Annotated in this window: 188 protein-coding genes, 1 tRNA gene, 3 pseudogenes and 1 riboswitch (1 of these 193 cut by a window edge); of the genes and pseudogenes, 130 read left to right on the top strand and 62 right to left on the bottom strand. The window is 41.2% G+C overall.

Annotation, left to right across the window (positions count from 1 at the left end):
- From relA to PR699_RS06185, 6 genes and pseudogenes are all read left to right on the top strand, one after another.
- On the top strand, positions 1-1,914 hold the 3' portion of the coding sequence (gene relA, locus PR699_RS06210) for a GTP diphosphokinase (protein WP_014656564.1). 324 nt of this gene lie to the left of the window's left edge; the window shows 1,914 of its 2,238 coding nt (coding positions 325-2,238); its start codon lies off the left edge, out of view; it ends in the stop codon at positions 1,912-1,914.
- An 83-nt stretch (positions 1,915-1,997) separates the two neighbouring features.
- A complete protein-coding gene (gene mazG, locus PR699_RS06205) occupies positions 1,998-2,792 on the top strand; it encodes a nucleoside triphosphate pyrophosphohydrolase (RefSeq protein ID WP_014656563.1) in 795 nt (264 codons plus the stop codon).
- 38 nt (positions 2,793-2,830) lie between these two features.
- A pseudogene (locus PR699_RS06200) lies at positions 2,831-3,145 on the top strand (ATP-binding cassette domain-containing protein); the annotation flags it as partial.
- 607 nt (positions 3,146-3,752) lie between these two features.
- On the top strand, positions 3,753-5,390 hold the full coding sequence (gene pyrG / locus PR699_RS06195) for a glutamine hydrolyzing CTP synthase (protein ID WP_004922482.1): 1,638 nt from the start codon (positions 3,753-3,755) through the stop codon (positions 5,388-5,390).
- 63 nt (positions 5,391-5,453) lie between these two features.
- The gene (gene eno, locus PR699_RS06190) at positions 5,454-6,755 is read left to right on the top strand and encodes a phosphopyruvate hydratase (protein ID WP_004922479.1); all 1,302 of its coding nucleotides are present in this window, start codon (positions 5,454-5,456) and stop codon (positions 6,753-6,755) included.
- Positions 6,756-7,074: 319 nt separating this feature from the next.
- Positions 7,075-8,460 carry a DASS family sodium-coupled anion symporter gene (locus tag PR699_RS06185; protein WP_004922475.1) on the top strand — a complete coding sequence of 462 codons (1,386 nt, stop codon included), beginning with the start codon at positions 7,075-7,077 and terminating at the stop codon, positions 8,458-8,460.
- Positions 8,461-8,589: 129 nt separating this feature from the next.
- Here PR699_RS06185 and PR699_RS06180 read toward each other — a convergent pair whose 3' ends face one another.
- From PR699_RS06180 to PR699_RS06170, 3 genes are all read right to left on the bottom strand, one after another.
- Positions 8,590-9,519: a filamentous hemagglutinin N-terminal domain-containing protein gene (locus PR699_RS06180; RefSeq protein ID WP_014656561.1), complete on the bottom strand. Its 930-nt coding sequence runs from the start codon at positions 9,517-9,519 to the stop codon at positions 8,590-8,592.
- 414 nt (positions 9,520-9,933) lie between these two features.
- On the bottom strand, positions 9,934-13,095 hold the full coding sequence (locus PR699_RS06175; protein ID WP_004922465.1) for an efflux RND transporter permease subunit: 3,162 nt from the start codon (positions 13,093-13,095) through the stop codon (positions 9,934-9,936).
- A gap of 15 nt (positions 13,096-13,110) precedes the next feature.
- Entirely contained in the window at positions 13,111-14,298 is a 1,188-nt protein-coding gene (locus PR699_RS06170) for an efflux RND transporter periplasmic adaptor subunit (protein WP_004922461.1), read from the bottom strand.
- 133 nt (positions 14,299-14,431) lie between these two features.
- On the opposite strand from PR699_RS06170, the gene acrR reads away from it, so the two are divergent.
- The 3 genes from acrR to mscK all read left to right on the top strand — a co-directional run bounded on the left by acrR (position 14,432) and on the right by mscK (position 18,909).
- Positions 14,432-15,082, top strand: a complete 651-nt coding sequence (gene acrR, locus PR699_RS06165; RefSeq protein ID WP_004922458.1) for a multidrug efflux transporter transcriptional repressor AcrR — start codon at positions 14,432-14,434, stop codon at positions 15,080-15,082.
- A 14-nt stretch (positions 15,083-15,096) separates the two neighbouring features.
- Positions 15,097-15,450 (top strand): DsrE/DsrF/TusD sulfur relay family protein, encoded by a 354-nt coding sequence (locus tag PR699_RS06160; protein WP_004922455.1) that lies wholly within the window; start codon positions 15,097-15,099, stop codon positions 15,448-15,450.
- 81 nt (positions 15,451-15,531) lie between these two features.
- Entirely contained in the window at positions 15,532-18,909 is a 3,378-nt protein-coding gene (gene mscK, locus PR699_RS06155; RefSeq protein ID WP_237713173.1) for a mechanosensitive channel MscK, read from the top strand.
- Between the two features lie 6 nt (positions 18,910-18,915).
- Here the strand turns inward: mscK and PR699_RS06150 are convergent, their stop codons facing one another.
- The gene (locus PR699_RS06150; RefSeq protein ID WP_014656559.1) at positions 18,916-19,086 is read right to left on the bottom strand and encodes a DUF2496 domain-containing protein; all 171 of its coding nucleotides are present in this window, start codon (positions 19,084-19,086) and stop codon (positions 18,916-18,918) included.
- 398 nt (positions 19,087-19,484) lie between these two features.
- Between PR699_RS06150 and PR699_RS06145 the strand changes: the two genes are divergently transcribed.
- A complete protein-coding gene (locus tag PR699_RS06145) occupies positions 19,485-20,453 on the top strand; it encodes an FUSC family protein (RefSeq protein WP_036941308.1) in 969 nt (322 codons plus the stop codon).
- Positions 20,454-20,535: 82 nt separating this feature from the next.
- Here PR699_RS06145 and priC read toward each other — a convergent pair whose 3' ends face one another.
- Positions 20,536-21,084 carry a primosomal replication protein PriC gene (priC, locus tag PR699_RS06140; RefSeq protein WP_014656557.1) on the bottom strand — a complete coding sequence of 183 codons (549 nt, stop codon included), beginning with the start codon at positions 21,082-21,084 and terminating at the stop codon, positions 20,536-20,538.
- 146 nt (positions 21,085-21,230) lie between these two features.
- On the opposite strand from priC, the gene apt reads away from it, so the two are divergent.
- The 9 genes from apt to PR699_RS06095 all read left to right on the top strand — a co-directional run bounded on the left by apt (position 21,231) and on the right by PR699_RS06095 (position 31,532).
- Positions 21,231-21,782, top strand: a complete 552-nt coding sequence (gene apt / locus PR699_RS06135; RefSeq protein WP_004922439.1) for an adenine phosphoribosyltransferase — start codon at positions 21,231-21,233, stop codon at positions 21,780-21,782.
- A 108-nt stretch (positions 21,783-21,890) separates the two neighbouring features.
- Positions 21,891-23,822, top strand: coding sequence for a DNA polymerase III subunit gamma/tau (gene dnaX / locus PR699_RS06130; RefSeq protein WP_014656556.1), 1,932 nt, complete (start codon positions 21,891-21,893; stop codon positions 23,820-23,822).
- A gap of 49 nt (positions 23,823-23,871) precedes the next feature.
- On the top strand, positions 23,872-24,201 hold the full coding sequence (locus tag PR699_RS06125; RefSeq protein WP_004922433.1) for a YbaB/EbfC family nucleoid-associated protein: 330 nt from the start codon (positions 23,872-23,874) through the stop codon (positions 24,199-24,201).
- Entirely contained in the window at positions 24,201-24,800 is a 600-nt protein-coding gene (gene recR, locus PR699_RS06120) for a recombination mediator RecR (protein ID WP_004922431.1), read from the top strand. The genes PR699_RS06125 and recR overlap by 1 nt, the downstream gene beginning before the upstream one ends.
- Positions 24,801-25,068: 268 nt before the next feature.
- On the top strand, positions 25,069-26,943 hold the full coding sequence (gene htpG, locus PR699_RS06115; RefSeq protein WP_036941304.1) for a molecular chaperone HtpG: 1,875 nt from the start codon (positions 25,069-25,071) through the stop codon (positions 26,941-26,943).
- A gap of 192 nt (positions 26,944-27,135) precedes the next feature.
- On the top strand, positions 27,136-27,780 hold the full coding sequence (gene adk / locus PR699_RS06110; protein WP_014656554.1) for an adenylate kinase: 645 nt from the start codon (positions 27,136-27,138) through the stop codon (positions 27,778-27,780).
- Between the two features lie 128 nt (positions 27,781-27,908).
- Positions 27,909-28,880, top strand: coding sequence for a ferrochelatase (hemH, locus tag PR699_RS06105; protein WP_014656553.1), 972 nt, complete (start codon positions 27,909-27,911; stop codon positions 28,878-28,880).
- A 118-nt stretch (positions 28,881-28,998) separates the two neighbouring features.
- Entirely contained in the window at positions 28,999-30,117 is a 1,119-nt protein-coding gene (gene wzz(fepE) / locus PR699_RS06100) for an LPS O-antigen length regulator Wzz(fepE) (RefSeq protein ID WP_014656552.1), read from the top strand.
- Between the two features lie 101 nt (positions 30,118-30,218).
- A complete protein-coding gene (locus tag PR699_RS06095; protein WP_004922409.1) occupies positions 30,219-31,532 on the top strand; it encodes an inosine/guanosine kinase in 1,314 nt (437 codons plus the stop codon).
- A gap of 379 nt (positions 31,533-31,911) precedes the next feature.
- Here PR699_RS06095 and ybaL read toward each other — a convergent pair whose 3' ends face one another.
- Complete coding sequence (gene ybaL, locus PR699_RS06090; RefSeq protein WP_004922404.1) at positions 31,912-33,654, bottom strand: YbaL family putative K(+) efflux transporter; 1,743 nt, start codon at positions 33,652-33,654, stop codon at positions 31,912-31,914.
- Positions 33,655-33,917: 263 nt separating this feature from the next.
- Positions 33,918-35,141, bottom strand: coding sequence for an MFS transporter (locus PR699_RS06085; RefSeq protein WP_004922399.1), 1,224 nt, complete (start codon positions 35,139-35,141; stop codon positions 33,918-33,920).
- A gap of 376 nt (positions 35,142-35,517) precedes the next feature.
- Here PR699_RS06085 and ushA point away from each other — a divergent pair, with 376 nt between their 5' ends.
- On the top strand, positions 35,518-37,185 hold the full coding sequence (gene ushA / locus PR699_RS06080) for a bifunctional UDP-sugar hydrolase/5'-nucleotidase UshA (RefSeq protein ID WP_004922398.1): 1,668 nt from the start codon (positions 35,518-35,520) through the stop codon (positions 37,183-37,185).
- Positions 37,186-37,263: 78 nt separating this feature from the next.
- On the opposite strand, the gene PR699_RS06075 is transcribed toward ushA, so the two are convergent.
- The 5 genes from PR699_RS06075 to copA form a co-directional block, all read right to left on the bottom strand.
- The gene (locus PR699_RS06075) at positions 37,264-38,049 is read right to left on the bottom strand and encodes a nucleotidyltransferase domain-containing protein (protein ID WP_014656548.1); all 786 of its coding nucleotides are present in this window, start codon (positions 38,047-38,049) and stop codon (positions 37,264-37,266) included.
- A 166-nt stretch (positions 38,050-38,215) separates the two neighbouring features.
- Positions 38,216-39,307, bottom strand: coding sequence for a 3-oxoacyl-ACP synthase III family protein (locus tag PR699_RS06070; protein ID WP_014656547.1), 1,092 nt, complete (start codon positions 39,305-39,307; stop codon positions 38,216-38,218).
- A 419-nt stretch (positions 39,308-39,726) separates the two neighbouring features.
- Entirely contained in the window at positions 39,727-40,203 is a 477-nt protein-coding gene (ybaK, locus tag PR699_RS06065) for a Cys-tRNA(Pro)/Cys-tRNA(Cys) deacylase YbaK (RefSeq protein WP_004922388.1), read from the bottom strand.
- A gap of 19 nt (positions 40,204-40,222) precedes the next feature.
- Positions 40,223-41,023: a TraB/GumN family protein gene (locus PR699_RS06060; RefSeq protein ID WP_014656546.1), complete on the bottom strand. Its 801-nt coding sequence runs from the start codon at positions 41,021-41,023 to the stop codon at positions 40,223-40,225.
- Between the two features lie 177 nt (positions 41,024-41,200).
- The gene (gene copA / locus PR699_RS06055) at positions 41,201-44,146 is read right to left on the bottom strand and encodes a copper-exporting P-type ATPase CopA (RefSeq protein WP_014656545.1); all 2,946 of its coding nucleotides are present in this window, start codon (positions 44,144-44,146) and stop codon (positions 41,201-41,203) included.
- 141 nt (positions 44,147-44,287) lie between these two features.
- On the opposite strand from copA, the gene cueR reads away from it, so the two are divergent.
- Positions 44,288-44,698, top strand: coding sequence for a Cu(I)-responsive transcriptional regulator (gene cueR / locus PR699_RS06050; protein WP_014656544.1), 411 nt, complete (start codon positions 44,288-44,290; stop codon positions 44,696-44,698).
- Here cueR and PR699_RS06045 read toward each other — a convergent pair.
- The 5 genes from PR699_RS06045 to tesA form a co-directional block, all read right to left on the bottom strand.
- The gene (locus PR699_RS06045; protein ID WP_014656543.1) at positions 44,652-45,131 is read right to left on the bottom strand and encodes an NfeD family protein; all 480 of its coding nucleotides are present in this window, start codon (positions 45,129-45,131) and stop codon (positions 44,652-44,654) included. The two genes, cueR and PR699_RS06045, sit on opposite strands and share 47 nt — an antisense overlap.
- Positions 45,128-46,072 (bottom strand): SPFH domain-containing protein, encoded by a 945-nt coding sequence (locus PR699_RS06040; protein WP_014656542.1) that lies wholly within the window; start codon positions 46,070-46,072, stop codon positions 45,128-45,130. Before PR699_RS06040 ends, PR699_RS06045 begins: the two co-directional genes overlap by 4 nt.
- 13 nt (positions 46,073-46,085) lie before the next feature.
- Positions 46,086-46,943: a co-chaperone YbbN gene (locus PR699_RS06035; protein WP_014656541.1), complete on the bottom strand. Its 858-nt coding sequence runs from the start codon at positions 46,941-46,943 to the stop codon at positions 46,086-46,088.
- A 59-nt stretch (positions 46,944-47,002) separates the two neighbouring features.
- On the bottom strand, positions 47,003-47,788 hold the full coding sequence (locus PR699_RS06030; protein WP_014656540.1) for an SDR family oxidoreductase: 786 nt from the start codon (positions 47,786-47,788) through the stop codon (positions 47,003-47,005).
- 68 nt (positions 47,789-47,856) lie between these two features.
- Entirely contained in the window at positions 47,857-48,498 is a 642-nt protein-coding gene (gene tesA, locus PR699_RS06025; RefSeq protein ID WP_036941282.1) for a multifunctional acyl-CoA thioesterase I/protease I/lysophospholipase L1, read from the bottom strand.
- Here tesA and ybbA point away from each other — a divergent pair.
- From ybbA to PR699_RS06010, 3 genes are all read left to right on the top strand, one after another.
- On the top strand, positions 48,466-49,152 hold the full coding sequence (gene ybbA / locus PR699_RS06020; RefSeq protein WP_014656538.1) for a putative ABC transporter ATP-binding protein YbbA: 687 nt from the start codon (positions 48,466-48,468) through the stop codon (positions 49,150-49,152). The two genes, tesA and ybbA, sit on opposite strands and share 33 nt — an antisense overlap.
- Positions 49,149-51,596, top strand: coding sequence for a putative ABC transporter permease subunit YbbP (ybbP, locus tag PR699_RS06015; RefSeq protein ID WP_004922364.1), 2,448 nt, complete (start codon positions 49,149-49,151; stop codon positions 51,594-51,596). Before ybbA ends, ybbP begins: the two co-directional genes overlap by 4 nt.
- Before the next feature lie 224 nt (positions 51,597-51,820).
- Positions 51,821-53,185, top strand: a complete 1,365-nt coding sequence (locus PR699_RS06010; RefSeq protein ID WP_014656537.1) for an esterase-like activity of phytase family protein — start codon at positions 51,821-51,823, stop codon at positions 53,183-53,185.
- 90 nt (positions 53,186-53,275) lie between these two features.
- Here PR699_RS06010 and PR699_RS06005 read toward each other — a convergent pair whose 3' ends face one another.
- The 5 genes from PR699_RS06005 to ppiB form a co-directional block, all read right to left on the bottom strand.
- Positions 53,276-54,526 carry a CynX/NimT family MFS transporter gene (locus tag PR699_RS06005; RefSeq protein WP_014656536.1) on the bottom strand — a complete coding sequence of 417 codons (1,251 nt, stop codon included), beginning with the start codon at positions 54,524-54,526 and terminating at the stop codon, positions 53,276-53,278.
- Positions 54,527-54,628: 102 nt separating this feature from the next.
- A complete protein-coding gene (gene purK / locus PR699_RS06000; RefSeq protein WP_004922355.1) occupies positions 54,629-55,711 on the bottom strand; it encodes a 5-(carboxyamino)imidazole ribonucleotide synthase in 1,083 nt (360 codons plus the stop codon).
- The gene (gene purE, locus PR699_RS05995; protein WP_004922352.1) at positions 55,711-56,226 is read right to left on the bottom strand and encodes a 5-(carboxyamino)imidazole ribonucleotide mutase; all 516 of its coding nucleotides are present in this window, start codon (positions 56,224-56,226) and stop codon (positions 55,711-55,713) included. Before purE ends, purK begins: the two co-directional genes overlap by 1 nt.
- 128 nt (positions 56,227-56,354) lie before the next feature.
- Positions 56,355-57,104 carry a UDP-2,3-diacylglucosamine diphosphatase gene (locus tag PR699_RS05990; protein WP_014656535.1) on the bottom strand — a complete coding sequence of 250 codons (750 nt, stop codon included), beginning with the start codon at positions 57,102-57,104 and terminating at the stop codon, positions 56,355-56,357.
- A gap of 14 nt (positions 57,105-57,118) precedes the next feature.
- Entirely contained in the window at positions 57,119-57,613 is a 495-nt protein-coding gene (ppiB, locus tag PR699_RS05985; RefSeq protein WP_004922346.1) for a peptidylprolyl isomerase B, read from the bottom strand.
- 409 nt (positions 57,614-58,022) lie between these two features.
- Between ppiB and cysS the strand changes: the two genes are divergently transcribed.
- The 9 genes from cysS (at position 58,023) to PR699_RS05940 (ending at position 67,927) form a co-directional block, all read left to right on the top strand.
- Positions 58,023-59,411, top strand: coding sequence for a cysteine--tRNA ligase (cysS, locus tag PR699_RS05980; protein WP_014656534.1), 1,389 nt, complete (start codon positions 58,023-58,025; stop codon positions 59,409-59,411).
- Positions 59,412-60,137: 726 nt separating this feature from the next.
- Positions 60,138-60,653 (top strand): fimbrial protein, encoded by a 516-nt coding sequence (locus PR699_RS05975; RefSeq protein ID WP_014656533.1) that lies wholly within the window; start codon positions 60,138-60,140, stop codon positions 60,651-60,653.
- A gap of 70 nt (positions 60,654-60,723) precedes the next feature.
- Positions 60,724-61,449, top strand: a complete 726-nt coding sequence (locus tag PR699_RS05970) for a molecular chaperone (protein ID WP_014656532.1) — start codon at positions 60,724-60,726, stop codon at positions 61,447-61,449.
- Positions 61,433-61,984 carry a fimbrial protein gene (locus PR699_RS05965; protein WP_004922332.1) on the top strand — a complete coding sequence of 184 codons (552 nt, stop codon included), beginning with the start codon at positions 61,433-61,435 and terminating at the stop codon, positions 61,982-61,984. Before PR699_RS05970 ends, PR699_RS05965 begins: the two co-directional genes overlap by 17 nt.
- 16 nt (positions 61,985-62,000) lie before the next feature.
- Complete coding sequence (locus tag PR699_RS05960; RefSeq protein WP_014656531.1) at positions 62,001-62,597, top strand: fimbrial protein; 597 nt, start codon at positions 62,001-62,003, stop codon at positions 62,595-62,597.
- Positions 62,598-62,605: 8 nt separating this feature from the next.
- Positions 62,606-63,331 (top strand): molecular chaperone, encoded by a 726-nt coding sequence (locus PR699_RS05955; RefSeq protein WP_014656530.1) that lies wholly within the window; start codon positions 62,606-62,608, stop codon positions 63,329-63,331.
- Positions 63,331-64,062 carry a molecular chaperone gene (locus tag PR699_RS05950; protein WP_014656529.1) on the top strand — a complete coding sequence of 244 codons (732 nt, stop codon included), beginning with the start codon at positions 63,331-63,333 and terminating at the stop codon, positions 64,060-64,062. The genes PR699_RS05955 and PR699_RS05950 overlap by 1 nt, the downstream gene beginning before the upstream one ends.
- Positions 64,063-64,158: 96 nt before the next feature.
- Positions 64,159-66,759 carry a fimbria/pilus outer membrane usher protein gene (locus tag PR699_RS05945; RefSeq protein WP_014656528.1) on the top strand — a complete coding sequence of 867 codons (2,601 nt, stop codon included), beginning with the start codon at positions 64,159-64,161 and terminating at the stop codon, positions 66,757-66,759.
- Between the two features lie 25 nt (positions 66,760-66,784).
- Complete coding sequence (locus PR699_RS05940) at positions 66,785-67,927, top strand: hypothetical protein (RefSeq protein ID WP_004922316.1); 1,143 nt, start codon at positions 66,785-66,787, stop codon at positions 67,925-67,927.
- Between the two features lie 464 nt (positions 67,928-68,391).
- Here PR699_RS05940 and ybcJ read toward each other — a convergent pair whose 3' ends face one another.
- Together ybcJ and folD are read right to left on the bottom strand one after the other, a co-directional pair.
- Positions 68,392-68,604, bottom strand: a complete 213-nt coding sequence (gene ybcJ, locus PR699_RS05935; protein WP_014656527.1) for a ribosome-associated protein YbcJ — start codon at positions 68,602-68,604, stop codon at positions 68,392-68,394.
- Between the two features lie 17 nt (positions 68,605-68,621).
- Positions 68,622-69,479, bottom strand: coding sequence for a bifunctional methylenetetrahydrofolate dehydrogenase/methenyltetrahydrofolate cyclohydrolase FolD (folD, locus tag PR699_RS05930; RefSeq protein ID WP_004922311.1), 858 nt, complete (start codon positions 69,477-69,479; stop codon positions 68,622-68,624).
- Positions 69,480-69,667: 188 nt separating this feature from the next.
- Here folD and PR699_RS05925 point away from each other — a divergent pair.
- The 7 genes and pseudogenes from PR699_RS05925 to arsC all read left to right on the top strand — a co-directional run bounded on the left by PR699_RS05925 (position 69,668) and on the right by arsC (position 74,392).
- Positions 69,668-69,744 (top strand) — tRNA-Arg (locus PR699_RS05925).
- A 48-nt stretch (positions 69,745-69,792) separates the two neighbouring features.
- Positions 69,793-69,970 (top strand): annotated as a pseudogene (locus PR699_RS05920) (integrase core domain-containing protein); the annotation flags it as partial.
- A gap of 127 nt (positions 69,971-70,097) precedes the next feature.
- Positions 70,098-70,433: a metalloregulator ArsR/SmtB family transcription factor gene (locus PR699_RS05915; RefSeq protein WP_004922304.1), complete on the top strand. Its 336-nt coding sequence runs from the start codon at positions 70,098-70,100 to the stop codon at positions 70,431-70,433.
- Positions 70,434-70,480: 47 nt separating this feature from the next.
- Entirely contained in the window at positions 70,481-70,846 is a 366-nt protein-coding gene (arsD, locus tag PR699_RS05910) for an arsenite efflux transporter metallochaperone ArsD (RefSeq protein WP_004922301.1), read from the top strand.
- 13 nt (positions 70,847-70,859) lie between these two features.
- Positions 70,860-72,611: an arsenical pump-driving ATPase gene (arsA, locus tag PR699_RS05905; RefSeq protein WP_014656470.1), complete on the top strand. Its 1,752-nt coding sequence runs from the start codon at positions 70,860-70,862 to the stop codon at positions 72,609-72,611.
- Positions 72,612-72,666: 55 nt separating this feature from the next.
- Positions 72,667-73,956 carry an arsenic transporter gene (locus PR699_RS05900; protein WP_004922295.1) on the top strand — a complete coding sequence of 430 codons (1,290 nt, stop codon included), beginning with the start codon at positions 72,667-72,669 and terminating at the stop codon, positions 73,954-73,956.
- 10 nt (positions 73,957-73,966) lie between these two features.
- Complete coding sequence (gene arsC / locus PR699_RS05895) at positions 73,967-74,392, top strand: glutaredoxin-dependent arsenate reductase (protein WP_014656469.1); 426 nt, start codon at positions 73,967-73,969, stop codon at positions 74,390-74,392.
- Positions 74,393-74,419: 27 nt separating this feature from the next.
- Here the strand turns inward: arsC and PR699_RS19670 are convergent, their stop codons facing one another.
- Positions 74,420-74,536: a putative zinc ribbon protein gene (locus tag PR699_RS19670; protein WP_113742863.1), complete on the bottom strand. Its 117-nt coding sequence runs from the start codon at positions 74,534-74,536 to the stop codon at positions 74,420-74,422.
- A gap of 681 nt (positions 74,537-75,217) precedes the next feature.
- On the opposite strand from PR699_RS19670, the gene PR699_RS05890 reads away from it, so the two are divergent.
- The 3 genes from PR699_RS05890 (at position 75,218) to lpxL (ending at position 77,087) form a co-directional block, all read left to right on the top strand.
- Entirely contained in the window at positions 75,218-75,565 is a 348-nt protein-coding gene (locus PR699_RS05890) for a hypothetical protein (RefSeq protein ID WP_014656468.1), read from the top strand.
- Positions 75,566-75,886 carry a hypothetical protein gene (locus tag PR699_RS05885; protein WP_004922284.1) on the top strand — a complete coding sequence of 107 codons (321 nt, stop codon included), beginning with the start codon at positions 75,566-75,568 and terminating at the stop codon, positions 75,884-75,886.
- A gap of 277 nt (positions 75,887-76,163) precedes the next feature.
- Positions 76,164-77,087 carry an LpxL/LpxP family Kdo(2)-lipid IV(A) lauroyl/palmitoleoyl acyltransferase gene (gene lpxL, locus PR699_RS05880; RefSeq protein ID WP_014656467.1) on the top strand — a complete coding sequence of 308 codons (924 nt, stop codon included), beginning with the start codon at positions 76,164-76,166 and terminating at the stop codon, positions 77,085-77,087.
- Between the two features lie 168 nt (positions 77,088-77,255).
- Here lpxL and PR699_RS05875 read toward each other — a convergent pair whose 3' ends face one another.
- Complete coding sequence (locus PR699_RS05875) at positions 77,256-77,588, bottom strand: hypothetical protein (RefSeq protein ID WP_036943980.1); 333 nt, start codon at positions 77,586-77,588, stop codon at positions 77,256-77,258.
- Between the two features lie 1,017 nt (positions 77,589-78,605).
- Between PR699_RS05875 and PR699_RS05870 the strand changes: the two genes are divergently transcribed.
- The 3 genes from PR699_RS05870 to ascB all read left to right on the top strand — a co-directional run bounded on the left by PR699_RS05870 (position 78,606) and on the right by ascB (position 85,396).
- Entirely contained in the window at positions 78,606-79,178 is a 573-nt protein-coding gene (locus PR699_RS05870) for a hypothetical protein (RefSeq protein ID WP_014656465.1), read from the top strand.
- Between the two features lie 1,057 nt (positions 79,179-80,235).
- Positions 80,236-81,651, top strand: a complete 1,416-nt coding sequence (locus PR699_RS05865) for an FAD-binding oxidoreductase (RefSeq protein WP_004922269.1) — start codon at positions 80,236-80,238, stop codon at positions 81,649-81,651.
- A gap of 2,314 nt (positions 81,652-83,965) precedes the next feature.
- Positions 83,966-85,396, top strand: coding sequence for a 6-phospho-beta-glucosidase (gene ascB / locus PR699_RS05860; protein ID WP_014656463.1), 1,431 nt, complete (start codon positions 83,966-83,968; stop codon positions 85,394-85,396).
- Between the two features lie 788 nt (positions 85,397-86,184).
- On the opposite strand, the gene PR699_RS05855 is transcribed toward ascB, so the two are convergent.
- The 7 genes from PR699_RS05855 to nrfA form a co-directional block, all read right to left on the bottom strand.
- On the bottom strand, positions 86,185-86,601 hold the full coding sequence (locus tag PR699_RS05855) for a hypothetical protein (RefSeq protein WP_004922246.1): 417 nt from the start codon (positions 86,599-86,601) through the stop codon (positions 86,185-86,187).
- A gap of 234 nt (positions 86,602-86,835) precedes the next feature.
- The gene (gene nrfF / locus PR699_RS05850) at positions 86,836-87,933 is read right to left on the bottom strand and encodes a heme lyase NrfEFG subunit NrfF (protein ID WP_014656462.1); all 1,098 of its coding nucleotides are present in this window, start codon (positions 87,931-87,933) and stop codon (positions 86,836-86,838) included.
- A complete protein-coding gene (locus PR699_RS05845) occupies positions 87,926-89,806 on the bottom strand; it encodes a heme lyase CcmF/NrfE family subunit (protein ID WP_014656461.1) in 1,881 nt (626 codons plus the stop codon). The genes nrfF and PR699_RS05845 overlap by 8 nt, the downstream gene beginning before the upstream one ends.
- A gap of 21 nt (positions 89,807-89,827) precedes the next feature.
- Entirely contained in the window at positions 89,828-90,784 is a 957-nt protein-coding gene (gene nrfD / locus PR699_RS05840) for a cytochrome c nitrite reductase subunit NrfD (protein WP_004922237.1), read from the bottom strand.
- Positions 90,781-91,452 carry a cytochrome c nitrite reductase Fe-S protein gene (gene nrfC, locus PR699_RS05835; RefSeq protein ID WP_004922233.1) on the bottom strand — a complete coding sequence of 224 codons (672 nt, stop codon included), beginning with the start codon at positions 91,450-91,452 and terminating at the stop codon, positions 90,781-90,783. The genes nrfD and nrfC overlap by 4 nt, the downstream gene beginning before the upstream one ends.
- A complete protein-coding gene (gene nrfB, locus PR699_RS05830) occupies positions 91,449-92,015 on the bottom strand; it encodes a cytochrome c nitrite reductase pentaheme subunit (protein WP_014656458.1) in 567 nt (188 codons plus the stop codon). The genes nrfC and nrfB overlap by 4 nt, the downstream gene beginning before the upstream one ends.
- A 45-nt stretch (positions 92,016-92,060) precedes the next feature.
- Complete coding sequence (gene nrfA / locus PR699_RS05825) at positions 92,061-93,497, bottom strand: ammonia-forming nitrite reductase cytochrome c552 subunit (protein ID WP_041705038.1); 1,437 nt, start codon at positions 93,495-93,497, stop codon at positions 92,061-92,063.
- A 764-nt stretch (positions 93,498-94,261) separates the two neighbouring features.
- Between nrfA and napF the strand changes: the two genes are divergently transcribed.
- The 19 genes from napF (at position 94,262) to PR699_RS05730 (ending at position 112,863) form a co-directional block, all read left to right on the top strand.
- On the top strand, positions 94,262-94,753 hold the full coding sequence (gene napF, locus PR699_RS05820) for a ferredoxin-type protein NapF (RefSeq protein WP_004922221.1): 492 nt from the start codon (positions 94,262-94,264) through the stop codon (positions 94,751-94,753).
- Positions 94,743-95,021: a chaperone NapD gene (gene napD, locus PR699_RS05815; protein WP_014656456.1), complete on the top strand. Its 279-nt coding sequence runs from the start codon at positions 94,743-94,745 to the stop codon at positions 95,019-95,021. The genes napF and napD overlap by 11 nt, the downstream gene beginning before the upstream one ends.
- On the top strand, positions 95,002-97,488 hold the full coding sequence (napA, locus tag PR699_RS05810; protein WP_014656455.1) for a nitrate reductase catalytic subunit NapA: 2,487 nt from the start codon (positions 95,002-95,004) through the stop codon (positions 97,486-97,488). The genes napD and napA overlap by 20 nt, the downstream gene beginning before the upstream one ends.
- A 6-nt stretch (positions 97,489-97,494) precedes the next feature.
- Positions 97,495-98,190 (top strand): ferredoxin-type protein NapG, encoded by a 696-nt coding sequence (napG, locus tag PR699_RS05805; RefSeq protein WP_004922210.1) that lies wholly within the window; start codon positions 97,495-97,497, stop codon positions 98,188-98,190.
- The gene (gene napH, locus PR699_RS05800; protein ID WP_004922205.1) at positions 98,177-99,040 is read left to right on the top strand and encodes a quinol dehydrogenase ferredoxin subunit NapH; all 864 of its coding nucleotides are present in this window, start codon (positions 98,177-98,179) and stop codon (positions 99,038-99,040) included. Before napG ends, napH begins: the two co-directional genes overlap by 14 nt.
- On the top strand, positions 99,037-99,486 hold the full coding sequence (gene napB, locus PR699_RS05795) for a nitrate reductase cytochrome c-type subunit (RefSeq protein WP_004922202.1): 450 nt from the start codon (positions 99,037-99,039) through the stop codon (positions 99,484-99,486). Before napH ends, napB begins: the two co-directional genes overlap by 4 nt.
- 9 nt (positions 99,487-99,495) lie before the next feature.
- Entirely contained in the window at positions 99,496-100,098 is a 603-nt protein-coding gene (gene napC, locus PR699_RS05790) for a cytochrome c-type protein NapC (protein ID WP_004922200.1), read from the top strand.
- A gap of 192 nt (positions 100,099-100,290) precedes the next feature.
- Positions 100,291-101,028 carry a heme ABC transporter permease gene (locus PR699_RS05785; RefSeq protein ID WP_004922196.1) on the top strand — a complete coding sequence of 246 codons (738 nt, stop codon included), beginning with the start codon at positions 100,291-100,293 and terminating at the stop codon, positions 101,026-101,028.
- Complete coding sequence (gene ccmD / locus PR699_RS05780) at positions 101,028-101,240, top strand: heme exporter protein CcmD (protein ID WP_004922193.1); 213 nt, start codon at positions 101,028-101,030, stop codon at positions 101,238-101,240. Before PR699_RS05785 ends, ccmD begins: the two co-directional genes overlap by 1 nt.
- Entirely contained in the window at positions 101,237-101,716 is a 480-nt protein-coding gene (gene ccmE, locus PR699_RS05775; RefSeq protein WP_014656454.1) for a cytochrome c maturation protein CcmE, read from the top strand. The genes ccmD and ccmE overlap by 4 nt, the downstream gene beginning before the upstream one ends.
- Entirely contained in the window at positions 101,713-103,644 is a 1,932-nt protein-coding gene (locus tag PR699_RS05770; RefSeq protein WP_272572930.1) for a heme lyase CcmF/NrfE family subunit, read from the top strand. The genes ccmE and PR699_RS05770 overlap by 4 nt, the downstream gene beginning before the upstream one ends.
- Positions 103,641-104,198, top strand: a complete 558-nt coding sequence (dsbE, locus tag PR699_RS05765) for a thiol:disulfide interchange protein DsbE (RefSeq protein WP_014656451.1) — start codon at positions 103,641-103,643, stop codon at positions 104,196-104,198. Before PR699_RS05770 ends, dsbE begins: the two co-directional genes overlap by 4 nt.
- Positions 104,195-105,262, top strand: a complete 1,068-nt coding sequence (locus tag PR699_RS05760; protein ID WP_014656450.1) for a cytochrome c biogenesis protein CcmH — start codon at positions 104,195-104,197, stop codon at positions 105,260-105,262. The genes dsbE and PR699_RS05760 overlap by 4 nt, the downstream gene beginning before the upstream one ends.
- 519 nt (positions 105,263-105,781) lie before the next feature.
- Positions 105,782-107,002 carry a PfkB family carbohydrate kinase gene (locus PR699_RS05755; RefSeq protein WP_272572931.1) on the top strand — a complete coding sequence of 407 codons (1,221 nt, stop codon included), beginning with the start codon at positions 105,782-105,784 and terminating at the stop codon, positions 107,000-107,002.
- 25 nt (positions 107,003-107,027) lie between these two features.
- Complete coding sequence (locus PR699_RS05750) at positions 107,028-107,765, top strand: glutamine amidotransferase (RefSeq protein ID WP_004922167.1); 738 nt, start codon at positions 107,028-107,030, stop codon at positions 107,763-107,765.
- A gap of 124 nt (positions 107,766-107,889) precedes the next feature.
- Positions 107,890-108,855, top strand: a complete 966-nt coding sequence (locus tag PR699_RS05745) for a DMT family transporter (protein ID WP_036941236.1) — start codon at positions 107,890-107,892, stop codon at positions 108,853-108,855.
- 1 nt (position 108,856) lies between these two features.
- Positions 108,857-109,888 (top strand): phosphotriesterase, encoded by a 1,032-nt coding sequence (locus tag PR699_RS05740; protein ID WP_004922160.1) that lies wholly within the window; start codon positions 108,857-108,859, stop codon positions 109,886-109,888.
- Between the two features lie 361 nt (positions 109,889-110,249).
- Positions 110,250-110,684 carry a DUF2946 family protein gene (locus PR699_RS05735; RefSeq protein WP_014656445.1) on the top strand — a complete coding sequence of 145 codons (435 nt, stop codon included), beginning with the start codon at positions 110,250-110,252 and terminating at the stop codon, positions 110,682-110,684.
- 136 nt (positions 110,685-110,820) lie between these two features.
- The gene (locus tag PR699_RS05730; RefSeq protein ID WP_014656444.1) at positions 110,821-112,863 is read left to right on the top strand and encodes a TonB-dependent copper receptor; all 2,043 of its coding nucleotides are present in this window, start codon (positions 110,821-110,823) and stop codon (positions 112,861-112,863) included.
- Positions 112,864-112,941: 78 nt separating this feature from the next.
- On the opposite strand, the gene PR699_RS05725 is transcribed toward PR699_RS05730, so the two are convergent.
- The 4 genes from PR699_RS05725 to glgC all read right to left on the bottom strand — a co-directional run bounded on the left by PR699_RS05725 (position 112,942) and on the right by glgC (position 119,476).
- On the bottom strand, positions 112,942-114,321 hold the full coding sequence (locus tag PR699_RS05725) for a sugar porter family MFS transporter (RefSeq protein WP_014656443.1): 1,380 nt from the start codon (positions 114,319-114,321) through the stop codon (positions 112,942-112,944).
- 315 nt (positions 114,322-114,636) lie between these two features.
- A complete protein-coding gene (locus tag PR699_RS05720; protein WP_272577826.1) occupies positions 114,637-115,524 on the bottom strand; it encodes a helix-turn-helix domain-containing protein in 888 nt (295 codons plus the stop codon).
- 201 nt (positions 115,525-115,725) lie between these two features.
- Positions 115,726-118,179: a glycogen/starch/alpha-glucan family phosphorylase gene (glgP, locus tag PR699_RS05715; protein ID WP_014656442.1), complete on the bottom strand. Its 2,454-nt coding sequence runs from the start codon at positions 118,177-118,179 to the stop codon at positions 115,726-115,728.
- 4 nt (positions 118,180-118,183) lie between these two features.
- Positions 118,184-119,476 (bottom strand): glucose-1-phosphate adenylyltransferase, encoded by a 1,293-nt coding sequence (gene glgC / locus PR699_RS05710; protein ID WP_004922133.1) that lies wholly within the window; start codon positions 119,474-119,476, stop codon positions 118,184-118,186.
- A gap of 754 nt (positions 119,477-120,230) precedes the next feature.
- Here glgC and PR699_RS05705 point away from each other — a divergent pair.
- Positions 120,231-120,485 carry a helix-turn-helix domain-containing protein gene (locus PR699_RS05705; protein WP_004922128.1) on the top strand — a complete coding sequence of 85 codons (255 nt, stop codon included), beginning with the start codon at positions 120,231-120,233 and terminating at the stop codon, positions 120,483-120,485.
- Positions 120,486-120,754: 269 nt separating this feature from the next.
- Here PR699_RS05705 and PR699_RS05700 read toward each other — a convergent pair whose 3' ends face one another.
- On the bottom strand, positions 120,755-121,747 hold the full coding sequence (locus tag PR699_RS05700) for a hypothetical protein (protein ID WP_014656441.1): 993 nt from the start codon (positions 121,745-121,747) through the stop codon (positions 120,755-120,757).
- A gap of 318 nt (positions 121,748-122,065) precedes the next feature.
- Complete coding sequence (locus PR699_RS05695) at positions 122,066-122,902, bottom strand: MurR/RpiR family transcriptional regulator (RefSeq protein WP_004922124.1); 837 nt, start codon at positions 122,900-122,902, stop codon at positions 122,066-122,068.
- Positions 122,903-123,188: 286 nt separating this feature from the next.
- Here PR699_RS05695 and PR699_RS05690 point away from each other — a divergent pair, with 286 nt between their 5' ends.
- From PR699_RS05690 to PR699_RS05640, 11 genes are all read left to right on the top strand, one after another.
- A complete protein-coding gene (locus PR699_RS05690) occupies positions 123,189-124,700 on the top strand; it encodes a CoA-acylating methylmalonate-semialdehyde dehydrogenase (RefSeq protein WP_004922117.1) in 1,512 nt (503 codons plus the stop codon).
- Between the two features lie 12 nt (positions 124,701-124,712).
- Positions 124,713-126,650: a 3D-(3,5/4)-trihydroxycyclohexane-1,2-dione acylhydrolase (decyclizing) gene (iolD, locus tag PR699_RS05685; RefSeq protein ID WP_014656440.1), complete on the top strand. Its 1,938-nt coding sequence runs from the start codon at positions 124,713-124,715 to the stop codon at positions 126,648-126,650.
- 1,043 nt (positions 126,651-127,693) lie between these two features.
- The gene (iolG, locus tag PR699_RS05680; RefSeq protein WP_004922108.1) at positions 127,694-128,680 is read left to right on the top strand and encodes an inositol 2-dehydrogenase; all 987 of its coding nucleotides are present in this window, start codon (positions 127,694-127,696) and stop codon (positions 128,678-128,680) included.
- A 120-nt stretch (positions 128,681-128,800) separates the two neighbouring features.
- The gene (locus tag PR699_RS05675) at positions 128,801-130,489 is read left to right on the top strand and encodes a solute:sodium symporter family transporter (RefSeq protein ID WP_004922104.1); all 1,689 of its coding nucleotides are present in this window, start codon (positions 128,801-128,803) and stop codon (positions 130,487-130,489) included.
- A 16-nt stretch (positions 130,490-130,505) separates the two neighbouring features.
- Positions 130,506-132,377: a DUF294 nucleotidyltransferase-like domain-containing protein gene (locus PR699_RS05670; protein WP_014656439.1), complete on the top strand. Its 1,872-nt coding sequence runs from the start codon at positions 130,506-130,508 to the stop codon at positions 132,375-132,377.
- Positions 132,374-133,078, top strand: coding sequence for a 3'-5' exonuclease (locus PR699_RS05665; protein WP_004922098.1), 705 nt, complete (start codon positions 132,374-132,376; stop codon positions 133,076-133,078). The genes PR699_RS05670 and PR699_RS05665 overlap by 4 nt, the downstream gene beginning before the upstream one ends.
- Before the next feature lie 276 nt (positions 133,079-133,354).
- Complete coding sequence (locus PR699_RS05660; protein WP_014656438.1) at positions 133,355-134,488, top strand: Gfo/Idh/MocA family protein; 1,134 nt, start codon at positions 133,355-133,357, stop codon at positions 134,486-134,488.
- A 20-nt stretch (positions 134,489-134,508) separates the two neighbouring features.
- Entirely contained in the window at positions 134,509-136,413 is a 1,905-nt protein-coding gene (gene iolC, locus PR699_RS05655; protein WP_004922090.1) for a 5-dehydro-2-deoxygluconokinase, read from the top strand.
- Positions 136,414-136,445: 32 nt separating this feature from the next.
- On the top strand, positions 136,446-137,339 hold the full coding sequence (iolE, locus tag PR699_RS05650; RefSeq protein ID WP_004922086.1) for a myo-inosose-2 dehydratase: 894 nt from the start codon (positions 136,446-136,448) through the stop codon (positions 137,337-137,339).
- A 143-nt stretch (positions 137,340-137,482) separates the two neighbouring features.
- On the top strand, positions 137,483-138,316 hold the full coding sequence (gene iolB, locus PR699_RS05645) for a 5-deoxy-glucuronate isomerase (protein WP_004922083.1): 834 nt from the start codon (positions 137,483-137,485) through the stop codon (positions 138,314-138,316).
- Between the two features lie 290 nt (positions 138,317-138,606).
- Positions 138,607-139,719, top strand: a complete 1,113-nt coding sequence (locus PR699_RS05640; RefSeq protein WP_014656437.1) for a class II histone deacetylase — start codon at positions 138,607-138,609, stop codon at positions 139,717-139,719.
- A gap of 55 nt (positions 139,720-139,774) precedes the next feature.
- Here the strand turns inward: PR699_RS05640 and PR699_RS05635 are convergent, their stop codons facing one another.
- Positions 139,775-140,416, bottom strand: a complete 642-nt coding sequence (locus PR699_RS05635; protein WP_014656436.1) for an NAD(P)-dependent oxidoreductase — start codon at positions 140,414-140,416, stop codon at positions 139,775-139,777.
- A gap of 213 nt (positions 140,417-140,629) precedes the next feature.
- Positions 140,630-141,598 carry an FUSC family protein gene (locus PR699_RS05630; protein WP_004922072.1) on the bottom strand — a complete coding sequence of 323 codons (969 nt, stop codon included), beginning with the start codon at positions 141,596-141,598 and terminating at the stop codon, positions 140,630-140,632.
- A gap of 207 nt (positions 141,599-141,805) precedes the next feature.
- On the opposite strand from PR699_RS05630, the gene PR699_RS05625 reads away from it, so the two are divergent.
- Positions 141,806-142,423, top strand: a complete 618-nt coding sequence (locus PR699_RS05625) for a malonate decarboxylase holo-ACP synthase (RefSeq protein WP_004922067.1) — start codon at positions 141,806-141,808, stop codon at positions 142,421-142,423.
- A gap of 127 nt (positions 142,424-142,550) precedes the next feature.
- On the opposite strand, the gene PR699_RS05620 is transcribed toward PR699_RS05625, so the two are convergent.
- Complete coding sequence (locus PR699_RS05620) at positions 142,551-143,189, bottom strand: glutathione S-transferase family protein (RefSeq protein ID WP_014656435.1); 639 nt, start codon at positions 143,187-143,189, stop codon at positions 142,551-142,553.
- Positions 143,190-143,595: 406 nt separating this feature from the next.
- Here PR699_RS05620 and PR699_RS05615 point away from each other — a divergent pair, with 406 nt between their 5' ends.
- The 5 genes from PR699_RS05615 (at position 143,596) to tehB (ending at position 148,194) form a co-directional block, all read left to right on the top strand.
- Positions 143,596-144,153 carry a cytochrome b gene (locus PR699_RS05615; RefSeq protein WP_004922061.1) on the top strand — a complete coding sequence of 186 codons (558 nt, stop codon included), beginning with the start codon at positions 143,596-143,598 and terminating at the stop codon, positions 144,151-144,153.
- 14 nt (positions 144,154-144,167) lie between these two features.
- Positions 144,168-144,746, top strand: coding sequence for a YceI family protein (locus tag PR699_RS05610; RefSeq protein WP_014656434.1), 579 nt, complete (start codon positions 144,168-144,170; stop codon positions 144,744-144,746).
- Positions 144,747-144,954: 208 nt separating this feature from the next.
- On the top strand, positions 144,955-145,764 hold the full coding sequence (locus PR699_RS05605) for a hypothetical protein (protein WP_014656433.1): 810 nt from the start codon (positions 144,955-144,957) through the stop codon (positions 145,762-145,764).
- Positions 145,765-146,113: 349 nt separating this feature from the next.
- Entirely contained in the window at positions 146,114-147,193 is a 1,080-nt protein-coding gene (locus PR699_RS05600; protein ID WP_004922053.1) for a linear amide C-N hydrolase, read from the top strand.
- 113 nt (positions 147,194-147,306) lie between these two features.
- Positions 147,307-148,194 carry an SAM-dependent methyltransferase TehB gene (gene tehB, locus PR699_RS05595; protein WP_014656432.1) on the top strand — a complete coding sequence of 296 codons (888 nt, stop codon included), beginning with the start codon at positions 147,307-147,309 and terminating at the stop codon, positions 148,192-148,194.
- Positions 148,195-148,253: 59 nt separating this feature from the next.
- On the opposite strand, the gene clcA is transcribed toward tehB, so the two are convergent.
- Entirely contained in the window at positions 148,254-149,654 is a 1,401-nt protein-coding gene (clcA, locus tag PR699_RS05590) for a H(+)/Cl(-) exchange transporter ClcA (protein ID WP_014656431.1), read from the bottom strand.
- 404 nt (positions 149,655-150,058) lie between these two features.
- Positions 150,059-151,156: a porin gene (locus tag PR699_RS05585; protein WP_014656430.1), complete on the bottom strand. Its 1,098-nt coding sequence runs from the start codon at positions 151,154-151,156 to the stop codon at positions 150,059-150,061.
- Positions 151,157-151,474: 318 nt separating this feature from the next.
- Here PR699_RS05585 and hcp point away from each other — a divergent pair, with 318 nt between their 5' ends.
- Both hcp and hcr read left to right on the top strand, forming a co-directional pair.
- Positions 151,475-153,127: a hydroxylamine reductase gene (gene hcp, locus PR699_RS05580; RefSeq protein WP_014656429.1), complete on the top strand. Its 1,653-nt coding sequence runs from the start codon at positions 151,475-151,477 to the stop codon at positions 153,125-153,127.
- Between the two features lie 46 nt (positions 153,128-153,173).
- The gene (hcr, locus tag PR699_RS05575) at positions 153,174-154,178 is read left to right on the top strand and encodes an NADH oxidoreductase (protein ID WP_041705034.1); all 1,005 of its coding nucleotides are present in this window, start codon (positions 153,174-153,176) and stop codon (positions 154,176-154,178) included.
- Between the two features lie 148 nt (positions 154,179-154,326).
- Here the strand turns inward: hcr and PR699_RS05570 are convergent, their stop codons facing one another.
- Positions 154,327-154,563 (bottom strand): HEAT repeat domain-containing protein, encoded by a 237-nt coding sequence (locus PR699_RS05570; protein WP_004922032.1) that lies wholly within the window; start codon positions 154,561-154,563, stop codon positions 154,327-154,329.
- A 615-nt stretch (positions 154,564-155,178) separates the two neighbouring features.
- A riboswitch (M-box (ykoK) riboswitch) is annotated at positions 155,179-155,350 on the top strand.
- A gap of 74 nt (positions 155,351-155,424) precedes the next feature.
- Here PR699_RS05570 and PR699_RS05565 point away from each other — a divergent pair.
- Positions 155,425-156,495, top strand: coding sequence for a magnesium transporter (locus PR699_RS05565; protein ID WP_004922030.1), 1,071 nt, complete (start codon positions 155,425-155,427; stop codon positions 156,493-156,495).
- Positions 156,496-156,524: 29 nt separating this feature from the next.
- On the opposite strand, the gene PR699_RS05560 is transcribed toward PR699_RS05565, so the two are convergent.
- Positions 156,525-157,058, bottom strand: coding sequence for a SprT family zinc-dependent metalloprotease (locus tag PR699_RS05560; protein WP_141173165.1), 534 nt, complete (start codon positions 157,056-157,058; stop codon positions 156,525-156,527).
- Between the two features lie 106 nt (positions 157,059-157,164).
- Between PR699_RS05560 and PR699_RS05555 the strand changes: the two genes are divergently transcribed.
- From PR699_RS05555 to PR699_RS05530, 6 genes are all read left to right on the top strand, one after another.
- Positions 157,165-157,491, top strand: a complete 327-nt coding sequence (locus tag PR699_RS05555) for a helix-turn-helix transcriptional regulator (RefSeq protein ID WP_014656426.1) — start codon at positions 157,165-157,167, stop codon at positions 157,489-157,491.
- A gap of 2 nt (positions 157,492-157,493) precedes the next feature.
- Positions 157,494-157,931: a YeeE/YedE family protein gene (locus PR699_RS05550; RefSeq protein WP_169342121.1), complete on the top strand. Its 438-nt coding sequence runs from the start codon at positions 157,494-157,496 to the stop codon at positions 157,929-157,931.
- 4 nt (positions 157,932-157,935) lie between these two features.
- A complete protein-coding gene (locus tag PR699_RS05545) occupies positions 157,936-158,343 on the top strand; it encodes a DUF6691 family protein (RefSeq protein ID WP_004922016.1) in 408 nt (135 codons plus the stop codon).
- 268 nt (positions 158,344-158,611) lie between these two features.
- Entirely contained in the window at positions 158,612-159,223 is a 612-nt protein-coding gene (locus tag PR699_RS05540) for a lytic polysaccharide monooxygenase (RefSeq protein ID WP_004922007.1), read from the top strand.
- Between the two features lie 67 nt (positions 159,224-159,290).
- Positions 159,291-160,970 (top strand): glycosyl hydrolase family 18 protein, encoded by a 1,680-nt coding sequence (locus PR699_RS05535; protein ID WP_004922004.1) that lies wholly within the window; start codon positions 159,291-159,293, stop codon positions 160,968-160,970.
- 307 nt (positions 160,971-161,277) lie between these two features.
- Positions 161,278-162,192, top strand: a complete 915-nt coding sequence (locus PR699_RS05530; RefSeq protein WP_004922001.1) for a LysR family transcriptional regulator — start codon at positions 161,278-161,280, stop codon at positions 162,190-162,192.
- Positions 162,193-162,636: 444 nt separating this feature from the next.
- On the opposite strand, the gene metK is transcribed toward PR699_RS05530, so the two are convergent.
- Positions 162,637-163,791, bottom strand: a complete 1,155-nt coding sequence (gene metK, locus PR699_RS05525) for a methionine adenosyltransferase (RefSeq protein ID WP_004921998.1) — start codon at positions 163,789-163,791, stop codon at positions 162,637-162,639.
- 644 nt (positions 163,792-164,435) lie between these two features.
- Here metK and speA point away from each other — a divergent pair.
- From speA to PR699_RS05505, 4 genes are all read left to right on the top strand, one after another.
- Positions 164,436-166,340: a biosynthetic arginine decarboxylase gene (gene speA / locus PR699_RS05520; protein ID WP_004921992.1), complete on the top strand. Its 1,905-nt coding sequence runs from the start codon at positions 164,436-164,438 to the stop codon at positions 166,338-166,340.
- A 104-nt stretch (positions 166,341-166,444) separates the two neighbouring features.
- Positions 166,445-167,365: an agmatinase gene (gene speB / locus PR699_RS05515; RefSeq protein ID WP_004921989.1), complete on the top strand. Its 921-nt coding sequence runs from the start codon at positions 166,445-166,447 to the stop codon at positions 167,363-167,365.
- Between the two features lie 326 nt (positions 167,366-167,691).
- On the top strand, positions 167,692-168,471 hold the full coding sequence (locus tag PR699_RS05510; protein WP_004921987.1) for an acetoin reductase: 780 nt from the start codon (positions 167,692-167,694) through the stop codon (positions 168,469-168,471).
- Between the two features lie 335 nt (positions 168,472-168,806).
- A complete protein-coding gene (locus tag PR699_RS05505; RefSeq protein WP_004921983.1) occupies positions 168,807-169,712 on the top strand; it encodes a sphingomyelin phosphodiesterase in 906 nt (301 codons plus the stop codon).
- Between the two features lie 37 nt (positions 169,713-169,749).
- On the opposite strand, the gene PR699_RS05500 is transcribed toward PR699_RS05505, so the two are convergent.
- The gene (locus PR699_RS05500) at positions 169,750-170,619 is read right to left on the bottom strand and encodes an alpha/beta fold hydrolase (protein ID WP_004921981.1); all 870 of its coding nucleotides are present in this window, start codon (positions 170,617-170,619) and stop codon (positions 169,750-169,752) included.
- Between the two features lie 178 nt (positions 170,620-170,797).
- On the opposite strand from PR699_RS05500, the gene PR699_RS05495 reads away from it, so the two are divergent.
- Entirely contained in the window at positions 170,798-171,037 is a 240-nt protein-coding gene (locus PR699_RS05495) for a hypothetical protein (RefSeq protein ID WP_004921978.1), read from the top strand.
- Between the two features lie 173 nt (positions 171,038-171,210).
- The gene (locus tag PR699_RS05490; RefSeq protein WP_223854819.1) at positions 171,211-171,543 is read left to right on the top strand and encodes a hypothetical protein; all 333 of its coding nucleotides are present in this window, start codon (positions 171,211-171,213) and stop codon (positions 171,541-171,543) included.
- On the opposite strand, the gene mutH is transcribed toward PR699_RS05490, so the two are convergent.
- From mutH to leuA, 6 genes are all read right to left on the bottom strand, one after another.
- Positions 171,530-172,213: a DNA mismatch repair endonuclease MutH gene (mutH, locus tag PR699_RS05485; protein ID WP_004921972.1), complete on the bottom strand. Its 684-nt coding sequence runs from the start codon at positions 172,211-172,213 to the stop codon at positions 171,530-171,532. The genes PR699_RS05490 and mutH overlap by 14 nt on opposite strands.
- 550 nt (positions 172,214-172,763) lie before the next feature.
- Positions 172,764-174,443: an HTH-type transcriptional regulator SgrR gene (gene sgrR / locus PR699_RS05480; protein ID WP_014656422.1), complete on the bottom strand. Its 1,680-nt coding sequence runs from the start codon at positions 174,441-174,443 to the stop codon at positions 172,764-172,766.
- A gap of 315 nt (positions 174,444-174,758) precedes the next feature.
- Complete coding sequence (gene leuD / locus PR699_RS05475) at positions 174,759-175,361, bottom strand: 3-isopropylmalate dehydratase small subunit (protein ID WP_004921966.1); 603 nt, start codon at positions 175,359-175,361, stop codon at positions 174,759-174,761.
- Between the two features lie 12 nt (positions 175,362-175,373).
- A complete protein-coding gene (gene leuC / locus PR699_RS05470; RefSeq protein WP_004921962.1) occupies positions 175,374-176,777 on the bottom strand; it encodes a 3-isopropylmalate dehydratase large subunit in 1,404 nt (467 codons plus the stop codon).
- A gap of 1 nt (position 176,778) precedes the next feature.
- Entirely contained in the window at positions 176,779-177,870 is a 1,092-nt protein-coding gene (gene leuB, locus PR699_RS05465; protein WP_014656421.1) for a 3-isopropylmalate dehydrogenase, read from the bottom strand.
- Between the two features lie 2 nt (positions 177,871-177,872).
- The gene (gene leuA / locus PR699_RS05460) at positions 177,873-179,453 is read right to left on the bottom strand and encodes a 2-isopropylmalate synthase (RefSeq protein WP_004921957.1); all 1,581 of its coding nucleotides are present in this window, start codon (positions 179,451-179,453) and stop codon (positions 177,873-177,875) included.
- Positions 179,454-180,344: 891 nt separating this feature from the next.
- Between leuA and leuO the strand changes: the two genes are divergently transcribed.
- The 21 genes from leuO (at position 180,345) to lpxC (ending at position 205,569) form a co-directional block, all read left to right on the top strand.
- Positions 180,345-181,298: a transcriptional regulator LeuO gene (leuO, locus tag PR699_RS05455; RefSeq protein WP_004921954.1), complete on the top strand. Its 954-nt coding sequence runs from the start codon at positions 180,345-180,347 to the stop codon at positions 181,296-181,298.
- Positions 181,299-181,586: 288 nt separating this feature from the next.
- Positions 181,587-183,368: a long-chain fatty acid--CoA ligase gene (locus tag PR699_RS05450; protein WP_041705389.1), complete on the top strand. Its 1,782-nt coding sequence runs from the start codon at positions 181,587-181,589 to the stop codon at positions 183,366-183,368.
- A 296-nt stretch (positions 183,369-183,664) separates the two neighbouring features.
- The gene (ilvI, locus tag PR699_RS05445; protein ID WP_004921947.1) at positions 183,665-185,392 is read left to right on the top strand and encodes an acetolactate synthase 3 large subunit; all 1,728 of its coding nucleotides are present in this window, start codon (positions 183,665-183,667) and stop codon (positions 185,390-185,392) included.
- Between the two features lie 2 nt (positions 185,393-185,394).
- Positions 185,395-185,886, top strand: coding sequence for an acetolactate synthase small subunit (gene ilvN / locus PR699_RS05440; protein ID WP_004921945.1), 492 nt, complete (start codon positions 185,395-185,397; stop codon positions 185,884-185,886).
- 164 nt (positions 185,887-186,050) lie between these two features.
- On the top strand, positions 186,051-187,061 hold the full coding sequence (gene cra / locus PR699_RS05435; RefSeq protein WP_004921942.1) for a catabolite repressor/activator: 1,011 nt from the start codon (positions 186,051-186,053) through the stop codon (positions 187,059-187,061).
- 698 nt (positions 187,062-187,759) lie between these two features.
- Complete coding sequence (gene mraZ, locus PR699_RS05430; protein ID WP_004921936.1) at positions 187,760-188,218, top strand: division/cell wall cluster transcriptional repressor MraZ; 459 nt, start codon at positions 187,760-187,762, stop codon at positions 188,216-188,218.
- Between the two features lie 2 nt (positions 188,219-188,220).
- Positions 188,221-189,171: a 16S rRNA (cytosine(1402)-N(4))-methyltransferase RsmH gene (gene rsmH, locus PR699_RS05425; RefSeq protein WP_004921934.1), complete on the top strand. Its 951-nt coding sequence runs from the start codon at positions 188,221-188,223 to the stop codon at positions 189,169-189,171.
- 2 nt (positions 189,172-189,173) lie between these two features.
- Positions 189,174-189,494 (top strand): cell division protein FtsL, encoded by a 321-nt coding sequence (ftsL, locus tag PR699_RS05420; protein ID WP_004921932.1) that lies wholly within the window; start codon positions 189,174-189,176, stop codon positions 189,492-189,494.
- A 12-nt stretch (positions 189,495-189,506) separates the two neighbouring features.
- Entirely contained in the window at positions 189,507-191,273 is a 1,767-nt protein-coding gene (gene ftsI, locus PR699_RS05415) for a peptidoglycan glycosyltransferase FtsI (protein ID WP_004921927.1), read from the top strand.
- Positions 191,260-192,747, top strand: coding sequence for a UDP-N-acetylmuramoyl-L-alanyl-D-glutamate--2,6-diaminopimelate ligase (gene murE / locus PR699_RS05410; protein WP_014656419.1), 1,488 nt, complete (start codon positions 191,260-191,262; stop codon positions 192,745-192,747). The genes ftsI and murE overlap by 14 nt, the downstream gene beginning before the upstream one ends.
- The gene (gene murF, locus PR699_RS05405; protein WP_014656418.1) at positions 192,744-194,117 is read left to right on the top strand and encodes a UDP-N-acetylmuramoyl-tripeptide--D-alanyl-D-alanine ligase; all 1,374 of its coding nucleotides are present in this window, start codon (positions 192,744-192,746) and stop codon (positions 194,115-194,117) included. Before murE ends, murF begins: the two co-directional genes overlap by 4 nt.
- Complete coding sequence (gene mraY / locus PR699_RS05400) at positions 194,111-195,193, top strand: phospho-N-acetylmuramoyl-pentapeptide-transferase (protein ID WP_004921918.1); 1,083 nt, start codon at positions 194,111-194,113, stop codon at positions 195,191-195,193. The genes murF and mraY overlap by 7 nt, the downstream gene beginning before the upstream one ends.
- 2 nt (positions 195,194-195,195) lie before the next feature.
- Positions 195,196-196,521 (top strand): UDP-N-acetylmuramoyl-L-alanine--D-glutamate ligase, encoded by a 1,326-nt coding sequence (murD, locus tag PR699_RS05395; protein WP_004921917.1) that lies wholly within the window; start codon positions 195,196-195,198, stop codon positions 196,519-196,521.
- On the top strand, positions 196,521-197,714 hold the full coding sequence (gene ftsW, locus PR699_RS05390) for a cell division protein FtsW (protein ID WP_014656417.1): 1,194 nt from the start codon (positions 196,521-196,523) through the stop codon (positions 197,712-197,714). The genes murD and ftsW overlap by 1 nt, the downstream gene beginning before the upstream one ends.
- Positions 197,711-198,784, top strand: coding sequence for an undecaprenyldiphospho-muramoylpentapeptide beta-N-acetylglucosaminyltransferase (murG, locus tag PR699_RS05385; protein ID WP_004921911.1), 1,074 nt, complete (start codon positions 197,711-197,713; stop codon positions 198,782-198,784). The genes ftsW and murG overlap by 4 nt, the downstream gene beginning before the upstream one ends.
- A 57-nt stretch (positions 198,785-198,841) precedes the next feature.
- Positions 198,842-200,305, top strand: coding sequence for a UDP-N-acetylmuramate--L-alanine ligase (gene murC, locus PR699_RS05380; protein WP_036941184.1), 1,464 nt, complete (start codon positions 198,842-198,844; stop codon positions 200,303-200,305).
- 3 nt (positions 200,306-200,308) lie between these two features.
- On the top strand, positions 200,309-201,229 hold the full coding sequence (locus PR699_RS05375; RefSeq protein WP_004921904.1) for a D-alanine--D-alanine ligase: 921 nt from the start codon (positions 200,309-200,311) through the stop codon (positions 201,227-201,229).
- Between the two features lies 1 nt (position 201,230).
- The gene (gene ftsQ, locus PR699_RS05370; protein WP_004921902.1) at positions 201,231-202,040 is read left to right on the top strand and encodes a cell division protein FtsQ; all 810 of its coding nucleotides are present in this window, start codon (positions 201,231-201,233) and stop codon (positions 202,038-202,040) included.
- Between the two features lie 36 nt (positions 202,041-202,076).
- The gene (gene ftsA / locus PR699_RS05365) at positions 202,077-203,333 is read left to right on the top strand and encodes a cell division protein FtsA (protein WP_004921898.1); all 1,257 of its coding nucleotides are present in this window, start codon (positions 202,077-202,079) and stop codon (positions 203,331-203,333) included.
- Positions 203,334-203,390: 57 nt separating this feature from the next.
- A complete protein-coding gene (gene ftsZ / locus PR699_RS05360) occupies positions 203,391-204,551 on the top strand; it encodes a cell division protein FtsZ (protein ID WP_014656415.1) in 1,161 nt (386 codons plus the stop codon).
- A 100-nt stretch (positions 204,552-204,651) separates the two neighbouring features.
- Entirely contained in the window at positions 204,652-205,569 is a 918-nt protein-coding gene (lpxC, locus tag PR699_RS05355; RefSeq protein ID WP_004921892.1) for a UDP-3-O-acyl-N-acetylglucosamine deacetylase, read from the top strand.
- A 63-nt stretch (positions 205,570-205,632) separates the two neighbouring features.
- Here the strand turns inward: lpxC and PR699_RS05350 are convergent, their stop codons facing one another.
- Positions 205,633-206,154 carry a DUF721 domain-containing protein gene (locus PR699_RS05350; protein WP_004921887.1) on the bottom strand — a complete coding sequence of 174 codons (522 nt, stop codon included), beginning with the start codon at positions 206,152-206,154 and terminating at the stop codon, positions 205,633-205,635.
- A 211-nt stretch (positions 206,155-206,365) separates the two neighbouring features.
- On the opposite strand from PR699_RS05350, the gene secM reads away from it, so the two are divergent.
- From secM to mutT, 3 genes are all read left to right on the top strand, one after another.
- A complete protein-coding gene (gene secM, locus PR699_RS05345) occupies positions 206,366-206,893 on the top strand; it encodes a secA translation cis-regulator SecM (protein WP_014656414.1) in 528 nt (175 codons plus the stop codon).
- Between the two features lie 103 nt (positions 206,894-206,996).
- Complete coding sequence (secA, locus tag PR699_RS05340; protein ID WP_004921881.1) at positions 206,997-209,708, top strand: preprotein translocase subunit SecA; 2,712 nt, start codon at positions 206,997-206,999, stop codon at positions 209,706-209,708.
- A 53-nt stretch (positions 209,709-209,761) separates the two neighbouring features.
- Positions 209,762-210,166: an 8-oxo-dGTP diphosphatase MutT gene (mutT, locus tag PR699_RS05335; protein ID WP_041705387.1), complete on the top strand. Its 405-nt coding sequence runs from the start codon at positions 209,762-209,764 to the stop codon at positions 210,164-210,166.
- A gap of 189 nt (positions 210,167-210,355) precedes the next feature.
- Here mutT and yacG read toward each other — a convergent pair whose 3' ends face one another.
- From yacG to ampD, 7 genes are all read right to left on the bottom strand, one after another.
- The gene (yacG, locus tag PR699_RS05330) at positions 210,356-210,553 is read right to left on the bottom strand and encodes a DNA gyrase inhibitor YacG (protein WP_004921873.1); all 198 of its coding nucleotides are present in this window, start codon (positions 210,551-210,553) and stop codon (positions 210,356-210,358) included.
- 16 nt (positions 210,554-210,569) lie between these two features.
- Positions 210,570-211,328, bottom strand: a complete 759-nt coding sequence (gene zapD, locus PR699_RS05325) for a cell division protein ZapD (protein ID WP_014656412.1) — start codon at positions 211,326-211,328, stop codon at positions 210,570-210,572.
- A 9-nt stretch (positions 211,329-211,337) separates the two neighbouring features.
- Positions 211,338-211,943, bottom strand: a complete 606-nt coding sequence (gene coaE / locus PR699_RS05320) for a dephospho-CoA kinase (protein WP_014656411.1) — start codon at positions 211,941-211,943, stop codon at positions 211,338-211,340.
- A 155-nt stretch (positions 211,944-212,098) separates the two neighbouring features.
- Positions 212,099-213,286, bottom strand: a complete 1,188-nt coding sequence (locus PR699_RS05315) for a type II secretion system F family protein (RefSeq protein WP_014656410.1) — start codon at positions 213,284-213,286, stop codon at positions 212,099-212,101.
- Positions 213,286-214,686 carry an ATPase, T2SS/T4P/T4SS family gene (locus tag PR699_RS05310; protein WP_004921861.1) on the bottom strand — a complete coding sequence of 467 codons (1,401 nt, stop codon included), beginning with the start codon at positions 214,684-214,686 and terminating at the stop codon, positions 213,286-213,288. Before PR699_RS05310 ends, PR699_RS05315 begins: the two co-directional genes overlap by 1 nt.
- Before the next feature lie 14 nt (positions 214,687-214,700).
- On the bottom strand, positions 214,701-215,126 hold the full coding sequence (gene ppdD, locus PR699_RS05305; protein WP_004921858.1) for a prepilin peptidase-dependent pilin: 426 nt from the start codon (positions 215,124-215,126) through the stop codon (positions 214,701-214,703).
- Positions 215,127-215,683: 557 nt separating this feature from the next.
- Positions 215,684-216,232, bottom strand: a complete 549-nt coding sequence (gene ampD / locus PR699_RS05300; RefSeq protein ID WP_053110645.1) for a 1,6-anhydro-N-acetylmuramyl-L-alanine amidase AmpD — start codon at positions 216,230-216,232, stop codon at positions 215,684-215,686.
- 259 nt (positions 216,233-216,491) lie between these two features.
- Between ampD and nadC the strand changes: the two genes are divergently transcribed.
- The 8 genes and pseudogenes from nadC to PR699_RS05260 all read left to right on the top strand — a co-directional run.
- Complete coding sequence (gene nadC, locus PR699_RS05295) at positions 216,492-217,391, top strand: carboxylating nicotinate-nucleotide diphosphorylase (RefSeq protein WP_004921849.1); 900 nt, start codon at positions 216,492-216,494, stop codon at positions 217,389-217,391.
- Between the two features lie 1,050 nt (positions 217,392-218,441).
- On the top strand, positions 218,442-219,212 hold the full coding sequence (pdhR, locus tag PR699_RS05290; RefSeq protein ID WP_014656406.1) for a pyruvate dehydrogenase complex transcriptional repressor PdhR: 771 nt from the start codon (positions 218,442-218,444) through the stop codon (positions 219,210-219,212).
- A 165-nt stretch (positions 219,213-219,377) separates the two neighbouring features.
- The gene (gene aceE, locus PR699_RS05285) at positions 219,378-222,044 is read left to right on the top strand and encodes a pyruvate dehydrogenase (acetyl-transferring), homodimeric type (protein ID WP_014656405.1); all 2,667 of its coding nucleotides are present in this window, start codon (positions 219,378-219,380) and stop codon (positions 222,042-222,044) included.
- 13 nt (positions 222,045-222,057) lie between these two features.
- Positions 222,058-223,923, top strand: coding sequence for a pyruvate dehydrogenase complex dihydrolipoyllysine-residue acetyltransferase (gene aceF / locus PR699_RS05280; RefSeq protein ID WP_014656404.1), 1,866 nt, complete (start codon positions 222,058-222,060; stop codon positions 223,921-223,923).
- Positions 223,924-224,127: 204 nt separating this feature from the next.
- Positions 224,128-225,555 carry a dihydrolipoyl dehydrogenase gene (gene lpdA / locus PR699_RS05275; protein WP_014656403.1) on the top strand — a complete coding sequence of 476 codons (1,428 nt, stop codon included), beginning with the start codon at positions 224,128-224,130 and terminating at the stop codon, positions 225,553-225,555.
- Between the two features lie 388 nt (positions 225,556-225,943).
- Positions 225,944-226,297, top strand: coding sequence for a VOC family protein (locus PR699_RS05270; RefSeq protein ID WP_014656402.1), 354 nt, complete (start codon positions 225,944-225,946; stop codon positions 226,295-226,297).
- A 440-nt stretch (positions 226,298-226,737) separates the two neighbouring features.
- Entirely contained in the window at positions 226,738-229,335 is a 2,598-nt protein-coding gene (gene acnB, locus PR699_RS05265) for a bifunctional aconitate hydratase 2/2-methylisocitrate dehydratase (RefSeq protein WP_004921820.1), read from the top strand.
- Positions 229,336-230,438: 1,103 nt separating this feature from the next.
- Positions 230,439-230,686, top strand: a pseudogene (locus tag PR699_RS05260) (fimbrial protein); the annotation flags it as partial.

The raw sequence follows: 230,686 nt of genomic DNA, 5'->3' as shown, positions 1-230,686 counted from the left end.
GGTGTCCTTGAAATGGATGCCATCCGCCAATTAAAGGCGACACAGTCGGGGGAAACTAGCTCCGTTCAAGTGGATAATATTCGTCGCATGTTACTGTCGATGGTTGAAGATTTCCGCTGTGTTGTTATCAAGCTAGCCGAACGCATTGCGCATCTACGCGAAGTGAAAGATGCGACAGAAGATGAGCGCGTATTAGCCGCTAAAGAGTGTTCCAATATCTATGCGCCATTGGCCAACCGCTTGGGTATCGGTCAACTCAAATGGGAATTGGAAGATTTTTGTTTCCGTTATTTGCACCCAGAAGAATACAAGAAAATTGCGAGTTTATTGCATGAGCGCCGTATTGATCGCGAAGAGTATATCGATAACTTTGTGACCACATTGCGCAAAAAAATGCTGAAAGAGAATATTCAAGCTGAAATTTATGGGCGTCCCAAGCATATTTACAGCATTTGGCGCAAAATGAAGAAAAAATCGCTAGCATTCGATGAGTTATTCGATGTTAGAGCGGTACGTATTGTCGTTGAACGTCTACAAGACTGCTATGCAGCGCTGGGGATAGTACATACCCATTTCCGTCATTTGCCGGATGAATTTGATGATTATGTCGCCAACCCTAAACCCAATGGCTACCAATCTATCCATACCGTAGTACTTGGGCCAAATGGTAAAACCCTCGAAATACAGATCCGCACCCGCCAAATGCATGAAGATGCAGAGTTGGGGGTTGCTGCACACTGGAAATATAAAGAGGGAGCAACAGGGGTTGGTAAAGGAAGCAGCTACGAAAACCGTATTGCATGGTTGCGTAAATTGATAGCATGGCAAGAAGAGATGGCTGATTCAGGTGAAATGCTTGATGAAGTGCGTAGCCAAGTTTTTGATGACCGCGTATATGTATTTACACCTAAAGGGGATGTTGTTGATTTACCTGCGGGGTCAACGCCACTCGACTTTGCTTATCATATCCACAGTGATGTTGGGCACCGCTGTATTGGCGCTAAAATTGGTGGTCGTATTGTACCGTTTAGCTATCAGTTACAGATGGGTGACCAAATTGAAATTATTACCCAAAAACACCCAAATCCAAGCCGTGACTGGCTCAACCCTAATTTAGGCTATGTGACAACCAGCCGGGGGCGCGCTAAGATCCATAACTGGTTCCGTAAGCAGGATAGGGATAAAAACGTGCTGGCGGGGCGTCAAATTCTTGATAACGAATTAGCGCACCTTGATATAGGTATCAAAGAGGCGGAAAAATTATTGATATCACGCTATAACGTCCATTCTCTTGATGAGGTCTTGGCCGGAATTGGCGGTGGTGATATTCGTATCAATCAATTAGTCAACTTCTTACAAAGTAAATTCAAGAAAACGTCAGCGGAAGAAGCCGATCGCGAAGCGATGAAGACGCTGGAAAGTAAAACTGCGGCGCCACGACCAGCTTCCCAAACGAATAGCAGTGGTCGCGTAGTTGTCGAAGGTGTGGGTAACCTAATGCACCATATCGCACGCTGCTGCCAGCCCATTCCTGGTGATGACATTGTTGGATTTATCACGAAAGGGAGAGGTATTTCTATCCATAGTGTTGATTGTGAACAGCTTGCTGAGTTACAGAGTCATGCACCAGAACGTTTAGTTGACGCGGTCTGGGGAGAAAACTACTCCAGTGGTTATTCGCTAGTGGTGCGTGTTGTTGCTAACGATAGAAGTGGGCTGTTACGTGATATCACAACCATCTTAGCTAACGAAAAAGTTAACGTACTTGGCGTTAGCAGTCGTAGTGATGTTAAACAGCAGTTAGCGACCATCGATATGACGATTGAAATTTATAACCTACAGGTATTGGCTCGAGTATTAGCCAAACTGAATCAATTGCCAGATGTGATCGAAGCGAAACGCCATTCTAAATAATCGTAACATCGTTATGCAGTAATAAACGATCCCATGTTATCCTTGCGAAACATGGGATTTTTATGGTTTAAAAAGGTCAAAAAATGAGTACGACAGCATCACAGCTTGAACGATTACTAGACATTATGGCGAAATTGCGTGATCCACAAACAGGTTGCCCGTGGGATACTCAACAAACGTTTAAAACGATTGCTCCTTATACGCTTGAAGAAACTTATGAAGTCATTGATGCCATTGAGCGTGAAGATTTTGATGACCTAAAAGGTGAATTAGGCGATTTGTTATTCCAAGTCGTGTTTTATGCGCAAATGGCGAAAGAGCAGTCACGTTTTGATTTTAATGATATTTGCCAAGCGGTTAGCGATAAACTAGAACGACGCCACCCGCATATTTTTGACGCGAAAAATCACCCTGATAGCAGTGTTGCACTGGCAGGGTGGGAAAAGCGTAAGTCTGCTGAACGTGCACAAAAGGCGCAATTTTCCATCCTTGATGATATTCCAAGCGCGCTACCTGCCTTAATGAAAGCCTATAAGATCCAAAAACGTTGTGCATCAGTGGGTTTTGATTGGGACACATTAGGGCCTGTAGTCGACAAGGTTCGCGAAGAGCTGGATGAAGTAATGGAAGAGGCCACTCAAGTGGTTGTTGATGAGCAGCGCTTAGAAGAAGAAATTGGCGATCTACTGTTTGCGACCGTGAATTTATCACGTCATCTAGGCCATAAACCCGAAATGGCACTTAACAAGGCCTGCCAGAAGTTTGAAAAGCGTTTTCGCCAAATAGAGTCACGTCTTGCACTAGAAGGTAAAACCACAGAAACCGCAACGCTTGAGGAGATGGAACAGCATTGGCAGCAAATTAAGCTCGCGGAATAATATTTGTTTTTAATGTGTTACCTTATTTTTTAAAATAGTTAGCATCAATACACGAGGAAATATCTTCATTTCCTAGAGGATATGAAACGATGATTGGTGATATAGGAAGTCCCCTTTCTGGAGGACAAAGGCAACGAATATCGATTGCAAGAGCACTTTATCGAGAACCTAAAATTTTGTTAATGGATGAAGCGACAAGTGATTTGGATGTAGAAAATGAGCGTAAAATAACGGAGGCGATTGCCTCACTACAAATTACCCGTATTTTTGTTGCCCATCGCCCTGAAATGATAAAGTCGGCAGATAAAATTTTTAATCTGCAATTAAATCGCTGGGTGTCACAATATGATTGACTATTATTGTTGCTGAAAAAGTCATCATAACTGCAAAGCAAGCTTAAGTTAACCTCATTAACATGCAATTAATACACGCTAGATTGCTGATCTTTTCTACGAGTTATACGAAAAATTTCACCTAATTTAATAAAACCATCTTAGTTCACTCTAGTTTTGCTGAAAGGATTTAGCTTTTGCGAAAAATATGCTAGCCTTAGGAGGTGTTTCTGTATAGAGACACTAATTAAAGAGAGGTGAAGTGTTATGAGTGGCATCATAACGCAAATTTGCTAACCTAAAATAGGTATATGATGAGTAAACTCACATTGCTATTTTACTTTAGGGAAAACAGTTTCTACGCTGTTGTGTCTCAAAAGCTATGGTAAGCAAAGTCACTTAATGGGTTAAATGGCTTGAGTGATAGCACTGTTGCTGTTTGCATGTTAATCAACCTTGTTTGGGGCTAGAAAATATTTTTTATTTTAACTAGCTGATATTAATGGAATATAGAGGAAAATTAACCTTATTATGCTTAGAACATTTGTAGCGAAATTAAGGTTCGGGTATACTGTTTTCCCGTCCTGTTATATCCATCATCTTTTAAACCTAAACTTTCAGGTTCAGCATGAAAACTAATTATATTTTTGTGACCGGCGGGGTCGTATCCTCTCTGGGTAAAGGCATTGCCGCAGCCTCTTTGGCGGCTATACTCGAAGCCCGTGGACTCAATGTCACCATTATGAAACTGGATCCGTACATCAACGTTGATCCAGGGACAATGAGCCCAACCCAACACGGGGAAGTTTTCGTTACAGAAGACGGCGCTGAAACTGACTTGGATTTAGGTCATTATGAGCGTTTCATCCGTACCAAAATGACGCGTCGCAACAACTTTACAACGGGGCGCGTTTATTCAGAAGTATTGCGCAAAGAACGTCGCGGAGACTATCTTGGCGCGACTATCCAAGTTATCCCTCATATTACCAATGAAATTAAAGACCGCATCATCCGTGGTGGTGAAGGTCATGATGTTGTTTTAGTCGAAGTTGGCGGAACAGTTGGTGATATCGAATCATTGCCATTCTTGGAAGCTATTCGTCAAATGGCGGCAGAAGTAGGGCGTGAACGCACACTCTATCTGCATCTGACTTTAGTTCCTTATTTGGCGGCAGCGGGTGAAGTGAAAACTAAACCAACTCAGCATTCTGTTAAAGAGCTGCTATCCATTGGTATTCAGCCAGATGTGCTGATCTGTCGTTCAGACCGCGTTATTCCTGCGAATGAGCGTGCAAAAATTGCACTGTTCTGTAATGTTCCTGAAAAAGCGGTTATTTCACTCAAAGACGTTGATTCCATCTACAAAATCCCTGGTATGTTGAAATCACAGGGCTTAGATGAGTATATCTGTAAGCGTTTCAATCTTGACTGCCGCGAAGCAAACCTTGCTGAATGGGAACAAGTGATTTATCAAGAAGCAAACCCTACTGGTGAAGTGACCATTGGTATGGTTGGTAAGTATGTTGAATTACCCGATGCTTATAAATCAGTTATTGAAGCTTTAAAACACGGTGGATTGAAAAATCGCCTAACTGTGAATATCAAACTGATTGATTCACAAGATATTGAAACTCGTGGTGTTGATCTATTAAAAGGCTTAGATGCTATCCTTGTTCCGGGTGGATTCGGTGAGCGTGGTATCGAAGGTAAGATCATGACAGCGAAATATGCACGCGAAAATAAAGTGCCTTATTTAGGCATTTGTTTAGGTATGCAGGTTGCCTTGATTGAATTTGCACGTAACGTTGCCAATATGGAAGGTGCAAACTCAACTGAGTTTGATGCAAACTGTAAATACCCAGTCGTTGCGCTAATTACTGAATGGCGTGATGAAAATGGTAACCTAGAAGTGCGTTCTGAAGAGAGCGATCTTGGTGGAACCATGCGTGTTGGTGGTCAACCATGCCACTTAGTTAAAGACAGCTTGGTTCGTGATATGTATGGTGCAGATACGATTGTTGAACGTCACCGTCACCGCTATGAAGTGAATAACCTGTTGCTAAAACGCATTGAAGATGCGGGGCTAAAAGTTGCAGGTCGTTCAGTGGATAACAAACTGGTTGAAATTATTGAAAATCCAAATCACCCATGGTTTGTGGCATGCCAGTTCCACCCTGAATTCACTTCAACGCCAAGAGATGGTCACCCATTGTTTGAAGGTTTTGTTAAAGCCGCTGGTAGCTACCAGAAAGGTGAGTTGAAATAAGATATGGCGGGGTAGGCAGATGTGCCTGCTCCCCACAATTTAACTTGTACTGAGGAAAACCTAATGTCCAAAATCGTTAAAGTGATCGGTCGTGAAATCATTGATTCTCGTGGTAACCCAACTGTAGAAGCTGAAGTTCATCTAGAAGGTGGCTTTGTTGGTTTAGCAGCCGCGCCATCAGGTGCATCTACAGGTTCTCGTGAAGCACTGGAACTGCGTGATGGTGATAAATCACGTTTTCTGGGCAAAGGCGTTCTGAAAGCGGTTGCCGCTGTTAATGGCCCAATTGCAGAAGCGCTGATTGGCCAAAATGCAAAAGACCAAGCGACTATCGATAAGATCATGATTGATCTAGATGGTACTGATAACAAATCTAAATTTGGTGCGAACGCGATTTTGGCTGTGTCATTAGCTAACGCGAAAGCGGCAGCAGCGGCAAAAGGTATGCCTCTTTATGAGCATATTTCTGACCTAAACGGTACTCACGGTCAATATTCAATGCCTCTGCCAATGATGAACATCATCAATGGTGGTGAGCACGCTGACAATAACGTCGACATTCAAGAGTTCATGATCCAGCCAGTTGGTGCTTCAACACTGAAAGACGCTGTTCGCATGGGTTCTGAAATTTTCCATCACCTAGCGAAAGTACTGAAAGCTAAAGGCATGAACACCGCTGTTGGTGATGAAGGTGGTTATGCGCCAAACCTAGAATCTAACGCTGCTGCACTAGGTGCTATTAAAGAAGCTGTTGAGCAAGCTGGTTATGTATTAGGTAAAGATGTCACTCTGGCGATGGACTGTGCGGCTTCTGAGTTCTATAACAAAGAAACTGGCAACTATGAGCTAAAAGGTGAAGGTAAAACCTTTACTTCTGAAGAGTTCACTCATTATTTAGAAGGTCTGACTAAAGAGTATCCAATCGTTTCTATCGAAGATGGCTTGAACGAATCTGATTGGGATGGTTTTGCATACCAAACTAAAGTGCTTGGTGACAAAATCCAATTGGTTGGTGACGATCTGTTTGTTACAAACACTAAGATCCTCAAAGAAGGTATTGAGAAAGGCATTGCTAACTCTATCCTGATTAAATTCAACCAAATCGGTTCTCTGACTGAAACATTGGCTGCTATCAAAATGGCGAAAGATGCGGGTTACACTGCGGTTATCTCTCACCGTTCAGGTGAAACTGAAGATGCAACCATTGCAGACTTAGCGGTTGGTACTGCGGCAGGCCAAATCAAAACAGGTTCTATGAGCCGTTCTGACCGTGTTGCTAAATACAACCAATTGATCCGCATTGAAGAAGCATTGGGTGACCGTGCTCCATTCAATGGTCTGAAAGAAGTTAAAGGCCAAGCATAATTTAAGCTAGGTTGAGTTATTTCTCAAAACGGGGAGCATTGTCTTCCCGTTTTTTATTAGCCCCCATCCCCCCATTTTTTTGTTTAAATTTCTTTATCTTTTGCTAAGGAATTACACGGACTCATCATTTTTTAGATGTTCACAAAATCGATAGTTTTTTATGTATCAAATGAAAAAAGTGTTTAATTGCGCGGTACAGCTCTCAATTTTGCATCATCTACATTTGAATTTCATTCGATTAACTCTATATTCCCCATACTGTAAATAAATATTAACAAGAGCTTGGGCACTAGGATGCTGATAAGCCAATGGAGTGAATATGGATGCTTCTGAATCTCTGAAACCTTCTGTTGGGCCAACGCCATCAAATGTAAAAGGTTGGGTGATTTTAGCGGTTGATATCGTATTGCTAATTTTACTTTTAAAATATTTACCATTTGATGATAAAGCGAATGCTGGGCTTGCAATGATGGTATTTATTGGTGTGCTTTGGTTGACTGAAGCGATACACGTTACTATCACTGCATTATGTATCCCAATCTTAGCGGTTGGTCTTGGTTTGATGAATACAGGCGATGCCTTGAAGTCATTTGCAAACCCAATTATTTTCCTATTTTTTGGTGGTTTTGCTTTGGCGACAGCGTTGCATATTCAAGGCCTAGACCGGCTGATCGCTAACCGTTTATTAATGGTAGCACGTGGGCGTTTATCCGTAGCCGTGGTGTTGCTATTTGGTGTAACGGCACTGCTATCAATGTGGATTAGTAACACGGCAACAGCCGCGATGATGCTACCCCTTGTGTTAGGTATCCTTTCTAATTTGGATGCGCGTCATGAACGTAACACCTTCGTGTTTGTTCTATTAGGTGTTGCTTATAGTGCGAGTATTGGTGGTTTAGGTACCATTGTTGGTAGTCCACCAAACGCAATCGCAGCTTCTGCACTTGGCTTGGATTTCTTGTCATGGATGAAATATGGCATTCCAATTATGGTTGTGCTGTTACCAATGATGTTTGTGCTGATGTTTATGATGCTACGTCCAAATTTGAAGCATCGCTTTGAATTAGAGCTAGAGCATGTGGAATGGAATGGTAAACGTATCACAGCGATGTGCATCTTTCTTATCGCGGTGCTGTGCTGGATCACTAGTACATTTATCAGTAAAGCATTAGGTGGCGTTAAAGATCTGGATACGATTATTGCCGTAAGTGCAGCAATCCTTATCGGGGTAACTGGTGTTGCGAGCTGGGCGCAAATCCAGAAAAACACGGAATGGGGCGTATTGATGCTGTTCGGTGGTGGTTTAACACTGAGCGCTATTCTAAGTTCGTCAGGTGCAAGTAAGATTATGGCTGACTGGATGCAAATGACTTTTGGTCAAAGCCATTGGTTCGTCATTATCTTAGCGGTCACTACGTTTATCATTATCTTAACGGAATTTACAAGTAATACAGCGAGTGCGGCGTTGTTAGTACCTATTTTTGCTACCGTAGCTGAAGCATTGGGCATGCCTGTTATGGCATTGACGATGATTATTGGTATTGGTGCATCTTGTGCCTTTATGCTACCAGTGGCAACACCGCCAAATGCTATTGTCTTTGGTTCTGGTTATATCAAGCAGATCGAGATGGTGCGTGTTGGTGCAGTGTTAAACGTTGCTTGTATTATTGTGATATCACTATTTGCTTGGTTCTTCTGGCTGTAATTCGAGTCAGTCATAACCGCAAAGTGATTGGAGGCCTCATATTGATGAGGCCTCCAGCTATTTAGCCCCGCTCGGCTTAAGGTAATAGTCAAAGAGTAAAGGAATAAAATGGCATTTTATACTCAATGATTATTCGACAGTTTGTCTCACCAACTCTTGCTGGTTGCTGCCAAGGCGTAATCGTCCTGTAAGGGCAAACTGGCTATCCCCCTGTAAAGAAAAGTTCATCGCTTCAATGAGACCTTTTATATCAATCTTATTTTGTGGACACATAAAGCTGTCCTTACATTGATATCGATGGCTTTCGAGTAAAATAGAACGCCCCGTCAGTTTACCATTTTCACTTAGTTCGAATTGGCTCCCTTCACTATGCAGTGTTGTTGCTTTGTATTTTGCTCCTGAAACCAGTAGACCTTCACGAATAGAGAGAGAAGCATTACCTGAGCTACTTAGATAGTTTTGGACGGCAGAGGTGATGTTGACAGCATTTTGTAGTTTTATACGGTCAGCGAATACATTGATTTTAGATAACTGTATAGGGTTAGCTTGTTGTTGATTAATGGTGACTTGACTACCGGGAGAGACGGTAAATTTTAATTGGCTATAGTCTTTTAATGGTTTCGGTAGCAGTTTTTTGGGATCTGTTTTGTCTTTAATAAACTGTCTTTCAAAATTCCCTGCGACCAATGATAGGCTAGCAATATTGCTTGCAGAGCCGTTGTTCCATGTAATGCCATTAGGATTAGCAATGACCAAGTTGGCTGTTTGGCCTTTTATACCAATGACCCCTTGAATATTTGTAGCTTCGCTCCCGGTCACTTCGGCAAGGATCATTTTAGCGGCTTTCCCACCGAGAGCGCTATTGTCGCTGATATCATTATTAAATACTAAACCATGTTCATTAGAAGAGAGTGTTTCAAAGCGGTTAAATGAAATATGGTTCTCTAATGGAGCGGTAATATTGATGACTTTGGCTTGAGTTGTGTTGGTGGATGCGATTGCGTAGTGGTAAAAGGTAAATAAAAATAACGAGGTAATACAACGGTAACGTAGTTGCATGGTGATGCTCCTTGCAATGAAAGATCCTATAAATTTAATTAAAGTATATCGGTAAGGGAAAGCAGTTAACCATATCAAAAAATATGGGGAGATAATCAAAAACAAAAAGAGTGAACATATAATAAATAAATTATTGCTTTGATTTAATAAGAGATATTTAACTTAAGGGTATGTGAGGTGAGATTGTAAACAATGACTATCAGTAGAGCCGCAAAGATACCTATTTCAATTAAGCGTTAATTTAAATGAATAATAATGATTATTTGGTGTTTAGTATCTCTTGTGGTATCGAATGGCATTGACTGCGTCAGGCGTTATAGGGAAGGGAAGAATAATGTCACGCTTAAGCTGACAAGTAATGCATTAAAAAGGGCCACTGTTGTGGCCCTTAGCGATTATTTTAGCTGAATATAATTATTCGGCTTTTTTGACTGGATGAGCATGCTCAAGCTCTTCTGTTTTTCCTGCAAAGCGGCGACGGATCACCACGTAGAATACAGGAACGAAGAAGATAGCCAGTGAGGTTGCAGCGAACATACCACCCAGAACGCCTGTACCAACGGAGTTCTGTGCTGCTGAACCTGCACCATTACTGAATACCAGTGGGATAACACCTAACATAAAGGCCAGTGATGTCATCAGAATGGGTCGTAAACGCATTTTCACAGCTTCTAATGTCGCTTCAACTAATCCTTTGCCTTCTTTTTCCATCAAGTCTTTGGCGAATTCAACAATCAATATTGCGTTCTTCGCCGACAGACCAATGGTTGTTAAGAGGCCCACCTTGAAGTAAACGTCGTTCGACAGTCCACGAACGGAGGTAAACAGTAATGCACCGATAATACCCAATGGAACAACCAACATAACAGAGAATGGTACAGACCAGCTCTCATATAGGGCTGCCAGACATAGGAAGACAACAATCAGTGAGATAGCATACAGGGCAGGTGCCTGGTTACCAGACAAACGTTCCTGATATGACATACCTGTCCACTCATAACCAATCCCTTTCGGTAGGTTTTCAGTTGTCAGTTTTTCCATCATCAGCATAGCATCACCCGTACTTTGACCAAATGCTGCTTGCCCTTGAATGTTCATTGAAGGAACACCGTTATAACGCTCTAAACGCGGTGAACCATATTTCCAAGGATCTTGAGATTCATCCAAGAAGGCAGAGAATGGCACCATGTTCCCTTCGGCATTTCGAACATACAATGAACTAATATCCGAAGGTAGCATACGGCTTTCTGCATCACCTTGTACGTAAACTTTCTTAACACGACCACGGTCGATAAAGTCGTTTACATAAGTACCACCGAAAATTGAACTAAGCGTTGCATTGATATCTGCAATAGCGACACCTTGTGCTTGCGCTTTTTGTTGATCAATATAGATACGGTATTGTGATGTATCATCTTGCCCGTTAGGACGAACACCTTGCAAAATTTCAGGGTGTTGAGCCGCTAAACCAAGTAACTGGTTACGTGCCGCCATTAAGGCATCATGTCCTAAGTTACCTTGGTCAACCAATTCAAAGTCAAAGCCGTTGGCCGTACCTAACTCAACAATAGCAGGTAGGTTAAAGGCGTAAATCAATGCTTCTTGCTTTTGTGATAGTGCAGCGTTTGCACGACCCACAATCGCTTCAACGTGGTTTTCATCGCCTTTACGTTCACTCCAATTCTTCAGAACCACGAATGCGAGACCCATGTTTTGGCCTTGACCCGCGAAACTGAATCCACCCACGGTAAAGACAGACTCAACGTTACGTTCTTCTTTGGTATGGAAGTAAGTGTTAACTTCATCCAGTACAGCTTGTGTTTGCTCTTGCGTTGATCCTGGTGGTAATTGAACCATCGCTAAGAATACCCCTTGGTCTTCTTCTGGTAAGAATGAAGAAGGAAGGCGGATAAACATTAACGCCATACCTGCCACTAATACGAGATAAATGAGCAAGTAACGGCCTGTACCATTCAACATGCGGCTAACACTATCAGTATAGTGGTGTGCTTGCTTTTCGAATGTACGGTTAAACCAGCCGAAGAACCCTTTTTGGCTACCATGACTGCCTTTTTTAATTGGCTTTAATATAGTGGCACAAAGTGCAGGGGTTAAGATCATTGCAACCAGTACCGATAAGATCATGGCTGAAACGATGGTAATGGAGAACTGACGGTAAATTGCACCTGTTGAGCCACCGAAGAAGGCCATTGGAACAAATACCGCGGACAGTACCATGGCGATACCCACCAACGCACCTTGAATTTGCCCCATGGACTTCTTGGTTGCTTCTTTTGGTGATAAACCTTCTTCTTGCATAACACGTTCAACGTTTTCAACCACAACGATGGCGTCATCCACGAGAAGACCGATAGCGAGTACCATCGCAAACATGGTTAAGGTGTTGATCGAGTATCCAAATGCGGCCAAGACGGCAAATGTTCCCAACAAGACGACAGGAACCGCAATTGTTGGTATCAATGTGGCACGAATGTTCTGTAAGAACAGATACATTACTACAACAACCAGCATGATTGCTTCAACGAGCGTTTTAACAACTTCGTTAATCGAAATCTTAACGAATGGCGTTGTATCATATGGATAAACAATTTCTAACCCTTCAGGGAAGAATGGTTCCATATTCGCTAGTGCTGCACGGACATTGTTCGCCGTATCCAGCGCGTTAGCGCCCGTCGCTAGCTTAATACCGATACCTGCTGCGGCTTTACCATTAAATCGCGCAATGGTGCTGTAGTTTTCAGCGCCAAGTTCAACCGTTGCTACATCTTTTAAACGTACTTGAGAACCGTCTTTATTGACTCGTAAGAGGATATTGGCGAATTCTTCAGGGTTGTTTAAACGGGTTTGTGCAATGATAGAAACGTTCAAGCGTTGGCCTGCAACTGGAGGTGTTCCCCCTAATTGACCTGCCGCCACTTGGTTGTTTTGTACTTTAATTGCATTGATAACATCGGTTGTTGTCATGTTGTACTTAACGAGCATTTCTGGTTTTAACCAGATACGCATCGCATATGGCGTACCAAACAACTGTGTTTCACCAACACCATTAACACGGCTAAGTGGGTCTTTAATATTAGAGCCAACGTAGTCGGCAATATCATATTGTCCCATTGAGCCATCGGCAGAAACGAAGCCGGCTACCATTAAGAATGAGCTGGTAGATTTATCAACGCTAATACCTTGTTGCTGTACTTCTTGGGGAAGTAATGGCATCGCGAGCTGAAGTTTGTTTTGCACTTGAACCTGTGCAATGTCGCCATCCGTACCGGCTTCAAACGTCAGCATGATATTAGCAGAACCTGATGAATCACTGGTTGATGACATATACACCAAGTTATCGATACCATTCATATTCTGTTCGATAACCTGAGTCACTGTGTTCTGTACCGTCGATGCATCGGCGCCCGGATAGTTTGCCGAGATAGAAACAGACGGCGGTGCAATGGTCGGATACTGTGCCACAGGTAACTTGATAATTGCCAACAGACCAGCAAGCATAGTAATAATAGCAATTACCCATGCAAAAATTGGTCTTTCTATAAAAAACTTAGGCATTAATCAACCGCTCCCTTACTTAGACTTTTGTTCAGGTTGTGCCTGATTGTCTATAGATTGCGCTTCTAAATTAGCTTCCTTAGGAACGACAACAAGACCTGGTTTGATTTTTTGGAGGCCAATCACAATAACGCGATCGCCATCTTGCAAACCATCAGTGACTAGCCATTTGTTGCCTACAGCTTGTGCTGTTTTTACTTTTCGGACTTCAACTTTATCGTCTTTACCTACCACCATGACTTGAGCGTCACCTTGTGGAGTACGAGCCAAACCTTGTTGAGGAACCAAAATCGCTTTTTCCATGACACCATCTTCTAAGATAGCGCGCACAAACATTCCTGGCATAAGCTCTTTATTTGGGTTCGGGAAGACTGCTCTCATTGTGATTGAACCTGTTGTTTCATCCACAGTGACATCAGAGAATTCCAGAGCACCTTTTTGGGCATACTCTTGGCCATTATTAATGACTAAGCTCACAGGGGCTTTGCCCGGCTCTTTTTGTAGAGCGCCTTTTTCTATCTCGTTACGTAGACGCAAGAAATCTTCACTGGATTGCGTCACATCAACATAGATAGGGTCAAGCTGTTGAACTCGCATCAACTCAGTGGCTTGACCAGAAGAAACTAAAGCACCTTCGGTGACATTTGATTTCCCCGTGCGACCACTGATTGGCGCAGTAACTTTGGTATAGTTCAGATTAATACGCGCAGTTTCAACGGCAGCTTCTGCTGCTTTCACAGCCGCTAAAGCTTGTGCATAAGTTGATGTTGCCTGATCGTATTCTTGCTGACTAATGTAATTAGTACCTAAAAGTGGCTTGTAGCGTTTTACCGTCAAACCGGCCAAATTTGCATTAGCTTGCGCTTTAGCAAGTTCAGCTTTCGCACTATCATAAGTGGCTTGGAAAGGCGCTGGATCTATCTGATATAAAGACGTTCCGGCCTCAACATCGCTACCTTCTTTGTAGTTACGTTTGAGTATAATGCCACTTACCTGTGGACGGACCTCTGCGACACGATATGCGGATGTACGTCCAGGTAATTCGGTCTTGATAGTCAGAGGTTCGGCTTTTAGCGTAACAATTCCTACTTCAGGCGCCGGGCGTTCACCGCCACCTTTCTGTTCATCGTTACAACCTGATAAAGCTAAGCCACCTGAAAGAACCAACAGAGCCAGAGGTAACACCCCTCTGTTTTTTCGCATAAGTTAACCTCAATTAATCAACATGAGTAAAAAACAATATAAGAAAAATGGTAAACAATAAGATTTATCACTATGCTATAGTACAAACATACACGAATGTATGTAAATCAGCTTTGTCGATAAACGAGTTACAATGGCACGAAAAACTAAACAACAGGCCGAAGAAACCCGTCAGGAAATTTTAGATGCTGCCATCAAAACCTTTTCTGAACGAGGTGTATCGGCGACATCTTTAGCCGATATTGCCAAATCCGCTGGTGTGACCCGCGGAGCGATATACTGGCATTTCAAAAATAAAGTCGACCTATTCCACCAAGCTTGTGAGTTTAGTGACAGTCAAATACAACAGGCCGAAAATTATTATCGTTTGAAGTATAGTAATGATCCACTGGCAATTCTAAAAGAAATTTTAGTTTATATTTTGACAGATTTTATTGAAAGCCCTAAAAACCGCGCTTTGATGGATATTCTGTTCCACAAGTGTGAATTGGTAGGGGAAATGGCGGCCATTGTTGATTTAAAAAAAGAGAATTACGTTGCTAGCCATCATCGTATCATTGAACTCCTACGCCATTGTGTTGAAGCAGGGCAACTCCCAGCTAATCTCGATTTAGAGTGTGGGGCAATTATGATCCGCGCCATGATGGCTGGGTTACTTGAAAACTGGTTATTGCAGCCTGATAGTTTTAAGATACATAAACGTACGGAAATATTGGTGGAAACGATGCTAGAAACATTGAAATACAGTCCATCATTACGCGTAAAAACGGATCAGACTGAATAACCGGAGAAAATACCATGTCATCAATTTTGATTATTGCTAATGGCGCCCCTTATGGTAATGAAACTTTATTTAACTCATTACGTTTGGCGATTACACTCAAAGAGCAGCACCCACAAACAGAACTGAAAGTGTTTTTAATGTCAGATGCGGTTACAGCGGGTCTTAAGGGGCAAAAGCCGAAAGAAGGTTATAATATTCAACAGATGTTGGAAATTCTAACGGCACAGCAAGTGGCGGTGAAATTATGCAAAACCTGCACAGATGCACGTGGTGTGAGTGAACTTCCCTTAGCCGATGGCGTGGAAATTGGCACTTTAGTTGAACTTGCAGCTTGGACATTAGAAGCAGATAAAGTTCTGACATTTTAAAAATATAATGTGCTGTTAACAAAAGTTAGCAGTACATTATTGACTCAACAAGATACAAAAAAACCTTTTATGGGTTCATCCATGCAGACGACTAAATATCAATGGGTTCGGCAATTCATCATGATTTGCGCACTCTTTATGTTGCTTTTTTCTGGCTATAGCCATGCGGTGGTAAATAGCTCTCTTCCAAATAAAAATGATATTCAAAATAAACTGAATACATTAAATAAAAAAAGCCATCCGAGTGCTGAAGATAAACTGGCTATTGCAGATATTGAAAAGTCGCTGGGTTTTTATGATGAGTTAAACAAACTTGATAGCAAGTCGGATGAACTACAAAAAAGTCTAGATAGAGCGGGTGAAGATGCAAGGCATGCTGTTCGTGCTTTGCAGCAGCTTAAAAAGAGTAGCGAAGAAGATGCACTGAATTTTGCTAATAGCATCAAAAACATTCCCCAAAGTCAGCTGGAAACTATGCTCAGTAATACCTTAGAGCAGCTACAAGCAGAGCAAAATGATTTGGCTAGCTATAATAGCTATTTAATTAGTTTGCAAACTCAGCCTGAAAGGGCGCAAACCATCATGTTGGAGAATGCTCGTCGGTTACAAGAAATTCGCAATGAATTAAATAATGTATTTAATGACTCGGCAAAGTTACGCGATACGCAAATTGAGCTACTGCAAATAGAGCAGAATTATTTGCAACAACAAAATGAATATCAAAAGCGGGTATTACAAGGCAATACTCAGTTGCAAGAAGTATTACAAAAGCAACGTGACTATACGATTTTTTATATCGAACAACTTGAAAAACGGATTGAATTGCTTCAATCCTATATCAGTGATAAACGGCTTAATGACTCTGAAGCAACGGCAAGAGAAGCACAAACCTCCACTGAAAGCGATTTACAACTAAAACAAAACCCATTAATTCAAAAAGAATTAGCGATGAATAATGCCCTGAGTGAGCGCTTGATTGAAGTCACTCAAGGAAATAACCGCATGGTACAAAATAGCATTCGCGTGAAAGCGTGGCTAGAACGAGCAACGCAATCAGAACGCAACTTGAAAGAGCAAATTAATGTCCTACGTGGAAGCCTATTGTTATCGCGTATTTTATTCCAGCAACAAATTGACCTTCCTGATGATATTTTAACCAAAAATCTGCCTAATACGATTGCTGATTTACGTCTGGAGCAGTTTGACGTTAATCAACAACGTGACGCTTTATACCAAGTGAATAATTATATTGCGAATATAGAAAAGCAATTAGCAGAAAAATCAGGCGCTGAGCAAGGTAATAGCCAATTACTTTCCACAGAAGATAAAGAGGCATTAACGAAGCTGCTGGATGTAAGGCGTGAATTACTAGATGAATTAAACCTGCAATTAGGTAACCAAATTTCTCAGGCCATTAATTTGCAGCTCGACCAAAAACAGTTATTGAGTGTAGTGAGTTCACTGGAACATACGTTGGCGCAACAAATTTTCTGGGTAAACAGTAATAAGCCGATCGACCTTACTTGGGTCAGTGCATTTCCAGAAGCGGCAACACAACAAATCAATAAGTTTGATTTTAGCCTGTCAAAAGGCAGCATCAAAAAAGGAATAACAAACTCATTATTTGTCGTTGTTCCACTGCTATTATTGGCGTTAGTGTTTGTTTGGTTATACCACAAAATTTCGGCTCGCCTACAACAGATAAATCAAAGCTTATCTAGCTTAAGGCAAGATAGTTTATTAAATACGCCATTCGCGCTGTTCTTGACTCTTTTGCAAACCTTACCGACGGCGTTAGTGCTGGTGGCTTTAGGTTATTGGTTTTTAAAAACGGGTAATGTTCAAGGCGAATTTGTTTGGGCGCTCTGTTTGCAATTAGCCACTTTTTGGGTGTTATTTGAATTAACTTGGCGTGTGTTAAAACCCAAAGGAATTGCAGAAAAACATTTTGGTATTGACCCCAAATTTGCCGCACAAACACGGCGTCGAGTAACGCGTCTGTCACTGCCTTTATTGCCATTAATTTATTTTTCTACGTATGGGGTGATTAATCCTCTAAAAGTTTCTGAAGACGTGATTGGGCAATTAATTGTTTTATTGTCATTGTTGATGCTGTTTATTTTTACATTGCCATTTTGCAAACATATTTGGAAAGAGAAGGGCAGCCATTTAACGCGTTCAGTAGTGATAACAATATTAACGTTCTCGCCTTTGGTATTGATTGGTTTAATGATGGCTGGGTACTACTATACAACGTTGCGTCTTGCTAATCGTTGGTTAGATAGCCTGTATTTATTGCTGCTTTGGTATATCACTTATAATGCGTGTTTACGTGGTCTAACATTAGTGGCTCGGAAACTCGCTTATCAACGCGCAATTGAGCGTCGTAAAGCACAAAACCAAGAGGAGAGTGAGAACGAGCCAATTAAAGAGCCACCAATGACGATTGAGCTTATTAGCCAACAATCATTGCGCTTAACCACAATGGTCTTGTTTATTATCTTTGCATTAGGTTTTTATGCCATTTGGTCTGATTTCATTACTATTTTCTCATTTTTAGATAGTGTTGATTTATGGCATTACACAGCAACGACCGCCGAAGGTAGCAATACCTTACAGTCGGTGACCTTAGCAAACTTATTATTGGCTATGGTGATTATTGTGGTGGCATGGATCATGACTCGTAACTTACCGGGATTATTAGAGGTTTTAGTATTATCACGGTTAAAATTACGTCAAGGCTCAACCTACGCGATCACGACAATTTTAACTTACATTATTGTCGGGATCGGGGCGATAACTTCTCTAGGTATGCTAGGTATCACATGGAGCAAATTGCAATGGTTAGCGGCCGCATTAACGGTTGGTTTAGGTTTTGGTTTGCAGGAAATCTTTGCTAACTTTGTTTCCGGGATCATTTTGTTATTTGAGCGCCCGATCCGTATTGGCGATACCGTGACTATCGGCACCTACTCAGGTACGGTGAGTAAGATCCGTATTCGAGCAACAACCATAATTGATTTTGATCGCAAAGAAGTGATCATCCCAAATAAAGCATTTGTAACGGAACGTCTAATTAACTGGTCGCTTTCAGATACCGTCACGCGGATCACGGTTGCACTTGGTGTGGCATACGGCTCTGATCTCGATAAAGTGAAACAAGTGCTACTTAATGCGGCGACATCGAATAGTAAGGTGATGACAGATCCTGCACCAGCGGTATATTTCACAGGATTTGGGGCGAGCACCTTAGATCATGAATTGCGTTTTTATGTACGCCAAATTGGTGATAGAGGAACGACCAGCGATGAAGTACATCGTTCAATCGACAGGTTATGCCGTGAAAACGATATCAATATCGCCTTTAACCAACTAGAAGTTCACCTTCATAATGACCAAGGTGAAGTGATCCAAGAAATTAAGCGTGACCCAAATTTAAAGAAAGGGGATAACGATTAACACGGTTTAGTCATCGGTTAAACAGGTTGCTTCGGCAGCCTGTTTGACTAAATAGTCATGTTTTACAATTTCAAGGGCTTTGAGAACAATATCAGTTTCAATATCTGATGTTTCAAGTAAGTAGATTAAATCAACAGCAAGCTGTGTTTCTTTTGGGGCATCTTTTAAAGAATCCATTCTGACTCCTTATTATTGACAGCGGGCTATTATGATACGAATTTTTTGCTATTTATATATTGATAGATATTAAATTTTTATCGAAATGTGAGCAAGTTGATATTATTTAATGATAACGGTGATGATTTTCACTGTAAAACATGAACAGATATTGAGCATATTTATCATGAGTATATGAATTGCTAAATCGAATAATGATACTACTAATGTTAAATATATCGGAAAATTATTAATTCAACTCATCTTTTATTGATGACTGAAAATAGATTGCATTGATTTGATAATCTAAAAATTGTTATTTCTTTATTTATTAACATTATGACAGTATATTTATTGTTATTGAATTATATGCGTGCTAATGTTGCTAGTTATTATTAGTGGTATAACTAGGTGATTTTGTGGTGAAATTATCAGAAAGTTTTTATTTAACAATTTGTATAGTGATAAGTTTTATTGTTACTTATTATATTGCAGGTATTGATGCGACGTTATGGAGCTCGCTATCAACACTTCATGGTTATACTATTTTTAATAAAGCCACACGTTATAAAAATATAATTTATTCATTATTATGTTCGCTGTTTGTTTTTGTAGGAACTGCACTTGGCTACTATTTAGGTTTTAGCTATCTATTTTTTATTGTTTTATTCTTATCACCTTTTTTCTACTATCAACTTTATAATGTTGACTCCTCTTTAGAGATGTCATTTAAGTACTTTATGATTTTCTTCATCATAGGGGCGACATTGAATAAATCCAGTTTTGATGGTCTGGTGATAGGGTTACTGATCGGGACGTTCATAACACTAACCTTTTGTTATAGCATCAGTAAACGGAAGAAAATTACTTTTTTTCAAATTAAAAGGTATATTTCATTAAAAAGGGATAGGGTCACTTACCATTTGATCTGCCAGTCACTGATCTACGCAGTTGGTTTATTATGTTGTGTCTTATCATCAAGAGCAATCAACGTTGATCACTTCTTTTGGGCGCCTTTGACCTTTATTTTTGTATTAAATCCTAAGTTAACAAATATTGTTAAATTAACTCGTGATAGAGTGATTGGCACATTGATTGTTGTTTTTGTTCTTTACTTGGCATTTAACGCATCGGTATTAATGCCATACATTGGTTTTGCATTAATTCTTCTCTTTTCGTTTTTAATTCCAATTAGTAATACAAAGAAAAATAACGTATTTGGAACAATTTGTCTCACAGGGCTTGTATTATCGCTTATTGAAATGTCGATTTACTTTAATAATGTTGACTATCACTTATTGTCCGAAAGGATCATGGAAACATTGATAGGGGGTCTATTTGCGATAGTAAGTAGCTACTGTATTAAATTGGTTATGAAAGGTAAGTAATCAATATTATTAATATAAAGCAATGTGTAGCCTTCGTTTTCTGTTATGGAATGAGGCTACATCCAAAAATGGTTCGCTTTATTTAATCTAAATATTGATTTTCTTGATGTTCTATTGCTTTTTCGATTCGTATCAACGCTTGTCGGCAACGGTATAAACGGCCGGCTAATGCGGCGATATCTTTTTGGCATCGGTGGCGTTGTGCCTGATTGGTTAGACTGTTTAGCTGTAATTCGCGTTCACTCACCATTGCTAATAAACGGCGCTCATAGTCTTGATGTTGGGATAAACGCTCATATAGGTCGACTTGCTCTTTCTTTTCTTGATAATGACTCTCCTTTTTACGTAAGCCCTGTGTCGATAGTTCACGAGATAGCGCTTGAATTTGGTGAGCAATTTTTTCTGTCAGAAAGTTAACTTGTTCTTTATGGTTGAGTGACACACTGTGACAAAGTTGCTGATACAACTTATCTAACTCTTTCTGGCAATCTCCTAGATGCGTTGATTTTGTACTAAAAAGCTGAGTATCAAAGCGAGCGTGTGAAAATTCCTGATCTGCAATAGGCGCAATACGAGCTTGCAATGCGTCAATTTGCGTTTTTAGCGCATCTAAAAGAGGCTGTACTTTCATTTTTGTTCTCGCTAAAAGTGAAAAATCATGGAAAATTGATGTGTAACAATAAAACTTGCCGCAAATAAGCAGCCCCTTATTGCATTTTTATGGTACTTTAAATAGATTCTACCTTTTCGTGTTTACTATACTGATTGGCACTTATTATGACTGCTAAAGAGCAACAACTGCAATTAATTAAAGAAAGTATTGCAACCATCCCTAATTACCCAAAAGAAGGGGTGCTATTTCGCGATATTACCACACTATTAAATAACCCTGCAGCTTATCAGGCCACCATCGATTTGTTGGTTGACCATTACAAAGATAAAGGGGTAACTAAAATTGTAGGTACTGAAGCCCGCGGTTTTCTGTTTGGTGCACCAGTCGCATTACGTTTAGGGGTTGGTTTTGTTCCTGTACGTAAAAAAGGGAAATTGCCCCGTGAAGTATTAAGTATGACCTATGACTTGGAATATGGTACAGATACTCTTGAAATCCATCGAGACAGTATCCAGCCTGAAGATAACGTCTTAGTCATTGATGACCTGCTGGCAACAGGGGGAACGATTGAAGCGACAGTAAGAATGATCAAGCAACTCGGTGCTAAAATTGTTGATGCTGCCTTCATTATTAGCCTACCTGATTTAGGTGGTGAGGAGCGCCTTGCCGCAGAAGGGATCCACTCATTTAGCTTAGTCGAGTTCCCAGGTCACTAATTCTCGTTTCCTCACTATTTTCCTTACTATTTTTATCACGGTCTCGCCGTAAGGGCAGAGGCTGTGGTAGCATGGTGCTATATACCATGTTTAGAAACTGCATAATTCATGAGCTATCAGGTACTTGCCCGTAAGTGGCGCCCCCAAAAATTTTCAGATGTCGTAGGTCAACAACATGTATTGACCGCGCTTGCAAATGGTCTGGAACACCAGAGGCTTCACCACGCCTATCTTTTTTCAGGCACTCGTGGTGTCGGCAAGACGACAATTGCTCGTCTGTTTGCTAAAGGTCTTAACTGTGAAACGGGGATCACTGCGACACCTTGTGGTAAATGCACAAATTGCCAAGAGATAGAACAAGGGCGGTTTGTGGATTTGATTGAAATTGATGCGGCATCCAGAACAAAAGTGGAAGATACGCGAGAGCTACTGGATAACGTTCAGTATGCCCCTGCACGTGGACGCTTCAAAGTTTATTTGATTGACGAAGTTCATATGCTATCGCGCCATAGCTTCAATGCGTTGTTAAAAACCCTTGAAGAGCCGCCTGAACATGTCAAATTTCTTTTGGCGACGACAGATCCGCAAAAATTGCCAGTGACTATTTTGTCACGTTGCTTGCAATTCCACCTAAAAGCGTTGGATGTCAGCCAGATCAGCGAGCAACTTGAGCATATTCTCACCGCAGAAAATATTGAACACGATACTCGCGCGCGCCAACTGATCTCTCGCGCTGCTGATGGCAGTTTGCGAGATGCCCTCAGCCTAACTGACCAAGCGATTGCGATGGGGCAAGGAAAAGTGACGGCAGATATTGTCAGTCAAATGCTCGGCACGCTCGATGATGAGCAGCCACTCGCTATCATCGAAGCCTTGGTTCGAGCTGACGGTATTGCGGTCATGTCAGAGGTAGAGCATGCGGCGAGCCGAGGAGCGGATTGGGAGAATTTGCTGGTTGAAATCCTCTCCTTGTTGCATCGTATTGCTATGATCCAGCTGTTACCAGCCGTTAAAGAGACGGATCCATCATCAACAGAGGGGCGGCTCAGGCAAATTGCCCGAATGATCTCGCCTGCTGATTTGCAACTCTTTTATCAAACCTTGCTTGTTGGTCGTCGAGATCTTCCCTATGCCCCTGAGCGTCGCATGGGGGTTGAAATGGCGCTGTTACGTGCACTGGCATTCCATCCCAAAAGCATTATTGAGGAGCCAGTGACACCCACGGTAGTGGCTGCACCAGCACCGACAGCGATAGAGCCTGCTCGTTCTGTACCGCCTAAGCCAACAGCGGCAACAGCAAATGCTGCAATATCGGAAAATAGCCCGACATTGCAGCTACTAAAAGCAAAGGAAGCGTTACACTCCTCTCAAAATGAGGGACCTGACGCAAAAAAGAATAAACCGGCCGCGCCTGAAAAGGCTAAGCCGGCGATGTCAGCACTTGAGAGGCTGGCCGCCGTCACTAGCCAGCACCAACAAAATATGGCTAGCCGCGCATCTGACGTAAAAAAAGCGGCGAAACCAAAACCTTATCAGTGGCGTCCACAGTCTGAAGAGGCTAATACCAAAGAGGCGGTTACAACACCAACAGAAATAAAAGAAGCGTTGGAATATGAGAAAACCCCGGAATTAGCCGCGAAAATTACTGAAGAAGGTCGGGCGCGTGATAGCTGGTCTGCCGAGATCGCACAATTAAATATTCCTAAGCTGGTTGAACAATTAGCTTTGAATTCATATATAGAGAAAATAGACAGCTCGCACATTGTACTTCATTTACGCTCAGCACAGCGTCATTTGAATAAGCCTTCAGCGCATGAAGCGTTACAAAGTGCATTGAGCCAACATTATGGTCAACCTGTTGAACTGAAAATCGTTCAAGATGATAATACGGCAGTAAAAACGCCACTTGAATGGCGACAGGCGATTTATGAAGAGAAACTGGCGCAAGCCCGTCAGTCAATTATTGCGGATAAAACGATTCAAAAGCTACGCTCAATGTTTGATGCGCAGCTAGATGAAGAGAGTATTCGCCCCGTTTAACGCTACAGTCTCTGTTAGTAAGCTGTAGCCTCAGTAGTGAGAGATAACTATGTTTGGTAAAGGTGGTTTGGGCAATTTGATGAAACAAGCCCAACAAATGCAAGAAAAAATGCAGAAAGTTCAGGAAGAAATCGCCAATCTAGAAGCAACAGGCGAATCTGGTGCCGGCCTAGTCAAAGTTACCATCAATGGTTCACATAACTGCCGCCGTGTTGAAATCGATCCGAGTCTTCTTGAAGATGACAAAGAGATGCTAGAAGACTTAATTGCGGCAGCATTTAATGATGCGGCTCGCCGTATCGAAGAAACGCAAAAAGAAAAAATGGCAAGTGTTTCCAGTGGAATGCAATTGCCACCAGGCTTTAAGATGCCGTTCTAATGCAAACAAGTCCGCTTCTTGAGTCATTGATGGAAGCCTTGCGCTGTCTCCCTGGTGTAGGACCAAAGTCAGCGCAGCGTATGGCATTTCATCTGCTTCAGCGTGATCGTAGTGGCGGCATGCGCCTTGCGCAGTCGCTCACTCGAGCCATGTCTGAAATCGGTCATTGTCGCGATTGCCGCACCTTTACAGAACAAGAGGTGTGCAATATTTGTGAAAATCCACGTCGCCAACAAAACGGGTTGATCTGTGTGGTCGAAAGTCCAGCAGATATCTATGCTGTTGAGCAGACAGGGCAATTTTCTGGGCGCTACTTTGTACTGATGGGGCATTTATCACCCCTTGATGGTATTGGGCCGATGGATATTGGGCTTGATAGGCTAGAAGAAAGGTTGTCTTCTGAAACCATTATCGAAGTGATACTTGCGACAAACCCAACTGTAGAAGGTGAAGCGACGGCAAACTATATTGCACAAATGTGTGCCCAATATGGGGTGGCTGCAAGCCGCATTGCGCATGGCGTACCTGTCGGTGGTGAATTAGAAATGGTTGACGGCACAACGCTATCGCATTCACTTGCGGGTCGTCAGCGCCTCTAATTTTTACTCCAAGCTACAGCTTTACAGGCTTCCTAACTATCTGAGTCACATACTTAGGTATGCGACTTGGAGTGCGTACGCTTACGGCCCGCTGTAGCTCGCAACTTCCCGCCTTTCGCCATTCTTTTTTCGCTTTTCGTTAGCTGTTATCTTTATTGTCGTAATGCATTTTTTACCTTAATGAGTTGAATTCCTATTTTTTGCCCCCAATTAAACTCCATCGATAAGTCAAAATTATCCCATTAGATTGATGATATAAGAGGCATTAATGAGTATGAAAGGACAAGAAACTCGTGGGTTCCAATCCGAAGTTAAGCAACTTCTCCAGTTAATGATCCACTCTCTTTACTCAAACAAAGAAATCTTTTTGCGTGAACTTATTTCAAACGCATCTGATGCGGCAGATAAATTACGTTTTCGTGCACTTTCAAAGTCTGAGTTGTATGAAAATGATGGTGAGTTACGTGTTCGTATCAGCGCGAATAAAGAAGATGGCACCCTAACAATTAGCGATAACGGTATCGGTATGAGCCGTGATGAAGTGATTGAGAACTTAGGGACTATCGCTAAATCAGGAACAAAAGCCTTTTTAGAATCTTTGGGAAGCGACCAAGCGAAAGATAGCCAAATGATTGGTCAATTCGGTGTTGGTTTCTATTCTGCATTTATTGTGGCTGATAAAGTGACCGTCCGCAGCCGTGCGGCTGGTGCAGCAGCAGATCAAGGGGTATTTTGGGAATCAGCAGGTGAAGGCGAATACACTATCGCTGATATCGAAAAAGCCGATCGTGGTACGGAAATAACCCTTCATTTACGCGAAGATGAGAAAGAATTTTTAGATAGCTGGCGCTTGCGCTCGGTAATCAGCAAATACTCTGACCATATTGCATTGCCTGTTGAGATTGAAGTTAAGAACGAAGAAGATGGCACTATCACTTGGGAAAAAATTAACCAAGCGAAAGCACTGTGGACGCGTAAGAAGTCTGAAATTTCCGATGAGGAATATACCGAGTTTTATAAGCATATCTCTCATGACTATGCAGACCCACTGACTTGGTCTCATAACCGTGTTGAAGGTAAACAAGAGTACACAAGTTTACTGTATATCCCTTCACAAGCCCCGTTTGATTTGTGGAATCGTGAGCAACGCCATGGTTTGAAATTGTATGTTCAGCGCGTCTTTATTATGGATGATGCAGAACAATTTATGCCAAACTATTTACGTTTTGTCCGCGGTGTATTGGATTCAAACGACCTACCACTCAACGTGTCGCGTGAAATTTTACAAGACAGCGCATTGACTCGTAGCCTACGTAGTGCACTCACTAAACGTGTTCTGCAAATGTTAGAAAAATTGGCGAAAAACGACGCAGAAAAATACCAATCTTTCTGGCAACAGTTTGGTTTAGTGATGAAAGAAGGGCCTGCAGAGGATATGAGTAACAGTGAAGCTATCGCTAAACTGTTACGTTTTGCATCAACCCATAACGATAGCAGCGTGCAAAATGTGTCTTTGGAAGAGTATGTTGCTCGCATGGTTGAAGGTCAGGAAAAAATTTATTACATCACGGCTGATAGCTATGCTGCCGCGAAGAGCAGCCCACATTTAGAGCTATTCCGTAAGAAAGGCATTGAAGTATTGTTACTTTCTGATCGTATCGACGAATGGATGATGAACTATCTGTCAGAGTTTGATGGCAAACAGTTCCAATCTGTTAGTAAGGCTGATGAGTCACTAGATAAGCTGGCGGATGAAAACAAAGCTGAGCAAGAAGAAGCTGATAAACAGTTAGAGCCATTTGTTGAGCGAGTAAAAACGTTGCTGGGTGATCGCGTCAAAGAGGTTAAGTTAACGCATCGTTTAACGGATACCCCAGCGATTGTCACGACCAATGCGGATGAAATGAGTACTCAAATGGCGAAACTCTTTGCCGCAGCGGGTCAAACAGCGCCAGAAGTTAAATACAACTTTGAACTGAACCCTTCACACCCATTGGTTAAAAAAGCATCTGAAATAACGGATGAAGCGCTGTTTGCAGATTGGGTTAATGTGTTACTTGATCAAGCGCTATTCGCTGAACGCGGTACCTTAGAAGATCCAAACTTATTTATCCGCAAAATCAATGAATTATTAATGAAATAATGAGATAATTGATTTTCGTTTTTGAACAAAAACCACGTTTTAGCGGGCGCTTTAGCGTGGTTTTTTTCTTTTACGAAAGAAGTTAAATGCGAAAACGTTTACGTGTCTTCTTGAGTAAAGCGGCATGCTAATGGTATGGTATCTTGTTTTCTTTTCAAATTATAACAAACTAAATAGCAAGGGGTTTACGCAATGCGTATTATTTTGCTCGGTGCTCCAGGCGCCGGTAAGGGCACTCAAGCTCAATTTATTATGGAGAAATTTGGTATCCCACAAATTTCAACTGGCGATATGTTACGTGCAGCAGTTAAAGCAGGTAGTGAGCTAGGTTTAAAAGCAAAAGAGCTAATGGACAATGGTAAATTAGTGACTGATGAGTTAGTGATTGCATTGGTTAAAGAGCGTATCAAACAAGATGACTGCCGCAATGGTTTCTTGTTGGATGGGTTCCCACGTACCATTCCTCAAGCAGACGCGATGAAAGAAGCAGGCATTAATGTCGATTTCGTATTAGAATTCGATGTGCCTGATGAAATCATTGTTGAACGTATTATTGGTCGCCGTGTGCATGCGCCATCGGGTCGTGTTTATCATGTGACATTTAACCCACCTAAAGTTGAAAACAAAGATGATGTCACTGGTGAAGAGCTAACTATCCGTAAAGATGACCAAGAAGACACCGTGCGTAAGCGTCTGGTTGAATACCATGACTTAACAGCACCTTTGGTTGCTTACTATCAAAAAGAAGCTGATGCGGGTAACACCAAATACTTCAAAATCGATGGTACACGCAAGGTCACTGAAGTGAGTGAAGAATTAGCGAAGATCCTTGGCTAATATTCAACAATAGCTATCAACAAAGGCAGCGATTATCGCTGCCTTTGCTTTTCAAGCATTAGAAAACAATAAAAGACAATATTTTGTGATATAAAGTTGGGAATAATTATCATTAAGGAGTAATTACCATGTCAAAAAGTCAATACGGCATTTTATTGGTTAACTTAGGAACCCCTGATTCCCCAACAACCCCAGCAGTGAAACGTTACCTTGCAGAGTTTTTAAGCGATGTACGAGTGATTGATGTTTCACGTACGATTTGGAAGCCTATTTTATACGGTATTGTCTTGCCATTTCGCTCACCAAAAGTGGCTAAACTCTATCAATCGATTTGGACAGAAGAGGGGTCACCCTTACTTGCTTACACGCTACGTCAGAAAGCAAAGCTATCAGCTTGTTTTCCTGATATCCCAATGGAAGTTGGGATGAGCTATGGTTCACCATCATTGAAAAGTGCAATTGATTCATTAATGAGCCAAGGTGTGACAGAGTTGATTGTGCTACCTTTATATCCACAATACTCTTGTTCAACCACCGCCGCAGTTTATGATGGGATCTCGGCAATTTTCCGCCAAATGCGCACGATACCGTCCTTACATTTTATTCGTAGCTATGCGACGCATCCTGCCTACATTCAAGGGTTGGTCAATTCCATAGAGCAAAGTTTTGAGCAGCACGGGGAGCCTGATCGATTAATACTGTCATTTCACGGTATTCCTAAACGCTATGCAGACACTGGGGATATTTACCCTCAAGAGTGTGAAGCAACGACACGTTTAGTCAAAGAAGCCTTGAATTTCCCAGCAGAGAGAGTATTGATGACCTATCAATCTCGGTTTGGGAGAGAGCCGTGGTTAACCCCTTATACTGATGAAACGATGAAGCAATTACCCTCACAAGGTGTAAAGTCAGTACAAGTTATTTGCCCCGGATTTTCAGCGGATTGCTTAGAGACACTAGAAGAAATTAGTGAGCAAAATCAACATTTTTTCAAAAGTCAGGGCGGAGAATCGTATCATTATATCCCTGCGTTGAATGATAATGATGATAGTATTAACTTATTTAAATTACTTATTACTAGTACAATAAATACAATCTAAAGTTGTAATTGATATTAAATATGGCGTTAATCGATATATCATAAGTATCAAAATTCACTATACTAGTTAATATAAAAAGTTAATTTATTGTTAATATTTGTATTTTATTGGAACTGATATGAGCACTGATAGAGAGTCACCGGATGGCAAAACCGCAAAAGGAAAGCAAGTCTCACCATTTAACTCACAGCAAAGCGATGAAATCGATTTGATGGCTTTATTCGCTGTTTTATTAAGGAATAAGCTTCTTATTATCGTTATTACTGTTGTTATCACGCTTATCAGTATATTTGTGGTATTTCAGTTGCCTCAAAAGTGGAGCAGTACGGCTGTTGTCATCCCACCTTCTTCTGAGGAAATTAAAGATATCAATACATTGAGCGCACAGTTGAGTGTGCTCGATGTTAAGATTGATTTATCGGCACAGCAGATCTTTAATGCCTTTATTGACCAGTATCGTTCGAAAGTTAACCAAGAAGCTTATGTTCGGAGTACCAATTACTTCAAAAAGTTGTCAGAGCAAGTGAATTCTACAGATAAAGAAAATGAGCAGCAGCGGCTAGTCAATACTATTATTTCGAATAATATCGGCCTTAAGGACCAGTCAAAAGAGAAAAACAGTACCTCTAGCGACATCATACTGACTTTTGTGGCGCCAACACCTTCTGAGGCTCAAGACTTACTGTCTGGTTATGTTCGCTATACGGCAACTAAGGTTAGAGAGCAGTTTAAGAAAGATATTCAAAATGCGATTGCACAGCAATTGGTTTATGCTAATGAAACTTTTAAGCAAGAAGTGACAAAGATCCGTTCTGAATATGATGTAAAAGTTGAAAGGTTAAAACGTGCTATTGATATTGCAAAAGCAGCGGGTGTGCGCAAGCCCATTGTTAGTGATTCGGCAATCATTAGTGATGACCCCGATTACCCTATTGCATTAGGTACGGAAGCTCTTGAGAAGAAGTTAGCGATTGAATTACAAAACCGTGATATCGCTCTGTTGAATGAAGACCTACAAATTCGCCAACATTACATTAAAAATCTATCAGAGCTTGATATTGATACCCTTGACTTTATCCCTGCTAAATTTATCTTAGCGCCGGATCTACCCACTCAAAAAGATTCACCTAAATCAGTATTGATTATCATGCTGAGTGCTATTTTAGGCTTTATTCTGAGTTGTGCTTATGTACTGTCGCGCGAGCTATATCGCGACTATCACAAGAATAATAGCTAACTAAAAGGTGTTATTGATGTAAGCCAGCGCCTTTGTCTAAGGTGCTGGTTTGCATTTATCGTGCTAGAATAGTGCCATGTATACTCTCTAATTTATCCATTATGAAATTCCCCGGTCAACGTAAATCAAAGCACTACTTTCCTGTTAGCCTCAGAGATCCGCTGTTACAGCCTATTAAAGAGCGTTTAGATGATGGCGAAAACTGCCAATCTTATATTGTTGGTATCGATCAAACACTGGTCGATATTGAAGCTAAAGTCGACGATGCATTCATTGAACGCTATCAACTCAGTAAAGGTCACTCTTTAGTGATTGAAGATGATGTTGCAGAGGCTTTATATAAAGAGCTAACCAGTAACGCATTAATCACACATGAGTATGCCGGGGGAACCATCGGGAATACGCTGCATAACTACTCCGTGCTGGCGGATGATCGCTCGGTGTTATTGGGAACGATGTGCAATAACATTCAAATTGGAAGCTACTCTTATCGCTATTTATGCCATACATCGAGCCGCATGGATCTCAACTATTTACAAGGGGTCGATGGGCCAATTGGTCGCTGCTTTACCCTTATTGCTGAAAACGGTGAGAGAACCTTCGCGATTAGCCCAGGGCATATGAATCGTCTACGCCCTGAAAGTATCCCAGAAGAGATTATTGCTGGCGCTTCGGCGTTAGTTTTGACCGCTTATTTGGTTCGTTGCAAGCCCGGTGAAACCATGCCAGAAGCCACGATGCAGGCGATTAGCTATGCTAAAAAGCATAATGTTCCCGTTGTATTAACACTCGGTACTAAGTTCGTGATAGCGCAAGACCCCCAGTTTTGGCGTGATTTTCTGGCTGAGCATGTCTCTGTTGTCGCGATGAATGAAGATGAGGCGTTAGAGCTAACAGGGTGTAATGACCCGTTGTTAGCTTCGGATATGGCTCTAAATTGGGTCGATCTTGTGCTGTGTACGGCGGGGCCATCAGGGCTATATATGGCAGGTTATACGGAAGAAGCATTTAAACGCACCACCCAACACCCATTATTACCGGGCGCTATTCCTGAATTTAACCTCTATGAATTTAGCCGCGCAATGCGCCAGCAAGATTGTGAAGTTCCTATGCGCATATACTCTCATATTGAGCCTTATATGGGGGGACCTGAAAAGATCATGAATACTAATGGTGCAGGAGATGGCGCGTTATCCGCATTGCTACACGATATCACCGCAAACTCCTATCATCGCTTCAATGTGCCTAATTCCAGTAAGCATACGCGCCAATATCTAACTTACTCTTCGCTTGCTCAAGTGTGCAAATATGCAAACCGCGTGAGCTATCAAGTCTTGACTCAACATTCGCCGCGTTTAACGCGTGGCCTACCTGAAAAAGAAGACAGCTTAGAAGAGTCCTATTGGGAGCGTTAATACGCAAGCCTTTGCATAATGCCTCATTGTTTGAGCAAAACAGTGGGGTATTTTTTTACCTCAATGCCAGAAAAAAATTCCCCCACATCGTGGGGGAAGAGGACACAAAAAATATCATCAATAATGGTTTAGGCGGGGATGAGTATAACGACTTATCTATGCTAAAAAGTGGAGAAAATGTGAATCTATTTATTATTAATTATTCTATTTTAGAATTTTTAATAGTGAAAAATCGCATATTAGTCGGGGGCGAACAGTTCACGCTCTCTCAGTAAACCAGTCATGATTGTAAAGAGTAAGCTGCATCCCTGATACAGGGATTAACATAACAGAATTACCAGATAAACAAAGGGAAGCCGAAGCTTCCCTTAAACGTGTTTTAATGAGAGGGTTTTAGATATTCATCTAGGCTTTTACCTTCACCGGCTGTGGGAGAAGGGTCATCATCCATTGAGCAACCATATTCAGTGACATCATTACACATAAAAGTTGCCATCGCTTTAGCAATTTCATGTTCACCAATAATAATATGCTCAGCGCCACGCTCTTTAATAAAGCTGACTTCATCATCGTAGTGCGCGCGAACAATCACTGTGATATCTGGGTTTAGCTCTTTAGCATGCGCGACGATTTCACCTGCTTCATAACCATTTGGAATGGTAAGAAGCAGCGTTTTTGCACACTCAATACGAGCAAGGCTGATGATATCTCTATTAGCACCGTTACCTAAAATAGCACTGAACCCGTTTTCTGCTAGCTCTTCAAATTTAGCGCGAGTATCTTCAACCACGACTAATGGGATATCACGTCTACGCAGTTTATCTGCCAGCATAGTTCCTACACGACCGTAACCAACGATAATTGCATGGCCACAAATATCGACAGGAATTTGAGTTTCTTCTTCCAAAGTCTCTTCGAGTAACTGCTCTTCGGCGGTTTCGGTCTTCTCTAAGTACTTATCCAATAAGCTGAACAGCACTGGGTTAAGCATAATAGAGACAATGGCACCGGCTAACACAAGGTTTTGCGCCTCTTTATCCATCACGCCAAGCGCCATTCCCATCCCCGCTAAAATAAAGGCAAACTCACCGATTTGGGCAAGGCTGACAGAGATGGTTAATGCGGTTCGCCGCGAGTGACCAAATAAACGCACAAGCACCAACGCTGCGGCGGATTTACCCACAATGATAATAGCGAGAACAGCAATCACACCTAATGGGTGATCAATAATGACCACAGGGTCAAATAGCATACCAACAGACACAAAGAATAGAACAGCAAACGCATCTCTGAGCGGTAATGTGTCTTGTGCTGCACGGTGGCTTAGTTCTGACTCATTTAATACCATACCAGCAAAGAACGCGCCAAGAGCGAAGGAGGCATCAAATAAGGCGACAGCCGCATAGGCGATACCTAATGCAAGTGCCAATACAGCCAATGTAAACAGTTCACGAGAGCCGGTGGATGCGGTGCGCGATAAAATCCAAGGTATGACTCTGCGGCCAATCACTATCATGAGGATAATGAAGGCGACGACTTTACCTATTGTCCATGCAAGACCGATGAGTAACTCACTTAAGCTGGCTTGCTCTGAATTCATAATCGCGGCGGCGGCTGGTAGTAGTACCAGTGTTAATACCATTGCCAGATCTTCAACAATCAACCAGCCGATAGCAATTTTACCGCGTTGACTGTCAATCAGTTGCCGCTCTTCTAAGGCGCGAAGTAACACTACGGTACTGGCTGTGGATAAACAGAGGCCGAAAACAATCCCTGAAAAGGTTCCCCAACCAAAAAGGGTGGAAAGGCCTAAACCTAACAGTGTAGCAACCGCAATTTGTGCAATAGCACCGGGAATGGCGATGGTTTTAACCGCCATAAGATCTTTAAGCGAAAAGTGTAACCCAACGCCAAACATCAGTAGGATAACACCTATCTCAGCGAGTTCAGGTGCAAGTGTTGTATCGGCAACAAAACCAGGTGTAAAAGGACCGGCCAAGACTCCAGCCGCAAGATACCCCACTAGAGGGGAAATTTTTAATCGCTGAGCGATCATACCTAACAAATATGCAAGGGCGAGACCACCAACAATGGTTGTGATTAAGGGCGTAGAATGCTCCATTTAGTCTCCTTTTATTAATTTGAATTTTTTAGGAATAAAATTCCCGTATTTTGGAATGCGCTTTGCATATAATTCTATTTTATCGTTATTTGAGAAAAATTTCCTTAAAAAATTTCAATGTTTTTCAAATAAAAGTACTGTATTAGTGCTAAATCGTTACAAAGATGTCATTTTTATGATTTTTTATTGAATTTTAAGTGGGATATAGAAGGAAATGCCCATACTTATTTTTCAATAAGTATGGGTGAAATAAAGAGAAATGGTTATTTTTGTTCTAAATTTGGTAGTAGTACAGTGAAAATTCCTAATAATGGTAGAAAAGCACAATATTGATAAACTTGTTCAATACTGGTCTTATCGGCAATCTGCCCTAGCACTGCCGCTCCAACGCCTCCCATACCAAATGCTAATCCAAAAAATAGCCCTGAAATCATGCCTGTTTTACCGGGGATGAGATCTTGTGCGTAGACTAAAATGGCTGAAAATGCAGAAGCTAATATTAATCCGATAATAACGGTCAAAATACTGGTCCAGTACAGGGAAGCATGCGGTAGCATTAGCGTGAAAGGCGCAACGCCTAAAATAGAAAACCAAATAACATATTTGCGCCCGATCTTATCGCCAACAGGCCCACCAATCATGGTTCCTGCTGCGACGGCAAAGAGAAAAATAAACAGATGGAACTGGGCGTTTTGAACACTAACACCAAATTTATCAATGAGATAAAAGGTATAATAGCTACTAATGCTGGCTAGATAAAAGTACTTGGAAAAAATTAAAATCAGCAATATCGTCAATGAGCCAATCACCGCTTTACGTGGTAGTACTTTGACTTCCACGTGACGAACTGGTTTTTTGCTGGTGGTGCGATGCTGTTGCTTATACCAACGGCTCACTTGCAATAAAACCACAATAGCTAATAAGGCCGCCAGAGAGAACCAGCCAACGTTCCCTTTACCATATGGCTCAATGATGAGTGCCGCGAGTAGCGGGCCTAATGAGGAACCTAAATTTCCACCGACTTGGAAGAACGATTGTGCAAGGCCATGTCGCCCCCCTGATGCCATACGCGCAACGCGAGATGATTCAGGATGGAATACGGAAGAGCCTGTTCCTACCAGCGCAGCAGCAAGCAAAATAACCGGGAAGGTTTCCGCCATAGCGAGTAGCAACAAACCTGTTAGCGTAAAGCCCATTCCTATTGGGAGTGAATAAGGTTGTGGATGTTTGTCAGTATAATAGCCAATGATCGGTTGTAGTAGTGATGCCGTAATTTGGTAAGTCAACGTGATCAAACCAACCTGTGCAAAACTTAATGAAAAGTCGGATTGCAATAACGGATAAATAGCTAATATCAAAGACTGGATCATATCATTCAGTAAATGAGAGAAGCTAATTGCGGTTAGAATACTGAAAACGGTTTTGCCTGTTTTGCTGATAGGCTTTGATGGTGCGGTATTGCTAGAACTTGTTGTTTGGTCGCTCATAGTTAGTAACTTCTAGTTGTGTTGCACAATTGTTATCAATATAGCGTATTTGTAATTTATTTGAACTAATAAATATCACGATAAAAAAAGTCACTCGTGTCATTATTTTGATTGATGTCTCACTTTAATGAAACAAGCATCATTTTATGCACTGGTTATCTAATTATGATCGCGGTTTTGTGCTATATACTCATCATACTTCAACGTGTGGTGCTACTGACGGCGCTCATTCGTATGAGACACAGCCTGCCTTATATTTCTATGGTAATACGTCCGTGACGTATCTTAAATGATATAGAGTATAAGATAGGCGGTGATATTAAACTTATTATCTACTTATACCGCACAAAATTCCTATATCGGCAGGGAGAAAGAGATGAAATTAACCTTTAAAGCATCGGTATGCGCATTAACGGTATCTTTAGCACTGTTGCCTATCGCACAGGCAAATGCTTGGGAAAAAGATAAAACCTATAACATCACCATTTTGCATACTAATGACCATCATGGTCACTTCTGGCATAACGATCACGGTGAGTATGGCTTAGCGGCTCAAAAAACGGTGGTTGATGAAATCCGTGATGAAGTTGCGAAACAAGGTGGAAGCCTATTGCTGCTTTCTGGTGGTGATATCAATACAGGTGTACCTGAATCTGACTTGCAAGATGCAGAGCCTGATTTTAAAGGGATGAACTTAGTCGGTTATGATGCGATGGCATTAGGTAACCATGAGTTTGATAATCCGCTTGAAGTGTTACGTACCCAAGAAAAATGGGCTAATTTCCCATTCTTATCTGCCAACATTTACCAAACTAGCACCGGTAAACGCTTGTTCAAGCCTTATCAAATTTTTGATAAGCAAGGCGTCAAAATCGCCGTATTAGGATTGACCACGGACGATACAGCGAAACTCGGCAATCCAGCTAATTTCCCAGATGTGGAATTTAGAACGCCATCGGTAGAGGCGAAAAAAGTGATTGAAGAGCTGCGTGAGACTGAAAAGCCAGACATTATTATTGCAGCCACCCATATGGGGCACTACGATGACGGTCAACATGGTTCGAATGCACCGGGTGATGTTGAAATGGCGCGTAGTTTACCTGCTGGATATTTAGATATGATAGTAGGTGGTCACTCACAAGATCCCGTTTGTATGTCTGCGGAGAATAAAAACTATAAACAAGTCGACTATGTGCCGGGAACACCTTGTGCACCTGATAATCAAAATGGCACTTGGATCGTTCAAGCCCATGAATGGGGGAAATATGTCGGTCGCGCAGATTTCGAATTTAAAAATGGTAAGTTCACACTGAAACATTACCAATTGATCCCTATCAACTTGAAAAAGAAAGTGACTAAAGAAGATGGCACCACTGAGCGTGTCTATTACACTCAAGAAATTGCGCACAACCCAGAAATGATGAAGTTACTGACACCTTATCAAGAGAAAGGGGGTGAGCAGCTGAATGTTAAAGTTGGCTCTGTTGAAGGCAAACTCGAAGGCGACCGTAGTAAAGTTCGTTTTGTGCAAACTAACATGGGGCGTCTCTTGTTAGCGGCACAAAAAGAGCGTGCAGGTGCTGATTTTGCAATTATGAGTGGCGGCGGTGTCCGTGATTCGATTGAGAGTGGTGATATTACATATAAAGATGTTTTAAAGGTACAGCCATTTACGAATGAATTAGTGTATGTTGACTTCAAAGGCAGCGAAGTGCTTCCATATTTGCAGGCTGCTGCGAACATGAAACCTGATTCAGGCGCTTACGCACAGTTTTATAATGTCAGCTTGACTGTTAATCCGGATGGTAGCATCAGTGACGTGAAAATTGATGGTAAGCCAGTTGATCCTGAAAAAACTTACCGTATGGCAACACTGAATTTTAATGCTATAGGTGGTGATGGCTATCCGAAAATCGATAATCATCCTAACTACGTCAATACAGGGTTTGTCGATGCAGAAGTGTTGAAAGGCTATATTGAAAAACATTCACCACTAAAAGCGGCAGACTATGAACCAAAAGGCGAAATTGTTTATAAAAAATAATGCCCAAGTCGCCTATTAATAACATTTCAATAGGCGAGTGAACTGCTTACAAGGCCTGATCCCAGACAGTAACTGGGGTCAGGCCTTTTCGTTTGCTTTCATACTTTCATCTGCTTGCAATAGGCGAGTTATTGCCGTGTGCAAATGGGGGATAAAATCTTTTTTAGAGTAAGTCGCGAACTGGATTTGCGCCATAAAAAAGGGTAATTGATGCGCTAAGGCGGGATATTTATTGTGTAGCCGAGTGATATGTTCATCTAATGTATCTGGCCAGTCGGTGTCGTTAGGCGTCCGTAAAATATTTGTAGAGCGGATAAGTTTCTTAGAAGCTTCTTTGGATAATTTTAAGAACGTTGCCTGATCATCCGTACTTGCCATTTTCTGAATGTAATCTAAGAGAGTGGTGTGATAATCACCATTGACGGCTAAGGCGATGGCCCTTGATGGGCGGAATAGGGGAAAATATCGGGAAAGGTCGTCACCATAAATGATACGGCAATGGTGCTTTAGCCAGTATCCCCAACTGTTGGTGTTATTCGGTGACAGCACCTCCTGTTGACTGGCTATATCGAAATCCACCTTTGGAACAATAGGGTAAAGTCGAAGGCTATTTTCGCCTATCTTGCTGAGCGCTAAAGCCTCTGTGTTATCAATATTGCCGTGAAAAATAACACAGAGATCCAGATCGGATTTAGGAGGAGTAGCTTTGCCACGTGCAACGCTACCATAAATAAAAATACTGCAAATTCTATCGCCATACTGAGCGAGTAGTTGTGATTGAACAGATGTGAGTAGTTCTTGATATCTCGCGGGTATAGGTTGCTTTTTTAATGTGCAGATATAGCCATTTTCATCAACTGCCATTTTTGAGTACCTTTTTCATGATGAAGATTGCAGTAACAAGGAGCGTTTTATTCCCCCTTTATCTCGAGAAATCTATTTTGTGATCTGACCAAAAATAACGTAAATCCAGCAAGTTAACAAATGCCGTTGGTTAAGCTTACTAATTTTGCACCTTGAAAGAGGTCATCTACGGTATGTCTTTATGATCGATCACGGAAGCGGGCTCCGGTGGTGCACCAAGGATAACATTAGGCCAGCGCAATACAGCGGCTGACGCTTCTGTTTGTCCTCCGTAGGCGTATAACAGCATAATGCCGCCGGGCTTAATCGATTTTTGTATCGCTGCGGTATACAGATGGATCGGCATCATGGCGGGGCCATTGTAAGCAAATTGAGGAAATGTATTGATGACCCGTTTGGTTTCGATCCCCAATACATTAGCGGAAAACTCGGCATGCCAAGCTGTCGGGGCATTGAGTGCGACACAATCGATATCGTTAATAGAGAGTTTTGCTTTGGCTAATGCGCCTTTTACGGTCTGTTTAAGGTAATATTCCGCTGTTGAACGTAGCACGTGGGTTACTGGCTTATTGAAACTGAGGCGGATATGTTGCGCTGTTGGCGAATATTGGTCTTCGACGACCTTAAAGCACCAAGTGCCACATGTTTCACCAAGGTGTAACGATTTAGAGCCCAGCAGGCCATATCCTTCTTTAACAGGGCCTACGATGAAGGCGGTGGATGCGTCACCATGAAAACGCATGGCGGCATTGTCGTCGTCAAGTGCCCGAGAGAATAGTGCTGTGGCAATGACTAATACCTTGTTATTTAAGCCGCTGCTTACCAAGCCACAAGCTGTTAGTAATGCTGACATCGAGCTATTACAGGTTGCCCCAATATTAAAGGCGCCACCACCGATACCGAGTGCCTGTGCGATATAGCCTGCATCACCACAACCAATATGGTCATCAAACATGGAAGTGACAATGAGGCAATCTATATCACTAGCGGCGACTTTTGCGGCTGATAACACCTTGGTTGCTGCTTTGATCCCGAGTGAGGAAGCGCTTTCATGATTGACCACGACTCTGCGCTCGACACTGCCTAAAAAGGGATCGGATAGATAAGGTTGCATGGCTTTATCATAAAGAGACTGGTGTTGGTGAGTTGAAAATTTAGGTGAATGAGAAGAGGTGATGGCCTCTTTATCCCACCATGCATTAGTGCGTAAACCTTCTGGTAAATGAATGGCAACAGCTTGAATTCCAACTGATAACATAGGTTCTCCTTACATGGTTTCTATGATGATGCCAAATGCATTGAGCGTTCATAACATTCATCGCAAATAAAACAGAAACGGTTTTTAACCTTTAGGAGTCTGTTTGAGTTGTTACTATTAAGACGGATATAAATTATTATTTTATTTATACGGTAAATAATAATTTTTGGATTTTTAAATGTAATATAAAAATAAATATTAATTTATAATTTTCATAATTCAAGCTGGTAGCATATAAAAATATGCTTATATATCAATCGATTTAATAAAGGTGCTCATTTATTTTAGATGATGACTATTTTATAAAGTTATGATAAATCGACTGGCTTATGACTTATAAATAATAAAGTATAAACCAGTATGATGAATTGATAGTGTAAGGGAAATGAGAGTATTATCGATAACAACGCTCAGGGGATTTACACTTTCTTTATTTCAGCAAATGTTGCATTGAGAACGCGAGCTAAATCCTGTGGCGCTATTTCAATGTCTAACCCTCTTTTACCGCCAGAAATAAAGATGGTGGAAAATTGTTGCGCTTGGCTATCGATAACGGTAGGCAGACGTTTTTTCTGCCCTAGTGGGCTTATCCCTCCAACTAAATAACCTGTTGTTTTTTGTGCTATCTGTGGGTCGGCCATTTCAACTTTTTTGGTTTTGAAAACCTTAGCAACCAGTTTTAAATCTAACTGCCCTGATACAGGGGTTACTGCGACCGCTAACGTTTTTTGATCACCATTAAGTGCAATAAGTAGCGTTTTGAAAACTTGTTTAGCATCTAAACCGAGTTTGCTCACTGCTTCATTACCAAAATCATGCACATTAGGATCATGATCATAAGGGTGGAGCGTGAAGTTTATTTTTTGTTTTTCAAGTAACTTTACAGCGGGAGTCATGTTTTTACCTGTTTTGTATTCAATTTCGTAGATAACTAACTAAACTATCATCACCAAATAAATGTAAAGCACCAACGGTAACCACATAATTACCATCAGGTAATGCCTTTAGCTTGCTACTCCAATCTTGGTTACGTTGTTCCATGAGAACACGATAAACATCATCACTGAATGTTTTAGGTAATGTGACACGGTTATGGGGTTGGTAATCAAGCCACCAGCTTATCATGGTCTGTAATGAACGGGCATTAGCGCGCCAGTGCTCTAACGTATCTTGTAATAAAGGTAAGCCTTCTTGGGGCAAGTTTAATAATAGCTCGACTTGCGCATCAGTACCTTCCAACTCGATGATTTTCATCCGCTGAGATTGTGCATTACGGAGTAATTGGTAATCAATCCCATAGTGCCCGTGTAGTCCTAACCCTTGAGCTTGGGTGGATTGTAAAATTAGGGCGACTTGCCATGAGGGTAACGCATCAAATTGGCTTGGATTTTGATGTATTTCTTGGCAGCAACTTTGCAGTCGTTGATATTCGTCAGTGCTTAGGCGATCTTGTAGGGGGGCACGAAGAGCATTATCGGTTATAAAGGGGGAGCGGGTATCCGTGATGTCGGCTTCAACAATCAGGGCATCGGCTTGATTGAGTTTATCGAGAAGAATGTCAGAAAGTGGAAACATGTTTTCAGTTCCCATATGAATACTACCAACAATATGCAGCTTAAGATTTTTTGATAAGCGAACATCAATAGCTGGATAAGGGTAGACGGGAGCTGCTTCTGTATGTAACCAGTTTTTTAAGTTTTCGAGCAGCTTGGCCATTTCACTTTCCTACGTTTTAGTATCAGTCCTTTAGATTAAACAATCTTGTAGCGATTTGCGACTCACTTTGCGCTATTTTATCTGTAAAATTGGATTGGGGTTAGGCATGATATCACGAGCAATTTACCTAAGCGTGAAAAGCCCGACATTCAGTTAAACTCAATGTCGGGCTGTAGCCTATTGTTGTTTCGGTTTAAAGCGTAGCAGTCGGTTGGCGTTAGTCACGACGGTGATTGAGGAGAGGGCCATTGCTGCACCTGCAACCACAGGGTTCAACAATGTTCCTGTTAGAGGGTAAAGAATACCCGCTGCAATTGGGATCCCCAATGTGTTGTAGACAAAGGCACCGAATAGGTTTTGTTTCATATTGCGCAATGTGCCTTTTGAAATGGCAACCGCATCTGCAACACCATGTAGGCTTTGGCGCATTAAGGTAATCGATGCTGTTTCTATCGCAATATCACTGCCGCCTCCCATTGCGATACCAACATCGGCACGGGCCAGTGCGGGGGCATCGTTGATCCCATCGCCAACCATTGCCACTTTATGGCCTTTGGCTTGTAAAGCTTCGATTGCAGCCGATTTACCATCTGGCATGACGCCTGCGATCACTTCATCAATTCCCGCTTCTTTTGCGATGGCTTTTGCGGTAACTGGGTTATCCCCTGTTAACATAACTAAACGAAAGCCTTGTTTATGTAAGCGAGCTAAGGCACTGACGCTGTCTTCACGTAATGGATCACGGATAGAAAGCAATGCAGCGATTTTATCTTCTACGGCTAACAAAACGGGGGTGACCCCCATTGAAGCTTGTTGATGCAATGTTTCTTCAATCGCACTGGTATCGATATGACTTTGCATCAATAATTTTTGGTTACCAAGTAATACCGTTTTGCCTTCGATGACGGCACTGACACCGAGACCCGCTAATGTCCTAAATTGTTCGCTTGTAGGGAAGGAGAGCCCTTTGGCTCGATTGACAATTGCACGAGCAAGCGGGTGGTTAGAGCCACTTTCCAATGAAGCCGCAAGTTGTAGTACTTCTGTCTCAGAAAAGCCATTAAAGGTATGGATATCGGTAACCTGTGGCATGCCTTCTGTTAATGTGCCCGTTTTATCGAAGACGATAGTGTCTAACTCACTTGCTTGTTGCAGAGCATCGGCATCACGGACAAGCACACCAAATTCTGCCGCCCGCCCAACGCCAGAGATGATTGACATGGGGGTCGCCAGACCAAGAGCACACGGACAAGCAATAATCAAAACAGTCGTGGTGATGACTAATGCGTAGGTAATTTGCGGGGCTGGGCCGACAAAATACCAAATAAGCCCTGAAATAACAGCAATGGCAACCACGACAGGTACGAATATCGATGAAATACGATCGGCTAATTGGCCAATTTGAGGCTTACTGCTTTGAGCTTGGCGCACAAGATGGATAATACGCGCTAGTGTGGTTTGGCTACCCACAGCCGCCGCGCGAAATAACACAGTACCATCTTGAACGACAGTGCCTGCATGTACCTGATCGCCTTTGCTTTTTTGTTGAGGAATGGGTTCACCGGTTAGCATCGCTTCATCTAGCCAGACTTCACCTTCAATAATTTCGCCATCAACAGGTACACGATCCCCCGTTGTTAGGCGTAAAGTCATCCCTTTTTTGACTTGCTCAAGTGGCATATCCACTTCACCTTGCTCGGTAACCACGCGGGCAGTCGGAGGCGTCAAGTCCAGTAATCGCTCTAAAGCTTTTGAGGAGCGCTGGCGGGCTCGTTGCTCTAGTGCATGGCCTAAATTAATCAGACCAATAATCATCGCACTGGCTTCATAGTAGAGATGGCGTGCTTGTTCAGGGAAAATCTCAGGCCACAAGTTGACGACAATTGAGTATAACCAAGCAGCACCTGTACCGAGTGCGACCAAAGTATCCATTGTCGCACTGCCATTTTTTAGGCTTTGCCAAGCGTTTTTATAGAAATGACCACCAGCAAAGACCATCACAGCGAAAGTTAAAACCCCAATGGTTAGCCAAATTGAGTGGTTTTGTGGCGTGAGCATCATATTGTCGCCGATCATCCCCCAGATCATCACAGGGATACCAAGGGCTAATGCAAGTACAGATTGCCAACGAAAACGGCGCATATTTGCATCAGCGACTTGTTGCTGCCGTGCTCGGCGTTCAGCTTCGTCTTGTATGATTTCGGCGCCGTAGCCAGCGTTTTCCACCGCAGCTATCAGTGCGGCTGGCTGCGCGGTTCCCGTCACTAGCGCGCTACGCTCAGCAAGGTTAACACGGGCATTTTCAACGCCCGGAACACTGTTGAGGGCTTTTTGCACTTTATTAACGCAACTTGCACAAGTCATACCATCTAATAATAGCTGGATACTGTCATCTGAAGGGGAGATGTCAGGTTGCTCGCCTAAATCGGACTCTTGAGCCGGTATTTCACAGATTGCCGCTGAGTCAGTTTCCGGCTGTTCAGGCGATTTTGCTAGCGGCTGCGTTTTTGGGAAGTTAGCCCCCGCTTGATTTAATGTGGCTTGGTAACCCGCATCAGCCACAGCGGCAATTAACGCCTCTACAGGTGCATTACCATATATCACGGCAGAGTTAGTATCGACATCCGCATGATCAACACCGTCAACGGCCTCAAGGGCAAGGCGGGTTTTTTCAGCACATTTCATGCAACTAAGCCCCGATAATGCTAATGTCACCTGACTGGGTTGTGCCACTTTTGCATGATAGCCTGCTTGCTCAACCGCATTAATTAAGGTATCTGCTGCTGCACTACCGTAAACTTTTGCTTGTTGAGTATCGACAATAGCAGCCGCTACACCGTCAACCGCTTCAAGTGCTTGCTGTGTTTTACCGGCACAGTTCATGCAGCTAAGGCCGGATAGCTGTAGCGTGATATCCGGTTGTTCGGCCATTTTTGCGTCATAACCCGCCTGTTGAATAGTTTCAATCAATGATTGAGCGCTAGCATTACTTTCAATCACTGCATACTCAATGGTGACGTTGAAATGATCAATGTCCGAGCGGGCTTCAAGTGCTTTGGTGACTGTACCAACACAGTGCATACAACTTAGCCCTTGCAGGGAGAGAATGATTTTGCTACTCATAAGTAAAATCTCCTTAACTCATGACGGATCCTGTCGTTTTTATTATCATGGCAGAATACACTGAAATTTTTAAACAAATATAAATTTTTTGATATGTAGGGAAGGTTAAACCTTCCCTCAAGGGTAAGGTCAAGGGGTATGATGAATATTAGTGAAATTGCCAAGAAAACCGGTCTTACCGCAAAGGCCATTCGTTTTTACGAAGAAAAAGGTTTAATTACTCCACCTGAAAGGGGGGAAAATAGTTATCGCTATTATCAAGATAGACACCTTAATGAATTAGGTCTGTTAAAACAGGCAAAAGATGTCGGTTTTACGTTAGAAGAGTGCGGCGAGTTATTGAGTTTGTTCCGTAACCCAGCAAGACACAGCGCGGATGTGAAAAATACCACAATGGCGAAAATTGCAGAGTTAGAGCAGACAATCGCGAAATTGTCTGCTATTAAAGATACGCTGCAAAACTTAGTGGACGCTTGTCCCGGTGATGAGAATGCAGACTGCCCGATTATTGATCACTTGTCTCGGGGTTGTTGCCATCATGATAAGGCTTAACATGCAGAGTGATCCCATCCACTGAGGTGATGATCACCTCAGTGCCTGCTTTTAAAGGTCGCTCACTGTATGTTCGCCAACTGCCATCGGCTAGGCGTGCGCGGCTAAAACCTTCATCCGTATCGGAAATCAGACGGACTTTAGTGCCAATGAGTTGGTGGCTCTTTTGGTTGACCTCATCTGCTTGTGAGTTTTTACGTAAACTCAACCATTTCCGCCATAATACGGCTGAAAGGATAGTTAAGATAGCAAATAAAATCCCTTGCCATTCCCAACCCAGAAAAGGCAGCACGAAAGTAATGATCGCCACCGCAACAGCAGCGATCCCCGACCATAATAGATAACCACCTGTGCCGAGCAGTTCACCAATCAGCAATAAACCACCAAGGCATAGCCAAAACCATGCGGGTTGAGCGCTGATAAGTTCTATCATGAGTTTTCCTGTTTCTTATTCGAGTGCGTTTTTTTGCTTTCACCGACAAGTTCAGCAATCCCTCCGATAGCGCCCATTAAATTGCTCGCCTCAAGTGGCATCATGATCACTTTACTGTTGTCAGCAGAGCCAATACTTGTCAGTGCCTCGGTATATTTCTGAGCAACGAAATAGTTGATTGCTTGCATATCACCCGCCGCGATAGCCTCAGAAACCATCTTAGTCGCTTTTGCTTCCGCCTCAGCAGCCCTTTCACGGGCTTCTGCTTGTAAGAATGCAGATTGACGATCCCCTTCTGCTTTGAGAATTTGTGACTGTTTTTCACCTTCCGCTTTCAAGATAGCCGCTTGACGAATACCTTCAGCTTCCAGAATGTCGGCACGCTTAGTACGCTCTGCTTTCATCTGCGCATTCATCGCGTTGACTAGCTCTTTCGGCGGCTTAACATCACGAATTTCGATACGGGTGATTTTCACCCCCCAAGGGTTGGTTGCGTCATCCACAATGTGCAGAAGGCGTGAGTTGATGGAATCTCGTTGTGACAACATCTCGTCCAGCTCCATGGAGCCTAATACGGTACGAATATTGGTCATTGTCAGGTTCAAAACAGACAGCTCGAGATTGCTAACTTCATAAGCTGCACGCACTGGGTCAACGACTTGAATAAAACAGACGGCATCGATGGTGACGTTAGCATTATCACGCGAGATAACTTCTTGCGATGGGATATCAAGGACTTGCTCCATCATATTGATGCGACGACCTATTTTATCCATAAATGGCACAATAATATGTAACCCCGGCTGCAATGTTCTGGTATAACGACCAAAACGTTCAACCGTCCATTGATAGCCTTGCGGTACTGTTTTGACACAGGTAAAAACAATAACAATCGCAATAAAAATAATAATCGGTATAGCACCAAACGCGAACAAATCCATGATCATTCCTTATTTAGTAAAGTAATGAATATACTTGTCGGCGATACTTACTGGCCATCGCATCTCCTGTTCCCATTGCCGACATAATATCCATCATTGTTTTTTTCACGGCGCCATCTCCAGCGCTGAGGTCTTTTTTCAAGAAGCTAAATAGCATTTCTAAAGCTTCTTCATTGCGATTCACTTCATGTAATTTTAATGCCAATTGCACAGCTAGCTCGGCATTGTCTGAGTCAGCATCAAATTCTTGTTGTAATTGCTGGATCTCTGGCGTATCCGCCGCTTGTCTGAGCAACTCAATTTGTGCCACTAACCCTTGATAGCGGCTATCTTGGTCCTGCATCGGAACCGATGTCAGTGTTTTTTCTGCCTCATCCACAAGATTCAGACCGATCTGTGTTTCTGCTAATAACAGGGTGATATCACTGTTTTTCTCATTAAGCTGATGCGCTTCTTTAAGTAACGGCAGCGCTTCTTGAGGTTTCCCCTCAGCAATCAACTCTGCTGCTTGTGCGGCTTTCAACTCTTCTGGACTAGGCAATACGCGCGAAAGCATCTCTAATACGACTTCTTCGGGTTGAGGGCCTTGGAAACCATCAACAGGACGACCTTCTTGCAGAATATAAACGGTTGGTATTGCTCTAAGACCAAATTGAGCTGCAACATTTTGCTCTACGTCACAATTGACGCGCGCCAACATAAACAGACCCGCATAGTCATTGGCAATTTTATCGAGAGTCGCACCAAACTCTTGACAGTGCGGGCTTTGTGCAGACCAGAAGTAGAACATAACTGGCATCTGCATGGATTGTTCTACAACTTGGTGTAAATTTTGTTCATTAACATCCACGATTTGGGCAAAAGATTGCATAAAATATCTCTTTTAAATAAGTTTTTAATACTCTAAAGGTGGGGCTATTTTATTTTTTTTCAAGCCTTTTTTCCCTGACCTGCCAGTATTTTATCCATCAAGCAATCCGGTAGCAGCCGTTTCAGTATGCGAACTATGACGGTGAGCAAAGTGACTGAATAACGGATACGTGGACGAGGGCTTTCAAGGGCATGTACCAATTTTGCGACCACATGTTCTGGCGTTAAGGTAAAACATTGTGCAATTCCTGGGTTTTTAACCGGATTATCTTGCTGTGTTTGCGCCACATTACTGGTGAAATTGGTATGGATGGGGCCTGGTTCAATTAAACTGACATGGACACCCGTGCCTTTTAGCTCCAAACGGAGTGCATCGGACCATGCCTCTAACGCATATTTACTCGCTGCATAGGCACCACGACCCGGCGTTGAAATAATTCCCATTACCGAGCTAGTTTGTACGATACGCCCCTCATGATGAGCAAGCATGGCTGGAAGCAAGCGCAAGGTCAATTGGTGTATTCCGAAAAAGTTAGTCGAAAATTGAGACTCTAATTGCTGGCGGTTAATACTCGTTAGCGCGCCGTACACACCAAAGCCGGCATTATTGAATAAGCCAAAAAGGCGCCCTTGGCATAGCGTCAATACCTCATCGGCAGCGCTATCTATGCTATGGCTATCATCGAGGTCGAGTACAACAGTATCGAAGCCTAGTCCTTTTAGGTGCAAAACATCAGCTTCTTTACGGCAGGCAACTATCACATGATAACCTCGTTTGCGAAGTGTTTGGGCGGCACAAAAGCCAATACCGCTAGAAGCACCGGTGATAAATACCGACTTTTGCATAACTTTACCTACCTATAGGCTCAAATTGATATAAAAACTGCTTTACAATTACCCACTTATTTATTCTTTTAATTTGCTGAAGAAGTTAAATAAGGGAGTAATTGTTTTTCCATAAAATCAGCGATAGAAGGTTGAGCTTCTACAGTTGGGTGAATACCATCTTGTTGGATCCACTCAGGTTTAGTAATGATGGTTTCCATATAAAAAGGCAGTAGTGGAACCGCGTTTTGTTGTGCAAGTGCAGGATAAACATTTTCGAAACTAGAAGTATAACGCTTACCGTAGTTCGGCGGTATACGAATTTGCATTAAAAGCGGTTTCGCACCGGACTGCGTTATTTGTTCAATAATTTGTTGTAGTGTGTTCTCCATCTGTTTAACAGATAGCCCTTGCAAACCATCGTTTGCACCTAACTCGATCAATACCCAATCGGGTTTGTGTTGTTCAAGTAAGGCAGGAAGGCGCTCTAGCCCTTGGGCTGAGGTGTTTCCACTAATGCTACCGTTAATGACAATAACGGGTGGCGACGATTTCTGCCAACGTTCGGCAAGGAGTGAAGCCCATGCTTGCTCTGCCGGTAAGCGATAGCCTGCACTGAGGCTGTCACCAAGGATTAACAGTTTTGTGGCTGCGAGTGCTTGCCCACTTGCGACAAATAATAGGAGAAATACCAGTAAATGTCGGCGGAAAATATTCTTGAAGTTCATCATCTCATTAAACGTGTTGGTCAAGGGGAACATGAACTCACTATATTGCAAGGTGTTGAACTAATTGTCGAGTCCGGTCAAACAATTGCATTAATTGGCGAGTCTGGTTCTGGTAAGTCGACATTATTAGGCATTATTGCCGGTTTAGATGATGGTAGCAGTGGCAGCGTTAGCCTATTAGGGCACGAATTGACCCAAATGGATGAAGAACAACGCGCTTATTTGCGTGCCCAGAGTGTGGGCTTTGTTTTTCAATCTTTTATGTTGATACCAACACTTAATGCCCTCGAAAATGTGCAATTGCCTGCTCTATTGCGAGGTGAGCCAGAGTCACAGAGCTATCAACAAGCAGCCGCCTTGCTTTCTGAACTTGGGTTAGGCCATCGCTTAAAACATATGCCGGCGCAGTTATCTGGAGGTGAACAGCAGCGCGTTGCATTAGCAAGAGCATTTAATGGGCGGCCTAAAATTCTGTTTGCCGATGAGCCAACGGGAAACCTTGACCGACATACTGGCGATAAAATCGCCGATCTTCTATTTTCCATGAACAAAGAGCATGGCACAACATTGATCCTTGTGACACATGATAACGAATTAGCTGCCCGTTGCCAGCGTCGCTTACGACTGGTAGATGGTGTATTGAGGGAAGAAGCATGATTTGGCGTTGGTTTTGGCGTGAGTGGAAAACGCCATCACTTCTGATCGTCTGGCTGGCGCTGACTTTAGCCGTCGCTTGTGTGCTTGCTTTAGGGCGTATTAGTGACCGTATTGAAAATAGCATGAGCTACCAAAGCCGAGAGCTATTAGCGGGTGACTTGGTGTTGCGCTCCTCTTATCCCAGTGATCCTGAGTGGTTGCAACAAGCAGAAGCGATGGGGCTAAAACTAAGCCAACAAATGTCGTTTTCTACTATGGCTTATTCGACGGCTGATGAAGATTTACGTCCACAATTAGTGCTGGTTAAAGCCGCAGATCAGGCTTATCCACTTTATGGCGAGCTTATCACTGAGCCAGCCGGACTTCGACCAACCAAAGGGGAAATTTTAGTTGCCCCTCGCTTGTTGGAGTTACTTAACTTAAAAATTGGCGATAACATCGATATTGGCGACGCGACCCTAAAAGTTGCTGGAACATTAGTCCAAGAGCCGGATAGCGGCTTTAACCCATTCCAAATCGCTCCGAGAGTACTTATCTCATTAGAAGATGCTGAATTGACAGGCGCCGTGCAGGTGGGGAGTCGATTAACCTATCGAGATATGTTTGCTGGAGAAACCGCCACAGTTGATGCTTTTGAATCTCAGTTTGATGGGCAATTAAGAACGGATCAACGTTGGTTTACGTTAAAAGAAAATAGTGGGGCGGTAGGAAAAACTTTCCAGCGGGCGCAGCAATTTTTATTACTGTCGGTATTGCTGACATTGTTGCTAGCAATAGCGGCGGTGGTGGTATCGATGACTCACTATTGCCGTAGCCGCCACCAATTAGTTGCTGTACTTAAAACCTTGGGTGCAGGGCGCTCGGCGTTACAAAAATGGATAATAGGCCAGTGGTTGGCTATTTTGATAGCCGCAGCCTTGCTAGGGTCGCTACTAGGGCTAGCTTTTGAAGGCATTTTAATGCAAATACTCGGTGCAATGCTGCCGAAAGCGTTACCTTCTGCCAGTTTATGGCCATGGGTTTGGGCGATTGGAACTTTGTTTGTGATTGCTATTCTCGTGGGGATTCGTCCTTATCGTCAGTTAATTGCAACGCAGCCATCACGGGTATTACGTGAAGATGCTAACTCACCTGTTTGGCCATTACGTTACTATTTACCTATTGTCACCTTAATTGTTGTTGGTGGGTTATTTCTGTTTACAGGTGTGAACCCACTATTATGGTCGATTTTAGTGGGCATCGTGATCGTCGCTATTTTATTAGCTTTGATTGGTTGGTTGGGGTTATGGGTACTACGCCAATTTAAGTTTAAGCAATTAAGCTTACGGCTTTCGGTGAGCCGTTTATTGCGTCAACCTTTACAAACGGTCTCGCAAATGAGTGCCTTTTCACTCTCATTTATGCTGTTAGCCCTGTTGATTCTAGTCAGAGGGGATTTATTGGATAGGTGGCAGCAACAACTGCCAGCGGATAGCCCTAATTACTTTTTGATCAATATGAATGAATCGCAGATTAAACCTGTAACGGAGCTACTTGTGCAACACCAAGTGAAGCCGACGGAGTTTTATCCTGTGATCTTAGCGCGTTTATCAGAGATAAATGATAGCTCAGCGATAGAGTGGGCGGACGAACGTGATCCAAATAATAATACCGTGCGACGCGAGCTGAGCCTAACATGGCGAGCTAAACTACCGGAAGCCAATGTGGTTGATGAAGGCACTTGGCCGCCTAAAGACGGTGAGGTCTCTATCGAGCAAACCGTCGTGAAACAATTAGGACTTAAAATCGGAGATAAACTCACTTTTAATGCCGGCGCTCAGGTATTTAGTGCAACAGTCACTAGTATTCGTACTGTTGATTGGGAAAGTTTACGACCAAACTTCTTCTTTATCTTTGCTGAAGGAACATTAAAAGATGTGCCTGCAACATGGATGAGCAGTTTCCATTATGATGGCGACGGTAAGCTACTGACAGACTTAAGTCGTCATTATCCAACCATCAATGTATTGGATACAGGGGCATTAATTACTCAAATACAACAAATCCTTCAACAGGTCAGCCAAGCACTGGAAGTGATGGTCGTGTTGGTGATCTTTTGTGGCCTACTGTTGTTATTAGCGCAAATTCAGGTTGGTATGAGCCAGCGGGAGCGTGAGTTAGTGGTCTATCGTACCTTGGGGGCAAGCCGGAAACTGATGCGTAAAACCTTATGGAGTGAGTTTGCGCTATTAGGGCTAATGGCTGGATTAGCTGCTGCCTTTGGTGCTGAGGTCGCTTTATGGTTACTGCAAACTCGCGTGTTTGATTTCCCTTGGCAGCCTGAATGGTCAATGTGGTTACTATTACCATTATGTGCAGCCCTATTACTGTCTATTTGTGGTAGTTGGTTAGGATTAAGATTGCTAGGAACAGGCAATCAGCATCGTCGCATGCCGAATAATTAATCGCATTGATATACCACACAACAACCTTTCAACGCCCAGATCGCAGATAACATGTGAGCTGGGCTATTCCCTATTTAGCCGCGAATTTTATTTCTTTGAAAAATAGCTTGTTACTTGCCCTAGTTGAATAAAATAACTGTCTTATATCTATCACTAAACTGTCATCAATGCTGTTTATGATCCTATGGTCAACAAATGATTAACTATTTGATAGGAATATAATAATGCAGCATCGCCGCACCATAAAATTGCGCTCTTTATCATTACTCGCGACATTGATTACTTTTTCTACCACGGGATACGCACAACAAGAAGTTTCAGCAACATTAGCAGGGCACGCGGTGTTACCTGTGAATTCGACGATATCTGCCCCAGCGGATACAGCGAAAGATTTACAAAACAGTGGTAAATACACGACGGGAAGTCGTATTGAGACATTGGGAAGCGTTGAAGGGAAGTCAGCCGATCGCCCGACAGGCATGCATGTTCCCATTAAAGGGCAGCCATTACAAGGGCACTCAGGCATCAAACGTATGTCAGATGGCACTTATTGGGTACTGACTGACAATGGCTACGGCAATAAAGTTAACTCACCTGATTCAATGCTGTATTTAACTCAATACGACATCGACTTTAAAACTGGAAAAGCAACGCCATTAAAAACGGTTTTCTTTCATGATCCCGATAAAATCATTCCGTTCCATATTATTAATGAAAGCACGGATAAGCGTTATTTAACCGGAAGTGATTTCGACCCTGAAAGCTTCCAGTTTGCCGATGGCGCATTATGGGTTGGAGAGGAGTTTGGCCCGTATTTGATTAAGATGGATCTGAATGGCAAGGTGCTTGCTCTCTTTGAAACGTACGTTGATGGGAAAAAGGTCGTGTCACCAGATCATTATCAAGTGACAACACCGGCTAAGCCAAGCGATAGCGTCAGCTTTCAAGTGAACCGTTCAAAAGGTTTTGAGGGGATGGCCTCATCGCCAGATGGTAGCAAACTCTATCCAATGCTCGAAGGCGCATTGTGGGATAGCGAAAAACAAGATTATGAGAGCGTAGAAGGGAAACGGGCTGCACGCATTCTTGAATTTGATGTGAAAAAACAACAATGGACGGGGCGTAGCTGGTTATATGTTTTTGAAGATAATCAAAATGCCATCGGTGATTTTAATATGATTGACGATACTCATGGCTTGATTATTGAACGTGATAATGGCGAGGGAACCGCCGATAAAGCTTGTGCAGAGGGGGCTACGGATACCCAACATTGCTTTAGTCATTTAGCTAAATTTAAGCGAGTTTATCGGGTTGAATTTTCCGATAAAAACCAAGGTAAGCCAGTTAATAAGCAAGCCTATGTAGACTTAATGAATATTAAAGATCCTGAAGGCGTCGCGAAGAAACCATTGAATAATGGCGTATTTACCTTCCCATTCTTTACAATTGAAAATGTGGATGTTGTCGACGGTGAACACATCATTGTTGGCAACGATAATAATTATCCATTCTCATCCAGTCGCGAACCGAACCAAGCGGATGATAACGAATTTATTTTATTGAAAGTGCCTGCGTTGTTAAATCCTTAATTTCCTTGTCTATATTGATTTTGCTCGGGGAGTAGCCCGAGCTTTTTTATTTATCGCCAATTGTAAACATCGTGATTTTTACCGCCACCATTATTTTTTAGCGGATAACTCAGGCGGCTTCATCATTAATGTAAACATTAGCACCACAATAACGGGAGCCACAATAATAAGAAATGCCGGCGTGAAACTGTGCGTATAATCTTTAATAGCACCAGCAATAAAGGGGGCTAAGCAAGCGAGGGTCGATAGCAAATTAACGACAGAAAATAACTCTAAATAGGGGCCTCTGCCAAAATAGTTCGATAATAATACGCTAGATGCTAAGAAAGTCATGCCATAGCCGATACCAACACAGAGCACAAACAGTATTAACCATAACCAAGAGGTGGCGATACTGAGAGAAATAACCCCAATGATCATAATAATCAAACTACCAATTAACAGTTTTTTCGGTTCCAACCATTCGCCCGCCGCACCGCCAATAAAGCGTGAAAATGCGTTCACAAATGCCATGGTACTGAGTAATGAAACAGCTACGGTGATCCCAAAACCACGCTCTTCAATATGAGCGACGGCAAAACTGTTTACTGTAATACCGCACCATAAAAATGAGGTATAGGTTGCTGCGATTAAATAGAATTGCCAAGTACGTAGCGCACGGCGTACTGTCCAAACTTCTTTGGTGCGATAAATAGGTTTGCTAACATCACTGACCTGTTTTTGTACCACGCTTTTAGCGTGTTCACGTTCGCGTTGACCTTCGCGTAAGACCAAAATAGTCAGCAGTGTGACAATACCGAGATAAAGCGCACAGAGTACCCAGTGCATACGCCATGACCCTAACTGGTTTGACGCATAGAAATAGATCCAAGGCCCCGCGACGCCCCCTAATCCCCCGATGGTAAAATAGAGGCCAAAAGCGAGAGACTGTTTTTCAAATAGGCGAGAAAGAACATAGGTTCCCGGAACGGTCGCGAGTAGAGTAAAGCCTATACCTATCAGGGCAGTACCGAGAAAATAGCGACTGATGGTTTCGGTCGAATAGAGGCTATAAAACCCTGCGATAAAGACGAGAGCACCGAGTAAAAGGGTGAGGCGAACGCCGATTTTACGGATCAGGACAGACGGAAGAAAACTGGCTAAACCACAAGTCAACCCCAATAACGTGAAACCAAACCCTGCCTCTGTCCAACTCCATTGCAGTTCCTCAATCATACTGGGGAGAACAACACCTAACGAGGTAAAGGTTGTCGCGGTGGCTAAAAAATAGACCATCCCTAACAAAATGAGGATACTCCACTGATAAAGTGGGCTAAACAACGGGGAATTTGAGGCTACCATGTCAACTCCGGTCACTCTGCCTGTTTTTTGCACAAAAAAGACAGCGATATAAACGCAAAATGCCCGAAAATATCGGGCATCGTATCGCGCTATTTTCCCTGTTTATTGGGCATAGTACCAGTTTAATTTTGCTTTTGCCCATTCAATGCCACTTTTGTACTCATTTGGTAACATATCGACGAGTGCGTCTAATGTATCAGCAAGCTTTGACGGAGCATTATGCGTGAGATTTAAATGACCAACCTTGCGGGCTGGGCGTACTTCTTTTTCATACCAGTGTAAGTGTACGAGTGGTAGTCTCAGCCAGTGTGAGTTGACATCAGTACCAATCAAATTAACCATAACGGATGGACTAAACACTTCAGGTGATGGCATTGGTAAATCTAAAATAGCCCTCAAATGTAGCTCAAATTGGCTAATGGAGGCGCCATTTTGAGTCCAATGGCCGCTATTATGCACGCGAGGAGCAAGCTCATTGATGAGTAACTTATCACCAACCACAAAGCATTCCATTGCCATCACGCCAACATAATCTAACTCATTCATTACTGCACTCAACATGGATTGTGCTTGTTTTTGCTGTGAGTTATCTGCCTTCGGAAACGCTACGCTGGTACGTAAAATCCCTTCTTGATGTAGGTTATGGGTAATCGGATAAAACACACTCTCACCAGCGCGGTTACGTGCGCCAATGACTGAAACTTCGGCATCAAAAGGGATACCTTGTTCGACAATGCACTCCCCGTAGATTTCATCGGGGAGGCTGGCTTCATCACCAGGGCGAACACGCCATTGACCGCGCCCATCATAGCCACCAGTCCTACGTTTAACTATCAAAAAATCGCCAAGCGTTGAGAATAACTCAGGCCATTGATCTTTGGATTCAAGACAGGCCCAAGGAGCGGTTGCTAGGCCCAATGAATCAAATAGACTTTTTTGGGGGAACCTGTCAGCTAGGCGAGGGAAAATATCGCGATTAATAAACGCATTATGGCGGGCCAATTCTTTGGTCAGTGGTGTCTCAGGCCAGCGCTCAATTTCTGCAGTAATGACACTTTGTTGATAGGGAACGGCTTCTGGCTCGGCATCTAAACCAACAGGAAACACCGCGATACCAAGTGGTTCACCTGCTTGGCGTAACATTCTTCCTAATTGACCATTACCAAGGACACAAACAGGTTTCATTACGCCTCCCGAGGGTCTGGGTTGTTCAACACGTCATTAGTTTGACTTTCGCGCCAAGCCGATAGGCGTGTTAATAAGGCTGTGTCAGTGTTTGCTAAAATTTGCGCTGCCAATAATGCCGCATTTGCTGCTCCAGCTTTGCCAATTGCTAATGTGCCAACAGGAATGCCTTTTGGCATTTGCACAATAGAATAGAGACTATCGACACCGCTTAAAGCCGCACTTTGTACAGGAACACCTAATACAGGAACCAATGTTTTCGCAGCTAGCATCCCCGGCAAATGTGCCGCGCCACCTGCACCAGCAATGATCACATCAAAGCCATTTGCTTTTGCTTTTTCAGCAAAGGAGAATAATTTATCAGGCGTACGGTGTGCTGAGACGATTTCAACGTGAAAGGGCACTTGCAGCTCAGTTAAAACATCCGCCGCATGTTGCATAGTTGACCAGTCACTTTTAGAACCCATAACAATGGCGATTTTAGCCGCAGATTGTGCAGATACTTGGGCAGTCATTTGATGTGATCCTGTGGTTAATAAACTTTCACCGTGAGGTGGGAAAAATAAATTATCTCGATCATATCATGGTAAAAGGGTAAGGAAAACGTTTGCGTGGTTAAAATGTCAGCAAACAGACTGGGGGTTTAAGAGCGAGTCGAGTGTGTCTTAGGCTCGAAAGGGAAAAAAATAAGTTCGATACCTTGTTCGTTAATCACAAATGCGGAGCCTTCATGGTGCCATGCTCCTAATACACCACGATAGCAGCACTTATCGCCAACCTTCACTTCATGAATAGCAGGACGATGTGTATGCCCATGGATCATCCAATCAGCTTGGTAATTTGTTAAGGCGTTAATCACCGCTTGTGGGTTGACATCCATGATTGATTCGGCCTTCATACTGCTGGCGTATTGGCTGTTTTGGCGCATTTTTTCTGCTATCCGCCGGCGAATAAACAGCGGTAGGGCTAAAAATAGGCGTTGGATCCAAGGCGTATGCACTTTTTTACGGTAATTTTGATAAGCCTGATCATCAATACACAGTGTATCACCGTGTAAAATGAGTACGCGTTTACCATAAAGCTCCAGTAATGTTTCTTGGTTGAGTATAGTCATACCACATTGTTTGGCATAACGTTTCCCAAGTAAAAAGTCTCGATTACCATGGATAAAGTAGCAGGGAATGCCTCGCTCAGTGAGCATTGTTAGGGCATTGGCGACTTGCTGGTGGAGTGGGGTTTTATCGTCATCTCCAATCCAGTAATTGAAAAAATCACCGAGTATATAGAGGCTATCGGCATGAATTGCTTGCTGATGAATAAAATTCATAAAACCGGCGGTGATCGCCGGTTCATCTTCACTCAAATGCAAATCTGCAATGATATAAGTGGACATATTGTTGAGTCGAATTATTCGCTAACAGTCACTTTTTCGATCACAACATCTTCGCGAGGAACGTCTTGGTGGAAACCGCTGTTTCCTGTTGCAACGCCTTTGATTTTGTCAACAACGTCCATGCCTTCTACAACTTCAGCAAAGACACAATAGCCCCAGCCTTCAGGACGTTCTGAACGGAAGTTAAGGAAGTCGTTATCAACAACGTTAATGAAGAACTGTGCTGTCGCTGAGTGAGGGTCGTTGGTACGTGCCATAGCAAGAGTACCACGCGTATTTTTTAAGCCATTGTTAGCTTCGTTTTTGATTTGTGCTTTTGTTGCTTTTTGTTTCATGCCTGGCTCAAAGCCACCGCCTTGGATCATGAAACCGTCAATGACTCGATGGAAAATGGTATTATTGTAAAAACCTTCACGGCAATAGCTTAAAAAGTTTTCGACAGTAACAGGGGCTTTATCGTCAAAAGTCTTAATAACAATATCACCGTGATTGGTATGAAAAGTAACCATAATAGCTATCCTGAATAATTGTTTTATTGCGCCTTCTTATGAAGGCGTTGTTGTCAGAAAGTTTATATCACAGATGAAACCTGACTTGAAGTCACAGTCTGGTTTGTAAAAGCAGCGAGTGATAAAAATAGACAGGTAAACACTATGGTTAAACCTTGCATTATTGCAATGTTCAGGTTTCAATATCACTCTATTTAACAGGTTGATACCTTATTATTGAGATACCCCTTATAGCTTGAGCGAGTAATACGCTAAATAATTCAAGGTGTAACAGGGCGGCAACAGACTAGTCGGCTAGGCATAGGCAATATGTATGGCTAGCGTTAAAGGCAGTCGCCGTTTGTGTTGCGGCTTGAATCAAGGTAAGCCAATAAGGAAAAACACGTACACATTAAACGGAATAGTTCAGATGCTACAGATTTTTAATACACTGAGTCGTCAAAAAGAAGAGTTTAAACCCATTCATCCAGGGAAAATAGGGATGTACGTGTGTGGTATCACCATTTATGACTTGTGTCATATTGGTCATGGTCGAACCTTCGTCGCTTTCGATGCGATTAGCCGCTACTTGCGCTATTTGGGATATGACCTGAATTATGTGCGTAATGTAACAGATATTGACGATAAAATTATCAAACGTGCGGCTGAAAATAATGAAACCGTCGATTCGCTGACAACACGGATGTTAGCTGAGATGCATAAAGATTTTGATGCATTAAATATTTTACGCCCAGACAGTGAGCCGCGAGCCACCCAGCATATTGATGAAATTATCGAAATCACCGATCTGCTTATTAAACGAGGTCACGCTTATGTGGCAGATAACGGTGACGTGATGTTTGAAGTCAAAACGGATAAAAATTATGGTCAATTGTCTCGCCAAGACCTAGAGCAACTGCAAGCTGGCGCACGTGTTGAAGTTGCTGATTCAAAACGTAATCCGATGGACTTCGTTCTTTGGAAAATGTCAAAAGAAGGCGAGCCTAGCTGGGAATCACCATGGGGGTTAGGTCGCCCAGGTTGGCACATTGAATGTTCCGCGATGAATAGCAAAGCATTGGGTAACCATTTTGATATTCACGGCGGTGGTTCGGATTTGATGTTCCCACATCATGAAAACGAAATTGCGCAATCATCTTGTGCTCACGATGGTCCTTATGTGAATTATTGGATGCACTCAGGAATGGTGATGGTTGATCGTGAAAAAATGTCTAAGTCACTGAATAATTTCTTTACTATCCGTGATGTGCTTGAGTATTACGACCCTGAAACAGTGCGCTATTTCTTGCTATCTGGTCATTATCGTAGCCAACTTAATTACACTGAAGAGAATTTGAAACAAGCACGTACAGCCTTAGAACGTTTATATACTGCCTTACGTGGTACTGATAAATCAGTCGCCCCAGCGGGTGGTGAAATCTTTAAAAAACGTTTTGAAGATGCCATGAATGATGACTTCAATACACCTGAAGCTTATTCCGTACTGTTTGATATGGCGCGTGAAATCAACCGACTGAAGTCAGAAAATAAGGTTGCAGCCAATGAATTGGCCTCTGAGTTACGTAAATTAGCGGGGGTGCTTGGTTTACTTGAGCAAGACCCGGAAGCCTTTTTACAAGGTAATGCTCAAGGTGAAGGCGACGAAGAAGTGGCTAAAATTGAAGCGTTAATTAAACAGCGTAATGATGCTCGTAAAAATAAAGAGTGGGCATTGGCTGATGCAGCCCGTGATGAACTGACGGCAATGGGAATCGTATTAGAAGATGGTGCTCAAGGAACAACTTGGCGCCGTAAATAGTCTTATCTTTATTTAAAATCAACCCGTTAAAATTTGAGTAGATAGCACTCAATCATTTTAACGGGTTTTATTATATCTATCGATATTCAACAGCTAGCCCTATTATTAGCGCAATAAGTCAAATTTTTATCGATTCAGCTTAATAGATTAGCTGAATTAAACTTTATGCGGTATCACATATTAATTATCTTTATATTTATAAAATAGAGATAGAAAAAAACAGCGTTATTTTGGGAGTAAACGCAAGGTTGGTCTTTTTGCGACTATCATAATAAGTGTATTTTGAATAAGTTGTATTTTATAATAATTAATTATTTTTAACTTTTTTAATAAATAACAGTTATTGTCATCTAACGATAATAAGTATTAACACCTAATTGAAATAAAAAACTACCAATGGAATCTAATATAAATTTATATTCTAATTTCGTGTTTAATATTTAGTCGTTATGGGTTTTGTTGCTTGTTTTTTCGCTTTAAGTGTTTTTACTATATTATTTTAAATAAAAACTTAGATTTATATAAAGGTAAAAATAATATAATGACGTGATATTTTTCAATTATTAAAATTGTAGGTATTTACATACTTTTATTTTTATCTATTATTCTGATGAGTATGAATAAACTCCTATTCTTGTTTTAAATTGATTTTTTATTTCTTTATTTTGTATTTGTTGTGGGGTCTATTTAGGCTCTATTAATCACTACTTGTTCATGAGGTATATCATGGCTTTTAAAACTAAGTTAATTACAGCGATGTTATTTACCGGTGTCAGCCTAGGTGCTGTTGCTGGTAGTAATAGTGACAATATTACACTTAATGGTGTAATTACGGCGGTAACTTGTAATGTGACTGCTAATGGTGGTAATTCAGTATTTTATGTAGGTAAATTTGCTCAAGATACCTTTAGTCCAAATGTACAAAACGGTGATACTCCACTTGTCGTACAATTAGATGCGTGTGACAAGGCATCCGATAAAGGTGCACTGTATGTACAAGGCACAACGGCTACTTCAAATACTGCAAAAAATATCTTCATTGGTGAAAGTTCAACCGTTGGCTTTATGCTGCAAGAAGAGGGTAAAACCGATCAAGTTGTTGCAAACAAAGCAATTCCTGTGACTGTTTCTGATACTGCACCAATAACGTATACCTTCAAAGTTGGTATGGGTACAACGGATGCCTCGCCTGCTGTTGGTGCCTATTCAGCGCCAATTATTATTTCTTACGCATCTGAGTAATTAATAATATTTGAAGCGCAGAGCCCTGCGCTTCATTTTATCGTTTAAGGTGAATTATTAGGATAGGGAAATGATAGTAAAAGTATTTAGAGTTATCGGAACCATATTATTATTACTGAGTACAACTTCAGCAATGGCGGGGATCGTGCTGCATGGAACTCGTATAATTTATAATGAAAGTCAGGATAATGTAGGGGCTAATATTACTATCAAAAGTGAAGATAATTCGAATACTCCTTATTTAGTTCGTACGCAAATTTACCGTGATGTACAGGGGCAAATAGCGCAAAATAATTTTATCACCACACCTTCAATGTTCCGTTTAGAACCGAGTGACTTGAATCAAGTTAAAATTCTAAAAGTTAAAAATGACTTACCTAAAGATCGTGAGTCTATTTTTTATTTTAGAGCAATAGCGCTACCTGCAACGGATAGGTTAGATAATAACTCTACCCCCAAATTAGCAGGCTCATTGCAAATCGCAACGGGAAACACAATAAAATTATTCTATAGACCTGTTCAGTTTTCTGTCAGCCAAAAAGAGGCAATGGGCTTATTGAAGTTCTCTTTGCAAAATAATGGCTTAAAGGTGACCAATCCGACACCTTATTATATTACGCTCAGTGAAATCAAAGTGGGCAATAAGCTCGCTAAGCTGGAGCCTAAATTAGGTAATACCATGATTTCGCCTTTTAGTGACATGCTGTATCAAGATATTCACCAAAAAGGCAAAGTACAGTGGAGCGCAATCAATGACTTTGGCGGAAAGGATCAATTCGATGGTTGGGTTCAATAAGTCTTCCTCGATCTTTTTTGTGCTGATGCTAACTAACATTGGCCAATTATATGCGGTAGGTACTGCAGAAGTTGATTTGTCGGCTTCCTTAGTCGATGGTAGTTGTTCCATTGAATTATCAGATAAGGCGCTACATTTTAAGCCTTATTCGGTTGCTAGTTTCCCAACAGCAAAAACAACAGTTGAAATTCAACCTATTTCAGCAAAAGTGACCTGTGAAGGGGGAAATACCACACCGTTATTAACATTAAAAGGCATAACGCCTTATAGCGGTAATAATCAAGTTTTTTTAGACAGTACGCCTAATGGCACAGGGTTTATGATCCAGCATGGTAAAAAAGAGCTTGGATTAAATGATTTCTATAATGGTGACGCGCTAGAAAATCAAGGAAAACAGGTGGCTTTAACACCGCTAAATTCATCGAACCAATTTTCAAGTACCGAGTATTTTGGGATTGGGCTTGTAAGCGTGGATAACACAGTTACCCCTGATTTTTTAAAAGCCAATATTACATTTACCGTTCTTTTTCAGTGAAAAGTAAGGGGCCACTGTGCAGAATTTTTTTACATTGTATAAGAAATTAAAGCGGGTGACGCAAATTAGCTTGATGATACTGACATTGAGTTATTTACCCTTAGCAAAGGCTGCACCAGTTCAAATAAATTTTTCAGCTGAATACTTTCAAGGCACATGTGAAATTAGCGTTAGTCATCCAGTTATTGCGTTTAATAATGGCGCTAATATTTCGACCTCTCAGGTTAAAAATGGTACAGCTAAACAAGAAAAATTTACCTTAGACTTTATTGATTGTGATAGTAAAGGGTTAACACACTATACGCCGAAAATTAAAGTTACGGGGGAAAGCAAAACCCTTGGTGGGCGTCATCTATATGTGAACTCAGCAAGCTCAACTACTAAAGGATATGGTTTTTTACTTAGTACTGAAGGAAATACTTATTTCAAGAAAAATACTAATGTAGCCGAAACAGGATTAATTAATGCTAATTGGGTGGCAGAAAGTCCACTATCAATATTGAATAAAACCAAAATACCATTTACGGCAACAATTTCATGCGGGAATTGTAGTGGCGAATTACAAGCTGGGAAATTACACAGCACCGTAACTTTTCAATTTCTTTATGACTGAAAACGATGATGAAATATTTCTTAGCTTTATTAACATTATTGCTTAGTTCTCTATTTAATAGCGCTATTGCGGATGGCGGTGTGTTATTGAATCAAACGCGTGTGATCTTTTTAGAGACCGATAAAAACACAAAAGCAACGATTCAAAATCGTAGCAATAATACCTATTTAATTAAAGTTAATGCACTTATTTCACCTGATAGCTTAGAAAAGGCTCCCTTTTTAGTAAATCCACCATTATTTAGAATGGAGCCACAAAGTCAAAATACGGTAGTGATTGTTCCTAATCAGATAAAGCATCTACCTAAAGATAGGGAATCGGTTTTCTATTTAAGCTTTTTAGCAATACCGAGTATACCTAAGGAAGGATTAAGTGAGGAGAGTGATAATTACTCACAAGTCTCTTTTGGTTTGCAAATGGTGATTAAACTATTTTATCGCCCTGAAAGTATTATCAAGGGTGTAAATTCGTCAGCATCACAACTCACTTTTCAACAAAAAGGAAATGTTTTAGTTGTAAATAACCCAACAGCCTATTTTCAGACCTTTTCTTCGTTAAAGGTGAATGGACAACAAATTGATAATCAAAATAATGGAATGATGGTTGCACCGTTTTCGGAAATAAAATATCACATCAACCAAAATGCTAAAGAGGTAACTTGGCGAGTTGTTAATGATTTTGGTGGAGAAAGTCGAGAGTATCATTATTTAATGGGTCATACGGAGAAAAAATAATGAGACGCTCATCATGGTTTACTTTGTTTATTTTTCATTGCTTCTGGTTATTTTCTCTTTCATCTTATGGGCAAAATATGGTGAAGCATGATGGCATTGCCATGCAATCGACAAGGGTCATTTATCCAGAGTCTGCGAAAAAAGGTGTACCCTTTAAAGTGACTAATTACAGTAATATGGCTTATTTATTGCAATCTCAAGTTGTAAACCCAAATGATGATGGACTTAATAAGCCTGATTTTATTGTTTTGCCGCCATTAGAAAAAATAAATGAAAAAGACGCGGTCGTATTAATGATTAAATCAATTAATCATAAAATGCCGCAAGATCGTGAGTCACTATTTATTCTTAACATTAAGGCGATACCTAATCAGAAAAAAGAAACAGGCCATACAGGAAAGTCACAAATGATTATTGCGACACAGAATCATTTAAAACTTTTTTATCGTCCAAGTGGTTTACCCAAATATGGTACTGATGAAATATCAAAAAAATTAGTTTTTTCTCGTGATAAGGACTCTTTAGTTGTTAAAAATCCAACACCTTATTATGTCACTTTTTATTCAATAAAAGTGGGCAATCAAGATGTTGACTCTTTATCTCTATTTGAAATGGTTCCACCTATGGGGCAACAGCGGTATCCATTACCTGAGAATATTAAAGGTGAGCTTGAATGGAGTTTAATTGACCAAGATGGTGGAGTAACACAGCAATATACGCGTTTATTGTAATTATTTCAGAACTCGTTATTGAAATGAATATAAGTAAAAAAGAGCACTTACTGCTTTAGGCTTAATTTTGCTATTGATAAGTCAATGGATATAAATATGAATAGAAATAAGCACACACTACCTGCTTGCGTAAGTCCAGCTAAGTTTACATGGCATCCTATTGCGTTGTGCTTGATGTTAAGCATTCACTCCGCTACCGCAGAAGATTATTTTGATCCTGCTTTTTTACAAGCAATGGGAGAAACCGATCAAGTTGATTTATCCGTGTATTCTAAAAAAGGGAGTATTGCTCCGGGTGAATATCTCGTTTCTGTTTATATTAATAAGGTCGGTATTGGGCAACTTCCAATTACATTTAAGGAAAATAAACAAGGCGTTGTTTCTCCAGTATTAACACCTGAGCTACTAGAAAAACATGGCGTTAATATTAAGCAACTTCCTACAACAAAGGATTTGCCGTTAGATTACCCGATTGATAATTTGCCGGCTTTGATCCCAGATGCATCAACACATTTTGATATTTCTATTCTAGAACTTGAAATCAGTATTCCGCAGATAGCAATGAAATCGAGCCATACTGAGGTACTCGATCCTGACTTATTGGATTATGGGATCCCGGCACTTATTGCGAATTATAATTTAAGTTATGGGCATACTGAAAATAGTTCACGGTATAGCTCAGATAGAAAAACCGATAACTTCTTTGCAACAGTCAGAGCTGGTTTGAACGCGGGGGCATGGCGTTTACGGAGCACGATCACCCATAGCCAAATAAAAACGGATGGTGGTGATAACCAAGATAATAACCAGCACTATACCCGTTTTACGAATACATATTTATACCGCGAATTATTCCCACTGCGCTCTGTGCTGTTAGTTGGTGAAAATAATACGGGGAGTGATGTTTTTGATAGTGTTCCTTTTCGCGGTATAAAATTGAGTTCTAGCGAAGAGATGCTACCAAGCCAGCTACGGGGCTATGCTCCACCCATAGAAGGGGTTGCGAATAGTAATGCAAGGGTAACCGTTCGCCAAAATGGGAATATTATCTATGAAACCTATGTCGCTCCAGGTGCTTTTTACATCAATGATATTCAAGAAGCAGGGCTTTCAGGTGACTATGATGTCACTATCACTGAGGCAAATGGTACTGAACGGAAGTTCATTGTGCCTTACTCATCATTACCTGTCATGCTAAGGCCCGGTGGCTGGAAATATGAAGTTACGGTTGGACGTTATGACGGTAATGTGACGAATCAATCCCGCGAGGCCGATTTTTTATTAGGAACGGCTGTTTATGGGTTACCTTATGACACCACAGTTTATGGTGGTGTATTAGCTGCTGAAGATTACCAAGCTGCAAACGTAGGAACGGGTATTTCACTAGGCAACGTAGGTGCCATTTCTCTTGATATCACGGCTTCTGCTGCAAAATTAAATCACAACTCACGGAAAACGGGGCAGTCTTATCGCCTTCGTTACTCGAAAAGTATGATGAATACGGGAACCTCCGTAGATCTCACCGCATTACGTTATTCAACACGTAACTATTATAATTTTAGTGAATTTAACTCTGAAGGTTATCAGCTTGAAGACGGGGTTTACCCGTGGTCAATGCAAAGACGGCGTAGTAGTTTCCAAACTCAAGTCAGCCAGCGTATGGGAGAATGGGGAACAATTTACCTTCGAGCTACGCGTGATGATTATTGGGGAAGCTCTAGAACCCAAACTGGAGGTTCGATTGGCTACAGTAATAGCTATAAAGGGATAACTTATGGCAGTAACTTTACTATTGATAGGGTTAAAGATGATAACGGAAATTGGCCTGAGAATAGACAAATTTCCTTTAACATAAGTATTCCATTTAGTGTATTTGGTTATTCAGATTCCTTACAGTCTATTTATTCTACTAGCTACTATACACGCGATAACAATGGTAAATCGCAAATTCAAACTGGGATAAATGGTAGTTTGATGGATGGTGATTTTACCTATAGCGCTTCTCAAAGTTGGGAAAATAAAGATGGCGCTAATAGCAGTAATATTAATGCTGGTTATCAAGGAAGTAAGGGAAGTATTACCGCGGGGTATAGTTATAGTAGCCAGATGAAGACATTTAATATGAACGCAAATGGCGGCATGCTGCTCCATTCCGGCGGACTTACACTGACAAAAAATATGGGGGAATCAGTCGCATTAGTTTATTTACCGGATGCACCGAATGTCAGTATTAATAATGGTTCCTCTTACTCTGATTGGCGAGGTTATGGTATAGCTCCTTATCTTTCTGACTATAAGAGAAATAGTATCAGTATCGACCCAACAACATTACCTGATGATGTCGATGTTGCTCAAACAAATATCAATATTTATCCGAGTAAGGGCGCAGTTGTTCCGGTTAAATTTGCGACAAAACGAGGGTATCAAGTGTTAATGACGTTGATTAAGAATAATGTCAATGTGCCGTTTGGTGCGATAGCTAGCTTACAAAATACGTCAGATAGTTATAGCAGCATCGTTGGTGATTCAGGGCTGGTTTATTTAACAGGATTACCTGAAAAAGGAAAATTATTGGTTAAATGGGGGGAGTCTACAGAAAAACAATGTGAAGTTCGCTTCGATTTAGCCAATATCGAGTTAGAGGCAGACCAACCAATACGCCAAGTAACTTATACATGTACCCCTGTGAAATTATAAAATAGATTAAGGTATTTGCCTGACCATGAAATATTATTATTTTAAATATAAAACCATGATGAGTTCAGTGTTTAATAAATATATGACTAGCACAGTCATTGCCTTTGGTTTTATCCATCCAGTCGCGTTGGCTGCAAATTTTAATGCGATGCCTGGCCAAGAGATTATTTCACTTGGTAATGTGAACGCCGAAATAACCCTAACAAAAATTAGTGCCGTAAATTCATCTAGCGCGATTAGGGCCGATGGTTTTGGTATTAATACATCTTCTTCTAAGGTTGATTGCTTACCAAGCTCGTATGAAATGACGGTGGGTAAAATGAAAGGTTATAGGGTAGATCAGGACATAATTATTGGTTTTCGTAGTACAAATGCAACAGGGGTTGCGTCGGTTGGAGCAGGTGCGAGCACATCAGGACCTTTTCATGATGTTACTGTAAAAGGGGCGTGGGATAACTACGGTAATTATACACCGTCACCAGTACAAAATGCGTCGACCATGTGGTGTGGCTCTGCTTGGCCTGAAGCAACTCAGCATCAATGGAATACGAATAGGAAAAATAATAAGGCATCAATACGAGGGGAGTTATTTTTATATGTTGGTAATAATGCAAAGCCTGGCTCTTATACGTTACCGAGTCTTTATCTTATAAAATCAGCTTCATCGGGTGATTTGGTCTCCCATCTAATTTTTCCGAGCGGAACAGTGACGGTCAGTTATCCACCTTGTTCCATTTCAACGCCGACAGAAGTCTCATTTGATACGAGAAAAGGGCTTCCCGTTATCAATCCAACATCTTCAATTAGTGTGAATTGTGGTGCTAATGATGGGCGAGCTTTCCAAATTGCTATTTCAGGGCAGCCTGTTGCCCCATCAACTGCCGTCGGAAATCATGCAATTAGCTTACACTATAGTGATGGCACAATCGGGGGATTAGTGCGCGGCTATATTGGCAGTAATGCGGCAGCAGATGCAGTAGGCTGCGTGGATAGGACTTCAAGTATCCCTTTTTCTGTCAATAACCAAGGGTTAAATTTCATGCAAATAGGCGCACAAACCGCAAGCTCTTCACAATCTCAGCCGCTGGTATGGTCGCTATGTCCTAATAAGACGGAAAAACCAGGGAAAGCAACCGGCGCAGCACAGCTTGATATAATTTTCAAATAAAAATAAGTAAGATAAAAAAGTCCCCCATTGAAGGGGGAAAACAGAAGTATATTAATTGTTATCATAATCAAGTAGGAGTTGCTATTAGGTGTGGTTGTTGCACCTCTTACAAACTTGCTTTTCGATAATGGCACACAGTGCAGCAGAAAGGCAATATAGGTATAGGCGGTTATTATCACATTTCGAGACTAAATAATTCTTGGGCTATTAATTTCTTAAATTAATCATCTAGTTTAGGAAGAATAGTTTATTGGAATAGAGTGCAAATATTTCTCCTAATTCGGATGTCGGTCACAGATAAGTTATTCAGTTATAGCTCGTTGGTGGGATAAAGCTTACTCGCCTTCATTTTAAGATGAGATTGAGATGAGCCGACTCGGTGGTAAGTGAGAGAGAAAAGTATGTTAATAGAGAAAATGGCGGTAAAAGTAAGCTGATCTGCACATCAGCTTACTTGTTGGTATTTAGTCTTGAACTTTGATTTTTTGGTCGCCCATAGAAACTACTTTTCCTGCCGCGATTTTGCAACGCTTGCGAGTTTCTATTACGCCATCAACTTGCACTAAGCCTTCAGCGATCATGGCCTTAGCCATTGCCCCGCTTTCTGCCCATCCTTCTATTTTGAGCAAATCACACAGTTCTATGTGTGGGTGGCCTTCAAGCCTGAAAATATCCATGACAGCTCCTGATTTCATTAAATATCGTGATACTCTTCGCACGCTTGCAATGTATTTTGGATCAGTGTGGCTACCGTCATCGGGCCAACACCACCTGGTACAGGGGTGATCCAAGAGGCATATTTGGAGGCCTCATCAAAGTCTACATCACCGGTGACTTTACCATTTTCAAGGCGGTTGATGCCAACATCAATCACGATAGCACCCGGTTTAACCCATTCACCCGGAATAAAATTCGGTTTTCCTACAGCAACAACTAAAAGATCGGCATTGCGAACGTGTTGCTCAAGATCTTTTGTAAAACGGTGAGTCACGGTGGTTGTACAGCCAGCAAGTAGCAGCTCCAAGCTCATAGGGCGACCAACAATATTAGATGCACCAATGATAACGGCATTTAGCCCATAGGTGTTAATACCGTAGCGGTCGAGCAGGGTAACAATCCCTCTTGGTGTGCATGGGCGTAGACGTGGTGCGCGTTGGCATAAACGGCCGACATTATAAGGGTGAAACCCATCAACGTCTTTATCTGGGTGAATGCGCTCAATAACTTTAACGTTATCGATGCCCGCCGGCAGAGGTAACTGAACTAAGATACCATCGATTTCAGTATCTTGGTTTAAATCATCGATCAGTTTTAGAAGCTCTGCTTCAGTTGTTGTATCAGGCAAATCATAAGAGCGAGATAGGAAACCCACTTCTTCACATGCACGGCGTTTGCTGCCGACATAAATTTGTGAAGCCGGGTTTGCACCGACTAAGATAACAGCAAGGCCTGGTGCGCGTTTGCCCTGTTCTATACGTTGTTGGACTTTTTGGGCAACTTCCTGCCGAATTGTCTGCGCAATCGTTTTCCCATCAATAATTTTTGCTAACATCTGTGACTTAATCCATATATGAGACTTGGGGATGTGCCTATTTTGTCAGAAGTTAGCGCCAATGTCAGTTCAATCTGTAACATAAAATGAGCAGATAGTTATTTTAGTAGAGAAAAGCCATTGACTCAGCGCGTAGCAACCGTATAATTCAACGCCATCAACCGTATAGGTTGCCGCATTTCTCTTATGCGCCCTTAGCTCAGCTGGATAGAGCAACGGCCTTCTAAGCCGTAGGTCACAGGTTCGAACCCTGTAGGGCGTACCATTTCGAAGTCAATGGACATCAACTGATGTCTTTTTTTATGCCTAAAATTCAGTGAATTAATTTAATTACTGTGAAAATAATCAGATAGCGTTATGCCATATTCAACCCGATAAGCTACAGCAAAATGGCTTTATCGAGCGTTTTAATGGTTCGTTTTGTCGTAATTTTTTGATTTGCTTATTTATTTGAATCGTTGAGCCAAGCTAGAGAGTTAGCGTGGTATTATCATCATTGATTCTTACCTTTTCTATCAACTAGTACAAAAAGGAACAAATGGTTTATAAATAAAACATATTCGATTTGACGTATGTGTTTTTTAGGTATAATTTAAAGAAAAGGCTAAAGAGGTACATATGGAACCATTACAACTGTTTAAAATTTTAGGCGACCAAACTAGGCTCGATATCGTGCTGCTTTTGAAAGCATCGGGTGAGCTATGTGTCTGTGATATCTACACGGCCTTAAATTTATCGCAACCGAAGACCTCTCGACATCTAGCAATGCTTAGAGAGGCGGGTCTTCTACTCGATTCAAAACATGGGAAATGGGTTCATTATCGGCTATCTCCGGCATTACTACCGTGGGTAAAAAGTATCATTGATGTCACCTATGCCACAGAGAAAAATAGAGTCGCAGATTTACTCAAAAGCTTAGAGAAAAAAGAATCTGCTAATCGCTGTTCTATATAAAATTTTTTAAATTAACATATTCGAAAAATCATATATAAGGTTGAGACATGAAAAAACTCGAAGTATTTGATCCCGCGTTATGCTGTAGCACTGGCGTTTGTGGAACAGAAGTTGATCAAGCATTAGTGGACTTTGCAACAGATGCAGATTGGTTAAAAAAACAAGGAGCGAATGTAAAGCGTTTTAATTTAGCGCAAGAGCCTATGGCATTTGTTAACAACATAAAAGTAAAAACATTTCTGGAAACCGCTGGCGCCGAATCACTCCCACTCTTTATTCTTGATGGTGAGATTGTGCTGACAGGTCGATACCCTAAACGTCATGAGCTAGCAAGATGGTTTGGTATTCGCCTGAATATTGAGAAGGTGGAGACAGTTAAGTCGTGTTGCGGTAATGACAAAACATGTTGTTAACAGGGGCGATAAAATGAATTTTTTAGACAGCACACCTAATTATTTATTTTTCACTGGAAAAGGGGGGGTGGGTAAAACCTCTATTTCCTGTGCGACAGCAATCAAGTTGGCAGAGGAAGGGAAAAAAGTCTTACTGGTGAGTACGGATCCGGCTTCTAATGTTGGGCAGGTATTTTCTCAATCGATTGGCAACAATATTCAGCCAATAACATTGGTTCCAAACCTATTTGCCATTGAAATAGACCCTCAAGCTGCTGCCGAAGAATATCGAAATAAAATTATTAATCCAATCAAAGAAAATTTACCTGAAGCGGTAATTCAAAGCATTACGGAGCAGCTATCAGGCGCCTGTACCACAGAGATTGCGGCTTTCGATGAATTTACTGGATTGTTAACCAATACCGAAATTACCCGCCAATTTGACCATATCATTTTTGATACCGCACCTACGGGGCATACCATCCGTTTATTACAACTCCCGAGCGCGTGGAGTGATTTTATTAGTGACAATCCTGACGGTGCGACATGTTTAGGCCCAATGTCTGGCCTTGAAAAACAACGTGAGCAGTACAGCATGGCAGTGCAAGCGTTGAGTGATAACTCACTAACAAGGTTAGTATTGGTTGCACGTCCTCAGTCAGCCGCTTTGAGGGAGGTTGCGAGGACCTATAGTGAATTGTCTTCTCTGGGTATCAAAAATCAACAATTGATTATAAATGGTGTTTTCCCGGAAACGGCGATGACTGAAAATGATAAGTTATCCCATGCACTCTACTCTCAAGAGCAAGCCGCATTAAAGTCTCTGCCTGAGGCATTGCGTTCGTTACCCATTGATATTCTTTATTTGCAAAATATCAATATGGTTGGTGTCGATGCATTGAAGCAGTTGTTATCGAATGACATGCCACAATTTTCAACCATTACTCCGACAAAACAACCTATTTCTTTACCCTCCTTGTCAGAACTGGTTGGGGAAATATCTCAGCAACAACATGGGCTGATTATGTTAATGGGCAAAGGCGGTGTTGGGAAAACAACGATTGCAGCATCAATAGCGGTTAAATTGGCAGAAAAAGGGCTTGATGTGCATCTGACTACATCAGATCCTGCTGCTCATGTTGAATCAACACTTGATGGTGTTTTACCCAATCTTCAAGTTAGCCGAATTGATCCCATCGCCGAAACTGAACGCTATCGTAATTATGTCTTAGAAACAAAAGGGAAAGATTTAGATGCAGAGGGGCGTGCATTACTTGAGGAAGATTTGCGCTCTCCATGTACTGAAGAAATTGCTGTGTTTCAGGCCTTTTCTCGCATCATTAGAGACGCAGGGAAACGTTTTGTCGTCATGGATACTGCACCGACTGGACATACATTATTACTTCTTGATGCAACAGGGGCATATCATAAAGAAATTGCTAAGAAAATGGGCAAAAAAGGCCACTTTTTGACCCCTATGATGCAATTACAAGATCCTGAGCGCACCAAAGTCATTATTACGACACTCGCTGAAACAACGCCTGTGCTTGAGGCGGAAAACTTACAGAATGACTTAATACGGGCAGATATACATCCGTGGGCGTGGGTAATTAATAATAGCCTATCTATCACGGAAACTACCTCACCATTGTTACTTTCAAGGGCAGAGCAGGAAGTCGTTCAGATTGAAAAGGTGGCATCAACGTTAGCAAAACGTGTTGCTATCGTTCCTTTACTTGAGACTGAGCCTGTGGGGATATCCGCATTAAGTCAGCTCGCAGAATAAGTTTTATTTTTAGAAAATAAAAGGTGCACGAAAGCACCTTTTAAACGAGGTTGTTATGTTTATTGCCGCATTAATTTTTGTTCTAACGATTACGTTTGTTATATGGCAGCCCAAAGGGTTGGGTATTGGCTGGAGTGCTACAGTAGGGGCTGTATTAGCACTGATCTTTGGTGTGATCAGTTTTCAAGACATTCCGATTGTTTGGAACATTGTTTGGAATGCCACCGCGACATTTGTTGCAGTGATTATTATTAGCCTACTTTTAGATGAAAGTGGTTTCTTTGAATGGGCGGCATTACATGTTGCCAAGTGGGGCGGTGGTAAAGGAAGGCTGTTATTCAGTTATATCGTATTGCTTGGTGCAACTGTTGCAGCCTTATTTGCCAATGATGGTGCGGCATTGATATTAACGCCCATTGTGATTGCGATGTTACTTGCACTTGGTTTCAACAAAGGCACGACGTTAGCGTTTGTCATGGCGGCGGGTTTTATTGCAGATACAGCGAGCTTACCGCTTATCGTTTCAAACCTCGTGAATATTGTTTCTGCGGACTTCTTTAATATTGGATTTACTGAATATGCCTCAATTATGGTGCCAGTGGATATCGCGGCGATTATCGCAACGTTAGTGATGCTGCATTGGTTTTTCCGTAAAGATATTCCTAAGCAATATGATATGACTAAATTGAGTGAGCCTGCTTTAGCCATTAAGGACATGACAACGTTTAAAGCAGGTTGGCTCGTATTGGTGCTGTTGCTCATCGGTTTCTTTGTTTTAGAACCATTAGGTATCCCTGTTAGCGCTATTGCTGCAATTGGCGCCTTAATTCTTTGGGTGATTGCAGCCAGAGGCCATACGATTAATACCAAAAAAGTCTTACGTGGTGCACCGTGGCAAATCGTCATTTTCTCTTTAGGTATGTACTTGGTGGTTTATGGCTTAAGAAATGCAGGGTTAACCGATTATCTTTCTGAAACGCTCAATTACCTTGCCGATAAAGGGTTATGGGTAGCAACTCTGGGAACTGGATTTATTACCGCATTTTTATCATCCATAATGAATAACATGCCAACGGTATTAATTGGTGCTCTATCCATTGAAGGGAGTGAAGCGTCAGGGGTAATTCAGCAAGCAATGGTTTATGCCAATGTAATTGGCGCAGATTTAGGGCCAAAAATTACACCAATTGGTAGCTTAGCAACATTGTTGTGGTTACATGTTTTATCACAAAAGAACATGACCATTACATGGGGATATTATTTCAAAACAGGGATTATCATGACGATCCCTGTGCTCATTGTCACACTCGTTGCTTTAGTGCTTCGACTTTCATTGTTAAATTAAGGGTAACCCAATGAATGAGATCACCATCTACCACAACCCAAATTGTGGCACTTCACGCAATACCCTTGCAATGATCCGCAATAGTGGTATTGAGCCGGCGATTATTCATTATCTAGAAACACCACCCTCTAGAGATGTGTTAGTAAAACTTATTGCCGATATGAAAATCACGGTAAGGGCGTTATTACGAAAAAATGTCGAACCCTATGAACAATTAAATTTAGAACAAGATAGCTATACAGATGACCAACTCATTGATTTTATGTTGCAGTACCCGATACTAATTAATAGGCCGATTGTCGTCACTCCGCTAGGCGTAAAGTTGTGTCGGCCTTCTGAAGTCGTGTTAGATATCTTACCTAATCAGCAACAAAATGAATTTATCAAAGAAGATGGTGAAGTTGTCGTTGATAAACAAGGGTGCAGAATAAAGTAAATGATGCTTTGAAATCATTGTTGTTGGTTAATGTTTATCAGCGACATTCTTTGTTGGAATAGACCAAATGCCCTTATGGCAAGTAGGGCAGTATTTTTGATTATTTGTAAAGTCGTCATGGCACGGTACACAAAACCAATCCATAACCTTTAAAATCGGTAAAACGGAATGAAATTACTGATTAAGTTTATACGTTGAATGAGTTAACAATAAGGGCCATTTTAATAGATACATTAAAATGGCCCTTATTGTAATAAGTTGATTAATCAAGCGAAGGTTAAAATGTCACTGTTACTTTTGAAGAGATTGTTTTATCCGTAGCTTCTAATAAGGCTCTTTCTATCTCTTTTGATGTAAGAAGGGGGGGAAGATGCGTGATAGTTATCTTATTTTACCTTCTATTTTTATTGAAATTTTATTCTGTTTAAAAACAAAGTGTTATGATACCCTCTAAAAAATAAGGTATTTTGCACAAATTAGCCATAATTTATTGTTGCACGAAGGTTTTTTCCTGATAGTTTATAGTGTACTGCCGTATAGGCAGCTTAGAAAACAACTCAGCGTTATGGGAAAGGCTCATAGTTGTGTACTGCCGTATAGGCAGCTTAGAAAAGTCGCAATTCTCGACGATATGTCCGTACAGCGTGTACTGCCGTATAGGCAGCCTAAAAATGATAAATGATTATCCTGTGTGCTTTCCAATAAGCTGCACAGGCTTCTTTTTTCGCTATTTTAAGATTAATAATTAGATTATATTTATTGAGATTTCTAGTTTATTAAAACAGTGCAATTCCTTTAAACAATAAAATTAATCGGTGAGGCAGGATGAAACTGCTAAATAAAACAATCTATACGCTTATTGTGGCATTTATATCAACAGCGGCAATGGCAGAGGAGTGTATAGGTGATAGTACCTATCAAGCATGTACAAGATCGAGTACTAATGCACAAGGCGATAATATTATTGAATCGTATGATACTGACGGTAACTCATATTCAATAACATCTGGCTCAAGAGACTATGCGGATGGTTCATCTGAAGTCTTTTCAGTTGATAGTGAAGGCAATGAATACTCGATAAAAAGTTGGTGTGACAGCTCTGGATGCCATACATCTGATAGCGAAGGGAATACGTGCACAATAACAAATACTGGTGAGATGATAGGCTGTTAAATGATAAAGAAAATACTAATAATATTTATTGTTTTAATCAGTGCAATATCTGTATTTGCATATAATAAGCTGACAATTTTTACTGTTCAGCCAATAGGCGCAATACCGGATGGTGTCACTGTTGTTATGTGGAAGAAAGGTGATATGCGTTTTTTTGAAAGTCCTGACGGATTATGTATGCAGAGAGTCGGCAAGGTTAATTTACTCTGTAGGATGACAATGTTAGGAAGCGCTATTGATAAAGATAATATTATTATCAGACTTCCCTATAGTGAATATGCCTATTTAAAATCAACAAATGGCAGAAAATTTGATAGATGATAAGACTCATAACTATTATTAGGGGTATGATGAGTTAGTGTTTTTAACTATTTTTGATATGTCTTCGCTAAATGGTGATTTAAACTTTTATACCCATTAGGTGCGTGATATATAAAATCAATCATTACAAAGTGATTGATATCTTTTCTCTATCATTTATCTTATTGAAAATAAAGGATAAATAGACGATGGCGGATTGATGAAATTTTTGAATTAAAAATAAGAATAACTGTCTAACTTACATTGCATATCGCAAAGACGAAGTGTTGAGATACATATGTACGCTAAAAACCTGTTCTCCCTAAAGTTACTCCATCCCAAATACGCTACAACATGGTTAGGAATTGTTATTTTATTTTTATTGGTTCAACTCCCTTATAAATGGCTTGTTCGGCTTGGTGCATTTTTGGGGGTTAATTCGAAGTATTTTATTAAAAGACGAGTTTCCATTATAAAAAGAAACTTAGAATTGTGTTTTCCAAATAAAAACCGCAAAGAAATAGACGATTTAGTTATCGAAAACTTGAGATCGCTAGGTATTGCGTTATTTGAAACCGGAATAGCGTGGTTCTGGAGTGATAAAAGAATTAAAAAGCTCTTTCAAGTCAAAGGAATATCTAATTATCAAGAAGCTATTGCCAAAAATAAAGGGGTAATTATCGTTGGGGTTCATTTTATGTCGCTGGAGTTAGGTGGCAGAATTATGGGGCTATGCTTTCCTGTAAATGCGATGTATCGACCACATAACAACAAAGCAATGGAATATATTCAAACAAAGGGTCGATGTCGTTCTGGCAAAGGAATGATTGATCGTAAAAATTTAAGATTTATGGTTCAAGAATTAAAAAGTGGCAAGGCCATTTGGTTCGCACCTGACCAAGATTTTGGTCGAAAGGGAACTGTATTTGCTCCGTTTTTTTCAGTCAAAAATACTTCAACGTCAAAAGGTACATCAACGCTTGCTCAATTATCTCACTCACCAACATTAACTGTCACACTGCTACGTAACCGTAATGGTATTAGTTATGACTTGGTGCTAGGGAAAGAAATAGTCAATTACCCAACTAGCGATACGCTACATGATGCCGCGACAATTAACTCTGTACTAGAGAAAGAAATAATGAAAGCACCAGAGCAGTACTTGTGGGCGCATAGAAGGTTTAAAACTCGCCCTGATGGGGAGCCTTCTCTCTATATTTAGAAAATGGTGACGCAAGATAAGGGGGATTCCCCCTATAATATAAGACCCGCATTGGTTGGGTCTTTTTAATTATTTGGTACTTCAAACATAAAGGGTATTTATTGGTAAGAGAGGGAATAGGAATAATTAATTATAGCAAATAATCCTATTTCTAGGTTACCCGTAATATTACATTTCCCAATGATCATCAACCCATGTAGCTTCTGAGTCTTCGATGCTAACACTCCATTGTGCTGTCGAAAACGCTAGAGTTAATTGCGAAAGACAATCTAACCAATAATCGATAGACTCGAGCAAAATGGACTCATCATCAAGTGGTAATTTTGTTGAACCTTGTAGTAAGAATTGATCTGATGGCTCTTCATAAAAATAGAGAGTCTCCGCATCTTCTTTGTATGGAAAGGCTTGATTCAACTGATTTACCATGGTTTCAAACGTATTTTTTTCTTCAATATTGAAAGGAGTCTTTTTTGTTGCGGAATAATAAATAGAAACGCCCATATTCGTACCTTGCTTGTAAGAATCCAATGTAAGAGATAAGTCAGATAATAAAAAAGAGGGGTAATATTTTAAATAAGAGTTAACTGAGATTGGCATGCTCAAGCAGAGCCTTTGCTTAAAATGTGACGTTAATTGATCGCTGTGACTGTGGTAGCTGGCTAACCTCTGGGCTAAGGCGAAACTAAATGCTGTTATTGAACTTATCGCTTAATCATTGGCTAGTCTGAATACCTCGATACTGAAAAATGACTTAAGAAGGTGAAAAGGCAAAGAATATTAAAAAACGTGTATCGCACAAAGAAGGAGACTATAAAAATAGCGAATTTTATTTTGCTAATTACCTTAATTTAAAAAAATATTGCCATACGGACGATAACATAAAAAATTATTGTAAGGCTGCTTAAGAAGGTCAGTAAGTTATTTTTATCTTCATTTATTATGACATAGACAAGCGGTGCGATAAAAAAGAGGATAGAAAAAATATAAAAATATAATGCGTAGCCGCGTAGAGAAAACATGAATGTCCAGCCTTTAATTTTACTGACTATCGTATGCTGCATACGAACAATAAAAATCAAAGTATAGTATTTAATTCTCTTGGTGAGTAGGATATTTCTTATTTTTAATGAAGTGAGAATTAAGATATATCTGACAAATTTAGTTATTAATACTTAATAATGATGTGTGTTTTTATTTTAAATTTCATTTTGTCGTGATGAACAAATCGAGAGTAGGAAAGAGACAGATCACAACCTCCGTCGACTTTTTATATAAACTCAGTGCCCATCATTAGGGCTATTGATAGAAATTTTATTTTTAAATATCGGATTAAATTGATGTGATAGTTTGTTTATTACCTTGTAGTTTCTATGCTTAATTTATCTGATAAATTTAATGGTAATTGATATTAAGGCACCTATTTGCAGATTATTTATTTCCTAGATACAATGAAAATACTTTAAAAATCATTGGTTACAAATCTATCGCGTACCATTAATCTTAACTTTTAGGGTAAAAATGAAAAAACATATTCTCTCAATTACAGTACTTAGCGCCGCCACATTGTTGGTTACAGGCTGTAGCTCAAATAATGATATGTGGGGTGAATTCGCGAATATTCTGAGCGACGCCAACCCAGTTGTTCAAGAGTCAGAGGAATGGGAAGCATATAGTATTAAAACAACACAGCAGGGTGTGACTTACGCTTCTGCTAGCTCTGCTGATCAACAGTTTGTCAGCAAAAAAATGGATGCTGAATATGCTGATGCTCTATATCGCGTATCAAGCCCTTTTGCGAGAAGCGATAAAACGAAAGAACAGTTAGCTAAAGACAACCAAGGTTATCGTTTTAAATATAATGAAATCATGGTGGTAAAAGATAAAAAAACGGCTAACACAATTGGGTATTGTGTGAATTATGACTCTGACCAAATAGAAAATGGTCAAGTAAAACCAGTGAAAGAAAAAGATAAGATTAGAAACCACTTTATCTATGTCGATAAAGTTAAGCCTTTATCTGTAATGACCGTTGGCAGCGACTTTACTAAAGTGATGTGCGGTGAAGAATTTTATAATAAATATAAAAAATAAGTTTCATCACAATCACTTCTTATAGGCAAAAAGAATTATTGTTGTGCCATCATTTAATATCCAATGAGTTAGGAGGAAGCTCCTAACTCGGACTGGGGGATTTTTATATCAGCCTAAATTGAATATAGCACAGTTAGTTGATATCAGATCAGCACCTCTCTAGACCACCTTATTTTTAAGCATGATTTTTTTGATCAGCCTTGAAAGGGAAATACCGACAAAGCTAGGCCTAGCAATGAAAATGAATGAGTGGGAAAAGGTTGACAAAGGGCGCCTATTATTTGTTCTAGCTCCCAGTTTTATATCAATATGATTTATTCTTTGATTCGAAGAAAGTCGGGGTCTAGGTACTGATAATACAATACGTAAGCACTGTAGGTTAAATTGTGGTGAGATATGAGATAACCATTAAATAGCTTTAACTAACATGAATAGTCTCGTCATAACAGCTCAAAGAATAAGGTTAATTTTAGTGTGAAATTTAATCTTAAAATAATAGAGAGTAAAGTGCGATGGCATAAAAAGACCTTAATTAATAAGTGGTCAATAATATCCGTAAGAGTGATTCAAGAGTCCCCCTTTTTTTAATGGTTATTGATATATTAAGCTAAAAATGAATTGATAAAATACTTAAGTAAAATAACGTATCCTGTTAGCTTTAATATTGCCCAAATCGTAGGTCTACGATAGGTTAATTTTCCTACAGATGTTACAAATTCTCCCTAGCGACCAAGTGTTTTTCTTTTAAATAATGAAAATAACTATTCATTTATAGTGACTTGTCATTTTTCTGTTAGCGCTAAATATATTATATCTTGCAGAAGTTCCGATATTGATAGAATAGGGTTTTGCATTGCTATTTGTCTAAAAAGTATTCAGTTTTATTTAGTTAATATTCTATTTTTATTTTATGAATAAACATTCATTAAAAATAATTTTTAACAAATAAATTTAATTTTAATCTAAATTAGAATACAATTACGTTACAAATAAAAATTAAATGATGATCTTATTATTTAGATACTGACGTTCATTTGATAAAAGGAAATGTTTTAAAATGGCAATAACTAGAAGAAAGTTTCTTATCGGCGGGGCTGTTGTAGCCGTGGCTGGTGGGGCGGGAATTTTAACCCCGATGTTAACTCGAGAAGGTAGATTTGTTCCTGGCACACCAAGACATGGGTTTGTTGAAGGAACCGCAGGTCCTCTACCTAAGCAAGCTGACGTTGTTGTGATTGGTGCTGGTATTTTAGGTATTATGACCGCTATCAATCTTGTTGAACGCGGCTTGTCTGTTGTAATCGTTGAGAAGGGGAATATTGCTGGCGAACAATCTTCTAGATTCTATGGCCAAGTCATTACTTACAAAATGCCTGATGAGACATTCCTGCTTCATCATATTGGTAAACAGCGTTGGAGAGAAATGAATGCGAAAGTGGGTGTCGATACTAGCTATCGTACTCAAGGGCGCGTAGAAGTTCCTCTTGATGAAGAAGATTTAGATCACGTCAGAAAATGGATTGATACAAGAAGTAAGAATGTCGGTTCAGATATTCCATTCAAAACTAGAATTATTGAAGGTGATGAATTAAATCAGCGCCTTCGTGGAGCTACATCAAATTGGACAATCGCCGGTTTTGAAGAAGACTCAGGTAGCCTAGATGCTGAGATTGCAACCTTTGTTATGGCGGAATACGCTAAAAAAATTGGGGTTAAGATCTACACAAACTGTGCTGCAAGAGGCTTAGAAACTCAAGCGGGTGCAATTTCTGATGTTGTGACAGAAAAAGGTGCGATTAAAACTTCTAGAGTGGTTGTTGCTGGCGGTGTATGGTCTAGACTGTTCATGCAAAATCTGAATGTTGACGTACCAACATTACCGGCTTACCAATCTCAGCAATTGATCAGTGGTTCACCTACTGCACCGGGTGGTAACGTCGCTTTACCAGGTAACATTTTCTTCCGTGAGCAAGCTGATGGCACCTATGCGACTTCGCCTCGTGTGATCGTTGCTCCAGTCGTAAAAGAATCATTTATCTATGGTTATAAATATCTGCCATTGCTATCAATGCCAGATTTCCCAGTACACATTTCATTAAATGAACAGTTAATTAATTCATTTACACAACCGACACACTGGGAGCTAGACGAAGTTTCTCCGTTTGAGAAAAATAGGAATATGACCGCACTGCCAGATATTCCTGAGCTAAATTCTTCATTAGAGAAATTGAAAGCAGAGTTCCCTGCATTTAAAGACTCTAAACTTATCGACCAGTGGAGTGGTGCGATGGCGATAGCACCAGATGAGAATCCTATCATTTCTCAAGTTAATGAATATCCAGGTCTGGTGATTAACACCGCGACAGGTTGGGGTATGACAGAAAGCCCTGTTTCTTCTGAAATCACGGCAGATCTACTGTTAGGTAAAGAACCTTCATTGGATGTGAAACCATTTAGCCTTTACAGATTTTAGATTAAATCGATTTTAAGTTATCCGACCCATATTTGATAACAGCCCTCCTTGTGAGGGCATTTTTTGCTTTCTGCAATCTATTCCCTCATGCTAATGCTAAATAAGGCCGCTATTAGCGCATTCGAGAATCCATGCAGGAGGGGAGTCATCTCATTCGTGTAAAGGAAAATACAAAATATGTGGGCCATTTAATTTCTTATCTCTTTCTATGCAGAAAGGAATGATTGTATTTACGCTAACGGATACAGTTACTTTTTGAAGCTGTAGTAATACGGTGATGTACCATGATGGTAGAAATTTATATCGGTTGATTGATTGTCGTAAGATATAGAAAGTGAGGTGACAAAGCAGCCATGGTTAATAGGTATTTAAAGGAAGAAACAGCGATTGAGCATCATTACAAATGAAGCTAACTGTATTTAAGGCGGGTCGTAGGTATTTACTCTGACTTTAAGGATAACAATACGCAGGCTTTTATCTTTGCTGATGTGCTTAGTGACTATTGATAGTTATTTTTACTGATTACGTATTGCTCTTTTGATTTATGGTAAAAAGTGAATTAGGTGCTAATACGTAATTTTTAATCAACTAACGGCAAAAACAGGTGCATGTGTGTTGTTAAAAAGACAAAGTCAAATGTTATAGCTCAATGTATTCAACGTTACTTAGTTTACCCTGTTCATTATAAATTTATATATTTCAGGTAGATATAGTGAAAAACTAATAAATATAAATGCGGCTATAAAATAGATGTTGATAGACTCCATGGTTACTGTTGTTGAAATCGTTGCGACAGCTAAGATTGTCACAATGATACGTCGGCTATTTGCAGTCATTATATTGGACAGCTCATTAAAAAATGTTTCAAAAAATCTAAACATAACAATTCCTTTTTATCGTTTCATGCTGAGTGTATATGATTTAAATAAATTATTGAAGTTTTTATTAGCTATTTGTGCTATTTAATATTACACCAAATTATCAAACTGGCTGATTTTTATCTTTTTTTAATGCAGGGCCGTAAAAAGTAATTTATAAAATTTATTATTACGATGAAATATTTAAATTAAAATAATAAAGAGATATAAAAGGCAATGGATGTTGTTTCCATCTGATTGATTTGAATGGGTTATTTTTTATTCTTATCCTTTCTAATAAGAATATTTCATGCTGGAATTATTATTAAAACATCAATGATTAAGTTGGTGTGGAAATAAGGTTAAGTGTTAATACTTAACTTTTTTATAGTGGTTTTCAGATTGATCGACTTCACAATTTTATTCTTTTAATAAAATATCTCGCGTATTCTAAATAAGCCTTCTATTAACCACTATATAGGTAATTTAATTATATTGTGATGCTATTATAATTAAAACGTCAGGTAATAATCACGATTTGATATCGATAAATTTAAGATAAGTTAGGGTTATTGGGCGATTTAGCATGTTTTCATTTAAAGGCAGTGAAAACATTTTTTAGCTTATCGATTGTATTTTAGTCATGACATAATATTGACAAAGGGGATAAATAGGTGGTGTATTTAATAGATGAGTTTTAACACGATTCTGATTGATAGTTTTAATTGGATTATTTATCCTGCTGAGAGCCATCAAAATGAGGAATGAGTATGCCAACAGTTGATATAACTGACCTACTAGGTTATTCCATTATCAATACCATAAATATGATTTTTAACCCATTGGAGTATTTCTGCCAGGAAAACATGATTGAGAGTATGGGCACCTTGTTGCTATCTTTTATGATTTAATCACCTTACTGCTTGAAACCACTATTTTAATGATCAAAAAACGATAGTGGTATTTAGTAAAGCAAGTAAAAAATGATTGTTAACTAATTGATAGTATTGGGTTTTTGTAATTATGACGCTTTTTTTAATTTATCCTATCAATAAAAACATTATTCTCTAACAAAACTCCCCCTTATAGATAAATATTGTAAATAAAATAATCAATCAAATGATTATTATTTTATCGATATGAATGATGTGGCATAGCGCTTTATTACGTGTGTGGTTTTTTATTGTGTGTGGTGCATCACAAAAAATAATTACTATTCAAAATGGCATTGTTTTTATCTTTAATCGACGGATAGTTGTGGCTGTTACCGCAATGGTTTCTACTGATTTTGTGATTAATAAAGATGATTAATAGGGAGTTAATAGATATTACCGTCATTAATTATCAATAAATAATTAATAGGTAAGATTAAACAAAAACAGTATCGCCAAAGAAATATAAAAAATTTTTGTTAACCAGAAAGTAAATAATTTTTTCACTATTGAATGAGGGTAATTATGCCAGGATCTCTATTTCCTCAAGATTTTCTGTGGGGTGGTGCAATAGCGGCAAATCAAGCGGAGGGGGCTTGTTTTGAAGGGGGGAAAGGACTCAGTATTGCAGATGTTATTCCTTATGGAGCTAACAGGCATCCGGTAAAAATGGGGATCGAAAAACGTTTTAAATTACGAGATGATGAATATTACCCAAGCCATTTGGCAATTGATTTTTATCATCAATACAAGCGTGATATTGCGCTAATGGTAGAAATGGGATTTTCGGTGTTTCGCACATCGATTGCATGGAGCCGTTTATTTCCGCGTGGGGATGAAGTCACTCCAAACCCAGAAGGTATCGCCTATTATCTCGACTTATTTAATGAATGCAAAAAATATCATATTGAACCGCTAGTAACCTTGTGCCATTTTGATGTTCCGATGCATTTGGTCACTGAGTATGGCTCATGGCGTGACCGGAAGATGATTGATTTTTTTGTGACCTATGCCAAAGCCTGCTTTGAAGCATTTGATGGGATAGTGAAATATTGGCTGACATTTAATGAAATTAATTTGCTATTGCATACGCCGTTTTCATCATCAGGGTTAGTCTTTGAAGCGGGGGAAAATAGCGAACAAGTTAAATATCAAGCCGCTCATCATCAATTAGTTGCTAGCGCATTAGCGACAAAAATAGCCCACGAAGTCAATGCTCAAAACCAAGTTGGCTGTATGCTTGCAGGTGGTGGATATTACCCTTGGTCGCCTAAACCAGAAGATGTATGGGCGGCAATGGAAAAAGATCGTGAAAACTTGTTTTTTATTGATGTACAGGTGCGTGGGTATTATCCCGCCTATGCACAACGTGTTTTTCGTGAAAACAAGGTGACACTTCTGGTCACGGAAGAGGACGAGCAAATCCTTAAAAATACCGTCGATTTTGTTTCGTTTAGTTATTATGCCTCTCGTTGTGCCTCAGCGGATATGGGGGATGGTACAAACCCGTCGATTAATGCTGCACAATCTTTAAGCTCTCCGTATATAAAACAGAGTGAGTGGGGGTGGGGAATTGACCCTCTCGGTTTAAGATTAACCGCAAACATGCTCTATGATCGCTATCAAAAACCATTATTTCTAGTAGAAAATGGTTTGGGGGCGCATGATAAGTTAAATGAGGATGGTGAAATTATTGATGATTATCGAATCGATTACCATCGTTCACACATTCAAGCTTTAGGTGATGCTATCGCTGATGGTATCCCCATTATGGGATATATTTCATGGGGATGTATTGATTTAGTCTCTGCTTCAACAGGCGAAATGAGTAAACGATATGGTTTTGTGTATGTTGATAAGGATGATCAGGGAGCTGGCTCACTAACAAGGATACGTAAAAAATCTTTTTGGTGGTATAAAAAAGTGATAGCAAGCCATGGTAATGATTTGTATTAATTGCTTTTTTCCATATTAAAACATAAAAAAAAGAGTCCCTTTAGGGACTCTAACTGAATGAAATCACTACTACATGATTTGTTCTTTACAGCGATATTATAATTATGCAATCGGTACTATAGCATATCTACGTACATGATGAAGACGTTAGTTTTTAATAAATATCTTAGCTTTTCGTTGATACATAGCTTAAATATATAATGTTTATATGATAATAACTTAAGTATTCAACTTAGCATGTTATTTTATATTACAAGCGTAATATTTTGTTACGCGCTATATCAGATAGGAAATGATATAACACTGGTACTAATAAATTCCCTGGTATTAGAATTCAGTATTCAACTGGTTAAATATTATACTTTTATTTTTGCGAATATTATTATTTACTATTTTATGGTGTAACGACATTGATACTGGTTAATGTGATTAAAGAACATCAACATTAATTTTTATTCCTCAATGATGAGATATCTCTCCCTTCGTTTGACTTGACACTAATGTACCGTATAAATCCGATGATAAAAATGTGAACTGTGTATCAAAACACACGTCAAGTGTTAATATTTTTAAAGATATTAATATTGCTTATGTAAAATTTTCTTGTGTATTCAATAGATTGGCTTTTTGGCTTATGTAATAAATAGACATGAATTGAAGGAGATTAACAATATTCATCAATGGGTTGAAGAAAAGAGGGCGTGCTGGTTTATTAAGAGTGATTTATTACTAAGCCAAAAAGGTGAGCTGATAAAGGTTAAGTTGCATACTACAGGCGTCAAAAGAGATTATTCTTTCTTATCAGATTGTTCACGGCAAAATTGATCCCAGATGATGTTGAAGTTGTCGTTAGGAAAAATATTTCCAGAACGTTCAATTAAAGGGATAGAAACGACATTTCTTCCATCTTGGTGCATATATGTTTTGACGAGGAATCGTTTATAGCCAAAGGAATTTTCGCTTTTAAAAACGAGTACCTCACCACATACATAACCGAGTATTCCGTGATCGAGTGTTTGCCGAATTTCATAGTAATGAACATTTTTATATTCGGCGGTTTCGGGAAATGTAAGGAAATCCTCCACTGCTTTTTGTGATTTTTTAACGATATCCAGATCAGGGGTATAATTTGCCATCATGCCAGCAACAAATGAGCCGCCTGCGATAAGAGCAATAATTAAATATGAAAATATATTCTTTTTCATGAAGTTACTCTTTTTATATTTGAATAATAGTAGTGATTTTAGAATTAGGCGATATTAAGGTAGCATAAGCATAGGCGTGTTTATATGGGGATGAAATAACAATAGTCAATTAAAGACAAAGGGTTACAATTAATAATAAATTGTTATGTTAAGTTTATTTGAATAGTTATTGTTATTTTAAATTTTTTATTGATGACTGTATGTACTTTAAATGAAAAATAATCAAAAAATGATTTAATGATTATTTTTCATTATTGTTGCCATATTTATCGCTTCTATTAATTGTGAACGATTAATTCTAGGGCTATTACTATCGAGTAGTTGTTGCCATAGGCTAATGGCTTTTTCATAGTTGGCGTGCATAAAGGCGTCTGAGGCTAATAGCATTAAAGCGGTCACTTCATGTTTATCAATGGATAATGCATGCTCTATTACTTGCATTGTATCTTCAGTCATCTGTTGCCCCGCTTGATAATAGAGCACAGTCGCGATAGCTGAATAAAGTTGCGCGTTTTCTCCTGTATATTTAAGTGCTTGGTTATAGGCAATCAAGGCATTGTCATAGCTATTTTGATATAAATAATATTCACCGAGGATTGCCCAAAGGTCACCATTTTGGGGGGATTGTCGAATATTATTTTGTAAGCGTATCAGATCACTTTGTTGTTGCTGTAGTGGGGTCAATATATGTAATGGGTCTGAGATGCGCTGGTATTCATGATAAGTGGCGCTAAAGCGCGGTAGAAAAAAATACCCTGCTATTGTAAGGAGCAGTAATAGAGCTACGCATAAATGGATAGCATAATAAGAAAGGGTATCGTTGCGCTTCACTTCGGCGTGCTGTGATGGAATTTCATGAGTTAATTGTATGGACAGCTTAGACGCCGGAGTAATGGTAGCTTCCGTTGAATTATGTTGATTTGTTCGCGGTACTGAGGCTCTTTTTTTTATTAAATAATAGAGCAGGGCGATGACAAAGATGAATCCGATAAACGGCAGGCTCCAGAGTACAATGGTTCCCATGTGTAATGGCGGATTGTAGAGTACAAAATCACCGTATCGCTCTGTCATATAAGAGCGTATTTCAGCTTCAGTTTTCCCTTCCGCTACCATTTTATACACTTGATGGCGCATACTGACAGCGGTAGGGGCATTGGATTCGAGCAGGTTTTGATTTTGGCACTGAGGGCAGCGTAATTGAGCCGCAATTTGTAATGAAGTTGTTTGCTGTTCTGCGGTAGCAAATTGCCAAGTATCCACAATGTCGGCTTTGGCTATATTCGTCGCCATAAGTAATAATGTTAGAACAACATAATGCAAGAGTTTATTCATGCTGACTTCGCCCTTTAAACCACCCAATAAAGAGACCGATGCACATGATAAAAGCCCCTCCCCAGATCCACTGGATACCATCTTGCACATAGAATCGTAGCGCATAGCGGTTATTTCCCGTCTTTTCACCTAATACGGCGTACCAATTTCGCATCCATCCCCAGTGCATACCAGGTTCAATCATTATCTGTTGGCGAGCGGTATAAAATCGACGTTCAGTCTCAAGGTGTGTAATAAATGTATCTTTTTGATAAACGGCAATGAGCGCTTTTTCAGTGGTGTAATTGGATTGAGTATCCAACTGTAATTGCTTGAAATTAAATTGATAACCGGCGAGTGAAACGGTGTGATTAACTGTCATATTGGCACTGATTTCTTGTTTGCTTACAGTAGAAAAAGCAATACCAGTGGCAAAAATAATCACGCCAGTGTGTGCAAGTAATGAGGCTAGTCGCTTCTGTATTTCATTGAGAGGGCGTAGCCATAATAGCAACAGTAAGCCAACCATTATAGCCGTTGCGCTCGCGATAAATTTAGCATCACTCCATCGCAAAAGTAGGGCGATTACAGCGGCAATGATGCTAACAGACAAACGCCAACGGAAAAAAGAGCGGGTAGATGATTTGAGGCTCCCCACGGCCCAAGCGCCGATAACCATCAGCATAATTAAGCCAAAAGGCAGTAATGTTTGGTTAAAATAAGGCGCTCCGACTGATATCTTTCCCCACCCAAGTAGGCTGTAGAGCATGGGATATAGCGTGCCGACTAACACAATAAACAGGACAACCACAAATAAAATCAATGTCATCTGTAAATAGATTTCGCGTAGGGTTAATGCCCGTTTAGAGGCTGATGCTGCGGGTTTCGCCTTACAACCATAAATAAGTAAGGCGACGATGCTCATGCTAATAAATAATAAAAATAATGGTATTGCACGAACATTATCTAGGGCAAATGCATGGACTGACACGAGTATGCCCGAACGAACAATAAGCGTGCCAAGTAATGATAAAATAAATGTGACTATGGCTAAGATCATCGACCAATGGCGGTAACTTCCCTGTTTTCGCGAAGCCGCTAAACTGTGTAGTAGGGCGGTTGCCGCTAGCCAAGGCAACAGTGAGGCATTCTCGACAGGATCCCAAAACCACCAACCGCCCCATCCTAATTCGCTATAGGCCCACCATGAGCCTAGCGTGATCCCCATGGTAAGTATGCACCAACTTGGTACGGCCCAACGCCAACAAACCCATGCAATAGTTTGGCTGAAATTTCCAGCAATCAGCGAAGCCAAAACGCATGATGTGACGACCATCAAGCCGCTATAACCCAAGTAAAGTAGCGGAGGATGTAAAATAAGCCCCCAATGTTGCAACATTGGGTTGAGGTCGCGACCTTCAATCGCGGGCGGAAAGATCCGCATAAAAGGGTCTGAATAGAGCACGATAAACCAAAGTAGCGCTGCGCTCATTGCGGCAAGAATAGCTAAGGTTAAAGCAAAAAAGGGGTGATCTTGTTTGCGATAGCGCCAAGCGAATAACAGATGCCAAGTCGACAGTAAAAGCACCCAAAGAAGGAGTGAACCTTCATGCCCACCCCAAACCGCCGCTATTTTTATTAATAAAGGGGATAAACGGTGGCTATGTTGAGCAACATACACCACCGAAAAGTCACTTTGAATAAAGGAAATAGTTAGGCAAAGAAACGCAATAACGAGAAATATAAATTGCAGAGTAGACCAATAAACCCCAAGTAAGCGTGATTTTTGGGTGTGTTTGTAGGTACTAACCAACCCAAACAAGGCATGAAAATTGGTTATGCAGAGTGTTAACAGCAAGCTAATAAACCCGATTTCAGGGAGTATAAGTTCCAATGAGCACCTTGTTTGTGTTAATTAAGCGACCGTTAATTGCCCTGCATAAAGGACAAAGAAACGTAATAAAAAGACCCCAACCAAACTCGCACTACTGACAAAAACCACTCGGGCGGCACTTTGGCTATTATTGACCCATTTTTTCAAGGCCAGTGGGATCATAAAACCAATGCCAACCACACCAATCCAAAACCACCAAGTCCAAAAGCCTCCACCAAGTGCTGCGATAAGCGCGCGCATTTTGCCATCATCCCCTAATGCTAAACCGACAAAGAAAGCCGCTAATAAGAAGATTTCCAGCCAAACGACAAAGCCTTCAACGCGATGTAGAAAATGCGCTTCTGGGTTATGGACATTTTGGCGATAGCGCAATGCTAAAGCAATGAGCGCGACGGCAAGCCCCGATGAGATCCCTGAAAAGAGAAAGAGAGCAGGTAAGATAGGGTTATTTAAGAATGGATAGGATTTTAACGCGGAAAGTAAAAAACCGGTATAAGCCCCTAATAATACCGCCAGTACGAGCATGGTGATTTCAATGGCACGTATAGCAGGTGTGAATAAATTTAATAATGAGCGAATAAAGCCAAAACGCGGTAGCCATTTTTGCTGTATTGCGACCAGTTCAGTTTCGAAAACTTTAGCTAACCAGACAACGAGTACCACCATGTAGACTTGGAAGAGCATAACCCCCATCGACATGACGGAGGTCGGACTGTAGTGGAACATCAATTTCCAAAAGGTCCATGGGCGTGTTAAATGGAAAATTAAAATGAGTAATCCCAAAATAACGGTCGTCGGTGCCAGAAATAGAGTGGCTCTCATTAGTGTGCTCTTACTGGTTGCTTCAGACGGATAATATTGACGCAATAGCACGGCAAGCACCACTAACCCTGCTGAAATACCAATTAGAAAGAGGTAAACGGCAATGGGCCAATCCCAAACTAAAGATTCAAAATGGAAAGCAGAAGCAGTTGTCATTGGCTAACCTCCCCATATTTGAACGGAACTCGGTACATTTTGGGGCGAGTACCGAGGGCTATTTTATAGCGATACGTGGTTTTTTGACGCAACATAAGAGAAATATCACTGTTAGGATCATCCAGATTGCCAAAGACCAATGCCTTGGTTGGACAGGCTTCGACACAAGCCGGTTGTTTACCTTTTTTCAAGTTTGTTTTTCGGCAAAAATCACATTTGTCGGCAGTTTTATTGACTGGGTGAATGAATCTTACTCTGTAAGGGCAAGCCGCAATACAATATTGGCAACCAACACATAGGTCTGGGTTAACATCGACAATCCCTGTCGTTTTATCAATAAATGATGCGCCCGTTGGGCAAACATCGACACAAGGTGCATGCTCACAGTGCTGACATGAATGCCGGAAAAAGCGATATTTGATATCTGGGAAGTGACCAATTGGCTCGCTGCGAATAATGGTTAGCCGAGAAACCCCTTCAGGGACTTGGTTGACTTCTCGACAGGCATCCATACAAGCAGTACAACCTATGCATAAGGTTTCATCGTGGATCATGCCGTAACGTACGCCATCCACTTTCATCGTATTTGCGAGGCTATGGAGTGTCGCACCTCCTGACGCCGCCAAGGCTCCTGCATAAATAATAAACTGACGACGCGAACAACTCATGGCTGCTCCTTAAGCAATTTTACCGCCGCTGGATTGAAGTCAGGGTTATTACGTTGGTCTGAGTGACAATCAACACAAATTTTTACGCGACCTTTGTCATTAAGTGTTTTCATCGTATCTTGTTTTGGATGCAGATCATGGCAACTGGCACAGGCAACTTTAGTCACATGAACATCGTGTGGCCAAAACGCTTTTTGTAGCTGTTCGGGTAAGTGACATGACATACAGACACTATTTTGTTGCTCCACGCTATACATAGGGTGGTTAAACCGCATCACATCTTTAGCCCCCTCACGGTGATGAGGGCCTGGGTTACCATGGCAGTTGGTACAGGTAACGGGAAGGTTATTATTAGGGTTAATGACCGATGCGTGAGTGCCATGCATACCTTCTTTGTCGGGTTTATGACAATCCAAACAGGCTGCATCTGGGTTACGTTGCTGAGTAACAACCCAACGTTCACCCGTCTCTGTCGCGGGAGGTGTCGCAGTAGAGGCTGCAATGCTCCATAACAAGCTTAATGCCAGCCCCCCAGCAGTGAATAACGAACGTAGTACGCTCATATTAACTCCATTGGTTATACCGCCTCTGTATGAGGCGGATCACGGTTATTGGCTTAACAGGTTGTTTTTACGAGCTTGCGCATCCCATTCGGGCACGACAGTTTTCAAAAACTCTTGTTTTTCAGCGTTGATTTTTTGCATATCCAGACCAATTGCTTGTTGCGCTTTTTCTTTGGTTGAAATGTCTGGAATAGCAATTTCATGTGTAATGCCTTTAGCACCTAATAGACGAACGAGTTTGGTGCGAGCATCAGCAGCTTTGTTCATTGCGCCACCGAGCATGCGCAAGCCTTCCTCTGGTGCGTGCATATGAATACCATGAGATGCAATAGCTAAATCCCAGCGCCATTGTGCATGGCGAATATCAGCTAAAATGGGCGCCATCTCTTTTTCGGTTGCCCCTGCATCCCAAGCTGCTTTAGCTTCAAAATGGGCATGAACAAGTTGATCTTCCACTTTGATTTTCATCTCTTGGATAGCTTGTTTGCGCTCGGCAACGACAGCTTGTAGCTCTTGCTTGCTTTGGGTATGGCAGTTACGACAGGTTTGTTCGAAATTATCGAATGGATTACCTATCTTATGGCTGGTGTAGAGCTCGCCTTTTTCATTTTGTAATTTAGGCATGTGGCAGTCTATACAGGTCACGTTGTTTTTACCGTGGATCCCCGCACTCCATGTTTCATACTCTGGGTGCTGTGCTTTTAACATAGGGGCTTTCGACAGTGAGTTTGTCCAGTCAGAGAAGGCGATATTGTCATAATAGACTTCCATATCCTCCACTTTCGTACCGTTATCCCAAGGGAATTTGACGGATTTATTTTCCCCTGCAAAGTAGTACTCAACGTGGCATTGCCCACACACCATAGATTGCTGATCAAAACGACTGGCTTTATCGAAGGGTTTACCAATCGCTTCCATGGCTCGAGCGGCATAAGGACGGGTGAGTGTTAAAGCGGGCTGGCCTTGCGCGAATTCTGGAGAGTCGGTTTTGTGGCAGTCAGCACACCCTAGTACGTTAACAATTTCAGGCCCACCTTTAGCCCATTTACCGTGGAAATATTCATCTTCCCCTTGCTCTTGGATAAGTCTGGCGACATCTGGGCTTTTACAGCTCCAACAAGCCATAGGGAGAGGGCCATCTTGTGCATCTTTCGGTGCACCAGTACGTAGTGTTTCTCGTACGTCAATTAAAGCATAAGCATGGCCTCGAGGCTTGTTGTAATCACGTGAAAAAGGGTAGCCAGCCCAGAGGATCACCAACCGGGGGTCTTCTGCCAGCGCATCTTCACGTTGTGATTGTTCGGATGTTGCACGCCACGAGTGATATTGATCAGGGTGAGCCTGAGCAAAGGATTCATTTTTAGTATTTATTGTTGATGATGCTTCCTTTGATGCAGTTTGTGCATGAACAGCAGGGGTTAACAACCATATCCCAGCCACCAAACTGAGTAAGTACAAAGTCCTGTTGATTATCTTTGCCATAAGGGCCTCGAGTGATATAAGCCAGCCATCCCATTGGCTGTGATATTATTATTTATAGGTGATGGCATAGGTTTTGATGCCATCATGACATGCTCAAGGAATAGCTCTAACAAATAACAACACTTAAAATATTGTTTTTGATCAAAGCTAAATTTACTAAAAGAAATGTCATTAAAATAATGTGATTAATATCGAATCGCGAATGTAAATTAGGAAAGAAAACATTGAGTCAGTTAAAATAAATGAGAGCAAAGCATTTAAGCGTCACTTTCATGTGAGTGAGGGTTTTTATTTATTGAATTCATATTGAAAGGCTTTATTATCAGTAGGATATGACTAAGTAATCTGCTTATCTATTATTTAACTAATAACCAAAGTGTGCAGCACCTCTAATATTTTCAATGTGGATATTCATCGTTGATGACTATAACTACTACTTTAGTGGTAGTTTATAATGTTATATATATGAGGGTTTCATGAAACATTAGGATTAATTTGGTTTCTCATATTTAAAAAATGTTAATATTTTTTGTTTGAAGATAATTTATTTAAGTTCTAGTCAATAAGTTACATCGTTATTTCAAATAATACTTTCTGTATAAATTATTTCATTCTAAATAGCACATGCATTAATGTTACCTATTAGGTGGTATGTATTTTTTTACTCTCTATCGATAAGATTCTGCGTGAATACACATATAATAATTGCGGTTAATTTTTACTTTTTGCATTAATTTTGTTTGGGCAATGTTAAGGAAATCAACATGGCTGATATCACCCGTCGGGGAGTGTTGACTGGTGCATGGCGTCGCGCCGCACCCGTTATTCGACCGCCATGGAGTCGTAGTGAAGATCATTTCATTGAAAGTTGTACTCGTTGCAACCATTGCCTGACGCATTGTGAAACCTCAATTTTAATATCTGGCCCCGGTGGCTATCCCGTTGTTGATTTTTTGCAAGGGGAGTGCACGTTTTGTTATGCCTGTGCTGCCGCTTGCCCTGAGCCAATATTTCTTCCACAACTCTCCCAACCTTGGGATATTTCCATCTCAATTGCTCAAACCTGTCTGGCATATCGCTCTATTGAATGTCGGCGATGCGAAGACAATTGTGAGCCACAAGTGATCGCGTTTCGCCCATCACTGAGTGGAATTTATCAGCCCAATATTGATAAGCAAGGTTGTACAGGTTGTGGTGCCTGTGTTGCCGGTTGCCCCGTATCAGCCATTACTTTGGAGCATGAAAATGCGCAATAGCTGGCAAGTATGTAGTTTGATTGTACAAGTAAAAAGTGAACAGGCTTGCGCTGTGACGGCAGCTTTAAATCAATTACCCGGTTGTGAGGTGGCTATCAGTTCACCGGAAACAGGCAAATTGATTGTTGTTGTCGAGTCAGAACACAGTCGCACCCTGATTGAGACTATTGATTCAGTACGCAATGTTAATGGTGTGCTGGCTGTTTCGCTGGTTTACCACCAGCAGGATGAGCAATGTGAGGAAAATGATGAAACTCAGTCGTCGTAGCTTCATGAAAGCCAATGCTGTTGCGGCCGCTGCTGCGGCGGCAGGTATTGGCGTTCCGAGTATCGCTAAAGCGGTCGTCGGGCAACAAGAGGCCATCAAATGGGATAAAGCACCTTGCCGCTTCTGTGGTACAGGTTGTGGTGTACTTGTGGGAACGCAAAATGGTCGCATTGTGGCGAGCCAAGGTGACCCAGAAGCGCCAGTTAACCGTGGCTTAAACTGTATTAAAGGCTATTTTTTACCGAAAATCATGTACGGTAAAGATCGCTTGACTCAGCCATTGCTGCGAATGAAAGACGGTGAATATGACAAAAATGGTGAATTTACCCCGGTGACTTGGGAAAAAGCCTTTGATGTCATGGAAGAAAAAGTAAAAACCACATTAAAAGAGCGCGGCCCTGAAGGGATTGGCATGTTCGGTTCAGGCCAATGGACTGTGTGGGAAGGTTATGCTGCATCAAAATTGTTTAAAGGTGGCTTCCGCTCTAACAACTTAGACCCTAACGCACGCCATTGTATGGCCTCAGCGGTTGTTGGTTTCATGCGTACTTTTGGTATGGATGAACCTATGGGCTGTTATGATGACATCGAGCAAGCCGATGCATTTGTGCTTTGGGGTTCGAACATGGCAGAAATGCATCCTATCCTATGGTCACGTATTACCAACCGGCGTTTATCTGACCCTAATGTGCGTGTTGCTGTACTCTCCACATTTAAGCATCGTAGCTTTGAGTTAGCTGATAACGGTATTGTCTTTACCCCACAGTCTGACTTAGTGATCCTCAATTATATTGCTAACTATATTATTCAAAATGATGCGGTGAATCAGGAATTCTTCGATAAACACGTTAACTTACGTCGAGGAACAACGGACATCGGTTATGGATTGCGTCCTACTCATCCATTAGAACAAAGTGCTAAAAACCCAGGTTCAGATGCCTCTGTGCCGATGGCTTGGGAAGAATATAAGGCCTTTGTGGCTGAATACACATTAGATAAAACCGCTGAAATGACAGGGGTGCCGAAAGATCAGCTAGAAGAACTAGCAAAATTGTATGCAGATCCAAACACAAAAGTCGTCTCTTATTGGACAATGGGCTTCAATCAGCATACTCGTGGTGTTTGGGCGAATAACCTCTGTTATAACTTGCACTTACTGACAGGTAAAATTTCTCAGCCGGGTTGTGGTCCGTTCTCATTGACGGGGCAGCCGTCTGCGTGTGGTACTGCTCGTGAAGTCGGTACGTTTGCCCATCGCTTACCTGCCGATATGGTGGTAACGAATGAAAAACACCGCGAAAAAGTGGAGCAAGTTTGGCAACTCCCCGCCGGCACGATCCCAGAAAAAGTTGGCTTACATGCCGTGGCGCAAGACCGTGCCTTAAAAGACGGCACGCTTAACTTTTATTGGGTCATGTGTAACAACAACATGCAGGCAGGCCCCAATATTAATCAAGAGCGGATGCCGGGCTGGCGTGACCCACGCAATTTTATTGTTGTTTCTGATCCTTATCCAACCGTGAGTGCTATCGCCGCAGATTTGATTTTGCCAACCGCCATGTGGGTAGAAAAAGAGGGGGCTTACGGGAATGCGGAGCGCCGGACACAATTTTGGCGTCAGCAAGTGAAAGCGCCGGGAGAAGCAAAATCTGACTTATGGCAAATGGTGCAATTTGCCCGTCGCTTTAAAACGGAAGAGGTTTGGCCTGAAGAGTTACTGGCTCAAAAACCGGAGTATCGCGGTAAAACCCTGTATGACGTGCTGTTTGCTAACCAAGCGGTTACCAAGTTCCCGATCACTGAGCTAGCTGAAGATCAGCTCAATGATGAGTCACGCGAATTGGGCTTCTATCTACAAAAAGGGTTATTTGAAGAGTACGCCAGTTTTGGTCGCGGTCATGGTCATGACCTTGCGCCTTTCGATGATTATCACAAAGCACGCGGTATCCGTTGGCCTGTGGTCGATGGCAAAGAGACGCAATGGCGTTACAGCGAAGGCCATGACCCCTATGTCAAAGCCGGTGCGGGTTATCAATTCTACGGTAAGCCAGATGGTAAAGCGGTCATTTTTGCATTGCCGTTCGAACCCGCGGCGGAAGTACCTGATAAAGAATATGACTTATGGCTATCAACGGGGCGTGTGTTGGAGCATTGGCATACCGGCAGTATGACTCGTCGTGTACCAGAACTGCACCGAGCTTTTCCTGAATCACAGGTCTTTATCCATCCTCTAGATGCGAAAGAGAGAGGGTTACGTCGTGGTGATAAGGTAAAAGTGATTTCACGCCGTGGTGAAGTGACCACTATTGTGGAAACACGAGGGCGTAACCGACCACCAAAAGGATTGGTGTATATGGCTTTCTTTGACGCATCTCAGTTAGTTAATAACTTAACGCTGGATGCAACAGACCCACTCTCTAAAGAGACGGATTACAAAAAATGTGCCGTTAAATTGGAAAAGGTGTAATTGCATATGTCCCAGAAACCTAAACCTCAAAATAGTCGTCGCCGTTTCTTACGCGATGCCGTTCGTGCGGCAGGCGGATTGGCGGCGGTTGGTGTGGTACTGGGCTTACAGCAACAAACTTCCCGCGCGAGTGGAATTCGTCTCCGCCCGCCGGGAGCCATTAATGAAAATGCATTTGCGAGTGCGTGTGTTCGTTGTGGGCAGTGCGTACAAGCTTGCCCTTATGACATGTTGAAATTAGCAACATTAGCATCAGGACTGGCAGCGGGAACGCCTTATTTTATTGCGCGAGAAAACCCTTGTGAAATGTGTGAAGAGATCCCGTGCGCCAAAGTGTGCCCGAGTGGTGCACTGGATAAAGAGATTGAGTCTATCAATGACGCACGAATGGGGTTGGCAGTGTTACTTGATCAGGAAAACTGTCTCAATTTTCAAGGGTTGCGCTGTGATGTGTGTTATCGCGTTTGCCCGCTAATTGATGAGGCTATCACGCTGGAGCTTGAGCAAAACCACCGTACGGGGAAGCATGCACGTTTTTTACCAACAGTGCATAGTCAAGCTTGTACGGGATGTGGTAAGTGCGAGCAGGCTTGTGTCCTCGAAGAAGCGGCCATTAAAGTCCTGCCGTTAACGCTTGCGAAAGGTGAATTGGGGCATCACTACCGTTTTGGTTGGCTGGAGGGAAATAATGGCAAATCGTAAACGTGATGCCGGACGCGAAGCGCTGGCGAAAAAGGGCTGGTGGCAGAGCCATAAATGGTTATGGATGCGTCGTATCAGTCAACTATTGGTAATCGCGATGTTTTTGAGTGGACCTTGGTTTGGGGTCTGGATCTTACATGGTAATTACAGTAGCAGTTTATTGTTAGATTCAATCCCGCTCACTGACCCTTTGATCACGTTAGAAAGTCTTGCTAGTGGCTATTTACCTGCTATTTCGACATTAATTGGTGCAGCAATAGTATTGCTAGTTTATGCATTACTTGGAAAACGTATTTTTTGCAGTTGGGTTTGCCCTGTAAACCCTGTTACGGATGCGGCAGCATGGTTACGCCGTAAGCTCGATTTTAATCAATCCGCAACGATCCCTCGTTATATCCGTTATGTGTTGCTTGTGGTGATTTTAATCGGCTCTGCGGTAACAGGGACTTTATTGTGGGAATGGATCAACCCCGTTTCATTAATGGGCCGAAGCCTCATCTTCGGTTTTGGTAGCGGTGCTTTATTGCTGCTCGCCTTATTTTTATTCGATTTACTCGTTGTGGAGCATGGCTGGTGTGGTCACCTTTGTCCTCTCGGTGCCTTATATGGGATCGCCGGTTGTAAAGGGGCACTGATGGTCACAGCGATAAACAAGCAAAATTGTACTCGCTGTATGGATTGCTTTCACATTTGTCCGGAGCCGCAAGTTTTGCGTACCCCGGTTTTAGATAAACAGGCCCCAGCATTCATTTCGGATAAGGACTGCATAACATGCGGTCGTTGTATCGATGTGTGTTCTGAGGATGTTTTTAAAATAACACTACGATGGAGTTCGGGAGCGAAATCATGAAAACCCATGCCCTGATTAAGACAATGAGCCGTTGGATGGCGGTAATAGGACTCGTTGCCTCGAGCCTTGCTTGGGCGACAAATGGCGTTGATCTGTCTAAGTCACCAGAAGTTTCTGGTACTCAAGAAGGTGGCATTCATATTCCTAAAGAGCAGGAAAGAATGGCTTTAAACTATGTGAATCAACCTCCAATGATCCCACATAGCGTTGATGGTTATCAAATTACCACCAATACAAATCGCTGCTTACAATGCCATGGTGTTGAAAGTTATCGAACAACAGGGGCGCCTCGCGTTAGCCCGACACACTTCGTGGATGCTACGGGGAAAGTATTAGGTGGCGTAGCACCAAACCGCTACTTCTGCCTACAGTGCCATGTGCCGCAGTCCGATACTTCACCGATTGTGGAGAACACATTTACCCCATCCAAAGGTTTTGGGAAATAAGAGGCCGACATGGGAAACAATAACGCTAAGCCTGGTGTGATCCGTAGAGTGTGGCAATGGTGGCGACGCCCGAGCCGTTTGGCTTTGGGAACCTTACTATTGATTGGTTTTGTTAGTGGCGTCATTTTTTGGGGCGGCTTTAATACGGGAATGGAAATGGCTAATACTGAAGAATTTTGTATTAGCTGCCATGAGATGCGTGAAAACGTGTATGAAGAGTATATGGAAACGATCCACTACACCAACCGTAGTGGTGTTCGAGCAACCTGTCCTGATTGCCATGTACCTCATGAGTTCGGACCTAAAATGGTCAGAAAGATTAAAGCCAGCAAAGAGCTTTATGGCAAAGTATTCGGCATCATTGATACACCACAAAAATTTGAAGAGCACCGTTTAGCCATGGCGCAAAATGAGTGGCGACGGATGAAAGATAATAACTCTCAGGAGTGCCGTAATTGCCACAATTTTGAATACATGGATTTTACGGCACAAAAAAGCGTGGCAGCCAAAATGCATGATCAGGCCATTGTTGATGGAAAAACCTGTATTGATTGCCATAAAGGGATAGCTCATAAGCTACCTGATATGCGCGAAGTTGAGCCGGGTTTTTAAATGGAAAAGCGTCACTCAGGAAGGTTGATTAAATGGGATCACGCCTGAGAAGCATAGAGGCTAGTCAACAGTTAATGGTTTGACTAGCCTCAGTTTATATTTGTGCTATATCAATAAACCCATTGTTATTACGTGTATTGTATATTGCAGCAGCGCAAAGTTTGCCTGAGATATGATCTGGAGCCTTTAAATATGTGGAAAAAGCTTCACCAACTTGCTATTCCTGCCAATCTCTACCAACTATGTGGGCGGTTGACCCCTTGGTTTATTACCCTGAGCGTGATTTTTTTAGCACTAGGTTGGGGATGGGGATTCGGATTTGCGCCCGCCGATTATCAGCAAAGTGATAGCTATCGCATTATGTACCTCCATGTTCCAGCAGCAATGTGGTCAATGGGGATCTATGCCATTATGGCGTTCGTCGCTTTTGTTGGTCTTGTTTGGCAAATGAAAGTGGCTGAATTAACGATTGCTGCTATGGCACCTATTGGTGCGGTATTTACCTTTATTGCCTTAGTCACGGGGGCAACGTGGGGCAAACCCATGTGGGGCGCATGGTGGGTATGGGATGCACGTTTAACCTCAGAACTTATTCTCTTTTTTCTGTATGTTGGCATTATCGCGCTTTGGCATGCATTTGATGACCGCCGGACAGCAGGAAAAGCTGCGGCGATCTTAGTCTTAATTGGTGTGATTAATTTACCTATCATCCATTATTCCGTTGAATGGTGGAACACATTACATCAGCCTTCAACGCGAATGCAGCAAAGTATTAACCCTGCAATGCGCACACCTTTGCGTTTGGCTATCTTAGGCTATCTATTTTTATTTATTTCTCTGACGCTGGTGCGTTTGCGCAACCAATTATTACTACTGGAGCGTAACCGCCCATGGGTTATGGATATCGTGAATAAGAAGGGGCGTAAATAATGAGTCGTGCATTTGCATCTTGGGCGGATTTTTTTGCAATGGGCGGTTATGCCTTTTATGTCTGGCTGGCAGTTCTATTGACGGTAACACCGCTATTGCTGTTGTGTATTCACACCGTTTTACAACGCAAAATGATTATAAATTCCATCACTGCACAGCAAGCAAGAGAAGCAAGACAGAAAGCAGCACGAGCGCGTCGGGAGGCTGAGTGAATATTCGTCGTAAAAATAGATTATGGCTAGTTTGTTCCATTCTAATTGGTGTGGGGTTAATGGTCGCGCTGCTTTTATATGCACTTCGCTCCAGTATCGACCTATTTTATACCCCCGGTGAGATCATTTATGGGAAGCGAGAAACCCAGCAGATACCTGAAGTTGGCCAACGCTTACGTGTCGGGGGAATGGTGATGCCAGGTACTGTTCAGCGTGATCCGGACTCCCTGAAAGTCACCTTTACGGTGTATGACGCGGAAGCGGAAGTTGATGTGAGCTATGAGGGAATTTTGCCTGATCTGTTTCGAGAAGGGCAAGGGGTAGTTGTCCAAGGGGAGCTGGCTGAAAACCATCATATCATTGCCAAAGAAGTGCTCGCTAAACACGATGAAAATTATACGCCACCCGAAGTTGAGCAAGCGATGCAGGAAAATCACCGTCGACCTGCCGCGGCTTATAAGGATAACGCACTATGATCCCTGAGGTTGGCAATATACTGCTATGCCTAGCGTTAGGTATTGCAGTATTACTCTCTATCTATCCATTATGGGGCGTATCTCGTCACGATGAGCGCTTAATGCGGGCTTCAAGGCCTCTTGCTTGGCTACTGTTTTTGTGTGTGGCTGGCGCATTTTTAGTGCTAGTCAACGCCTTTGTCATAAATGATTTTTCAATTACTTATGTTGCAAATAACTCCAACACGCAATTACCTGTTTGGTATCGGGTTGCGGCAACATGGGGTGCGCATGAAGGTTCACTGCTGTTGTGGGTGCTATTGATGAGCGGCTGGACGTTTGCGGTTGCATTATGTAGCTACCGCATGCCGCTGGATATTGTTGCTCGTGTTTTAGCAGTAATGGGGATGGTGAGCGTCGGGTTTCTGTTGTTCATCATTTTCACCTCTAACCCCTTTTCGCGCACCTTGCCCTCCTTCCCAATTGAAGGACGTGACTTAAATCCGCTCTTGCAAGATCCCGGCCTGATTTTCCATCCACCATTGCTGTATATGGGGTATGTTGGCTTTTCAGTCGCCTTCGCATTTGCTATCGCGGCGTTGCTTAGTGGCCGGCTGGATAGTTCATTTACCCGTTTCGCTCGCCCTTGGACGATGGCTGCGTGGTTTTTTTTAACGCTCGGCATCATGTTAGGTTCGGCTTGGGCCTATTATGAGCTAGGCTGGGGCGGCTGGTGGTTCTGGGATCCCGTTGAAAATGCGTCGTTTATGCCTTGGTTAGTAGGAACCGCGTTAATTCACTCGCTGGCGGTGACAGAGCAGCGAGCGACATTTAAGGCATGGTCTTTATTGCTATCGATATTTGCGTTTTCACTTTGTTTACTCGGTACTTTCCTCGTACGTTCAGGGGTGCTGGTTTCTGTGCATGCCTTTGCATCTGACCCCTCGAGAGGACTCTTCATTCTCGCCTTTATGGTCTTAGTTATCGGTGGCTCATTGCTGCTGTTTGCCATAAGAGGTCACAAGGTTCGTTCTCGTGTTAATAATGCGCTTTGGTCTCGGGAATCAATGCTACTGGCGAATAACGTCATCCTAACCGCTGCAATGCTGGTCGTGTTATTAGGCACCTTACTGCCTTTAGTTCACAAACAAATTGGTTTAGGCAGTATTTCGATTGGTGAGCCCTTCTTTAATACCATGTTTATCGCGCTAATGGTGCCATTCGCACTCTTACTGGGGATTGGGCCTCTAGTGCGTTGGGGGAGAGACCGCCCCGCAGCGATTAGAAAATTACTCTTAATGGCCTTGCTCGTGACCTTGATATTGTCATGCCTACTGCCATGGCTAATGCAAGATAGATTAGAAGCGTTGACCGTGCTTGGTTTAATGATGGCTTGCTGGATAGCATTACTGGCGTTCGCCGAAATGCGTGTACGTATTAGTAAAAAAATCAAGCTCACACCAAGTTATTGGGGAATGGTACTTGCACATTTAGGTTTAGCAGTAACCATTGTGGGGATTGCCTTTAGTCAAAATTACAGCATTGAACGTGATGCCAAAATGAAGCCCGGTGAAAGTGTGGTTATTCGTAATTATACCTTTGTCTTTAATGGGGTACATGAAGCGAATGGCCCGAATTATCAGGGGGTGATAGGGAATATTGACGTTAAGAAAAATGGTGAATTACTCACTAAATTACAGCCTGAAAAACGTTTTTATAGCACCAGCCGTGCCGTGATGACCGAAGCGGCTATCGATGGGGGAATAACCCGAGATTTGTATGCTGCATTAGGAGAAGAGGTCGGTAAAGAGGTATGGACTATGCGCCTTTACTACAAACCTTTTGTGCGCTGGATTTGGTCGGGAGGCATTTTAATGGCTGCTGGAGCGCTATGCTGCCTATTTGATCCGCGCTATCGTCGCCGTAAACCCGTGCAGGAGGCTGCATGAACCGCAAAGTTTTCTTGATCCCTTTTATTATTTTCGCTGTTATTGCCGCCGTTTTGTTATGGCAATTGATGCGTAATGCCGAAGGGGATGACCCTCGTTTACTTGAATCTGCATTAGTGGGTAAACCGGTGCCTGTGTTCCGTTTAGAGTCACTTGAAAACCCCGGTCAACATTATGAGTCAAATGTATTGATTCAAGGGAAACCTATCCTCTTAAATGTTTGGGCGACATGGTGCCCTACTTGTCGCGCTGAACATAAATACCTCAATCAGCTTGCTGCCGAAGGTGTACGCGTGGTGGGGTTAAACTATAAGGATGATCGCAATAAGGCGATTGTTTGGTTGCGCGAACTTGGTAACCCTTATGCTTTAAGTCTTTTTGATGGTGAGGGCATGTTAGGCCTTGATCTGGGCGTTTATGGGGCTCCTGAAACCTTCTTAATCGATGGCAATGGGATTATTCGTTATCGGCATGCAGGCGAAATGGATGAGCGTGTCTGGAATAAGGAAGTGAAACCATTATGGGAACGCTATAGCAAGGAGGCCAGCCAATGAAATATGTTATTGGTTTGCTGATGCTAGCGGTTAGTGCAAGTAGTGCTTTTGCGGCGACTGAAGTTTTTACCTTTGATAATGAGCAGCAAGAGCAGCAATTTCGTAAGTTAACAGAAGAGTTACGTTGCCCGAAGTGCCAAAACAATAGCATTGCAGACTCAAACTCAATGATTGCTTTAGATTTACGGCAAAAAGTGTATGAGTTGATGAAAGAAGGCAAGAGCCGCGATGAAATCGTTGACTATATGGTGGCACGTTACGGCTATTTTGTGACGTACAATCCTCCATTGACGCCATTAACGGCCATCTTATGGGGATTACCTTTTGCAGCCATGATTGTCGGTGGGTGGATCATTTACGCACGTACTAAAAAACGTGTTCGCATAAAACAAGATGTTCCAAATGATCAGCAACATACCGCTTCAATAAAGCCAACGCGCTCAACTGGGTGGGTGTATGTCCCGGGGGTGATCATGGCTTTCGGAATTGGGGCCGCGGCTTATTATCAGGTAGGCAGTTATGGCAAAGTTGCAGATTGGCATTTAGCTTACCAACAGGCGCCAGCGTTGCTTGACAGAGCGTTAGATCCCTCAGAGCCACCACTTAATCTTGAAGAAATGGAGCGCCTTGCGTTAGGTTTACGTACTCGTTTGCAGGATGAGCCTCAAAATGCCGATGCATGGGTGATGCTAGGTCGGATTGGCATGGTATTAAATAATGCCACGATGGCGACAGATGCTTATGAGCGGGCTTATCGACTCAAGCCGAATGATGATAACGTGGCGCTAGGGTATGCCGAAGTGTTAACGCGTTCGTCTGATCCAGAAGATAATCGCATTGGTGGTGAGTTATTGCGTAAGCTGATTGCTGAAAATAGGACCAATATTAAGGCATTAAGCATGTTTGCTTTTAATGCATTTGAGCAGGCTCGTTATGCAGAAGCCATCTCAGCTTGGCAGATGATGCTGCAATTATTACCTGAAAATGATCAGCGACGAACAGTCATTGAGCGCAGTATTGAACAAGCATTGATGATGGTGCATGAGAAAAAAACAGTTCAATAGTGGGTTGTTAACTGATTCAAAGCACTAAAACGGGAGCAATCGCTCCCGTTTTTATATTCTGCGTACCATTTTTTGATTTTATTTTTCTCGATACGTTTTATTTAAATGGTGGTCATTTTTAGTTTGAATCGATTCAATATTGAAATTAGGCGATTAAAATTGAAAAATAAGTAATTTATTTATTTAAAATCCTTTATAGTTAATTATTAATAATAAATTAACTTGGTTCCTTGTAAGCTATTGAAGTTAATATTTAATTTTATTTAATCTTATGATTGTTTTATAAGTAATATAATTATTATTTTATGATTAAATTAAATGATGATTAGATTACTTAATGCTTTCCTATTTTGTTTTGCATTAAAAACTAAATTTACCTTAACGTAATATGCTTTTGCTTTTTTTTGTTTTAGCTTTTGTGTTTTTTGCTTTTTTTTGCTTTGCATTGGGAACATATGATTATTATCACATTAAAATAACATTATCTAATTTAGAGTAAATGCCATGAGGTAAAATGGCATGAAAGCAGAACGACATAAAAAAATAATTAATTTTTTAAAAAACGCAGGCTCAGCAAAAGTTTCTGTTTTATCGAAAGAACTGAATGTCACAAAAGAAACCATTAGAGCAGATTTAAATTCTTTGGCAAAAAAAGGAATTATTAACCGTTGCCATGGTGGCGCATTCATTGAATTTGAATCCCTAGATAAGGTTGCTAAAAAAGAAATTATACAGTTTCTGGAATGTAACGATAGCCTTAATGAAATAACCAATAAGGATGATTCAGTGAACGGCAAAGTTTGTGTATTAGGTTCATTTAATGTTGATATGATTAGTTATTTGCCTCGATTACCAGAGGCAGGCGAATCATTATTATCAAACAAATTTATTTTTTCACCAGGTGGCAAAGGTTGCAATCAGGCTTTAGCTGCAAGTTATTCAGACTCACAAGTCCATTTTATTACTAAAATTGGCACTGACCAATTTAGTGATTATGCGGTGAATTTTATTTCATCATCAAAAATTAAGACATCAGCAATTTACCAAACTGAAAAGTTCCAAACGGGTACAGCATCAATTTTCGTGTCAGAAAATAGTGGCGAAAACATTATTTCCATATATCCTGGCTCAAATATGGATATCAGTGCTGATGAGGTAAAAATTCAAAAAGATAAAATTATTAATTCGAATATTATCTTGCTACAACTTGAGACAAATATTGAAGCCTTAAGGGAAATTATATCGATAGGTAATGAGTATAATATACCGATTATTTTAAACCCTGCACCTTATAGTGATATTGCTATCGAACTACTTGAAAAAGTCGATATTTTAACGCCGAATGAAACGGAAGCCAGTTTGCTATCCGGAGTGAATGTTGTGGATATGGAGTCGGCTAAAAAAGCAGCCGACGTCATCTATCATAAAGGTGTTAAAAAGGTTGTGATCACATTAGGAAGTAAAGGCTCTATTGCTTACGATGGCAATAAATTTATTTACTCACCGGCCTACACAGCGGTGGTCAAAAATACGGCTGGCGCTGGGGATGCTTTCAATGGCGCATTGGCGGCCTCATTAGCAAAAGGTAAGCAATTTTCGTATGCGTTGCGTTATGCTTCAGCATTTTCATCGCTTGCGGTAGAAACGAGCAAAGCTTCAGAAATGCCTGAAGATATTAACGTGATATATCGTATTAACCAAACAACCTACTCTCAGGTTGTCACTCAATCCCCTGAATAATTCATATTCTGAAAGAGGAATAAAAATGAAAATTTTATTTATTGGTGAGTCATGGCACATTCATATGATTCATACTAAAGGCTACGACAGTTTTACTTCGAGTAAATATGAAGAGGGTGCAACATTTTTATTAGATTGCTTAAGAAATAAAAATGTTGAAATTGATTATATGCCTGCTCATACCGTTCAAATGGCATTTCCTAAAACGGTAGAAGAGTTAGAGAAATATGACGTCGTTGTCATTAGCGATATTGGTGCAAATACTTTCTTACTGCAAAACGATACTTTTTATAATATGAAAGTATTACCAAATGCACTGCAATTAATTAAGCAGTATGTCATTAATGGCGGTGGATTATTAATGATAGGTGGCTATCTATCCTTTATGGGAATTGAGGCTAAAGCGAATTATAAAAATACATTATTAGCAGATGTATTACCGGTAGAAATGCTTGATGGTGATGATCGTGTTGAAACACCTGAAGGTATTTTTGCAGTACCAGTCAATGCAGAACATGAATCCGTTAAAGGATTTGGACAATGGCCAATGTTTTTAGGCTATAACAAAGTTAAAGCTAAAGAAAATACAGAAACCGTTTTAAATATTGGCGAAGATCCTTTATTAGTCTTTGGTCAATATGAAAAGGGTAAAACAGCCTGCTTTATGAGTGATTGCTCGCCACACTGGGGAAGTAAAGAATTTATGGCTTGGGAACATTACTCTGACATGTGGGTAAATATCCTAAAACAGATCGCTCGTTAATTCAGTTATTGTCAAAAGTAAAATATCAAAAATAAGAAATTAAGTGTGGGGAATTTCCCCCGCACTTTGTACTCCGATTACAAAAATAATGACTCATAGTCAAAAAATCCAAAAGGAATATTTTATGAGTGCAAAAAGTTATTCTACACCATTACTGATGATAGCGACGGTTTTAGCCGGGATGTTATCGCCAATGCAATCTGCCGTTAATGGGCAGCTCGGGGATGTATTAAAAGATGGCAACGCAAGTGCGGTAATTTCGTTTGCTAGCGGTCTTGTCGTCATGTTTTTTATTATCATAGCGAAAAAACAGACTCGTCAGCAATTTGCCTCTATTCCAAGTTTAATTAAACAACGTAAAATTCCATTGTGGAACTGGTTTGCAGGCCTTTGTGGCGCAATGGTGGTTTTCTCTGAAGGGGCTTCTGCCAGTGCACTAGGGATTGCCACTTTCCAAACCGCATTGATATCGGCGCTATTATTATCAGGCCTATTGTGTGACCGTTTCGGTATTGGTATCGATGAGAAAAAACCGTTCACCCTTTTTCGCGTATTAGGCGCTGTTTTTGCCGTGGTAGCCACCTTATTTGTGGTGTCTCCACAATGGCACTCTACCTCTGCTATCTATTTAGCCATTCTTCCTTTCTTAGCGGGTCTATTAGCGGGTTGGCAACCAGCGGGTAACTCTAAAGTGGCAGAAGCGACAGGTTCAATGATGGTATCTATCACATGGAACTTTATTGTCGGCTTCACGGTTTTGACTGTCGCTTTGGTGATCCGTATGGCTCTTGGTCACATTACTCTTGAATTACCGGGGGTGTGGTGGATGTATCTCGGTGGTCCATTAGGGCTAATGTCTATTGCGTTAATGGCAATCTTAGTTCGTGGATTAGGGCTGTTAATGCTCGGAGTTGCATCAACAGCAGGGCAATTACTGGGTTCAGTTCTGATTGATTTACTCTTGCCATCATTGGGTAACACTGTCTATCTGGTCACGATTATTGGCACACTGTTTGCGCTGGTTGGTGCAATTATCACAACAATTCCTGAGTTTAGAGAAGCAAAAGCTGTGAAAACGGCAGGAGTGTAAAATGAAAGGTTATATTCAGACTGTCACTGGGCCAGTTAAAAAAGAAGATATGGGTTTAACCCTACCACATGAGCATTTGTTTAACGATCTCTCTACCGTTGTCGATGAACCTTTTTACGATTTCTCGCATGTGTTGGTCGATAAAAAAGTCAGTGCAGATATTCAATGGGGGCTAAAACACGATCCTTATTGCTGCTGTGACAATATGGATAAAAAACCTATCGACGATGTGATTTATGAAGTGAATAACTTTAAGGAGCTTGGCGGTAAAACGCTTGTTGATGCGACAGGCTCCGAAGCAATTGGTCGAGATGTTCGTCAATTGCGAGAAGTGTCCATTAAAACAGGTATCAATGTCGTTGCCTCATCAGGCTTATATATCGAAAAATTTGAAGGCGAGCGCCTAGTAAAAAGTATCGATGAAATGGCGAAAATGATTGATGACGAATTGAATATTGGTATTGATGGCACTGATATTCGAGCGGGGATGATTGGCGAAATTGGGGTTTCTCCATTTTTTACGGAAGGGGAAAAAAATAGCCTTAGAGCCGCATCCGTCGCTCAGCTTGCCAATGATCATGTCTCGATGAATATCCATATGCCTGGTTGGCAACGTCGTGGTGATGAAGTATTGGATATTTTAATCAAAGAGATGGGCGTTAATCCCGCTAAGATCTCATTAGCGCACTCAGACCCATCAGGAAAGGATATCGATTATCAGCGTCGTATGTTAGACAGAGGCGTATGGCTTGAGTTCGATATGATAGGGCTTGATATTTCATTCCCTAAAGAAGGGGTCGCACCAACTGTTACAGAAACTGTTGATGCGGTTTATAAGTTGATAGAGCTGGGATATAGCAATCAGATCGTTTTGAGTCACGATGTGTTCTTAAAACAGATGTGGGCAAAAAATGGCGGAAATGGATGGGGCTTTGTACCGAATGTTTTTCTATCGCTTCTGGCGAAGAAAGGCGTCGATCAAGCCACCCTTGACCGCTTATGTATCGATAACCCAGCTAACTTATTAGCTTAATCAATAATCTCCCCTTGTTTTTTTCTGTTCGATTTTGCGGTGATAGCTAAGCTATTGCCGCTTTTTGTTTTTTATGGAACGTGAAAGCAAAAGGGCTTTTTGTCGATAATTTCCGTTTTACTATTTTTTATTATTGAGAATGCTATTGGTGGATATGACTTGTAAAAATAATATTTCGAATGGTTTTTATTTCAGATGAATGTAATGGAAATTACGCCAATATAATGGTGCCAAATTGTTCTATTTGAATATAGAGGGAATGTAGGCCAAGTAACATTATTGACAAAAAACGATAACAACGATGATGTAAATGAGATACACTTTCGCGCATTAAAATAACAATAGATATTACGGAAAAACGTTGCACCTGCATGATAGATTAAGACAATTTGCAGCCTATCTTGCGCTACTTGCAGTAGCAATGCTGTTTATTGCACCATTGGTCTCAAAGTCAATGATGCAAATGGCTGATTGTTCTTCAATGGAAAATATGGCACCACACGTGATGCACCATTCGCATCAAGGTGCTCTATTGCCTGAAGAATGCCATTCTAACGGCATGATGAATCATCTGTTAATGTCGGGAGTCGGACTATCGCCGATGGAAGACATTGCCTGTGGTTATTGCCAGTTGTTGATCCATTTTCCATTTATCATTCTATTTATTGCCATTGCAATTCGCCAATTGGCAACGCTGACGACGCGGATCCCCCTTGAGCCTTGTATTCATCCATATTTGTTTCGGCCTTGGTCTCTGCGTTTTGCGCGCGCTCCTCCGTCTCTCTTTTCTTATTAATTATTGATCATTTTAAATTCACAATGTTGCATTTGCCGTATTGAGTGCAAAGGGCTTCGCCTGCTCTCTATCTTGAATTTGATTATCGAATTCAGGCGGCATGGCTACGTCATAAAGAAAAGAATTAGGCAAAATAATGAACAAAGAAAAATGTGTAATCGCACCACTGACACTTTTAGTAACGACCGCGATATTGTCGAATAGCGCAGTCGCTGAGGCAGAGAATCAAAGTCAATTTTCAGAACACTCAGTGATGATAGTCACTGCCCCCGTTGATTCACCATTAACTATCAGCACCTCACCAAAAACACCTAGACAGCCAGTGCCGGCGAGTGATGGTTCTGATTATTTGAAAACGATCCCCGGCTTCTCGCAAATTCGTAATGGCGGCACGAACGGTGACCCCGTTTTTCGTGGCATGTTTGGCTCTCGCTTACGGATTTTAACTAATGATAGTGAGATGTTAGGCGCTTGCCCATCTCGCATGGATGCCCCAACCTCTTATATTTCGCCAGAAAACTTCGACCTATTAACGATGATCAAAGGGCCTCAGTCAGTTCTTTGGGGACCAGGTAACTCGGCAGGTACAATTCGTTTTGAGCGTGAAAAACCCATTTTTGATAAAGCGGGTGTTCAGGGGAATGCAAGTGCGTTAACGGCCTCTAATCAGCGTTGGGATGCGAATGCAGATGTCAGTATGGGGAATGAAAAAGGTTATTTACGCTTAATAGGTAATAAATCTCGCTCTAATGATTATAAAGATGGAGATGGTAAGAAAGTGCCATCAAAGTGGGATAAATGGAATGCGGATGTTGCTGTAGGCTGGACGCCAGATGAATACACGTTACTTGAGCTTACCGCGGGGAAAGGGGATGGTGAAGCTCGCTATGCAGGTCGTGGAATGGATGGCTCGCAATTCAAACGCGAAAGTCTAGGTGTGCGTTTTGAAAAGACAAATATTGGCACAGTGCTTGATAAGCTAGAAGCAAATATGTACTACAACTATGCCGACCATATTATGGATAACTATTCATTACGTGACACAAGTGGCTCAATGGGGGGCGGCTCTGGTCATATGGGGCATATGATGGGCGGTGGTCATGGCATGATGAATATGCCAATGAAAATGCGTGTTGATCGTAAAACGGTGGGTGGCCGAGTTATGGGAACTTGGTTATGGAACGATTACGAATTACGTGCAGGGGCCGATATGCAAACTAATACTCACCGTAAGGAGAGCAATAACCACTGGAATAAGGATGCAACATTCCAAGATTATGGGCTGTTTGGTGAGTTAACGTGGAATGCAAATGCGCATGGGAAAGTCGTTACAGGTGCGCGTGCCGATAGGGTATTAGTGGATAATGAGACCGCGGTAGGGTCATCGGGGCGCAATACTGTGATGCCAGCAGGGTTTGTGCGTTATGAGCATTCGCTTTCTGATATGCCTGTCATGCTGTATGCCGGTGTCGGTTACACTGAGCGTTTCCCTGATTATTGGGAGTTATTTTCACCAACCTACGGCCCTGATGGAACAAGCAATGTGTTCGATCATTTAAAAACGGAAAAAACGACCCAGTTAGATATCGGTGCAAAATATAGCAATGATAAAACTAACGCATGGGTTTCCGCTTATATTGGGCGAGTCGATGATTTTATCCTATTCCGTTATAACCCACATAATTCGCGACAAAGTCAAGTTGAAAACGTGAATGCGATGATCATGGGGGGAGAAATGGGCGTCGCCTATAAGCTCAGTGATGCGTGGAAAGCGGATGCAAGTCTCGCTTATTCTTGGGGGGAAAACCGCAGTGATAGGCAACCATTACCGCAGATGCCGCCATTAGAAACCCGTTTTGGTTTATCTTGGGAAAAGAATGATTGGACGGCAACAGGGCTAATGCGTATTGTCAGTAGCCAACATCGTGTGGCGATTAATGATGGTAACGTAGTCGGGAAAGACTTCGGTAGCAGTGCTGGTTTCACGATTTTCTCCGTTAATACCGCTTATCGGGTGAATGATCATGTTAAGTTAAGTGCTGGTGTTGATAACCTATTTGATAGAAATTATAGCGAACACCTAAACTTAGCGGGTAATAGTGGGTTTGGTTATTCCTCTAATCAACCCGTGAATGAGCCGGGCAGAACGTTTTGGGCGAAATTGAACTTAACTTTCTAACGAGAAGCGGTTTTATCAAAACAGAACACCCGAGGTAATATCGGGTGTTCTACAAAAATAACGTTTAATTGTGGATGCTTATCGACCAATATTGCGTAGCGCATTGCCTTTCATTAGGTTCTCTTCTATCTGCTCTAATGAAACATTTTTTGTTTCTGGGACAAAATAGAGCGTGATAATAATAAATACAGCATTTAACCCAGCATAAACCCAGAAAGTATTCGTATCCCCTAAAGTCGATAGCAGTGTTAAGAACGTAGCGCTAACGATCATATTTGCTACCCAATTTGAGGTAGTTGAACAGGTGATACCGAAATCACGACCTCTCAGTGGTTGTATCTCAGAACATAAGACCCACATAATCGGTCCCGCACTCACGGCAAATCCAATAATAAAGATAAGTAAAAAGGCAATACTACTATATTGGATTAGAACGGTATGCGTATCAAAAGAGAGCAAGTAGGCGAGTAAGCCGATACTGATTGCCATGACACTAAAGCCAAAGATCAATAATTTTTTACGGCCAAAACGGTCAACGATTGAGATGGCAAAAATGGTTGTTATGACGTTGACTAAGCCAATAAGAACTGTGCCATACATTTGTTGGGTGGTACTTTCAAACCCCGCTAATGAAAATATTTTAGGGGCATAGTACATAATGACATTGATACCTGTCAGTTGCTGCATAAATTGCAGAGCAATACCCAAAAATACAGTACGTCGGAAATTACTGTTATTTTTAAATAAACCGAATCCCGATTGCTTGATCTTTAGGCTATTAAAAATATCATCCAGCTCTTGGAACGCTTCATTTTCTGATTTTCTTAATTTTAATAATATAGTTTTAGCATCATTCGATCTATTTTTACTGGCAAGCCAACGGGGGCTTTCGGGTAAAAAAGTGACGCCAATAAAAAGCAAAATAGCAGGGATAGCTGTGATCCCTAACATCCAACGCCAAGCATGATCATAACTAAAAGCGGTATCAGAAATAAATGCAAGTAAGATACCTATTGTAATCATTAATTGATACATAGATATCATTCCACCACGGATCTTTTTCGGTGCGATTTCTGATAAATAAGCTGGAGTTGTGAATGAAGAAATACCAATTGCGAGTCCTAATATGACTCGCGAAATAATAAGTATATTGGCATTAGGGGAAAAGGCGGAGCCTAATGCACCAATAATAAATAATATTGAACTGATCAGTAAACTCTTTTTTCTACCACTTAAAGATGATAACCAACCGCTAATAATAGCGCCGGCTGCGGCACCAAACATCATTGAGCTGACAACCAGTTCTTGCTGGGTTGATGAGATATCAAACTGTTGACTAATAAAGGGAAGTGCACCAGAGATAACCCCCGTATCTAAACCAAAGAAGAGGCCTGCGAGTGCTGCCAGTAAACCGACAAAGATAACCATAAGACTTGTTGAGGTATTATTCTTAACCATGATTATTAGTCCTTTATTGCAAAGTTGGATTATTAACTCAGTTATCTGTCCTTTAAAAAGATGAAACTAAAATTTATGCTAACGTGATATTTGTTTATTTTCAACACTCGATATATTTAATATGAACTTTAATGAAGTAATATTCAAATAATTATTAACATCATAGAATTGATTATCTATATTTGATGGACTTTTAATGATGATTGTTTTTATGAAAATGAAATGAAAGTTAATTATCTGTTAGATAAGTTATTAAGATTAAATATAAGAAATAAAGAAAACTAACTCAGTGTAAGTTAGTTTTCTTTAATTTAATCAAATAATGACAGGGATATAATAATTTAATTCTTTAAGATAGAGGCGTGAGTTTTCAATAAACTCTTTATAATCGGGCGTAGACTTTAAAACATAGTTTTCAATGTCACAGCCTTCACCCCGAGCAATATCCATACTCGCAAGTACTTTTCCATATACGGTATAGATAATGTCGTTGTAATCAATACCGTGGAGTTCATCACACGTAAACTTAATTTGTAGATAATCGCCAGCAGGGAGAGTTATGCTTTTAAGATTAGGGGTAGGGGAGTCAACACCACTTTCTTCAAAGGTTGTGGTATAGCAGAATTGCCCCTCTTGATAATTGATAGAATCAACACCGTGGATAGCATACATATTGGTTGTGACACACTGAGCCTCATTGATAAAGTCTCTCCAATAGTAGCGTCTCAGCTCTTGGGTTTTAAAATTCCATTCATTGATGCTTTTGGTATAGCGATGCTGTTTACCGATAACCTTAACGGGATCTAATTTGGTTAGGCTGACCTTAACGCTGAACTCTTTACTTTCTCTTAGTGGCAGGCAAAAACCTTCAATTTTCCATCCGGTACGTTTGCGGTATTCAGAAGGGGTGATATTGAATTGTTTTTTAAATGCACGACAAAATGTTTGCTGTGAATCGAAACGATAGCGTAAAGAGATATCCATGATGCTATCATTAGTTAGCCTCAATGCCACGGCTGAGCACGATAATCGTCTAGCACGAATGTAAGAACCGAGAGCAAGTCCTGTTTGGTTTTTAAATAGGCGCTGAAAATGCCACTTGGTGTATCCTGATTTTTCGGCAACAGTATCTAAAGACAGGCGTGACTCTAAGTTTTTTTCGATCCAGAGAATCATTTCTCTAATAACACTTTCCTGAAGCATGATGACCCTTTTAAATTAACTTTGCCCAAAGTATAAAATCATAACTGGCTAAAAATTGGACTTTTATACTAGACAGATACATCCCAGTCGGTATCAGGATAGCATGCCGACTGAGAATTTTTTTAAATAGTTGTGAAGTTAAGTAAGTTTCTCGTTAAATTGACCTTAACCAAAATGTCTAGATTAATCTAATTCATAGGGTCATAAATTGATAGATTCGATATTCCAAATTTGTGAGGCATAGTCTTGGATTGTTCTATCAGTAGAAAAAAAGCCCATATTACAGATGTTTTTTGCTACCTTAGACTGCCAAGATAATGGGTCTTGATATAAATTGTCGACTTGTTCCTGTGTATTGATGTAACTACGATAATCTGCAAACAATAAATATGGGTCACCGCCATCGAGCAAGCTGTAGGTTAAATCTTGATAAAAGTTAGGAACGTCAGGTTTAAAGTAACCCTGTGCTATCTGGTCTATCACTTGTTTCAGTTCAGCATCATTTTCATAATACCAACGTGGATAGTAGTAATTCTGTTTGATTTGTTTTACTTCATCGATGGTATGACCAAAGATAAAAATATTATCGTGGCCAACATGTTCGCGTATCTCAACATTTGCCCCATCGAGTGTACCGATGGTCAATGCACCATTTAGTGCGAATTTCATATTACCGGTTCCGGAGGCTTCTGTACCTGCAAGTGAAATCTGCTCAGAAAGGTCGGTGGCCGGAATTATTTTCTGAGCTAGGCTTACTCCATAATCAGGAATAAACACCACTTTCAAGCGCGAACCGATACGCGCATCATTGTTGATAACCGCAGCAACATCATTAATGAGGTGGATGATTTTTTTTGCCGCGCTATATGAGGAGGCGGCTTTACCTGCAAAGATCACCACGCGGGGCACCCAGTTGTGCTCTGGATCTGCTAATATTCGATTATAACGAGTGATGACATGCAGTAAATTTAAGAGCTGCCGCTTATATTCATGAATACGCTTGATCTGTACATCAAATAAGGCTTCAGGGCTAACCACAATTTGTTGTGTCTGGGCAATAAAACGCGCTAATTTAATTTTGTTACTGTGTTTAACTTGTTGCAGCTTATCTAAAAATTGAGGGTAATCCATCCACTGCTTCAATTCAGTCAATTGAGGTAAATTAACTAACCATTGTTGGCCGATACAGCTTTCTATAACCGAAGTCAGATTTGGGTTAGCAATAGCTAGCCAACGTCGCGGTGTCACGCCATTGGTGATGTTGCAGAATTTATTAGGGAAAATTCGGGCAAAGTCGGCAAACAGAGAGTCGGTCATAAGTTGACTATGTAACTCAGAGACGCCGTTGACTTTATGGCAGACAATAGCCGCCAGCCACGCCATTCGCACAAGCTGCCCATACTCTTCATTAATGATGGAGACACGACGCGGCAATTCGTAATCTTGCGGAAACTTTTGGCTCACATGTTGCAAAAATTCGTCATTAATTTGATAAATGATTTGTAGATGGCGCGGCAGAATTTTACGGATCATCTCGACAGGCCAAGTTTCTAAAGCTTCACTCATCAGCGTGTGGTTAGTATAAGAGAACACGTTTTGTGCTAATGCTAAGGCATCCTGCCAACTGACTTGGTGTTTGTCGACTAATAGACGAATTAACTCAGGAATGGCAAGAACAGGATGGGTATCATTTAAATGAATTGCCACTTTGTCAGCTAAGTTATCCCAACGTTGGTAAACCAACCAATGGCGGTGAAGTATGTCTTGCACAGATGCAGAAACTAAGAAGAACTCTTGTTTTAAACGCAGCTCTTTGCCTGAATAGGTTGAATCGTTTGGGTAGAGGACACGAGAAACGTTTTCAGACTCATTTTTTTTCTTAACCGCGGCATAATATTCGCCATCATTGAAAATTTGCAGATCAAATTCATCGCTAGCTTTGGCACTCCATAAACGCAGGGTATTTGTTGCCTCAGTATTATAGCCAGGAATAATTTGGTCATAAGCGACAGCGATAATATCGTTCGTTTTTACCCACTGATAGCGGCCCTCTTCTTCGGTCACATGGCCTTCAAATTGGATTTGGTAGCGATTTTCTGTTCGAGGAAACTCCCAAGGGTTGCCATGAATCAGCCAATCATCAGGGGATTCGATTTGTTGTCCATTACGAATGGTTTGTTTAAACATGCCGTATTCATAACGAATACCATAACCACATGCGGGGAGATTCAGGGTTGCGAGAGAATCGAGAAAACATGCGGCAAGGCGGCCTAAGCCGCCATTACCGAGGCCGGGATCTGTCTCTTGCTCTAACAATTGCTCAAAATCAAAGCCAAGCTCAGCCACGACTTGGGTTAGATCCTCATGCATATTCATTGAAATTAATGTATTAGATAATGATCGACCGAGTAAAAACTCCATCGATAGATAGTAAACCTGCTTAAGCTGCTGTGAATAGGTTGCACGGTTCGTCGCCATCCATCGGTCAACGATCCGATCGCGAGCCGCCAGTATGATGGCTTCTAACCATTCTCGTTGTGTCGCAATATAAGGTTCTTTGCCAATCACAAATTTTAATTTATAGATAATGGAGCTTTTTAGTGCTTCTTGTGTCACTAGTGGCGAATGACATTCGTAAACAAAATGAGTGCTCACAATCTTATTCCTTATTGTTATGTAAATTATCTAACATCTCTTTTGTGACGAGAACGATACCTTGTTCTGTGCGATAGAAGCGTTGGCTATCTTCTTCAGGGTTTTCGCCAATAACGGTATTTTCTGGAATGACGCAGCCTCTATCGATAATACAGCGGCGTAAACGTGATGAGCGCCCAATATTCACTCCGGGCAGTAAAATAGAAGATTCGATATTACAGAATGAATTGACTCTCACGCGAGGGAATAACACAGAGTGTATGACAATCGATCCTGAAATGATACAACCCCCCGCAACAAGTGAATTCATGGTCATGCCATGGCTTCCCGAGCGGTCTTGGACAAATTTTGCAGGTGGTAAAGGCTCCATATAAGTACGGATAGGCCAGTTGCGGTCATACATATCTAACTCAGGGGTTACCGAGGCAAGATCCAGTGTTGCTGACCAATAGGCTTCTAATGTTCCGACATCGCGCCAGTAAGGAGGAACATCGGCATTGCTGGTGACACATGAATATTCAAAGGGATGAGCGAGAGCTTCTCTTCTGGCCACTATTTTGGGAATAATATCTTTACCGAAATCATTACTGGAACTCGGGCAAAGGCTATCGTCTTCTAACATTTTGTAGAGATAATCACTGTTAAAAATATAGATCCCCATGCTCGCTAAACATGAATCAGGCGAATCTTTTAGTACCGGCGGGTCTTGTGGTTTTTCATGGAATTGGGTTATCCAACGATTCTCATCAATTTCCATTACACCAAATTGATGGGCTTCCTCTTTTTTCACTTTGATGCAGGCAACGGTAAATTTTGCATCATTGTTAACATGATCGAGCAACATGCGTGAATAATCCATTTTATAGATGTGGTCACCCGCAAGGATCACAATATATTCTGCACGATAATTACGGATAATATCCATATTTTGATAGACCGCATCGGCCGTGCCTTTATACCAATGGTCGGTAATTTCGCGTTGCTGTGCGGGTAGTAAATCGACAAACTCATTCATTTCTTCATTAAAAAACGACCATCCTCTTTGGATGTGTTGTACTAATGAATGAGATTGATATTGGGTAATAACACCAATTCGTCTAATACCCGAATTTAGGCTATTTGATAATGCAAAATCGATAATACGAAATTTACCACCAAAATGAACAGCAGGCTTGGCTCGTTTACTCGTTAATCCTTTAAGGCGAGTACCTTTACCTCCAGCAAGGATCAAAGCAACGGCCTTTTGAGGCAAATGACGAGCTAACATCATCATATTATTCATATCATTTTGAGACATACCTTAGAACTCTCCAAAATAAGCAAACTGTTATTTAAAGATTTCCCTATTGGTGTATACCTTTCATATTTCAAGTTTTTGTTCTTTTGAACTCAATGACTTAACTATTATTTTGTCCGCCATCTACTGTTATTCAAAATATTCAAGTATAGTAAAAATTAATATAATCGTTTATTGATTACTTTTAATCTAAAAAAGATGACTTTTTTTATTTTTTTATATTACTTACATTCAATAATATACTAGACTTTAGAAATTTAAATATGACTTTAAATGTTTTTCTTTTTTGGAATAAAATTAGTCCTAAATCAACTGACATAAAATGTCATAATTAGTAACAATAAAGTTATTTATCTTAATAATAATATGGCGATAATCTTATGAATGTTTTTAAAGAGTGATTATATAATTTAATAAATAAAAATAATAAAACACATAAAAACCACATAAAACTTACATGTATAAAATTCTTAAAAAGACGGTTTAATGCTGAATAATACGAAGTTAGGATACACATTTTTTGTGATTAATGTCACAATAAATATCTAGGGATAAAAAGATCTATTTTAAAAATGTTCTTATGATTCACTGGGTTATGTTTTATGGCTAAAATTAATCATTTAGTACTATTCATAATTCGATGAGTTTTTTGGCGTCATTTTTTAATTTAAATCAATTAATTTATGGAAGCAGAATGCTAATTTACGCATCGTCAAAACTAACTTTACTTAATTTATTTTTTTAGGGGGTTATTATGCAAAAAGATAATATTGCAAAACTACTTGGTATCAAAATTCGTAAACAAAGAGAAAGTCATAAAATGACGTTAAAACAAACGGCTAGACTAATTGGCGTTTCTGAAGATGAGATGACTCGCTTTGAAAGTGGTGAAAGCTGTATCGATGTCGATTCTTTATTCCAATTTGCCTGTTTATTTAACTTGGAGCCAACGACGTTTCTGTATGGTGTTGTTAACGTTAACCTAGGTACACGCTGCACCATTCATTAATAGGCGTATGATACACTCAGGGAAGGCTATAAAATATCTTGTAAACACCGTCAACAAAAGCACCAAATATCAACATAGAGAGATACTATGAGAAAGTTAATCGGACCGGAAGGAATGACAGAGTCATTATCTTTTTTGGCTCTATTTCTTCCGGCCTTGATTGTTAATTAAGTAATTATACTGAATAGTTTGATTTTTATTATCAAAAAATAATCAACAAGGTTATTATTGAATACATTATTGATTTAGGTAGATTATAAATTCACTTATCAAATAAACTGATTTAATTCCAATTGATTTAAAATCGATTCAGTTATTTTATTGATATCAATTAATTGTGAGTTTATGACGATTTTGTTTGTTTTATGTGGATTTAAGATGAAATGGTCAAGCTGTTTTATAATCAATGAATTTTCGTTAATTATTGAGAATTGGTTATTAGACATTAGAAAATTCTCAAATTGGAGATCATGATGGCATTGCTTAAGGGATAATTTATCAGAAACATTCCCTGTATTAAAAAACAGTTCTAGCGAGGCTAAAAAGCCATTGCTGTCTTTTAAATTAATCATAAGCACATCACCTTTTTCAATGTGTGAAAATGGACGAGAATATTGAATTGAGAGGGAATCAAATTTAAATTCAGGCAGTAAATTAAGGAGCAGCGATACTTTTTCTGCAATTAATGAACGTAATGTCTCTTTGGAAAGGCAATCCATTTTATCAATTTGACGGTGGGCGGATAAGCGCAATAAACTACTATCACGAGTACTCTTATTTGATAAGATTGATTTCATTTCATCATACTGGTGAGAAAAACGAAGCAGGCTATTTTGGCAGATATTAACATCGTTGTATTTAGCTAATTTGAGTAAATTAACTAACTCATTGGTTCCATAATTTGGAACATTATTGAGTAAAATATTTTTTCCTGAATTAATCGCAGATTGAATAATAAACTTTAATAGCTCTTCACTGCATAGGGATGTCACGATAATTGTATCAACCGCATCATTGTCGATGAGATGCTCGATTTTTCTTTTTTGGCAAATAAAGTATGCAGCTGAAGGTATCGGTGAATCTAACGAACAAACGGAGTTGAGTTGACAATGATGTTGGCTATGCAATATCGCTTCTGTGTACCATGTATTGTGCGTGGGGGAGCCTATGAGGCCAATACCTGTCTTATTTAACGAGACAAGCGCATGCTGCTCTTCAAGTAAGCGAAGGTGGCCAAACAAATAGAGAAAATGTGTATTCATTACCAAGCTCCTCACCGAAAGGTTAGTTTCAGGTGTTTACATAATCTCAACATAACAGTGTGAAATAATAATTTCATTATTATTTTTATTGAAATTCATGTTTTCTGATGAGTCTCACAATTTTTAAAGACACTGGTAATAGGCTTAGATTTCATCCATGAGTGGTGATTAATAGCATCAAGAAACGAGGTACAGGTTAGTGAGTTTGGAGATTGCCGAAATTGAGGAATATTGAAAGGGAAGGGGAATCGATACCGCTTTGTAATGTTCCGGGCTAAGTCACAACGGAGGTATTTGTGTCCAAAGCCCGTCTTAAGATTAAACTAGCTTACTGCCTTGGCGATAAGCCAGTGCAACAGTGAGTGATTGCGCAAGACACAAGGTTGCTGACTGGGAACGGAAGGCATCAACTTGGGCTTCTTTGATCACAAAACAGACATCACTAAAACTAGCGAGTGGGCTGATTTGGCTATCTGTGATAACAATCTGCTTTGCGCCAGTTTGGGCGGCTTTTTCGCTCACCATAATGGTTTCTTCTGCATAAGGTGTGAAACTAATAGAAACCACAACATCTTTTTCGTTAATTCGGTTGATTTGCTCTTTGAACATACCACCAAGGCCATCGATCAATTGTGGACGGCACTCTAAGTGGCTAAGGGCATAGCTAAGATAGGTTGCAACGCTGAACGAACGACGTAACCCAATGATATAGACATTTTCTGCTTCGGCTAATAGGGTGACGGCTTTTTCAAGATCTTCAGCGGGGGTTCTCGCTGCCATTTGTTGTAGCGCTTGCGCATTTGAGTGAGCAAACTCTTTTAAAATCTGAGCAGGATCATCACTCAGTTCTTGGTCGCTATCCATTTCACGAAATAAACGGGCGCGATCGGTGTAACTTGCCGTTTCTTCCACTAAATTCATACGAAATAACTGTTTCATTTCGTTAAATCCGCTGAAATTAAAGGCATTAGCGAAACGGATTAAGGTAGATGGTGGAACATTGGCTTCCTTAGCGATGACAGCAACTGTATCAAAAGCCACACTATTTGTGTTATCTAAAACATATCGTGCTACTTGCTGTAGCCGTTTACTTAGTTCATCGTAACGGGAACGAACTTGCTCCTGAAACTCATTTAAATTCGATGCAGTTGACATAAAACCTCCGTGACTAGGCTATTGATTGTAGTTATTTTCAGCCGTTAGTCGAATTTTTTTGAAAAACTAATCCAACTAAATGGAATAATCAATTCATATTGCTTTTTATCTGAGGGCTGATTAAAACGATTTTTGAAACCAGTGTCTTTATCTTCAATCGACAATTTCATAAAAACTCAGTCTGGATCACATAAATTGAATGTTATTTCAGTTTTAGTTGAAAATGAAATGAATATTTCATATATCTTTAGCAACAAGGTAACTCTATCAGCTAAAGAGAGGCAACATGCAACAGATTCAGAATTTCATTGGCGGTGAACTTGTATCCAGCCAAAGTGGGCGTTTTGCACCCGTATATAACCCTGCAACCGGTGAACAAACAGCTCAAGTTGTGTTGAGCAGTGCTGCTGAAACTAAACAGGCAATAGAGGTTGCCCATAAAGCCTTCCCTAAGTGGTCAAAACTGTCTCCACTAAAACGTGCGCGTATCCTATTTAAATTTAAAGCCCTGCTTGAAGAGAATATGGATGATTTGGCGCGTTTGATTTCGAAAGAGCACGGTAAAGTATTTTCAGATGCTGTCGGTGAATTAACTCGCGGTCTGGAAGTCGTTGAATTTGCTTGTGGCATTCCACATTTACAGAAAGGTGAACATTCCGCCAATGTGGCAACCGGTGTTGATAGCCACTCCTTAATGCAGCCGTTGGGGGTATGTGCTGGCATTACGCCATTTAACTTCCCTGCGATGGTGCCTATGTGGATGTTCCCAGTCGCATTGGCAACGGGCAACACCTTTGTCCTAAAACCGTCGGAAAAAGATCCATCACTCGCTATTGAATTAGCAAAACTATTAAAAGAAGCGGGTTTACCCGATGGTGTTTTTAACGTTGTTCAAGGCGACAAAGAGTCCGTTGATGTATTGCTTCGTGCACCTGAAGTTCAGGCGGTCAGTTTCGTGGGTTCAACACCAATCGCAGAATACATTTACACAACAGCCTCAGAGCATGGCAAACGTTGCCAAGCACTAGGTGGTGCAAAAAACCACTGTATCCTAATGCCTGACGCGGATATGAACCTAGCGACAAATGCGATTATGGGGGCGGCGTTTGGTGCGGCTGGTGAGCGTTGTATGGCATTATCCGTCGTGCTTGCTGTTGGTGATGAGACCGCAGATACACTGATTGCAAACTTGAAACAGCAAATCGCTAAAATGACCGTAGGTCCGGGTATCGTTGATGGTAAAGAAAATGATATGGGGCCTGTGATTTCAGCACAGCATAAAGCAAAAATTTGTGACTATATCACCAGCGGTGAAAAACAAGGTGCTAGCCTGTTAGTTGATGGACGTGATTTCAAAGTGGCAGGTTTTGAAAATGGCTACTTTGTAGGGCCAACTCTGTTTGATAATGTCACTCCAGACATGGACATCTATAAAGATGAAATTTTTGGTCCAGTACTCGCCATTGTGCGTGTTCCAGATTTTGAAACAGGTCTGAAACTGATCAATCAACATGAGTATGGCAACGGTACGGCTATCTTTACTCGTGATGGTGAAACGGCTCGTGAATTCCAAGAGAATGTGATGGCGGGGATGGTGGGTATTAACATACCAATTCCAGTTCCGATGGCTTTCCACAGTTTTGGTGGCTGGAAACGTTCTATCTTTGGACCGCTGAATGTTCATGGAAATGATGGCGTACGTTTCTATACACGCATGAAAACGGTTACCAGCCGTTGGCCTGCAAGTGTCCGTCTGGAACATCATGAAAGCAGTTTCACAATGCCAACTATGGAATAAATGGAGCCCCATATGAATAAGCAGACAATGACCACAGCTCAGGCATTAGTTAAGTTTCTTAACCAACAATATGTTGAGGTTGATGGCGAGCAGTATCCGTTTATTCAGGGAGTATTTACTATCTTCGGCCATGGTAACGTAGTAGGTTTAGGGCAGGCGCTAGAAGAAGCGCCTGGGCACCTGCAAGTTTATCAAGGATGCAATGAACAAGGGATGGCGCATATTGCTACAGGGTTTGCGAAACAGAAAAAACGCAAGCAAATTTGTGCAGTGACATCCTCTGTTGGGCCGGGGGCAGCAAATATGGTGACGGCGGCTGCGACAGCGACCGCGAATCGCATCCCTCTTTTATTGCTGCCAGGTGATACTTTCGCAACACGTCAGCCTGATCCAGTATTACAGCAAGTTGAGCAATATGGTGATGGCACGATCAGTACGAATGATTGTTTCCGGCCTGTTTCGCGTTATTGGGATCGGGTATCTCGTCCAGAGCAATTGATGTCAGCGATGATCAATGCCATGCGTGTCTTAACCGACCCGGCAGATACGGGAGCGGTAACAATCTGCTTGCCACAAGATGTTCAAGGTGAAGCTTGGGATTATCCGGACTATTTCTTTGCTAAACGTGTTCATCGCATTGAACGTCGTCCAGCGACAACCGTGAGTTTAGAAGAAGCGGTCAGTTTAATTCGTAGCAAGAAAAAGCCACTGTTAGTCTGCGGTGGTGGGGTACGTTATTCCGAAGCGCATGATGCTTTCCGTACTTTCGCGGAGCACTATGCAATCCCATTTGGCGAAACTCAAGCAGGTAAAAGTGCCATTGTGGCAAGCCACCCTTTAAATGTGGGGGGGATTGGTACAACAGGCGGCCTAGCCGCGAACCTACTAGCAAAAGAAGCCGACTTAGTGATTGGTGTGGGAACACGTTTCACTGACTTTACTACCGCATCAAAGTCGCTGTTTAGTCACCCTGATGTACAGTTTTTGAATATTAACGTTGCTGAGTTTGATGCCTATAAGCTCGATGCCTTAAAAATTATTGCAGATGCAAAAGAAGGGCTAACGGCACTGGATGCTTTATTACAAGGTACTGGCTATCAAGCACAGTGGGGTGAGCGTATTCAACAAGCTAAGCAACAGTGGCAATCTGAGTTAGATAGATTATTCTCGATTCAATATAGCCCATTGAATTTTGTGCCAGAAATAGCGGGTCACCTTGATGATAAATTAGAGGAGTATCGTGAAGCGCTTGGTACAGAGTTGGCACAGACTCGCGTCTTGGGGCTAATGCAGCGCCATATGGAAGATGATGCCATCGTTGTTGGTGCAGCAGGGTCATTGCCGGGAGACTTACAGCGTATTTGGTTACCTAAGCATCCTGATACTTATCATTTGGAATATGGTTATTCATGTATGGGGTATGAAATTGCTGCTGCCATTGGCGCAAAAATAGCAGCCCCGGAACAACCTGTTTATGCGATGGTCGGTGATGGCTCCTATTTGATGCTACACAGTGAGTTACAAACGGCTATCCAAGAAAACGTGAAGATCACCATTCTGTTATTCGATAACGCAGGTTTTGGTTGTATTAATAACCTGCAAATGAGTCAAGGCATGGGGAGTTTCGGAACGGAAAACCGTCATCGTAACCCACAAACAGGGCAAATGGATGGTCCATTAGTTAAAGTTGATTTTGCTAAAAATGCCGAAAGTTATGGGTGTAAGAGTTATCGCGTACATGATGAAGCTCAATTGATCGCCGCAATTGAGGATGCTAAATCGCATTCAGGTTGTGTATTAATTGATATCAAAGTACTCCCTAAAACGATGACTAACGGTTATGAAGCGTGGTGGCGTACCGGAACAGCGCAGGTCGCGAAGAAACCGGAAGTGGTTGCCGCAGCAGACAAAATCAAAGACATGGTTGCTAACCGAGTACGGCAGTACTAAATCATTACTCTGTAGGGAGGGTAATGGGCTAAATGCTTTAGCCATCTCTTTGCATCGCTCAAAATAAGTTGAAATATGCTTGTTTAATAAGGGGAAATAATCCGCCTTAGCCAATCGGCACATTGAAATATTGAGAGCGGTGATGAGCTCTAATCAGACAAGATCAGGTTATTTATCGGGAAGTTTGCATGGATGCAGTGGTTGTTATTTGACGATTAAAGTGGTTGACGTCATTAGGTTATTTCTTTTTACCCAGCGAAAGCTGGGTTTTTTGTTTATCCATTTTGGGCATTGAAGGTTAAAAGCGATTTAATAAAATGATGAGCGTCGGCAAAGACTAAGTGAGATTGATGAAAAAAATACCATCAATCAGCGAAGAAGAGACACCTCAATGTTTCTCTAATAGGGCTGGGCATTGTCGAAGATTGTCGGGAAAGCAATATGATTTAGGTTGATGTATCACGGCAAGTGTTAACTCATTTTACCGAGTGCGAGAAAAAACGCATTTTGGTGAAGGTATGAAGTACTCGTTGGTGAAATGGCAACAACAATTCAAAGTCGAAAAGTCGTTTTCTTGGCATAAAGTGGCGTAACTCCTTTCACTTCACATCTTAAAGCTGTTCCTTTGATCGTTGGTCGTTCAGTTCGCTGGGAGCTTATCTTGTGCCATATTTATGGTTTTAGCGGGGGAACTCACGTCGACTCTTTCATTTTATCAGGAAAAAGGCAGTCAAAATAAAAGGAGTCGCTGTGACGAAATGATAATTAATGAAATGAATATTCTAAAATATCCGTTAAGTTGAATATCTCCCGTTATTAACCTTACTCTAATTGTGACTATCGGCATGCTCTAAAGGCTAATTGATTGAGTTTACATTGTTATTTTGTGATCAGAATAACACTAAAAATCCACTTTATTATAGCAATTGTTATCTAGTCCTCAAAAACATAATTTTCAATTAATTATAAATTGAAATGAATGTTTTATTTGTTATATTTCATCATATCCTAATAGTGGATTTATCGCCTCAAGGAGCATTTCAATGTTCAATATAGCACTATTTGGCGCAGGACGTATCGGGCAGGTTCATGCTGTCAATATTGCCGGCCACAAAGAAACTACACTTTACTCTGTGATTGACCCTTACCAACCTAATGCACAAGCATTGGCTGAGAAGTACCAAGCGAAAGTTCAATCTACAGAAGAAGCGATGCAGGACCCAAATGTTCATGGCGTTCTGATTGCTTCTGCAACGGATACTCACGCAGATTTAATTGAACTTGCTGCAAAAAATAAGAAAGTGATTTTTTGTGAAAAGCCGGTGCACTTAGATCTTGAGCGTGTTAAAGCGTGCTTAAAAAGCGTTAAAGAGCACAATGTACCTCTCTTTATTGGCTTCAACCGCCGCTATGACCCACAATTTCGCCACCTGAAAAATTTATTCGAACAAGGCGCAATTGGTAAAGCTGAATCTTTAATTATTACATCACGGGATCCATCACCTCCACCAGCGGAATACGTTAAGGTTTCCGGTGGTATGTTCAGAGATATGACAATTCATGACTTTGATATGGCTCGCTTTATGATTGGCGAAAACCCATGCTCAGTCTATGCACAAGGTAGCAATGTCGTTGACCCTGCAATAGGGCAAGCAGGGGATATTGATACCGCGTTTATTATTTTGAAATTTCCATCAGGAGCCATGGCAACCATCTCTAATAGCCGTCGTTCAGGTTATGGCTATGACCAACGTATCGAATTACATGGTGAAAAAGGGTTGTTAACAGCAGGGAATATCAAAGAAAACAGCGTTGAGTTTTTAAGTGACGTTGGTTGCTTATCCGCAAAACCTGAATTCTTCTTTTTGCAGCGTTACCACGAAGCGTATAAAGCAGAATGGGAGCATTTTGTCGATATCCTTGCAGGCCGTGCTGAATCAGAGACAACAGGTACAGATGGTGAATTGGCGCTTTACTTAGCAGACAAAGCCCTTGAATCACTAAAAACAGGCAAAGAAATTCAACTTTAGTTTTAAATACCTCTTGTTTACCGATTACTAAATAAAAAGCGGGAAATGCCATTCCCGCTTTATCAGTCACCTTACATAAATTTATGCGCTAATTATAAATAGAAAGGCTTGGGGGTACTAATGCTGGCTCTACTTTCATTTATCGGCTTTACCTTATTGGTTGCTGGGATTGCTTATTATAAAACCCGAAATGCACATTTGACCTCGTCTGCCGAGGGCTATTTTTTGGGTGGCCGTTCCATGACTGGCCTGTATATCGGTGGCTCTATGCTACTGATGAATTTATCTACTGAACACCTTGTGGGACTAAATGGTTTATCTTTCCGAACCGGTTTTATTGTAATGGCTTGGGAAGTTATGGCGGCATTAACCATTGTGTTATTCGCTATTTATTTTTTACCGAAATATCTTAAATTAGGTATTTCGACTATTCCGGAATATTTAGAGCGCCGTTTTGATAAAAACACCTTATTAATTACCTCTATTTTATTCCTCGCAATGTATGTGATTTCATTGCTACCTATTGTGTTATATACGGGAGCTATTGCTCTTGAAAGCTTATTCCAAGTTTCACATGTTTTTAATGTTGATAAAACAACCGCCCTGTGGATTATGGTATGGGGAGTTGGTGGTTTAGGCGCTATTTACGCCATTTTTGGTGGTATTAAGGCGATCGCGATTGCAGATACTGTGAACGGCGCAGGTTTGATTATTGGCGGTCTATTAGTGACAATATTTGCCCTGATTTATGTGGGAGATGGCAACGCTTGGGCTGGATTAACTGAAGTCTATCAATCACATCCAGAGAAATTTAACTCCATTGGTGATGAAGATTCACTCGTACCGTTCTCAACTCTATTTACAGGGTTAATTGTTTCAAATATGTTTTTCTGGTGTACTAACCAGTCAATTGTCCAAAAATCATTGGGTGCTAAAAACTTAGCGGAAGGGCAAAAAGGGGTGATGCTCTGCGCGTTCTTTAAGTTGATCATCCCATCAATCATTATTTTACCGGGTATTATTGCATTCCATATTCTTAATGGCGAAATTGATAATCCAGATAACGCTTATCCCGTCTTAGTACACATGGTTCTACCTGAATTCTTAGTTGGATTCTTTGCCGCGGTGGTGGTTGGTGCAGTTTTCTCAACATTTAGTGGTGGTTTGAACTCTTCGGTCACTTTATTTACGGTTAATATTTATAAAGATCGTATCAATAAGAATGCGACAGAAGCTCAGACGGTTAAAGTCGGTAAATATTTGGGGATCGCTTTAGCGCTGGCAACCATGATTATAGCTCCTTTGGTTGCTAATGCTCCTGATGGCCTATTCTATTTAATTCAACAATTACAAGGTATCTTTAACGCACCTATTTTAAGTGTGGTGTTAGTTGGTTTGATGACTAAGCGTGTTCCTGCCATTGCTGCAAAATTAGGTTTATTGTTTGGTATGTCTGCTTACATCATTTGTAACTTTATTTTGGATCTAGATATCCACTTCTTCCATTTAGTGGGCATTTTGTTTGTCGCAAATATCCTCTTTATGCTGACTATTGGTTACTTCTTCCCGGGTAAACCTTATGAAGATGTTTATACTGAACAGGTTGATATCTCACCATGGCGTTTTGCGACTCCTGTTGCTTGCTTGATTGTACTAGGCGCTATCTCAATGTATGTCTATTTGGCTCAAGGTGCACCAAGCTATGTCATGATTGGTTACTATATTTTTGCCGCTATCCTTTTAACCTTTATTATTTATAAATTCTCAAAGGCGTGGTTAGTGGGTAAAACTCAGTCGGTTAATGCATAAAGGAGAGTGACGTATTATGGAGCCATCACTTATCCCGATGGTTAAGCAGTTTATCTCACAGCGTGACCCATTTGATCGCTTAGATGATATGCAGCTAGACCAATTAGTAAATAGCGTTGAAATTAGCTATTTGACTCAACGGGAAGTGTTGAAGCCGCACCAAATTGCTGGTCAAGGTTTATATCTGGTAAGAACGGGGGCGGTGGAACAACGTTATGAGGATGGCTCCTTAAGAGCAAGGCTGGGGTCTGGGGATGTTTTTGGGTTCAGTGTGTTAAACAAAACCCCAGAATCCCCCGGTGAATACCAAGTGATCGCTATAGAAAACACATTGCTTTATTGCATCCCTCGCGACTCGTTGTTGTTAGCGATGGAACAAAACCAAGCGGTTCGCCATCATTTTGCTTGTGAGGAAGGGCAGCGATTAGCATCACGGCCCAAAATCGATAACCTCACAGAAGATAGCCTGTTGTACTTAAATCCAGTCTCCTCCATTGAAAATGGCAATATCGTCGTGATTACACCCGGCACAAGTGTTCAAGATGCAGCTCAAGAGATGGTGCGAAAGCACCGTTCATCGGCATTAGTCATGGATGGGGAGACATTACTCGGGATCATTACCGATCGTGATCTGACGAAGCGGGTTGTGGCTTTAGGGCTGGATATTAAAACCCCCGTCAGCAAAGTGATGACTGAAAACCCAATCACCATTGCAGCCAATGCTCCTATCATTAATGCCATTGAATTGATGATGCAGCATAACATTCGTAGCTTACCAGTGATGACAAACCACCGTATCACTGGTGTTTTAACTGCAACGAGCTTAGTGCAGAAAAACAGCATGCAAGCGGTGTATTTGATTAGCCGCATCTATCGCCAAGAGAGCCTTGCTGAATTAAAAATGCTTGGGGTACAAAGGCAAGCCGTGTTTGAGTCTTTGATTGAATCCGGTGTTCAATCACACACTATTCAATTAATGATGACATTAATTGCTGATGCATTTAATAAGCAATTGTTAAGGCTGGCGGAACGAGAGCTAGGAGAGCCTCCCTGTGACTATTGCTGGTTTGCCGCAGGTTCACAGGCACGACAAGAGATGCATTATCTTTCAGACCAAGACAATGGGATCATTTTAGCGCGTGAAGTGACTAAGGAGGAGGAGGGCTGGTTTAGGCAACTGGCAGAGTATGTCTGCTATGGTTTAGACGAGTGCGGCTATTCTCTCTGTCCTGGGCATATTATGGCGACCAATCCCAAGTGGTGTAAGCCGTTAACACAGTGGCAGACCTATTATCAACAGTGGCTCAAAGAGCCTGAGCAACTGGCCTTATTAAACATTTCAGTTTTTTTAGATATTCGGTTTCTTTATGGTAGCCAAGTGCTGTTTAACTCATTGGTGCGTTCAGCAGAATCACATTTAAAAGGAAGTAAGCGGTTACTTTCAATGTTGGTCGCTAATTCAACGCGCATAAATCCACCTTTAGGTATGTTTAGGCAGTTTGTGTTGGTTAAAAATGGCGAAAACCACAGTGTCTTTAATATTAAAAAGCAAGCCGTTAATTTATTAGTGGAGCTTGCACGAGTTTACGCATTAGAAGCTGGTATTTTTACGCCATCAACCTTGACTCGGTTTGAAGTGGCGCGTGATTCAGGCATTATCAGTGCAGCGTCTTGCCAAGAGTTAACAGAAGCTTATTTGTTTATTAATCAGGTGCGATTTGGCTGCCAGCGCAGGGCATTGTTAGCCGGAGATGCGTTATCGAATTTAATTGTGCCTCAGCGGCTCACGCAATTTGAACGAAATCATTTGAAAGATGCGTTTCGTATTATAGCTCGCACGCAAGAAGCGGCGGAACAACGTTATCATGCTAAAGGTGTGATGAAATGATAGGTTCAATGCTGTGTTACCATCAGCCATTGGCGCGTTTAGCACGTCGCCGTGCGAAATTATTGCGTTCACCCCAACTACCGAAGCTATTGCAGGCAGCCTTACAATCACCGATACCGAGCGAGGATAGTTTATTAAAAACCCAACAAATTCTGTCGATTGATTTAGAAACTACAGGGTTAGATCCTGAAAAAGATAGAATTTTAAGTATTGGGATGGTGACCATTGCAGATAGCAAAATCCTACTCAAAAGCGCCCAACACTATTATGTGAATGATAACGAACCGGTGAAAGCAGAAACGGCGGTGATTAACCACATTACGCCGGAACAGCTCAGCGATGGGGTATCGTTGCCTCACGCCATTGCATCATTTTTACATGAAGCAAAAGGTAAGTGTATTTTGGCGCACGGCAGTGCGATAGAACATGCTTTTCTTTCTAAGGCATTGAATATCAAAGAACTCCCTTTGCTCTGGTTTGATACGCTTAACATTGAAAAAACGTTACTAAGCCATAAGAATATTAATCGTAATGATTTTAGTCTGTCAGCCTTAAGAAGCCGTTATCAGCTACCCGATTATGATGCCCACAATGCGCTCTCTGATGCTATTGCTACAGCAGAACTCTTTTTAGCGCAATCTAAAGTGATTTACCCTTCCCAACATCCTGTTATTAAACAGCTCTATAAGCGCTCACAATAATATTTATAATGATTTTTTGAAATTTTCATTTCATTTTTAACCCTTTTTTATTTCATTCGTGAGATCAGATATAAAGAATATTATTTTTATTTCTTTATATATTAACTAATTACACAAAAAATTAAGGCTAGATCACATAATGAAATTAATATTTCTCGTTTTGTTGAAAATGAAATAAATATTCCGTATAAAGTCAGTATCAAATAAAAACATCAGGCACAGACATCGGGCTAGCTTGCGCTACACATGATGAGTTGCACGAAGGGAGAATACAGAATGAAAGAAATCCGCATTGGTCTGATTGGTACTGGCTATATTGGTCGTGCTCACGCAATAGCTTATGCGCAAGCGCCGACTGTTTTCCCATTAAAAGGCAAATTGGTTCGCGAAATGATCGCGGAAGTCACGCCTGAATTAGCCGAAGCACGTGCTAAAGAGTTGGGCTTTAATCGCTCAACGGATGATTGGCGAAAATTAGTTGCGGACCCAAACATTGATGTGGTCGATATTTGTTCACCAAACTTTTTGCACAAAGAGATGGCGATGGAAGCAATTAAGCATGGCAAACATGTTTATTGCGAAAAACCATTAGCCCTCAACTCTGACGATGCGAAAGAGATGGTGGCTGCCGCTGAGAAAGCTGGTGTGAAAACCTTAGTGGGTTTTAATTACATGAAAAACCCAACGGCCCAATTGGCAAAAGAGATCATCGCTAATGGTGAGATTGGAGAAGTTATTCATTTCTACGGCACTCATAATGAAGATTATATGGCAGATCCTAATGCACCAATCCATTGGCACTGCTTTAAAGAAAAAGCCGGTTTAGGTGCTCTAGGTGATTTGTCAGCCCATATTGTCAACATGGCGCAATTCTTAGTCGGTGATATTGAAACGGTATGCGGTGATATGGAAATTGTCATTAAGCAGCGTCCAGAAAAGGCCGGCTCGTCAGTGATGGTCGATGTGGAAAACGAAGATCAGGCTCATGCCATGGTTCGTTTTGCGAGTGGAGCGATGGGCGTTATCGAAACTTCACGGATCGCGGCAGGGCGTAAAATGGGGTTAACCTATGTGGTTACGGGTACTAAAGGGACTTTATCCTTCACCCAAGAGAGAATGGCTGAGCTAAAACTATACCGCCATGATGAGCCTTCCAATCGCCAAGGTTTTAAAACAATTTTAGTTGGCCCAGAGCATCCTGACTATGCACCTTTCTGTAATGGCGCAGGGCATGGTATTGGGTTTAATGACCAAAAAACAGTTGAAGTCCGCGATTTAATTGATGGTGTCGCGACCGGTGAAAATATGTGGCCTGATTTTGAAGAGGGCTGGAAAGTGTCGCGTATTCTCGATGCTATCGCACGTTCTTATGAAGAACAGCGTTGGGTTAAAGTCACTGAAATCAATTAATTCTGTTCAAGGGGTAATTAATGGATAAGCAGAAGAAGTTAGATGTTATCTGCATGGGCCGTATCGCCGTTGACCTTTACGGACAGCAGATAGGTGCACGCTTAGAAGATATGAGTAGCTTTGCTAAGTATCTCGGAGGATCTTCAGGGAACGTTGCGTACGGAACAGCAATACAAGGCTTGAAGTCATCAATGTTGGCGCGTGTTGGTGATGAGCACATGGGACGTTTTATCCGTGAAGAATTACAGCGGGTAGGTTGTGATACTAGCCATCTAATTACGGATAAAGAGCGATTAACTGGGTTAGTGATCTTGGGGATCAAAGATGAAGATACTTTCCCTCTGATCTTCTACCGTGAAAACTGTGCTGATATGGCTATCACGCCAGATGACTTTAGTGAAGAGTACATTGCATCGGCACGTTGTCTGGCGATTACAGGCACCCATTTATCACACCCTAAAACCCGAGCAGCAGTGTTAAAAGCCCTAGAATACGCGAAACGCAACGGGGTGAAAACGGCGATTGATATCGATTACCGTCCAGTACTTTGGGGACTCACTTCATTAGGGGATGGTGAAACCCGCTTTATTGAATCGGACAAAGTGACAGAACAACTGCAAGAGGTTTTATCGTTATTTGATCTGATTGTCGGAACAGAAGAAGAGTTCCATATTGCAGGTGGCTCTACCGACACCATTCAAGCACTAAAAAATATTCGTCAATTGACCGGCGCTGAACTGGTGTGTAAACGAGGTGCACTTGGATGCTCAGTATTTACTGATGCAATCCCAGACACCTTGGATGAAGGTATTACTGTCAAAGGGGTACGGGTTGAAGTCCTGAATGTATTGGGAGCAGGTGACGCCTTTATGTCGGGCTTACTTCGCGGTTATCTCAATGGGGAAGGTTGGGAAAAAGCCTGTACTTATGCCAATGCGTGTGGCGCGCTGGTGGTTTCTCGTCATGGCTGTGCACCAGCGATGCCAAGTCAGCTTGAGTTAGATAACTATCTTGAGCGTGCGGCGGTTGTACCGCGCCCTGACTTAGATCCGATGTTAAATCACTTACATCGTGTTACGACTCGTGCAACACAGTGGGAAGAGCTGTGTGTCATGGCTTTTGATCATCGAATTCAGTTCGTTGATATGGCTCGCGCGGCGGGAGCTGATGTTTCATGTATTCCTTATCTGAAAAAATTGATTTTCCGTGCCAGCCGTGAAGTCGCGGAGGAAGCAAACTTACAAGGTAAAGCGGGGCTACTGTGTGACAGTACATTTGGTCAAGACGTGCTAAATGATGTGACGGGACGTGGTTGGTGGATTGGGCGTCCAATTGAACTACCGGCTTCAAGACCACTGTGTTTAGAGCACGGTAATATTGGCTCACAGCTAGTCAGTTGGCCAAAAGAGCATATTGTGAAGTGCTTAGTTTTCTTCCACCCAGAAGATAACCATCCACTACGCCTTGAGCAGGAAAAAACGGTACAAGAGGTCTATAGCGCTTGTTGCCAATCCGGCCATGAACTACTGCTTGAAGTTATTCTACCGGCTGATATGGAACGTAATGACGAACTATACCTCAGAGCCATCAAACGCTTCTATAACCTTGGTATCAAGCCAGATTGGTGGAAACTGCCGCCATTGAAAGCCGAGAATTGGGATGAAGTGGATAGATTGATCCAAGAGCGAGACCCTTACTGCCGTGGTGTCGTGTTACTGGGTCTTGATGCGCCACAATCAGAGCTAGAAGCGGGTTTCAATGCTGCTGCTGGGAAATCGATTGTAAAAGGGTTTGCAGTAGGTCGCACCTTATTTGGTAAACCTTCTCTCGCATGGATGAAAGGTGAACTGGATGATGACGCGTTAGTGCAGACCATTAAATCTAATTATCACAACCTGATCGCCTTATGGCGTCAGCGTAAATAATTTTATTCTTACCTATACACAGGAGCTTCATCATGGCAATCCAACTCGGAATTAACCCTTTGACATGGACCAATGATGATTTACCAACATTGGGCGCAGAAACGCCTTTAGAAACATGTTTAACTGAAGGTCGTCAGGCGGGGTTTGCCGGTTTTGAATTGGGCAATAAATTTCCACGTAAAGCCGAAATTTTAGGGCCAATTTTAGAAAAGCATGATCTTAAATTAGTTTCAGGTTGGTATTCAGGCGAACTACTGACTCGCAGCGTAGAAGAAGAAATTGAAGCAGTGCAAGGCCACTTAGCGTTATTACGCGATTTGGGCGCAAAAGTGATGGTGTTCGCGGAAGTCACTCACTGTATTCATGGCGACCAAGACAAACCTGTCCATATGCGTCCTTTGTTCCCTGCGGATAAATGGGAAGAATACGGTAAAAAATTAACCGAATTCGCTAAATATACCTTATCTCAAGGCGTACAAATCGCGTATCACCATCATATGGGAACCGTGATCGAATCAGCGGAAGATGTTGATAACCTGATGAAACACACCGGTGATGAAGTTGGTTTACTGCTTGATACAGGCCACTTAACGTTTGCCGGAGCAGATCCTGTCGAGGTTGCGAAACGTTGGGCTAAACGCATCAACCACGTTCACTGTAAAGATATTCGCCCTGATGTGCTAAAAGACGTGAAAAACCGTAAAACCAGCTTCTTAAATGCTGTTTTAGCGGGTGTCTTTACGGTTCCTGGTGATGGTTGTGTTGATTATCCAGCGGTATTTAAAGTATTGAAAAATAGCCAGTATGAAAATGGCTGGTTAGTGGTTGAAGCGGAGCAAGATCCTGCCATCGCTCATCCGCTGACTTATGCGACAATGGGCTATAAGAATCTGCATAAATTCGCGAAAGATGCAGGTCTTATCTAAATGACCATGGATAGCAAATCTCAATTATTTGAGTTGCTAATAATTGAAGAGTGAAGTTAGCCCGATGAGTCGAGTGATATCGATGATTCGGGTAACTGAGCTTCCACAGCTTAAAGTATTTTTTAGAGGCCGAGGTAAGCGATATGTCTAAATTATTATCAAAGTATCATTCTCCAGATGCGCATAAGCGTACTCAGCATATTACGCCTGAAATCGCCAACTGGGGATATGTGCACTTTGATGTGTATGAACTCAAACAAGGTGAATCTATTTCCTTGCCGGCATCTGAGAATGAAGTTTGTCTAGTGTTGGTTGCAGGTAAAGCAACGGTGAAAACGCCGGGGCAAACATTCGAAAATATCGGCGACCGTATGGATCCTTTTGAGCGCAAAAAACCGTATGCAGTTTATGTGACAGCGCAAGAAGCGGTTGAGGTGAAAGCAGAAACGGCGCTAGAGCTAGCAGTATGCCAAGCAAAAGGTAAAGGCACGTATCCGACACGCTTGATAGGGCCAGAAGACATTGATGCTGAGCAGCGTGGTCATGGTAATAACAAGCGTTATGTTCATAACATTCTACCTGATAATAAATCAGCAGATAGCTTACTGGTGGTTGAAGTCTTTACTGATGAAGGGTGCACAAGCTCTTACCCAAGTCACAAGCATGATACCGATAATGAACCCGCAGAAACTTATTTGGAAGAAACCTATTACCACCGTCTGAATCCATCTCAGGGTTTTTGTATGCAGCGTGTTTACACGGATGATCGTGAATTAGACGAGTGCATGGCGGTATATAATAAGGACGTCGTCATGGTGCCTAAAGGCTACCATCCAATGGCAACAATGGCGGGTTACGATAACTATTACTTAAATGTAATGGCTGGCCCGACACGTAAGTGGCTCTTTACGTGGGAAAAAGACCATAGTTGGATCAATAGTGAAACGTATGCCGCTAAACATCGTGATGAAAAGTAGTTATTAATACTCACAGACGGTTGTTTCTTGAATTAGTGAGAAACAGCCGAGGTTGTAGAGTACGTACCAAAACCAAAATCTGTTATCTATTGTTTGCCGGTAATTTATTACCGGCTTTTTTGTTTATTACGATATTAATAAGTTTACGATGCCATTATTGCCAGTAATAAACAGTATAAATGTGAAAATTTGAATTGTAATATCAGTCACATTATTAATATATTAACCTGTTTGTATGTTTCCATTGTGTTAATTTTGTGTAAACAAAAAACATGATGAGTGAGGTGTCAATGAAGCGTAAAACAGGTTTTTTCTTCGATGAACATTGTTTTTGGCATAGTACTGGCTTACATGCCACAACGTTACCCGTTGGCGGCTGGGTACAGCCTCCCGCTGGAGCTTCACATGCGGAATCACCGGAAACGAAAAGGCGGCTGAAAAGCCTAATGGATGTTTCTGGTTTAAGCCGCTCTCTGATTTTATCTTCCGCTGAGCCTGCAACTGAAGAGACATTACTTAAAATACATCCTCAAGAATATTTAACCCGTTTTAAACAAGTGAGTGATAATGGGGGAGGGCTGTTGGGAAAAGAAGCACCATTAGGCCCTGGAAGCTATGAGATTGCTAAATTATCTGTAGGATTGGCTTGTGCTGCTGTAGAGGCAGTACTTAAAGGCGAACTGGACAATGCTTATAGTCTTTCACGTCCACCGGGTCACCACTGTTTACCGGATGAATCGATGGGATTTTGTTTCCTTGCGAATATCCCATTAGCGATCGAACGCGCTAAGACACTATTTAATATTGAGCGTATCGCTGTCATTGATTGGGATGTTCACCATGGCAATGGAACTCAACATATTTTTTGGGATCGCTCAGATGTTTTAACCATTTCAATACACCAAGATGGTTGTTTTCCTCCTGGGTACAGTGGGGAAGATGATATTGGTGGTGGAGATGGTACAGGGTATAACATAAATATTCCGCTACTCGCGGGAGCAGGGCACAACAGTTACATCTATGCGATGGAGCAGATAGTGATCCCTGCATTGGCACGTTTTAAGCCTGAATTGATTATTGTGGCGAGTGGTTATGATGCGAATGCCATGGATCCATTAGCCAGAATGCAACTGCATAGTGAGAGTTTTCGTGACATGACTCGTCTTGTGATGAATGCCGCGGATAGCTTGTGTGACGGTAAGTTAGTTATCGTTCATGAAGGTGGATATTCAGAGGCGTATGTGCCTTTCTGTGGACTTGCTGTTATAGAAGAGATGAGCGGTGTACGTACCGAAGTGGCTGACCCCTTATTGGATTTTATTAGGTTACAGCAACCAAGAGCGGAGTTTGAACATTTTCAGCAACAGTTACTGGATAAGCTGAAAAAGAAATTTGGCTTATAACCAAATAAGTTTAGGTTTGCTCCTCGTGATGTGAGTCAGGAGCAAACCCTGCTTTTTAATAAGCAGCTGTAAATTGTTTGCGAATAAATTGCGGCTTTTCTGCTTCATCAAGAATGGCAACCGCAAGATCTTCAACTGAAATTTTGGCAGGAACGTTACCGTTCATCAATAATTGGTTGCCTGCAAGCCGAAATGTTTGTGTGCGCTCACCTGATTCTAACACCGCGGCAGGAGAGACAAATGTCCAATCTAGCTCGGGGGTGTTTTGCAGTTGTTGTTTGAACTCTCTGACCGCTTGCGCTCCCGGTTTGATTTCAGCAGGGAAGTCAGGGGAATCGATTAATTCTACTCCAGGAGCGATTTCAAGACTCCCAGCACCCCCTACGACAATAAAGCGTTTCACGCCAGACTGTTTGACGGCCTGTAAAATAGCCTGATTGCCTGTCACTGTATCTTGATATAGGTTTGGGTTTTGCCAACCGCCATTAAAAGCACTGATTACAATATCCTGCCCTTTAAGGCGTGCTGTTAGCCAAGCAATATCAGTAACATCCCCTGAAGCGGTGACTAAATGAGCATGTTGCTGTAGTTGGTTACTATGGCGAGAAATGGCTGTCACTTGATGTTGGCGAAATAAGGCTTCATTCACGAGAACCTTGCCGACGAAACCCGTCGCTCCAATAATCGATATTTTCATCATTTTCCCCGCAAGTTATTAATAACATTAAGCTATAGTTAAATTTTATAGCTGCAATTGGATCAGATTTCCTACATCGCTCTATTTGAGTATATCTCAATGTGGAGAAGTATAGTGGTATTCCCTTAACCATTTACTGAACATTACGCGCAGTTTTCGGGGGAAATAATGGAAACGCCCTGAACACTCAGGGCATCTTAGCTAGACAGGTTGTTATTTGGCATCCCTAAACAGTTTTAAGATGATACTTGTGATAATGGCAATAACGCCACCTAATGCCGTTTCCAATACCCTATCAAATAGCAGTACATAGGCAGGGTGTCGCCAATAGATGACCTGTTCAAGCACGGAAAGGATCAAACTTGTCACGATAAAGGTCATAAAAGTATAACCATGATGGAAACTCATCGGCATTAAAAAGGCAAAAACCACAATAGCGGTAAGACCAATATAAGGCATCAAAGGGGTATTGAATAAAAAATAAAGTAAAATAACCGAGAGCAAACTACCCGCAACACGTTGTAGCGTTATATGAATAATACTTTGTGATTTTGGATGTAGAACAAACACAAATGTCAGTAGCGTCCAATAAAAATGGCCGAGCTCCAACATCCGAGGGATCGCTAACGAAAGTGATAAACCAATAGCATAAGTCATCGACCGAGGAATAATGTATTTGCGTAGCGTAAATAAATTTTGTTCGACGAGGCTACCAGTAAGGATAATATGGCGATGCATCTTCTTACTTAGCAGGTAACAGGTCATTAGGGTGACGCTGCTCCCAATTAAAAAACCCAGTGCAAGGCTCTTTGATATATCCGGTAGAACCGTTCCAATGGTTGACATGATAATCATAAATTTCATCGTCAAATCCATAACGGGATCGGTTCCATAGAGTTGATAATAAATAAAAGAGAAAATAGCTAGGTAAACATAAAAGCTGGTGCCTAACCGTAAGGTATCCCCAATAAAAATGGCGAGCATGATCATGGCTAACCAAAAAGCCGTATAGAAATAGTTTTTATACTCTTTAGCGGCGTTAAAAAGGTTAAAGGCATATAGTGTTGAGAAAGCGGCCCACATAGAAGCTTGTACATCCATAATGGCGAAAGCAACTGCTGCACTTAATAGCATACAGCCACTAAACATAAGACCGTCATTAATCGCTGGTATTTTCCTCATAAAAAGATGCTCACAAATTGCGGTGTAAGTTATTATTTATTAAAGTAAATTTATACTATCATAAATATCAGCCAAAGGTCTGTACTCAATCAATTAGAATGAAAATAGACACAAAATGCCAAATTCCATCTAACGGTATTTTTTGCCATCTAAAAATTGCATAATAATCTAAGAGCATGTCATTAGAATTAAAATAAGGAATCTGTAATGCAAGTGAATCCCCATGATTTTGTCTGGATCAGCAGCCTTGATGATTTACCCGTGGAATCACTGCCGGAATGGGTTATTTCTCAATGGAATAAGCAATTGCCATTGGTCGTGCGCCGAGAAGCAACGGATGAAAATAAACTTTCAGTGGGTATTCGAGGGATCAAACCGGGACAGCGTGTTATTACTCAAATAGATAAGTCAGCAATTACTCATATTATGAATGTAGAGTCTCTCGTTTCTAACTCACGAGAATTACAGCGTTCTATGTTTATCGCATTACCGCCAGTACAAGTATTATTATTACTTTCACAGCATAATTGGCCATGGAAATGGGCGGTGACAGGGAGCTGTGCCTATACATTAGTGACCGATATTCAAAGTATGCTCGCAGATTGTGATTTGGATGTTTTGATCCGTTGCCCTACGCGCCACAAAAAAGAAGACTTTGCGGAGTTTGCCATTAAAGCGAATACGCCTTTATGCCGCATTGATATACATGTTGAGACACCAAAAGGTGGTTTCTCTTTGGCAGAATGGTTTAAAAACGAAAAAGTCACGCTTCATACGCCGAATGGCGATGTCATGACAGCAGATCCATGGGATGAAAACCTGTAATTGATGGTGTTACAACCGATATTTGCGGGCGATTTAGCCATATTGAACAAAAATTAGTTTTGATGCTCGTACAGATGATTTTTTTATAAACAATCGGTTAAGTTGGGCTGCAAACAGCCCAATCGTATTAGATATGTTCAACGCTTGGCTCTTCAAGCCCTGCTCGATACCATTCCTGCATTGCCGGTAACGCTAGCATGCGGTCAACCCATTGTTGAGCGGCATTACTCATAGGCAGTTGATAACTACGGATCCTAAAGGCGACAGGGGCGTAAAAAGCATCCACCGCCGTAAATTGATTTCCTGCTAGCCATGGTCCACCAAAGGTCGTAAAGCCTTCTTGCCATAACTGTTGAAGCCGATTAAGGTCGGCTTGTAATTCTCGAGAAAGTTTTTCTAATGGAGCTTGGTGAGTCAGATTCATCGGGCATGTTTGGCGAAGCGCCGTGAATCCAGAGTGCATTTCTGCACTAGCGCAGCGAGCCCATGCACGTGCTTGTTTATCAGCAGGCCATACTTGAGGGAACGCTTCATAGAGATACTCACAAATCGCCAGCGAATCCCAGATCGTTTGCTTCCCATCGACTAAGCAAGGAACAAGGCCAGTGGGCGAGAAATTTTTAAACTTATCGTGGCTACTTTTCCCTCTACCAGTTTCAAAATAACAGAGGTTTTCATCGAAAGGGATACCGAGCGTTTTGAGCAAAACCCAAGGGCGTAGTGACCACGAAGAGTAATTTTTATTAGCAATCCAAAGTTTGTACATAGTATGACCACCCTATATCGGTAGAATAATGAGAGGGAAGATAGTGGCTAACAAGCCCATTTAATTTAAGTGTTTTATGGACAATGACAACGATTTATTAGACAGAATACAAAATTAGGTTATATTTTTTTTATATAAGTTATAACGAAAATTATAGTTGCAATAAGAGTAATAAAAATAAATGGTTTCTTTTATTTACATAAACTGAAGATAATTTTATTTACATTAAATGATTGGCACTAGACAAATTGAAATTTATTGAAAAAACGATAATGTTGATAGTATTTGAATATGTTCAACAAAATATTTGTTTAAGTTAGGGATAGGAATAATTTAAAAATCCCCTTATGATTACGGCAGGTTATTAAAACAAATGATTACCTTTTAATTTATAAGGCTATTTATCATGCAATGGAAAAATAGTGCCACTCGTTATGGGCATATATCACTGCTCATACATTGGTTAGTTGCGATTGTTGTATATGGAATGTTCGCACTGGGTTTATGGATGGTGACCCTTGGTTACTATGATAGTTGGTATCATCAAGCACCCGAAATTCATAAAAGTATAGGTATTTTATTATTTATTGTTATGGCATTTCGTGTGATTTGGCGGTTTATTTCTCCGTCACCTAAACCGCTTGAGAGTTATAGTCGTTTAACCAAAATAAGTTCAGCGATCGCACAAATATTAATTTATGTGATTTTATTTAGTATTTTGATCAGTGGTTATTTAATCTCAACTGCTGATGGCCAACCCATTAGTGTTTTTGGTTGGTTTGAAGTACCCGCTTTATTTACTGGTGCAGCAACACAAGCAGATACAGCAGGGGATATTCATCTTTATCTTGCTTGGGCAGTTGTTTTGCTATCACTTTTACATGCCTTTGCAGCATTTAAACATCACTTCTTTGATGGTGATATTACTTTAAAAAGAATGTTGGGTTTTAATCCCGATAAATAAACGTGGAGAAAGATATGTTTAAGAAAACGGTTCTTGGTCTGGCAACTGGAGCATTATTTTTAACAGCAGGTTCTGCATTAGCTGAAACCTATAAATTTGATAAGCAAGGTCAACACGCATTTATCGAATTCCGTATCCAACATTTGGGTTATAGCTGGGTTTATGGCAGCTTTAAAGACTTTGATGGTAGCTTTACCTACGATGCAAAAGATCCTGCAAAAGACAAAGTCGAGGTGACAATTAAAACGGGTAGCATCGATACTAACCATGCTGAACGTGATAAGCACCTACGTAGTGGCGATTTCTTGAATGCGGCGAAGTACCCAGAAGCGAAATTTGTCTCTACTGACGTGAAAAAAGAGGGTGAAAATTACAAAATTACAGGTGATTTCACACTCAATGGTGTCACTAAACCTATCACTTTAGATGCTAAATTGATGGGTGAAGGTAAAGACCCTTGGGGTGGATACCGTGCTGGTTTTGAAGCACAAGGGAATATTAAACTGAAAGATTTTAACATCAAATCAGACTTAGGTCCTAAATCTCAAGAAGTTGAGTTGTTAATTTCAGTTGAAGGCGTGCAAGAGAAGTAATGATTCTTTAGCCTAAAATGCCCTCAATGCGACCCGCGCATTGGGGGCAATATATTTGGATTTTTAATTTCCTTTTTTCCTATAGCTTAATGACTTTGTAACAGGGTAGAATACATTAAAAATCAAATGGCTTGATCGTAAGTGCTTATTTAGGATAAGTCAGTTGAGGCGATTTATTAGTCAGGCATTGTTATAAAGGTATAGGCTCTTGGAGACAAATAATTCACGTAAAACAGCACTGATTGTTGTTGTTATTTTTATCGCGTTTGCACTCGGTTTTTATTGGTTGGGCAAAGATAACAATACATTATCAACACAAGCAGAGGCTGAAGTTCAATCAAGCTCTTTAGAGGCACCATTAAGCGTTGCTCAGATAGAGGCATTATCTGATATCGAAAAAGATATGCCGGTTATTAAAACGATAAAAAAAATCAATCCTGATGTTTATCAAGCCATAGAAAATATTGTTCGTGATTACGATCCTTCTAATGAACTACTGAGCCGACATATGTTTGATCAGATAGTGGGTAGTGTCATGAAGCTCGTGACTGAACGTATCCCTTATGCTTCGGATGAATCCATCATTAATTTTACCAGCAAAGTGAACGATTATTTAAATGTGCTGTTGGAAGCAGACCCGTCAGGAAAAACCTGTTTCTATTCACTGTTCCCATATTTGCGTGATTCAGCGGCGATTATGCCACCACAAAAAAGTCATTCGGTCCTCCTTAAACAATTAGAGGCAACCAATGAATTACTGATTTCCAGTGAAGCTGGCGTTAAACAGCCGACATTGTCGAATGAAGAAAAAAACACAATTCTGACGAATATTCAGGCTAAATTAACTGCAAAATATGGTAAGAAAACCTCATTACTAGGGGATTTAGAAAAAGCTAAGCAGCAACCGGCCGTCACTTGCCGTATTACAATGAGTTTTTACGATCACATTTTGGCGATGCCAGATAACCAGAAAAAAGCGGCCTTTTTACGCTCTCTATTCGCTGGCACGAATCAATAATCAGTGACGCAATATCTCATCTTAAAATGATGGGATATTGCGTCATCATGTTATTTCCCTGCCAAATATGACGGTTTAATAGACAAAGTCGAATATATCCTCACATTAATGAATGTATTTTTTGAAGCTAAATAGCCTTTAATTGTTATTGAATGTTTCAAAAGGTTGATTCGTCCTGCGCATAGCTCATAATTCTTCTATACTTTTATCATCAAATTATATTTTCAATTTTATGATGAATATGAACATGTTAATTGAGCCAAGTTGATACATTTTATTTATTCAGTCCATCACTGTTTGACGATGTGTAAAGTCTATTGGCGGTAACTCTTTGTTTCTAGGAGGTCAGATGTCGTTTGTTAAGAAAAGCATGGTTGCACTACTCACCGCGGCCGCAGTTTATGTTCCCTCAGTTGTCACTCAAGCATGTACGCGCGTCGTGTATTTAGGTGAAGATCAGCAAACCATGACAGCGAGGACGATGGACTGGAAATATGATATTGGGACTAATTTATGGATATTTCCGCGAGGAATGAAGAGAGAGGGTATCGCTGGGCCTAACTCCCTAAAATGGACGTCAAAATACGGTAGTGTGATTGCATCAGGCTATGATATTTCAACGACCGATGGGGTGAATGAAAAAGGTTTAGTGGCTAATTTATTATGGCTTGCAGAATCACAATACCCGCCAGCGAATGATAAGCAGCCAGCGCTCTCTATCTCATTATGGGCCCAATATATGCTTGATAACTTTGCGACGGTGGCTGAAGCGGTAGAAGCATTAGAGAAAACACCGTTATTGGTTATGACCGATAACGTACCCGGGCAAGACCGTTTAGCCACTTTGCATTTATCATTGTCAGATGCGAGTGGTGATAGTGCGATTGTTGAATACATTAATGGTAAGCAAGTTATTCACCACAGTCGCCAATATCAAGTCATGACAAATTCACCTATTTATGAAAAGCAATTAGCTATGCAAGAATATTGGCAAGGAATAGGTGGTACGGTTATGTTGCCGGGCACAAACCGCTCAGCGGATCGGTTTGCACGTGCACAATTTTATATTAATGCTATCCCACAACAGACAACACCAAATAAAGCTGTTGCCAGTGTGTTCGGCGTTATTCGTAATGTGTCTGTTCCTTATGGATTAACCACAGAAAACTCACCTGAAATTTCCTCGACTCGCTGGCGGACTCTAGTTGATCATAAACGTCAACTCTATTTCTTCGAATCCGCTCTAACCCCAAATATCTTTTGGACTAACCTTAAGAAGATTGATTTCTCTGCTGAAACGGGCAAGGTGAAAAAACTGACCCTCGGTGCTGAGCAGAGTCATATTTTTTCTGGCGATGCGACCAATGAGTATGTAGAGAGTGAGCCTTTTGAGTTTTTAGGTTTATCAGCAAAACAACTGGGTTATTAATCTTCCGCTATCAACCTTCTGGTTTTCCAGAAGGTTGATTCTGATCAAGCTACCAAACATCATCTTATGAAACCTTTGCAGGTCGATTAATAAAGTTATAAGATGTATTTAATATGCAACTTAAAGGTGATGATATGAGCGAGTTAGTTTGTTATAAGACTATGCCTGTGTGGGATAAAGCCTCTCTTCCTCTGATGTTTCAAGAGCGCCATAACACGAAAGAAGATACCTATGCACAACTTCGAGTACTAAAAGGATCACTCGATTTTGTTATTTTTTCAGAAGACGGTAGCGAGCAAAAATTTACATTTGATATTAATAACCAACCACCGATTATTGAGCCTCAAGTTTGGCATCGAATTTCGGATTGCAGCGATGATATGCAGTGCCAACTCTCCTTTTTATGTCATCCCGATATCAAATTCTATAAAGAATATGGCTTAACTATCCCACATTCGGAAGTGAGATTTTTGTGTGAAAATAACCTGTCTCAGCCATGTAAAACGTTAGATTTAGGATCAGGACGTGGACGCAATAGCTTCTATCTTGCATTGCAAGGTTATGACGTGACAGCGGTAGATATTAACCCACAACATATTCAGGCCATTGAATTTGTCAAAAAACAAGCTGGTATAGAGAATATTAAAACTGCGATTTATGATATTAATAGCCATCAAATCAAAGACGATTATGATTTAATCATCTCTACCGTTGTATTAATGTTTTTGCAGCGTGAACGTATTGCGGATGTTATTGCTAACATGCAAGCACACACATTACCGGGTGGTATTAATGTGATCGTATGTGCTGCTGAAACGCCAGATGCTCCTTTAGATTTGATCCCATTCAAATGCTTCCTCAAAGCAGGGGAGTTGCATGAATATTACAAAGACTGGGAGATTTTAAAATATAATGAAAATCCTGGTCATCTGCATAGAACGGATGCGCAAGGTAACCGTATAAAACTTAATTTCGCGACATTAATTGCCAAAAAGCGGTAGTGTTTGATTAGGTTAAGACAATTGCGGGATGTGTAAAACATCCCGCTGGTTGATTAAGCTTAGCTCGCCGCTTTGGTTTGCTCTGCTGATTTTTCTTGTGCACTTCTTTGCAATGTTCTTTCTAATAAAACCGAGTAAAGTGGTCTACCACCTAAAAATTGTGCCACCATGGTCGCGCCTAGACAGGTAATAATCATAGGTAAAATAAGTTGGTAGTTACTGGTCATTTCGAGTACTAACACTAACCCCGTTAGCGGCGCTCTGACTGTCGCGGCAAATAAAGCGCCCATACCCGCAATAGCAAAAGTACCCACTTCAATGTGGTAATCCGGAAAAAGCTCTAACACGCAGTAACCGTAAATGCCCCCGAAAAGCGTACCTAAAGCGAGTAGTGGAGAGAAAATACCACCGGGGGCACCAGAGCTAAAGCTGATAGAGGATGTGAGGAAGCGTAGGGCAAAAAACAGTATTAAGACCGATACAGTAAAACTTCCTGCTACCATTTGATGGATCACAGAAAAACCGCCTCCAACAACTTCAGGAGTATAAACACCAATAGCACCACAGCATCCACCGATTAGGCCTCCCATTAATACAAAACGAGAAACTTTATTTTGATAAAATGCGAGGAATTTCGTTTGTAGATAAAGCAAAAAGCGGTTAAAGCAAATACCAATCACCCCAAACAGCATTCCTAAAATTAAATAAAGCCATAATGTATTTAAGGGGGCAGATGAAAATTGTCCAATATTTAAGATGGCGGCTTGACCACTGATTAATTGGTAGACAATGGTAGAGGTAATTGAACCAATAAACACCGCTTTTATGGATATTAAGCTATATTTAAACTGTGGACGCATCTCTTCAATAATAAATAAGATACCTGCCAGTGGGGCATTGAACGCCGTTGATAGCCCCGCTGCTGCACCCGCAGCTAATAACGTATGACGTGATTCATTATCTTTAATACGAAAAATATCATAAAACATTTGGCTGATATTGGCGCCGAGCTGTACTGTTGGGCCTTCGCGGCCTAGCACCATTCCAGAGCCTAATGCACCTAATCCACCAAAAAATTTCACGGGGATAACGCGCCACCATCGTACAGGGCGTAGGTCTTGTAATGCGCCTTCAATTTCAGGTATCCCTGATCCCCCTGACTCTGGTGAAATTTTCTTGACGAGATAATAGCCTATCATCGCTAATATTGCAGATACTGCAAACATAGCAGGAATAAGTAGCCATTTGTCGGTAATAAGTTCATTAACAGAACTGCTTCGATAGTTGCTCACCCATGTTGTGCCTAGTTCAAATAAGGTTCCCACCAAGCCAACAAATGCACCAATGACCGCGGATAAAAGCAATATGCCAAATGGGGTCTTATTAGATTCTTTTAATCGTCTGAGTATTCCGAAACGATATTTCATTGCGGATTGACTCATTGAACTTTGTTCAGACATCTTTTTATGACTCTCTATTAGTGATGTATAGCAACTTATTGTAATTTTAGTATGACAAGCAGTATGTCAAACCATACCACAATTTTATTGTCAGGTATTTTATTTAATAAACAAAGCAAATAAAACGTAAGACTTTACTTTTTTTAATTATTGGAATATGACGTTATTTAATTAAAGTGAAATTAATAAGTCATAAATGTGTAATCATTTATAATATCTGTATAAAGTAAGCTAGTTTAAGTAAATAATAAGGGATATGCGCTAAAGTTTATTAGATTTGTTAATAAAATAATCGGTAAGTTAATATTTAAGTTGGGGAATGACAGGACGTTTGGGGATAATTGCGTATGATGGAATTCACCCCACTATGAAAACCATAATGGGGGTGAATTACTTAAATAGATTTAAAATTGGTAAATTAAACCTAAGCCAAGCACATTGTCTGTATTGATACCATAGTCATCGGTGAATTGGTTATCTTTTAATAAATTGATTTTGTAATCAATGACAGCGGCCATATTCTTGTTGAAATCGTAGGATGCACCAACCGCAATATACTTCACTAAGTCTTTATTGCCATAATTACCTAGGTTTTTACCTTTAGATTGGTTATAGCCAATGGAGGGGGTCAGGCCAAAATCGAACGAATACAATGCAACTAGTTCAAGATTTTCTGTTTTGTTGGCAATCGCCTCAGCGTCATCGTCGCCAAATCGGGTTGTGTTGAGTGTTTGCCCATACATCGCGGCTAAATATAACTCATCAAGTTCTAATTTACTGCCAAGGTTCCAAGCTTCGGCGCGTTTTCCTGTTGCTCCCGTTTTAATATTATTCTGGCTTGGCGTACGCGATGAATTTGAATAACCGCCACCAATTGAGAGACCCCAACCTAATTCATAAGCGGTAGAAAAACCGTAGCCATCACCATTGTTATCTAATGCGCTTGAGCCGGTTGATTTATTTTGATCGCCATTTTTACCTTGGTACTGTAGAGCGAAGCTTAAACCATCAATATAACCAAAACCATTGTTATTACGATAAGTTAGTAAATTGCGGTTACGGCCCATCATGAAGGTATCTTCTTGATCCATGGTATCAGCACCCCAAAGTGGCAATACGTCTGTCCAAGCATTGGTATCATAAATCACACCATAATTACGACCGTAATCAAGTGAGCCGTAGTCTGCAAATTTTAATCCAGCGTACGCTAAACGATTTTGGTTATCATTACTGGTTTCCGCTTTATTGGTCGACGTTTCCCACTCAAAACGACCAAAACCAATTAACTGGTCTGTAATTTGCGTGTCACCTTTAAACCCTAAACGGACTCGTGAATCATCCCCATCTTCCCCGCTTTTTGCATCGGCAAAATAGTGGCGAACATCAATTTGACCGTAAACATCCAGTTTATTGCCATCTTTGTTATAAACCTCAGCAGCATTGGTAACACCCGCCGCGAATAATGTGCAGATAGTCACTGCAAGAATAGTCTTTTTCTTCATAAAAAATCCTTTAAGCCATTTACTAACTAAGTGAAATCTTTTTGTACCTAACAAATTAAGCGCGGGTATTATCAAGTTAACAAATCAAATTTAGCAAGTACTAATTCGAGCAAAAATGAAACTATTTATCTTAAGGATACTGTCATAAGGCTAATTTTCCTTATTTTATTAGTGAGATAGATGCAAATAGTTCTCATTTACTAAAAACATTAATATAGATCAATAAAGCATCAGATAAGCTTTAAATCCGCTTTCTTATTATCGAAAAAGGTTTAATCTTAATGTTGTATTCAAAATGCAACTTATGAGGCAATGAACATGTACTGTGTGCAATGTGAACAAACAATTAGAACTCCAGCTGGCAATGGCTGTGCATACGCGCAGGGTATGTGCGGTAAAACGGCGGAAACGTCTGACCTGCAAGATTTATTAGTGGCTGTACTACAAAGTCTGTCGGCGAGTGCAGTTACGGCCCGTGAATTGGGAATTATTGACCACGATGTCGATAGCTTTGCTCCTCGAGCTTTTTTCTCAACACTGACAAACGTTAACTTTGATTCAGAGCGTATTATTGGCTATGCACGTGAAGCGATTTATCTGCGTGATAAATTAATCAAGCAATGCCAAGCTAAAAATAGTGCCATTGTGTTTAATCACCCCCTGATTAATATCCAATTAAATGGCAACGATATTGCGACCTTGCAAAAACAAGCCGAAGCGTTCGCACTTGATATTGATAAAGCACAAGTGGGTGATGATATTCATGGCTTACGCATGCTTTGCTTATATGGGCTAAAAGGTGCTGCCGCTTATATGGAGCATGCTCATGTATTGGGCCAATATGATAATGAGATTTATCGTCAATATCATCAAATCATGGCGTGGCTCGGTACGTTACCAGCGGATATGAATGAACTGCTTGATAACGCGATGGCGATTGGCCAAATGAATTTCAAAGTCATGGAAATTCTAGATGCAGGTGAAACAGGGGAGTTTGGTCACCCTGTGCCAACAGAGGTCAATGTTCGCCCTGTTGCTGGTAAATGTATTCTTATTTCAGGCCATGACCTGAAAGATTTGAAAATGTTGTTAGAACAAACGGAAGGAACGGGGATTAATATTTATACTCACGGTGAGATGTTACCTGCTCACGGTTACCCTGAACTTAAAAAATATTCACACCTTGTTGGTAACTATGGTAGTGGTTGGCAAAATCAGCAAACGGAATTCGCGAAATTTCCGGGTCCTGTGCTGATGACTTCAAACTGTATTATCGACCCTGATGTCGGTCAGTATAAAGATCGTATTTGGACTCGCAGTATCGTGGGTTGGCCTGGAGCGAAACATTTAACGGGAGATGATTTTTCTGAAATGATCAATCAAGCTCTATCAATGAATGGCTTCCCATATACAGAAATTGAACACAAAATTACGGTTGGTTTTGGTCGTCAAACATTATTGAGTGCCGCTGATACCGTAATTGATTTAGTTTCACAGAAAAAATTACGTCACGTATTTTTAGTAGGGGGTTGTGATGGTAGCCGTGGTGAGCGTAGTTATTATACGGATTTCGCTCGCAGTGTACCGGAAGACTGCTTAATTCTCACGTTGGCATGCGGTAAATATCGTTTCAATAAATTAGACTTTGGTACATTGGAAGGCTTGCCTCGTCTACTAGATGTGGGTCAGTGTAATGATGCTTATTCAGCAATCATGCTTGCAGTGAACTTAGCCGAAAAATTAGGTTGTGGCGTTAATGATTTACCATTGAGCTTGATTCTGTCTTGGTTTGAACAAAAAGCGATTGTTATTTTACTGACGCTGTTGTCGCTGGGCGTTAAAAATATTTATACCGGCCCAACAGCACCTGGTTTCTTAACTGAAAACTTATTAAATGTACTGAACGAAAAATTCGGTATGCGTAGCATTACAACAGTTGAACAAGATCTAGCTGAAATTTTGCCTGCTTAATATTAAGAGTGAAGGGGGGATATTTCCCCCCAATTGGAGTGATAGGATGACAATGCCGAGTAGTTTATGTCCAAATAGAATGCAAATACATTCTATTCATCAAGAAACCTCCGATGTATGGACGATTAATTTAATCAATCACGACTTTTATACATATTCACCCGGTCAATATGCACTTGTTAGTATTAAAAACAGCGATGAAATCATGAGAGCTTATACGATTTCATCGACACCTGGGCAAAGCCGTTTTATCACGATTACGGTAAGACGCTTAGAACAAGGCACAGGATCATGCTGGTTAACGGGGGCAGTAAAACCCGGTGATTATCTATGGCTTTCTGACGCTCAGGGGGAGTTTACCTGTGCAGAGCTCAATAGTAACCAATATCTGATGTTAGCCGCTGGCTGTGGTGTGACGCCAATTATGTCGATGGTGCGTTGGTTGATGGCTAATCGGCCTCAGGCGGATGTCAAAGTTTTGTTTAACGTGCGTGATAGCCAACAAGTCATTTTTGCGGATGAATGGGATCAGTTGATTGAGCGATATTCATCTCGATTACAACTGTGCATTATGGCGGAAACGCCAGATAATGGTGGCGTCGCAGAAGGGCGATTAACCCTTGAGAAACTTTCTGCCTTGGTGCCGGATATTAGCGCTAGAGTGGTCATGACTTGTGGGCCTACACCTTATATGAAGAATGCTCAGCAATTCGCTAAAAGCCTAGGTGTACCTGCTGATCATTTCTTTATGGAACGTTTTTCGCTAGAGCCGGAGCCGGTTGACAGTGAAGACGTAGTGACATTAAAAATACGCCACCGTTTGGTCGATTTTAAAGTTCCTGTCGGAACGTCGTTGCTGTCGGCTTTAGAACAAAATAAACAGCCAGTCATTGCGGCTTGCCGTGCTGGTGTTTGTGGTAGCTGTAAAACAAAAGTACTCTCAGGCAATTATACGACGAGCAGTACCATGACATTGACAGAAGAAGAGATTGCGGCCGGTTATGTCTTGGCTTGTAGCTGCCAATTACAAGGTGATACAGAAATAGCGTAAGTGACCTCATCAATGAACTGTCTCATTATAGTGGCTAAGTAATGAGACAGTGACCTATGTATTATTTATTAAACAAAAATACGTAATTGGTTGTAAGTTATTATATAATAAAAGGTAACTGAATATCGATATAACACATTAAACGAGTTTATTTAAGTGTATATCCTTCAGGTATAAAATAAACGGATAATTTACTTAATGTGTTGATAGCTGATACTGCAATCTCTTTATTTGGATCTTGGCAAAGATTGATAATACGAACAATAGCTTCTTGGTGTTCAATAGTTGCTTTATAATCTCCTAACGCTGATATAGCGGCGATTTTTATCTCATCATTCACTCGAAATGTTAGATTTGTCAGCATACCGACAATGGTTCTGTCCATAATTAAAACTTCACTCTTTAATTAACCTTGCGGTATTTTAAAATAAAAATAAATATATTAACCACTAAATTAATATGTGATTATGTATTTTTATTTTGAAATACTAATAAGCTGAGACTTTTTTCGAATTAAATAATGCATTAAGTGCATTCTCTTATTAAGACGTTTTTTATGATGGTTGATTAAAATCAAATAAGATGTGACAGAAATAAAATAATTTACCTGTTTGGCGGGTTTGTTTTATATAGTATAGATTATTCAAAAAATTATAATAATGCAAATTAATATATTCAATATTATTCTTTTATCTTAGGATGAAAGATAAAATAAATTAGATAAAATCAAGTAATTTTCCTTTTTTGTCATTGCGTTATAAATTTATTAATCGAGTAACTACGTTTTTTATTCACGTGTAAAAAATAAGTCAAAAGCAGCGTATTTTGAACAGTGAATAAAATATTAATACATGCTTGGTTACATTTAGTAACGCGACGAATTGTTGTCATACATCAACTTAAACAAAACCTAAACAAGATAATCAACATGTGTTATTAATGCTATTTTCGGGGTGGTAATTAATAATCTTATGGTTATAATTCGCGTCGCATCAAAAGTGCAGTATCTCGTTAGGCGAGGCTCCTATACAAACACAGGTTACTGATCTGACGACGTCGAGAGACGCCCAAGATCAGGACAGGATATATCGAACGAAGGTATATCCCCATGTAACTTCCAATGTAAGTTGGATACGTTGTATAGTGCTAAAACCGAGACGTAGAGATAGCCACCGCATTCTCTCATCTGGTTTCGCCCCTATGTGAGTACTGTTTGAGTAAACAACAGTAACTAGGGACTAAAAAAATGACTTTCACTACCCAGAACAAAGCGGGATCTGTAGCAATTGCTCAGTCCGCAATGAAAGGCGCACGCCTGAATAACAACAACACTCAGCAACCAAAAATTGATGACGCAACTGTCAGCGCATATATGAGCCAATCTTATTTGCCTGTTTCTATTGCGGATTCTGTTGCTTGCGTGAAAAAGAATTTGATCGAACACTTAGACGGTGAGCAGATCCCAACGTATTTATTTGTTGTTGATCAGGAAAATTATTTAAATGGTATTCTTTCAGTCAAATCGCTATTAGCGGCGGATGAAGGGTTGCTTGTATCCGATATTATGAGACACAACTACTTTTCAGTGGCGCCTGATCAATCACGTCATGATGTTTATGATCTGATCAACCATAGTGGTTTGGATATGATACCCGTTGTTCAATTTGGCAAATTGATGGGGGTATTACGTCCTCAAGATATTGCTGAATTAATTGAAGATGAGAATACGTTAGACGCACAACTTCAAGGGGCGACTACACCACTTGAAGAGCCTTATTTAGCAACCAGTCCTATTACGTTATGGCGTAAACGTGTCGTATGGCTATTAATGCTATTTGTTGCGGAAGCGTATACCGGTACAGTATTAAAAGCCTTTGAAGAGCAATTAGAAGCTGCGATTTCTCTGGCCTTCTTTATTCCATTATTAATTGGAACGGGCGGGAACAGTGGAACGCAAATCACTTCAACCCTTGTCAGGGCGATGGCGCTAGGGGAAGTGAGCCTACGTAATTTGGGCGCGGTATTGAAAAAAGAAGTATCAACCTCTTTCTTAGTGGCCGTGACTATTGGTGCAGCTGCTTTGATTAGGGCATGGATACTGGGTGTGGGCGCTGAAGTGACGATTGTAGTAAGTCTAACTATTGTTGCTATCACCATGTGGAGTGCAATTGTTTCTTCGATTATCCCAATGGTATTGAAGAAATTAAAAGTTGACCCCGCAGTAGTATCTGCGCCGTTTATTGCAACCTTCATTGATGGAACGGGTCTAATTATTTACTTCGAAATTGCCAAATTGGTAATGACGGAGTTCGCCTAAAGACACACCATCGACTTGATGCGGCAGTGTTATTCAACATCTGCCGCATTCACCCACTCATTCTGTTTTAAAACCTCCCCACATTTTCGGCACAAATACTGATTCTCCCCTCTGACAATTTTATTATGCCTTCTAATGGTTAATTCGTGCGTTGTGGAACATGCACAATGGTAGGTAAAAGTGCGACTTTTGACGGACGTGACTTCAAAGCGATGTGTACGTTTTGCGGGAACGTCTAAAACGTGTTCCATCATCCACTTCCACTCTTTGCCATGGGGAGCAATACCTTTACGGCCAAAGACTTGATACACTAATAGATGAGCCAACTCATGAGGGATCACCTCATTAATGAAGCTATCACCATTTTCAATCAGTAAGACAGCATTTAAACGAATTTCCCACTCTTTTAAGTAGGCACTCCCTGCTGTTGTTCCTCGCTGCTTATAGTTAAGTGTTGGTTCTGGAAAGATTTGTTCCAGCTTTTGTTGGGCTAAATTCAGTTTTGCCCTCAGCATGCGCATGGCTTTTTGTTGAAGATAAATGGGGATTCGAACGGTTTTCATATAACTAAGCATAATATAAGCCGATATGAGGAAACAAGCATTATTGGCTATCATTATATAAAAATATATATTATATTTTATGATAATGTATTTATTGGGAGGATTTATGAGCGAGGACTCTACAAACCAATTGCTTTTGGCGATGAAGCAGGCTGCAACACAAACGTCATCATTGCTGAAAACATTAGGTAATCCGGATCGATTACTTCTGTTATGCCAGTTAACGCAAGGTGAGGTGTGTGTGAGCGATCTTGAAACGTCGCTGGGCATACAGCAACCAACCCTTTCTCAACAACTAACGGTATTGCGTCATGAAGGGCTCGTGACGACACGTCGTGAAGGTAAACGAATTTATTATGCGATTGCCGATGAAAAGCTCTTCACGTTACTGAATACACTTTACCAACTTTATTGTCCGGTTCAGGAGAAATAATGATGTCTATTGATTGGGCTAATTTTACCCCTTGGTCAGCTGCGATGGGGGGCTTATTAATTGGCGCGGCAGTTTCCCTATTACTTCTTTTTAATGGCAGAATTGCTGGTATCAGCGGTATTTTAAGTGGCGTTTTAAAACCGATTGCAGGGGATACCGCTTGGAAGGTGGCATTTGTGCTCGGGATTATGGCGGCTCCTGCTTTATTTACGCTCTTTTTCTTTTCACCGGAAGTGTCGATCACGACGAGCACCCCTATCCTTATCCTCGCCGGTTTATTCGTCGGCTTTGGTACGCGATTAGGGAGTGGCTGTACAAGTGGTCACGGAATTTGTGGTATGGCGAGGTTTTCTCGGCGTTCGATAGTTGCGGTTATCACTTTTATGTTAGTGGCATTTGCGACGGTAGCGGTTATAAATTTATTGGGATTAAGAGGATAAAGTTATGCCAGTTATTATCGCATTAATCTCAGGTTTATTATTTGGCTTGGGGCTATTATTAGCGGGGATGGGAAATCCGGCTAAAATTCTTAGCTTCTTAAATATTACGGGTAATTGGGATCCTTCTTTATTAGTCACTATGGCAGTGGCGATGGTGATCAGTGCAATTGCATTTGCCTTCGCCAAAAAACGTCAAGCTAGTGTATTAAAATGCCCTATGCAGATCCCGACCAATCAAAAAATTGATAAGCCTCTAGTGATAGGGAGTGTGTTATTTGGACTTGGCTGGGGATTAGCCGGTATTTGTCCTGGGCCTGCATTGCTATTAACGGGGATGGGGTTAACACAAGGGATCATTTTTACATTAGCCATGATTGCGGGCATGTCTGTTTTTCAATTATTCAAAAAATAATAGCGTCAGCCCCAAATTTAAAGGGGCTGAATTTTTTATTAAAGATTAGTGATATCTATTAAATAACATTTCTGCTTTTCTATTTTCATATAAAAATATATCTATTCATATTTAAAAAAATACTTATCATGATAAATATTTAATTTAGCTCGTTGATTTATTCATAAAAAACGCTTTTAAACTGATAATAATATAAATGAACCGTGTGATGGCTATTAATCGCACTGTTTAAAAAACATTTATTATAAAGTGAATAAAGAGGTGCATTATGAAAAATCAATTTAAGCATCTTATATCCTTAAGCTGTTTAGGATCGCTATTACTAGGCGTTTCTCAGTTTGCCCTAGCACATGGTTATACAACAGAGCCACCAAGTCGTGCTTATTTATGTTCGGTGCGTAATACCACTGAATTAAAAAATACGGGCTGTGGCAATCAAGTACCTTATGACCCACATAGTTTTGAAGCACCAAAAGGATTCCCTGAGGCTGGTCCGGCTGATGGAGTCATTGCCAGTGCTGCGATAGCAGCTCACTCTGAAATGGATGAACAGTCGCCGACCCGGTGGGTAAAAAGTGAGCTTAAAACGGGGAAAAATACCTTTGCTTGGTATTTAACCGTTGTGCATTCTACCGATAGCTGGCGGTATTTTATCACTAAGCCTGATTGGGACCCATCACAGCCACTCACACGCGATTCTTTTGATTTAACGCCTTTCTGTGTCAAATATGAAAATGGTGTTAGACCACCAGTCGTCACAGAAATCGAGTGTGATGTGCCGAAAGATCGCTCTGGCTATCATGTCATCCTTGCGGTGTGGGATGTTTATGATACGTCAAATGCATTCTACCAAGTTAGTGATGTCAATATCAGCGATTAATATCGAACGATTAATTGTTGAACTCAATAAAATATCCCGTATTCCTTAACACATTAAGGGGTAAAACATGTTTAGACTAAATAAGTTAATGCTAGCAGCACTTATCGGTCATTGTGCTACTCAGTTTGCATATGCAGCGTTGCCCGGAAAGCCCACAATTCAATGGATGGATAACACCTATAGCATTGTTGAAATTAACCCTAATGAGGATAAATATGAATTATTAGTGACGAGAAAAGAGGCGGCAACTTTTAATGTCTCCTGGGATTTATGGTATGGAGATTATGGAACTACGGCAAAAGTGTATTTGAATGACCAAGAGGTATGGAGTGGTCCTTCAACCAGCTCTTCAGGTCAAGCAAGCCTTTCAATATCTAAAGGCGGGAAGTATAAATTGAAGGTTGCACTATGCAATGGCGACGAATGTAATTTTAGTGATGTGGTTGAAATTACAGTCCAAGATACAGATGGAAGTCATTTTGCTCCGTTGCAAACGCAACTTTTAGAAAATAACCAAGCTTACAAGCAAGACTCAGGAAAAGTCGTTGCTGCATATTTTGTTGAATGGGGAATATATGGACGGAAATTTTCTGCCGATAAAATACCGGCACAAAATCTTACTCATATTTTGTATGCTTTTATTCCTATATGCGGCGGAAATGGAATTAATGATAGCTTAAAGCAAATTGAAGGTAGTTTTGAGTCATTGCAGAAGTCATGTACAGGTAGGGATGACTATAAAGTGACTATTCATGATCCTTGGGCTGCAATTAATGTCTCTCAAACAGGAACTTCATTGTCATATAAAGGTAACTTTGGGCAGTTAATGGCAATAAAGCAAGCCTATCCCCATTTGAAAATATTACCTTCTGTTGGTGGATGGACATTATCAGATCCATTTTATGCAATGAAGGATAAAACCAAACGAGACAAATTTGTAACGTCTGTCAAAGAGTTTTTGTTGACATGGAAATTCTTCGATGGTGTTGATATCGATTGGGAATATCCTGGTGCAAATGGAGCCAGCACCACATTAGCGTCAGATAAAGATGGTGAAACTTATTTATTGTTGATGCAAGAGCTTCGCGCGATGTTGGATGAATTAGAGAAAGAAACCGGGCGCGAATATCAATTAACATCAGCTATTAGTGCCGCGAAAGCCAAAATAGATAAAGTCGATTTTGGTGAGGTACAAAAATCGGTTGATCACTTTTTTATGATGAGCTACGACTTTTATGGTGCATTTGATTTAAATACACTTGGCTACCAAACCGCACTTAATGCCTCCAGTTGGCGTCCAGATACGGAATATACAACGGTTAATGGGGTAAATGCTTTATTGAATCAAGGTGTTGATCCCGCGAAAATCGTGGTAGGTGCAGCGATGTATGGGCGTGGATGGACGGGGGTGAATGGCTATACCAACGGTAATCCATTTACAGGGAAAGCGACAGGCCCAGTTGCAGGGACATGGGAAAATGGAGTTGTTGATTATCGCCAAATCAAAAATCAGTATATGAGCGGACAATGGGTATATAGCTATGATGAAGTCGCAGAAGCGCCCTATGTATTTAAAGCATCAACAGGGGATCTGATTACCTTTGACGATCAACGTTCAGTGCAAGCAAAAGGGAAGTATGTGTTAGAGAACAAACTTGGAGGATTATTTGCATGGGAAATTGATGCGGATAATGGTGATATTTTAAATAGCATGAATTCGAGTTTAGGTAATAGTCTTGCTAAATAAATTGATATTAATATTTATTATAGAGGGAGTCTATTTCCCTCTATAATTATCCAGCGTTAAGTGAGCGCTGTTTTTCATAAAGATATACTTCTATAAGATCTATTATTTTATATTACCAATGACTTTTATTTTAATTCTATTTATTAATTATATATCTACTAAGAAAATTAATGACTATTAAGTTAGTAGATTAGGATGTTTCTTGATTGTTTATGAACAACATTATGATAGTTCTATATATGAAGTCGACTAAATATTAATGCGCTGAAATCATTGTATTAGCTATTTAAATTAATTAGGAGCTTATATGACTAGATTATCCGTGGATGCAATTAATATAATAAGCACTATCAAAAAAACAGGTTCTTTTTCAACAGCGGCAGATGTATTGCATAAAACACCGTCTGCGATTTCCTATCAAGTATTAAATATAGAAAGTCGATTGAAAGTTAAGCTTTTTCACCGTAATGGACCTGTAATTCGTTTAACTAAGGAGGGGGAATTTTTATTACAGGAGGGGGCATGGATCTTAAATGCAGTGCAAGATCTCGAAAATAGAGTGAGAAATATTCCAACATTTGATAACCAAATTCGTATTGTGGTTGAAAAATTTCTACCGCTAGATATCTTTGTTCAAGATATTCGTGATTATATTAAGGCAAATGGTGATGTTCATATTTCAATCCTAAGAGAAGCAATGACAGGGGCTTGGGATGCATTAAAAGAAAATAGAGCAGATTTTATTATTGCTCTTGGGGGGATCCCTGAAAACATAAAGGTAAGAACCCAGCTACTAGGAAAACTTAGTTTTGCCCTTTGTGTTTCCCCATCACATCCATTCGCTTCACAAAAAACGATAATAACGAGAAATCAGTTAATAAACGATATCCACGTTGAAATTGCAGATAGTAGCCATGAGCTATCAATTAATAGAGAAAAAGAAGTCATATTAGGAAGGCAAATATTGGTTTGCGATTTAGAAAGTAAATTAGTCTTAATTAAGCGAGGAATAGGGTATGGGTTTATTTGTCCTTCACATATTAAAAAAGAGTTAAAGAACCAAGAATTAGTCATTGTTCCGGTAGAGATCCCTAAAGATGATCAATTTATTTGGCTAGCTTGGCATCCATCAAGTCAAGGTGGTAATTTCTCTTGGTGGAAAGAGCGATTAATAAAGAAGATTGATACATCAAGTTTTATTGAAAATTTATCTACGGTATAATAGAAAGCATACATAATATCTTGCATATTGTAGGCTTGGATGACGCTGAGCTACCCTAGTTATAAAAATACCTAATATATCTAGGGTTGGCTTCTTCTACGATTTCATTACGTTTATTATTCCATAGTAAATAAACGTTTTCTCTATAGACACTACCGCCTTTAACTGGTTTTTATAACCACTTATCTCTTTCCACTATGAAATAAATATGAGATATGCGTTTCTAAGTGCGAATCATTGCTAATATAAAAATTATTACATGGCAATACTTATTCTATAGGTATGATAAGGCCCAAACGTGATGATTATATTCTTTAGCCCAATTAGTTTAGGAGAATTGTACTTTTGCTCAAGGAGTTCTAAAAATGAATTTAAGCGAGGAAATAAGATAGAGGATGAATAAAGAAATAAACCCCACAGTGTGGGGCTTATTGGTTTGGCTAATTATTTTAGGCCAGCAGCTTCACGTAAAATAGCGGCTTTGTCTGTTTTTTCCCAAGGGAATTGAGAACGACCGAAATGCCCGTAAGAAGCCGTTTGTTGGTAAATTGGATGTAGTAAATCCAGCATTTGAATCAAGCCGTATGGGCGTAAATCAAAGAATTCACGCACTAACAGAACCAGTTGCGCTTCTGGAACTTTACCTGTACCAAATGTTTCAACCATGATTGAAGTTGGCTCTGCAACACCAATTGCATAGGAGACTTGGATTTCACAGCGATCAGCTAAGCCGGCTGCAACAATGTTTTTGGCAACATAGCGAGCAGCATAAGCCGCTGAACGGTCTACTTTAGAAGGATCTTTACCGGAGAATGCACCGCCACCGTGACGAGCCATGCCGCCATAGGTATCAACGATGATTTTACGACCAGTTAAACCACAGTCGCCCATTGGCCCACCGATAACAAAGCGACCTGTTGGGTTGATAAAATATTTTGTTGTTGGCACTAACCACTCTGCTGGAAGAACTGGTTTAATAATTTCTTCCATTACAGCTTCATGTAAATCTTGCTGTTTAATATCTTCTGCGTGCTGTGTGGATAAAACAACCGCATCAATGCCAACAATTTCGTTGTTGTCATATTGGAAAGTGACTTGGCTTTTGGCATCTGGACGTAACCATGGCAGAGTGCCATTTTTACGAACTTCTGCTTGGCGCTGTACCAGACGGTGAGCATAAGTAATTGGTGCAGGCATCAGAACGTCAGTTTCGTTTGTCGCATAACCGAACATAATACCTTGGTCGCCAGCCCCTTGTTCTAATGGGTCTGCGCGGTCAACACCTTGGTTGATATCAGGTGATTGTTTACCAATCGCACTTAAAACCGCACACGAGTTTGCATCAAAACCCATGTCAGAGCTGGTATAACCAATTTCGCGAACGGTTTTACGTGTGATCTCTTCAATATCAACCCAAGCACTGGTGGTGATTTCTCCCCCGACCATCACCATACCTGTCTTGACATAGGTCTCGCAAGCAACGCGAGCTTTTGGATCTTGCTCAAGAATCGCATCAAGAACCGCATCAGAGATTTGATCGGCAATTTTATCAGGATGCCCTTCCGATACAGACTCAGAAGTAAAGAGATGTGTAGCCATGAGATTAATACCTTAAGAATTCGCTGATTGTAATTGGATGTTTTAACATCTAGACGTCTATTTTAATGTTTTAACAAAAAAAGTGCTACCTGTTTTTACGTTTGACAGAAAAACAATAAGTAAAAAGACGAGCCTTACAAATTTTATTTCTATTAAGCCAATAACGTTTTGCAATTTCTGCCTAATCAATGTATAAACAGCGACCGTGACGGTTAGTTAAAAATGTTCCGTTATATACCAGTAGGCGTACAATGTGCCTGCTATCTATCAGGAGTGTTTATCTTTCTCGCTATTGATAAAGATTAAACAGTTATATTGGGGGTTAATGGGTAATGATCCATAATCTACTGAATAACAGTAATCAGCAGCTAAATGCGGATCGCCGCGTGTTTTTGGCGTTTACTTTCCTGTCTTTATTTACTTCTTCTCGAAGTTACTATCATCTTCCTAGTACACCCTTGGCTATCAGTCAGTAACTGTCAGCCAAATGGTTGTATTTGTCACCGTTTAGATGTTCTAAGCACTTTAATTAATCCGAGTAATAGCTGTTTCCCCGACATAACTGCCTTGCAGAGCCACGTCTTAGGACGGGTCGCTGTCTGGCCGGAGAAAGCGTCACTCACCCCTCCATAAAGGAGTTTGTTATGAATGATAATATCGCTCGCAAAATGCGCCAGACGTACAACATCGCGTATTGGGGCGGTGGTTACTATCAGGTGAATGAGCGCGGAAATGTCTGTGTTTGCCCAAATCCTGATAACCCAGACACGTCTATTGATCTAGCCGAACTTGTTAATCAAGTTAAAGAGGAGCAGGAGCACTTGCGTTTACCCGCATTATTCTGTTTCCCACAAATCTTACAGCACCGTTTGCGCTCAATTAATGCGGCATTTAGGCGTGCTCGTGAATCGTACGGCTATACAGGCGACTATTTTCTGGTCTATCCGATTAAGGTCAACCAGCAGCGTCGAGTCATCGAATCATTAGTCAATTCAGGTGAACCGCTTGGACTAGAGGCAGGGTCGAAGGCTGAATTGATGGCTGTGCTAGCAAATGCCGGCCGTACTCGTACCGTTATTGTTTGTAATGGTTATAAAGATCGTGAATATATTCGATTAGCGCTTATCGGGGAAAAATTAGGTCACAAGGTTTACCTTGTTATCGAAAAAATGTCTGAAATTGAGGTTGTTCTTAAAGAAGCGGAAAGCTTGAATGTGACACCTCGTTTAGGCGTTCGTGCTCGTTTGGCGTCGCAGGGGTCAGGCAAATGGCAGGCAAGTGGTGGCGAAAAATCAAAATTTGGTTTAGCGGCAACACAGGTTTTACAACTTGTTGAAATTTTACGTCAGGCAGGTCGCCTAGAAAGTTTACAGTTGCTGCATTTCCATCTTGGTTCACAAATGGCGAATATTCGTGATATCGCGACAGGTGTCCGTGAATCTGCACGTTTTTATGTTGAGTTGCACCGTTTAGGCGTAAAAATTCAATGTTTTGATGTGGGTGGCGGCTTAGGTGTGGATTATGAAGGAACGCGCTCCCAATCAGATTGTTCAGTAAACTATGGTTTAAATGAATATGCGAATAATGTGATTTGGGCGATTGGTGATGCGTGTGAGGAGTTTGATTTACCACATCCGACGGTGATCACCGAATCAGGGCGTGCATTGACCGCACATCATACGGTCTTAGTTTCTAATGTGATCGGGGTGGAGCGAAATGAATTTACCAAAACATCTCCTCCCGATGAGGATGCACCGCGTTCATTGATTTCATTGTGGGAAACCTGGGAATCAATGCAGCACCAAGGTAATAGCCGTTCGTTACGTGAATGGCTCCATGATAGTCAGTTTGATTTACAAGAAGCGCATACGCAGTATGCTCATGGTGTACTCGACCTGACTCAGCGAGCGTGGGCCGAGGAGCTTTATTTGAATATTTGTCGTCGTATTCAACAAGACTTAGATCCCAGTAACCGTGCTCATCGTCCAATTATTGATGAACTGCAAGAGCGGATGGCTGATAAGTTCTATGTGAATTTCTCGTTATTCCAATCGTTGCCAGATGCTTGGGGGATTGATCAGGTGTTCCCCGTTTTACCGATAGAAGGCCTTGATAAGCCTCTTGACCGTCGCGCGGTATTATTGGATATCACTTGTGATTCGGATGGTATTATTGACCATTATGTCGATGGTGACGGTGTTGAAACAACTATGCCAATGCCTGCATACGACCCTGAAAACCCACCCATGATCGGCTTCTTTATGATAGGGGCCTATCAGGAAATTCTAGGTAACATGCATAATCTATTTGGCGATACAGCAGCAATCGATGTTTGGGTTGATAGCCAAGGCAACGTGCGTTATCTGCAAAGTGAAGAAGGCGATTCGGTCGCTGATATGCTGCAATATGTGAAGCTAGTACCAGAAGTATTGCTTGAAAGCTTTACAGAGCAAGTTAAAGGCACTGGGTTGAGCGAGCAGTTGCAAAAAGATTTCGTTGATGAGTTTGAGAATGGGCTTTATGGCTATACTTATTTAGAAGACGAATAATTGGCGATAAATAAACGGTAGCTAATCACAGGTGGTGTAGAGCCACCTATGAGTCTAAATAATAAAAGTATTTGCAGATTACAAATACTGATAGAGGAAGAGTGATGATTAATAGCACATTAGGTAATCAGGTCGATAATTCACTGGTTTCTAACGCATTTGGCTTTTTACGTTTCCCATTAAACTTTCAACCTTATAACTCAGATGCTGAGTGGGTGATAACGGGGGTGCCGTTTGATATGGCAACTTCTGGTCGTGCGGGCAGCCGTCATGGACCTGCTGCTATTCGTCAGGTATCTACCAACTTAGCGTGGGAAAGCCATCGTTGGCCATGGAATTTTAAACTAACAGAGCGCTTAAATGTTGTGGATTGTGGCGATGTGGTGTTTGCTTTTGGTGATGCACAAGACATGTGCGATAAGCTACAAGCACATACAGAAAAATTGCTGGAGGCGGGCAAGCGCTGCTTAACATTTGGCGGTGACCATTTTGTGACTTTGCCTCTGTTGCGCGCCCATGCAAAGCATTTTGGTAAAATGGCGTTAGTCCATTTTGATGCACACACAGACACTTATGGTAATGGTAGCCAGTATGACCATGGCACTATGTTCTACCATGCACCAAAAGAAGGGCTAATTGATCCGACTCGTTCTGTACAAATTGGTATTCGTACAGAGCATGAAAGTGATAACGGGTTTACAGTCATTGATGCCGCACAAGTTAATGATCGCGGTGTTGATGAGATGATCGAACAAATTAAATCTATTGTGGGTGATATGCCTGTTTATCTCACTTTCGATATTGATTGTTTAGATCCTGCTTTTGCGCCGGGAACCGGAACACCTGTCATTGGTGGATTAACCTCAGATCGTGCATTAAAACTGTTGCGTGGTTTACAACCGTTAAATATCGTTGGTATGGATTTAGTTGAAGTCGCACCAGCTTATGATCAATCTGATATCACTGCATTGGCCGCAGCAACCATTGCTTTAGATATGTTGTACTTACAAGCATCTAAAAAATAACCTATAGTTTGTCTGATTTTTAGGCTGCCTTCTAGGCAGCCTAATTTATTCTCAATAAAATAGATTGTTATTTAAACAAATATGAGGAAATAGCACTTTTTGCTATACCTCTTTGTGAGTAGTTCCACTTCGATTTGTTACCTATTTCCCTTTTAAAAGTTATTTCTTTCATAAATGCGAGTGATTATCACTCAATTACAGTCATATTTATCTCTATAGAACATAGTTGTAGTCTAATATCATGATTTTGTAACTTATTGTTAATCTTGCTAACGTATTAATCAGTTAGAGTCATTCATTTAACTATCCTTATTGGGAGAAAGCTTATGGCACTGAATAATAAAGTCATTTTAGTTACTGGCGCAGCACAAGGTATTGGTCGTGGTATCGCATTACGTTTAGCGAAAGAAGGTGCCAATATTGCACTTGTCGACCTGAAAAAAGAAAAATTAGCGGATGTGGCTAAAGAAATTGAAGCATTAGGCCGTAAAGCGACAACATTTGCTGCTGATGTCAGTAAGCGTGAGGAAGTTTTTGCCGCAGTTGCACATGCAGAAGCTGAACTCGGTGGTTTTGATGTAATGATCAATAACGCAGGGATTGCACAAGTTAAGCCTATTGCTGATGTACGCCAAGAAGATATGGATCTGATTTTCAAGATTAACGTCGATGGTGTGATGTGGGGAATTCAAGCGGCGAGTGAAAAATTCCAGCAGCGTAAACAAAAAGGGAAAATTATTAACGCTTCTTCCATTGCAGGGCATGACGGCTTTGCAATGCTAGGTGTTTATTCCGCTACAAAATTCGCTGTACGTGCATTGACCCAAGCCGCTGCTAAAGAGTATGCAAGTTCTGGCATTACCGTTAACGCATATTGCCCTGGTATTGTAGGTACGGACATGTGGGTTGAAATTGATGAGCGTTTTGCTGAAATTACAGGTGCACCAAAAGGTGAAACCTATAAAAAATATGTTGAAGGCATTGCATTAGGACGTGCTCAAACTCCAGATGATGTTGCTGGTTTAGTCGCATTTTTAGCAAGTGATGATTCAGACTATATTACAGGGCAGTCGATCTTGACTGACGGTGGTATTGTTTACCGTTAATCAAACCACTTATTAAGCAGAGCATTTTCTGTAAATTAACATTGTGCCTTGGCTAGTTAAAATAGGCCCAAGGCACAATTTAAATATTAATTCGCTATTATATTATAAACTATATTTCTCCTACCTTTATTAACAGTAGATAAAACTATTTTATTTATTGTTATCATCCATCAAAAATCTTTAGGTAATGCATTAATTAATAATATGTTCAGGCATGTTAGTCTCGTTTAGCATACTCCTTGTCGTCATTGTGAACTCAATGTTTTCAATAAAACAGTATTGATAGGATAAAGAAATTTATACATTTATTAATGGAAAACGAATAAGGAAAAACTATGCCACATAAAATTAAAGTGATGACATTTAATACCTATTTATTGCATATTCCTTTTTTTAGTATTGGCGCATCCACTCAAGATGCTCGCATTAATGCGATGATAAAAGATAATATATTCTATGATGTTGATATCGTTATTTTACAAGAGGTATTTAATACTCATTCAGCACAAAAGCTTTTTTCGGGTATGAGGAGTTTAGGCTTTTTTTACCACACACCGGTTGCCGCACAATATAATGAATCTGTTCTCTCTTATTGTGATTCAAACCATTGTTGGAATGCTAAAAAAGGTGAATGGGATATGGTTCAGCAGGTCAATTCAGGGATCGCGATAGTTTCCCGTTATCCTATAGTTTATCGTGAATATCAACTGTTTGATGATGCAGGATGCGGTGCTGACCGTTTCAGCGCTAAAGGTGGGGTGAGAGCCGTTATTGAAATAGAAGGTAAAATGCTTCAAGTCATAGGAACTCATCTGCAATCGGATGACAACTTCTGCCTAATGACCTCACCTTCATCCCATCGCAAAGCCCAACTTACTCAGTTAATTAATTGGGCTGAAACTTCAATCACTGAAGATCGTCAAATAACAATCTTAGGGGGAGATTTAAATATTAATTATGGTTCGGAAGAGTACGAGCAAGCATTAGATATTATTGGTTGGGGAGAACCTCACCATTTTAATCCACGACCGTCATGGGATTTTTCAACTAATAACGTGATTAGAGAAGCTTATCCCGATACTAGGCAAAGTTGGCATTTGGATTATATTTTTGCCAAAAATATGCGATCAATTAAACAGCAAACACGGGTGATCAAAAGCAAAATTGGTTATAACTATAATAATAAAGTCTTTTTTGATTATTCCGATCATTATCCTGTAGTGGCTGAAATTGAGTTGTGATAATTAGATATTTCAGCCACATATTTTTAAGGCGCCTTTATTGTGGAGCTAAATGGGTTAAGATGCGCTCTGCTTGTGTCCAGAGTAGTGAACCACCATCATCTTCTAACACGAAATGTTGGCAATTAGGGAAACGCGTTGCGAGGGTTTTACCAAAGTCTGGTGAATGAACAGTGCTTTCATCTTTCTCACCATACCACAGTGAAACAGGGCAATGGATCTCTTCAGGCTGGAAAGGCCAAGGCTGTAATGAGATCAATAAGTCTTGTACATAGCCTAAATTGCCTTGAAGAAAGGCTCGGTTCATACAGTCAGTATAGGCTTGCAAAAATGAGGGCTGATTGTAAACATTTTGATCAACCGTCGCGCTGCTATTGAGTATAAAAGCCAGTAACCAAGGTGCACTCACGTTTTTCTGTAACCAATCAGATAGCGCATCAGGTGTATTTCTGGCTTGCTCTTGCATATTGATAATATCGGCTTTTAATAAAGCACTTGTCGCGGGATAGTCAAATTGATCTTGCCCAGCAACAATAGATAAAGTGTTAGGGGTGCCATAGAAAGCTAATGCCATGGCAAATACAGCACCTTGAGAAAAGCCAATAACAGAATATTGCTCAATTTGCTGAGCTTGCAATAACGCGTCAATATCTGCCGCAAAACGTGAAAGCGATTTTTGTGGATCTTGTGACGATTCGCCTAGCCCAGCACGTTCAGGTACGATGAGTCGGATATTAAGTGGATCAAGTTGCTCAAGGCCAAAGCCTAACGTTCCACTCATACCCGCGCCAGTACAAAAAATAACAGGGAATCCCGTTCTTGGGCCTGATTCATACCAACTTAAGTTGCGGCCATCAGACAATTGAAGTGAACCTTGGCGCGTGTTTGTGAATGTGTTTGTCTGCATTGCTGAGTCCTAACTTATTTTGGGGCACGGGATGGTCACAATCAATGTGAAAGTGGCAAGGGTATATTTGATTGAATCTTAATAATGCTAGCCATAAAACGAATAATAAAATAATCGTCAGGTATAATGCAAAGCCAATTACGAAAAAGATTATTTGTTCTCTCAATAAGGAGCTGATATGGGGTTTTCAGATGCGGATAAGCAGTGCCTACTGGCGGTAAAAGGTGTTGGCCCAACAGTTATAAGTCGGTTAGAACAAATGGGATTTTCGACATTAACTCAACTGAGTGAAGCATCATATGAAGACATTTTAATTGCTGGGGCTGCTTTAACAGGCTCGAGTTGCTGGAAAAATAGTCCACAAGCGAAGAAAGCCGTAGAAGGGGCAATTGCTGCGGCGAAACAAGCCATCAAATAACCCTGATTCGGTAAAAGGGTTTCATTATCTAATTTGATAAAAACAACCTCTCTTTTTGCATGAAGTACTAAAAGGTTTGCTTTAAGGTTAGCTTAAAGCTAAATCATAATATTATTAACATCATGTATAAGAAAACTATTAGGGCAGTCATTATTATATTCGCTGTTATGGCGATGACTGCGAGCCCAAAAGGTATCAATATTTTTTCGAATCAATGTGAAGCCTATAAAGGGATACCAAAAAGAATTGCCGCAATGACATTCGGTGAGCAACTGATTAATCAGCAACGTGTTTTTTATACAATAACGTTAGTTGATGGCAAAAAAACGACGCAACAAATCGCCGTATTAAATACCATTGAGCATGAGCTAAACAAAAAAATGTTGGAGTTAATCCAAGCGGCTTTTGTCGTTGGTGCACCGGTTACGATACAACAGTGTGAGCAGGCGAGTATTGCAGGGTTAATGGTCGACTTTAACGGAGGAAAAACCATTAATCGATTTTAAAATGTCGAGCAAGCAATGGGGCGGTAAAGTCTTTTTTCAGATAGAAACCCCTCGGCAGCGTCATGATTGTTTGCCCAAATTCGCCAATACCCTCTGTTAGTGCTTTGCTATTTGCCGCTTTAGGGCGTATTTGTAGGACTTGTCCATGTCGAGCGGTGATACTTTCCACTTTGCCTAACACAATCAGATCCATCAACTCTTCCCAGTCTTGGCGCAGCAATTGCTCTTCCAAAGGAGAAGGGCTCCATAATAATGGGCTTGCGATACGACGTTGAGCGAGTGGTATTTGTCGTTCGCCTTCAATTGGAAACCATAAAACACGAGAGAGTTTTCGGTACACATGGCTATTTTTCCATGTTAACCCACTATTGCCTGTGAGCGGTGCGACCGCCACAAATGTGGTTTCAAGGGGCATTCCATTTCGGTCAATAGGGATGGTTTTTAGTTCGACACCAATATTGGCGAAATCTTGTTCGGGTTTACTGCCAGCGGTAGCTCCTAAAAAATATTCTAACAGCATACCCACCCAGCCTTTGTCACGTTTAAGATCGGGCGGCATAGGTAAGCCAGCGTATGCCGCTAATTCACCAAGAGTATAGCCAGCGAGAGCTTGTGCCCTAGCCATTAAAACGGACTCATTTTCAGGAGGGGATGGTGGTATAAATGGCATAATACGATTAAATAGTAACCAGAAAAAATTCACAGGGTAGCAATAGTATATCACTTTTTATAAGAGATATTTAATTTGCTGATATATAAGGAAATAATTCAGTCTATTAAAAAATAATCCTCAAAGAAAAATAGGTTATTCATGTTCATCCCATAATAATCACAGGATCATTCACTAGGTTATCCACAGAATTATTGGATAACTGTGAAAAACTTTAATTACTGTGTGTATTTACAGGCTTGACTTACGTGGTTTTTTGAACCTAATCACATAAATTGGGTAAGTTAAGCACATTACTTGTGGATAAATCATACATTGATTGATCTTTGCGCATTTGAACTCCTAAAGCATAAAGTCGAAAAGATAAACTGTGTATAAAGAGAGGGTGATTGATTCATCCTATTGTTTTTAATGAAGTTAATTAGTTTTCTTGTTTTCTGTTAAAAAACAGGGGTAGGGATATACCCTGATTACTAGCGGGTTGTTCACATGGATATCCACAGAAAAAGTGAATAACATCCTTATTATTCACTCTCAGTGTTTATAACTTTTATGATTTCTGTGTATTATCCTCAGTAGGTTGAAACCATGCAGATTTAAAATCAAACCAACCAAAGGTATTCATGCGTGCTCCGCGCATGGTTTTTTGGCCTTGCAACTCTAGCCAATGGTGAAAAATAGGGTGAAAAATTTGTGTGTCAATGAGGCTTTCACACCAAGATTCGACATGTAGCTCCTGCCGACGCCATTTTGATAACGCCTCAGAGAGCGTAGAGCCTAAACATTTGCGCAATAGTGGCATTTCATACAAGGTGGCAAAAATAGAAAACTCGAGCGGTTTAAAGAAGTTAGCGGTAGCAAGCCAAATATCGCTCTCGACAGTGCCATTAAACCACTCAGGATAATCAACAATGTTGATTTTTAGATCAACACCTTGAGTTTTCAACACACGTTTCATGATTTGGCTAATAGAATAAAATTCATGGTGTTGATGATAGAAAGTGACGGTGAGTTCCGTTAAATCAGCAGGCTTAGGTAACTGTGTGAGCATTCGGCTATGATGCCAATGTAGCAATAATCCGTAAGCAGGCGCCCAATGCCGCTGATAGAAGGATTCACAGTGAGCTAATAAATTGATTGGTGTTAAAAAACTACACAGCCATTTACGTATATCGCTACGTCTGGAAAGCTCAGAGCGTTGATCCATTAATAAAAAGTAGCATCCTTCTTCCATTCTGCTTTCTAATGAATCATTAGGTTTATTATCGCTGTCCATTTTCAACGTGGTACAGACCATCTGCTCAGATAGTTCAGGCACCACCCAAATGGTCACTTCATCAAGGAGTGCTCGATAACCAAAATAGCGATCAAATGCGGTAATCGTGAGTTTTTGAGGCAGGTTTTTCTCAACGAAAAAAGGGCCGGTACCAATTGGCATTTTGTCAAAATTATCAATGGACTCCCACTCTTTAGGAATAATTGCTGCATGGGGGCTACCAAGTAGCAAAGGGAGTTGTTTATCCACTTCACTTAATTGAATATCGATGACATTAGGGAGAGGAGAGGTAACCGATTGGATGTGTGAAAACAGAGGCCAACAATGTCGTAAACGCATAAGCGAACTGATGATGTCATCGACTAACATTTCTCTACCATGATGAAAGTAGATGCTAGGCCTTAAATAAAAGCGCCATTCAGTATCACTTATCGCCTGCCAATGATGTGCGATACCATTTTCAACTTCCCCTTTTTCCTCATTTATATGGGTTAAGCCATTAAATATTTGGCTCATTAAATGAATTTCTGAACGCCGCATAGGTGTTCCCGGTAATAAATTGGGGAAGTCTCGATAGTAGATAATACGTAATAAATTTTTACCTTGCCGATAGCTTCTTTCTAATTCGGAGAGCACCATTTGGCGAATAGTTTCTTTATCGCCGACTAAGGCAACCAATTTTTCTATGCTCTCTTCTTTTAATAGGCGCTCTGCTTGGGCTTGCTGTAGCTCTAATCCATTAACATGAAACAGAAGGGTAGAACGCTTTCCTCTACCCGCTTCGGCTTGCCAACTAAGCCATCCATGAGACTGCATACTATTGAGCAAGGTACGTACATGGCGTCGAGAACAAAACAGGGTATCTGCAATATGCTGCAATGTGGTTTCACTGTCTTGCCCCTGAAAATGTTGCCACAGACGAACAAATTGTGTTTGTAAACGAGAACTGGTCATAAAAGAGGAACTCCGCTGGCGATTGTATCAATTTTTATTTCCTAATATCCGTTGATAATAGATACCAGTATGTAGCTCGTTTGGTCTGTTAGTTGACAGACTGACTCCCCGAATTATTGAGTAATGGTAATTTACCAGCCGATAGCATCATTATCGGCTTTTTTATTACCTTTATTTTGATGGCAATTTTTTAATGATTATACCTAATAATAGGGATAATTTTAAAAGAGATTAACCCTCTATGGTAAATTTATTCACTATTTTACAATAAAAAACGCCTGCGATTGGCAGGCGTTTGGGGCAGCGTTTTTGCTCTTAACGCATAAATGAAGGGATATTTTGCTCATATTGACGGATTTGATCAGCATGTTGCAGCGTTAAGCCAATGCTATCAAGGCCGTTCATCATGCAGTGGCGGCGGAAGCCATCAATATCAAATCGATAAGTCTTTTCACCCGCCTTGACCGTTTGCTTTTCTAAATCAACAGTGAATTGGCAGCCTTCATTGCTCTTCACATAGTTAAACATTTCGTCGATTTCTGCTTCGCTCAATTTAATCGGTAACAACTGGTTATTGAAAGAGTTACCATAAAAAATATCAGCAAAACTCGGCGCGATGACGACTTGAATGCCAAAGTCTGTTAAAGCCCATGGAGCATGCTCTCTCGATGAGCCACAACCAAAGTTTTCACGCGCAAGTAAAATCGTCGCCCCCTTAAAAATGGGTTTGTTTAACACAAAGTCAGGGTTGGGCTGTTGGCCAGCATCATCAAGAAAGCGCCAGTCATGAAACAGATGTTGCCCGAACCCTGTGCGAGTCACTTTTTGTAAAAACTGTTTTGGAATAATGGCATCAGTATCGACATTCGCTGCATCTAAAGGGGCAACAATGCCAGTATGGGTGATAAATTTTTCCATGAATGATCTCCTTTAGATTTGGATATCGCGAACATCCGCGAAATGCCCGTTGATTGCTGCCGCTGCCGCCATTGCTGGGCTAACTAAGTGGGTGCGTCCAGCACGGCCTTGGCGACCTTCAAAGTTACGGTTACTGGTCGATGCGCAACGTTCGCCGGGGTTTAAGCGGTCATTGTTCATTGCAAGGCACATGGAGCATCCAGGTAAACGCCATTCAAAACCTGCATCAATAAAGATCTTATCTAATCCTTCTTGCTCAGCTTGGGCTTTAACAGGTCCAGAGCCTGGAACAACAATCGCCTGTACCCCTGAAGCCACTTTTTTACCTTTTGCGATAGCGGCGGCTGCACGCAAATCCTCAATGCGTGAGTTAGTGCAAGAACCAATAAACACTTTATCAATCTTAACGTCAGACAATTTAATGCCCGATTCTAACCCCATATAAGCTAATGCTTTTTCTGCCGATGCGCGTTCTACTGGGTCACTAAAAGAGTCCGGAGATGGGATCGGTTCATTGATGGCAATCACTTGACCGGGGTTCGTTCCCCAAGTGACCTGCGGTGCGATTTCGCTGGCTTGCAAGGTGACAATTTTATCGAATTGTGCACCTTCATCGGTTTTTAATGTTTTCCAGTAAGCAACGGCGTCATCCCACTCTTGGCCTTTAGGGGCAAATTGGCGACCTTTCATATAATTAAAGGTGGTTTCATCTGGTGCAATGATCCCGGCCTTCGCCCCTAATTCGATGGCCATATTACATACTGTCATACGGCCTTCCATGCTGAGGTTTTCAATGGCTTCACCACAAAACTCAACAATATAACCTGTGCCACCCGCGCTACCAGTTTTACCAATAATCGCCAAGACGATATCTTTTGCGGTGATCCCCACAGGTGCTTTACCAACAACTTCAATTTTCATCGTTTTGGCTCGAGCCTGTTTCAGGGTCTGTGTCGCCATGACGTGCTCAACTTCAGAGGTTCCGATACCAAACGCCAATGCACCGAATGCACCGTGTGTTGCTGTATGTGAATCCCCACACACAATGGTCATTCCCGGCAAGGTAATGCCTTGCTCAGGCCCCATAACATGCACAATCCCCTGATAAGGGTGGTTGAGATCATATAAAGTAACGCCAAATTCTTGGCAGTTTTTCATCAACTCTTGCATTTGAATGCGTGCCATATCACCGCAGGCGTTGATATCTTTCGTTTGAGTGGAAACGTTATGATCCATCGTTGCAAATGTTTTGCTTGGTTGGTGCAACGGACGGTTTTTCGTTCTCAGTCCATCAAATGCTTGAGGTGAGGTGACTTCATGAACCAGATGGCGATCGATATAGATAAGCGGGATCTCATTATCCACTTCGCGCACAACGTGAGCATCATATAATTTCTGATATAAAGTTTTGGCCATGTTACACCCCTTCGGCGATATAACGGGCGATAATATCACCCATTTCACTGGTACTGACTGATTTGCCCCCTCCCGCTAAGTCAGCGGTACGGTGACCATTTTCTAACGCTTTATTTACAGCCCTTTCAATGGCATCAGCGGCATCACTTTGATTCAAACTGAATCGTAATAACATAGCGGCTGATAAAATTTGGGCGATTGGGTTAGCGATATTTTTACCTGCAATATCTGGGGCAGAGCCACCAGCAGGTTCATATAAGCCAAAGCCTTCTTCATTAAGACTGGCTGACGGTAGCATTCCCATTGAACCTGTGATCATTGCGCACTCATCTGAAATGATGTCACCAAACAGGTTTGAACACAGCACGACATCAAATTGAGAAGGTGCTTTGATCATCTGCATCGTCGCATTATCAATATACATATGACTAACAGACACATCAGGGTATTCTTTCGCGATTTGATTCACGACTTCACGCCATAATACAGAGCTTTGTAATACGTTGGCTTTGTCAATTGACGTCACTTTATGGTTACGTTTACGCGCAGATTCAAATGCAATACGAGCAATCCGCTCTATTTCATAGCGATGGTAAACCTCAGTATCAAAAGCATATTCATCTTGACCTTCGCCTTTACGACCTTTTGGTTGACCAAAATAGATACCGCCAGTCAACTCACGCACACAGAGAATATCAAAGCCTTGTGCTGCAATATCAGCTCTCAATGGGCAAAATGCTTCTAATGCTTGGTACAAACGAGCCGGACGTAAGTTACTAAATAATTTAAAGTGTTTGCGTAATGGCAGTAATGCGCCTCGCTCAGGTTGACTATCGGGTGGCAAATTTTCCCATTTAGGGCCACCAACAGAGCCAAACAGAACGGCATCTGCACTTTCACAACCCGCGACTGTTGCTTCTGGCAGCGGTTTGCCATGGCGGTCAATTGCAATACCACCAACGTCATACTCTTTTGTTGTGATAGATAATGCAAAGCGCTGGCAGATCGCATCTAACACTTTATGGGCTTGGGCCATAACTTCAGGGCCAATGCCATCTCCAGGCAATACGGCAATATGATAGCTTTTAGACATTGTTATACAGCTTCCTTTGTATTGGATTGTGATTCTTTTTGATTTATTTTTTGTTTTTCTTTTTCAACTTGTTCAGAGCGCCAAATACTATTCAATACGTGCACCATTGCTTTGGCTGACGATTCGACGATATCCGTTGCCAAGCCCATTCCGTGGAAACGGCGGTTAAAACATTCCACGACAATATCCACTTGACCTAACGCATTTTCCCCTTGGCCTTTCGCTGACAATTTATAAGAAACCAATTTAATAGGGTAATTGGTGATATTGCTAATCGCTTGGTAAATAGCATCGACAGGACCATTTCCTGTTGCCGCTTCTGATTTAACCTCTTCACCGCAACGCATTTTGACGGTAGCCGTGGCGACAACGCTAGAGCCTGACTGAGTACTGAAATAATCCATCGAAAAATGGTCGGTATCATCTTGTTGACTAGCGAAGAAGGCCAGAGCTTCCAAGTCGTAATCAAACACTTGGCCTTTTTTATCCGCTAAACTTAAGAAGGCGGTATACAACTCATCCAAGTTGAAATCTTTCCCTTCTTGATACCCCATTTCTTCCATACGATGTTTAACCGCAGCACGGCCAGAGCGGGAAGTTAAGTTCAATTGAATCGCTTTTAAGCCGATGGATTCCGGTGTCATGATTTCATAGGTTTCACGGTTTTTCAGCACACCGTCTTGGTGAATACCGGATGAGTGAGCAAAGGCATTGCTACCAACAACCGCTTTATTGGCTGGAATAGGGGTGTTGCATAATTGACTAACTAATTGGCTGGTACGATAAATCTCTTTGTGATTGATGTTGGTATGGACGTTTAACATTTGCTCGCGCAATTTAATCGCCATGATCACTTCTTCTAAGGCGGTATTACCAGCGCGTTCACCTAACCCATTAATCGTTCCCTCAACTTGGCGAGCCCCCGCTTGGACGGCAGTGATAGAGTTGGCAACAGACATACCTAAGTCATCATGGCAGTGAACTGAAATGATGGCTTTATCAATATTTGGTACTTTTTCATATAAAGAGGTGATGATCCCACCGAATTGGTAAGGGGTTGTGTAACCGACAGTATCTGGAATATTGATGGTTGTCGCGCCAGCTTTAATGGCTGCTTCAACAATGCGGCATAAGTTATCAATATCAGTACGGCCCGCATCTTCACAAGAAAACTCAACATCATCAGTATAACGTCTTGCGCGTTTGATAGAGTCGATAGCCATGTCCATCACTCCATCAAATGTTTTATTCAATTTCTTTTCGACGTGTAAATTTGATGTCGCTAAAAAAATGTGGATGCGGAATGCTTCGGCAACTTTCAATGATTCAGCGGCCACATCAATATCATTTTGTACGCATCGCGCTAATGCACAAATACGGCTGTTTTTGATTTCACGAGCGATAGTTTGTACTGACTCAAAGTCTCCCGGTGAAGAGACGGGGAAACCAGCTTCAATGATATCGACCCCAAGGCGCTCTAAAGCAAAAGCGATTTGCAATTTTTCTTTAACGGATAAACTTGCCTGTAATGCCTGCTCGCCATCACGTAACGTGGTGTCGAATATAATGACTTGATCGCTCATGTTGTGTTCCTCTTATACAGAATTTGTCGTTATATTTTTGCGGTGCCGGCAGGCATAAAAAAACCCGCGGCTAGCGCGGGTTTTTATGTTTCTGGACTGTGAGTTTCCTATCTTCCGTCCATAAGCATACCGCGCACATTGGATGCGAGTAGTAGTAGGCTTAGTAGGCGGATAGAAGTTGTCATTTTCACAGTCTCTAAATTTGGTTTTAATCAATCTGTATTTATTGATACGTGATCTTTTCTTGGCTGTCAACTTTAGTTTTTTTCGTCAATTTTGGAGAATGATGAATCATCACTAATACTTGGTGATTGTGACTAATTTCTATATTTTTAGTGATGTTTTTCCCTATATTTTACCGATAAGTTAGGGGTAAAATTCTTTTTATGAAAGAGCTGGGCTGAAACATAGCATAAACTGATGGTTTGGTTACTTTTTGAACTGCTTTGTGAGGGGAAAACGAAAACGATAACATGAGATATAAAAATAAATTTTAATTATAGTTTTTATTAAATAAATTATTTAGTAAATGAATTATTTAAAATTAATCTGATAATGGGATAGTATCGTGGTTGTTGATGATATTTATTATGATTTATTTTTAGAATTGTTTTATTATTTTGATGCTAACAATAATAGTTTTAAATGATTTGATAAAACTTATTATGTCGATGAATACCTTCGTTTCATTATCGTATCTATATTGTGTTGCTAAAATGATAGGTAATATAATAGAAGCGTCGTTTTAATAAATGCAGGGAACGCGAAATAGCTTATCATTGATAAGTTTTTTGAAGAATAATATTTAATGAATTTATAAAAACCTTATTTATTTAAGGGGAGATGATTTTCATTAATTAAAAATGATAAATATCTTTATTGGAGTACATAATGACTGATTTTGATACGGCTTCACCAGCTAAAAAAGAGAATAATGACATCAATTTGCGAAATGTTGATCTCAACTTACTCACCGTTTTTGATGTGGTTATGCAGATGCAAAACGTAACAAGGGCAGCACAGGTATTAGGCATGTCTCAACCTGCCGTGAGTAATGCTGTATCCCGTTTAAAATCAATGTTCAATGATGAGCTTTTTGTCCGCTATGGACGCGGTATACAACCGACATCCCGCGCTAAACAGTTGTTTGGGCCGGTTAGGCAAGCTCTACAACTCGTTCATAATGAGTTACCGGGGGCTGGTTTTGACCCTAAATTAAGTGAGCGAGTATTTAATCTTTCTATTTGTTCTCCATTAGATATTCGTTTAGCTGCCGTTATCGTTGAAAAATTCAAACAAGTATCACCAAATATTAATGTACGTATTCATTGTTTCTTAGATAATAACATTGAGCATAAATTAAAGTACCAAGAGACAGATTTTTCGGTAAGCTATAATCAATTCGAAAAAAGCGAATATCAACATCAGGTTTTATTTAATGATGAGTTAGTTGTCGTGGTCGCCAATGATCATCCACGAATTCACGGTAATGTTACGCAAGAATTATTAATTAATGAAAAGCATGCCGTGATGTCAATGGATAATATGGGGTCCTTTAGTAAGCCTTATTATCATAATACAGAGTTATCACATACAATTAGCTATCAGGGCACGGATTTAAATAGTGTTTTAAATATCGTTTCTTTAACTGATTTAGTGGCAATTGTGCCAAAATGGCTTGTTGAAAACTCAGCAAATAAACTTCAATTACGAACAGCCGCTTTGCCATGGGCAGAAAATACGCGCCCTTGCTATTTAACGTGGCATGAATCAACGGCTCGGGATAAAGGGCATCAATGGATGAAGTCACAATTTTGCCAACTAATCACTGAATTACCTATGTAGCACTGGCTTAATCATCCGCTGAAATCGCGGCAGTTGCACGGTTTATGATTAACTCATCATGGTAAAACTCTATGATGAGTTATGTTACCTGACTAACATTTGCAAAATATTTACATAATATCTCTTTTCACGACACTCTTTCACCTATACACTCAAATCATTCAGCTAACACTTGTAAGCTGAAATAATTAACTGGTGAAGCGCTTCGTGGGTTTACCGAGCGGCTTCAGTTAACAAATGTACTATAGGAAAAACATTTTGATTACTGAAAATCTATATCCATACCATATGGTCAATCGCTTGCACAGCCGGTTTAATGCCGCTGATTCAGCGACTCGGATAGCTTTCAGTCAATGGCATAATGGGCAACAGAGTGATCTAACATGGAAAGAGGTTGAACAGCACTCTTTTGCCATTGCTCGCCGCCTTTTGGCACTCAATGTTGAAGTACAAGAAAATATTGGGTTATTTGCGCATAACAGTATGAATTGGGCTTTGGTGGATCTTGCGGTCTTACAGTTAAAAGCCGTTACTGTACCTTTATATGCGACCAGCAGTGTTGAACAAGCTGCTTATATTATTAATGATGCAAATATTCGTATTCTATTTGTTGGTGAGCAAGAGCAATACCAAGTTGCATGCCAACTAAAATCACGCTGTCCTCAATTAACCACTATCGTGGTGCTGAATGAGGATGTTGAATTAGTCGATGGAGAACTGGTTTCTGTTCACCTATCAAATTTTATCGCGCAAGCAGAGCCTGAATACCAAGACGAGCTAAATCAACGTATTGCGGCTCACCATCTGAGTGATCTTTTCACCATCATCTATACATCGGGTACGACAGGGGAGCCTAAAGGGGTCATGTTGGATTATTACAATATGGCGGCGCAGCTCTATCTTCATGACCAGCGTTTGAAGTTAAACATCGATGATGTTTCATTAAGTTTTCTACCGTTATCACATGTTTTTGAGCGCGCTTGGAGCTTCTATGTCATGCATACAGGTGCTCGCAATGTTTATCTCACTGATACTAATGCGGTTAGGGATGCATTGACACAAGTTAAACCTACCGTGATGTGTGCGGTGCCTCGTTTTTATGAAAAAGTGTATAGCGCTGTACAAAGTAAGGTTGCTAAAGCACCACTTATGCGTCGTTTGTTATTTAAATGGGCAATCGCACAAGGCAATAAAAGGGTTAAAGCGCTGGCACAAGGTAAGCAGCTAAATGCGCTGAATCAGTCATTGTTTAATTTAGCCGACAAGTTAGTGTTAACAAAGCTACGCCAACTGTTAGGTGGACGTATTCGCTTTATGCCTGCCGCCGGTGCTCGTTTAGATGATGATGTTATCGCCTTTTTTCTCGCAGTAGGCGTGAACATCAAATATGGTTATGGGATGACAGAAACTTGTGCGACGGTGTCATGTTGGGAAGAGGGGGAATACCCATTAGGCTCTATCGGCACACCGTTGTCATCGATTGAGGTACGTATTGGCGATAATAATGAGATTCAGGTAAAAGGGCCTGTGGTCATGAAAGGCTATTATCATCGCCAAAAAGAGACAGAAGATGCATTTACCCCTGACGGCTGGTTAAAAACTGGGGATGCAGGTGAAATCGATGCTCAAGGTAATTTGTATATTACCGACCGCTTAAAAGATTTAATGAAAACCTCAAATGGGAAATATATTGCACCACAAATGATCGAAGGGGTGTTAGGCCAAGACCGGTTTATCGAGCATATCGCCGTTATCGCGGATGCGCGTAAATTCGTTTCGGCGCTGATCGTACCTTGTTATGATTCATTAGAAGAATATGCGCGTTCGATCAATTTAAAATATCGTGATCGATTAGAGCTATTAAAAGATTCGAATATTGTGGCTCTGTTTGAAAATCGCTTAAAAGAGCTACAGAAAAATATCGAAAATTTCCATCAGGTTAAGCGTTTTACGTTACTCCCGGCTAATTTTTCCATGGAAAAAGGGGAGCTCACACCAACCTTAAAGCTGCGTAGAAAAATTATTTCAGAGCGTTATCACTCTGAAATTGAATCAATGTACCGCGAATAATTCCTCAATAGAGCCGGATAACACATAGCATGATATCCGGCTTCTCTTTGTACTCTTTTTCATCGCTTTATAGTGATATTTTCCACCATTCTTCCTTTTCTTGGTTAATTCAACCAATAATCTGAGTAGATAAAGATAATATTCAAAGTTGTCATGTTTGCTTAATAAATGGTGTTTGCGTCACCTTAGACACAACGATATGTTAATAGCAGTCATAACTACGGCAGAAATGACAATACATAGTAGAGGACTGTCATACCTCTGTTAACTTGTAAAAATAGTCTGGGGGCAAACTCATGGAGATGTTGTCGGGAGCAGAAATGGTCGTCAAGTCTTTGATTGACCAAGGTGTAAAGCATGTATTTGGGTATCCAGGTGGTGCTGTTTTAGATATCTATGATGCACTTCATACGGTAGGCGGTATTGATCACATCCTCGTTCGCCATGAACAAGCCGCGGTTCATATGGCGGATGGTTATGCACGCTCAACAGGAGAAGTCGGGGTGATTTTAGTGACCTCGGGTCCTGGTGCGACAAATGCAATTACAGGGATTGCGACGGCATACATGGACTCTGTTCCTTTGGTTGTTTTATCAGGACAAGTAGCAAGCTCCTTGATTGGGAATGATGCATTCCAAGAGTGTGATATGGTGGGAATATCTCGCCCAATTGTAAAACACAGCTTTTTAATTAAAAAAGCCGAAGACATACCTGAAACCATTAAGAAAGCCTTCTATATCGCTGCAAGTGGTCGTCCAGGTCCTGTGGTTATCGACTTACCTAAAGATACGGTTAATCCGGCAAATAAATACCCTTACCGCTATCCTGAAGCGGTTTCTTTACGCTCTTATAACCCAACCCTTCAAGGGCACAAAGGGCAGATTAAAAAAGCGTTAACAAAATTGATTGCGGCGCAGAAACCTGTTTTCTATATCGGTGGAGGGGCAATCAACGCAAATTGTTCGGCTGAGATCATCGCATTAGCAGAAAAACTGCAACTGCCTGTTGTATCAACACTCATGGGGCTAGGGGCATTTCCAGAAACCCATCACCAGTCAGTTGGGATGCTTGGTATGCACGGTACATATGAAGCCAATAAGGTGATGCATAATTCTGATGTTATTTTTGCTGTTGGTGTGCGTTTTGATGATAGGACAACGAATAATCTTGAAAAATATTGTCCGAATGCAACCGTGATCCAAATTGATGTCGACCCAACCTCTATTTCTAAAACCGTTAATACAGATATTCCGATCGTAGGGGATGCTAAGCTGACACTTCAGCAAATGTTGAGTCAGCTCGATCAAGTTTCCACCAAACAAAATAGCCAAGCATTAAAAACATGGTGGAAAGAGATTGAAACTTGGCGAGAGAGAAAATGCCTCCGTTATGAAACCAATAGCCAAAAAGTGAAACCTCAGCAAGCGATTGAAACCATTTACCGCCTGACAAATGGTGAGGCGTATGTCACTTCTGATGTTGGGCAGCATCAAATGTTTGCCGCACTGTATTACCCATTTGATAAGCCTCGCCATTGGATTAATTCAGGGGGCTTAGGCACCATGGGCTTTGGTTTACCTGCCGCTTTGGGGGTTAAATTAGCACATCCACAATCTACGGTTATCTGTGTTACTGGCGATGGCAGTATTCAAATGAATATCCAAGAACTGTCGACCGCAATGCAATATGGTTTACCGGTGGTTGTGTTGAATCTCAATAATGGGTTTTTGGGGATGGTTAAGCAGTGGCAAGATATGATTTATCAAGGCCGCCATTCTCAATCTTATATGCAATCGCTTCCTGATTTCGTCAAACTTGCAGAAGCTTATGGTCATGTAGGTATTTCGATTCATTCCCCCGATGAACTCGAAGAGAAATTAAAACAAGCACTGGTAGAAGTGAATGAAAACCAACGCTTAGTTTTTGTGGATATTAACGTTGATGAAACTGAACATGTTTACCCAATGCAGATACGTGGTGGTGCAATGGATGAAATGTGGCTGAGTAAAACAGAGAGGACCTGATCATGCGTCGTATTTTATCCGTCTTACTAGAAAATGAATCGGGGGCACTTTCCCGTGTTATTGGGCTGTTTTCTCAACGTGGTTATAATATCGAAAGTTTAACGGTTGCACCTACCGATGACCCAACACTGTCACGTATGACCATTCAAACAAAAGGTGATGCAAAGGTGCTTGAGCAGATTGAAAAGCAACTGCATAAGTTAGTCGATGTCTTACGTGTAAGTGAACTGACGGCTTCAGCACATGTTGAACGTGAGATCATGCTAGTTAAACTGCAAGCATCGGGTTATGGCCGCGATGAAATTAAACGTTGCTCCGATATTTTCCGCGGTCAAATCGTTGATGTAACGCCTACGCTGTATACCGTTCAGCTAGCGGGAACAAGCGATAAACTGGACGCATTCATTGAAGCAGTCCGTGGCGTTGCTGAAATTGTTGAAGTTGCACGCTCAGGTATTGTTGGTGTTTCACGTGGCGATAAAATTATGCGGTGAAAAATTTATCGGCTGAAGGTAGAATACCATTGCATAGAGCCCCGATTGATTCGGGGCTTTAACCGTTGGCGGCTATTTTAGCTTGGCTACGGTTATCAGGGATTGTAAAAAATAAATAGTAAAATCAATATGTTGGTTTTATCTGATAACACAAAGAGGTTAACGTGAAACTGGATGAAATAGCCCGTTTAGCGGGGGTATCTCGCACAACGGCTAGTTATGTGATCAACGGCAAGGCCAAGCAGTATCGAGTCAGCGATAAAACTGTAGAAAAAGTGATGGCTGTTGTCAGAGAGCACAATTACCATCCAAATGCTGTAGCAGCAGGGCTACGTGCAGGGAGAACACGTTCGATTGGGCTAGTGATCCCCGATCTCGAAAACACAAGTTATACTCGCATTGCTAATTATCTTGAGCGTCAAGCACGTCAGCGTGGCTACCAACTGTTGATTGCCTGTTCAGAAGATCAGCCCGATAACGAAATTCGTTGCGTTGAGCACCTTCTACAACGCCAAGTTGATGCGATTATTGTTTCAACGGCGCTGCCACCTGAACATCCTTTTTATCAGCGTTGGGCCAACCGTTCTTTGCCGATTATTGCGTTAGATAGGGCGCTAGAACAAGAGCACTTTATTAGCGTTGTCGGGGATGACCAAGAAGATGCATTGATGCTCTCTACGGAGTTGAGGCAATTTTCCGCGGAGTCAGTCTTGTATCTTGGCGCTCTGCCAGAATTATCGGTGAGCTACCTTCGTGAACAAGGTTTTAGAAAAGGCTGGCAAGGTGATGCTCGTGAGGTCAAGTATCTCTATGCAAATAGCTATGAGCGGGCGTCAGCGGCGGAGGTCTTTGCTGACTGGTTAGATAAAGGCAATCAGATGCCTGATGCACTCTTTACAACCTCATTTTCGCTGTTACAGGGGGTGTTAGATGTTGCATTGAAGCGTGATGGTCGTCTACCTGAGCATATGGTAATTGCAACGTTTGGTGACAGTGAGTTGCTGGACTTTTTAGGTTGCCCTGTTTTATCACTTGCACAACGTCACAGAGATATTGCTGAGCGTATTTTAGAACTGGTGTTGGCAAGTTTAGATGAAAAACAAAAACCGGATGCAGGGATTACTCGTATTCGTCGTGATCTGTGCCGACGCGGTAGCCTCGGGCGCAAACAGTAAAATATCATTTAAATAATAAAAACCAGACAAAAAGTCAGGTTGAATATTAAGTGATATCGATCACGTTTATAAGTATTATGTTAGCCCCAAAGTAAATGGGGCTTTTTATTTCATGCTAAAAATAAGTAAATATTTAACTTTAGGACTATTCTTAACGAGGTAAATCTAATTTATCATTGTAAAGAAAATAAAATAAAAAAATTTGATTTAAGAAATAATTTTTAAATCAAAGAAAGCACGTAAAATTTTATTTATTGTAAAATACTGGCTATTAAAACAGTATTTTAATTATATGAAATATATGGTTTTTATTTTTCTGTGAGGCTGTTATCGATAATATTTACCTTTATTAAACATTCACGGTTATTTTGAAAGTAAAGAATCGGTTAACGATATACTGATTAAAAATGAGACATATAAAGGAAATATCATCATTTGAGTGTTTTTTCATCAGTAAAATAGAGTTTACGTAATATTTGCTCTTTTGTTGAAAATAAATGAATTATATCAATCCGTTATTCCTCATTTTATCTCCGAAGTAGATTTTACCCACTCTTATCTTTTCTGAATTGTTCTGTAAATAAAGCAAAAGCTAGGCGCGTCTGGCTTGACAACGTTTTCCTACCATTCGTAAACTTTATAAGTGGAGAATTGTGGGGTAAAGTGGGTAAATAGGAAATAAAGAGGTTTTACTGGGTATGTTTCGTGGGGCAACACTGGTAAATCTCGACAGCAAAGGGCGGCTTACCGTGCCTACCCGATATCGGGGAATGTTGAGCGAGGAATCTAAGGGGCAGATGGTTTGTACTATCGACCTCCACCAGCCATGCCTGCTGCTTTACACTTTACCTGAGTGGGAAATCATCGAAGAAAAGCTCTCTCGCCTATCAACCATGAATCCAGCAGAAAGACGTGTCCAACGACTTTTGTTGGGACATGCCAGTGAATGTCAAATGGATAGCTCAGGGCGTCTTTTGTTAGCCAGCACGCTACGTCAACATGCAGGGCTAACAAAAGAGGTCATGCTAGTAGGCCAAATAAATAAATTTGAACTTTGGGATGAACAGACTTGGTATCAGCAAGTGGAAGAGGATATTGCCGCTGAACGACAAACCCAAGAACCACTGTCAACCCGTTTACAGGATTTGTCACTATAAACATGACACAGCAACAATTTAAACATGTAACAGTACTGCTTGATGAAGCAGTAAATGGCCTAAATATTAAACCAAACGGTATTTATATTGATGGAACTTTTGGGCGTGGTGGGCATTCAAGGCTGATTTTAAGCCAGCTAAACGAGCAAGGGCGTCTGATTGCTATCGATCGTGATCCAGAGGCGATTAAAGCAGCGCAAGAAATTGATGACCCTCGCTTTATGATCAAGCATGGCCCATTTTCTGCAATTGCAGAGTATGTAGAAGAAGAAGGGCTAGTTGGCAAAATTGATGGCGTATTACTGGACTTAGGGGTGTCATCCCCCCAACTGGATGATCCTGAGCGTGGTTTTTCATTTATGCGTGATGGGCCGTTGGATATGCGTATGGATCCAACGAAAGGGCAGTCAGCCCAACAATGGCTAATGAATGCTCAAGCTGATGACATCGCATGGGTTTTGAAAACTTTTGGAGAGGAACGTTTTGCAAAACGCATTGCGAAAGCCATCGTTGAGCGTAACCACAATCCAGAAGAAACACCTTTAACGAGAACTCGTGAGTTGGCTGAATTGATCGCTAAAGTCAGCCCTATCAAAGAGCGTCATAAGCACCCTGCAACGCGAAGTTTTCAAGCAATACGTATTTACATTAACAGTGAGTTGGAAGAAATAGAGCAGGCGCTTGAAGGTGCTGTCTCTGTATTAGCACCGGAAGGACGTCTTTCGGTGATCAGTTTCCATTCATTGGAAGATAGGCTAGTGAAGCGGTTTATTCGTCAAAATAGCAAAGGGCCTAGTGTTCCTGCTGGCATCCCTCTTACGGAAGCTCAAATACGGGAACTGGGTGTCGCTAAGCTGCGTGAAGTGGGCAAAATGAAGCCTTCAGACGCTGAAATTGACGAAAACCCAAGGGCACGTAGTTCTGTACTGCGTTTTGCACAGAGGACACTGTAATTATGGTTCCAGAAAGGCATAGTCTTGGGAAAGTGATTGGTCGTGACCTTTTTCGTCATGGGGTAATTCCTTTGATTTTGCTAGTGGCCATCATTATTAGCGCTATTTTTGTGGTCACAACTGCCCATGAAACGCGTTTGCTAACGGCAGAAAAAGACAAGTTATATGAAGAGAAAGATGCGCTGGATATTGAATGGCGTAACTTGATCTTGGAAGAAAACGCATTGGGAAGTCATAGCCGAGTTGAACGTTTATCGGTGGAAAAGTTGCAGATGGTTCATGTTGAACCTTCTCAAGAAAATATCATTGTCTCTAAGCAGTAGATAAGGTTACGAATGAAAGCACCTAAGTCAGCTAGGAATAAAAAACAGTCTGAAAATACCAGCTTTGTTAGCTGGCGTTTTGCCTTGTTGTGCGGCGGTATTCTACTGGCTTTAGTCGGGCTTTTAGTGCGTGTAGCTTATCTACAAATCATTTCGCCTGAAAAGTTAGTTAAAGAAGGGGATATGCGCTCCCTACGTGTTCAAGAGGTCTCTACAGCACGTGGCATGATAAGCGATAGGGAAGGGCGGCAACTGGCTGTTAGTGTGCCTGTTAATGCGATTTGGGCTGACCCAAAAGTGGTATTTGAAAAAGGTGGGGTGAACAATGATGAACATTGGAAAGCGCTCGCTGATGCATTGGAGATCCCACTTGAGCAGATCACCGCTAAAATTTCTGCCAATCCAAAAGGGCGCTTTGTGTACCTCGCTCGTCAAGTCAACCCTTCTATTGGCGAATACATCACGAAACTAAAATTACCCGGTATCTATTTACGCAAAGAGTCACGCCGTTACTACCCCTCAGGGCCTGTTGCAGCGCACTTAATTGGTGTGACAAATATTGATGGCGAAGGGATAGAAGGCGTCGAGAAGAGCTTTGAGCGCTGGTTAAAAGGGGAGCCAGGTGAGCGTATTGTTCGTAAAGACCGTAATGGGCGTGTGATTGAAACGGTTTCTTCCGTTGATAGCCAAGCGGCTCATAACTTAGTGCTAAGTATTGATGAACGCATTCAATCTATCGTTTATCGAGAATTAACGAAAGGTGTTCAGGAAAACAAAGCTGAATCAGGTGTTGCCATTTTAGTGGATGTGCACACGGGGGAGATTTTAGCGATGGCGAATAGCCCATCCTATAACCCGAACAATTTGGCAGGAACCCCCATGGATGCTATGCGTAACCGTGCGATCACCGATATTTTTGAACCGGGTTCAACGGTCAAGCCGCTCGTCGTTATGAGTGCATTAAATAACCGTATTGTCAAAGAAAATACCGTATTGAATACCTACCCATATCGAGTTAATGGTCATGAAATCAAAGATGTAGCTCGTTATCCTGAATTATCAATTACAGGTATTTTACAGAAGTCGAGTAACGTGGGTGTTTCAAAACTGGCGTTAGCGATGCCTGCCACAGAGCTGGTGGATGTGTATAGCCGCTTTGGGTTTGGCAAGCCGACTAATCTGGGGTTAGTCGGGGAAAGTAGTGGCATCTTTCCAAGTAAAAAAACACGGTGGTCTGATTTAGAAAGGGCCACCTTTTCTTTCGGGTATGGGCAAATGGTAACACCGTTACAGTTAGCCCGTGCCTATGCAACAATTGGTAGTTTCGGGATTTATCGCCCGCTATCGATTACTAAAGTTGACCCTCCTGTGCCGGGAACACGCGTTTTTCCTGAGCATATAATGCGCACCGTTGTGCACATGATGGAAAGTGTTGCCTTGCCGGGTGGTGGGGGAACAAGAGCCTCAATAAAAGGCTATCGTATCGCGATAAAAACAGGTACTGCGAAAAAAGTAGGGCCGGAAGGGCGCTACATTAATCAATATATTGCTTATACCGCAGGCGTCGCGCCTGCAAGTAACCCACGCTATGCCCTTGTCGTTCTTATCAATGAGCCTAAAGCGGGTAAATATTATGGTGGTGCAGTATCGGCACCCGTGTTTGGTTCAATTATGGGCGGTGTTTTACGCATGATGAACGTTGAACCTGATGCACTACAAACAGACGATAAAAACGACACAGTTCTTAACAGAAAAGAGGTTAAAAGTGGCAGATCGTAATCTTTGTGATCTTCTTTCGCCATTTGGCGTTAGCACAGCAAATGTCTCATTACGTGAGATGACATTAGACAGTCGTAAGGCGGCTGCCGGTGATCTGTTTATCGCAATTAAAGGCCATCAATCAGATGGTCGACACTATATTTCTCAAGCGATCGCCCAAGGGGTCGCCGCGGTGGTTGCAGAAGCGCATGGTGAAGCCGCTGAAGGTGAAATTCGTTATATCCACGGCGTTCCCGTTGTTTACCTAAATGATCTGAATAGTCGCCTATCAGCATTAGCAGGGGCATTTTATCAACATCCTGCTGAAAAAATGAAATTGGTTGGGGTGACAGGCACTAATGGTAAAACGACGACAACTCAACTGATCGCGCAGTGGGCACAAGGATTAGGTGAAACCAGTGCTGTCATGGGGACCGTAGGGAATGGTTTACTTGGGCAAGTTGCGCCGAGTGAAAACACCACAGGTTCCGCTGTGGATATTCAAGTTGAGTTGACTCAGTTATTGAAGCAGAAGGCTACATTAACCGCGATGGAAGTCTCCTCTCACGGCCTTGTGCAAGGTCGCGTAGCTGCCTTACCTTTCGATGCCGCAGTATTTACAAATTTAAGCCGTGACCATTTAGATTACCATGGTGATATGGAAAGTTATGAAGCGGCGAAATGGTTACTGTTTTCGACACATCAAACCAAAGCGCAAATTATTAATGCTGATGATGATGTGGGTTTAAAATGGTTACAGCGTTTACCGCAAGCTTGCGCCGTTTCTATGGAACAACGAATTCCTGAGCAATGGCAAGGGCCATGGTTACAAGCAACAGCGGTTGAATATCATGATCGCGGAGCAACCATTCAATTTACCTCATCATGGGGCAACGGAACGTTAGAAAGCCCATTGATGGGCGCATTTAACGTCAGCAACTTATTGTTAGCTATGGCAACACTGCTGACGATGGATTATTCGTTAGAACAGCTATTAGAGGCATCATCATCTCTTTCACCAGTATGTGGTCGAATGGAAGTGTTTAGTGCGCCAAACAAACCAACTGTGGTTGTTGATTATGCGCACACACCGGATGCACTCGAAAAAGCGTTGGCGGCAGCACGCTTACATTGTAAAGGCCAATTATGGTGTGTCTTTGGTTGCGGGGGAGACCGTGATAAAGGCAAGCGACCTTTGATGGGCGCAGCGGCAGAAGAGTGGGCGGATAAAGTCGTTATTACTGATGATAACCCGCGCAGTGAAGAGCCGTTAGATATTATCAATGACATTATGGCGGGGATCCTCGATTCAAGTCGAGTTCTTGCGATCCCAGGGCGTGCGGAAGCGGTTACCAGCTCAATCATGCAGGCAAATGCGGATGATGTGATTGTGATCGCAGGTAAAGGCCATGAAGATTATCAAATTATCGGTCATCGCCGTTTAGATTATTCAGATCGCCTAACCGTTGCAAGGCTATTGGGGGTGTTAGCATGATCCCCTTAACGTTAGCTCAACTGGAGGCCGTGACGGCTGGGCGTTTATTTAATGCTGAAGGTATTGATGCCGCTACACTGACATTAAGTGAAGTGAGTACAGATAGCCGCCAAATTGGTCAAGACTGCTTATTTATCGCCTTAAAAGGTGAGCGTTTTGATGCCCATGACTTTGCCCCTTCTGTGGTTGAAAATGGCGCCGTTGCATTACTGGTTGAGCGTGAGCTTGATGTTGATTGCCCACAGGTTATTGTGGCGAACACTCGTCTTTCTATGGGGCAACTTGCTGCATGGGTGCGCAAGCAAAGCCAAGCGAAAGTAGTCGGTTTAACAGGCTCCTCGGGGAAAACCTCTGTTAAAGAGATGACCGCATCCATTTTATCTCAGCGTGGCAAAACCCTGTATACAGCGGGTAACTTAAATAATGATATTGGTGTGCCATTAACGCTATTTCTGCTAACTCACGAATATGATTATGCCGTAATTGAAATGGGGGCGAATCATCCAAATGAAATCGCCTATACCACGAATATCGTGAAGCCTGAGAGTGCACTGGTGAATAATTTATTTGCAGCACATCTTGCCGGCTTTGGTTCACCTGAAGGTGTGGCTCGCGCAAAAGGGGAAATTTACCAAGGTCTACCTGACGAAGGTACCGCGATTGTTAACCTTGATAGTTATTCGCCACATTGGCAATTTCAACCGCGGCAAACCGTGTGGTATTACTCGCTGAAGCCACAAGACAAAGCGGATTTCTATCCATCGGATATTGAAGTTAAACAACTTTCAACAAACTTTACGTTGCATACGCCAGTTGGGCAAATTGCAATCACATTGCCTTTACCGGGGATGCATAACATTGCCAATGTCCTTGCGGCAAGTGCGCTTGCCATTTCAGTTGGCGCAACGCTGGAAGATATTCGCAATGGGTTAGCGACGACGAAAGCGGTGCCGGGGCGTTTATATCCGGTACAACTGAGTCCAACAAAAGTGGTATTGGATGACACTTATAACGCGAATGATGGCTCAATGATTGCAGCAATTAATGTTTTAGCTAAAATGCCCGGCTATCGTATTTTGATTGCAGGTGATATGGGCGAGCTTGGCGATTACGCACAAGATTGTCATCAACGAGTTGGCATTGCGGCAAAAGATGCAGGTCTGGATAAAGTACTGAGTGTGGGTACACTGAGCGAAATGATCAGTCAATTCAGTGAATGTGGTGAGCACTTTGCATTCAAAAAAGATTTATTAACCCGACTGATTCCGCTAGTCCAGCAGAATGAAGTTGTTTCTATTTTAGTTAAAGGTTCACGTAGCTCCGCGATGGAAGATGTCGTGAATGCATTAAAGGAGTGCTTTGCATGTTAGTCTGGCTTGCCGAAATATTGGTGCATCATTTTTCTGTTTTTAACGTCTTTTCTTATCTGACGTTCAGAGCCATTGTCGGTTTGCTAACGGCACTCGCTATTGCGTTATGGATGGGGCCACGTTTAATTACCTATTTACAAAAAATGCAGATTGGTCAAGTCGTTCGCGATGTAGGGCCTGAGTCTCACTTTAGTAAACGTGGCACACCTACAATGGGCGGCATACTGATTCTATTTTCAATCAGTATATCGGTGTTGTTGTGGGCGCGTTTAGATAATCCCTATGTTTGGTGTGTCCTGTTGGTATTGGTGGGATATGGCCTTGTAGGCTTCGCTGATGACTACTTAAAAGTGGTTAGAAAAAATAGCCGAGGCTTAATTGCTCGCTGGAAATATTTTTGGCAATCCGTCATTGCGCTCATTGTTGCTTTTTCAATGTATGCAGTCGGTAACGAGACGCCAGCGACACAATTAGTCGTACCTTTCTTTAAAGATGTGATGCCTCAACTGGGAATGCTTTATATTCTGCTGGCTTACTTTGTGATTGTTGGAACCAGTAATGCCGTTAACTTAACTGACGGTCTTGATGGTTTAGCAATTATGCCAACAGTATTCGTTGCGGCAGGGTTTGCTTTGGTCGCGTGGGCGACAGGTAACGTTAACTTTGCGAGTTACTTGCATATTCCATTCTTGCCACACGCTGGTGAACTAGTGATCGTCTGTACGGCTATTGTTGGTGCGGGATTAGGTTTCCTATGGTTTAACACTTACCCAGCACAAGTCTTTATGGGGGATGTAGGTTCTTTAGCACTCGGAGGCGCTCTAGGTACTATCGCAGTTCTACTACGCCAAGAGTTTTTGTTAGTCATTATGGGTGGCGTGTTTGTTGTAGAAACATTATCAGTCATCTTACAAGTGGGTTCTTTCAAATTACGTGGTCAACGTATATTCCGTATGGCACCAATTCATCATCATTATGAGTTGAAAGGGTGGCCGGAACCACGCGTAATTGTGCGTTTTTGGATTATTTCCTTAATGCTAGTCCTGATTGGGCTAGCAACATTGAAGGTACGTTAAACATGGCTCGTATTCAGGGTAAACAGTATCAAGGTAAAAAAGTGGTGATTATCGGGTTAGGTCTAACAGGCCTATCCTGTGTGCACTTTTTCTTATCACAAGGTGTCATTCCACGTGTGATAGATACTCGTTCTGCCCCACCCGGTGTAGAGCAATTACCTAGCAATGTCGAATATCACCATGGCAGTTTAAATAACTCATGGTTACAAGAAGCTGATTTGATTGTCGCAAGTCCGGGTATTGCTCTAGCGACACCTGAGTTGCAACAGGCGGCTAATAAAGGCATTGAGATTGTTGGCGATATTGAGCTGTTTTGTCGTGAGGCTGATGCACCAATCATTGCCATTACTGGCTCTAACGGTAAAAGTACGGTGACTTCTTTAGTCGGGGAAATGGCAAAAGCCGCAGGTATCTCTGTTGGTGTGGGTGGCAATATTGGTATTCCTGCATTATCCCTACTTAACCAAGGTCACCAGCTTTATGTGCTTGAGTTATCAAGCTTCCAATTAGAAACCACATCCAGTTTACAAGCCTTAGCGGCAACCGTACTGAATGTGACAGAAGACCATATGGATCGCTATCCATTAGGGTTAGCGCAGTATCGCGACGCTAAATTACGTATTTATCATAATGCGGCGAATTGCATTGTGAACGCGCAAGACCCACTGACGTTACCACGAGATAGACGTCATGAAGCGTGTATCAGCTTTGGGGTCGATAGTGGTGATTATTATTTTGATACACAGCAGCGTTTATTAGTTGCGAAAGGGCAAGCCATCATTGATGTTGCTGATATGCATTTGACTGGGCAACACAATTACACGAATGCGCTGGCAGCGCTTGCACTGGCAGATATTGCAGGCATAGAGCGTAAGGCTTGCTTGGATGTACTGAAAAATTACGCTGGATTAATGCACCGTTTCCAACTGGTGTTATTGAACAACGGAGTACGTTGGATTAACGACTCTAAAGCGACCAATGTGGGTAGCACGGAAGCCGCACTAAATGGCTTAAAAGTGGATGGAACACTGCATCTGCTATTAGGTGGTGATGGTAAAGCTGCCGATTTTTCACCCTTAAAGCCATATCTTGCCCAAGATAATGTGCGTGTGTACTGCTTTGGTCGTGACGGTAAAGCTCTAGCCCAATTGGAGCCTGAAAAATCTGTGCTGACGGAAACGATGGAGCAGAGCATGCGTTATTTGGCTCCACATTTAAAATCAGGCGATATGGTTTTACTGTCTCCAGCTTGTGCAAGTATCGACCAATTTAAAAACTTTGAGCAGCGAGGGATGATTTTTGCTCAGTTAGCGAAGGAGTTAGGCTGATGACTATACCAGGTGCTGTGCGCATAAAAAACTGGGTGCTTGGTGAAAAGGGTGGCGTTATTGCTGGCTCAACACTCTATGACCGCACCTTGGTATGGCTGGCACTTGGCCTCGCTGCAATCGGTTTTATTATGGTGACATCGGCATCCATGCCGGTGGGGCAAAGATTGACAGAAGATCCTTTTTATTTTGCCAAGCGTGATGCCGTTTATTTAGCCATTGCCTTTGTTTTAGTGTTAGGCGTGATGCGGATCTCAATGGCAGTTTGGGAAAAATACAGCTTTGTATTGTTAATGATCTCCCTGCTGTTATTAGCGGTAGTACTGGTTGCAGGGAGCTCTGTCAACGGGGCATCGCGTTGGATTGATATCGGTATTGTTAAAATTCAGCCGGCTGAGTTATCTAAATTAGCTCTATTTTGCTATGTATCCAGTTACTTAGTAAGAAAGTCAGAGGAAGTGAGAACACGCTTCCTTGGTTTTGTAAAACCAATGTGTATCTTGATTGTGATGTCATCATTATTGCTACTACAGCCTGACTTGGGAACCGTTATCGTACTAGTCGTCACCACCCTTGGGTTGCTCTTCCTTGCCGGAGCAAGATTGGCCCCCTTTATTATTGGGATTGCGGCGTGTGTTGTCGGGGTATTAGCACTGATTTGGTTTGAGCCTTACCGTTTGCGCCGAGTGACATCATTTTTGAATCCATGGGAAGACCCGTTTGGTAGCGGTTATCAGCTTACCCAATCATTAATGGCATTTGGTCGAGGTGAGTTAGTTGGGCAAGGGTTAGGGAACTCAGTCCAAAAACTGGAATATTTACCAGAAGCGCATACGGACTTTATTTTTTCGGTTTTAGCTGAGGAGCTTGGCTATATTGGCGTTGTGTTGGTGTTATTGATGGTATTTATGCTGGCATTTCGCGCAATGATGATAGGCCGTCGAGCTTTATTAGCTAACCAATTATTTGCTGGCTATTTAGCGTGTTCGATAGGTATTTGGTTTACCTTCCAAGCATTAGTTAATGTTGGGGCTGCTGCCGGTATGTTACCGACGAAGGGGTTAACATTACCATTGATCAGCTATGGTGGCTCAAGCCTATTAATTATGTCTGCTGCTATTGCCGTGTTATTACGTGTCGATTTTGAAACACGTCTGCAAAAAGCGCAGGCGTTTGTAAGGAGTGTTAAATGAGTCAAGCAAAAAGGTTATTAGTCATGGCTGGTGGTACTGGGGGGCATGTATTCCCTGGTTTAGCTGTGGCCCATTATTTGCAGGCTCAAGGCTGGGAAATCCGTTGGTTAGGCACAGCCGATCGCATGGAAGCAACGTTAGTACCGCAACATGGTATTGAGATTGAATTTATACGGATATCAGGGCTTAGAGGTAAAGGCGCGTTAGCATTGGCTGCCGCGCCTTGGCGGATCTTTAAAGCGATACGCCAAGCAAAAGCCATTATCAAACAATATCAACCTGACGCTGTACTCGGTATGGGCGGATATGTTTCAGGGCCTGGTGGGATTGCGGCTTGGTTATCAGGTGTACCTGTGGTGCTACATGAACAAAATGGGATTGCAGGTTTAACGAATAAATGGTTGTCAAAAATTGCAAAACGAGTACTTCAAGCGTTCCCCGGTGCTTTTGCGGATGCGCCAATTGTTGGCAATCCAGTACGAAAAGATGTCTTAGCGCTGCCACTGCCCGAGGAGCGATTATCGGATCGCGACGGTAAAATACGCGTACTGGTTGTAGGTGGTAGTCAAGGCGCGCGTATTTTGAACCAAGTAATGCCAGAGGTTGCTGAAAAAGTAGGCAAACAGTTAAATATCTGGCATCAAGCGGGAAAAGGCAGTAAGGAAACTACAGAAGCGTTGTATAATGAACGGCTAAAAAATTCAGTTAATTCCGAGTATAAAGTTACGGAATTTATTGATGATATGGCTCAGGCGTATGCATGGGCGGATATTGTGGTTTGCCGTTCTGGAGCATTAACGGTCAGTGAAATTGCCGCAGCAGGGTTACCTGCGATTTTTGTGCCATTTCAGCATAAAGATCGTCAACAGTATTGGAATGCGCTTCCGCTAGAAAAGGCGGGAGCGGCAAAAATCCTTGAGCAACCACAATTTACTGCGGATAACGTTGCTAGCCTATTGGCGCAGTGGGATAGGCAAGCATTATTATCGATGGCGAAAAAGGCACGTTCTTGTGCTATCACCGACGCGACAGAGCGTGTAGCGGCAGTAATCAGTGAAGTGGCTAAATAGTTATCACCATCGATAACATGGCATAGATATAGAATTAACTAAAAGCGAAGACATACAGTGAATACACAACAGTTGGCGAAATTAAGAACATCAGTGCCAGAAATGAGAAGAGTCAGGCACATCCATTTTGTCGGTATCGGTGGTGCTGGCATGGGTGGTATCGCCGAAGTGTTGGCAAATGAAGGTTACCAAATTAGTGGTTCTGATTTAGCGCCAAATGCCGTTACTCAGCAACTCACGGCTTTAGGTGCAACTATTTATTTTAATCACCGTCCTGAGAATGTTGAAGATGCGAGCGTAGTCGTTGTTTCGACTGCAATTTCAGCGGATAACCCTGAAATCCAAGCGGCGCATGAATTACGTATTCCTGTTATCCGCCGCGCTGAAATGTTGGCGGAATTAATGCGTTATCGTCATGGTATTGCAGTGGCAGGCACACACGGTAAAACTACGACAACAGCGATGATTTCAGGGATCTATGCGCAAGCGGGATTAGATCCTACATTTGTTAACGGCGGTTTAGTGAAATCCGCGGGGACTCATGCCCGTTTAGGTAGTAGCCGTTATTTAATCGCGGAAGCTGATGAAAGTGACGCCTCTTTCTTACATTTGCAGCCTTTAGTTGCGGTGGTTACTAACATTGAAGCGGACCATATGGATACTTACCAAGGTAACTTTGAAACCTTGAAAGATACGTTCATCAACTTCCTGCATAACTTACCATTTTATGGTCGTGCGGTGATGTGTATTGATGATCCTGTGATCCGTTCATTATTACCGCGAGTCAGTCGTTATGTGACGACGTATGGCTTTAGTGAAGATGCCGATGTACGCATCGTCAAATATGAGCAAAAAGGTAATCAAGGCTTCTTTACTATTGCCCGTGAAAATATGCCGGAACTGACCGTAGTACTGAATGCACCGGGGAGACATAACGCTCTGAATGCAACAGCGGCTGTCGCCGTGGCGACGGAAGAAGGCATTGATGATCAGCATATCTTGTCTGCACTGGTTGAGTTCCAAGGTACAGGGCGTCGTTTTGATTTTCTCGGAAACTATTCACTACGTCATGTGAATGGTAAAGAAGGCGAAGTGATGTTGGTGGATGATTATGGTCACCATCCAACAGAGGTTGACGCGACAATAAAAGCGGCAAGAGCCGGATGGCCAGACAAACGAATTGTGATGGTGTTTCAGCCACACCGTTATTCACGTACTCGTGACCTATATGATGACTTTGCCCATGTCCTCAGCCAAGTAGATGTATTGCTGATGCTAGAGGTTTATCCTGCGGGAGAGAAGCCTGTGCCGGGGGCGGATAGTCGTTCATTATGTCGGACGATACGCGGTCGTGGTCAGCTTGATCCAATTTATGTGGCAGAGCCTGAACAAGTTGCACAAATTTTAGCTCAAGCACTTGAAGATAATGACTTAATTTTAGTTCAAGGTGCTGGGAATATTGGTAAAATAGCGCGTAATCTTGCTGAAACAAAATTACAGCCACCCATGGTAGAGGAGTGATTCATGGCCGAGAAAGTCGCGGTGTTATTTGGCGGAACATCTGCTGAACGTGAAGTTTCTCTTCAATCAGGCAATGCGGTGCTTGCTGGTTTACGTCAGGCTGGAATTGATGCGCATCCTATTGATACAAAAGATTTTCCAGTGGTCACTCTCAAGGATGCTGGGTTTGATAAAGTGTTTATCGCCCTTCATGGCCGAGGGGGGGAAGACGGTACAATTCAGGGGATGCTGGAGTTTTTAGGTTTGCCGTACACAGGTAGTGGCGTGATGGCCTCCGCCTTGAGTATGGATAAATTAAGAACAAAGCAACTTTGGGAAGGAGCAGGGCTAGCAGTATCGCCTTATGTTTCGTTGAGTAAATTTGAGTTTAGTTCACTTAAAACTGAAAAAATTGAAGAATTAGTCGCATATCTAGGATTACCACTTATTGTCAAACCGAGCCTTGAAGGGTCAAGTGTAGGGATGAGCAAAGTTGATAATTTAGGTGATTTATCAGCGGCGTTGGCACTAGCGTTTCGTTTCGATGAAACCGTACTGATTGAGAAATGGTTAAGTGGTCCAGAATATACGGTCGCAGTGCTTGGTGAACAAACATTACCATCAATTCGTATTCAGCCTCCTGGGGTGTTTTACGATTATGAGGCGAAATATCTTTCTGATGAAACGCAATATTTTTGCCCAAGTGGCTTAGATGCAGGATCAGAAGCGCAGTTATCACAACTTGCGATGCGTGCTTATCAGGCGGTTGGGTGTCGCGGTTGGGGGCGAGTTGATGTAATGCAAGATAGTGACGGTCAATTCTACTTGCTAGAGGTGAATACCTCACCAGGAATGACAAGTCACAGTTTAGTGCCAATGGCAGCGCGCCAAGCAGGTATGGATTTTTCGCAGTTGGTAGTACGTATTTTGGAATTGGCTAACTGATATGTCACAGGCAGCATTGAATGTTCGGCATCATAAGCATAATGATGACAACAACGAGTCAGGGTCAGGCCCAAGTAATGGTGCTTTTCTCGGCGGGTTGATTTTCTTTCTAATGGTTGTGGGAACAATCATTTGGAGTGGCTGGACCGTCATGAACTGGATGAAAGATGCAGATAGGCTGCCAATGTCAAAGTTAGTATTAACCGGAGAGCGCCACTATACCAGCAATGATGATGTGAGGAAGGCGATATTATCTCTAGGGCAACCTGGTACTTTTATGACAGTTGATGTCAATGCCATCCAAAATCAGATAAGTGCGATGCCTTGGATCCGTCAGGTGACGGTTCGCAAACAGTGGCCTGATGAGTTAAAGATACATCTGGTAGAATACGTACCTTACGCACGTTGGAATGACCAAAATATGGTTGATCAGGAGGGGCGAGTATTTAGCCTCCCTGCGAGTGAAAGCAGCAAGGGCAATTATGTGATGCTCTATGGCCCCCAAGGTAGCCAAAAAGAAGTTATAAAAGAGTACATTGAATTTAAAAGAATATTGTCAGAACACAATTTAAAATTGAAATCAGTATCTATGACGGCACGCCATGCTTGGCAACTTATCTTAGATAATGATGTCCGAGTAGAGCTCGGGAAAAAAGAAGTTTTTCAGCGGTTAAATCGTTTCCTTGAACTTTATCCGCTTTTGCAGCAAGCCACAGATAAACGTGTCGACTATGTTGACCTTCGTTATACCAGTGGTGCTGCGGTGGGGTGGGCTCCGCTCCTAGTGGATGCACCACTGGAGTTACAATAATTAATATTGCTAATAACTCAGACTAGGCAGAAGCAAATGATCAAAACGACGGACAGAAAATTAGTTGTAGGCCTTGAAATTGGAACTTCCAAGGTGTCGGCCCTTGTCGGCGAAATTCTGCCCGATGGTATGGTGAATATTATCGGGGTGGGAAGTTGTCCATCTCGTGGAATGGACAAAGGTGGCGTTAATGACTTGGAATCAGTCGTTAAATGCGTGCAAAGGGCGATTGATCAGGCTGAGTTGATGGCGGATTGCCAAATTTCTTCAGTTTATCTTGCGTTATCAGGTAAGCATGTTAGCTGCCAAAACGAAATCGGCATGGTGCCCGTTTCGGAAGAGGAAGTGACACAAGAAGACGTTGACAGTGTTGTTCATACCGCAAAATCAGTTAGGGTTCGTGATGAGCATCGAATTCTTCATGTCATACCACAAGAATTCGCGATTGATTACCAAGAAGGTATTAAGAACCCTGTTGGTTTGTCAGGTGTACGTATGCAAGCCAAGGTACATTTGATTACTTGTCATAACGACATGGCAAAAAATATTGTAAAAGCGGTTGAGCGTTGTGGATTAAAAGTCGACCAGCTGATTTTTGCAGGTCTTGCAGCGAGCTATTCAGTATTGACCGAAGATGAACGCGAACTTGGCGTTTGTGTTGTCGATATTGGCGGCGGAACCATGGATATGGCGGTATACACCGGTGGGGCACTACGTCATACCAAAGTTATCCCTTATGCAGGTAATGTCGTTACCAGTGATATCGCTTATGCCTTCGGTACTCCACCGAGTGATGCGGAGGCAATCAAAGTTCGTCATGGCTGCGCTGTCGGTTCGATAGTGAGCAAAGATGAAACTGTTGAAGTCCCTAGCGTGGGAGGGCGTCCTCCAAGAAGTCTACAACGTCAGACTTTAGCGGAGGTCATTGAACCACGTTACACAGAGCTGTTAAACCTTGTAAATGAAGAAATTTTAAATTTACAGGAACAGTTACGCCAACAAGGTGTCAAACACCATTTGGCAGCGGGTATCGTGCTAACGGGAGGGGCGGCACAAATCGACGGCCTCGTCGAATGTGCTCAAAAAGTCTTCCATACACAAGTTAGGGTCGGTATTCCGCTCAATATTACAGGCTTAACGGATTATGCTCAGGAGCCATACTATTCAACTGCGGTTGGGCTTCTGCATTACGGTAAAGAGAGCCATCTTGGCGATGATACCGAAACGGAAAAACGTGCTTCAGTTAAAGGGTGGTTTAGTAAAATCACAGGCTGGCTGAGAAAAGAATTTTAATTTTTATTCAGAAGCATATTATTAGCTTCGAAGTAAAGCACAAAACGGAGAGACATTATGTTTGAACCAATGGAGCTAACCAACGATGCGGTGATTAAAGTCATCGGCGTTGGTGGCGGCGGCGGTAACGCCGTTGAACACATGGTGCGTGAACGTATTGAAGGCGTGGAATTCTTCGCCGTCAATACTGATGCACAGGCACTGCGTAAAACTGCAGTCGGACAAACAATCCAGATCGGTACTGGTATCACTAAAGGCCTTGGCGCGGGGGCAAACCCTGAAGTTGGTCGCAATGCCGCTGAAGAAGATCGTGAAGCTTTACGTAATGCACTTGAAGGTGCTGACATGGTCTTTATTGCAGCTGGTATGGGTGGTGGTACAGGTACAGGTGCTGCCCCAGTTGTGGCTGAGGTTGCCAAAGAGCTGGGCATCTTAACAGTTGCTGTTGTGACTAAGCCATTCAACTTTGAAGGCAAAAAGCGCATGGCATTTGCGGAATCAGGTATCACTGAGCTATCTAAGCATGTTGACTCATTGATTACGATTCCAAATGATAAATTATTAAAAGTCTTGGGTCGTGGTATCTCTTTACTTGATGCATTTGGCGCAGCTAACGATGTACTGAAAGGCGCTGTTCAAGGTATTGCGGAACTGATCACACGCCCAGGTCTGATGAACGTGGACTTTGCTGACGTACGTACTGTGATGTCAGAGATGGGCTACGCAATGATGGGGTCCGGTGTGGCTCGTGGTGAAGATCGTGCTGAAGAAGCGGCTGAAATGGCAATTTCAAGTCCACTGTTGGAAGATATCGATCTGTCTGGCGCACGTGGTGTTCTTGTCAACATTACCGCTGGTTTCGACCTGCGTTTGGATGAGTTTGAAACGGTGGGTAATACCATCCGCGCATTCGCATCTGATAATGCAACCGTCGTAATTGGTACATCACTTGACCCTGAGATGAATGATGAATTGCGCGTGACTGTCGTGGCTACCGGTATCGGTATGGACAAACGCCCTGAAATCACTCTGGTGAATAACAAGATGTCACAGCAAGCGTCTATGGAGCAGCGTTATCAGCAAATGCAAAATAGCATGTCTTCTCTGACAGAGGAAAAACCAGTTGCTGCGAAAGCGGTGAATGACCAAAATACGCAAGCGAATAAAGAACCTGATTACTTAGATATTCCGGCATTTTTGCGTAAACAGGCCGATTAATTTTAATTAATATTGGATTCTCCGCTTTTTGTGCTAAACTTTCCCGCTGGTTATCTAGTAAGATAATCAGCAGGACGGATAACATTGCGAGAAAAATACGATGATCAAACAAAGGACACTTAAACGTATAGTTGAAGCGACTGGTGTTGGTTTACATACCGGCAAAAAAGTCACGCTTACTCTGCGTCCAGCGGCGGCAAACACCGGGGTCATCTACCGTCGTACTGACCTAAATCCTCCGGTTGATTTTCCGGCTGATGCTAAGTCTGTCCGCGATACCATGTTATGTACTTGCTTAGTCAACGAAGACAACGTGCGTATTTCGACCGTAGAGCATCTGAATGCTGCTTTGGCAGGATTAGGTATCGATAACATTGTTATTGAAGTCAATGCGCCTGAAATCCCGATCATGGATGGCAGTGCAGCACCGTTCGTTTTCTTATTACTAGATGCTGGTATTGAAGAATTGAACAGTGCGAAAAAATTCTTACGTATAAAAGAGAAAGTACGTGTAGAAGATGGTGATAAATGGGCAGAATTTGCACCATACAATGGTTTTAGCCTAGATTTTACCATTGACTTTAATCACCCAGCGATTGATAGCAGCACTCAACGTTATAAGCTGGATTTTTCAGCAGAAGCGTTTGTGCGCCAAATTAGTCGTGCGCGTACATTTGGTTTTATGCGTGATATTGAATATCTGCAATCCCAAGGCTTATGCTTAGGTGGTAGCTTCGATTGCGCTATCGTTGTTGATGACTATCGTGTACTCAACGAAGATGGCCTACGTTTTGAAGATGAATTCGTTCGTCACAAAACTCTCGACGCTATTGGTGACCTATTCATGTGTGGACATAATATTATTGGTGCATTTACTGCATACAAGTCAGGCCACGCATTGAATAACAAACTTCTACAAGCAGTATTAGCAAAAGAATCTGCTTGGGATCTGGTCACATTTGAAGATGAAGCTGAATTGCCGGTGGCATTCAAAGCACCTTCAACTGTTTACGCCTAATCACACTGATAATAGTCAGTGTTGAGTAAGCAGTGATATTACTACCACATATATAATGATGTGTTAGTCTTTTCTGTTGGTTGTACTGGTACTCTCTCCGGCCAGTGCAGCCAGCCGCTCTAATCTCTCTTTTAATCTCTTCGGGCTATTCTCCGCTAAATGCAAAAGTTGTTTTGCCGTTTCTGTACTGATCTTACGTTTATTCGCAACCTGAGCAGTTTTAGCTGTTTGATTATTCAGTGAGCTATTTTCAGCCTTTTTTCGCATGAGAACGGGATTGATTCTGATGTCTATAGAAGATAAAGATGGTAGAATAGAGTTTCGTAATGCAGAAAGTAGCTGAAGTTTTTCGTAATTCAGTCGCGTCATCCAACTTGCGTTAGCAACTTCGATAACCAAAATGCAATTACGGTAGTTTGCTACGCGGCACATGGGCTTTAATTCGCTTGGCAGCAGTGCTTTAACGGCTTTGTTTAGTTTATTAATCGCGATAGCATTACGTTGAATGGTGAGCAAGGGGCTGCGCGTTTTTGCGAGCGACTCCTCAAGAACATCGAACAAAGCTTGTGGGTGGCTATCTCTCATTGTTAGCTCCGTCTAAATAGGTAGGTTTAGTATCTAAGTATACTCTAAATTACCAAGGCTGTAGCAAGGTGCTGTTGGGTGTTTGAGAAAATCGCGCCAACAAGGGCCACAATCATAGAGATTGGTGAGTTATAGCAAGCGGGTATGGTTGGCATGCTGTTAAGCAATCATGAATAAGAATGGTATATTAGAAATATAATATAAGACTTTGATGGGCATTTTAAATCTTTGGCGACAATTTGGTATAAAATACTTTTGGCCGCACCTTTTACTAGGGGTTGTGGCTACGAGCATTGGCATGCCTGGGATTTTAAATGCGTTATCTGATGCTCAGCAAACGCAGTTCAACTCCTCTTCAATTAATCGCCAAAACCAAGCGGTTAATGCGTTTGATAATTTATTTGCTCAGCAAAGCCCTCAGCGCTCCTCATCATCATCTTCTTATTCCGTGAATTACTGGCAGCAGCATGCGGTCAGGAATGTGATTAGGCAATTAACATTCGCTTTTTCAATCTCTGAAGATGATGATGCAAATCAACAAGATGAAAAAAAAGGGCCACTGTTAGCACCTCAAGTCATGCTTGATACGTTGTATGCCATGTTGGCACAACGTTCACTTCAATGGAGTGATAGTTTCGATCAAACTGATCACTATGCTTACCCTCATTTCGTTGCATACCAACCCGCTATTTGGGTTGCTCAGGTACATGGTATCCGTGCGGGCCCTGCTTTCAGTTAATTGTTAGTTTTATTTAAGCATCTGTTCGAGATGCGCTGTATTTATTCAAAATACAGGGTTTTACTATTTAGTAATTAACTGAATTACCTGAGAATATATCAATATGTTAACAAAATTATTAACCAAGGTTTTTGGTAGTCGTAATGATCGTACTCTACGTCGCTTGCGTAAAGAGGTTGAAAAAATCAATCGTCTTGAGCCTGAATTTGAAAAATTGAGCGATGATGAGCTTAAGGCAAAAACGCAGGAATTTCGTGATCGCCTAAGCAAGAATGAAAGTCTCGAAAGCTTGATCCCAGAAGCGTTTGCGACAGTGCGGGAAGCCAGTAAACGTGTTTTCGGTATGCGCCATTTCGACGTACAGTTGATTGGTGGTATGGTTCTGAATGAACGTTGTATCGCTGAGATGCGTACAGGTGAAGGTAAAACACTTACCGCGACATTGCCAGCTTACTTGAATGCCTTAACGGGTAAAGGGGTTCACGTTGTTACAGTAAACGACTACTTAGCTAAGCGTGACGCCGAAAATAACCGTCCTTTATTTGAATTTTTAGGTTTAACCGTTGGTATCAACCTTCCGGGTATGCCTGCTGCGCTGAAACGTGAGGCTTATGCGGCTGACATCACTTACGGAACTAACAACGAATTCGGTTTCGACTATCTACGTGATAACATGGCATTTAGCCCAGAGGAGCGCGTACAGCGTAAACTTCATTATGCGTTAGTGGATGAGGTTGACTCCATTCTTATCGACGAAGCTCGTACCCCACTGATTATTTCAGGCCCTGCTGAAGACAGTTCAGAGCTGTATAAAAAAGTTGATAAATTAATTCCTAAGCTAGTGCGTCAAGAAAAAGAAGATTCAGACACTTTCCAAGGCGAAGGTCACTTCTCTGTTGATGAAAAATCACGTCAAGTTACGCTGACTGAACGCGGCTTGGTGCTGATTGAGCAGCTGCTGACAGAAGCAGGCTTAATGGAAGAGGGGGAATCACTCTATTCGCCATCTAACATTATGTTGATGCACCATGTTATGGCCGGCCTACGTGCGCATGCGCTGTTTACTTTGGATGTCGACTATATCGTTAAAGATGGTCAAGTTATCATTGTTGACGAACATACAGGTCGTACAATGGAAGGGCGTCGTTGGTCAGATGGTTTGCACCAAGCTGTTGAAGCCAAAGAAGGTGTTGAGATCCAAAACGAAAACCAAACATTGGCATCGATTACATTCCAAAACTATTTCCGTTTGTACGAAAAACTTGCTGGTATGACAGGTACAGCGGATACCGAAGCATTTGAATTTAGTTCTATCTATAAACTCGATACGATTGTTATTCCAACTAACCGTCCAATGATCCGTAAAGATTTACCTGATCTGGTTTATATGACAGAAACAGATAAATTTGCGGCTATTATCGAAGATATTCGTGAAAGAACACAAAATGGTCAGCCTGTTCTGGTCGGTACAATCTCAATTGAAAAGTCAGAGTTAATTTCTAACGCGCTTAAAAAAGCAAAAATTGAGCATAACGTATTGAATGCTAAATTCCACGCCTTAGAAGCAGATATTGTTGCAAACGCGGGTCAAGCGGGAGCAGTAACTATCGCGACTAACATGGCAGGTCGTGGTACCGATATTATGTTAGGTGGTAGCTGGCAGACAGAAGTTGCTGCTTTAGAATCGCCAACTCAAGAGCAAATCGATGAAATTAAAGCACGTTGGAAAGAGCGCCATGATGCCGTTCTTGCCGCGGGTGGTTTGCATATCATTGGTACAGAGCGCCATGAATCCCGCCGTATTGATAACCAGTTACGTGGTCGTGCGGGTCGTCAAGGGGATGCCGGTTCTTCTCGCTTCTACTTATCAATGGAAGATGCGCTTATGCGTATTTTTGCGTCTGATCGTGTCACAGGCATGATGCGTAAATTAGGTATGAAACCTGGTGAGGCGATTGAGCATCCATGGGTAACCAAAGCGATTGCTAATGCACAGCGTAAAGTAGAAAACCGTAACTTTGATATTCGTAAGCAACTTCTTGAGTACGATGATGTTGCGAGTGACCAACGTCGTGCTATTTATAGTCAGCGTAACGAATTGCTCGATGGTGGTGACATTAAAGAAACCGTGGATAGCATTCGTGAAGATGTCTTTACGGCAACAATCGATACTTATATTCCACCGCAATCACTAGAAGAAATGTGGGATATTGAAGGCCTACAAAAACGACTGGTGAGTGACTTTGATTTAGATTTACCCATTAAAGAGTGGCTGGATAAAGAACCAGAGTTACATGAAGAAACGCTTCGTGAGCGTATAATGGAAAAAGCCATCGAAGTCTATCAGAAGAAAGAAGAGATTGTTGGCGCAGAAATGATGCGTAACTTTGAAAAAGGTGTCATGCTACAAACGTTAGATACGTTGTGGAAAGAACACTTAGCTTCGATGGACTATTTACGCCAAGGTATCCATTTACGTGGTTACGCACAAAAAGATCCGAAACAAGAATATAAACGTGAATCTTTCAACATGTTCGCGAATATGCTTGAATCGTTAAAATATGAAGTAATCAGTACACTTTCTAAAGTGCAAGTTCGTTTGCCTGAAGAAGTTGAAGCTTTAGAGCAACAACGTAAAGAAGAAGCTGAGCGTTTAGCAAGAAGACAACAGTTAAGCCATGAAGCTGGCGCTGAATCATTGATGTCTGAAGCGGAAGCGCAAATAGCAACACAAGGTCATAAAATTGGTCGTAATGACCCATGTCCTTGTGGGTCAGGTAAAAAATACAAACAGTGTCATGGTCGGTTAAAATAATTAATTATTACATCAAACAAGGCGGGGTAACCCGCCTTTTTAACGAAGAAATTATGGAAAAAAAACACCTTTATATCGCTGCTGGAATTATTCGTAATAACGCGCAAAAAATATTTATTACAGAGCGTCCAAGTGGAACGCATATGGCCGGTTTTTGGGAATTTCCCGGGGGAAAACTGGAAAACGGCGAACAACCGCAAGATGCACTTATCCGTGAACTAGAAGAAGAAGTTGGCATTATCGTCACTGAATGTGAGCTTTTTCATTGTGTCGAACACGAATTTGATGAACGTTATGTCACTTTATACTTCTTTATGGTTTCAGCTTGGGAAAATGAACCTTATGGGAAAGAGGGACAAAAAGGGCGTTGGGTCGATCAAAAAGACTTGGTCGCAAGTGAATTTCCTCCAGCTAACCGAGTGATTATTGATATGTTAAACGCAGAAGATATTCACTGAGATTAAGTTAGGGGTTGTTGACGATAAACCGGGGTCGTATCCCAAGGTAAACAGCCATATTAGTGTTTTCTTGTTCGTGTAGAAAAATATCATTACTAGCTTATAGCAGCAGGATATTTATCAAAAATGCTTTATATCTCAATCTATCTCAGAGGAATGATTGGGATATAAAGCTCATCACTCATGTTGCTACTGGTCGGGTTGTTCGCTCCAGTTATCGCTGTCAGAAATATCCCCTTGGCTGGTAATACGCTTTTCTTCAGCAGCCCATTCACCTAGGTCAATGAGCTGACAGCGTTTACTGCAAAAGGGCCGATAAGGGCTTTCTTCACCCCAGACCACAACTTTTTGGCAAGTTGGACAATTAACTTCAATTTTCTCAGTCATTTATTACTACCCCTTATTAGCAGCAGGATAATTCAAAGGCCATCGTTGTGGGTACAATACCATTTTCACTGTCAATGTGAAGAAAACGGATAGCAAATCGCGTTTTATGACCTGAAATCTGAGGGAAAATTAATTTATCGCTGGATAACTTCACTCTTAATAACTCTTTGTCTTCAACACTATCTTGATAAAAACCATTATGGCACTCTTTTCGCTCAAAAGCGCCTGCGTGGCGGATTAAGCTCAAGATAGTATCTAATGCATCTTTGAGTGGCATGAGACTCTTTAGCCACTCGCTAATAGCCTGATCTTTTTGTTCTTGTGGCATATGAAGCCATAACTGTAATGTGGGCAGATCGAAACTACAGCATCCACCAGGGATACTTAAGCGCTGGCGCACCATACTAATAATTTTGTCATTTCGTAATTGTTGACCAAATCTAGGCGCCGCGGTGATATTGGTAATCTTAGCCGCAAGATCATCAAGAAGTGTTGAGATCAACTGGTTGTCTGCATTTGGAGCCTCGGCCCATGCAGCTAAACGCTTACGCTGTTTTTCTAGCTCTTTGATCAGATCAGAGCGTACTTCACCTCTATCAAGGATTTCAATTAATTCTGAAACTGAGCGGAAAAAGGCAATACCAGAGGTATAGGATGTAATGTGACTAAGCTCATAAACCTGTTGTAATAGTGTTTCGAGCCTTAACCATGAGCGAATTTTTTCATTCAATGGATACTCGTAAGTGACGAAGTTTACAGTGTTTGATTCACTCATATTTATTTCCTATTTTTGCTGTTGTGCTAACGTCATATACTTTTCGTGCAATGTGGCTACCTTTTCAGCTATGTTTAATTCACCATCATGGTTTGTAATAACATCATCAGCTTGTAGTAAACGGTTTTCTCTGCTGGTTTGGGCTTTCAAAATATTCACTACATGCTCTTCACTCACATTGTCTCTTTGTACGGTGCGTAAAATTTGTTCTTCAGGGGTGACATCAATAACCAGCACCCGATTGGCAAGATGAGCGAGTTTATTTTCAAATAACAGAGGTACAACCCATAACACATAAGGGCTATCGGCCTGCTGTAATTGTTGTTGTGTTTCTTGATGAATTAAGGGATGAAGTAGGGCATTTAGCCATTGTTTCTCGGCGACATCAGAAAAAATAATTTCCCTAAGACGTTGTCGATTGAGAGAGCCATCAGGTTGAATAATGTCTGCGCCATAACGAGAGGCGATAGCTTCAAGGGCTGGTGAGCCAGGCTCGACGACTTTTCTGGCAATAATATCAGCATCAACTAGCGGTATTCCTAGCTTGGCAAAGTGATTCGCAACGGTTGTTTTACCGCTACCGATCCCCCCTGTTAATGCAACAATATAGCTCATAATCTTCTTCATTCTATTGAAAAATAGTAGGTTACACGGATTTTTTTGATTTGTCTTCACTCACAAGATAATACGCACGGTAGGTTTACTGATCTTAACATCCGCAAGTAGTTTTATAGCATAAATAGGCAAAATGCTATCCTATAATTAAGCCATTAAATCCCTGTTATAACATTTCCTAAATTGAAGATAGGGAGGTACATTGCCACCATAATAGTTCCAACGAGGAATGCCATTAGCAATAGTAAGATAGGTTCGAGATTCTTTAATGACTTTTCAGTTAAGCTAGTATGTTGCGTTGAAAAATGTGTAAATAAATACTGTAAGAAGTGAGGAAGCTGACCAGACTCTTCTGCAACAGCGATTAGCTGATGCACAATACTTGGAAAGAAAGCGCTGTTTTTAACGGCAGCAGATAATGACTCCCCTTTTAAAACAGCATGATATACAGAAAGGCTTTCTTTTTTATACAACGGATTATGCAGCGTATCCGCTGTACATTTTAAACATTCTGTTAGCGGCAAACCCGCTTGGAGTGTTGAGGATAAGGTTAAGAAAAAGATATTCAAGTTACTATTTTTAATTAATTTTTTGATAGGTGGAACATAAAATAGCAACGTAATAATGAATCTTACGGTATTCGCTTTAAATTTCCAAATCAGTAATGAAATAATTAGCGTTATAAGTAAAAAATAAGGAAAATAATCAGTGACCAAATTAGATAAATAGATCATGATTTTTGTGATTAAAGGAAGCTCGTGTTGAAAACTTTGATAAATAGTTTCAAATTGTGGTAACACATAAACTAACATAATGAAGATTAATGCGATAGAAAATAATGTTAATACAATAGGGTATCTAAGTGACTTAGTGATTTTTTTCTTTGTCTCTTCATTGTGTTTTAGCATACCTGCAATGATTTTAAAGTTATTTTCATAATTTCCGGTTTTTTCTGCGACGCTTATTAAACTGATTATGGTGGGGGTGAAGATGTTAGGGTGTTTTCTTAAGCTATCAGAAAACCGATTGCCTTTCTTTAAGTCAGTGATCGTCGATGTGATAATCTTTTGCCAAAATGGTGAGTGTGTGTTTTTTTGCAAAATATATAGACTTTGGAGTAAATTAATACCGGATGATACGAGGGAATTTAGTTGATAGAAAAAATGCGTTCGGTAGTTAATATTGGCTGCGTTGAGAATGAATATGGCTTTTAAACGAATATGAAGTGGAGTTTGTTCCGCTTCTAAGAGTTCAATAAAGGCTGATTTTTTATTTTTAGAAATAATAAAATCTTGGACAATATTATTATCATGAGATAAAGCGGTATAAGAATAGATAAACATTAAATAATCTCCCCTGTCCCTGTAATAGCATAGAGCTCTTGTAATGTGGTTTCACCTGCTTCAATTAAGTTCAATCCATCCTGAAAAAGTGTTTGAAAATGAGTGATACATTGTTTTCCATGCTGAAAAATCTCAGTCAGTGCATCTTGCCCTAGATACTCATATATGGCGGTTCTCCCCATAAACCCTGCAAAACAGAGATCACATCCCGTGGATGACCACTCTTTTATCGTTTTATTGTCGCTAATTTGTGTATTTTTAGGGTGTGTGACTTTACAGTTTGGGCATAATCGGCGTACCAGCCTTTGTGCAATCACCATTTTTAAGCAAGAACTCAGTTGGGATTGACTCACACCTAATTGCGCCATCCTTTCAATGGCGCTAAATGTGCAATTGGTATGTAGAGTTGATAAGACTAAATGGCCTGTTTGTGCGGCTCTGGTTGCTATTTGTGCCGTTTCTTCATCTCGAATTTCTCCTACCATGATAATATCAGGATCTTGCCGGAGTAAGGCTCTTAGTATGTGAGCGAAACTCAAGCCATATTTATCGTTTACTTGAACTTGGTTAATTCCAGATAGTGGGATCTCAATAGGGTCTTCAATGGTAGATATGTTACGTGAAGATTGATTGAGATACTCTAATGCACTATAGAGCGTGACGGTTTTCCCACTGCCAGTCGGGCCAGTGACAAGAATTAAGCCCTGTGGTTGCAATAGCTCTTTTTTTAAACTTAATAGCAAATTATTGTGCATCCCTATTTGTTCTATAGAATACTTTAGCTGGGTGCTAAGTATTCGTAGAACCAATTTTTCACCATATAATGTTGGTATCGTTGACAGGCGAATACTGTAATTATGCCCTTCGAAATGCCAACTCATTTGCCCATCTTGTGGTAATCGCTTCTCTGCAATATTCAATTTGGCAACTATTTTTATTCGAGCAATAATTTCATTATTGATTTCGAGAGGTGGTGAAGGAATAAAATAGAGCTTGCCATCTACACGTAAACGGATTTTTATCCCTTGTTTTGATGGTTCGATATGAATATCAGATGCGCGTTTTCTTACCGCTGTTTTGAGCATATTCTCTACAAAATCGACGGCGGGTGAACGTGTATCTAGCTGCTCGGCACCATTAGGTTGATAGTTTGTTTCTGGCTCTTGGATCTCCTCATATTTTTTATTGAAGTAATGATCAATCTTTTCTTTTGGCCAAATGTCATAGCATACCGGCACGCTAGCAATAAAACGTAAAGTAGCAAGTATATTGTCATCTGGCTTTTTAGGTACACCTATAGATAATCTTTTATGATTGTAATCAACAATAATAATATAGTGTTTATCACAAATACTTTTTAATTCTTTAAATATAAAATCTCTTTCCCTGGTGCTATTCATAAACTTACCTTATATTAAAAGATGAAGGTATTTTCACATAATGCTTTTAATTTACTGTCACTATCATGTTCGCAGGCTACTTGCCATTGGAATGGTGAACTATCAGTAGGGATAATTGGGGTTAAAGTCACAGAGAGATTGGCAAGACTCTTATCGGCTATAAAGTTAATAATGCCTGACTTTACATCTATTGTTTTGATATATTTTCCTTTTATATTATTAGGAATATTTTCACTTCCTGCATTACAGCCAGTTAATGAGCCTTTATTAAACGCGCAAATTTCAATATTATTCTTATATGGTAAAACTGTTTGTAATACATCGGTTATTGCCGCTTTTTGCATATAACCTTGATATCCCGGTATTGCAATAGCACTTAATATAGAAATTATTGCAATGACAACCATTATTTCAATTAAAGAAAATCCTTGTTGATTCATATAGCCTCCTTGTTGAGTGAGGAGGCATCTTAAATTGTTCCATTTGATTATTTAATCTCTTCAAACCCTGCATACGAGCACCTACGAAAAATTAAAATAAAAAATGTATCGTATTACATTTTCTTGGGAGAAGACTCGCAAAGGTAAATATGGTGGACAATAAAATATCGCGTTAATGAGAAAGTATGATAAAACTAATGAGTAGAAGCGGGGGAAGTAGGGGCTATTTTAGAGAGAATGCTATAAACCTCGCGCAGTGTGGATTGGGATATAAGACGAAAAACCTAAAGGGCTTTAAAGAGTAATCTATCGTTGAACATGACTGACAATCCACATCCGGCATAAGGGAATTATAGGGGGCAATAGCTGAGCTTGTCGTATCAGCCGACAAAGAGCGGTCTTATCCGTCATATCAGCATTTGCGGGCCGAAAAGTGGAAAGCTTCGCGGTTTATGGCGAGGGAGGGGCAGTCATTGTAGAGACTTAAAAGAGTCCATCTAAAGTAGGTTTAAACAGAGATAAGGCACTCAGTTAAGTCGGTTGCACTATAAATTATATTATCTTTTATGTTTTAACAGGGCCTTGAATTGTTGCCAATCAAAATAAGGGCCGGGATCTGTTTTACGGCCGGGGGCAATGTCGCTGTGACCGGTGATGTTATCTTGTAATTCAGGGTATAGCTCAATAAGAGCATGTGTCAGTTTTACTAGCGAATTGTATTGTAAAGGCGTGAAAGGCTCAAAATCCGTGCCTTCAAGCTCGATCCCAATTGAAAAATCATTACATTTTTCTCTACCCTTATAAAGGGATTGCCCAGCGTGCCAAGCTCTTAAATGAAAAGGAACATATTGAATAATCTCGCCATCACGGCGAATTAAACAGTGGGCTGAAACACGAAGGTGTTTGATTTCATCAAAAAAGGCATGCTCTGTTGGGTCGAGTGTTCCAGTAAAAAGCTGGTTGATATAAGGCCCACCAAATTGGCCGGGGGGTAAGCTAATATTATGGATAACTAACAGGGAAGGGATAATGTTCTCAGGGCGCTCATCATGGTGTGGTGAAGGGATATGAGTCACATTTTGTAGCCAGCCATTATGTATTTTTATCTCTGGTAGCATAGTATTCCCGTTTTATTACTCGCTTATATTCGTTATCTTGAGTTGAGAAGATTAGCATATACACAAAATTATTCGAGATGTATGTTTGTAGCGGTGGTTCTATTTTCATACCCAAGCACATTGAGTTGTATGTACTGTAATAGCTTAGATGATTGGGCGATAGCAAGATGAATAACGTGCGCCATAAGGCTTGATACATGATGGGTATAGATAGCAATGGGCACAAGAAATTTATTGGAGTGGATTGATGGCGACGAGGCGTTATAGCGAAGAACAAAGACGTGAATTATTGCTTGAAAGGTTAAATAGCGATATTCCATTTATAGTAAGCCACGCGTTAAAAGAAGATCTTGGGCAAACAGTTGATTTTAAGCAAGATATTACGGGGCAGCTTTTACAACCTACTTCACAAGCTAAAGCGCGTATTATTACACGGGAAGAAGGCGTTTTTTGTGGACAAAAATGGTTAGAAGAAGTTTTTAGCCAGCTTGGTGGGCAAGTTAGCATTGTATGGCATGTGAATGATGGAGATAAGGTTGCGCCAAATCAGCTGCTTTGTGAAATGTCAGGGCCTTCACAAGTATTACTCACTGGAGAAAGAACGGCATTGAACTTTATCCAGACATTGTCTTCTGTTTCTACTGTAACTGCTCAGTATGTGGCGAAAATTGAAGGCACAAGAACCAAATTATTAGATACACGTAAAACGATCCCCGGTTTAAGAAGTGCTCTTAAATATGCGGTACTAATGGGTGGAGGTTTTAATCATCGTCTTGGTTTATCAGATGCTTATTTAATTAAAGAAAACCATATCATTTCGGCAGGCTCTGTTGCTCAAGCAGTGGCGTTAGCGAGGCAAGCTCATCCGGAAGTTCCTATTGAGGTTGAAGTTGAAGATTTAACTGAATTACTTCAAGCATTAAAGGCGAATGCAGACATTATTATGCTTGATAATTTCACTGTCACGATGATGAAAGAGGCTGTTGTACTGACAGCGGGTAAAGCCGCTCTCGAGGTGTCTGGTGATGTTACATTAGATACTATCAGAGAATTTGCGGAAACTGGGGTTGATTTCATTTCTGTTGGTGCATTGACGAAACATATTAGAGCGATGGATCTTTCAATGCGTTTTATTGAAGAAAAATAAGCAATATAGCCAGAACTCCCATCGCTAACCTAGTGCCCGATGATGGCTGCATTTAGCAACAACAGAATAAATATTAACCATCATAACTCCCCCTTTCTCATAACAAGAAAGGGGGAAGAGATTTTCTGTTTATTTAGTCACAACAGTGGGCATTTTGCCTTGATTCATGTATGGCAGCAGTAATAGCAAATATGAAAATTGAGAGCCGTTAGCTTAACAAATCCACCTTATTACGCTGTGCATAAAGCTAAAACGTGGGAGTGATAGACCAACGCTTTTTACTCAGAAAGGTGAGTTTTGAGTATGGCCTTGATATTAGCTTGTTGATTACTAGCTAACGAAAATAAATATTGGAACGGTAGGCCGCGAAAGCGAGCATCGCCGTCTCATGCTAGTAGGCCTCCTAGGTTGAGGCAGGCTTATTTTTTCGTATAGGTAGTATCATCTAGGGCGCTTTGCTGTTTTTTGAACTATTCTAGATGTATTCATTCCAACTAATTAGCCAGACATTTTTATCTATAAAACGCAGTGCAGTTAGAGTCTAATCAAGATGTAACCTCATCATTAATCGATAGATGAGCCGATTACAGATTTTTATATCGTGTAGCCTTGCTATCTTGGTGAATATAGACAACGCTTACATTGCGTAAAATAACAAATACCGTGAATATTTAACTAGATTGTTAAGGTTGCTCCTTGCGGATCTGCATTTGAAACGGTTATTGTGAGCTAATTTGGTTATTATTCGTTATTATTGAATATTAAAACACTAATGGTTTGGCTATATCGATTCAGTTAGCGTGTTTATAGCATAGAAATTCGCTTCAAATGTTAAATTACCGTGCTGGCAATCGGAGGATTAGTTATCAAAACATGCTAAAATTTAAAAAAATCTGTTAAAATTTGCAGGATTTTATGATTTAGCTCAAGGTCTTTATGGACAGTTAGTGAATACTTTGTTACTTTATTAATCCGTAAAGAAATTGGTATTACCAATTAACACTGAGCAATACCTAATCAATAATTAATCACTAACGATCATGGCAGGTTATGGCTTACGGTAAAATTCGCCAACCAAAATTATCAGATGTTATTGAGCAGCGCCTCGAGCATCTTATTTTCGAAGGGACATTGCGCCCCGGCGAAAAGCTGCCTCCTGAACGTGAGCTGGCAAAACAGTTCGACGTTTCTCGGCCATCAGTGCGTGAAGCTATCCAAACTCTTGAAGCTAAAGGTCTATTATCTCGCCGCCAAGGTGGCGGAACTTTTGTTCAAAAACAGATGTGGCAAAGTTTTAGCGACCCACTAACTGAACTTCTTACGGGGAATCCCGAATCTCAATTTGATCTTCTTGAAACACGCCATGCCCTTGAAGGGATAGCTGCTTATTATGCGGCGTTGCGTGGTACGGATGAGGATTTGGAGCGAATTCGACAAAGCTATGAGCTAATTATTAAAGCTCAACAAAGTGGCGATATTAATGCGGAATCAAATGCGGTTTTGCAATATCAACTGATTGTCACAGAAGCGGCGCATAATGTGGTGATACTGCATTTGCTACGTTGTATGGTGCCAATGTTGGAACAGAATATTCGTCAAAACTTTGAGTTTTTGTATACCCGCAAAGAAATGTATAAAGCAGTTAGTGAACATCGAGCTCAAATATTCTCCGCTATAATGGCAAGAGAGCCTGAGAAGGCAAGGGAGGCTTCCCATCGCCATTTAGCCTTTATTGAAGAGCTACTTTTGGATATTAGTCGTGAACAAACAAGGCGGGAGCGTTCTCTACGTAGGTTGCAGCAACATCCTGAATTAAATTAGTAATGCAGATTACTGACTGCTGCGTCTGCATTACTGTGACTACTCTCTGTGAGAGTTCTAGCGGCAACAACAGCAGGGCCTATCTTCTCGCTATTTTGTAGAAAGTAGCGCGAAGATAGGCTCCACATAAACATTAAAAAATAGATAACAGATAAGGAATACACCATGTCAGATATGTTGAAAAATGACGTGGATCCGATTGAAACTCGCGACTGGCTACAGGCGATTGAATCGGTCATCCGTGAAGAAGGTGTTGATCGTGCTCAGTTCATTATCGAACAGGTATTGAATGAAGCGCGTAAAGGCGGTGTTAACATTGCTGCTGGTGCATCTGGTAGTTCTGATTATATCAACACTATTGCTGTTGAAGACGAGCCTGCATACCCTGGTAACATGGATTTGGAGCGCCGTATTCGCTCCGCAATTCGTTGGAACGCAGTCATGACTGTACTGCGTGCTTCTAAAAAAGACTTGGAGCTGGGTGGCCATATGGCATCATACCAGTCTTCTGCAACTTTATATGAAGTCTGTTTTAACCATTTCTTCCGCGCTCATAACAACAATGATGGCGGTGACTTGGTCTTTTTCCAAGGTCATATCTCCCCAGGGATCTACGCACGCGCATTCTTGGAAGGTCGTTTAACTGAAGAGCAGATGAATAACTTCCGCCAAGAAATTGGTGGTAAAGGTCTGTCTTCTTATCCACACCCTAAATTAATGCCTGATTTCTGGCAATTCCCAACTGTTTCAATGGGTCTTGGCCCGCTAAATGCTATTTATCAAGCGAAATTCTTGAAATATCTTGAAAACCGCGGCCTGAAAGACACTTCAGCTCAAAGAGTGTACGCTTTCTTAGGCGATGGTGAGATGGATGAGCCAGAATCTAAAGGTGCTATCACTATCGCGACACGCGATAAGCTAGATAACCTTGTATTCGTGATTAACTGTAACTTACAGCGTCTAGATGGCCCTGTTACAGGTAACGGTAAAATTGTCAACGAGCTGGAAGGTATCTTTAATGGTGCAGGCTGGCAAGTCATCAAAGTTATGTGGGGCGATCGTTGGGACGAGTTGCTGCGTAAAGACACTAGCGGCAAACTGGTTCAATTAATGAACGAAACCCTTGATGGTGATTATCAAACATTCAAATCACGTGATGGCGCGTACGTTCGTGAGCACTTCTTCAATCGTTACCCAGAGACTGCTGCATTAGTTAAAGACATGACTGATGACGAAATTTGGGCGCTGAACCGTGGTGGTCATGATCCGAAGAAAGTGTATGCCGCATTTAAAAAAGCAGCAGAAACTAAAGGCAAGCCAACTGTTATTTTAGCTCAGACCATCAAAGGTTATGGTATGGGTGAAACAGCTGAAGGTAAGAACATTGCGCACCAAGTGAAGAAAATGAACATGGACGGTGTTCGTCACTTCCGTGATCAATTCAATGTGCCTGTGGCTGATGATCAACTGGAAAAACTGCCATTTATTACTTTTGATAAAGATTCAGAAGAATACAAATATCTGCATGAGCGTCGTCAAGCTCTAGGTGGTTATCTACCAGCACGTCGTACGCACTTTGATGAGAAATTAGAAATCCCTACGTTATCTGATTTCAGCCAATTGCTAGAAGAGCAATCAAAAGAAATTTCAACCACTATCGCATTTGTTCGTGCGTTAAACGTGATGTTGAAAAACAACTCTATCAAAGACCGTTTAGTGCCAATCATTGCTGACGAAGCTCGTACTTTCGGTATGGAAGGTTTGTTCCGTCAAATTGGTATTTATAGCCCTAAAGGTCAGCAGTATACGCCTCAGGATCGTGAGCAAGTGGCTTACTATAAAGAAGACTCTAAAGGTCAGATCCTACAAGAAGGTATTAACGAGCTAGGTGCAGGTTCATCATGGTTAGCAGCTGCAACATCATACAGCACAAACAACCTGCCGATGATCCCATTCTACATTTACTACTCAATGTTTGGTTTCCAACGTATCGGCGACCTAATGTGGGCAGCGGGTGACCAGCAAGCTCGTGGTTTCTTGATTGGTGGTACTTCAGGCCGTACAACTTTAAATGGTGAAGGCTTACAACACGAAGATGGTCATAGCCATATTCAATCACTGACTATCCCTAACTGTATCTCTTATGACCCTGCTTATGCTTATGAAGTTGCCGTCATTATGCAGGATGGTTTAGAGCGTATGTATGGTGAAAAACAAGAGAACGTGTACTACTACATCACGACTCTGAATGAAAACTATCATATGCCTGCAATGCCTGAAGGTGCTGAAGAGGGGATCCGTAAAGGTATTTATAAACTGGATTCAATCGAAGGCAGCAAAGGTAAAGTTCAGTTGTTAGGTTCTGGTTCTATGATGCGTCATGTTCGCGAAGCAGCTAACATTCTGTCAGCGGAATATGGCATCGGTTCTGATGTGTATAGCGTTACTTCATTCACTGAATTGGCTCGTGATGGTCAAGATTGTGAACGTTGGAACATGCTGCATCCTTCTGAAGCACCACGTGTACCTTATGTTGCTCAGGTAATGAATGATACGCCAGCCGTTGCATCAACTGACTATATGAAACTGTTTGCAGAACAAATTCGTACTTACGTACCAGCAAGCGATTACCGTGTATTAGGTACTGATGGTTTCGGTCGTTCTGACAGCCGTGAAAACCTACGTCACCACTTTGAAGTGGATACATCTTATGTAATCGTTGCGGCGTTAGGTGAATTGGCTAAACGTGGTGAAGTTGATGTTAAAGTCGTTGAAGAAGCGATTAAAAAATACAACATCAACCCAGAAAAAGTTAACCCACGTCTGGCATAAGAGGTAATAATCAATGTCTATTGAAATCCAAGTGCCTGATATCGGTGCTGATGAAGTTGAAGTCACCGAAGTTATGGTTAAAGTTGGTGATAAAGTAGAAGCAGAGCAATCGCTGATCACTGTTGAAGGCGATAAGGCATCTATGGAAGTCCCATCACCACAAGCAGGTGTGGTTAAAGAAATTAAAATTGCAGTAGGTGATAAAGTTACCACTGGCAAATTGATCATGGTCTTTGAATCAGCAGAAGGCGCGGCTCCGGCTGCGTCAGCAGAAGCACCAGCGGCACCAGCCGCTGCCCCAACAGCAGCAGCTCTGAAAGAAGTGTCTGTCCCTGATATTGGCGGCGATGAAGTCGAAGTGACTGAGATCATGGTAAAAGTAGGTGATACAGTTGCAGAAGAGCAATCGCTGATCACTGTTGAAGGTGACAAAGCTTCCATGGAAGTTCCTGCACCCTTTGCTGGTACTGTAAAAGAGATCAAGATTGCGACTGGTGATAAAGTGAAAACAGGTTCACTGATCATGGTCTTTGAAGTTGCAGGATCAGCACCGGCAGCGGAAGCAGCACCCGCATCGGCACCTGCGTCAGCGCCAGCAGCCTCGGCAATTAAAGATGTTAATGTACCTGACATCGGTGGTGATGAAGTTGAAGTCACTGAGGTTATGGTGAAAGTTGGTGATACTGTTTCAGCTGAGCAATCAATCATTACGGTTGAAGGCGATAAAGCATCAATGGAAGTTCCTGCACCCTTTGCCGGTACCGTGAAAGAGATCAAAATCGCCACTGGTGATAAAGTGAAAACAGGTTCACTGATCATGACGTTTGAAGTTGCAGGTGCAGCACCAGCAGCATCGGCACCAACTGCGTCACCAGCGCCAGCCGCTTCCGCTCCGGCAGCCGCACAGGCGCCAGCACCAGCAAAAGCAGCTGATAGCAAAAATGAATTTGTTGAAAACGACGCTTATGTACATGCAACGCCAGTCATCCGCCGTTTAGCGCGTGAGTTTGGTGTTAACCTTGCTAAAGTAAAAGGAACGGGTCGTAAAGGTCGTATTCTGCGCGAAGACGTACAATCTTACGTTAAAGACGCCATCAAGCGTGCCGAAGCACCAGCCGCTGCGGGTGGTGGTTTACCGGGCATGTTGCCATGGCCAAAAGTGGATTACAGCAAGTTCGGTGAAGTTGAAGAAGTTGAACTGGGTCGTATCCAAAAAATCTCTGGTGCTAACCTAAGCCGTAACTGGGTGATGATCCCTCATGTTACGTTGATGGAAGAAGTCGACACTACAGATGTCGAAGACTTCCGTAAGCAGCAGAACAAAGAAGCTGAGAAGAAACAACTCGGTGTTAAAATCACGCCACTGGTGTTTGTGATGAAGGCTGTTGCTCGTGCGCTAGAAGAAATGCCTCGTTTTAATAGCTCTATTTCTGAAGATGGCCAACGCCTATTCATGAAGAAATATGTCAATATCGGTATCGCGGTTGATACGCCAAATGGCCTAGTTGTTCCTGTTATCAAAGACGTGAACAAAAAAGGCATTATGGAACTGTCTCGCGAACTGATGGAAGTTTCTAAGAAAGCGCGTGCAGGCAAATTAACAGCTTCTGATATGCAAGGTGGATGCTTCACTATTTCTAGCCTTGGTGGCATCGGAACAACTGGTTTTGCACCAATTGTTAATGCACCAGAAGTTGCAATTATGGGTCTATCTCGCTCTTCCATCAAACCAGTTTGGAATGGTAGTGAGTTTGTGCCTCGACTGATGTTGCCTATGTCTCTTTCATTCGACCACCGTGTGATCGACGGCGCTGATGGTGCTCGTTTCATCACCCTAGTAGGTCAATTGATGAGCGACATTCGTCGACTGGTGATGTAATAAATTAGGCCGGCTTATTAGCCGGTCTGTTTTATTTAGGCTGGGGCAGAATTTTTTACTGTTCATCCGAAACGTTGCGAGTTACGTCACGTAATGAGCCTTTTCAGGATGTTAACAATTCTGTAAACTGCTCGCGGTGTGTATTTTCCGGTGGAATAATGCGTTTTTCGGCTGCCCCGCTGGACAAAACAAAAAGAGGTCATGATGAGTACTGAAATTAAAGCCCAAGTAGTGGTACTTGGTGCAGGCCCCGCAGGGTATTCTGCGGCTTTCCGTTGCGCTGACTTAGGTTTAGATACTGTTTTAGTAGAACGTTATTCAACTCTGGGTGGAGTTTGTTTGAACGTTGGTTGTATTCCTTCTAAAGCACTATTGCACGTTGCTAAAGTGATTGAAGAAGCTAAAGCGTTGGCTGAACATGGTATTGTTTTTGGTGAGCCAAAAACCGATATTTCTAAAGTTCGCCTGTGGAAAGAGAAAGTGATTAACCAGCTGACTGGTGGTCTAGCTGGTATGGCAAAAGGCCGTAAAGTAAACGTTGTGAACGGTCTTGGTAAATTTACTGGTGCTAACACACTGGTTGTTGAAGGCGAAAACGGTAGCACAACTATCAACTTTGATAATGCGATTATTGCTGCGGGTTCACGTCCTATTCAGTTACCATTCATTCCTCATGAAGATCCACGTATTTGGGATTCGACAGATGCGTTAGAGCTAAAAGAAGTTCCAGAGCGTCTGCTTGTTATGGGTGGTGGTATCATCGGTCTGGAAATGGGTACTGTGTACCATGCTCTGGGTTCTCAGATTGATGTTGTTGAGATGTTTGACCAAGTCATCCCTGCGGCTGACAAAGATGTGGTTAAAGTCTTCACTAAACAAATCAGCAAGAAATTTAACTTACTGTTAGAAACCAAAGTGACTGCCGTTGAAGCAAAAGAAGATGGTATTTATGTCACAATGGAAGGTAAAAAAGCACCTGCTGAACCACAACGTTATGACGCAGTTCTGGTCGCGATTGGTCGTGTTCCAAATGGTAAAAACCTTGATGCTGGTAAAGCGGGTGTTGAGGTTGATGACCGTGGCTTTATCCATGTTGATAAGCAAATGCGTACTAATGTACCTCACATTTTTGCAATTGGTGACATCGTTGGTCAGCCAATGTTGGCGCACAAAGGTGTTCACGAAGGTCACGTAGCGGCTGAAGTTATCTCTGGCCTGAAACACTACTTTGATCCAAAAGTTATTCCATCAATCGCTTACACTGAGCCAGAAGTGGCTTGGGTTGGTTTAACTGAGAAAGAAGCGAAAGAGAAAAATATCAGCTATGAAGTTGCAACATTCCCATGGGCAGCATCAGGCCGTGCGATTGCATCTGACTGCGCAGAAGGTATGACTAAGCTGATTTTCGACAAGCAATCTAACCGTATTATCGGTGGTGCTGTTGTCGGTGTTAATGGTGGTGAACTTCTGGGTGAAATTGGCCTTGCAATTGAAATGGGCTGTGACGCAGAAGATATCGCATTGACTATCCACGCTCACCCAACGCTGTATGAATCAATTGGTATGGCAGCGGAAGTCTTTGAAGGTAGCATCACTGACTTACCAAACGCAAAAGCGAAAAAGAAAAAATAATTTCTTAAGTCGCCTTAATAAACGGCCTCTCTAGTTGGCTGTTTATGACCAAAGCGCATAAAGCCAATGTGGAAACACATTGGCTTTTTACTTTTTCAAATATAAGCAGAGAGTCATATATATTTATCCTCTTATTTAAGTTGTGTTTATATTCTTAAGGAAAAAATTATCAACAATAATGTTTAGATGACTAATGGAATATTAAATTCTCATTTTTTATTCTGTTTTTATTTATATCTAATAAAGGGATGTGCATTTGATAACACGTAAATACGTAAGTCATGGCAAATTGGATTATTGTTTATACGTTCCGTAACTTACCTTCAATTGTGAACGAACCTGACATATCATTATCGATTATGGGTACTCACATAAATAAGCTAATTTAATGAAACTAATACCGACTGCCATTTTAATCCATGTTCCTGACGTTGCTGTCGGCTTAGCTTGGTATCAACAAGCCTTTCCACAAGCGGTTGCCGAATATCTACCAGAGTTTGATTTTACCGTATTACACGTAGGGAATTTCACTATCGAGGTTGTCCAAGCTGACGCAAAGGTCTGTGAAGGCAAACGAGGCACAGTATTATATTGGCAGGTGGAATCTTTCGATTTAGCGGTTGAGCATTTATCTAAATTAGGTGCAAAACGGTATCGAGGACCGATGTTAATAGAAGGTAACAAACGAATGTGTCAGCTTGAAGATCCGTTTGGTAATTTAATTGGATTAAAAGGGCAATAAAATCAATTAAAACCTTTAAAAAAATTAAAGCCAATCGTAATGATTTACCTTATCAATTAGTAACGTAAATAAAATTACGATAAAAATATAATTTGTGATATGAGAGGTAAAAACACATCAAAAAGGGTGCGTTAAATGCGTAAATGCATTATAAAAAGTGAGGTTTTATCTGCTTTTTATAACTCTTTATAGTATCTTAAGCTAAAAAATAACCCGAAATTAATGGTTAAGGCTTAAAGTAAGCAGAGGGATGTTGCTTTCTTGTGAATGAATTAACATTTCGTTTAAACTCTGCTATGCTGAACGCCCGAAGCTGGGCATAATTTTACTGCCATTGAGATTATGCGAGCAAGTTCCTCTGACCTGGCACCGGATGATGATTTTTTCAAGATGGTGCAGACAGCCGGGTATATAAATTACAATGAAGCGAGGAGAACGTCGTGCTAGAAGATTACCGTAAGCACGTAGCCGAGCGTGCCGCTCAAGGGATTGTCCCTAAGCCATTAGATGCTGCGCAAGTTGCTGCATTAGTAGAATTACTGAAAAATCCACCTAAAGGTGAAGAAGATTTCCTATTAGACCTGCTGACCAACCGTGTGCCCCCCGGTGTTGATGAAGCAGCGTATGTCAAAGCGGGCTTTTTAGCCGCTATCGCGAAAGGTGAAACTACCTCTCCTCTTATCAGCCCAGAAAAAGCCATTGAACTGCTCGGTACAATGCAGGGCGGGTACAATATTCATGCGCTAATTGAAGCTTTGGATGATGCTAAGCTAGCACCAATCGCGGCTAAAGCACTTTCCCATACTTTGCTCATGTTTGATAACTTCTATGATGTAGAAGAAAAAGCAAAAGCAGGGAATGAGTACGCGAAACAAGTTATTGAATCATGGGCAAATGCTGAATGGTTCATCGAGCGTCCTGAGCTGGCTGAAAAACTGACTGTGACTGTATTTAAAGTTACAGGTGAAACTAACACAGATGACCTGTCTCCAGCTCCGGATGCATGGTCTCGCCCTGATATTCCGCTTCATGCCCTAGCTATGCTGAAAAATGCTCGCGATGGTATTGAGCCGGATGAACCAGGTAATGTCGGGCCAATTAAACAGATTGAAGCCCTGAATAAGAAAGGTTTCCCGTTGGCCTATGTTGGCGACGTTGTGGGCACAGGCTCTTCTCGTAAATCAGCAACTAACTCTGTGTTATGGTTTATGGGGGATGATATTCCGTTTGTCCCTAACAAACGTGGTGGTGGTGTTGTACTTGGTGGTAAAATCGCCCCTATTTTCTTCAATACCATGGAAGATGCCGGCGCGTTACCTATTGAAGTGGACGTATCTAAGCTGAATATGGGCGATGTTATTGATATCTACCCATATAAAGGTGAAGTGCGTAACCATGAAACGGGTGAGTTACTGGCAACATTTGAACTGAAAACGGATGTATTGATTGATGAAGTCCGTGCTGGCGGTCGTATTCCATTGATTATTGGCCGTGGTTTGACGGCTAAAGCGCGCGAATCACTTGGCTTAGAGCCAACTAACGTATTCCGTCATGCGAAATCTGTTGCACAAAGCAATCGTGGTTTCTCTTTGGCTCAAAAAATGGTTGGTCGTGCTTGTGGCCGCCCGGGTATTCGCCCAGGTGAATACTGTGAGCCTAAGATGACTTCTGTTGGCTCGCAAGATACCACAGGCCCAATGACACGCGATGAGCTAAAAGACTTAGCTTGCCTAGGGTTCTCCGCAGATTTAGTTATGCAATCATTCTGCCATACTGCGGCATATCCAAAACCCGTTGATGTGACTACGCACCATACATTACCTGATTTTATTATGAATCGTGGTGGTGTTTCCTTGCGCCCAGGCGATGGCATCATTCACTCATGGTTGAACCGTATGTTATTGCCAGATACTGTCGGTACGGGTGGTGACTCGCATACCCGTTTCCCAATCGGTATCTCTTTCCCAGCAGGTTCTGGTTTGGTGGCATTTGCAGCAGCAACAGGTGTAATGCCGCTTGATATGCCTGAATCTGTTTTAGTGCGCTTTAAAGGAGAAATGCAACCGGGCATCACGCTTCGTGATCTTGTTCATGCTATCCCTTTATATGCAATCAAAGAAGGCTTACTGACTGTTGAGAAAAAAGGTAAGAAGAATATTTTCTCTGGTCGTATCCTTGAAATTGAAGGGTTGCCTGAGCTAAAAGTTGAGCAAGCATTTGAATTAGCAGATGCTTCCGCAGAGCGCTCAGCAGCAGGCTGTACGATTAAACTGGATAAAGCACCAATTATTGAATATCTCCAGTCAAACATTGTTCTGCTGAAATGGATGATCTCAGAAGGGTATGGTGATCGCCGTACCATCGAGCGTCGTATCAAAGGAATGGAAAACTGGTTAGCTGACCCGCAGCTTCTTGAAGCAGACGCTGATGCAGAATATGCCGCAGTGATCGAAATCGACCTAAATGAGATCAAAGAGCCTATCTTATGTGCTCCTAACGACCCTGATGATGCACGTTTGCTGTCTGATGTTCAAAATGAAAAAATCGATGAAGTCTTTATCGGTTCTTGTATGACAAACATTGGTCACTTCCGTGCGGCAGGTAAGCTGTTAGATCAGCATAAAGGGCAGCTACCAACACGCCTATGGGTTGCTCCACCAACTAAGATGGATGCAGCACAATTGACTGAAGAAGGTTATTACAGTGTGTTTGGTAAGAGCGGAGCACGTATTGAAGTGCCGGGATGCTCTTTGTGTATGGGTAACCAAGCACGTGTTGCAGATGGTGCAACCGTTGTTTCAACCTCAACACGTAATTTCCCGAACCGTCTTGGTACAGGGGCAAATGTATACTTGGCTTCGGCTGAACTTGCTGCTGTCGCATCTTTGCTCGGTCGTCTCCCTACGCCTGCTGAGTATTTGCAGTTTATGGATAAGGTCGATGAAACTGCTGAGGATACTTACCGTTATCTGAACTTTGATCAGTTAGAGCAATATACTGAAAAAGCAGATAGTGTTATCTTCCAAACAACAGTTTAATTTAGCGATGTAGTAACAAATCAAAAGCCCTGAATTTAATCAGGGCTTTTTTTATGGTCGCTAATTAGGGTGTTAGTAACTTGATTAGCCGATTTGATAGGCGATAGTAACAGTGGGGAAAAATGTCGCTAATCGCTCGATAGGGAGCGCAATAGATCCTTTATCGTTTGGTGGATGATGAAGGGGAATCTATATAGTTAATGCATAAAAAGTGGTTTTAAGTGATACAGAGGAGTAATTCGGTTAGATCGTAAGCGTCGAATACGCAATATTGTGACAGAGTATGCGGATATTTTGTTGTAGATCTATATCGATATCACTCTAAACTGTTATCTTTTTGGCTAATTAATATTCATTAATTTCAATCTTGGTATGATTACTTTTTTAAACGACTAGCTAAAAAAGACTATTTTATCATTATTTGAAATTCTTAATTTGAATATTAAAAAAAGAAAAAAGATTATCGTTTTATTGATTATATTAATTTGATATTGAAACAATATTACTCGTTGCATTGAAGGCTATATTTATCATGTTTTTATTTTAAAAAGTCATAATAATCAAAGAGGTGTGGTATTTTTTTAACTTGGTTGTTTTATTTATGTAAATAATTACTCGCGTTGCGAGTTAAAATTGAAAGATTATATTATAAAGTATTAAACTACATTAAATTAGATATTTTGTTCTTTTCTTTAGTTCTTATTGTGATTTGTTTGGAGTTATTTTCTTATCAATCTTGATTGGTATGAGTGACTATTACTATATTCTATTGTTTTTAATGGTGAAATAAATTGTTACATCTATGACTCCTTTGGTGAGTGTGCAATTTACTCGAGTTAGGTGTAATGTTAATTATAAAAAAGTTATCTATAATACTTACATCTGAAAAACAGTATTTCGTTGAGATGTTTTAAAGATGCATAAAAATAGAATGTGTTATCATAATTAGAGGTAATTAATATCGGCAGTAAAAATATTTTTATAACTCTTATTAAGATAAGTAATAATAATAATTAAAATATTTTTTTATATATTTACTAATATAAGTATTGGTAATGGATTCTATTTTTCTTTATTTTGTTTTTTATTATAGAAGGTTAATCATGTTTAAGAAAACATTATGTGCACTGTCGTTAATTTCTGTTTCATATGCGGCATTCTCTGCACCTGTTGCTAATTTAAAAGTTACGGGCTCGATTACGCCACCAACATGTACTATCGATAACCAAAATGAAGTGGATGTTGAATATAAATTTGATACCGCGCCAAGTATGTTCCCTTTATCAGGTAACTTAACGTTAACGCCAGTATCGAAAAAAATTGAGATAGTGTGTGATGCAACAACGTATTT

This window comes from Providencia sp. PROV268, assembly GCF_028477805.1.
GTDB lineage: Bacteria > Pseudomonadota > Gammaproteobacteria > Enterobacterales > Enterobacteriaceae > Providencia > Providencia stuartii.
Note: the sequence above shows the minus strand (reverse complement) of the source record. Positions and strands in the feature narration are given on the sequence as shown.

Excerpts from the sequence above, each read along its gene's own strand:
- mazG (WP_014656563.1), top strand. The coding sequence starts at position 1,998 with ATGAGTACGACAGCATCACAGCTTGAACGATTACTAGACATTATGGCG.
- pyrG (WP_004922482.1), top strand. The coding sequence starts at position 3,753 with ATGAAAACTAATTATATTTTTGTGACCGGCGGGGTCGTATCCTCTCTG.
- eno (WP_004922479.1), top strand. The coding sequence starts at position 5,454 with ATGTCCAAAATCGTTAAAGTGATCGGTCGTGAAATCATTGATTCTCGT.
- PR699_RS06185 (WP_004922475.1), top strand. The coding sequence starts at position 7,075 with ATGGATGCTTCTGAATCTCTGAAACCTTCTGTTGGGCCAACGCCATCA.
- PR699_RS06180 (WP_014656561.1), bottom strand. The coding sequence starts at position 9,519 with ATGCAACTACGTTACCGTTGTATTACCTCGTTATTTTTATTTACCTTT.
- PR699_RS06175 (WP_004922465.1), bottom strand. The coding sequence starts at position 13,095 with ATGCCTAAGTTTTTTATAGAAAGACCAATTTTTGCATGGGTAATTGCT.
- PR699_RS06170 (WP_004922461.1), bottom strand. The coding sequence starts at position 14,298 with ATGCGAAAAAACAGAGGGGTGTTACCTCTGGCTCTGTTGGTTCTTTCA.
- acrR (WP_004922458.1), top strand. The coding sequence starts at position 14,432 with ATGGCACGAAAAACTAAACAACAGGCCGAAGAAACCCGTCAGGAAATT.
- PR699_RS06160 (WP_004922455.1), top strand. The coding sequence starts at position 15,097 with ATGTCATCAATTTTGATTATTGCTAATGGCGCCCCTTATGGTAATGAA.
- mscK (WP_237713173.1), top strand. The coding sequence starts at position 15,532 with ATGCAGACGACTAAATATCAATGGGTTCGGCAATTCATCATGATTTGC.
- PR699_RS06150 (WP_014656559.1), bottom strand. The coding sequence starts at position 19,086 with ATGGATTCTTTAAAAGATGCCCCAAAAGAAACACAGCTTGCTGTTGAT.
- priC (WP_014656557.1), bottom strand. The coding sequence starts at position 21,084 with ATGAAAGTACAGCCTCTTTTAGATGCGCTAAAAACGCAAATTGACGCA.
- apt (WP_004922439.1), top strand. The coding sequence starts at position 21,231 with ATGACTGCTAAAGAGCAACAACTGCAATTAATTAAAGAAAGTATTGCA.
- dnaX (WP_014656556.1), top strand. The coding sequence starts at position 21,891 with ATGAGCTATCAGGTACTTGCCCGTAAGTGGCGCCCCCAAAAATTTTCA.
- PR699_RS06125 (WP_004922433.1), top strand. The coding sequence starts at position 23,872 with ATGTTTGGTAAAGGTGGTTTGGGCAATTTGATGAAACAAGCCCAACAA.
- recR (WP_004922431.1), top strand. The coding sequence starts at position 24,201 with ATGCAAACAAGTCCGCTTCTTGAGTCATTGATGGAAGCCTTGCGCTGT.
- htpG (WP_036941304.1), top strand. The coding sequence starts at position 25,069 with ATGAGTATGAAAGGACAAGAAACTCGTGGGTTCCAATCCGAAGTTAAG.
- adk (WP_014656554.1), top strand. The coding sequence starts at position 27,136 with ATGCGTATTATTTTGCTCGGTGCTCCAGGCGCCGGTAAGGGCACTCAA.
- hemH (WP_014656553.1), top strand. The coding sequence starts at position 27,909 with ATGTCAAAAAGTCAATACGGCATTTTATTGGTTAACTTAGGAACCCCT.
- PR699_RS06095 (WP_004922409.1), top strand. The coding sequence starts at position 30,219 with ATGAAATTCCCCGGTCAACGTAAATCAAAGCACTACTTTCCTGTTAGC.
- ybaL (WP_004922404.1), bottom strand. The coding sequence starts at position 33,654 with ATGGAGCATTCTACGCCCTTAATCACAACCATTGTTGGTGGTCTCGCC.
- PR699_RS06085 (WP_004922399.1), bottom strand. The coding sequence starts at position 35,141 with ATGAGCGACCAAACAACAAGTTCTAGCAATACCGCACCATCAAAGCCT.
- ushA (WP_004922398.1), top strand. The coding sequence starts at position 35,518 with ATGAAATTAACCTTTAAAGCATCGGTATGCGCATTAACGGTATCTTTA.
- PR699_RS06075 (WP_014656548.1), bottom strand. The coding sequence starts at position 38,049 with ATGGCAGTTGATGAAAATGGCTATATCTGCACATTAAAAAAGCAACCT.
- PR699_RS06070 (WP_014656547.1), bottom strand. The coding sequence starts at position 39,307 with ATGTTATCAGTTGGAATTCAAGCTGTTGCCATTCATTTACCAGAAGGT.
- ybaK (WP_004922388.1), bottom strand. The coding sequence starts at position 40,203 with ATGACTCCCGCTGTAAAGTTACTTGAAAAACAAAAAATAAACTTCACG.
- PR699_RS06060 (WP_014656546.1), bottom strand. The coding sequence starts at position 41,023 with ATGGCCAAGCTGCTCGAAAACTTAAAAAACTGGTTACATACAGAAGCA.
- copA (WP_014656545.1), bottom strand. The coding sequence starts at position 44,146 with ATGAGTAGCAAAATCATTCTCTCCCTGCAAGGGCTAAGTTGTATGCAC.
- cueR (WP_014656544.1), top strand. The coding sequence starts at position 44,288 with ATGAATATTAGTGAAATTGCCAAGAAAACCGGTCTTACCGCAAAGGCC.
- PR699_RS06045 (WP_014656543.1), bottom strand. The coding sequence starts at position 45,131 with ATGATAGAACTTATCAGCGCTCAACCCGCATGGTTTTGGCTATGCCTT.
- PR699_RS06040 (WP_014656542.1), bottom strand. The coding sequence starts at position 46,072 with ATGGATTTGTTCGCGTTTGGTGCTATACCGATTATTATTTTTATTGCG.
- PR699_RS06035 (WP_014656541.1), bottom strand. The coding sequence starts at position 46,943 with ATGCAATCTTTTGCCCAAATCGTGGATGTTAATGAACAAAATTTACAC.
- PR699_RS06030 (WP_014656540.1), bottom strand. The coding sequence starts at position 47,788 with ATGCAAAAGTCGGTATTTATCACCGGTGCTTCTAGCGGTATTGGCTTT.
- ybbA (WP_014656538.1), top strand. The coding sequence starts at position 48,466 with ATGTCGGCGGAAAATATTCTTGAAGTTCATCATCTCATTAAACGTGTT.
- tesA (WP_036941282.1), bottom strand. The coding sequence starts at position 48,498 with ATGATGAACTTCAAGAATATTTTCCGCCGACATTTACTGGTATTTCTC.
- ybbP (WP_004922364.1), top strand. The coding sequence starts at position 49,149 with ATGATTTGGCGTTGGTTTTGGCGTGAGTGGAAAACGCCATCACTTCTG.
- PR699_RS06010 (WP_014656537.1), top strand. The coding sequence starts at position 51,821 with ATGCAGCATCGCCGCACCATAAAATTGCGCTCTTTATCATTACTCGCG.
- PR699_RS06005 (WP_014656536.1), bottom strand. The coding sequence starts at position 54,526 with ATGGTAGCCTCAAATTCCCCGTTGTTTAGCCCACTTTATCAGTGGAGT.
- purK (WP_004922355.1), bottom strand. The coding sequence starts at position 55,711 with ATGAAACCTGTTTGTGTCCTTGGTAATGGTCAATTAGGAAGAATGTTA.
- purE (WP_004922352.1), bottom strand. The coding sequence starts at position 56,226 with ATGACTGCCCAAGTATCTGCACAATCTGCGGCTAAAATCGCCATTGTT.
- PR699_RS05990 (WP_014656535.1), bottom strand. The coding sequence starts at position 57,104 with ATGTCCACTTATATCATTGCAGATTTGCATTTGAGTGAAGATGAACCG.
- ppiB (WP_004922346.1), bottom strand. The coding sequence starts at position 57,613 with ATGGTTACTTTTCATACCAATCACGGTGATATTGTTATTAAGACTTTT.
- cysS (WP_014656534.1), top strand. The coding sequence starts at position 58,023 with ATGCTACAGATTTTTAATACACTGAGTCGTCAAAAAGAAGAGTTTAAA.
- PR699_RS05975 (WP_014656533.1), top strand. The coding sequence starts at position 60,138 with ATGGCTTTTAAAACTAAGTTAATTACAGCGATGTTATTTACCGGTGTC.
- PR699_RS05970 (WP_014656532.1), top strand. The coding sequence starts at position 60,724 with ATGATAGTAAAAGTATTTAGAGTTATCGGAACCATATTATTATTACTG.
- PR699_RS05965 (WP_004922332.1), top strand. The coding sequence starts at position 61,433 with ATGGTTGGGTTCAATAAGTCTTCCTCGATCTTTTTTGTGCTGATGCTA.
- PR699_RS05955 (WP_014656530.1), top strand. The coding sequence starts at position 62,606 with ATGAAATATTTCTTAGCTTTATTAACATTATTGCTTAGTTCTCTATTT.
- PR699_RS05950 (WP_014656529.1), top strand. The coding sequence starts at position 63,331 with ATGAGACGCTCATCATGGTTTACTTTGTTTATTTTTCATTGCTTCTGG.
- PR699_RS05945 (WP_014656528.1), top strand. The coding sequence starts at position 64,159 with ATGAATAGAAATAAGCACACACTACCTGCTTGCGTAAGTCCAGCTAAG.
- PR699_RS05940 (WP_004922316.1), top strand. The coding sequence starts at position 66,785 with ATGAAATATTATTATTTTAAATATAAAACCATGATGAGTTCAGTGTTT.
- ybcJ (WP_014656527.1), bottom strand. The coding sequence starts at position 68,604 with ATGGATATTTTCAGGCTTGAAGGCCACCCACACATAGAACTGTGTGAT.
- folD (WP_004922311.1), bottom strand. The coding sequence starts at position 69,479 with ATGTTAGCAAAAATTATTGATGGGAAAACGATTGCGCAGACAATTCGG.
- PR699_RS05915 (WP_004922304.1), top strand. The coding sequence starts at position 70,098 with ATGGAACCATTACAACTGTTTAAAATTTTAGGCGACCAAACTAGGCTC.
- arsD (WP_004922301.1), top strand. The coding sequence starts at position 70,481 with ATGAAAAAACTCGAAGTATTTGATCCCGCGTTATGCTGTAGCACTGGC.
- arsA (WP_014656470.1), top strand. The coding sequence starts at position 70,860 with ATGAATTTTTTAGACAGCACACCTAATTATTTATTTTTCACTGGAAAA.
- PR699_RS05900 (WP_004922295.1), top strand. The coding sequence starts at position 72,667 with ATGTTTATTGCCGCATTAATTTTTGTTCTAACGATTACGTTTGTTATA.
- arsC (WP_014656469.1), top strand. The coding sequence starts at position 73,967 with ATGAATGAGATCACCATCTACCACAACCCAAATTGTGGCACTTCACGC.
- PR699_RS19670 (WP_113742863.1), bottom strand. The coding sequence starts at position 74,536 with ATGGATTGGTTTTGTGTACCGTGCCATGACGACTTTACAAATAATCAA.
- PR699_RS05890 (WP_014656468.1), top strand. The coding sequence starts at position 75,218 with ATGAAACTGCTAAATAAAACAATCTATACGCTTATTGTGGCATTTATA.
- PR699_RS05885 (WP_004922284.1), top strand. The coding sequence starts at position 75,566 with ATGATAAAGAAAATACTAATAATATTTATTGTTTTAATCAGTGCAATA.
- lpxL (WP_014656467.1), top strand. The coding sequence starts at position 76,164 with ATGTACGCTAAAAACCTGTTCTCCCTAAAGTTACTCCATCCCAAATAC.
- PR699_RS05875 (WP_036943980.1), bottom strand. The coding sequence starts at position 77,588 with ATGGGCGTTTCTATTTATTATTCCGCAACAAAAAAGACTCCTTTCAAT.
- PR699_RS05870 (WP_014656465.1), top strand. The coding sequence starts at position 78,606 with ATGAAAAAACATATTCTCTCAATTACAGTACTTAGCGCCGCCACATTG.
- PR699_RS05865 (WP_004922269.1), top strand. The coding sequence starts at position 80,236 with ATGGCAATAACTAGAAGAAAGTTTCTTATCGGCGGGGCTGTTGTAGCC.
- ascB (WP_014656463.1), top strand. The coding sequence starts at position 83,966 with ATGCCAGGATCTCTATTTCCTCAAGATTTTCTGTGGGGTGGTGCAATA.
- PR699_RS05855 (WP_004922246.1), bottom strand. The coding sequence starts at position 86,601 with ATGAAAAAGAATATATTTTCATATTTAATTATTGCTCTTATCGCAGGC.
- nrfF (WP_014656462.1), bottom strand. The coding sequence starts at position 87,933 with ATGAATAAACTCTTGCATTATGTTGTTCTAACATTATTACTTATGGCG.
- nrfD (WP_004922237.1), bottom strand. The coding sequence starts at position 90,784 with ATGACAACTGCTTCTGCTTTCCATTTTGAATCTTTAGTTTGGGATTGG.
- nrfC (WP_004922233.1), bottom strand. The coding sequence starts at position 91,452 with ATGAGTTGTTCGCGTCGTCAGTTTATTATTTATGCAGGAGCCTTGGCG.
- nrfB (WP_014656458.1), bottom strand. The coding sequence starts at position 92,015 with ATGAGCGTACTACGTTCGTTATTCACTGCTGGGGGGCTGGCATTAAGC.
- nrfA (WP_041705038.1), bottom strand. The coding sequence starts at position 93,497 with ATGGCAAAGATAATCAACAGGACTTTGTACTTACTCAGTTTGGTGGCT.
- napF (WP_004922221.1), top strand. The coding sequence starts at position 94,262 with ATGGCTGATATCACCCGTCGGGGAGTGTTGACTGGTGCATGGCGTCGC.
- napD (WP_014656456.1), top strand. The coding sequence starts at position 94,743 with ATGCGCAATAGCTGGCAAGTATGTAGTTTGATTGTACAAGTAAAAAGT.
- napA (WP_014656455.1), top strand. The coding sequence starts at position 95,002 with ATGAAACTCAGTCGTCGTAGCTTCATGAAAGCCAATGCTGTTGCGGCC.
- napG (WP_004922210.1), top strand. The coding sequence starts at position 97,495 with ATGTCCCAGAAACCTAAACCTCAAAATAGTCGTCGCCGTTTCTTACGC.
- napH (WP_004922205.1), top strand. The coding sequence starts at position 98,177 with ATGGCAAATCGTAAACGTGATGCCGGACGCGAAGCGCTGGCGAAAAAG.
- napB (WP_004922202.1), top strand. The coding sequence starts at position 99,037 with ATGAAAACCCATGCCCTGATTAAGACAATGAGCCGTTGGATGGCGGTA.
- napC (WP_004922200.1), top strand. The coding sequence starts at position 99,496 with ATGGGAAACAATAACGCTAAGCCTGGTGTGATCCGTAGAGTGTGGCAA.
- PR699_RS05785 (WP_004922196.1), top strand. The coding sequence starts at position 100,291 with ATGTGGAAAAAGCTTCACCAACTTGCTATTCCTGCCAATCTCTACCAA.
- ccmD (WP_004922193.1), top strand. The coding sequence starts at position 101,028 with ATGAGTCGTGCATTTGCATCTTGGGCGGATTTTTTTGCAATGGGCGGT.
- PR699_RS05770 (WP_272572930.1), top strand. The coding sequence starts at position 101,713 with ATGATCCCTGAGGTTGGCAATATACTGCTATGCCTAGCGTTAGGTATT.
- dsbE (WP_014656451.1), top strand. The coding sequence starts at position 103,641 with ATGAACCGCAAAGTTTTCTTGATCCCTTTTATTATTTTCGCTGTTATT.
- PR699_RS05760 (WP_014656450.1), top strand. The coding sequence starts at position 104,195 with ATGAAATATGTTATTGGTTTGCTGATGCTAGCGGTTAGTGCAAGTAGT.
- PR699_RS05755 (WP_272572931.1), top strand. The coding sequence starts at position 105,782 with ATGAAAGCAGAACGACATAAAAAAATAATTAATTTTTTAAAAAACGCA.
- PR699_RS05750 (WP_004922167.1), top strand. The coding sequence starts at position 107,028 with ATGAAAATTTTATTTATTGGTGAGTCATGGCACATTCATATGATTCAT.
- PR699_RS05745 (WP_036941236.1), top strand. The coding sequence starts at position 107,890 with ATGAGTGCAAAAAGTTATTCTACACCATTACTGATGATAGCGACGGTT.
- PR699_RS05740 (WP_004922160.1), top strand. The coding sequence starts at position 108,857 with ATGAAAGGTTATATTCAGACTGTCACTGGGCCAGTTAAAAAAGAAGAT.
- PR699_RS05730 (WP_014656444.1), top strand. The coding sequence starts at position 110,821 with ATGAACAAAGAAAAATGTGTAATCGCACCACTGACACTTTTAGTAACG.
- PR699_RS05725 (WP_014656443.1), bottom strand. The coding sequence starts at position 114,321 with ATGGTTAAGAATAATACCTCAACAAGTCTTATGGTTATCTTTGTCGGT.
- PR699_RS05720 (WP_272577826.1), bottom strand. The coding sequence starts at position 115,524 with ATGCTTCAGGAAAGTGTTATTAGAGAAATGATTCTCTGGATCGAAAAA.
- glgC (WP_004922133.1), bottom strand. The coding sequence starts at position 119,476 with ATGTCTCAAAATGATATGAATAATATGATGATGTTAGCTCGTCATTTG.
- PR699_RS05705 (WP_004922128.1), top strand. The coding sequence starts at position 120,231 with ATGCAAAAAGATAATATTGCAAAACTACTTGGTATCAAAATTCGTAAA.
- PR699_RS05700 (WP_014656441.1), bottom strand. The coding sequence starts at position 121,747 with ATGAATACACATTTTCTCTATTTGTTTGGCCACCTTCGCTTACTTGAA.
- PR699_RS05695 (WP_004922124.1), bottom strand. The coding sequence starts at position 122,902 with ATGTCAACTGCATCGAATTTAAATGAGTTTCAGGAGCAAGTTCGTTCC.
- PR699_RS05690 (WP_004922117.1), top strand. The coding sequence starts at position 123,189 with ATGCAACAGATTCAGAATTTCATTGGCGGTGAACTTGTATCCAGCCAA.
- iolD (WP_014656440.1), top strand. The coding sequence starts at position 124,713 with ATGAATAAGCAGACAATGACCACAGCTCAGGCATTAGTTAAGTTTCTT.
- iolG (WP_004922108.1), top strand. The coding sequence starts at position 127,694 with ATGTTCAATATAGCACTATTTGGCGCAGGACGTATCGGGCAGGTTCAT.
- PR699_RS05675 (WP_004922104.1), top strand. The coding sequence starts at position 128,801 with ATGCTGGCTCTACTTTCATTTATCGGCTTTACCTTATTGGTTGCTGGG.
- PR699_RS05670 (WP_014656439.1), top strand. The coding sequence starts at position 130,506 with ATGGAGCCATCACTTATCCCGATGGTTAAGCAGTTTATCTCACAGCGT.
- PR699_RS05665 (WP_004922098.1), top strand. The coding sequence starts at position 132,374 with ATGATAGGTTCAATGCTGTGTTACCATCAGCCATTGGCGCGTTTAGCA.
- PR699_RS05660 (WP_014656438.1), top strand. The coding sequence starts at position 133,355 with ATGAAAGAAATCCGCATTGGTCTGATTGGTACTGGCTATATTGGTCGT.
- iolC (WP_004922090.1), top strand. The coding sequence starts at position 134,509 with ATGGATAAGCAGAAGAAGTTAGATGTTATCTGCATGGGCCGTATCGCC.
- iolE (WP_004922086.1), top strand. The coding sequence starts at position 136,446 with ATGGCAATCCAACTCGGAATTAACCCTTTGACATGGACCAATGATGAT.
- iolB (WP_004922083.1), top strand. The coding sequence starts at position 137,483 with ATGTCTAAATTATTATCAAAGTATCATTCTCCAGATGCGCATAAGCGT.
- PR699_RS05640 (WP_014656437.1), top strand. The coding sequence starts at position 138,607 with ATGAAGCGTAAAACAGGTTTTTTCTTCGATGAACATTGTTTTTGGCAT.
- PR699_RS05635 (WP_014656436.1), bottom strand. The coding sequence starts at position 140,416 with ATGAAAATATCGATTATTGGAGCGACGGGTTTCGTCGGCAAGGTTCTC.
- PR699_RS05630 (WP_004922072.1), bottom strand. The coding sequence starts at position 141,598 with ATGAGGAAAATACCAGCGATTAATGACGGTCTTATGTTTAGTGGCTGT.
- PR699_RS05625 (WP_004922067.1), top strand. The coding sequence starts at position 141,806 with ATGCAAGTGAATCCCCATGATTTTGTCTGGATCAGCAGCCTTGATGAT.
- PR699_RS05620 (WP_014656435.1), bottom strand. The coding sequence starts at position 143,189 with ATGTACAAACTTTGGATTGCTAATAAAAATTACTCTTCGTGGTCACTA.
- PR699_RS05615 (WP_004922061.1), top strand. The coding sequence starts at position 143,596 with ATGCAATGGAAAAATAGTGCCACTCGTTATGGGCATATATCACTGCTC.
- PR699_RS05610 (WP_014656434.1), top strand. The coding sequence starts at position 144,168 with ATGTTTAAGAAAACGGTTCTTGGTCTGGCAACTGGAGCATTATTTTTA.
- PR699_RS05600 (WP_004922053.1), top strand. The coding sequence starts at position 146,114 with ATGTCGTTTGTTAAGAAAAGCATGGTTGCACTACTCACCGCGGCCGCA.
- tehB (WP_014656432.1), top strand. The coding sequence starts at position 147,307 with ATGCAACTTAAAGGTGATGATATGAGCGAGTTAGTTTGTTATAAGACT.
- clcA (WP_014656431.1), bottom strand. The coding sequence starts at position 149,654 with ATGTCTGAACAAAGTTCAATGAGTCAATCCGCAATGAAATATCGTTTC.
- PR699_RS05585 (WP_014656430.1), bottom strand. The coding sequence starts at position 151,156 with ATGAAGAAAAAGACTATTCTTGCAGTGACTATCTGCACATTATTCGCG.
- hcp (WP_014656429.1), top strand. The coding sequence starts at position 151,475 with ATGTACTGTGTGCAATGTGAACAAACAATTAGAACTCCAGCTGGCAAT.
- hcr (WP_041705034.1), top strand. The coding sequence starts at position 153,174 with ATGACAATGCCGAGTAGTTTATGTCCAAATAGAATGCAAATACATTCT.
- PR699_RS05570 (WP_004922032.1), bottom strand. The coding sequence starts at position 154,563 with ATGGACAGAACCATTGTCGGTATGCTGACAAATCTAACATTTCGAGTG.
- PR699_RS05565 (WP_004922030.1), top strand. The coding sequence starts at position 155,425 with ATGACTTTCACTACCCAGAACAAAGCGGGATCTGTAGCAATTGCTCAG.
- PR699_RS05560 (WP_141173165.1), bottom strand. The coding sequence starts at position 157,058 with ATGAAAACCGTTCGAATCCCCATTTATCTTCAACAAAAAGCCATGCGC.
- PR699_RS05555 (WP_014656426.1), top strand. The coding sequence starts at position 157,165 with ATGAGCGAGGACTCTACAAACCAATTGCTTTTGGCGATGAAGCAGGCT.
- PR699_RS05550 (WP_169342121.1), top strand. The coding sequence starts at position 157,494 with ATGTCTATTGATTGGGCTAATTTTACCCCTTGGTCAGCTGCGATGGGG.
- PR699_RS05545 (WP_004922016.1), top strand. The coding sequence starts at position 157,936 with ATGCCAGTTATTATCGCATTAATCTCAGGTTTATTATTTGGCTTGGGG.
- PR699_RS05540 (WP_004922007.1), top strand. The coding sequence starts at position 158,612 with ATGAAAAATCAATTTAAGCATCTTATATCCTTAAGCTGTTTAGGATCG.
- PR699_RS05535 (WP_004922004.1), top strand. The coding sequence starts at position 159,291 with ATGTTTAGACTAAATAAGTTAATGCTAGCAGCACTTATCGGTCATTGT.
- PR699_RS05530 (WP_004922001.1), top strand. The coding sequence starts at position 161,278 with ATGACTAGATTATCCGTGGATGCAATTAATATAATAAGCACTATCAAA.
- metK (WP_004921998.1), bottom strand. The coding sequence starts at position 163,791 with ATGGCTACACATCTCTTTACTTCTGAGTCTGTATCGGAAGGGCATCCT.
- speA (WP_004921992.1), top strand. The coding sequence starts at position 164,436 with ATGAATGATAATATCGCTCGCAAAATGCGCCAGACGTACAACATCGCG.
- speB (WP_004921989.1), top strand. The coding sequence starts at position 166,445 with ATGATTAATAGCACATTAGGTAATCAGGTCGATAATTCACTGGTTTCT.
- PR699_RS05510 (WP_004921987.1), top strand. The coding sequence starts at position 167,692 with ATGGCACTGAATAATAAAGTCATTTTAGTTACTGGCGCAGCACAAGGT.
- PR699_RS05505 (WP_004921983.1), top strand. The coding sequence starts at position 168,807 with ATGCCACATAAAATTAAAGTGATGACATTTAATACCTATTTATTGCAT.
- PR699_RS05500 (WP_004921981.1), bottom strand. The coding sequence starts at position 170,619 with ATGCAGACAAACACATTCACAAACACGCGCCAAGGTTCACTTCAATTG.
- PR699_RS05495 (WP_004921978.1), top strand. The coding sequence starts at position 170,798 with ATGGGGTTTTCAGATGCGGATAAGCAGTGCCTACTGGCGGTAAAAGGT.
- PR699_RS05490 (WP_223854819.1), top strand. The coding sequence starts at position 171,211 with ATGACTGCGAGCCCAAAAGGTATCAATATTTTTTCGAATCAATGTGAA.
- mutH (WP_004921972.1), bottom strand. The coding sequence starts at position 172,213 with ATGCCATTTATACCACCATCCCCTCCTGAAAATGAGTCCGTTTTAATG.
- sgrR (WP_014656422.1), bottom strand. The coding sequence starts at position 174,443 with ATGACCAGTTCTCGTTTACAAACACAATTTGTTCGTCTGTGGCAACAT.
- leuD (WP_004921966.1), bottom strand. The coding sequence starts at position 175,361 with ATGGAAAAATTTATCACCCATACTGGCATTGTTGCCCCTTTAGATGCA.
- leuC (WP_004921962.1), bottom strand. The coding sequence starts at position 176,777 with ATGGCCAAAACTTTATATCAGAAATTATATGATGCTCACGTTGTGCGC.
- leuB (WP_014656421.1), bottom strand. The coding sequence starts at position 177,870 with ATGTCTAAAAGCTATCATATTGCCGTATTGCCTGGAGATGGCATTGGC.
- leuA (WP_004921957.1), bottom strand. The coding sequence starts at position 179,453 with ATGAGCGATCAAGTCATTATATTCGACACCACGTTACGTGATGGCGAG.
- leuO (WP_004921954.1), top strand. The coding sequence starts at position 180,345 with ATGACTGATTTTGATACGGCTTCACCAGCTAAAAAAGAGAATAATGAC.
- PR699_RS05450 (WP_041705389.1), top strand. The coding sequence starts at position 181,587 with ATGGTCAATCGCTTGCACAGCCGGTTTAATGCCGCTGATTCAGCGACT.
- ilvI (WP_004921947.1), top strand. The coding sequence starts at position 183,665 with ATGGAGATGTTGTCGGGAGCAGAAATGGTCGTCAAGTCTTTGATTGAC.
- ilvN (WP_004921945.1), top strand. The coding sequence starts at position 185,395 with ATGCGTCGTATTTTATCCGTCTTACTAGAAAATGAATCGGGGGCACTT.
- mraZ (WP_004921936.1), top strand. The coding sequence starts at position 187,760 with ATGTTTCGTGGGGCAACACTGGTAAATCTCGACAGCAAAGGGCGGCTT.
- rsmH (WP_004921934.1), top strand. The coding sequence starts at position 188,221 with ATGACACAGCAACAATTTAAACATGTAACAGTACTGCTTGATGAAGCA.
- ftsL (WP_004921932.1), top strand. The coding sequence starts at position 189,174 with ATGGTTCCAGAAAGGCATAGTCTTGGGAAAGTGATTGGTCGTGACCTT.
- ftsI (WP_004921927.1), top strand. The coding sequence starts at position 189,507 with ATGAAAGCACCTAAGTCAGCTAGGAATAAAAAACAGTCTGAAAATACC.
- murF (WP_014656418.1), top strand. The coding sequence starts at position 192,744 with ATGATCCCCTTAACGTTAGCTCAACTGGAGGCCGTGACGGCTGGGCGT.
- mraY (WP_004921918.1), top strand. The coding sequence starts at position 194,111 with ATGTTAGTCTGGCTTGCCGAAATATTGGTGCATCATTTTTCTGTTTTT.
- murD (WP_004921917.1), top strand. The coding sequence starts at position 195,196 with ATGGCTCGTATTCAGGGTAAACAGTATCAAGGTAAAAAAGTGGTGATT.
- ftsW (WP_014656417.1), top strand. The coding sequence starts at position 196,521 with ATGACTATACCAGGTGCTGTGCGCATAAAAAACTGGGTGCTTGGTGAA.
- murG (WP_004921911.1), top strand. The coding sequence starts at position 197,711 with ATGAGTCAAGCAAAAAGGTTATTAGTCATGGCTGGTGGTACTGGGGGG.
- PR699_RS05375 (WP_004921904.1), top strand. The coding sequence starts at position 200,309 with ATGGCCGAGAAAGTCGCGGTGTTATTTGGCGGAACATCTGCTGAACGT.
- ftsQ (WP_004921902.1), top strand. The coding sequence starts at position 201,231 with ATGTCACAGGCAGCATTGAATGTTCGGCATCATAAGCATAATGATGAC.
- ftsA (WP_004921898.1), top strand. The coding sequence starts at position 202,077 with ATGATCAAAACGACGGACAGAAAATTAGTTGTAGGCCTTGAAATTGGA.
- ftsZ (WP_014656415.1), top strand. The coding sequence starts at position 203,391 with ATGTTTGAACCAATGGAGCTAACCAACGATGCGGTGATTAAAGTCATC.
- lpxC (WP_004921892.1), top strand. The coding sequence starts at position 204,652 with ATGATCAAACAAAGGACACTTAAACGTATAGTTGAAGCGACTGGTGTT.
- PR699_RS05350 (WP_004921887.1), bottom strand. The coding sequence starts at position 206,154 with ATGAGAGATAGCCACCCACAAGCTTTGTTCGATGTTCTTGAGGAGTCG.
- secM (WP_014656414.1), top strand. The coding sequence starts at position 206,366 with ATGGGCATTTTAAATCTTTGGCGACAATTTGGTATAAAATACTTTTGG.
- secA (WP_004921881.1), top strand. The coding sequence starts at position 206,997 with ATGTTAACAAAATTATTAACCAAGGTTTTTGGTAGTCGTAATGATCGT.
- mutT (WP_041705387.1), top strand. The coding sequence starts at position 209,762 with ATGGAAAAAAAACACCTTTATATCGCTGCTGGAATTATTCGTAATAAC.
- yacG (WP_004921873.1), bottom strand. The coding sequence starts at position 210,553 with ATGACTGAGAAAATTGAAGTTAATTGTCCAACTTGCCAAAAAGTTGTG.
- zapD (WP_014656412.1), bottom strand. The coding sequence starts at position 211,328 with ATGAGTGAATCAAACACTGTAAACTTCGTCACTTACGAGTATCCATTG.
- coaE (WP_014656411.1), bottom strand. The coding sequence starts at position 211,943 with ATGAGCTATATTGTTGCATTAACAGGGGGGATCGGTAGCGGTAAAACA.
- PR699_RS05315 (WP_014656410.1), bottom strand. The coding sequence starts at position 213,286 with ATGTTTATCTATTCTTATACCGCTTTATCTCATGATAATAATATTGTC.
- PR699_RS05310 (WP_004921861.1), bottom strand. The coding sequence starts at position 214,686 with ATGAATAGCACCAGGGAAAGAGATTTTATATTTAAAGAATTAAAAAGT.
- ppdD (WP_004921858.1), bottom strand. The coding sequence starts at position 215,126 with ATGAATCAACAAGGATTTTCTTTAATTGAAATAATGGTTGTCATTGCA.
- nadC (WP_004921849.1), top strand. The coding sequence starts at position 216,492 with ATGGCGACGAGGCGTTATAGCGAAGAACAAAGACGTGAATTATTGCTT.
- pdhR (WP_014656406.1), top strand. The coding sequence starts at position 218,442 with ATGGCTTACGGTAAAATTCGCCAACCAAAATTATCAGATGTTATTGAG.
- aceE (WP_014656405.1), top strand. The coding sequence starts at position 219,378 with ATGTCAGATATGTTGAAAAATGACGTGGATCCGATTGAAACTCGCGAC.
- aceF (WP_014656404.1), top strand. The coding sequence starts at position 222,058 with ATGTCTATTGAAATCCAAGTGCCTGATATCGGTGCTGATGAAGTTGAA.
- lpdA (WP_014656403.1), top strand. The coding sequence starts at position 224,128 with ATGAGTACTGAAATTAAAGCCCAAGTAGTGGTACTTGGTGCAGGCCCC.
- PR699_RS05270 (WP_014656402.1), top strand. The coding sequence starts at position 225,944 with ATGAAACTAATACCGACTGCCATTTTAATCCATGTTCCTGACGTTGCT.